At 63.0% G+C, this 202,822-nt stretch carries 182 protein-coding genes, 2 tRNA genes, 1 other RNA gene, 3 pseudogenes and 1 riboswitch; of the genes and pseudogenes, 87 read left to right on the plus strand and 101 right to left on the minus strand.

Translation table 11 applies throughout. The annotated features are described in order from the left end of the window. Positions 1 to 11: 11 nt before the first annotated feature. Both hemA and ASD99_RS35400 read left to right on the plus strand, forming a co-directional pair. Positions 12 to 1,283 (plus strand): annotated as a pseudogene (gene hemA / locus ASD99_RS06830) (5-aminolevulinate synthase); the annotation flags it as partial. After that, positions 1,276 to 1,473, plus strand: a pseudogene (locus ASD99_RS35400) (5-aminolevulinate synthase); the annotation flags it as partial. The pseudogenes hemA and ASD99_RS35400, both read left to right, overlap by 8 nt. Before the next feature lie 150 nt (positions 1,474 to 1,623). On the opposite strand, the gene ASD99_RS06835 reads toward ASD99_RS35400, so the two are convergent. Together ASD99_RS06835 and mscL are read right to left on the minus strand one after the other, a co-directional pair. Further along, complete coding sequence (locus tag ASD99_RS06835) at positions 1,624 to 2,790, minus strand: pyridoxal phosphate-dependent aminotransferase (RefSeq protein WP_056588263.1); 1,167 nt, start codon at positions 2,788 to 2,790, stop codon at positions 1,624 to 1,626. A gap of 110 nt (positions 2,791 to 2,900) precedes the next feature. Then, a complete protein-coding gene (mscL, locus tag ASD99_RS06840) occupies positions 2,901 to 3,323 on the minus strand; it encodes a large conductance mechanosensitive channel protein MscL (protein WP_056588266.1) in 423 nt (140 codons plus the stop codon). Between the two features lie 357 nt (positions 3,324 to 3,680). Between mscL and ASD99_RS06845 the strand changes: the two genes are divergently transcribed. Further along, on the plus strand, positions 3,681 to 7,169 hold the full coding sequence (locus ASD99_RS06845) for a PAS domain-containing hybrid sensor histidine kinase/response regulator (protein WP_057143104.1): 3,489 nt from the start codon (positions 3,681 to 3,683) through the stop codon (positions 7,167 to 7,169). A gap of 3 nt (positions 7,170 to 7,172) precedes the next feature. Here ASD99_RS06845 and ASD99_RS06850 read toward each other — a convergent pair whose 3' ends face one another. Both ASD99_RS06850 and ASD99_RS06855 read right to left on the minus strand, forming a co-directional pair. Continuing rightward, positions 7,173 to 7,832 carry a response regulator transcription factor gene (locus ASD99_RS06850; protein WP_057143105.1) on the minus strand — a complete coding sequence of 220 codons (660 nt, stop codon included), beginning with the start codon at positions 7,830 to 7,832 and terminating at the stop codon, positions 7,173 to 7,175. 124 nt (positions 7,833 to 7,956) lie between these two features. After that, the gene (locus tag ASD99_RS06855; protein WP_056588273.1) at positions 7,957 to 8,385 is read right to left on the minus strand and encodes a hypothetical protein; all 429 of its coding nucleotides are present in this window, start codon (positions 8,383 to 8,385) and stop codon (positions 7,957 to 7,959) included. A gap of 107 nt (positions 8,386 to 8,492) precedes the next feature. On the opposite strand from ASD99_RS06855, the gene ASD99_RS06860 reads away from it, so the two are divergent. Both ASD99_RS06860 and ASD99_RS06865 read left to right on the plus strand, forming a co-directional pair. Continuing rightward, the gene (locus ASD99_RS06860) at positions 8,493 to 8,843 is read left to right on the plus strand and encodes a DUF952 domain-containing protein (protein WP_057143106.1); all 351 of its coding nucleotides are present in this window, start codon (positions 8,493 to 8,495) and stop codon (positions 8,841 to 8,843) included. Continuing rightward, a complete protein-coding gene (locus tag ASD99_RS06865; RefSeq protein ID WP_057143107.1) occupies positions 8,840 to 9,919 on the plus strand; it encodes a quinone-dependent dihydroorotate dehydrogenase in 1,080 nt (359 codons plus the stop codon). Before ASD99_RS06860 ends, ASD99_RS06865 begins: the two co-directional genes overlap by 4 nt. Here the strand turns inward: ASD99_RS06865 and ASD99_RS06870 are convergent. Next, on the minus strand, positions 9,912 to 11,252 hold the full coding sequence (locus tag ASD99_RS06870) for an MATE family efflux transporter (protein ID WP_056588278.1): 1,341 nt from the start codon (positions 11,250 to 11,252) through the stop codon (positions 9,912 to 9,914). The genes ASD99_RS06865 and ASD99_RS06870 overlap by 8 nt on opposite strands. Before the next feature lie 133 nt (positions 11,253 to 11,385). On the opposite strand from ASD99_RS06870, the gene ASD99_RS06875 reads away from it, so the two are divergent. Further along, positions 11,386 to 12,291, plus strand: coding sequence for a histone deacetylase (locus tag ASD99_RS06875; protein WP_057143108.1), 906 nt, complete (start codon positions 11,386 to 11,388; stop codon positions 12,289 to 12,291). Here the strand turns inward: ASD99_RS06875 and ASD99_RS06880 are convergent, their stop codons facing one another. Next, positions 12,292 to 12,555, minus strand: a complete 264-nt coding sequence (locus ASD99_RS06880; RefSeq protein ID WP_056588280.1) for a DUF6460 domain-containing protein — start codon at positions 12,553 to 12,555, stop codon at positions 12,292 to 12,294. Positions 12,556 to 12,841: 286 nt separating this feature from the next. On the opposite strand from ASD99_RS06880, the gene ASD99_RS06885 reads away from it, so the two are divergent. From ASD99_RS06885 to ASD99_RS06900, 4 genes are all read left to right on the plus strand, one after another. Beyond that, complete coding sequence (locus ASD99_RS06885; RefSeq protein ID WP_200950972.1) at positions 12,842 to 13,831, plus strand: glycosyltransferase family 2 protein; 990 nt, start codon at positions 12,842 to 12,844, stop codon at positions 13,829 to 13,831. Between the two features lie 74 nt (positions 13,832 to 13,905). Next, a complete protein-coding gene (locus ASD99_RS06890) occupies positions 13,906 to 14,307 on the plus strand; it encodes a GtrA family protein (protein ID WP_244497647.1) in 402 nt (133 codons plus the stop codon). A gap of 14 nt (positions 14,308 to 14,321) precedes the next feature. After that, entirely contained in the window at positions 14,322 to 15,812 is a 1,491-nt protein-coding gene (locus ASD99_RS06895) for a hypothetical protein (RefSeq protein ID WP_057143110.1), read from the plus strand. A 74-nt stretch (positions 15,813 to 15,886) separates the two neighbouring features. Then, positions 15,887 to 15,960, plus strand: a tRNA-Gly gene (locus tag ASD99_RS06900). Between the two features lie 2 nt (positions 15,961 to 15,962). Here ASD99_RS06900 and ASD99_RS06905 read toward each other — a convergent pair. After that, entirely contained in the window at positions 15,963 to 16,199 is a 237-nt protein-coding gene (locus ASD99_RS06905; protein WP_057143178.1) for a hypothetical protein, read from the minus strand. Positions 16,200 to 16,395: 196 nt separating this feature from the next. Next, positions 16,396 to 17,385: a LysR family transcriptional regulator gene (locus ASD99_RS06910; RefSeq protein ID WP_056588289.1), complete on the minus strand. Its 990-nt coding sequence runs from the start codon at positions 17,383 to 17,385 to the stop codon at positions 16,396 to 16,398. Between the two features lie 313 nt (positions 17,386 to 17,698). Here ASD99_RS06910 and chvE point away from each other — a divergent pair, with 313 nt between their 5' ends. From chvE to ASD99_RS06935, 5 genes are all read left to right on the plus strand, one after another. Further along, complete coding sequence (gene chvE, locus ASD99_RS06915; RefSeq protein ID WP_056588292.1) at positions 17,699 to 18,769, plus strand: multiple monosaccharide ABC transporter substrate-binding protein; 1,071 nt, start codon at positions 17,699 to 17,701, stop codon at positions 18,767 to 18,769. A gap of 122 nt (positions 18,770 to 18,891) precedes the next feature. Beyond that, a complete protein-coding gene (mmsA, locus tag ASD99_RS06920) occupies positions 18,892 to 20,424 on the plus strand; it encodes a multiple monosaccharide ABC transporter ATP-binding protein (RefSeq protein WP_056588295.1) in 1,533 nt (510 codons plus the stop codon). Further along, positions 20,421 to 21,713, plus strand: coding sequence for a multiple monosaccharide ABC transporter permease (gene mmsB / locus ASD99_RS06925; protein ID WP_056588298.1), 1,293 nt, complete (start codon positions 20,421 to 20,423; stop codon positions 21,711 to 21,713). Before mmsA ends, mmsB begins: the two co-directional genes overlap by 4 nt. A 206-nt stretch (positions 21,714 to 21,919) precedes the next feature. Continuing rightward, a complete protein-coding gene (gene araD1, locus ASD99_RS06930) occupies positions 21,920 to 22,912 on the plus strand; it encodes an AraD1 family protein (protein WP_056588415.1) in 993 nt (330 codons plus the stop codon). A 63-nt stretch (positions 22,913 to 22,975) separates the two neighbouring features. Then, entirely contained in the window at positions 22,976 to 23,389 is a 414-nt protein-coding gene (locus tag ASD99_RS06935; RefSeq protein WP_156388937.1) for a hypothetical protein, read from the plus strand. Between the two features lie 21 nt (positions 23,390 to 23,410). Here ASD99_RS06935 and ASD99_RS06940 read toward each other — a convergent pair whose 3' ends face one another. After that, complete coding sequence (locus ASD99_RS06940; protein WP_056588305.1) at positions 23,411 to 24,505, minus strand: 2'-deoxycytidine 5'-triphosphate deaminase; 1,095 nt, start codon at positions 24,503 to 24,505, stop codon at positions 23,411 to 23,413. A 78-nt stretch (positions 24,506 to 24,583) separates the two neighbouring features. Then, positions 24,584 to 24,661: riboswitch (SAM riboswitch) on the plus strand. A 57-nt stretch (positions 24,662 to 24,718) separates the two neighbouring features. Here ASD99_RS06940 and ASD99_RS06945 point away from each other — a divergent pair. Beyond that, entirely contained in the window at positions 24,719 to 25,906 is a 1,188-nt protein-coding gene (locus ASD99_RS06945; RefSeq protein WP_057143111.1) for an O-succinylhomoserine sulfhydrylase, read from the plus strand. An 8-nt stretch (positions 25,907 to 25,914) separates the two neighbouring features. On the opposite strand, the gene ASD99_RS06950 is transcribed toward ASD99_RS06945, so the two are convergent. Continuing rightward, a complete protein-coding gene (locus ASD99_RS06950; RefSeq protein ID WP_057143112.1) occupies positions 25,915 to 27,066 on the minus strand; it encodes a ceramide glucosyltransferase in 1,152 nt (383 codons plus the stop codon). A 245-nt stretch (positions 27,067 to 27,311) separates the two neighbouring features. On the opposite strand from ASD99_RS06950, the gene apaG reads away from it, so the two are divergent. Continuing rightward, complete coding sequence (gene apaG / locus ASD99_RS06955) at positions 27,312 to 27,704, plus strand: Co2+/Mg2+ efflux protein ApaG (RefSeq protein WP_056588314.1); 393 nt, start codon at positions 27,312 to 27,314, stop codon at positions 27,702 to 27,704. A gap of 38 nt (positions 27,705 to 27,742) precedes the next feature. On the opposite strand, the gene ASD99_RS06960 is transcribed toward apaG, so the two are convergent. The 3 genes from ASD99_RS06960 to ASD99_RS06970 form a co-directional block, all read right to left on the minus strand. After that, positions 27,743 to 28,750, minus strand: a complete 1,008-nt coding sequence (locus ASD99_RS06960; RefSeq protein ID WP_057143179.1) for an Hsp33 family molecular chaperone — start codon at positions 28,748 to 28,750, stop codon at positions 27,743 to 27,745. Positions 28,751 to 28,869: 119 nt separating this feature from the next. Continuing rightward, a complete protein-coding gene (argF, locus tag ASD99_RS06965; RefSeq protein ID WP_057143180.1) occupies positions 28,870 to 29,781 on the minus strand; it encodes an ornithine carbamoyltransferase in 912 nt (303 codons plus the stop codon). 17 nt (positions 29,782 to 29,798) lie between these two features. Next, positions 29,799 to 30,998: an aspartate aminotransferase family protein gene (locus ASD99_RS06970; RefSeq protein WP_056588320.1), complete on the minus strand. Its 1,200-nt coding sequence runs from the start codon at positions 30,996 to 30,998 to the stop codon at positions 29,799 to 29,801. A gap of 357 nt (positions 30,999 to 31,355) precedes the next feature. On the opposite strand from ASD99_RS06970, the gene ASD99_RS06975 reads away from it, so the two are divergent. Then, entirely contained in the window at positions 31,356 to 31,874 is a 519-nt protein-coding gene (locus ASD99_RS06975; RefSeq protein ID WP_056588322.1) for a GcrA family cell cycle regulator, read from the plus strand. A gap of 95 nt (positions 31,875 to 31,969) precedes the next feature. On the opposite strand, the gene ASD99_RS06980 is transcribed toward ASD99_RS06975, so the two are convergent. The 3 genes from ASD99_RS06980 to ASD99_RS06990 all read right to left on the minus strand — a co-directional run bounded on the left by ASD99_RS06980 (position 31,970) and on the right by ASD99_RS06990 (position 35,177). Next, on the minus strand, positions 31,970 to 32,980 hold the full coding sequence (locus ASD99_RS06980; RefSeq protein ID WP_057143113.1) for a magnesium and cobalt transport protein CorA: 1,011 nt from the start codon (positions 32,978 to 32,980) through the stop codon (positions 31,970 to 31,972). 92 nt (positions 32,981 to 33,072) lie between these two features. Continuing rightward, on the minus strand, positions 33,073 to 33,798 hold the full coding sequence (gene phoU, locus ASD99_RS06985) for a phosphate signaling complex protein PhoU (protein WP_056588329.1): 726 nt from the start codon (positions 33,796 to 33,798) through the stop codon (positions 33,073 to 33,075). A gap of 113 nt (positions 33,799 to 33,911) precedes the next feature. Beyond that, entirely contained in the window at positions 33,912 to 35,177 is a 1,266-nt protein-coding gene (locus ASD99_RS06990) for an ATP-binding protein (RefSeq protein WP_056588331.1), read from the minus strand. Between the two features lie 222 nt (positions 35,178 to 35,399). Between ASD99_RS06990 and ppk2 the strand changes: the two genes are divergently transcribed. Beyond that, the gene (gene ppk2, locus ASD99_RS06995; protein WP_056588335.1) at positions 35,400 to 36,308 is read left to right on the plus strand and encodes a polyphosphate kinase 2; all 909 of its coding nucleotides are present in this window, start codon (positions 35,400 to 35,402) and stop codon (positions 36,306 to 36,308) included. Between the two features lie 54 nt (positions 36,309 to 36,362). On the opposite strand, the gene ASD99_RS07000 is transcribed toward ppk2, so the two are convergent. From ASD99_RS07000 to ASD99_RS07010, 3 genes are all read right to left on the minus strand, one after another. Then, positions 36,363 to 37,112: an enoyl-CoA hydratase-related protein gene (locus ASD99_RS07000; RefSeq protein ID WP_082525485.1), complete on the minus strand. Its 750-nt coding sequence runs from the start codon at positions 37,110 to 37,112 to the stop codon at positions 36,363 to 36,365. Between the two features lie 14 nt (positions 37,113 to 37,126). Beyond that, entirely contained in the window at positions 37,127 to 37,765 is a 639-nt protein-coding gene (locus ASD99_RS07005; protein ID WP_056588341.1) for an acyl-homoserine-lactone synthase, read from the minus strand. A 97-nt stretch (positions 37,766 to 37,862) separates the two neighbouring features. Beyond that, the gene (locus tag ASD99_RS07010) at positions 37,863 to 38,594 is read right to left on the minus strand and encodes a helix-turn-helix transcriptional regulator (RefSeq protein ID WP_056588344.1); all 732 of its coding nucleotides are present in this window, start codon (positions 38,592 to 38,594) and stop codon (positions 37,863 to 37,865) included. A 270-nt stretch (positions 38,595 to 38,864) separates the two neighbouring features. On the opposite strand from ASD99_RS07010, the gene ASD99_RS07015 reads away from it, so the two are divergent. After that, complete coding sequence (locus ASD99_RS07015) at positions 38,865 to 39,713, plus strand: transporter substrate-binding domain-containing protein (RefSeq protein ID WP_056588347.1); 849 nt, start codon at positions 38,865 to 38,867, stop codon at positions 39,711 to 39,713. Positions 39,714 to 39,726: 13 nt separating this feature from the next. Here the strand turns inward: ASD99_RS07015 and ASD99_RS07020 are convergent, their stop codons facing one another. Next, positions 39,727 to 40,134, minus strand: coding sequence for a tellurite resistance TerB family protein (locus tag ASD99_RS07020; RefSeq protein ID WP_082525486.1), 408 nt, complete (start codon positions 40,132 to 40,134; stop codon positions 39,727 to 39,729). 168 nt (positions 40,135 to 40,302) lie between these two features. Between ASD99_RS07020 and ASD99_RS07025 the strand changes: the two genes are divergently transcribed. Then, entirely contained in the window at positions 40,303 to 41,949 is a 1,647-nt protein-coding gene (locus tag ASD99_RS07025; RefSeq protein WP_057143114.1) for a lysine--tRNA ligase, read from the plus strand. Here ASD99_RS07025 and ASD99_RS07030 read toward each other — a convergent pair. From ASD99_RS07030 to ASD99_RS07065, 8 genes are all read right to left on the minus strand, one after another. Continuing rightward, on the minus strand, positions 41,915 to 42,766 hold the full coding sequence (locus ASD99_RS07030; RefSeq protein WP_413813919.1) for a thermonuclease family protein: 852 nt from the start codon (positions 42,764 to 42,766) through the stop codon (positions 41,915 to 41,917). The two genes, ASD99_RS07025 and ASD99_RS07030, sit on opposite strands and share 35 nt — an antisense overlap. A gap of 9 nt (positions 42,767 to 42,775) precedes the next feature. Next, on the minus strand, positions 42,776 to 43,444 hold the full coding sequence (locus ASD99_RS07035; protein ID WP_056588353.1) for a helix-turn-helix transcriptional regulator: 669 nt from the start codon (positions 43,442 to 43,444) through the stop codon (positions 42,776 to 42,778). 125 nt (positions 43,445 to 43,569) lie between these two features. Next, positions 43,570 to 44,115 (minus strand): thioesterase family protein, encoded by a 546-nt coding sequence (locus tag ASD99_RS07040; protein WP_057143115.1) that lies wholly within the window; start codon positions 44,113 to 44,115, stop codon positions 43,570 to 43,572. 10 nt (positions 44,116 to 44,125) lie between these two features. Next, positions 44,126 to 46,345: a 3-hydroxyacyl-CoA dehydrogenase NAD-binding domain-containing protein gene (locus tag ASD99_RS07045; protein WP_057143116.1), complete on the minus strand. Its 2,220-nt coding sequence runs from the start codon at positions 46,343 to 46,345 to the stop codon at positions 44,126 to 44,128. A 14-nt stretch (positions 46,346 to 46,359) separates the two neighbouring features. Then, positions 46,360 to 47,568, minus strand: coding sequence for an acetyl-CoA C-acetyltransferase (locus ASD99_RS07050; RefSeq protein ID WP_056588363.1), 1,209 nt, complete (start codon positions 47,566 to 47,568; stop codon positions 46,360 to 46,362). An 86-nt stretch (positions 47,569 to 47,654) separates the two neighbouring features. Then, positions 47,655 to 48,824, minus strand: coding sequence for an acyl-CoA dehydrogenase family protein (locus ASD99_RS07055; RefSeq protein WP_082583173.1), 1,170 nt, complete (start codon positions 48,822 to 48,824; stop codon positions 47,655 to 47,657). 120 nt (positions 48,825 to 48,944) lie between these two features. Then, complete coding sequence (locus ASD99_RS07060) at positions 48,945 to 50,735, minus strand: acyl-CoA dehydrogenase (RefSeq protein ID WP_056588366.1); 1,791 nt, start codon at positions 50,733 to 50,735, stop codon at positions 48,945 to 48,947. A gap of 269 nt (positions 50,736 to 51,004) precedes the next feature. Beyond that, the gene (locus ASD99_RS07065) at positions 51,005 to 51,463 is read right to left on the minus strand and encodes a MerR family transcriptional regulator (RefSeq protein WP_082525488.1); all 459 of its coding nucleotides are present in this window, start codon (positions 51,461 to 51,463) and stop codon (positions 51,005 to 51,007) included. A 455-nt stretch (positions 51,464 to 51,918) separates the two neighbouring features. Here ASD99_RS07065 and ASD99_RS07070 point away from each other — a divergent pair, with 455 nt between their 5' ends. From ASD99_RS07070 to ASD99_RS07085, 4 genes are all read left to right on the plus strand, one after another. Next, a complete protein-coding gene (locus ASD99_RS07070) occupies positions 51,919 to 55,944 on the plus strand; it encodes a peptidoglycan-binding protein (RefSeq protein ID WP_057143117.1) in 4,026 nt (1,341 codons plus the stop codon). A 192-nt stretch (positions 55,945 to 56,136) separates the two neighbouring features. Next, positions 56,137 to 57,060, plus strand: a complete 924-nt coding sequence (locus ASD99_RS07075) for a sulfite exporter TauE/SafE family protein (RefSeq protein WP_056588376.1) — start codon at positions 56,137 to 56,139, stop codon at positions 57,058 to 57,060. Beyond that, the gene (locus ASD99_RS07080; RefSeq protein WP_056588379.1) at positions 57,060 to 57,851 is read left to right on the plus strand and encodes a TIGR02186 family protein; all 792 of its coding nucleotides are present in this window, start codon (positions 57,060 to 57,062) and stop codon (positions 57,849 to 57,851) included. The genes ASD99_RS07075 and ASD99_RS07080 overlap by 1 nt, the downstream gene beginning before the upstream one ends. Positions 57,852 to 58,020: 169 nt before the next feature. After that, positions 58,021 to 59,277: an Hsp70 family protein gene (locus ASD99_RS07085; protein WP_056588381.1), complete on the plus strand. Its 1,257-nt coding sequence runs from the start codon at positions 58,021 to 58,023 to the stop codon at positions 59,275 to 59,277. A 61-nt stretch (positions 59,278 to 59,338) separates the two neighbouring features. Here ASD99_RS07085 and ASD99_RS07090 read toward each other — a convergent pair whose 3' ends face one another. Next, positions 59,339 to 60,241 carry a LysR family transcriptional regulator gene (locus ASD99_RS07090; protein ID WP_056588385.1) on the minus strand — a complete coding sequence of 301 codons (903 nt, stop codon included), beginning with the start codon at positions 60,239 to 60,241 and terminating at the stop codon, positions 59,339 to 59,341. Between ASD99_RS07090 and ASD99_RS33155 the strand changes: the two genes are divergently transcribed. Genes ASD99_RS33155 through ASD99_RS07105 form a run of 4 tightly spaced genes read left to right on the plus strand, consistent with a single transcriptional unit; the run spans position 60,191 to position 65,120 of the window. After that, complete coding sequence (locus ASD99_RS33155; RefSeq protein ID WP_156388938.1) at positions 60,191 to 60,523, plus strand: hypothetical protein; 333 nt, start codon at positions 60,191 to 60,193, stop codon at positions 60,521 to 60,523. The two genes, ASD99_RS07090 and ASD99_RS33155, sit on opposite strands and share 51 nt — an antisense overlap. Beyond that, positions 60,520 to 63,450: a molybdopterin oxidoreductase family protein gene (locus ASD99_RS07095; protein WP_057143118.1), complete on the plus strand. Its 2,931-nt coding sequence runs from the start codon at positions 60,520 to 60,522 to the stop codon at positions 63,448 to 63,450. Before ASD99_RS33155 ends, ASD99_RS07095 begins: the two co-directional genes overlap by 4 nt. After that, positions 63,447 to 64,181 carry a 4Fe-4S dicluster domain-containing protein gene (locus ASD99_RS07100; protein WP_057143119.1) on the plus strand — a complete coding sequence of 245 codons (735 nt, stop codon included), beginning with the start codon at positions 63,447 to 63,449 and terminating at the stop codon, positions 64,179 to 64,181. Before ASD99_RS07095 ends, ASD99_RS07100 begins: the two co-directional genes overlap by 4 nt. Positions 64,182 to 64,184: 3 nt before the next feature. Next, positions 64,185 to 65,120 (plus strand): dimethyl sulfoxide reductase anchor subunit family protein, encoded by a 936-nt coding sequence (locus tag ASD99_RS07105; RefSeq protein WP_057143120.1) that lies wholly within the window; start codon positions 64,185 to 64,187, stop codon positions 65,118 to 65,120. Positions 65,121 to 65,127: 7 nt separating this feature from the next. Here the strand turns inward: ASD99_RS07105 and pdeM are convergent, their stop codons facing one another. The 5 genes from pdeM to ASD99_RS07130 form a co-directional block, all read right to left on the minus strand. Beyond that, positions 65,128 to 65,844, minus strand: a complete 717-nt coding sequence (pdeM, locus tag ASD99_RS07110; RefSeq protein ID WP_056588396.1) for a ligase-associated DNA damage response endonuclease PdeM — start codon at positions 65,842 to 65,844, stop codon at positions 65,128 to 65,130. After that, complete coding sequence (locus tag ASD99_RS07115) at positions 65,841 to 68,390, minus strand: ligase-associated DNA damage response DEXH box helicase (protein ID WP_057143121.1); 2,550 nt, start codon at positions 68,388 to 68,390, stop codon at positions 65,841 to 65,843. The genes pdeM and ASD99_RS07115 overlap by 4 nt, the downstream gene beginning before the upstream one ends. A 67-nt stretch (positions 68,391 to 68,457) precedes the next feature. Continuing rightward, positions 68,458 to 69,318, minus strand: a complete 861-nt coding sequence (locus ASD99_RS07120; RefSeq protein ID WP_057143122.1) for an NlpC/P60 family protein — start codon at positions 69,316 to 69,318, stop codon at positions 68,458 to 68,460. A 92-nt stretch (positions 69,319 to 69,410) separates the two neighbouring features. Further along, positions 69,411 to 69,761 carry a MarR family winged helix-turn-helix transcriptional regulator gene (locus ASD99_RS07125; RefSeq protein ID WP_057143123.1) on the minus strand — a complete coding sequence of 117 codons (351 nt, stop codon included), beginning with the start codon at positions 69,759 to 69,761 and terminating at the stop codon, positions 69,411 to 69,413. 72 nt (positions 69,762 to 69,833) lie between these two features. Then, entirely contained in the window at positions 69,834 to 71,198 is a 1,365-nt protein-coding gene (locus ASD99_RS07130; RefSeq protein WP_082583174.1) for a leucyl aminopeptidase family protein, read from the minus strand. A 126-nt stretch (positions 71,199 to 71,324) separates the two neighbouring features. Between ASD99_RS07130 and ASD99_RS07135 the strand changes: the two genes are divergently transcribed. Continuing rightward, positions 71,325 to 72,146: a tetratricopeptide repeat protein gene (locus ASD99_RS07135; protein WP_056588434.1), complete on the plus strand. Its 822-nt coding sequence runs from the start codon at positions 71,325 to 71,327 to the stop codon at positions 72,144 to 72,146. Positions 72,147 to 72,237: 91 nt separating this feature from the next. Here the strand turns inward: ASD99_RS07135 and ASD99_RS07140 are convergent, their stop codons facing one another. From ASD99_RS07140 to ASD99_RS07180, 9 genes are all read right to left on the minus strand, one after another. After that, positions 72,238 to 73,257, minus strand: a complete 1,020-nt coding sequence (locus tag ASD99_RS07140) for a type II secretion system F family protein (protein ID WP_056584935.1) — start codon at positions 73,255 to 73,257, stop codon at positions 72,238 to 72,240. Between the two features lie 9 nt (positions 73,258 to 73,266). After that, entirely contained in the window at positions 73,267 to 74,280 is a 1,014-nt protein-coding gene (locus tag ASD99_RS07145) for a type II secretion system F family protein (protein WP_056584933.1), read from the minus strand. Positions 74,281 to 74,309: 29 nt separating this feature from the next. Further along, positions 74,310 to 75,812: a CpaF family protein gene (locus ASD99_RS07150; protein ID WP_056584931.1), complete on the minus strand. Its 1,503-nt coding sequence runs from the start codon at positions 75,810 to 75,812 to the stop codon at positions 74,310 to 74,312. 29 nt (positions 75,813 to 75,841) lie between these two features. Beyond that, positions 75,842 to 77,125, minus strand: coding sequence for an AAA family ATPase (locus tag ASD99_RS07155; protein ID WP_413813920.1), 1,284 nt, complete (start codon positions 77,123 to 77,125; stop codon positions 75,842 to 75,844). Between the two features lie 45 nt (positions 77,126 to 77,170). Beyond that, complete coding sequence (locus tag ASD99_RS07160) at positions 77,171 to 77,908, minus strand: CpaD family pilus assembly protein (RefSeq protein ID WP_056584927.1); 738 nt, start codon at positions 77,906 to 77,908, stop codon at positions 77,171 to 77,173. A 14-nt stretch (positions 77,909 to 77,922) separates the two neighbouring features. Next, positions 77,923 to 79,461, minus strand: coding sequence for a type II and III secretion system protein family protein (locus tag ASD99_RS07165; RefSeq protein WP_057143124.1), 1,539 nt, complete (start codon positions 79,459 to 79,461; stop codon positions 77,923 to 77,925). Further along, the gene (gene cpaB, locus ASD99_RS07170; protein WP_056584921.1) at positions 79,458 to 80,270 is read right to left on the minus strand and encodes a Flp pilus assembly protein CpaB; all 813 of its coding nucleotides are present in this window, start codon (positions 80,268 to 80,270) and stop codon (positions 79,458 to 79,460) included. Before cpaB ends, ASD99_RS07165 begins: the two co-directional genes overlap by 4 nt. A 212-nt stretch (positions 80,271 to 80,482) precedes the next feature. Then, a complete protein-coding gene (locus ASD99_RS07175) occupies positions 80,483 to 81,001 on the minus strand; it encodes a prepilin peptidase (protein WP_056584919.1) in 519 nt (172 codons plus the stop codon). 172 nt (positions 81,002 to 81,173) lie between these two features. Then, positions 81,174 to 81,344 carry a Flp family type IVb pilin gene (locus ASD99_RS07180; protein ID WP_056584917.1) on the minus strand — a complete coding sequence of 57 codons (171 nt, stop codon included), beginning with the start codon at positions 81,342 to 81,344 and terminating at the stop codon, positions 81,174 to 81,176. Between the two features lie 334 nt (positions 81,345 to 81,678). Here ASD99_RS07180 and ASD99_RS07185 point away from each other — a divergent pair, with 334 nt between their 5' ends. From ASD99_RS07185 to ASD99_RS07195, 4 genes and pseudogenes are all read left to right on the plus strand, one after another. Then, positions 81,679 to 82,101 (plus strand): pilus assembly protein N-terminal domain-containing protein, encoded by a 423-nt coding sequence (locus ASD99_RS07185; RefSeq protein WP_056584915.1) that lies wholly within the window; start codon positions 81,679 to 81,681, stop codon positions 82,099 to 82,101. Positions 82,102 to 82,235: 134 nt separating this feature from the next. Then, positions 82,236 to 82,385 (plus strand): annotated as a pseudogene (locus ASD99_RS35255) (TadE/TadG family type IV pilus assembly protein); the annotation flags it as partial. Between the two features lie 30 nt (positions 82,386 to 82,415). Continuing rightward, on the plus strand, positions 82,416 to 82,817 hold the full coding sequence (locus ASD99_RS07190; protein ID WP_320410758.1) for a pilus assembly protein: 402 nt from the start codon (positions 82,416 to 82,418) through the stop codon (positions 82,815 to 82,817). A gap of 45 nt (positions 82,818 to 82,862) precedes the next feature. Beyond that, positions 82,863 to 83,456: a TadE/TadG family type IV pilus assembly protein gene (locus ASD99_RS07195; protein ID WP_057143125.1), complete on the plus strand. Its 594-nt coding sequence runs from the start codon at positions 82,863 to 82,865 to the stop codon at positions 83,454 to 83,456. Between the two features lie 97 nt (positions 83,457 to 83,553). Here ASD99_RS07195 and ASD99_RS07200 read toward each other — a convergent pair whose 3' ends face one another. After that, complete coding sequence (locus ASD99_RS07200) at positions 83,554 to 84,474, minus strand: phosphate/phosphite/phosphonate ABC transporter substrate-binding protein (RefSeq protein WP_056584911.1); 921 nt, start codon at positions 84,472 to 84,474, stop codon at positions 83,554 to 83,556. A 206-nt stretch (positions 84,475 to 84,680) separates the two neighbouring features. Here ASD99_RS07200 and ASD99_RS07205 point away from each other — a divergent pair, with 206 nt between their 5' ends. The 9 genes from ASD99_RS07205 (at position 84,681) to ASD99_RS07245 (ending at position 94,554) form a co-directional block, all read left to right on the plus strand. Next, a complete protein-coding gene (locus ASD99_RS07205; protein ID WP_056584908.1) occupies positions 84,681 to 85,922 on the plus strand; it encodes a phosphopentomutase in 1,242 nt (413 codons plus the stop codon). Continuing rightward, positions 85,915 to 86,802: a bifunctional DNA-formamidopyrimidine glycosylase/DNA-(apurinic or apyrimidinic site) lyase gene (mutM, locus tag ASD99_RS07210; protein ID WP_056584906.1), complete on the plus strand. Its 888-nt coding sequence runs from the start codon at positions 85,915 to 85,917 to the stop codon at positions 86,800 to 86,802. The genes ASD99_RS07205 and mutM overlap by 8 nt, the downstream gene beginning before the upstream one ends. Before the next feature lie 31 nt (positions 86,803 to 86,833). Then, positions 86,834 to 87,607 carry an enoyl-CoA hydratase gene (locus tag ASD99_RS07215; protein ID WP_056584904.1) on the plus strand — a complete coding sequence of 258 codons (774 nt, stop codon included), beginning with the start codon at positions 86,834 to 86,836 and terminating at the stop codon, positions 87,605 to 87,607. Between the two features lie 182 nt (positions 87,608 to 87,789). Then, a complete protein-coding gene (gene rpsT / locus ASD99_RS07220; protein ID WP_013533694.1) occupies positions 87,790 to 88,056 on the plus strand; it encodes a 30S ribosomal protein S20 in 267 nt (88 codons plus the stop codon). A 925-nt stretch (positions 88,057 to 88,981) separates the two neighbouring features. Beyond that, positions 88,982 to 90,457, plus strand: a complete 1,476-nt coding sequence (gene dnaA, locus ASD99_RS07225; protein ID WP_244482813.1) for a chromosomal replication initiator protein DnaA — start codon at positions 88,982 to 88,984, stop codon at positions 90,455 to 90,457. A 304-nt stretch (positions 90,458 to 90,761) separates the two neighbouring features. Continuing rightward, complete coding sequence (gene dnaN, locus ASD99_RS07230) at positions 90,762 to 91,880, plus strand: DNA polymerase III subunit beta (RefSeq protein WP_056584900.1); 1,119 nt, start codon at positions 90,762 to 90,764, stop codon at positions 91,878 to 91,880. Between the two features lie 185 nt (positions 91,881 to 92,065). Further along, on the plus strand, positions 92,066 to 93,205 hold the full coding sequence (gene recF, locus ASD99_RS07235) for a DNA replication/repair protein RecF (RefSeq protein ID WP_056584898.1): 1,140 nt from the start codon (positions 92,066 to 92,068) through the stop codon (positions 93,203 to 93,205). 100 nt (positions 93,206 to 93,305) lie between these two features. Then, positions 93,306 to 94,061, plus strand: coding sequence for a molybdopterin-synthase adenylyltransferase MoeB (locus ASD99_RS07240; RefSeq protein ID WP_056584894.1), 756 nt, complete (start codon positions 93,306 to 93,308; stop codon positions 94,059 to 94,061). Positions 94,062 to 94,065: 4 nt separating this feature from the next. Further along, a complete protein-coding gene (locus ASD99_RS07245; protein ID WP_056584892.1) occupies positions 94,066 to 94,554 on the plus strand; it encodes a GNAT family N-acetyltransferase in 489 nt (162 codons plus the stop codon). A gap of 38 nt (positions 94,555 to 94,592) precedes the next feature. Here ASD99_RS07245 and ASD99_RS07250 read toward each other — a convergent pair whose 3' ends face one another. Continuing rightward, complete coding sequence (locus ASD99_RS07250) at positions 94,593 to 95,594, minus strand: 2-hydroxyacid dehydrogenase (RefSeq protein ID WP_056584891.1); 1,002 nt, start codon at positions 95,592 to 95,594, stop codon at positions 94,593 to 94,595. A gap of 159 nt (positions 95,595 to 95,753) precedes the next feature. On the opposite strand from ASD99_RS07250, the gene ASD99_RS07255 reads away from it, so the two are divergent. After that, positions 95,754 to 96,314, plus strand: a complete 561-nt coding sequence (locus ASD99_RS07255) for an SH3 domain-containing protein (RefSeq protein WP_056584954.1) — start codon at positions 95,754 to 95,756, stop codon at positions 96,312 to 96,314. A 49-nt stretch (positions 96,315 to 96,363) separates the two neighbouring features. On the opposite strand, the gene ASD99_RS07260 is transcribed toward ASD99_RS07255, so the two are convergent. Beyond that, positions 96,364 to 96,723 (minus strand): DUF4260 domain-containing protein, encoded by a 360-nt coding sequence (locus ASD99_RS07260; RefSeq protein ID WP_056584889.1) that lies wholly within the window; start codon positions 96,721 to 96,723, stop codon positions 96,364 to 96,366. 46 nt (positions 96,724 to 96,769) lie between these two features. Continuing rightward, a complete protein-coding gene (gene irrA / locus ASD99_RS07265) occupies positions 96,770 to 97,201 on the minus strand; it encodes an iron response transcriptional regulator IrrA (protein ID WP_056584952.1) in 432 nt (143 codons plus the stop codon). Positions 97,202 to 97,444: 243 nt separating this feature from the next. Here irrA and fabA point away from each other — a divergent pair, with 243 nt between their 5' ends. From fabA to ASD99_RS07285, 4 genes are all read left to right on the plus strand, one after another. Continuing rightward, the gene (gene fabA / locus ASD99_RS07270) at positions 97,445 to 97,960 is read left to right on the plus strand and encodes a 3-hydroxyacyl-[acyl-carrier-protein] dehydratase FabA (RefSeq protein WP_057143126.1); all 516 of its coding nucleotides are present in this window, start codon (positions 97,445 to 97,447) and stop codon (positions 97,958 to 97,960) included. 49 nt (positions 97,961 to 98,009) lie between these two features. Next, positions 98,010 to 99,230, plus strand: a complete 1,221-nt coding sequence (fabB, locus tag ASD99_RS07275; RefSeq protein ID WP_056584884.1) for a beta-ketoacyl-ACP synthase I — start codon at positions 98,010 to 98,012, stop codon at positions 99,228 to 99,230. A 13-nt stretch (positions 99,231 to 99,243) separates the two neighbouring features. Further along, positions 99,244 to 100,056 (plus strand): enoyl-ACP reductase FabI, encoded by an 813-nt coding sequence (gene fabI, locus ASD99_RS07280; protein ID WP_056584882.1) that lies wholly within the window; start codon positions 99,244 to 99,246, stop codon positions 100,054 to 100,056. Between the two features lie 206 nt (positions 100,057 to 100,262). Then, the gene (locus tag ASD99_RS07285; protein ID WP_056584880.1) at positions 100,263 to 101,807 is read left to right on the plus strand and encodes a putative bifunctional diguanylate cyclase/phosphodiesterase; all 1,545 of its coding nucleotides are present in this window, start codon (positions 100,263 to 100,265) and stop codon (positions 101,805 to 101,807) included. A gap of 73 nt (positions 101,808 to 101,880) precedes the next feature. Here ASD99_RS07285 and ASD99_RS07290 read toward each other — a convergent pair whose 3' ends face one another. The 10 genes from ASD99_RS07290 to rimP form a co-directional block, all read right to left on the minus strand. Beyond that, positions 101,881 to 102,900 (minus strand): class I SAM-dependent methyltransferase, encoded by a 1,020-nt coding sequence (locus tag ASD99_RS07290; protein ID WP_057143127.1) that lies wholly within the window; start codon positions 102,898 to 102,900, stop codon positions 101,881 to 101,883. A 95-nt stretch (positions 102,901 to 102,995) separates the two neighbouring features. Next, complete coding sequence (gene pnp / locus ASD99_RS07295; RefSeq protein WP_057143128.1) at positions 102,996 to 105,143, minus strand: polyribonucleotide nucleotidyltransferase; 2,148 nt, start codon at positions 105,141 to 105,143, stop codon at positions 102,996 to 102,998. A 278-nt stretch (positions 105,144 to 105,421) separates the two neighbouring features. Continuing rightward, the gene (rpsO, locus tag ASD99_RS07300; RefSeq protein ID WP_274533684.1) at positions 105,422 to 105,796 is read right to left on the minus strand and encodes a 30S ribosomal protein S15; all 375 of its coding nucleotides are present in this window, start codon (positions 105,794 to 105,796) and stop codon (positions 105,422 to 105,424) included. A 68-nt stretch (positions 105,797 to 105,864) separates the two neighbouring features. Then, the gene (gene corA / locus ASD99_RS07305) at positions 105,865 to 106,959 is read right to left on the minus strand and encodes a magnesium/cobalt transporter CorA (RefSeq protein WP_057143129.1); all 1,095 of its coding nucleotides are present in this window, start codon (positions 106,957 to 106,959) and stop codon (positions 105,865 to 105,867) included. Positions 106,960 to 107,102: 143 nt separating this feature from the next. Continuing rightward, positions 107,103 to 108,080, minus strand: coding sequence for a tRNA pseudouridine(55) synthase TruB (gene truB, locus ASD99_RS07310; RefSeq protein WP_057143130.1), 978 nt, complete (start codon positions 108,078 to 108,080; stop codon positions 107,103 to 107,105). After that, positions 108,080 to 108,505, minus strand: coding sequence for a 30S ribosome-binding factor RbfA (gene rbfA / locus ASD99_RS07315; protein WP_056584873.1), 426 nt, complete (start codon positions 108,503 to 108,505; stop codon positions 108,080 to 108,082). Before rbfA ends, truB begins: the two co-directional genes overlap by 1 nt. A gap of 126 nt (positions 108,506 to 108,631) precedes the next feature. Beyond that, complete coding sequence (gene infB, locus ASD99_RS07320; protein WP_056584871.1) at positions 108,632 to 111,196, minus strand: translation initiation factor IF-2; 2,565 nt, start codon at positions 111,194 to 111,196, stop codon at positions 108,632 to 108,634. Further along, a complete protein-coding gene (locus tag ASD99_RS07325) occupies positions 111,193 to 111,843 on the minus strand; it encodes an RNA-binding protein (RefSeq protein WP_056584947.1) in 651 nt (216 codons plus the stop codon). Before ASD99_RS07325 ends, infB begins: the two co-directional genes overlap by 4 nt. A 38-nt stretch (positions 111,844 to 111,881) precedes the next feature. Then, entirely contained in the window at positions 111,882 to 113,477 is a 1,596-nt protein-coding gene (gene nusA, locus ASD99_RS07330; RefSeq protein WP_056584870.1) for a transcription termination factor NusA, read from the minus strand. A gap of 49 nt (positions 113,478 to 113,526) precedes the next feature. Beyond that, positions 113,527 to 114,174 carry a ribosome maturation factor RimP gene (gene rimP, locus ASD99_RS07335; RefSeq protein ID WP_056584868.1) on the minus strand — a complete coding sequence of 216 codons (648 nt, stop codon included), beginning with the start codon at positions 114,172 to 114,174 and terminating at the stop codon, positions 113,527 to 113,529. 281 nt (positions 114,175 to 114,455) lie between these two features. Here rimP and ASD99_RS31875 point away from each other — a divergent pair, with 281 nt between their 5' ends. Next, complete coding sequence (locus tag ASD99_RS31875) at positions 114,456 to 114,626, plus strand: hypothetical protein (RefSeq protein ID WP_162252233.1); 171 nt, start codon at positions 114,456 to 114,458, stop codon at positions 114,624 to 114,626. Positions 114,627 to 114,790: 164 nt separating this feature from the next. Here the strand turns inward: ASD99_RS31875 and trmB are convergent, their stop codons facing one another. The 18 genes from trmB to ASD99_RS07425 form a co-directional block, all read right to left on the minus strand. Beyond that, positions 114,791 to 115,492 carry a tRNA (guanine(46)-N(7))-methyltransferase TrmB gene (trmB, locus tag ASD99_RS07340; RefSeq protein WP_056584866.1) on the minus strand — a complete coding sequence of 234 codons (702 nt, stop codon included), beginning with the start codon at positions 115,490 to 115,492 and terminating at the stop codon, positions 114,791 to 114,793. 23 nt (positions 115,493 to 115,515) lie between these two features. Further along, the gene (metK, locus tag ASD99_RS07345; protein ID WP_056584863.1) at positions 115,516 to 116,781 is read right to left on the minus strand and encodes a methionine adenosyltransferase; all 1,266 of its coding nucleotides are present in this window, start codon (positions 116,779 to 116,781) and stop codon (positions 115,516 to 115,518) included. A gap of 169 nt (positions 116,782 to 116,950) precedes the next feature. Further along, complete coding sequence (locus tag ASD99_RS07350; RefSeq protein WP_056584860.1) at positions 116,951 to 117,370, minus strand: helix-turn-helix domain-containing protein; 420 nt, start codon at positions 117,368 to 117,370, stop codon at positions 116,951 to 116,953. A gap of 138 nt (positions 117,371 to 117,508) precedes the next feature. Then, positions 117,509 to 119,101 (minus strand): apolipoprotein N-acyltransferase, encoded by a 1,593-nt coding sequence (lnt, locus tag ASD99_RS07355; RefSeq protein ID WP_057143131.1) that lies wholly within the window; start codon positions 119,099 to 119,101, stop codon positions 117,509 to 117,511. A 102-nt stretch (positions 119,102 to 119,203) separates the two neighbouring features. After that, positions 119,204 to 119,674, minus strand: coding sequence for a VOC family protein (locus ASD99_RS07360; protein ID WP_057143132.1), 471 nt, complete (start codon positions 119,672 to 119,674; stop codon positions 119,204 to 119,206). A gap of 72 nt (positions 119,675 to 119,746) precedes the next feature. Continuing rightward, positions 119,747 to 120,829 carry a hemolysin family protein gene (locus tag ASD99_RS07365; protein ID WP_056584854.1) on the minus strand — a complete coding sequence of 361 codons (1,083 nt, stop codon included), beginning with the start codon at positions 120,827 to 120,829 and terminating at the stop codon, positions 119,747 to 119,749. Between the two features lie 28 nt (positions 120,830 to 120,857). After that, positions 120,858 to 121,358: an rRNA maturation RNase YbeY gene (ybeY, locus tag ASD99_RS07370; protein WP_056584852.1), complete on the minus strand. Its 501-nt coding sequence runs from the start codon at positions 121,356 to 121,358 to the stop codon at positions 120,858 to 120,860. Positions 121,359 to 121,376: 18 nt separating this feature from the next. After that, positions 121,377 to 122,369 (minus strand): PhoH family protein, encoded by a 993-nt coding sequence (locus ASD99_RS07375; protein ID WP_023758127.1) that lies wholly within the window; start codon positions 122,367 to 122,369, stop codon positions 121,377 to 121,379. Between the two features lie 84 nt (positions 122,370 to 122,453). Beyond that, entirely contained in the window at positions 122,454 to 123,815 is a 1,362-nt protein-coding gene (miaB, locus tag ASD99_RS07380; protein WP_413813921.1) for a tRNA (N6-isopentenyl adenosine(37)-C2)-methylthiotransferase MiaB, read from the minus strand. A gap of 124 nt (positions 123,816 to 123,939) precedes the next feature. Then, positions 123,940 to 124,740 (minus strand): lysophospholipid acyltransferase family protein, encoded by an 801-nt coding sequence (locus tag ASD99_RS07385; RefSeq protein ID WP_056584847.1) that lies wholly within the window; start codon positions 124,738 to 124,740, stop codon positions 123,940 to 123,942. Between the two features lie 20 nt (positions 124,741 to 124,760). Beyond that, a complete protein-coding gene (rimI, locus tag ASD99_RS07390) occupies positions 124,761 to 125,255 on the minus strand; it encodes a ribosomal protein S18-alanine N-acetyltransferase (RefSeq protein WP_056584845.1) in 495 nt (164 codons plus the stop codon). A gap of 61 nt (positions 125,256 to 125,316) precedes the next feature. Further along, on the minus strand, positions 125,317 to 125,994 hold the full coding sequence (gene tsaB / locus ASD99_RS07395) for a tRNA (adenosine(37)-N6)-threonylcarbamoyltransferase complex dimerization subunit type 1 TsaB (protein ID WP_057143134.1): 678 nt from the start codon (positions 125,992 to 125,994) through the stop codon (positions 125,317 to 125,319). A gap of 104 nt (positions 125,995 to 126,098) precedes the next feature. Further along, positions 126,099 to 127,202 carry a DUF1513 domain-containing protein gene (locus ASD99_RS07400; RefSeq protein WP_057143135.1) on the minus strand — a complete coding sequence of 368 codons (1,104 nt, stop codon included), beginning with the start codon at positions 127,200 to 127,202 and terminating at the stop codon, positions 126,099 to 126,101. A 2-nt stretch (positions 127,203 to 127,204) separates the two neighbouring features. Continuing rightward, positions 127,205 to 128,284: an imelysin family protein gene (locus tag ASD99_RS07405; RefSeq protein WP_057143136.1), complete on the minus strand. Its 1,080-nt coding sequence runs from the start codon at positions 128,282 to 128,284 to the stop codon at positions 127,205 to 127,207. Further along, positions 128,284 to 129,888, minus strand: coding sequence for a di-heme oxidoredictase family protein (locus tag ASD99_RS07410; protein WP_057143137.1), 1,605 nt, complete (start codon positions 129,886 to 129,888; stop codon positions 128,284 to 128,286). The genes ASD99_RS07405 and ASD99_RS07410 overlap by 1 nt, the downstream gene beginning before the upstream one ends. A gap of 12 nt (positions 129,889 to 129,900) precedes the next feature. After that, a complete protein-coding gene (gene bfr / locus ASD99_RS07415) occupies positions 129,901 to 130,386 on the minus strand; it encodes a bacterioferritin (protein WP_057143138.1) in 486 nt (161 codons plus the stop codon). After that, entirely contained in the window at positions 130,352 to 130,663 is a 312-nt protein-coding gene (locus tag ASD99_RS07420) for a (2Fe-2S)-binding protein (RefSeq protein ID WP_057143139.1), read from the minus strand. The genes bfr and ASD99_RS07420 overlap by 35 nt, the downstream gene beginning before the upstream one ends. A gap of 114 nt (positions 130,664 to 130,777) precedes the next feature. Beyond that, positions 130,778 to 132,067, minus strand: coding sequence for an imelysin family protein (locus tag ASD99_RS07425; RefSeq protein ID WP_057143183.1), 1,290 nt, complete (start codon positions 132,065 to 132,067; stop codon positions 130,778 to 130,780). A gap of 433 nt (positions 132,068 to 132,500) precedes the next feature. Between ASD99_RS07425 and ASD99_RS07430 the strand changes: the two genes are divergently transcribed. Next, positions 132,501 to 133,754: an NAD(P)/FAD-dependent oxidoreductase gene (locus ASD99_RS07430; RefSeq protein ID WP_057143140.1), complete on the plus strand. Its 1,254-nt coding sequence runs from the start codon at positions 132,501 to 132,503 to the stop codon at positions 133,752 to 133,754. A gap of 30 nt (positions 133,755 to 133,784) precedes the next feature. On the opposite strand, the gene ASD99_RS07435 is transcribed toward ASD99_RS07430, so the two are convergent. Continuing rightward, entirely contained in the window at positions 133,785 to 135,062 is a 1,278-nt protein-coding gene (locus ASD99_RS07435) for a 4-aminobutyrate--2-oxoglutarate transaminase (RefSeq protein ID WP_056584829.1), read from the minus strand. 240 nt (positions 135,063 to 135,302) lie between these two features. On the opposite strand from ASD99_RS07435, the gene ASD99_RS07440 reads away from it, so the two are divergent. The 3 genes from ASD99_RS07440 to ASD99_RS07450 are packed head-to-tail and all read left to right on the plus strand — an operon-like array spanning position 135,303 to position 140,607. Further along, a complete protein-coding gene (locus ASD99_RS07440; protein WP_057143141.1) occupies positions 135,303 to 136,439 on the plus strand; it encodes an efflux RND transporter periplasmic adaptor subunit in 1,137 nt (378 codons plus the stop codon). Next, positions 136,436 to 137,509 carry an efflux RND transporter periplasmic adaptor subunit gene (locus tag ASD99_RS07445; RefSeq protein WP_056584825.1) on the plus strand — a complete coding sequence of 358 codons (1,074 nt, stop codon included), beginning with the start codon at positions 136,436 to 136,438 and terminating at the stop codon, positions 137,507 to 137,509. Before ASD99_RS07440 ends, ASD99_RS07445 begins: the two co-directional genes overlap by 4 nt. Then, complete coding sequence (locus tag ASD99_RS07450; RefSeq protein ID WP_057143142.1) at positions 137,506 to 140,607, plus strand: efflux RND transporter permease subunit; 3,102 nt, start codon at positions 137,506 to 137,508, stop codon at positions 140,605 to 140,607. The genes ASD99_RS07445 and ASD99_RS07450 overlap by 4 nt, the downstream gene beginning before the upstream one ends. Before the next feature lie 6 nt (positions 140,608 to 140,613). Here the strand turns inward: ASD99_RS07450 and ASD99_RS07455 are convergent, their stop codons facing one another. The 12 genes from ASD99_RS07455 to ffs form a co-directional block, all read right to left on the minus strand. After that, entirely contained in the window at positions 140,614 to 141,363 is a 750-nt protein-coding gene (locus ASD99_RS07455; RefSeq protein WP_057143184.1) for an ABC transporter ATP-binding protein, read from the minus strand. Then, positions 141,360 to 142,193, minus strand: a complete 834-nt coding sequence (locus ASD99_RS07460) for an ABC transporter ATP-binding protein (protein ID WP_056584819.1) — start codon at positions 142,191 to 142,193, stop codon at positions 141,360 to 141,362. The genes ASD99_RS07455 and ASD99_RS07460 overlap by 4 nt, the downstream gene beginning before the upstream one ends. 10 nt (positions 142,194 to 142,203) lie before the next feature. Then, the gene (gene nikC, locus ASD99_RS07465) at positions 142,204 to 143,124 is read right to left on the minus strand and encodes a nickel transporter permease (protein WP_057143143.1); all 921 of its coding nucleotides are present in this window, start codon (positions 143,122 to 143,124) and stop codon (positions 142,204 to 142,206) included. Then, on the minus strand, positions 143,121 to 144,188 hold the full coding sequence (locus ASD99_RS07470) for an ABC transporter permease (protein WP_056584816.1): 1,068 nt from the start codon (positions 144,186 to 144,188) through the stop codon (positions 143,121 to 143,123). The genes nikC and ASD99_RS07470 overlap by 4 nt, the downstream gene beginning before the upstream one ends. 18 nt (positions 144,189 to 144,206) lie before the next feature. Next, on the minus strand, positions 144,207 to 145,850 hold the full coding sequence (locus ASD99_RS07475; protein ID WP_056584813.1) for an ABC transporter substrate-binding protein: 1,644 nt from the start codon (positions 145,848 to 145,850) through the stop codon (positions 144,207 to 144,209). Positions 145,851 to 146,104: 254 nt separating this feature from the next. Further along, complete coding sequence (locus tag ASD99_RS07485; protein ID WP_156388940.1) at positions 146,105 to 147,298, minus strand: lytic murein transglycosylase; 1,194 nt, start codon at positions 147,296 to 147,298, stop codon at positions 146,105 to 146,107. An 82-nt stretch (positions 147,299 to 147,380) separates the two neighbouring features. Further along, positions 147,381 to 147,986, minus strand: coding sequence for a recombination mediator RecR (gene recR / locus ASD99_RS07490; RefSeq protein WP_027039603.1), 606 nt, complete (start codon positions 147,984 to 147,986; stop codon positions 147,381 to 147,383). 97 nt (positions 147,987 to 148,083) lie between these two features. Continuing rightward, positions 148,084 to 149,016 carry a cell wall hydrolase gene (locus tag ASD99_RS07495; protein ID WP_056584808.1) on the minus strand — a complete coding sequence of 311 codons (933 nt, stop codon included), beginning with the start codon at positions 149,014 to 149,016 and terminating at the stop codon, positions 148,084 to 148,086. 254 nt (positions 149,017 to 149,270) lie between these two features. Then, positions 149,271 to 149,678: a hypothetical protein gene (locus ASD99_RS07500; RefSeq protein ID WP_057143146.1), complete on the minus strand. Its 408-nt coding sequence runs from the start codon at positions 149,676 to 149,678 to the stop codon at positions 149,271 to 149,273. 12 nt (positions 149,679 to 149,690) lie between these two features. Then, positions 149,691 to 150,014: a YbaB/EbfC family nucleoid-associated protein gene (locus tag ASD99_RS07505; RefSeq protein WP_057143147.1), complete on the minus strand. Its 324-nt coding sequence runs from the start codon at positions 150,012 to 150,014 to the stop codon at positions 149,691 to 149,693. A gap of 30 nt (positions 150,015 to 150,044) precedes the next feature. Next, a complete protein-coding gene (locus ASD99_RS07510; RefSeq protein WP_057143148.1) occupies positions 150,045 to 151,847 on the minus strand; it encodes a DNA polymerase III subunit gamma/tau in 1,803 nt (600 codons plus the stop codon). A gap of 105 nt (positions 151,848 to 151,952) precedes the next feature. Then, positions 151,953 to 152,049: signal recognition particle sRNA small type (gene ffs / locus ASD99_RS31880), an RNA gene on the minus strand. Between the two features lie 172 nt (positions 152,050 to 152,221). Between ffs and ASD99_RS07515 the strand changes: the two genes are divergently transcribed. Genes ASD99_RS07515 through ASD99_RS07525 form a run of 3 tightly spaced genes read left to right on the plus strand, consistent with a single transcriptional unit; the run spans position 152,222 to position 153,967 of the window. Next, on the plus strand, positions 152,222 to 152,641 hold the full coding sequence (locus ASD99_RS07515) for an HIT domain-containing protein (protein WP_057143149.1): 420 nt from the start codon (positions 152,222 to 152,224) through the stop codon (positions 152,639 to 152,641). A 41-nt stretch (positions 152,642 to 152,682) separates the two neighbouring features. Next, positions 152,683 to 153,627 (plus strand): NAD(+) diphosphatase, encoded by a 945-nt coding sequence (nudC, locus tag ASD99_RS07520; RefSeq protein WP_057143150.1) that lies wholly within the window; start codon positions 152,683 to 152,685, stop codon positions 153,625 to 153,627. A 37-nt stretch (positions 153,628 to 153,664) separates the two neighbouring features. Next, positions 153,665 to 153,967 carry a Dabb family protein gene (locus ASD99_RS07525; RefSeq protein WP_056584791.1) on the plus strand — a complete coding sequence of 101 codons (303 nt, stop codon included), beginning with the start codon at positions 153,665 to 153,667 and terminating at the stop codon, positions 153,965 to 153,967. A gap of 1 nt (position 153,968) precedes the next feature. Here ASD99_RS07525 and ASD99_RS07530 read toward each other — a convergent pair whose 3' ends face one another. Together ASD99_RS07530 and ASD99_RS07535 are read right to left on the minus strand one after the other, a co-directional pair. Further along, the gene (locus ASD99_RS07530) at positions 153,969 to 154,832 is read right to left on the minus strand and encodes a prephenate dehydratase (protein WP_057143151.1); all 864 of its coding nucleotides are present in this window, start codon (positions 154,830 to 154,832) and stop codon (positions 153,969 to 153,971) included. A 44-nt stretch (positions 154,833 to 154,876) separates the two neighbouring features. Beyond that, positions 154,877 to 155,605 (minus strand): 3-deoxy-manno-octulosonate cytidylyltransferase, encoded by a 729-nt coding sequence (locus ASD99_RS07535; protein WP_056584787.1) that lies wholly within the window; start codon positions 155,603 to 155,605, stop codon positions 154,877 to 154,879. A gap of 192 nt (positions 155,606 to 155,797) precedes the next feature. Between ASD99_RS07535 and ASD99_RS07540 the strand changes: the two genes are divergently transcribed. From ASD99_RS07540 to ASD99_RS07570, 7 genes are all read left to right on the plus strand, one after another. After that, entirely contained in the window at positions 155,798 to 156,490 is a 693-nt protein-coding gene (locus ASD99_RS07540; protein WP_057143152.1) for a c-type cytochrome, read from the plus strand. A 155-nt stretch (positions 156,491 to 156,645) separates the two neighbouring features. After that, positions 156,646 to 158,523 (plus strand): extracellular solute-binding protein, encoded by a 1,878-nt coding sequence (locus ASD99_RS07545; RefSeq protein WP_057143153.1) that lies wholly within the window; start codon positions 156,646 to 156,648, stop codon positions 158,521 to 158,523. Beyond that, complete coding sequence (locus tag ASD99_RS07550; RefSeq protein ID WP_057143154.1) at positions 158,523 to 160,391, plus strand: extracellular solute-binding protein; 1,869 nt, start codon at positions 158,523 to 158,525, stop codon at positions 160,389 to 160,391. The genes ASD99_RS07545 and ASD99_RS07550 overlap by 1 nt, the downstream gene beginning before the upstream one ends. 30 nt (positions 160,392 to 160,421) lie before the next feature. Beyond that, positions 160,422 to 161,519, plus strand: a complete 1,098-nt coding sequence (locus ASD99_RS07555; protein ID WP_056584780.1) for a microcin C ABC transporter permease YejB — start codon at positions 160,422 to 160,424, stop codon at positions 161,517 to 161,519. Then, entirely contained in the window at positions 161,519 to 162,664 is a 1,146-nt protein-coding gene (locus ASD99_RS07560) for an ABC transporter permease (RefSeq protein WP_057143155.1), read from the plus strand. Before ASD99_RS07555 ends, ASD99_RS07560 begins: the two co-directional genes overlap by 1 nt. Continuing rightward, a complete protein-coding gene (locus ASD99_RS07565) occupies positions 162,661 to 164,292 on the plus strand; it encodes an ABC transporter ATP-binding protein (protein WP_057143156.1) in 1,632 nt (543 codons plus the stop codon). Before ASD99_RS07560 ends, ASD99_RS07565 begins: the two co-directional genes overlap by 4 nt. Positions 164,293 to 164,438: 146 nt before the next feature. Beyond that, a complete protein-coding gene (locus ASD99_RS07570) occupies positions 164,439 to 165,380 on the plus strand; it encodes a 2-hydroxyacid dehydrogenase (protein WP_056584773.1) in 942 nt (313 codons plus the stop codon). On the opposite strand, the gene ASD99_RS07575 is transcribed toward ASD99_RS07570, so the two are convergent. Beyond that, a complete protein-coding gene (locus ASD99_RS07575) occupies positions 165,377 to 165,739 on the minus strand; it encodes a hypothetical protein (protein WP_057143157.1) in 363 nt (120 codons plus the stop codon). The two genes, ASD99_RS07570 and ASD99_RS07575, sit on opposite strands and share 4 nt — an antisense overlap. A gap of 103 nt (positions 165,740 to 165,842) precedes the next feature. After that, positions 165,843 to 166,760 carry a class I SAM-dependent DNA methyltransferase gene (locus ASD99_RS07580; RefSeq protein WP_057143158.1) on the minus strand — a complete coding sequence of 306 codons (918 nt, stop codon included), beginning with the start codon at positions 166,758 to 166,760 and terminating at the stop codon, positions 165,843 to 165,845. 106 nt (positions 166,761 to 166,866) lie between these two features. On the opposite strand from ASD99_RS07580, the gene ASD99_RS07585 reads away from it, so the two are divergent. Together ASD99_RS07585 and ASD99_RS07590 are read left to right on the plus strand one after the other, a co-directional pair. After that, the gene (locus tag ASD99_RS07585; RefSeq protein ID WP_057143159.1) at positions 166,867 to 167,874 is read left to right on the plus strand and encodes a ligase-associated DNA damage response exonuclease; all 1,008 of its coding nucleotides are present in this window, start codon (positions 166,867 to 166,869) and stop codon (positions 167,872 to 167,874) included. A gap of 4 nt (positions 167,875 to 167,878) precedes the next feature. After that, entirely contained in the window at positions 167,879 to 169,480 is a 1,602-nt protein-coding gene (locus ASD99_RS07590) for a cisplatin damage response ATP-dependent DNA ligase (protein ID WP_057143160.1), read from the plus strand. Between the two features lie 15 nt (positions 169,481 to 169,495). Here ASD99_RS07590 and ASD99_RS07595 read toward each other — a convergent pair whose 3' ends face one another. After that, the gene (locus ASD99_RS07595; protein ID WP_056584762.1) at positions 169,496 to 170,629 is read right to left on the minus strand and encodes a hypothetical protein; all 1,134 of its coding nucleotides are present in this window, start codon (positions 170,627 to 170,629) and stop codon (positions 169,496 to 169,498) included. 331 nt (positions 170,630 to 170,960) lie between these two features. On the opposite strand from ASD99_RS07595, the gene ASD99_RS07600 reads away from it, so the two are divergent. Beyond that, positions 170,961 to 171,036: transfer RNA gene (locus ASD99_RS07600), tRNA-Thr, on the plus strand. Between the two features lie 6 nt (positions 171,037 to 171,042). Here ASD99_RS07600 and ASD99_RS07605 read toward each other — a convergent pair. Continuing rightward, positions 171,043 to 171,423 carry a DUF768 domain-containing protein gene (locus tag ASD99_RS07605; RefSeq protein ID WP_057143161.1) on the minus strand — a complete coding sequence of 127 codons (381 nt, stop codon included), beginning with the start codon at positions 171,421 to 171,423 and terminating at the stop codon, positions 171,043 to 171,045. 326 nt (positions 171,424 to 171,749) lie between these two features. On the opposite strand from ASD99_RS07605, the gene ASD99_RS07610 reads away from it, so the two are divergent. After that, a complete protein-coding gene (locus ASD99_RS07610; RefSeq protein ID WP_057143162.1) occupies positions 171,750 to 172,820 on the plus strand; it encodes a YihY/virulence factor BrkB family protein in 1,071 nt (356 codons plus the stop codon). Between the two features lie 43 nt (positions 172,821 to 172,863). Here ASD99_RS07610 and ASD99_RS07615 read toward each other — a convergent pair whose 3' ends face one another. Next, positions 172,864 to 173,469, minus strand: a complete 606-nt coding sequence (locus ASD99_RS07615; RefSeq protein WP_057143163.1) for an alpha-ketoglutarate-dependent dioxygenase AlkB — start codon at positions 173,467 to 173,469, stop codon at positions 172,864 to 172,866. Positions 173,470 to 173,840: 371 nt separating this feature from the next. Between ASD99_RS07615 and ASD99_RS07620 the strand changes: the two genes are divergently transcribed. Next, positions 173,841 to 174,029 carry a YodC family protein gene (locus tag ASD99_RS07620; RefSeq protein ID WP_056584748.1) on the plus strand — a complete coding sequence of 63 codons (189 nt, stop codon included), beginning with the start codon at positions 173,841 to 173,843 and terminating at the stop codon, positions 174,027 to 174,029. A gap of 124 nt (positions 174,030 to 174,153) precedes the next feature. On the opposite strand, the gene ASD99_RS07625 is transcribed toward ASD99_RS07620, so the two are convergent. Genes ASD99_RS07625 through ASD99_RS07645 form a run of 5 tightly spaced genes read right to left on the minus strand, consistent with a single transcriptional unit; the run spans position 174,154 to position 180,801 of the window. After that, on the minus strand, positions 174,154 to 175,734 hold the full coding sequence (locus ASD99_RS07625) for an indolepyruvate oxidoreductase subunit beta family protein (protein WP_057143164.1): 1,581 nt from the start codon (positions 175,732 to 175,734) through the stop codon (positions 174,154 to 174,156). Further along, positions 175,727 to 177,880 carry an indolepyruvate ferredoxin oxidoreductase subunit alpha gene (locus tag ASD99_RS07630; protein WP_056584742.1) on the minus strand — a complete coding sequence of 718 codons (2,154 nt, stop codon included), beginning with the start codon at positions 177,878 to 177,880 and terminating at the stop codon, positions 175,727 to 175,729. Before ASD99_RS07630 ends, ASD99_RS07625 begins: the two co-directional genes overlap by 8 nt. A gap of 59 nt (positions 177,881 to 177,939) precedes the next feature. Beyond that, positions 177,940 to 178,422, minus strand: a complete 483-nt coding sequence (locus ASD99_RS07635) for a MarR family winged helix-turn-helix transcriptional regulator (RefSeq protein WP_056584739.1) — start codon at positions 178,420 to 178,422, stop codon at positions 177,940 to 177,942. Beyond that, positions 178,422 to 179,993: a phytoene desaturase family protein gene (locus ASD99_RS07640; RefSeq protein ID WP_057143165.1), complete on the minus strand. Its 1,572-nt coding sequence runs from the start codon at positions 179,991 to 179,993 to the stop codon at positions 178,422 to 178,424. The genes ASD99_RS07635 and ASD99_RS07640 overlap by 1 nt, the downstream gene beginning before the upstream one ends. Positions 179,994 to 180,009: 16 nt before the next feature. After that, entirely contained in the window at positions 180,010 to 180,801 is a 792-nt protein-coding gene (locus ASD99_RS07645; protein ID WP_056584939.1) for a cyclase family protein, read from the minus strand. 119 nt (positions 180,802 to 180,920) lie between these two features. On the opposite strand from ASD99_RS07645, the gene ASD99_RS07650 reads away from it, so the two are divergent. From ASD99_RS07650 to ASD99_RS07710, 13 genes are all read left to right on the plus strand, one after another. Further along, positions 180,921 to 182,495 (plus strand): phytoene desaturase family protein, encoded by a 1,575-nt coding sequence (locus ASD99_RS07650; RefSeq protein ID WP_057143166.1) that lies wholly within the window; start codon positions 180,921 to 180,923, stop codon positions 182,493 to 182,495. A gap of 112 nt (positions 182,496 to 182,607) precedes the next feature. Beyond that, a complete protein-coding gene (locus tag ASD99_RS07655; protein ID WP_057143185.1) occupies positions 182,608 to 184,137 on the plus strand; it encodes an ABC transporter substrate-binding protein in 1,530 nt (509 codons plus the stop codon). Between the two features lie 213 nt (positions 184,138 to 184,350). Further along, positions 184,351 to 185,358 carry an ABC transporter permease gene (locus tag ASD99_RS07660; RefSeq protein ID WP_057143167.1) on the plus strand — a complete coding sequence of 336 codons (1,008 nt, stop codon included), beginning with the start codon at positions 184,351 to 184,353 and terminating at the stop codon, positions 185,356 to 185,358. Next, positions 185,351 to 186,199 (plus strand): ABC transporter permease, encoded by an 849-nt coding sequence (locus ASD99_RS07665; protein WP_056584724.1) that lies wholly within the window; start codon positions 185,351 to 185,353, stop codon positions 186,197 to 186,199. The genes ASD99_RS07660 and ASD99_RS07665 overlap by 8 nt, the downstream gene beginning before the upstream one ends. Further along, entirely contained in the window at positions 186,196 to 187,077 is an 882-nt protein-coding gene (locus tag ASD99_RS07670; protein WP_056584721.1) for an ABC transporter ATP-binding protein, read from the plus strand. The genes ASD99_RS07665 and ASD99_RS07670 overlap by 4 nt, the downstream gene beginning before the upstream one ends. Further along, complete coding sequence (locus ASD99_RS07675) at positions 187,070 to 187,906, plus strand: ATP-binding cassette domain-containing protein (RefSeq protein WP_056584718.1); 837 nt, start codon at positions 187,070 to 187,072, stop codon at positions 187,904 to 187,906. Before ASD99_RS07670 ends, ASD99_RS07675 begins: the two co-directional genes overlap by 8 nt. Before the next feature lie 80 nt (positions 187,907 to 187,986). Further along, positions 187,987 to 188,586: a VOC family protein gene (locus ASD99_RS07680; protein WP_057143168.1), complete on the plus strand. Its 600-nt coding sequence runs from the start codon at positions 187,987 to 187,989 to the stop codon at positions 188,584 to 188,586. A gap of 143 nt (positions 188,587 to 188,729) precedes the next feature. Then, positions 188,730 to 191,024 carry a bifunctional salicylyl-CoA 5-hydroxylase/oxidoreductase gene (locus tag ASD99_RS07685; protein WP_057143169.1) on the plus strand — a complete coding sequence of 765 codons (2,295 nt, stop codon included), beginning with the start codon at positions 188,730 to 188,732 and terminating at the stop codon, positions 191,022 to 191,024. Continuing rightward, positions 191,021 to 191,794 carry an SDR family NAD(P)-dependent oxidoreductase gene (locus ASD99_RS07690; RefSeq protein WP_057143170.1) on the plus strand — a complete coding sequence of 258 codons (774 nt, stop codon included), beginning with the start codon at positions 191,021 to 191,023 and terminating at the stop codon, positions 191,792 to 191,794. Before ASD99_RS07685 ends, ASD99_RS07690 begins: the two co-directional genes overlap by 4 nt. Continuing rightward, positions 191,788 to 192,258, plus strand: coding sequence for a MarR family winged helix-turn-helix transcriptional regulator (locus ASD99_RS07695; RefSeq protein ID WP_057143171.1), 471 nt, complete (start codon positions 191,788 to 191,790; stop codon positions 192,256 to 192,258). The genes ASD99_RS07690 and ASD99_RS07695 overlap by 7 nt, the downstream gene beginning before the upstream one ends. Next, entirely contained in the window at positions 192,255 to 193,067 is an 813-nt protein-coding gene (locus ASD99_RS07700) for an enoyl-CoA hydratase family protein (protein WP_056584703.1), read from the plus strand. Before ASD99_RS07695 ends, ASD99_RS07700 begins: the two co-directional genes overlap by 4 nt. Next, positions 193,067 to 194,215: an acyl-CoA dehydrogenase family protein gene (locus tag ASD99_RS07705; protein WP_057143172.1), complete on the plus strand. Its 1,149-nt coding sequence runs from the start codon at positions 193,067 to 193,069 to the stop codon at positions 194,213 to 194,215. Before ASD99_RS07700 ends, ASD99_RS07705 begins: the two co-directional genes overlap by 1 nt. Positions 194,216 to 194,278: 63 nt before the next feature. Continuing rightward, positions 194,279 to 194,674 (plus strand): RidA family protein, encoded by a 396-nt coding sequence (locus ASD99_RS07710; RefSeq protein WP_056584697.1) that lies wholly within the window; start codon positions 194,279 to 194,281, stop codon positions 194,672 to 194,674. A gap of 24 nt (positions 194,675 to 194,698) precedes the next feature. Here the strand turns inward: ASD99_RS07710 and ASD99_RS07715 are convergent, their stop codons facing one another. Then, on the minus strand, positions 194,699 to 195,790 hold the full coding sequence (locus ASD99_RS07715; protein WP_057143173.1) for an LLM class flavin-dependent oxidoreductase: 1,092 nt from the start codon (positions 195,788 to 195,790) through the stop codon (positions 194,699 to 194,701). A 122-nt stretch (positions 195,791 to 195,912) separates the two neighbouring features. Between ASD99_RS07715 and ASD99_RS07720 the strand changes: the two genes are divergently transcribed. From ASD99_RS07720 to ASD99_RS07745, 6 genes are all read left to right on the plus strand, one after another. Beyond that, entirely contained in the window at positions 195,913 to 196,674 is a 762-nt protein-coding gene (locus tag ASD99_RS07720; RefSeq protein WP_057143186.1) for an HpcH/HpaI aldolase family protein, read from the plus strand. A gap of 190 nt (positions 196,675 to 196,864) precedes the next feature. After that, a complete protein-coding gene (locus ASD99_RS07725; protein ID WP_057143174.1) occupies positions 196,865 to 198,064 on the plus strand; it encodes a pyridoxal phosphate-dependent aminotransferase in 1,200 nt (399 codons plus the stop codon). Positions 198,065 to 198,137: 73 nt separating this feature from the next. After that, positions 198,138 to 198,935 carry an ABC transporter substrate-binding protein gene (locus ASD99_RS07730; RefSeq protein WP_056584689.1) on the plus strand — a complete coding sequence of 266 codons (798 nt, stop codon included), beginning with the start codon at positions 198,138 to 198,140 and terminating at the stop codon, positions 198,933 to 198,935. A gap of 152 nt (positions 198,936 to 199,087) precedes the next feature. Beyond that, a complete protein-coding gene (locus ASD99_RS07735; RefSeq protein ID WP_057143175.1) occupies positions 199,088 to 199,762 on the plus strand; it encodes an amino acid ABC transporter permease in 675 nt (224 codons plus the stop codon). A 46-nt stretch (positions 199,763 to 199,808) separates the two neighbouring features. Continuing rightward, the gene (locus tag ASD99_RS07740; RefSeq protein ID WP_057143176.1) at positions 199,809 to 201,083 is read left to right on the plus strand and encodes a cysteine desulfurase-like protein; all 1,275 of its coding nucleotides are present in this window, start codon (positions 199,809 to 199,811) and stop codon (positions 201,081 to 201,083) included. A 359-nt stretch (positions 201,084 to 201,442) separates the two neighbouring features. Then, the gene (locus tag ASD99_RS07745) at positions 201,443 to 202,480 is read left to right on the plus strand and encodes an IS110 family transposase (RefSeq protein WP_057143177.1); all 1,038 of its coding nucleotides are present in this window, start codon (positions 201,443 to 201,445) and stop codon (positions 202,478 to 202,480) included. Positions 202,481 to 202,822: the final 342 nt, after the last annotated feature.

Raw genomic sequence — 202,822 nt, forward strand, 5'->3', positions numbered from 1 at the left:
GGGAAGTCGACATGAATTATCAGCGGTTCTTCGAGGAAGCGATCGACCAGCTCCATGCCGAGCGTCGCTATCGCGTTTTCGCCGACCTCGAGCGCATCGCGGGCAAGTTTCCGCGCGCCATCTGGCGTTCCAACGGCCGCGCCGAGGAAATCACCGTCTGGTGCTCCAACGATTATCTCGGCATGGGCCAGCATCCCGACGTCATCGCCGCGTTCCAGAATGCGGCCGGCAAGATGGGTTCGGGCGCCGGCGGCACCCGCAACATTTCCGGCACCAGCAACCCGCTGGTCGAGCTCGAACTCGAGCTTGCCGATCTGCACGACAAGGAAGCGGCACTCGTCTTCACCTCCGGCTTTGTCTCCAACGAAGCCTCGATCTCGACCATCGCGCGGCTTTTGCCCAACTGCCTGATCATCTCGGACGAATTGAACCACGCCTCGATGATCGAAGGCGTGCGGCGCTCGGGCGCCGAGAAGAAGATCTTCCGCCACAATGATGTCGCGCATCTGGAAAGCCTGCTGCAGGCGGCGGGCCGTGAACGCGCCAAGCTGATCGTCTTCGAAAGCGTCTATTCGATGGATGGCGACATCGCGCCGATCAGGCAGATCGTCGAGCTCGCTGAACGCTACAACGCCATGACCTATATCGACGAGGTCCATGCCGTCGGCATGTACGGGCCGCGCGGTGGCGGCATCACCGAGCGCGAGGGCCTGGCCGACCGTATCGACATCATCGAGGGCACGCTGGCCAAGGCGTTCGGCACGCTGGGCGGATACATCACCGGCACCAGCGCAGTCATCGACGCCGTGCGCTCCTATGCGCCGGGTTTCATCTTCACCACGGCGCTGCCGCCGGCGATTGCCGCCGCCACCACCGCGTCGATCCGCCATCTCAAGCGCTCGCAGGCCGAGCGCGATGCCCAGCAGCAGCAGGTGACGCGAACCAAGCAGATACTTTCGGCCGCCGGCCTGCCCGTGATGGACTCGCCGACCCACATCGTGCCGCTGCTGGTCGGCGATCCGGAGGCCTGCAAGATGGCCAGCGACCGCCTGCTCGGCGTGCACGGCATCTACATCCAGCCGATCAACTACCCGACGGTGCCGCGCGGCACCGAGCGGCTGCGCATCACGCCGACGCCGTTCCACTCCGATGCACTGATCGCCGAGTTGCAGGACGCGCTGGTCGAGACCTGGGATGCACTCGGCATTCCCTATGGCTCCGCCGGTCGGCCATCCGTCGCCAAGAGCGACCGGATCATTCCCCTGCTGGTGCCACCCGACGGTGCCGCGCGGCACCGAGCGGCTGCGCATCACGCCGACGCCGTTCCACTCCGATGCACTGATCGCCGAGTTGCAGGATGCGCTGGTCGAGACCTGGGATGCACTCGGCATTCCCTATGGCTCCGCCGGTCGGCCATCCGTCGCCAAGAGCGACCGGATCATTCCCCTGCTGGTGCCTAAGTCAGGCGGCTGAAGCCCGTTTGAAAATCTACTCCGACGCCCATCTGACGTAGGTTTCTGCGCTTCCGGTGCTCACGGACCTGAATTTCCGCTGCGCTTCGGTTCTCGAAACCACGCCTGCTGACTCGCCGGAGCGATTTTCAATTCGGGCTTCGTCAGCGGCTCAGACATTCTTCATCCATTTCGCCAGCCGGTGCGCCGCTTCCTCTATCTGGTCGAGCCGGCGATGGAAGCACAGCCTAAGGAAGGCTTCGCCGCCAGGACCGAAGGCGGTGCCGGGCGCCAGGCCGACATTGGCCTTGTCGACGATGTCGAAGGCGGCAGTGCGTGAATCGGTAATGCCGTCGACGGTGAAGAAAAGATAGAATGCACCTTGCGGCACGGTGAACCGGGCGCGGCCTGTGGCGCCGAGAATGCCGCAGACCAGATCGCGTGCCTTGCGCGCCCGCTCCACTTGTTCGGCAACGAAGGCGTCACCCTCATCAAGGGCGGCGACGGCGCCGCGCTGCATGAACTGGGCGACGCCGGAGTTGGAATACTGGATCAGGTTCTCAAACACCTGCTGCAGGGCGGGGTGGGTCTTGATCCAGCCGACGCGCCAGCCAGTCATCGCCCAGTTCTTGGAAAAACTATTGACGAACAGGATGCGGTCTTCCGCCATGGCGATGTCGAGGAAGGACGGCGCACGGCCATGGCTGTAGTGGAACAGCGAATAGATCTCGTCGGCGATGATCCAGAGGTTCTTCGCACGCGCAAGATCGAGAATCGCCTGCAAGGTCTCGTGATCGGCGGTCCAGCCAGTCGGGTTCGACGGCGTGTTGATAAACAGCGCTTTTGTACGCGGCGTGATCGCCGCCGCGATCTTCTCGACGTCACAGGACCAGCCATTGCCGGAATGATCGAGCGTGACCGCCACCGGAACGGCTCCCGATATCCCTGCTGCGGCATCGAAATTCGGCCAGGCCGGCGACAGATAGACAACCTCGTCGCCGGCACCGGCGAGCGCGTCGAGCGCCAGTTGGATGGCATGCATGCCGGAACCGGTGACGATGAATTGCTCCTCGGGAAACGTCTTGCCGAAATGCCTGGCATAGTAGCGGGAAAGCGCTTGCCTGAGATCGGGGATGCCCTTCTGCCAGGTGTAGAACGTCTCGCCGCTGGCCAGCGCCTTCGACGCGGCATCGGTGATGAACGAAGGCGTCGGCAAGTCGCCCTCGCCGGCCCAGAGCGGGATCATGCCTTCGCGCAGGCGGCCGTAATTGACGACGGCGACAATGCCGCTTTCGGGCGCGGCGCGGGCTTCGGCGCGCAAGCTGTCGATCAAAGTCATGGGCGGTCCGTTCCGATCTCGGGCATTGATCCGCGCTCCTTACCAGATGCGAAAACAGAAAACCCCGGCCGCGAACGACCGGGGTTTTGGTCCAGAAGAACCTGATCTGTCTATCTCTTGGCGAGCAAGTCGCGAATTTCCGTGAGCAACGCGACGTCGGCGGGCGGCGGAGCGGCTGGTGCAGCCGGCTTCTCGCGTTCAAGCCGCTTGCGCATATTGTTCACCGCCTTGACCATCAGGAAGATGATGAAAGCGAGAATAAGGAAGTTCAACGCGACAGTGATGAAGCTGCCATACGCGAAAACAGCGCCTTGCTTTTTGGCGTCCGCCAGCGAGGTGGCGTTGACGGCCGAGGAGAGCCCCAGGAAATAGTTGTTGAAGTCCAAGCCGCCGAAAATCGCGCCGACGATCGGCATGATGATGTCATTGACAAGGGAATCGACGATCTTGCCGAAGGCCGCGCCGATGATGACGCCGACCGCAAGGTCCATCACATTGCCCTTGGAAATGAATTCCTGGAATTCTTTCAGCATTCGACCCTCCTTGTCATGACCGGCCGAACTGCCGCTTCCGTCCTTGCGGGCAATCGACCTGAGGCAACATAACAGAAACCTGCGGTTGCAACATCGGCAAAAAGGAGAAAGCGACCGGTTTCTCCTTACCTGGCGGCAGTCCCCAAAGTGCTTCACGCTGAAACGGATTTACGCGCCGCGCTTTGGGTCTTTTGTTTTGCGCATGTCGTTGCCCCAAAACCGCTGCGCACTTTTGGGCGACATGCATCAGAATTCGCGGCCTTCATGCGCCCAAAGCCGTGATGGACTCGGAAGCCAAGCTGTGATTGCGTCTGGACAAGCCGGGTTGAAATTCGGCACAGGGAGGATACTGCCGGCGTGCAGGGCTTGTTCATCGTCATCATCGCGATCGCCTATGTGACGCTGCTGTTCGCCATCGCCAGCCTGGGCGACCGCCGCTCGGCTATTTCCGAGCCGAGCCGAGGGCGGCCCTTCATCTACGCGCTCAGTCTCGCGATCTACTGCACGTCCTGGACCTTCTTCGGCTCGGTCGGCCTCTCTTCCGAGCGCGGCCTCGAATTCCTCGGCATCTATACCGGCCCGGTGCTGGTCTTCGTGTTCGGCTTTCCGCTGCTCAACCGCATCGTGCGGTTGGCCAAGACCGAGAAGATCACCTCGATCGCCGACTTCCTCGGCGCACGCTACGGCAAGAGCTTCACTGTGGCGGCGATCGCCACGCTCATCGCCACCATTGGCGCGGTGCCCTATATCGCGCTGCAGTTGAAGGCGATCTCCGGTTCGGTCAGCCTGATGGTCGAGCACTATACGGGATCGCCGCCCTCCTTCGATCCCTTCGTCAGCGACATCTCGCTGGTCGTCGCCATGCTGCTGGCGCTGTTTGCGGTGCTGTTCGGCACACGCCACGCCGACGCCACCGAACACCAGGACGGGCTGGTGCTGGCGGTGGCCGTCGAAACCATGGTCAAGCTTGCCGCCTTCCTGGCCATCGGCCTGATGGTCACCTTCCTGATCTTTGGCGGACCGAGCGACATGTTCGACAATCTCGCCCAGAACGCACAGGTTCGGCAGGCGATGAGCTACAACACCTCGCTCGCCACCTGGCTGGTGCTGACCGGCCTCAGCGGCTTTGCCATCATCATGCTGCCGCGGCAGTTCTATGTCACCATCGTCGAGAACCGTGGCGAGGCCGAACTGCGCACCGCGACATGGGTGTTTCCGCTCTACCTCGTGGCGATCAACCTGTTCGTGCTGCCGATCGCCTTTGCCGGCCTGTCGCTGGTCGGCACCGGAACCAGCAGCGATCTCTACGTGCTGTCGCTGCCCTTGTTCAGCGGTCATGATGTGCTGGCGATGGCGGCTTTCATCGGCGGGCTGTCGGCGGCGACGGCGATGGTGATCGTCGAGAGCGTGGCGCTGTCGATCATGATCTCCAACGACCTCGTCATTCCGCTGTTCGTGCGCCGCCTGCTCAAGACCTCGACATCCGAGAACCAAGACTGGTCGACGCTCATCCTCAATGTGCGGCGAGGAGCGATCTTCATCCTTTTGTTCATCGCCTTCCTCTATTACCGCGAGAGCACCAACAGCGCGCGCCTGTCGTCGATCGGCCTGATGTCGTTCGCCGCCATCGCGCAGTTCGCGCCCGCCCTGATCGGCGGGCTGATCTGGCGCGGCGCCAATGGCCGGGGCGCAGCACTCGGCATGGTCGCCGGCATCCTCGTCTGGGGTTACACGCTGCTGTTTCCATCGCTTGCCGCCCCCGATACCGAAATCATCGTGCACGGGCTGTTCGGCTTCGAGGCATTGCGGCCGCAGGCTCTGTTCGGCACCGCCGCCGAACCGCTGAACCACGGCGTGTTGTGGAGCCTGTCGATCAACGCGGTGTTCTTTGTGCTCGGTTCCCTCTCCCGCGCATCGGTGCCGTTGGAGCGCATCCAGGCGTCGATCTTCGTGCCGCGCGATGCCGGCCCGATGCCCAGCCTGCGCCGCTTCCGAACCGCCATCACCGTCAACGACCTCAAGGACACGATCGGGCGCTATCTCGGCGTCGAGCGCACCGAGCGCTCTTTCCAGTCTTTCGAAAAGACCAACGGCACCTCGCTGCACGGCAACGAGCAGGCGAGCATGGACGTCATCCGCTTTTCCGAGCAATTGCTGGCCAGCGCCGTCGGTTCGTCTTCGGCGCGGTTGATCCTGTCGCTGCTGTTTCGGCGCCATGACCGCGAATCCAGGGATGCCTTCCGCTTGCTCGACGACGCCACCGAGGCGCTGCAGCACAACCGCGACCTGCTGCAGATCGCGCTCGACCAGATGGAGCAAGGCATCACCGTCTTTGATCGCGATTTCCGCCTGATCTGCTGGAACCGCCAGTACCGGGCCCTGTTCGACCTGCCCGACGAGATGGGCCAGGTCGGCGTCTCGCTCGACAGCATCCTGCGCCATCTCTCGGAGCGCGGCGACATTCCGGCGGAGCAGCGCGTGGCCATGCTCAACCGGCTGACCAGCTTCGTCAGCCCATGGCAGATGGAGCTGAAGACCAGCGGACGCATCCTGGAACTGCGGTCCAACCCGATGCCAGACGGCGGCATCGTCGCCACCTATGCCGACATTTCCGGACGCGTCGAGCAGGACCTGGCGCTGAAGCGGGCCAATGAATCGCTGGAGCAGCGCGTCAAGACTCGCACCATCGAGCTGACCCGCGTCAACGAGGAACTGGCGCAGGCGCAGATGCTGGCCGAGGAGGCCAATCTCGGCAAGACGCGGTTCCTCGCCGCCGCCGGCCACGACATCCTGCAGCCGCTGAACGCTGCCAGGCTCTATTGCTCGTCGCTGATCGAGAAAGCCGGCAAGGGGCCCGCCGGCAAGGCGGCGGTCAACATCGAATCCTCGCTGGAATCGGTCGAGACCATTCTCGGCGCCGTGCTCGACATCTCCCGCCTCGACGCCGGCGCGATGAAGCCGGACGATACCGCCTTCAATCTCGACGGACTGCTGCGCCAGATCGGCAACGACTTCCGGCCGCTGGCCGCCGAAAAGAAACTCGAGCTGACGATCATGCCGTCATCGCTGACGGTGACGACCGACCGCAACCTGTTGCGGCGCCTGATCCAGAACCTCGTCTCCAACGCCATCAAATACACGCGCCACGGCCGCGTGCTGGTTGGCGTCAGGCGGCGCGGCGAACTGGCCGAGATCCAGGTGATCGACACCGGCATCGGCATCGCCGGCGACAAGCTGAACACAGTCTTTCACGAATTCACCCGGCTGGACGAAGGTGCGCGCGAGGCCGAGGGCCTCGGTCTCGGCCTCTCCATCGTCGACCGCATCGCCCGGGTGTTGCGCCTGGAGATCCGGATCTTTTCCAATCCGGGCAAGGGCACGCGCTTTTCCGTCATCCTGCCGGTCGCGGCAGTACAGGAGCCGCGGCGCGAGATCGAAACCAAAACTCCGGCCCGCGCGACCGCCTCGCTGGCCGGGCTGCACGTGCTGTGCATCGACAACGACACCCGTATCCTCGAAGGCATGCGGCTCCTGCTCGAAGGCTGGGGCTGCGATGTCGACACCGTGTCCGGCTCAAGGGATCTGGAGAGTGGCGCGATGCATCGCCCGGACATCGTCCTTGCCGACTATCATCTCGACGGCGAAACCGGTCTCGAACTCATCGTCAGGCTGCGCGCGATCCATGGCGACAATCTGCCAGCCGTGCTGGTCACCGCCGACCGCTCCAACGAGGTGCGCACGGCCGCGGGCGGGCTCGAGATCGCGGTGATCAACAAGCCACTCAAACCAGCGGTGCTGCGCTCGATGATGGCCAGGGTCAGGCCGCTGGCATCGGCGGCCGAATAGAGTTCAATCCGCTGCCCGCAACGGGTCGCTGCCGATCTTGGACAGGAGGATCACCGCCTGGGTGCGGCTGTCGACGCCGAGCTTCTGCAGGATGGCGGAGACATGCGCCTTTATGGTGGCCTCGGAGACGCCGAGTTCATAGGCGATCTGCTTGTTGAGCAGGCCTTCGGCCAGCATGCCGAGCACGCGGGTCTGCTGCGGCGTCAACGCCTGCAGGCGCTTGATCAGGTCGGATATTTCGGGATCGCGTTCGACGCCGAGATCGACGCCGACCGGTGCTGCAATGTCGCCGGCAAGCACCGACTGCACGGCGCTGCGGATCTCCTCCATGCTGGCCGATTTGGAGATGAAGCCAGAAGCGCCGAGATCGAGCGCCCGCCTGATGGTCGCCGGATCGTCATGCGCCGACACCACGACCAGCGGCACCGCCGGATGGATGCCACGCAGCGAGATCAGGCCGGAGAGCCCGCTGGCGCCCGGCATCGACAGGTCGAGCAGCACCAGATCGATATCCTCGTTGGCCACGACCAGCGCCTTGGCGCTCTCGAAATCGCCGGCCTCGTGGATGGCGGCGACATTGCCGATGCCGGCGAGCGCTTCGCGTAGCGCACCGCGAAACAGCGGGTGATCGTCGGCGATGACGAAAGAATAGCCGGCCGGCAAATGTCCCTCCCCGAATCCCCCGATGATTTTTGCTCTTTTCGGGATCAGTTGGACGATTATGAGGGGCTGCGCGCTGTTTTCAAGCGGCAAAGCCAGCGCGCCGCGTTTTCCCTACTTTGGGTGCTCAGGTCTTCTGCGAATTGAGCTGGGCGCCGTTGTCCTTGTCCATATCCTTGACGATGCCCATGAAGCCACGCAAGAACCGCTCCATGTAGCTCATGGTCTTGTTGAAATCCTCCTCGCTCGGCAATTTCGATTCAAGGCGGGCGGAGAGCGAATTCTCGAGCTTGGTGACGCGCTCGTCCATTGCCTTCATCGAGGTCTGGAGGCGGTCGACCTCATCCTGGAAAGCGGCGCGTTCGTCGGCCGCCATCTTGCAGACGAGTTGGCCGGAGCGTTCCTCGCAGATCGACATGGCGCCGGTCTGCGTATCCATCCGGACATAGCCGTTATCAGACTTTTCCAGCCGATAGCGGTCGGTTTCTTCCGAATAGGCTGAAGCCGCGACCAGCGAAACGAGCGCGGCGGGGATCAAGATGTGCTGCAGACGCATGTTGTCCTCCATGGCCAAGGCCTGAAATATCGCATGTTTGCGCCGGAAATGGGGAAGACCCTTGGCGTGACCTTTCCCGCGTGGCTGGTTCGGACTATAGCGCAACCATGTCTCAGATTATCTACAAGATAACCCCGCAAGCGCCTTGGCGCGAGGCCGAAACACATGGCCGCTTCACCGGTGCGCCGATTGATGTCGTCGACGGCTTCATCCATTTCTCCACGGCGGCGCAGGTCAAGGAAACCGCGGCAAAGCACTTTGCCGGCCAGACCGGCCTTCTGTTGGTCGCCATCGACGGGACCAGCCTGGGCGCCGCGCTGAAATACGAGGTCTCGCGCGGCGGCGCGCTGTTTCCGCATCTCTATGGCGTGCTGGACCTGAAAGCGGTGCTGTGGGTCCGACCGCTGCCGCTTGGCGCCGATGGGGTGCACCAGTTCCCCGCACTGGAGGGGCAATGAGCGTGCTCGACCGGCTTGGCCAGAAGCTGCTGTTCACATTCGATCCGGAAACCGCCCATGGCATGTCGATCGCGGCGCTGCGATGCGGCCTGCCGGTCGGCGCGCGGAAAACGTTCGACGCACGGCTTAAGGTGACGGTCAGCGGCCTCGAGTTTCCGAACCCGCTCGGCATGGCGGCGGGCTACGACAAGAATGCCGAAGTGCCCGACGCTTTGCTTGGCCTTGGTTTCGGCTTTGCCGAGGTCGGCACGATCACGCCGCTGCCGCAGGCCGGCAATCCGAAGCCGCGCATTTTCCGGCTGACGGCGGATGAAGCGGTGATCAACCGGCTGGGCTTCAACAATGAAGGCCATGCGGCCGCCGAAAAGCGCCTGGCCGCACGCAAGGGGCGCTCCGGCATCATCGGCGTCAATATCGGCGCCAACAAGGACAGCAGCGACCGCATCGGCGACTATGAGCGCGGTGTCGCCCGGTTTGCGCAATACGCCAGCTATCTCACCGTCAATATCTCCTCGCCCAACACGCCGGGCCTGCGCAACATGCAGGCGCGCGAGCAGCTTGGCGAACTTTTGTCGCGTGTCATGGCCGCGCGCGCCACGACAACGGCACAGCTGCCCGTCTTCCTCAAGATCGCGCCGGATCTGGTCGAGGCGGAGCTGGAGGACATCGCCGCCGAGGTCACCGAGAAGCGGATCGAGGGTGTCATCGTCTCCAACACCACCATCTCCCGACCGCCGCTGCGCAGCGGCAGCACCGCGCGCGAGACCGGCGGGCTCTCGGGCAAGCCCTTGTTCGAACGCTCAACCATCGTGCTGGCGAAGATGCGCAAGCTGCTTGGCCCGGACCGCGCCATCATCGGCGTCGGCGGCGTCGACTCCACCGACACGGCACTGGAAAAGATCCGCGCGGGCGCTGATCTCATCCAGCTCTACACCAGCATGATCTATGCCGGACCGGCACTGCCGGGCCGGATTGTCGCCGGGATGGCACGCTTTGCCGACACGGAACGGCTCAGATCCATTCGCGAGCTGCGCGACAGCCATCTCGATCGATGGGCAATGAGGCCGCTTAGCTGAACGCCGTTTGCATCCGCAGCCGCAGAATGGTGAGCAGGCTGAAGCCTCGCACCAGCAGGAAGACGTGTAGCGCCGCCCACAGACCATTGTTGCCGAAAGCGGGCGCCAAAGTGAGCAGCGCGGCGCTGAAGGCGAGGAACGACAAAAGCATCATGTTGCGCATATCGCGCGACCAAGTGGCGCCGATGAAGACGCCATCCATCTGGAACGCCAGCACACCGCTCAGCGCGGTGAATGCCGCCCACGGCAGGTAGATGTCGGCCACCGAGCGGACCTCCTGCGACGTCGTCACGAGGGCGACCAGACCGGCGCCGCCCAGCAGCAGCACGAGGGTGGCGGCCCCCGCCAGCCCAAAACCCCAGAACAGCGTCAGCCGTATCGCCTGCCGGAACGGTGCGGCGGCACGCGCACCGACGGCACGGCCCGCCAGCTGTTCGGCGGCGGTGGCGAAGCCGTCGAGGAAATAGCCGGCGACGAGAAAGAAATTCATCAGCACGGCGTTGGCGGCCAGCGTCACCGTGCCGAACTGCGCGCCCTGGCGGGTGAACAGCGCGAAGGCGGCGAGCAGCGAGAACGAGCGGATCATGATGTCGCGGTTGAGCGACAGCATGCGCAGGAAGGCGGCCATGTCGAGCAGCCTATGGCGCGGCAAGGACGGGGCCGCCCGGAACCGGCGGATCACGATCGCCAGGCCGAGCAGCATGGCAAGGAATTCGCCGGTGACGGTTGCCCAGGCGACGCCGGCGACGCCCCAGCCAAGCTTTAGGCCAAGCAGAAAGCAGAGCGCGATGTTGATGCCGTTCAGCACCAGCTGCAGCATCAGCCCGAGCCCGCCCTCGCCGCGCCCCAGAACGTAGCCAAGGATGGCGTAGTTGATCAGCGAAAAGGGTGCAGCGAGCAGCCTGATCCTGATGTAGACGCCCATAGCCTCGCTGACGCGCGGTTCGGCGCCCATGAACTTCTGCCCGGCAATGGCGACCAGCGGCGCAAGCGCCGCGAGCACGATGCCGGCGACGACCGCGATCAGCACGGCGCGCCAGAACACCGCCTGTTCCTCCAGGGCGTCGCCGCGCCCGAACGCTTGGGCGACGAGCCCGGTGGTGCCTGAGCGCAGGAAATTGAAGGTGGTGAAGACGACGTCGAAGATCAGTGCCCCCGCCGCCAGGCCGCCGAGCAGGGCGGCATCGCCGAACTGGCCAACGACAGCCGTATCGACCAGGCCGAGCATCGGCGTCGTCAGATAGGCAAGCGTCATCGGCACCGCGATGGTGAGCACGGAACGGTTGGTGACGACAAAGGATCTGGCGTCGGCTGGGATTGCACCCTTGTTCAAAGGATTGCTGCCTTGCTGTTTGCGGCTTGATCGAACAGCCGGTGTGCCCCATTTTCCGGCCACCGCGCAATCACTCATCCCGTGACGGCCAACCGAAATCCCCGGTCTGGCGCGAGGCCGTCGGATCCAGTTCATGCCCTTGCAGATCGTCCATCATCCCGACTACGACGCCGGCTTCCCCACCAACCATCGCTTTCCGATGAGCAAATATCCGCTGCTGATGGACGCGTTGCGCGCACGCGGACTTGCCGGCCCCGACACGCTCAACACCGCCGAGCCGGCGCCGGCGTCATGGCTGAGCCTTGCCCATGCGGCGGACTATGTCGACCAGGTCATCAGCTGCTGCGTGCCCGAAAGGATCGAGCGAGAGATCGGTTTTCCGATCGAGCCCCGCGTCTCGCTGCGCGCGCAGTTTGCCACCGGCGGCACGGTGCTGGCGGCGCGGCTTGCCTTGCGCCACGGCATTGCGTGCAACACCGCCGGCGGCAGCCATCATGCCCGGCGCGCGCAAGGTGCGGGCTTCTGCACCTTCAACGATGTCGCCGTCGCCGCGCTGGTCTTGCTCGCGGAAGGCTCGGCACAAAACATCCTGGTCGTCGATCTCGACGTGCATCAGGGCGACGGCACGGCGGATATTCTCGCTGATGATCCGCGCGTGTTCACCTTTTCCATGCATGGCGACCGCAACTACCCCGTGCGCAAGATCGCCTCCGACCTCGATGTCGCGCTGCCCGATGGCACGGGTGACGCCGCTTACATGGAGAGGCTCGCCGCGATCCTGCCGGACCTGTCCGCCCAAGCCCATTGGGACATCGTGTTCTACAATGCCGGCGTCGACGTCCATGCCGAGGACCGGCTTGGCAGGCTCTCACTATCGGATGACGGCCTGCGCACCCGCGACGAAACGGTCATCCGCCACTTTCGCACGCAGGGCATTCCGGTCTGCGGCGTCATCGGCGGTGGTTATTCCACGGACGTGCCCGCGCTTGCCGCGCGCCATGCCATCCTGTTCGAGGTGGCCTCGGGCCACGCCCGATAGCTACTTGCGGTAGTTGGCGATCCTGAGCAGGATGAAAGCCGGCACGACGATGGCCGCGCCCAGCAAGATATAGCCAAGGAAACGGTCGATGGCGTGGAAGCCCAGATTCCACAGGTCAATGAAGAACTTCTGGATGCCGTAGAACACATCCATCGGCGACCAGCCGAAGGCATTCATGACCAGGCCGACGAGGAAAGACACGACCAGCAGTTTCAGGATCACCTTGAGCGGCGAGTCGCCGAGAAAGCGCGTCAGTGCGGACAAGGCCCGTCTCCAGATTGAGGTACCCAGACTCGAGGGCGACGGCCCAGACATACGCACTTGGGTTGCCGGCTTCAAGCCGACAGTTTGCTGGATGCCGAAGGCCTCCACCGAGCGATTGCATGGCGTGGCCACAAGCAGGCCCAAGCGCATAGCGGACCGCGGGCCGACGACCGCGGCCGATCCCGCTGGCTTATCTGTTTTCTAACCAATTGCCGCTATTTCCAATCGAATAGCGGGAGCAAGGCTTTTGGTGGAGACGGAGAAAAACACCGCGCGACGCGCCGTCATGCTGTCGGTGGTCGTCCCATGCTACAATGAGCTGGGCGGGGTGGCCGAACTGCATCGGCGGGTGACGGCCGCATGCCTGGAACAGGGTCCTTCCTACGAGATCGTCCTTGTCATCGATGGCGCGACGGACGGCACGCGCGAGGCCATTTTCCAGCTGGCCGAAAAGGACGACCATATCGTCGCTATCGATCTTGCCCGCAATTACGGCCACCAGATCGCGTTGAGCGCGGGGCTCGAATTCTGTCGCGGCCAGCGCATTCTCATTCTCGATGCCGATCTGCAGGATCCGCCTGAACTGCTCGGCGCGATGATGACGAAGATGAACGAAGGCTTCGATGTCGTTTACGGCCAGAGGCTGACGCGCGACGGCGAAAGCTGGTTCAAGCTCGCTTCCGCCTCGATGTTCTACCGCTTGCTGCGCCGGCTGGTCGACGTCGACATAGCCCCGAATACCGGTGATTTCCGGCTGATGAGCCGCCGCGCGCTCGACCATCTGAACGAGATGCCCGAACGCTACAGGTTCATTCGCGGCATGGTGAGCTGGATCGGGCTGAAACAGGTGGCTCTCCCCTATGAACGGCACCGGCGCTTTGCCGGCACCACGCACTATCCCCTGAAGAAAATGGTTCTTCTGGCGGTCGATGCGATGACCAGCTTCTCCATCGTACCCTTGCGGTTCGCCTCGCTGCTCGGAATGACGTTCGGGCTTCTGGGGCTGGTCGTGCTCGGCTACACCCTGTTCGAGTGGTCGGTTGGAAACGTCTTACCCGGCTGGACCAGCCTTGCCGCGATCGTGCTGATCCTCGGCAGCGTCCAGCTTATGGTGCTTGGCATCTTCGGCGAGTATCTCGGGCGCATGTACATGGAGACAAAGCGGCGGCCGCTCTACTTCGTCAACGAGATCGTTTCGCGCAGCCAGGCAACCGGGGACAAGGAACTGCCCGTCCATCGCCTGCAGGAGATGGCAAAGAGGGCCGCGCGTGGTTGAGGCGAAGGTCGACCGGGCGTAGCGGGAACGGCATGGGCAGGATGCGATCGGCTCTTCCGTCTGATTTCTCGCGGATGCTGCGATTTGGTGCCGTCGGGCTCCTCAACACGGCGCTCGGATATACGCTCATTCTGGTAGGGCTGGCGCTGGGCCTCGGCGATATCGCCTCCAACGCGGCGGGCTATGCCGCCGGCCTCACCCTCGGTTTCTTCCTCAACCGCCAATGGACGTTCAGCCGTGCCGGTGGCTTTCGCCCAGGCGCGATCGTGCGATACGCGATCACCTTCCTTATCGCCTACGGTGCCAACCTGGGCGTCGTGGTCACCGCCATGTCTGCCGGCTACATCGAAAACCCGTTTGTCCATCTGGCGGGAAACTGCCTTTACTCGGTCATCTTCTATGTCGGCTCGGCTCGTTTCGTGTTCGTCGGCGGCCCCGATGATCCCGATTCCTTGACCGGAATGAACGCGAAGTGACCTGGAGCCGCGACATGAACCAGACCGAGGCAATCTTGACGGCCACGCTGTCGATCGAGGACGCACAGCGCACCCGGCTGGTCTTCTGCCTGCTCGCGGCCTTGGCGATGGCGGGGGCACTGGCTGCCCAGGCCGGTGCCACCCTGCAGGATCCCGACAGCTGGTGGCAAGTCAAGGTCGGGTTGGATTTCCTGGCAAACCGGACATTTCCGACGGTCGACCCTTATTCCTACACGTTTGCCGGTCAGCCATGGATTGCCAAGGAATGGCTGGGGCAGGTTCTGCTGGCTCTTGCCTACCGGACAGGAGGCTGGAACGGGGTGGTCACTGTGATCATCACCTCGATTTCCCTGACGGTTTTCCTGATGGGGTGGTTTCTCAGCGCATGGCTGAAGCCGATCCTGGCGATTACACTGGCTTTCGCCGTGGTGTTCCTGATCAACCCGATCTTCACGGCGCGTCCGCATGTCTTCACGTTCCCGATCATCGTCATCTGGACGGAGATGCTCTTTCGTGCGGCACGGGAAGAACGGGCGCCGCCCTGGTGGCTGCTCGTGCTGGTCGTGTTGTGGGCGAACCTGCACGCCACCTTCACCTTGAGCTTCGTTATCGCGGCTTTCGCCGGTCTGGATCTGCTGGCGCGCACCGGCCTGTCAAAACCCGCCGTCCTGGCGAAATGGGTCGCATTCGGTCTGCTTTGCCCGCTGGTGAGCCTGATCCACCCCTATGGCGTCCAGGCCATCCTGGCGACCCTGACCGTGGCCTACGGCAATGAGGCTGTGCCGCTGATCATGGAATGGAAAGCATTCAATCAGCCGGATAACCCCGTCCAGGAAGTGGCGATGCTGCTGGGACTTTTCGGGCTTCTGGTGTCCCGGTTGCGAATTGGCTGGGCCAAGGCGTTGTTCGTCGTCTTCACCTTGCATGTCTATCTCGCCCATCTGCGTTTCATGTATCTGTTCTTCCTGCTGGTCCCCTTGGTGATCGCGGTCGAGGTCGCGCTGCAATACCCCTCACTTTCAGCCATCGCATGGCTGGCGGAAAAGCGCGACGGACCGGAAAAATTCTTCGCCAGGCGGTTCTACGCGATCTGCGGCGCGGCGGTCGTTTTGGTGATCGGCGCGGTCGCCGTGCTCGGCAGCGCCTATCAGGTCGCTCCGAGCCCGAAGACATCGGCCAGCGGGGCGCTGGCGTTCGCCGAAAGCCATCATCTGTCCGGCAATGTGCTGAATTCCTACAATTTCGGCGGCACGCTGATCTTCCACGGGATCAAGACCTATATCGATGGACGGACGGACCAGCTGTTTCTGGGCGGTTTCACAAAAACCGATGACGAGACGGGGCACAGCGACGGCAAACCGCTCCTCGAAGCCCGGCTGAAGAAATACGCAATCGGCTGGGCGCTGCTGTCGGCCGGCGACAGCCGCATCCCCTTCTTCGACCAGTTGGGCTGGAAGCGGGCCTATGCGGACGACTACGCGGTGATCTACCTCCCCGGCGCCTGATCCTGCCTGGCGCAGGCACGGGCGCCGCTTTGACGATTGCCCGAAGCCGGGCCATCATGGTATCGAGGGCTCACGCGGGTATGATGTAATGGTAGCTTGTCAGCTTCCCAAGCTGAACGCGAGGGTTCGATTCCCTCTACCCGCTCCAGCTTAAGGCGCTAGAGACATTTCAGCGCCTGCCTGTTCGTCGAACAAAACCGAGCAGCCTCGCGCAAGCGCTACCGTTGCGATGGCGTTTGCTACTACGTCATCCGACGAGACGAAATCGCCGGTCAGTACCCGCAATTCTTCCACGCTTTCAGCCATGGACACGAAATTCCCGACCGATCGATCGTGCTTGCAGGCCTCGACCACGTAAAGCAGATCGATGATTTCGAAGCTGCGCATGTTCAGCCTCCAGAAGAAAATCGTCCCTTGCAAGATCATGAACGCATCGGCAGGAAATAATGTTCCCGGCTCGCTTTCGCTAGCCTCTGCCTGGCGGCTCTTTCATGTACTTTGCGCGCCCCGTCGGCTGATTTCACCCTCGCGGCGGAGTCGATCGACGTATCTTGCCAGGCAGACGGCCCTACCCGAGCAGCCCTCATCCCACTTCCCTCAGAATGAAATCATGCAGCATCTTGGCGGCCGGCGACAACACGCGGTTCTTTACCGTGATCAGGCTGTAGGGCCTGACCTCGATGTCGAATTCGGTCTGGACGACGTCGATGGCGCCGGCCAGCCCGTCGGGATTCTGGATGAATTTCGCCACCTGCACCGAGACCGGCGCAATGGCATCGGACTGCGCGACCATGACCAGCGTCAGGAGCAGCGAGCTGGTGTTGAGGATGCGGTCCGGCAGAGCGATGTTGCGGTTGAGGAAATTGCTCTCCATCGCCTGGCGCAAGGGCGAGCCGCCCGACTGGAAGACCCAGTCATAGGCGGCGGTCTCTTCCAGCCGCACCGCCTTGCCCTTGGTGAGCGGATGCCCCCGTCGCACGATCAGGCAGGCCTTCTCGACGCCGATGACGCGCGACTCGAACAGCCGCGGATTGAGATCGTCGGGGATGCGCGCGATGATGAAATCATGGCGCGTGGCGATCAGCTCGCGCGCCAGCACGTTGGAGGTCTCGACCTGCATGGTGATCTCGATGCGCGGATAGATGCGGCGAATCTCGCGAATTGCCGGCACCGCCAGTTCGATCGCCGGCGCCGTCACCGCACCCAGGAACACCGAACCGCCCTTGCCCGCCTTGAGTTCGGAAATTTCGCGGTCGACCTCGCGCATCTCCAGCAGGATCGAGCGCGCGCGCCTGGCCAGTGCCTTGCCGTAAGGTGTCAAGGTGATGCCGCGCGGCAGTCTTTCGCACAGCTTGACCTCCAGCACCGCCTCCATCTCGCTGATCATGCGCGAGGCCGCCGGCTGCGAAATGTTCATCACCTGCGCCGCCGCGCTGACTCGGCCATGGTCGTCGAGCGCGACGATCATGCGCATGTGACGTAGGCTGAGACCGCTGCGCAGCAGAGTTTCGCCATCGCCTGGAATCTCTCTGTAACCATTTGAAACTGCAGTCGGATTCCCGATTGCCGCCATCGCTTTCCCTCTCTTCTGCTCGCGGAGGGGCCGGTATTGGATCAGCCCGTCACGTCGCAACACCATATACCAATTATGATATAGCAACTATCAAAGATCGCATTTGACAGTTATGGCAAAGAACCCCATTTTTCGCGCGTTCCGAGACGCGACGGTCGCTGACGAGAAAAATCGTATCGATTGAAATCAGTGCCTCGGGGCCATGGGAGGATACCGGAGATCGATATGACGGCAGCAGTGCCTTGGCGCTTCTGCACGATTGCGCGGCCCGCGACCCCCGGGGTGCCGCGTCCATCAACCAGGGAGAGTTACATTGAAAATCATCAAGACACTGGCCGCCGTCGCGGCCCTTGGCATCGCTGCCATGACCTACTCGGCGCATGCAGCCGACAAGGGTCTTGTCGGCGTGCTGATGCCGACCAAGACCTCGCAGCGCTGGATCAATGACGGCGACGCCGTCAAGTCCCAGCTCGAGGCTCTCGGCTACACTGTCGACCTGCAATACGCGCAGGACGACATCCCCAACCAGCTCAGCCAGCTGGAAAACGAAATCACGAAGGGCCCGAAGGCGCTGATCATCGCCTCGATCGACGGTACCACTTTGTCGGATGCGCTGCAGAAGGCCGCTGATGCGGGCGTCGTCGTCGTCGCCTATGACCGCCTGATCAAGAAGACCGCCAATGTCGACTACTACACCACTTTCGACAATTTCGGCGTCGGCGTGATCCAGGCGAATTCCCTGGTCAAGGGCCTCAAGGAGCGTTTCCCGAACACCAAGCCGTGGAACGTCGAACTGTTCGGCGGCTCGCCGGACGACAACAACGCCTTCTTCTTCTACAACGGTGCGATTTCCGTGCTGCAGCCGCTGATCGACGACGGCTCGATCAAGATCAAGTCGGGCCAGATGGGCATGGACAAGGTCGGCACGCTGCGTTGGCTCGCCGCCACCGCCCAGGCGCGCATGGACAATTTGCTGTCGGCCAACTATTCGGACGGCAGCCGCGTCGATGGCGTGCTGTCGCCCTATGATGGCCTGTCGCGCGGCATCACCGCCTCGCTGCGCGCTGTCGGTTACGGCACGGACGCACAGCCCTGGCCGATCGTGACCGGCCAGGATGCCGAAACCGCCTCGGTCAAGCTGATCATCACGGGCGAGCAGTACTCGACCGTGTTCAAGGACACCCGCGAACTGGCCAAGGCCACTGTCGAGCTCGTCGACAAGGTGCTCTCGGGTGGCAAGCCGGACGGCCTCGATGAAAAGACCTACAACAACGACGTCAAGGTCGTTCCTTCGATCCTCTTGACGCCGCATGAGGTCGACAAGTCGAACTACCAGGCACTGGTCGTCGACTCCGGCTACATCAAGGCCGACGAACTGAAGTAAATTCGGTTACAAAGTCAGGGGTCCTGCGCAACGCAGGGCCCCTTTTCGTTCACCAGCGAGCCCGGTATTGTTACCGACCTCGCCGGCAGTGTTTGCCGACCTCGCAAGGAGCGGTAGTCCCCATGGCCTCGACGATTTTGGAGATGCGCGACATCACCAAGACGTTCCCCGGCGTGAAGGCGCTTTCGAACGTCAACCTCAGCGTCGAGGAAGGCGAGATTCATGCCGTGGTCGGCGAGAACGGCGCCGGCAAGTCGACGCTGATGAAGGTGCTGTCGGGCGTCTATCCCACAGGCACCTATGACGGCCAGATCATCTTTCAGGGCCAGGAATGCCACTTCAAAGGCATCCATGACAGCGAACACAAGGGCATCGTCATCATCCACCAGGAGCTTGCCCTGGTGCCGATGCTGTCGATTGCCGAAAACATCTTCCTCGGCAACGAACACGCGAAATTCGGCATCATCGACTGGGACGCCAACGAGGCGCGCACCAGCGCCCTGTTGAAGAAGGTGGGCCTCAAGGAGGACCCCAAGACGCTGATCACCAATATCGGCGTCGGCAAGCAGCAGCTGGTCGAGATCGCCAAGGCGTTGAGCAAGGAAGTCAAGCTCTTGATCCTCGACGAGCCTACGGCATCGCTCAGCGAAAAGGACAGCCAGGCGCTGCTCGACCTGCTGCTCGAATTCAAGCGGCAAGGCATGACCTCGATCCTGATCTCGCACAAGCTCAACGAGGTGAACCGGGTTGCCGACAAGGTCACCGTGATCCGTGACGGGCGCACTATCGAGACGCTGGCCAAGAAGGACATCTCGGAAGATCGCATCATCACCTCGATGGTCGGCCGTTCGCTCGACGACCGCTATCCGCCGCGCGAGCCTGACATCGGCGAGGTCGTGTTCGAAGTGAAGAACTGGTCGGTCTATCATCCGCTCCATGCCGAGCGACACGTCATCAAGGGCATCGACATCAACGTGCGCAAGGGCGAGGTGGTGGGCATTGCCGGGTTGATGGGCGCCGGCCGCACCGAATTCGCCATGAGCATGTTCGGCCGTTCCTATGGCCGCCGTATCACCGGCGAGGTGCTGCTCAAGGGCAAGCCGATCGATGTTTCCTCGGTGAGCAAGGCGGTCGAACACGGAATCGCCTACGTGACCGAGGATCGCAAGACCTACGGCCTCAACCTCATCGACCATATCAAGCACAACATCACGCTGGCCAATCTCGGCGGCGTCTCGCGCCACAGCGTGATCGACGACATGCGCGAACTCAGCGTGGCCAACGACTATCGCAAGAAGACCAATATCCGCGCTTCCAGCGTCTATCAGATGACCGGCAATCTTTCCGGCGGCAACCAGCAGAAGGTGGTGCTGTCGAAATGGCTGTTCGCGGACCCCGAAGTGCTGATCCTCGACGAGCCGACGCGCGGCATCGATGTCGGCGCCAAGTACGAAATCTACACGATCATCGCCCGGCTTGCCGCCGAAGGTAAGGCGATCGTGGTCATTTCGTCGGAAATGCCAGAACTGCTCGGCATCACCGACCGTATCTATGTCATGAACGAAGGACGCATAGTCGGAGAAATGCCCGCGGCGGACGCAAGCCAGGAAAAAATAATGCGCGCCATCGTTCGGGGAGAAGGAAAAGCAGCATGAGCACGGAAAGCGCCCCCGCCCCGCAAAGCAAAGTCGCCGAAGACGTGCCGCAGCGTCCACGCATCGCCGTCTCGGCGCTGGCGACGAACCTGCGCGAATACGGCCTGATACTGGCGCTGATCGCCATCATGGTGTTCTTCCAGTTCACCACCTCCGGAACGCTGTTCAAGCCAGTGAACCTGAGCAATCTGGTGCAGCAGAACTCGTTCATCATCGTGATGGCGCTGGGCATGTTGCTGGTCATCGTCTCGGGCCATATCGACCTCAGCGTCGGCTCCGTCGCCGGCTTCATCGGCGCACTGGCGGCGATGATGATGGTCATCTGGCCGCTCGGCCCGTTCAGCAATCCGCTGGTGGTGTCGATCATTTGCCTCATCGTGGGCGGCGCGATCGGCGCCGCGCAAGGCTACTGGATCGCCTATCACCGAATACCGAGCTTCATCGTCACGCTGGCCGGCATGCTGATCTTCCGCGGCATCTGCCAGGCGCTGCTGGGCGGCGGTTCCTCGGTGGGCCCACTGCCCGATGGCTTCAAGGCGCTCAGCTCCGGCTTCATCCCGGATGTCATTGGGCCACTGACGCTTATCCCGCCGACGGTTAACGCGGCCGGCAAGACCATCATGGGCAGCGGCCTGACCCTCCACATGACGACGATCGTGCTGGGCCTGATCGCTGTGCTGGCCTACGCCTATTTCGGGCTGAGGACGCGACGCAAACGCGAACGCCATGGCTACGAGGCCGAACCCTTTACCCTGTTCGTCATCAAGACGCTGGTCGGCAGCGCGCTGGCGCTGTTCCTGGTCTACCAGTTCGCCAGTTACAGGGGCCTGCCGGTGGTGCTGCTCGTCATGGGCGTGCTGATTTCGCTGTTCGTCTTCGTCACCAAGCGCATGACTATCGGCCGCCGCATCTATGCAATGGGCGGCAATGCCAAGGCAGCGCAGCTGTCGGGCATCAAGACCGAGCGGCTGACGCTGATGGTGTTCGTCAATATGGGCGTTCTGTCGGCGCTTGGCGGCCTGATCATCGCGGCCCGCCTTGGGCAGGCGGTGCCGGCCGCGGGCCTCGGCAGCGAGCTCGACGTGATCGCTGCCGTCTTCATCGGCGGCGCCTCGGCGATGGGCGGTGTCGGCCAGGTCATCGGCGCGGTGGTCGGCGGCTTCATCATGGGCGTCATGAACAACGGCATGTCGATCATGGGTGTCAATGTCGACTGGCAGCAGGTGGTCAAAGGCCTGGTGCTGCTCGGTGCCGTGATCTTCGACGTGTACAACAAGAACAAGGCTTGAACAGACTTTAGTCGAGGCAAGCAGGAGGCATACGATCGCGGCGCTGCCGGCAAACCCGCCGGCGTAAAGAAGTCCCCTGAGGGACCAGGCCCGCGAGCGCAATCCGAACGGAGAATATCAACCGTGGCATGGACGACGTCCCGGCCGCGCTGAGCAAGGTTTGCTGTTTTGGCAGCCCTGCCAAGGCAAATGAGAGAGGATTTATCATGCTGATCTCCCAGATCCTTGACGACGCCGAGACCATCCGCGTCGTTGCCCGCAACGGCGGCAAGACCCGGATCATAAACGGCGCCCGCAGCGTCTATTCGCTGGCGATGGAGGCTGCCCGCACCGGCGTCGGCCTCGCCGCGCTGATCGAACGCAAGGGGCTCGGCGAAACGGTCGATCTCGAAGCGGCCTACAAGAAAGGGCGGCTGCTGTCGCCGATCAACCATCCCGACCCGGCGCATCTGCACCTGACCGGCACCGGACTGACGCATCTCGGCTCAGCCGCGACACGCGACTCCATGCACAAGAAGCTCAGTGCCGATGGCGAGGAGCAGCTAACCGATTCCATGAAGATGTTCCGCATGGGGCTGGAGGGCGGCAAGCCCGCGAAAGGCCAGATCGGCGTGCAGCCGGAATGGTTCTACAAGGGCAACGGCACGATGGCGGTGGCGCCAGGTGCCGCACTCCTGTCACCGGCTTTCGCCAAGGACGCCGGGGAAGAGCCCGAAGTGGCCGGCATCTATGTCATCGGCGACGACGGCGCGCCCTTCCGCGTCGGCTTCACGCTGTCGAACGAATTCTCGGACCATGTGACCGAGCGCGTGAACTATCTCTTCCTGGCCCATTCCAAGCTGCGCAATGCTTCGTTCGGCCCGGAAATCCTGATCGGCGACCTGCCTTCCGATATCCGTGGCACCTCGCGCATCGTGCGCGACAGCGAGGTGTTGTGGGAAAAGCCGTTCCTGTCCGGCGAAGCGAACATGTCGCACACAATCGCCAATCTTGAGCATCACCACTTCAAATACGCGGCCTTCCGCCAGCCGGGCGACGTGCATGTGCATATGTTCGGTACGGCGACGCTGTCCTTCGCCGACGGCATCAAGACCGAGGCCGGCGACGTGTTCGAGATCGAAGCCGGAGATTTCGGCCTGCCGCTACGCAACCCGCTTGAGATCGAAAAGCCGGTGAAGGTGGAGGTGAAGGCCCTGTGAGCTAGCGCAGAATTGGGACGAGGAATGAACCGGATACGGCTTGGCATTGCATTCATCGGCCTGGTGCTTGCCTTTGCCTGTTTCTCCTCGACGGCCTACAGCGCGGCGCGCTGCAGCCCGGCATCCTATCGCGAAGCCCGGTCGGCAATGACCAGCCAGCTTCTGGCTACCGGTTACTCGAAGACGCAGGTCGGCTTTCTGATGCGCAATGCGAACCGCATGACATCGGAGATGCGCGCCGACAAGCTCAACGAGAAAGCCAAAGCCTGCGGCATCGAGTCTGCACGGGCCTATGTCCTTGAATGCCTCGACAAGCAGTTGTTCCCGTTGAAATACGGCACAAGCGCGTCGCTCGACGACGAGAAACAGACCAAGGGATTTTGGGGCAAAAAGCGCCTGACGGTGCGCGAGCTGCTCTTTATCGGTGAGTTCCACGCCTGCCTCGGCGCCGCGAAGGAATATCTCTTTCGCGGCTGACACCAGCCTCGGCGGCGAGGATTAGCGCGCCGCTCTAAAATGCTTGGAGAGTTTCAGGCCCTGCGCCTGGTAATTGGAGCCGAGATCGGTGCCGTAGAGTGCCTGCGGCCGCTTCAGCATATGCTCGTAAACCAGCCTGCCGACGATCTGGCCATGGTCGAGGATGAACGGCACTTCGTGGCTGCGCACCTCGAGCACCGCCCGGCTGCCGGTGCCACCGGACGCCGAATGGCCGAAGCCCGGATCGAAGAAGCCGGCGTAGTGGACGCGGAATTCGCCGACCAGCGGATCAAAGGGCGTCATCTCGGCGGCATAGAGCGGCGGCACATGCACCGCTTCCTGGCTGACGAGGATGTAGAATTCGTCGGGATCGAGCACCAGCTCGCCGGCGCCGCTCTTGTGGATCGGCTCCCAGAAGTCGACGACCTCCTGTGCCGCGCGCTTGTCGACATCGACGAGGCCGGTGTGATGCTTGCCGCGATAGCCGACCAGGCCGTTCTGATCGCCATTGAGGTCGATCGACAGCGCGATGCCGCCGCCGGAAATGTTCGGCGGCTCGGTGGCGACCAGCATCTCGGCGCGATGCAATTCATACAGCTCGGCTTCCGAGAGCAGCGCATTGCCGGTGCGGAAACGGACCTGCGACAGCCGCGAGCCGGTGCGGACGACGATCGGGAAGGTGCGCGGGCTGACCTCCAGATAGAGCGGACCATGATAGCCGGCGGCGATCTTGTCGAACTCGTGGCCGCGATCGGTCATGACACGGGTGAAGATGTCGAGCCGCCCGGTCGAGCTCTTCGGATTGGCCGAGGCCGAAATGTCTGCCGGCAATGCCAGGCTTTCAAGCAAGGGCACGATGTAGACGCAGCCGGTCTCCAGCACCGCGCCCTCGGCAAGATCGATTTCGTGCAACTGCAGCCGATCGAGTTTTTCCGAAACCTTGTGGTTGGGGCCGGGCAGGAAGGAGGCACGCACCCGCCAGGCCTTGTCGCCGAGCCTGAGATCAAGACTGGCGGGCTGGATCTGGCCGGCATCGAGCGCGCGCGTCGACTTCAGCGCGCCGGACTGGAACAGCGCCGAGATGTCCTGATCGGGAAGAATGCCTGTCTGCCGCAAGGCTCCGCTCCTTAGCCGCTGGTACAAACCTCTTAATGAAGCCGGCAATTGACGCAAGCGTGGCGCGGGTCTAAAGGGTCGTTATCCCGTGGTGATTTGGCCGGTCGGCTTGCAGCCACGTTAAACAAGTCGCTAAAGGACCGTCGGGCCGCAAGGCCGTATGGACCGGTTGCGACTTTCGCGGCCGGTTTTTTTGTGTCTGGAAGAAGAGCGATGAGCACCAATAAGCGCAACTGGAAGCCTCAGACAGCACTCGTGCACAGCGGAACGCTGCGTTCCGGTTTCGGCGAAACGTCTGAAGCGATTTACCTCACCCAGGGCTATGTCTACGAAACGGCGCAGGCCGCCGAAGCCCGTTTCAAGGGTGAGGAGCCGGGCTTCATCTATTCGCGCTACGCCAATCCGACCGTCGATATGTTCGAGAAGCGCATGTGCGCACTCGAAGGTGCGGAAGACGCCCGCGCCACCGCGTCCGGCATGGCCGCGGTGACGGCTGCGCTTCTGTGCAGCGCCAAGGGCGGCGACCATATCGTGGCGGCGCGTGCGCTGTTCGGCTCGTGCCGCTGGGTGGTCGAGACGCTTGCGCCGAGATACGGCATCGAGGCGACGCTGGTCGACGGCACCGACATCGCCAACTGGGAAAAGGCGGTCAAGCCGAACACCAAGCTGTTCTTCCTGGAAAGCCCGACCAACCCAACGCTGGAAGTGGTCGATATCGCCGCCGTCGCTTCGCTTGCCAATTCGATAGGCGCCAGGCTGATCGTCGACAATGTTTTCGCCACGCCCCTGCAGCAGAAGCCCTTGCAACTCGGCGCCCACATCGTCGTCTATTCGGCGACCAAGCATATCGATGGCCAGGGTCGCTGTCTCGGCGGCGTCATCCTGTCGGACAAGAAGTGGATCGATGAGAACCTGCATGACTATTTCCGCCACACCGGTCCCAGCCTGTCGCCCTTCAACGCCTGGACGCTGCTGAAGGGCCTGGAAACGCTGCCGCTGCGGGTGCGCCAGCAGACAGAAAGCGCAGGCCGGATCGCTGACTTCCTGGCCGAGCGGCCGGAAATCGCCCGTGTCATCTATCCCGGGCGGGCCGACCACCCGCAGGCCGATATCGTCAAGAAGCAGATGTCGGGCGGCTCGACGCTGATCTGCCTCGACGTCAAGGGCGGCAAGCAGGCGGCCTTCGCCTTGCAGAACGCGCTCGACATTGTGCTGATCTCCAACAATCTCGGCGACGCCAAGAGCCTGATCACCCACCCGGCGACAACGACGCACAAGAATCTGAGTGACGAGGCGCGCGCCGAACTCGGCATTGGGGCGGGCACGCTTAGACTGTCGGTCGGCCTGGAGGACACCAACGATCTGCTAGAGGACATCGCGCAGGCTCTGAAGGCCAAATAAGAGGGCTTTCAGGCGCCGGACGGCGTCTCTTCCAGCTCGGCCGCCTTGGTGCCGATGGTCATCGCATTGCCGCGCCAGTCGACGGCGCCGCCGAGCCAGCCGCGCGCCCACATTGCCGGCAGGATCAGGTCGCGCGCGATGATCGCGGCAACCATGCGTGGCGACAGGTACCAGCCCTTGGACCAGGCCAGGGCGCACTCGGGAAGATAGAAGGCGGCCAATACGGCAATTGCGGTTGCCCAGAGGCTGACGCCGGCACTTGCCGCCGCAAGCAGCGCAAGCGCCAGCGGCACCACAGCTCCGGTCAGGATTTCGGGCGCGAAGAACAGCGGGAAGGTGACGCGGCGCAGGCGCGCCCAGCGGGCCTGACGCGACCAGATCTCGTCAAACGTGCGCCGGCCGAGCGGCTGCTCGAAGGGCGCGGCGACGAGATTGACTCGCAGGCCGAGGCCATTGACCAGCTTGGTCGCGGCGGCATCCTCGGCGATCTCGGCCGCCAGCGCGCGGATGCCGCCATTGGCGTCGAGCATCGGCTTGTTCCAGAGCATGCTCTTGCCCTGGGCAAAGCCAAGGCCGAGTGCCTCGCCGGCATATTGCCAGCGCGCCTGCAGCGTGTTGAGGAAAGCGCATTCGACTTCAGCCCAGAAACCGGCCGGCCGCGAGCCTATCGGCGTCGAGCAGACAAGGCCGGTATCCGGCCGCCATGCAGCCATCAGGTGCTGGACGTAATCCCTCGGCATCAGCACGTTGGAATCGGCCAGGGCAACCCAGTCGTGCCGCGCGGCCTCCCAGCCCTTGACGCAATTGTTGAGTTTCGGATTGGCGCTGATGCGGTCGTCGCCGACCAGAAGCCGGGCCGGCACCTTCGGGAACCGGGCAATTGCCCTGTTTATCAGTTTGACCACCGGGTCGTCGGCATGGGCAACGCAGAAGATCAGCTCGTAGTGCGGCCAGTCGAGCGAGAAGGCACGTTCCAGCGTCTCGCGCGTGAACGGCTCGACGCCACGCGACGGCACGACAATCGACACTGGCCGCGGCTTGCCGGCCGGCGGCGCGATAATGCGGCGCCGTTTCAGACGTGAAGCGGCAAGCACGATGCTGGCGAGATTTGAGAGGATAAGGGCAGTCGAAAGCGCGGCGGCTATGAGAGTGAGTTCCATCGAGATCCGGTCACTCCAGAAAACCGGTCCGCCAGAACAATCTGGCTGGCAGGACGACCGATTTCAACAGTTCGACAGAGCGCCCGAGTCGCGCGGCACTGGTCGGCGCACACCATCATTGTCATGTGTCACTTAAATGACATTCTTTGCCGCCACCTGCCGTTCGATCGGCAATGAAGGGACGCGCACCGTTGACCAGCCTGCAACGAGCGCCGAGAGTTACCGGATTGTTTTTGGAGCCGCTTATGTACAGCGCCGTCACGCGCAACATCGAAGTGCAGGTCAGGCCGTTCTATCTGGAGGATCGCTCGAATCCCTCAGAGAACCGCTATGTCTGGGGCTATCAGATAACGATCGACAATCAGTCGGACGATTTCGTTCAGCTTTTGTCGCGCTATTGGCACATCACCGACGGCACCGGCCGGGTCGAGGAGGTTCGCGGCGCCGGCGTCGTCGGCGACCAGCCCGAACTCAATCCCGGCGACAGCTACCAATACACGTCCGGTTGCCCGCTCTCGACGCCGTCCGGCATCATGGTCGGGCACTACACGATGCGAAACAAGCGGGGCGAGACGTTCGACATCGCCATCCCGGCGTTTTCACTCGATCTGCCGGGAACGCGGCGGACGGTGAATTAGCGTCCTTCTCCCCGTGAACGGGGAGAAGGGAGACTTTCCTACTGAGCCGCAAATTCCGCTGGGTCGAAGTCATATTGCTTCGAGCAGAATTCGCAGGCGACGTGGATGCCGCCGTCCTCGGTGCTGTCCTTGATCTCCTGCGCGGAAAAACCCTCGAGGATGCCGCGGATCTTGTCCCGGGAACACGAGCACTGGTCGGCGACCGGAACGCCGCCGAAGACGCGAACGCCGTGCTCGTGGAACAGCCTGTAGAGCAGCCGCTCGGCGCCGATCGTCGGGTCGATCAGTTCGGTCGGCTCGATGGTGCCGAGCAGGGCCAGCAACTCCTGCCAGGAATTGTCGGCCGGATCGTCGATCTCCTCGCGCGGATAGCCATCGCCACCCGGCAGGTCCGGCACGCGCATGCGCTCGGGCGACTGCGGCAGGAACTGCGCCAGGATGCCGCCGGCGCGCCACTGCTCGCGGGCGCCACCGGGGCCGGGCGTCAGCAGCTTGGCCACCGACAGCCTGAGATCGGTCGGGATCTGCTCCGACTGACGGAAATAGGTGCGTGCCGCATCTTCCAGCGTCTCGCCATCGAGCTGGACGATACCCTGATAGCGCTGCGTATGAGCGCCTTGGTCAATGGTGAGCGCCAGCACGCCGCTGCCGAGCAGGGTCTGCTGCGATGTTTCGCCTGCCGCGACCAGCGCCTCCAGCCGGTCGGCATCGAAACGCGCATAGGCGCGCAATGCCGAGGGCGTGGAAAAATCCGCGACCAGCATGTCAACAGGCCCGTCGGTGCGAGTCTGCAGGATGAATTTGCCTTCGAACTTCAGCGAGGTGCCGAGCAGCACGGTCAGCACACAGGCTTCCGCCAGCAGGCGGGCGACCGGCTCGGGATAATCGTGGCGGCTGAGGATGGCGTCGAGCATCGGCCCGAGCTGGACGGTGCGGCCGCGCACGTCGAGCGGGCCGACCTCGAACGGCACGACGTGATCGTCGCCGGCGTAGCCGAATTCGCCGAGTTTGGGGTGATGTTCAGTCACTTGATAGGTTTTCAACATGACAAAGCTCCAGAGCGCGGCCAAGCCGCCCTCTCGGGAGCATGCCTCGAAACGCGCTTGATTTGCGTGATGCGGCGCAAATAGGCATCACACCTCCGCAGATCAAGCTCCCAGACACTTCATGCGCCAAGACACCAGGCGAGCACGGCCTTCTGGGCATGGAGCCGGTTCTCGGCCTCGTCGAAGACCACCGAATGCGGTCCGTCGATGACCTCGTCGGTCACCTCCTCGCCGCGGTGCGCCGGCAGGCAGTGCATGAACAGCGCGTCAGGCTTGGCTCTCGCCATCAACTTGGCGTTGACCTGATAGGGCGAGAACACGTTGTGGCCGCGGGCGCGATGCTCCTGGCCCATCGACACCCAGCAATCCGTGACGATGCAGTCGGCCTGGTCGACGGCTTCCTCGGGGGAGCGGGTGAAGTGCAGCTTGCCGCCATGTGCCTGCGACCAGTCGATACGCTTCTGCGCCGGCTCACTGCCCTCGGGCACGGCGACGTTGAGGTTGAAGCGGAACCGGGCCGAGGCCTCGAGCAGCGAATGCAGCACATTGTTGCCGTCGCCGGTCCAGGCGATGGTCTTGCCGGCGACCGGACCGCGATGCTCCTCGAAGGTCATGATATCGGCCATCAGCTGGCAGGGATGGGTGTCGTCGGTCAGTCCGTTGATCACCGGCACGGTGGCGTTCTCGGTCAGTTCCAACAGCCGCTCATGCGAGGTGGTGCGGATCATGATTGCGTCGACATAGCGCGAAAGCACCTTGGCGGTGTCAGCGATGGTCTCGGAACGACCGAGTTGCATCTCGGTGCCGGTCAGCATGATGGTCTCGCCGCCAAGCTGGCGCATGCCGACGTCGAAAGACACGCGCGTGCGCGTCGACGGCTTGTCGAAGATCATTGCCAGCACCTTACCTTCGAGCGGCTTGGTCCGCTCGCCGGCCTTAAGACGGGCCTTTCGCACCACCGCGTCGTCCAGCATGAAGCGCAGGTCGCCTTCGGAAACGGCGGAAAGATCGGTGAAATGGCGAACTGACATCAGCAATGGTTCCGGGATTACTTCGCGGCGGCGGAGGCGATCGCCTCCGCCAGGCCCTTGGCGCCGGCGCGTATGCGCTTGAGCGCTTCGTGGATCTCGGCATCGGTGACGGTGAGCGGCGGCAGCAGGCGAATGACGTTGTCGCCAGCCGGCACCGCCAGCAGGTGCTGGTCACGCAGCGCCATGTTCACCTTGGTGTTGGGCATGGCGCATTTGAGGCCGAGCATGAGCCCCGCGCCCCTGATGTCCTCGATGACCTCGGGAAACTCGTCGGCAACCGACGCAAGCCCCTGCTTCAGCAGCAGCGCCTTGCGTTGGACATCTTCGAGGAAGCCGTCTTCCAGCACGACATCGAGCACGGCGTTGCCGACAGCCATGGCCAGCGGGTTACCGCCGAATGTGGTGCCATGCACGCCCGCGGTCATGCCAACGGCCGCTTCATCCGTGGCAAGGCAGGCGCCCATCGGGAAGCCGCCACCAATGCCCTTGGCGATCGCCATGATGTCTGGCGTAACCCCTGACCATTCATGCGCGAACAGCTTGCCGGTGCGGCCGATGCCGCACTGGACCTCGTCGAAGATCAACAGCAGGCCGTGCTGCTCGCACAATTGCCTGAGCCGCTTCAGCGATTGCGTCGGCACCGGACGGATACCGCCCTCGCCCTGCACCGGCTCGATCAGGATGGCGGCCGTCTCCGGCGTAATCGCCTTTTCGGCGGCGTCGATGTCGTCGAAACCGACCTGATCGAAACCTTCGACCTTGGGGCCGAAGCCTTCAAGATATTTGTACTGGCCGCCGGCCGCGATGGTTGCCAGCGTGCGGCCATGGAAGGCGCCTTCGAAGGTGATGACGCGGAAGCGCTCGGGGTGTCCGTTGACGAACTGGTAGCGGCGCGCCGTCTTGATTGCGCATTCCAGCGCCTCGGCGCCCGAATTGGTGAAGAACACCTTGTCGGCGAAGGTGGCGTCGACCAGCCGCTCGCCGAGCCGGCTCTGCCCCGGAATCTCATAGAGATTGGAAACATGCCAGAGCTTGGCGGCCTGCTCGGTGAGTGCGGTGACCAAATGCGGATGGCTGTGGCCGAGCGAGTTTACGGCGATGCCGCCGGCAAAATCGAGATATCGCTCGCCCTTGTCGGTAATCAGCCAGGTGCCTTCCCCGCGGTCGAAGGCCAGGGGTGCGCGAGCAAAGGTCTCGTAAAGCGCCGAACCGCTCATTATATGCGTCTCCGGTACCGGAAAATCAAAAAAGCCGCCAAAGCGGCGGCCTTTGCGGCTTATCGTGTTTTTCGGCCATGAAGTCAACGAAAACGTCGCGTAGTGGCGCGCGGCAAGCCCCCTGACAGGACGCCGGCTCATAAGCGACCGGGCAAGTTGGGGAAAACCGAAAAAACCGATTCGTGTTGCACTTGGGACTCTTGTCACCGAGTCAGCGCATAGAGTAGTTGTAGTCGAGAAATAACTAGATTTCGTGCGGCGGACCTAATCACCAGATATATGTGGTGTCTGCCCCGGCAAATATTGCCGGGTCGGGAAGGGATTCCGATTGCCGCACGCTTAGAGGAGCGCGGTCTCATGAACTGGACTGACGAGCGGGTAGAACTTCTCAGGAAACTTTGGTCGGAGGGTCTGAGCGCAAGCCAGATTGCTGCACAGCTTGGAGGGGTCAGCCGCAATGCGGTCATCGGCAAGGTGCACCGGCTGAAACTGTCGGGCCGCGGACGCTCGACCGCCACGCCGGCACGCCAGAAGAAGGCGGCGCAAGGATCGACCGTTCAGAAATCGGTATCGCGCGCCGCAACGGCCACGCGCCATGTCACGACATCGATCGGCGCGACAGCCTTGCAGACGCAGTTCGACGCCGAACCGGTGGCACGCCACTACATCCGCCCGGTCGAGAATGTCGTGTTGCCGATCTCGCGGCACCTGCAACTCGTCGAGCTGACCGAGCGGACCTGCAAATGGCCGAACGGCGATCCGCTGTCCGAGGACTTCCATTTCTGCGGCAACGATGCCGCCGAAACCGGTCCCTACTGCAAATACCACGCTCGCGTGGCGTTCCAGCCGGCATCGGAGCGGCGGCGGAGTCGCTGAGCGAATAGCGAATCGAAACGGCTTGGCGTCTGTGAGGAAGCAAGCCGTTTTTGTGTTCGCTATTCGCTACCTCCCTATTTGCTATTCGCTCTCTTTCACAGCCACCCATTCTTGCGAAAGCGCCAATACAGAAACGCGCAGATCAGCGCGATCGTGGCCAGCACCATCGGGTAGCCGTATTCCATCTTCAGTTCCGGCATGTCGCTGAAGTTCATGCCGTAGATGCCGGCGAATGCCGTCGGCACCGCCAGGATGGCGGCCCATGAGGCAAGCTTCTTGGAGATCGCCGTTTCCTGACTCTGGCCGACCAGAAGGCTGGCTTCGAAAGCGAATGCCAGCACCTCGCGCAGGCTGTCGATCTTCTCCTGCACGGTGCGGATGTGATCGGTGACGTCGCGAAACAGCGGGTGCATGGCCGTATGGATCTGCGGCAGGTCGGCGCTGGTCAGCCGTCGGCAGACTTCGACCAGCGGCAGCGCTGCGTTGCGCAGGCGCAAGAGATCGCGGCGCAGCATATAGAGCCGCTCGATGTCGGGACCGGTCATCGGCTTCAGCAGAACCCTGTCCTCGATCACCTCGACTTCGTCGTCGATCTGCTCGAGCACCGGCATATAATTGTCGACGATGAAATCGAGAATGGCGTAGAGGACGAAATCCTCGCCTTTGGCCAGCGAATGCGGGCAGCTTTCCCAGTGCTGGCGAACGGCGGCATAGGAGGTGGACGGGCCATGCCTGACGCTGACGATGTAGCCGCTGCCGACAAACAAATGGGTCTCGCCAAAGGTGACCCGGCCGTCGATCAGCTGCGCGGTGCGGGCGACGATGAACAGGGCATCGCCATATTGCTCGATCTTCGGCCGCTGGTGCGGGTGCTCGGCATCCTCGATCGCCAGTTCATGCAGGTGAAACTGCGCCTGAACGCGCAGCAACAGGTTGCGGTCGGGCTCGAGCAGGCCAATCCAGACGACATGTCCGGATTTTTTTGCCCATTCGCCGGCTTCCTCGATGGGGATGTCGGCGATGCGGCGCCCGGCCGTGTAGACGCCGCAAGCGATAATGCCGGATGTCGGCGCAGACGCCGGGGTCAGGTTCCGAACATTTTCCATCACAACCTCCCGAAGCAAAATCCACGGACGAGGATAGAGGTAAAGCTCGGAAAGCTTAGCGTAATTCGGGTGACGGTTCGAGAGGCGGCTGTTCACTTCACCGGCAGCGTCTCGGAAAGACCGATCTTGTCGGTCTTGTCGCCCTTGGGTCGCTCGGCCGGCAACTGCTCGCCGGTGACGATGTAGTAGATGGTCTCGGCGATGTTGGTGGCGTGGTCGCCGATGCGCTCGATGTTCTTGGCGCAGAACAGCAGATGCGTGCACGGCGTGATGTTGCGCGGATCTTCCATCATGTAGGTCAGCAATTCGCGAAACAGCGATGTGTACATGGCGTCGATCTGGTCGTCGCGGTCGCGCACGAAGCCGATTTTCTCCACCGAGCGAGACGCGTAGACGTCGAGCACTTCCTTGAGCTGGGTCAGCGCCAGGTTGGCCAGGGCCTCGAGGCCGCGGAACAGGCTCGTCGGCTGGCGTCCGTCGGTGACGGCGACCACTCGCTTGGCAACGTTCTTGCCGAGATCGCCGACCCGTTCGAGGTCGGCGGAAATACGGATCGCGCCGACGATCTCGCGCAAGTCCGTCGCCATCGGCTGGCGCCTGGCGATGATGATGATCGCCTTGTCGTCGATTTCGCGCTGACCCTCATCCAGCACGGCATCATCGCGTATGACCTTTTGGGCGAGGCCAGGGTCGGCGTTGACGAGAGCGGCAACCGCCTGTTCAACCATGCGCTCGGCATGGCCGCCCATGGCCGCGATGCGCTTCGACAGATATTTCAGCTCCTCGTCATAGGCGCTCATAGTATGCACGGACTGCATGATAAAATGCCTTCCCACGGGTGTTTTGACTTTGAGTCGTTCCTCGAATCCCCGCTGATACGCTAGCCGGATGACAGAAAAAAGAAACGGTCAGGTGGAAAACTAGGGCGATTTCAGTGCGTCGGCAAATGAACCGAGAAGGCGGCGCCCTGACCGACCTCGGACTTGATCGAAAGCCTGGCGTTGTGGCGCGTCAGGATATGCTTGACGATCGACAGGCCAAGGCCGGTGCCCTTCTGGGTGCGGCTGGTCTCGACATCGACGCGGTAGAAGCGCTCGGTGATGCGCGGAATGTGCTCCTCGGGAATGCCGGGGCCAAAATCCCGGATGGTCACGTCGATGCCGGGTTCCGAGCCGGCATCGCTGTGCGCGATCGACACCACGACGCGCCCGCCCGACTGCCCGTATTTGCAGGCGTTTTCCAGAAGATTCTCGAACACCTGGAAAAGCTCGTCGCGATCGCCCGGCACATCAAGCGGCCCATCGGCATAGTCCCGCTCGATGACAACGCTGTTTTCCCTGGCGAGCGGTCCAAGCGAATCGATGACGCTGTCGACGGTCTCGCGCAGATCGACCTCGGTTCCCGGCTTCAGATAAGGCTTCATCTCGAGCCGCGACAGCGACAACAAATCATCGATCAGACGCGCCATACGACCGGTCTGGCTCTGCATGATCTGCAGGAACTGATCGCGCGCCGCCGGGTCGTTGCGGGCCGGCCCGCGCAGCGTTTCGATAAAGCCGGCGATGGAGGCGAGCGGCGTGCGCAGTTCGTGGCTGGCATTGGCGATGAAGTCGGCGCGCATGCGGTCGATCCTGCGCGCTTCGCTCTGGTCCTTGAACACCAGCACATAGAGATCGGTGGCGTGGCCGACCGAGGAGGCGCTCACCCGGTAAGCCCGTTCGACCGGCAGCTTTTCCGTATAGTCGATGACATCGGAAGCGACGTCGCCCGACAGCACGCCGTCCAGCAGAGCCTGCATTTCCGGCGCCCGGAACTTCAACGACAGCGACATGCCCGGCGCGATCCCGCCGAAGGCGGCGAAAGCGGCGGCATTGGCATGCACGATGATGGCGGTCCGGTCGAAGATGATCAGCGGATCGGCGACGGCGGCCGCAAGATATTCACCGGAGAGCCGCTGCAAGCCGATGGCCTCTATGGCGGCGCCGCTCTCGGCGGATTGGCGCGCGCCGGCCACCGGCAGCATTGCCGCGGCAAACAGCAAGAGCAGCGCCGCGAGGACGACATAGGCTGAAATCGCGGCCAGAGCATAAACAACGACGACCGCGACTATGCCGGCCGCAAGCAGCCAGTGGCTGTTCCACAGCCGTGTGGCTATGGTTTGCGCGATGCCTCTCTGCTCTGCGTCCAGGTCAGTCATTCGCTCGCGGGTCCGCACCCCATGCCTTCGCACCCGGCCGCACGGTGACGGAAACTTCCGCTGGACCGGTTGCCGCATGCCCCCGAAAATCGGGAATCGATTTTCGCAAAGGATCATGCGCAAATCAAAAGTGCTACAGCGTCCTTTGCGCGTCCAAACGGACGCGCGGGCTGTAGTGGCTCCCAATAGCATGAGTCCGGAAGCTGGAAAGGGTTCGTCTTGATGAAAAAAGCCAAGGAAAGTTCTGCCGCGCCGACTTCGGGGCCGCTGAAGATCAGGATCGATGGCAAGGAGCGGGAGTTCGACATCGAAAACCCCGTGCTTCCCGACTGGGTCGAGGACAACAAGTTGACCGCCGGCGGCTATCCCTACGACAAGAAGATGAGAAGCAACGAGTATGACGAGACGCTCGAAAAATTGCAGATCGAGCTGGTCAAGGCGCAGGCCTGGCTGCAGTCGACCGGCAAACGGGTGATGGCGCTGTTCGAGGGCCGCGACGCTGCCGGCAAGGGCGGCACGATCTTCGTGGTGCGCCAGTACCTCAACCCGCGCACGGCGCGCAACGTGGCGCTGACCAAGCCGACCCCGACCGAGCAGGGGCAATGGTACTACCAGCGCTATGCCGACCATTTCCCGACATCCGGAGAATTCGTCACCTTCGATCGATCCTGGTACAACCGCGCCGGCGTCGAGCCGGTGATGGGTTTCTGCACGCCCCAACAGCACGAGCAGTTTCTTGAGGAGACGCCGCATTTCGAACGGATGATCTCCAACGAGGGCATCCACTTCTTCAAATTCTGGCTGAACATCGGCCGGGAAACGCAGCTCGAGCGCTTTCACGACCGCCGCTACAGCCCGCTGAAGAGCTGGAAGTTCTCGCCGATCGACGTTGCCGGCATTACCAAGTGGGACGATTACACCGAGGTGCGCGACACCATGTTCGAGCGCACTCACAAGGAGTTCGCGCCGTGGATCATCGTGCGGGCCAATGACAAGCGACGCGCGCGGCTGGCGGTCATGCAGCGCATCCTGTTGTCGCTGCCCTATGACGGGCGCGATCTCGACGTGATCGGCAAGGAGGACAAGAAGATCATCGGCGAAGGGCCGTCATTCCTCGGCAAGCAGGATTGACGCTTCCGCGCCGCGCGGCCAAGGGCCGCGCGGCGATGCTTTTCCTCGCGACTTCTAAGCCGCCAGCCGGGCTATGCGCTGCAATCGCCGCAGCGTGGTGTCGTCCTGCAGCGCCTGCTGGAAAAGAGAAATCTCCTGGTCGATGCGATCACAGAGCGCCTGGGTGTTCCCCTTGAGCAGGCCGCGCGTCTGCAGCAAGGCGGCGACCGGCTTCTTGGCAAGCTGTCTCGCCCGGCCGAGCGCCGCTTCCTCGACACTGCCGCCCGGCACGATCTCGGCGACGAGGCCGAGCGCCCTGGCGTCCTCGGCACGAAGCGTGTCGCCGAGGCAGAAGAAGCGGAAAGCACCGGCATAGCCGAGCTTCTGCGGTGCCAGGATGCTGGTCGCCGCATCCGGCACCAGGCCGAAATCGACGAACGGCACCCGGAAGGTGCTTTCATCGGACGCGATCACCATGTCGCAATGGAACAGGATGGTGCAGCCGACGCCGACGGCGTCGCCGTCGACGCAGGCAAGGATGGGCTTGGGAAATGTCGCCAGCGTGCGGAACAGGTCGGTGACGGCGGCGATCAGTTTCTGGTGCTTGGTGGCGTCGAGGAATTCGGAGAAGTCGCCGCCCAGGCAGAAACAGCCTGCCAGGCCGCGCAGCACGACGACGCGCACCTCCTCATTGTCGGCGGCTTCATGGAAGGTCTTCGCCAGGCTTTCATAGGCTCTCCTGTCCAGCACCGGCCGGCCGTCATTCGACGACACGGTGACGACCAGCGTGTGATTGCGGAGTTCGGGTTGCGGGTGTGTGCTCATGACCGTCTCCGACCTCATGACGCTCGCCTTTGGCCAAGCATGTCGGGATATCCCCTGGCCAGCACGGGAGCAAAATGATTGCGGCGCGACCGCACCACGTCGAGGGTGTGTTCGTTGAAGGTGAGCAGGGTTGCGACCACCTGCTGGTTGCCGTAGGTGCGCTGATAGCCCAGCGGGGTCGCCAGGAAGTGCAGTTGCAAGGCGCGCAGCACCCACATTGGCTCGAACTCTATGATCACCTTGTCGACGCCGCGTTTCAGCCCCCACTCGACGAATCCCGCGATCAGTTCGGTGCCGACGGTAGAGACGCCACGACGCCCATCACGAAAACCGGGAGCCACCGCATAGCGGGTCAATTCCCAGATGTTTGGGCCCGATGGCGGCGTTCCTTCGGAAAGGTCGGTCAAGACCTCGGTCAGCAGATGAGGCCGCGTGGTCGGCAACATCCTTTGATAGCCCGCGACTTCGTCCCCTCTGATGACGATCTGATGGATGGCCTCGTCATGATCGAACTGGTCGCGTTCGAGCCCGTCGGACCGCCTGAGATCCTCCCATCCCATCTCCTCGACGAATATCCTGTAGCGCAGCCGATGGACGGCCTCCCAAAGGTCGGGACGTTCCATCAATTCCTGGGTTGTAAGGGAAAAAAGCATTCCGCCGTCTCCTGTGTTCAGAGGAAGATACGGCCGTGCTTTGATGAGAAAATTGCGTGATCGCGCAGGCAAGGATTTCTAGGTCGGCACGGCCGACCTAACTAATGTAGCCGCGCCGTATCGCTTCCGCGACGGCTTGCACCCGGTTGACGGCACCGAGTTTGCTTTTGGCGTTAAGAAGATGTTTCTCCGAGGTGTGTTCGGAGATGCCGAGGATTTGCGAAATCTCCCATTCGGACTTGCCCACGGCGGCCCATTGCAGGCATTCGCGTTCGCGCGGCGTCAGCACGATATGATCGATGATCTTGCTCGCCATGGTGTGGAGTTGCATGGCGCGGCCAACCGCATAGGTCGACACCAACGACACCTGGCCGAACTCGGCAGCGGACAATTCCACGGCCTCGCCGCCCAGCGACACCATGACGATCTGGCCGTCGAGCGTGATCAACGGGAAGGCCAGCCCATCACGCAGTTTGAAGGCGCCAGCATCGCCCATCACTTCGCCGCTGCTCTTGTCTATGCGGATGCTCTGCGATGCCTCGCGCCACTGGAAGGGCGCCTGCAGCTGTTTCATGTGGCTGACGACCGGGTCATGATCGACATAGTTGCGCGCGACATAGCGCTCCAGCCACTCGCCAGGCCAATCGCAGAGAAGCACATGCTGCTTTTGCTGGCCGGCCGGCGTGCCTGGCTGCGGTACGGTTCCCGCCATCAATGCGGTGAGACCGAAATCCGACGTTATGCCCAACAGCTGTTCGCAGACCGCCGCCGCCGTTGCGGCGTGCTGCAGTTGGTCTATGAATTCCAGCGTGCGATCGAACTGACTCATCGCAACATCAACCCCATGTTGCCTCATGCATTGCGGTCAATGATGCGTGCCCGATTTACACTTCGCCACCGACCATGGATTGCAAACCGCATTCATATTCTATCTTGATTCTGTGGCTCCGACCTTGATCCCCTCACCAAGGCGGCCAAAGCTGATTTGCAAACCGGCTGAATCATATCCTGAAATCGGCGTGTTGAAATCAAAAACCATTGTGCCTGTACCATTTTCGTACCAAAACCGGTGCGAGCACGACTGTGGCGGAGTTTTATCTTGGCGTTCCGGTGGAGGTCCTTCGCCCTTGCGATGCTGATCGGGTTGCTGTCGGTCGCCGATGGCGCGCGCGCCGCGGCGCCTCAGGTTCCGGTTCTGTGGGATGCCAAGGAGCGGCTGCCCAAGCCAGACCTTTCGGCGCTGCCCCGGCTGAGATTCCTGACCGCGACAGATTTCCCACCCTTCAATTTCCTCGACGGCTCGGGAAAGCTGTCCGGCTTCCACATCGATCTGGCACGCGCCATCTGCGCCGAGCTTGGCATCGTCGAAAAATGCCAGATCCAGGCCTTGCCCTGGAGCGAGCTGGAAGGCGCATTGCAGAAAGGCGAGGGCGAGGCGATCATCGCCGGCATCGCCGCAACGCCGGAATCGCGCGCGACCTATGCCTTCTCGCGCTCCTATCTGCAGTTTCCGGCACGCTTTATCATGCCGAAGAGCAAGGCCCTGACCGAACCCGTCTTTGACAAATTGCACGGCAAGCGTGTCGGCGTCATATTGGGCTCAGCGCATGAGCGCATGCTGCGCGACTATTTCAACACCGTGCAGGTCGTCACTTTCGACAGACCGGAAGACCTTTACAACGATCTCAAGGCCGGCAAGGTCGACGCGGCCTTCGGCGACGGCATGCGCCTGGCCTTCTGGCTGGGCGGCTCGGATGCGGCGGGCTGCTGCCGCTTTGCCGGCGGGCCCTATCTGGCGCCCGAATATCTGGGCACTGGCATGGCCATCGCCACCAAAGCGGACAATCCGGCGCTGGCCGCCGCGTTCGACTACGCGCTGCAGGAGATTTCGATGAAAGGCACGTTCGCCGAATTCTATCTGCGCTATTTCCCGGTCAGTTTTTTCTAGGGGCTGCTGATATTCAGGTGAGCGTGCGCAGCCGCGCCTTGGCCGCGCGGCCGATGGCAGCGACCGTCAGCGTGTCGAGATCAAGCTGACGCCGAATTAGCTGCAGCACCCGCACTTCTTCCATGCGCATTTCGAGATCGACGGCGGCAACCTCGAAGGCTGCGGCATAGGCGGTGTCGCGCAACCGCTCGGGCAAGGCCTCGGCGACCTCAGCCAGCACGCCTTCCAGTCCGTCCTTTTCGTGCAGGCGCTTCTGGCAGGCCTGGGCGACGCCGACCAGTCTGTCATGGTTGAAGTCCTCGAACACCGGCCAGGAGCGGACGACCTCGCCGATCCGCGCCAGTTCGACGTCGGTCATGTCGCGATCGGAGGCCGAGGTGATGACCATCAGGTAGATCAGCGCTTCATGCGGTGTCGGCAATTTTTTCTCCTTGAACCGAACCTCGAAGGTAGGAACGCCAAATCTGCACCGCAAGGAAAAAGCGCCGCATGCGTTGACGCTCCGGCGATGCACGCCTAGAGACCGGTTGAAAACCTCTGCTCCGGCCCGCCTTCGAATGGGCCGGCGAATGATTTGGAAAACAGTGACATGGCGGGATCAAACATTATCGATCTCAATCCCGAGCTGCTGGCGGCCGCGGCCGAGAGCAAGGCATGGCCGTTCGAGGAAGCCAAAAAGATCATCGAGCGCTACAAAGGCACCGACTTTCCGCAAACAGTCCTGTTCGAGACCGGCTACGGACCGTCCGGCCTGCCGCATATCGGCACGTTCGGCGAGGTGGCGCGCACGTCGATGGTGCGCCATGCCTTCCGCGTCCTGACGCAGGACAAGGTTGCCACCAAGCTGCTGTGCTTTTCCGACGACATGGACGGCATGCGCAAGATACCCGACAGCGTGCCGGATCGCGCCGCACTCGAGCCGCATTTGCACAAGCCGCTGTCGTCGGTCCCCGATCCGTTCGGCGACGACTATGCCAGCTTCGCCGATCACAACAACGCGATGCTGTGCCGGTTCCTCGACACGTTCGGCTTCGACTACGAGTTCGCCAGCGCGACGCAATACTACAAGTCGGGCCGTTTCGACGCGATGCTGCTGCGCGCCGCCGCACGCTATGACCAGATCATGGCGGTGATGCTGCCTACGCTCGGCCCCGAGCGGCAGGCGACCTATAGCCCGTTCCTGCCGATTTCGCCGAAGAGCGGCCGCGTGCTTTACGTGCCGATGAAGCACGTCGACGCCAAGGCCGGCACCATCACCTTCGACGACGAGGGAACCGAGACCACGCTTTCGATCACCAGCGGCCGCGTGAAGCTGCAGTGGAAGCCGGATTTCGGCATGCGCTGGGCAGCCCTTGGCGTCGATTTCGAAATGTTCGGCAAGGATCATCAGACCAATGCGGTGGTCTACGACCGCATCTGCAACATTCTGGGCGGACGGGCGCCGGAGCATTTCGTCTACGAACTGTTCCTCGACGAGAACGGCCAGAAGATCTCGAAGTCGAAGGGCAACGGGCTGACCATCGACGAGTGGCTGACCTATGCGCCGACCGAAAGCCTCGGGCTCTACATGTACCAGCGGCCGCGGCAGGCCAAGAAGCTGTATTTCGACGTCATCCCGCGGGCTGTGGACGAATACTATACCTTCCTCGCCGCCTATCCCCGGCAGGATTGGAAGGAGCGGCTAGGCAATCCGGTCTGGCATATGCATGACGGCAACCCGCCCGCCATCGACATGCCGGTGCCGTTCTCGCTGCTGCTCAATCTGGTCAGCGCTTCCAACGCGCAGAACAAGGATGTGCTGTGGGGCTTCATCTCACGCCACACGCAAGGCGTGACGCCAAGGACGCATCCCGAGCTCGACCAGCTGGTCGGCCATGCGATCCGCTATTTCGACGATTTCGTGAAGCCGACGAAAACCTTCCGCCCGGCCGACGAGGTCGAGCGCGAGGCGCTGCAAGCCCTCGACACGGCGCTTGGCTCGCTGCCGGCGGACGCCAATGGCGAAGCGATCCAAAACGCTTCGCTCAACGTCGCGCGCAGGATCGAACGCTACCAGGATCATTCCAAGCAGAGCCCGGAAGGCGGCCCCGGCGTCTCGGGTGCCTTCTTCCAGATGATCTATCAGGTGCTGATCGGCCAGGAGCGCGGCCCGCGCTTCGGATCGTTCGCCGCGCTCTATGGCATTGCCGAGACGCGGGCGCTCATTGAGCGGGCGCTGGCTGGTCAGCTGGTTTGACCACCCCGCCGGACTCTTCCAGAATCGAACTCGGCGCCTGAGGCGCCGGGCTTGGTGCGGCCAGCATCGCCGGCATGCCGGACAGATCAGGCGCCGACCCGAAAATGCCCTTCTTCGCCGTACGTGCCTTGTCGCCGGCCTCGACATAGGGCCCGCCCTTGGCGGCGCGCGCCCAGCCGTTGTCGACCAGCCATTGGCCGACATCCTGATTGCCGATCCGGCATTCGGCGGCGATCAGGTCGCGGCCGCCCTCGGGCGGCACGGTGCAGACCACCGCGCGGCCGCGCAGGAAGGCGCGGAACGCCGTCCGCGCCCGGACACCGCATGGCCAGGTTTTGCCGTCCTCGCTGCAGGTCTCGTCCTGCCTGACGATGTCGATGCCGGAAACCGCGACCGAGTAGCCCTTCGCTTCGATCAGGCCGGCGGCCGGCGCAACCGGCTGGAACAGCTTTGTGCCGTTCCAGTCGTCAGGCATTTTCGGCTTGGGCGGCACGGCCAGCGCAAGCCTGCTCAACGGCTCGCGCGGCTCGACCCGTTCAAGCCCCTCGGCGGACAGTTCCGGTGGCGCAACGATTTCGGGATCGATCGCCCTCGAATGCAGCGCCGGCTTTGGCGGCTGTGGAGCTGCTATGGCCGATGTCGCCGGCTCTGCGGGCACCGTCTCGGCGCCTTCCTGCGCGATCGTATCGGCGCCCGGATCGAGCTGATCCACCGTGACGACGCTGTCGCTTCCTTTCAGCGTGCGACCGCCGGCGACGACCATGGCCGCCATCACCGGGACCATCAGGACCGACAGGGCAATGTGAAGGAGCCGCACCAGCCGGACCTACTGGCTTGCCCAGACAATCCGCGCCACCCATTCGACGTCGCGCATGGGAATGTCGCGGTCGGGATGATCGGGATTGAGCGAGACCAGTGCAATCGACTTGACGGTCTGGCGCTCAAGCACCTTGGCCATCACCTCGCCGGCGGTGGTCTTGACGACGACGCGATCGCCCTTGCGGGTGATGGCGCCCGGTTCGACAATGAGGACGTCGCCATTGCGGTAGAGCGGCAGCATGGAATCGCCCTGCACCTGCAGCGCATAGGAACTCTCGGTCGATTGCGCCGGCAGTTCGACCAGATCCCAGCCCTGCCCGGCCGGAAAGCCGGCATCGTCGAAGAAGCCGCCGGCGCCGGCCTGGGCAAAGCCGAGCAACGGCACGGAGCGTCTGCGGGCGACCGAAGCGGTATGGCCGGTCGAAGCACCATTGCCGGTCCCGGGCCGGCCTTCGATCAGACCGGTGAACTCGTCGAGTGAAGCGCCTGTCGCCTCGATGATCTTGGCAAGCGATTCGGTCGAGGGCCAGCGCGGCCGGCCATCCGACGACGAACGCTTAGACTTGTTGAAGGCGGTGGAATCGAGCCCCGCGCGCTTGGCCAGACCCGATGCCGAAAGCGAATAGCGCTCGGCAAGAGCATCGATGGCGGCCCAGACACGGTCATGCGAGAGCACGTCTTGCTCTCCTTCAAAGCAGGAAAAAATACCTTTCCCTTCTAGTCTTGGAATGCCGTTTTGTCCACCGTCCGTACCACAACCCCGCGCGTAGGTTGTGGCCCCACAAATTCCGATTCCCGGGATCAATCGACACCCTTGGCCAAGCTGCGCAGACTCTGGTGCGACGTCATGAAAATCCGTTCTGCTTGGGTCAGAGGTCGCGGGTTTGCCGCTCGGCCAAGTGCGGCGACGACCTCGTCAATGTCGAGAAACCGCCGAGCCCCACGGTCGTAGACGCCGGCCGTCGTCATGATCAAGGCGGCTGTCTCGCCATTGTCGAGGACGAAACGATGCTTGCCGATAACCTGGGTGCCTTCCCAGGTCTCGATCGAAGACACCACTTCGAAGCGACGCCACAGCCTGATCTCGCGCGCATAGACCGTCTGCAGCCCGCCCATCATCGGCGCCCAGCCATTTGTCCTCGCCAGCCTGATGAGGCCCGCACGCATAAACAAGTCGATGCGGCCGAGATCGGCCAGCATCATGTAGCGCGCATTGTTGAGATGGATGTTGAAATCGATGTCGGTCGGCAGGCAGCGAAAGGCCAGGCGGCTTTCGCCACCCATCATATAGGGGCCACGGCGGCGTGCCGTGGCCATCATGCGCGCCATCCGAGCCCAGACATACATTGGGTCGGCGTCAGGCTGCCTGCTTCACGTCGCCTTTCGCATAGGGATCGAAACGCTGGTAGAAGCTCTCGCCCTTCTCCGCCATGTCGTGCAGCAGCTTGGGCGCCTTGAACTCGGCGCCGTATTTCTTCTGCAGGTTCTTGGCGATCTTGACGAACGCCTTGGCGCCGATGCCGTCGATGTAGGACAGCGCGCCGCCGGTGTAGGGGGCAAAACCGAAGGCGAGGATCGAACCGACATCGGCCTCGCGCGGGTCGGAGACGATGCCCTCTTCCATCACCCGGGCCGCCTCCAGCGCGATGGAGACCAGCAGCCGCTGCTGCAGTTCCTCATAATCGACCTTCTCGGGCACAAGCTGCGGATAGAGGTCCTTGAGGCCCGGCCACAGCTTCTTCTTGGCGGGCTTGGCCGGATAATCGTAAAAACCCTTGCCGTTCTTGCGGCCGGAGCGGCCGTGATCGTCGACCATGGTGTTGATCAGCGCCATCTGCTTCGGATCGACCGCCTTGTCGCCCAAATCCCTGATGGTCTGCTTCATGATCTTCTGGGCAAGATCGATGGCCGTCTCGTCGGTCAGCGCCAGGGGGCCGACCGGCATGCCGGCGGCTTTCGCCGCATTCTCGATCATCGGTGCCGGGACACCTTCGATCAGCATCTTGTAGGCTTCCGACATGTAGCGCAGCACGCAGCGGTTGACGTAGAAGCCGCGCGTGTCGTTGACGACGATCGGCGTCTTCTTGATGGCACGGACGAAATCGATTGCCGTGGCCAGCGCCTTGTCGCCGGTCTTCTTACCCAAGATGATCTCGACCAGCATCATCTTGTCGACAGGCGAGAAGAAATGGATGCCGATGAAGTTCTTCGGCCGCGCCGAATTCTTGGCCAGCGACGAGATGGGAATGGTGGAGGTGTTCGACGCGAAGATCGCAGATGGCTTCAACACGGCTTCCGCCTGTTCGGTCGCACTCTTCTTGACCGCCGAATCCTCGAACACCGCCTCGACCACCAGATCGCAGCCGGCAAGGTCGGCATAGTCGGCCGTCGGCGTGATCAGCGACAGCAATTTGTCCTTGTCCTCCGGCTTGGCGCGGCCCTTCTTCACCTGATCCGAGATCAGGCTGTCGGCTTGCGCCTTGCCCTTGGTCGCCGACTCCAGATCGCGATCGATCAGCACCACCGGAATGCCGGCCTTGGCGGTGACGTAGGCGATGCCGGCGCCCATGAAGCCGGCGCCAAGAATGCCGATCTTCTTGAACTTGGTTTCAGGCACGCCTGCCGGGCGGCGGGCGCCCTTGTTCAGTTCCTGCAGCGACACGAACAGCGAGCGGATCATCGCCGCCGCTTCCTTGGTCTGCATGATCTCGGTGAAATAGCGCTGCTCGATGCGCAAGGCGGTGTCGAACGGCACCAGCAGCCCTTCATAGACGCATTTGAGGATCGCGGCGGCGGCCGGATAGTTGCCATAGGTCTCGCGACGCAGGATGGCGATAGCCGGCGGCCACAGATTGAAGCCGGCGGGCGAATAGATCGGGCCGCCAGGCAGCTTGAAACCCTTCTCGTCCCATGGCGCCACTGGCTTCAGGCCGTTCCTGATCATCGCCTTGGCGGTGTCGACCAGCCTGGCCGGCTCGGCAATCTCATGGATCAGGCCCATCGACTTGGCCTTCTGGGGCGACAGCGTCTGGCCGGAGGTCAGCATCTGCAGCGCCTGCTGCTGATCGGTCAGCCGCGGCACGCGCTGGGTGCCGCCGGCACCCGGGAAGATGCCTATCTTCACCTCGGGAAGCGCCATCTTCACCTTGTCGCTGTCGGCGGCGACACGACCGTGACAGGCGAGCGACAATTCGAAGGCACCGCCCATGCAGGTGCCGTTTATCGCCGACACCCACGGCTTTCCGCAAGTCTCCAGCTTGCGGAACAGGCCGGTCATGATGCCGGCATTGTCGAACAGCACCTTCGTGGCTTTTTCGGCGTCCTTGCCCTTGTCAGTGGCGAAGGTCGTCAACATCTTCTGCAGCAGGGTGATGTCGGCACCGCCGGAGAAGGTGTCCTTGCCGGAAGTGATCACCGCGCCCTTGATGGCGGCGTCACCAGCCACCTTGTCTACGATAGCGTTCAATTCCCGCATCGCTTCCTCGGTGAAGACGTTCATCGAGCGGCCAGGCATGTCCCAGGTGACCAGTGCAATGCCGTCGGCGTCGATATCGAGGGTGAAATTGGTGTAGCTCATCGCTTTTCTCCCCGTCAGACGCGTTCGATGATGGTTGCGGTGCCCATGCCGGCGCCGATGCACAGCGTCACCAAAGCGGTATTGAGATCGCGGCGCTCGAGCTCGTCCAGCACCGTGCCCAGGATCATCGCGCCGGTGGCGCCGAGCGGATGGCCCATGGCGATGGCGCCGCCATTGACGTTGATCTTGTCATGCGGAATGTCGAACGCCTGCATGTAGCGCAGCACCACCGAGGCGAAGGCTTCGTTGAGCTCGAACAGGTCGATGTCCGAGAGTTTCATCTTGGCGCGCTTCAACAGCTTCTCGGTGACGTCGACGGGGCCGGTCAGCATCAGCACCGGTTCAGAGCCGATGTTGGCGAAGGTACGGATGCGGGCGCGCGGCTTCAGGCCCATCGCCTTGCCTGCCTTCTTCGAACCGAGCAGCACGGCGGCGGCGCCGTCGACGATGCCGGACGAATTGCCGGCATGGTGGACATGGTTGACCTCCTCCACCTCGGGATGCTTCTGCACCGCAACCGCATCGAAGCCGCCCATTTCGCCGGGCATGACGAAGGACGGGTTGAGCGAGGCCAGCGACTGCATGTCGGTCGACGGGCGCATGTGCTCGTCATGGTCGAGGATGGTCAGGCCGTTCTGGTCCTTGATCGGGATGACAGACTTCTTGAAGCGGCCATCGGCCCAGGATTTTGCGGCACGCTTCTGGCTTTCGACCGCATAGGCGTCGACGTCGTCGCGGGAAAAGCCGTATTTGGTGGCGATCAGGTCGGCCGAGATGCCTTGCGGCACGAACCAGCCAGGCAGGCCGACCGAAGGATCCATGAACCAGGCGCCGCCGGAAGCACCCATGCCGACGCGCGACATCGATTCGACGCCGCCGGCGATGACGATCTCATCGGCGCCTTGCGCGATCTTGGCGGCGCCGAAATTGATGGCGTCCAGCCCGGAAGCGCAGAAGCGCGAGATCTGCATGCCGGGCGCCCTGGTGTCGTAGCCGGCCTCGAAGGCAGCAGCGCGCGGAATGACCGAACCCGCCTCGCCGACAGGATCGACGCAGCCGAAGATGATGTCGTCGACATTGCCGGTATCCAGGCCATTGCGGTCGCGTAACGCTTCGAGCGTCTTGGCGGCAAGCCGCACCGCCGGCACCTCGTGTAGCGACCCGTCCTTCCTGCCCTTGCCGCGCGGCGTGCGCACGGCGTCATAGACATAAGCTTCAGCCATCGTTTTGCTCCTTGGGTTTATCGAACGGCTTTGGACTGATGCCTGTCGATTTCTCAAAACCGGGGACCGCTTTTGAGCGACATGCATTAGAGCGAGCGTCCGATCAGCAATTTCATGATCTCGTTGGTGCCGCCGTAGATGCGCTGGACGCGGGCGTCGCGGAACATGCGGGCGATCGGATATTCATTCATGTAGCCATAGCCCCCATGCAATTGAAGGCATTCGTCGACGACTTTCCCCTGCAGGTCGCTGAGCCAGTACTTGGCCATCGACGCGGTCACCGGATCGAGGCCGCCGGCGATGTGGCGGGTGACGCAATCATTGTAGAAGACCCGGCCGATGGTGGCCTCGGTCTTGAGTTCGGCCAGCTTGAACTGGGTGTTCTGGAAATCGATGATCGCCTTGCCGAACGCCTTGCGCTCCTTGACGTAATCAATGGTCAGCGCCAGCGCCCGCTCGATCATGGCGATGGCGCCAGTGCCGATCTGCAGCCGCTCCTGCGGCAATTGCTGCATCAACTGGACGAAGCCCTGCCCCTCCTCATGACCAAGCAGGTTGGAGGTCGGCACGCGCATGTCGTTGAAGAACAGCTCCGACGTGTCGTTGGCCTTGAGCCCGATCTTGTCGAGGTTACGGCCGCGCTGAAAACCTTCGACCTCGTCGGTCTCGACGACGATCAGCGAGGTGCCCTTGGCGCCCTTCTCCGGATCGGTCTTGGTGACGACGATGATGAAGTTCGCCAACTGACCGTTGGTGATGAAGGTCTTGGAGCCGTTGATCTTGTACTGGTTGCCATCCTTCTGCGCCCGCGTCTTGACGCCCTGCAGGTCGGAGCCGGCGCCGGGCTCGGTCATGGCGATGGCGCCGATCAACTCACCGGTCGCCAGCTTCGGCAGCCATTTCTTCTTCTGCTCTTCGGAGCCGTAGTGAAGGATGTAAGGGGCGACGATCGAATTGTGCAGGCCGATGCCGAAACCATCGACGCCGACATGGCCGATGGCCTCGATGATGGCACTCTCATGCGCGAAGGTGCCGCCCGAGCCGCCATATTCTTCCGGCATCGAGGCGCAGAGCAGGCCGGCGGAACCTGCCTTCAGCCAGCTCTCGCGGTCGACCATCTCGTTCTTCTCGAACTCGTCGTAGCGCGGCGCGATCTCCTCCGACATGAAGCGATGCGCCATGTCGTAGAGCATGCCGACCTCGTCCGCCGCCCAGGCAGGCTTGGGGAGGTTCAGGATTTCGGCGGGGCTGGTCATGTTTGTATGGTACTCCTCCCGAGGCACGTGCGTAGAATTGAGGTTGGCGCACTTCACGCATGACCCCACCCGGCCCTTCGGGCCACCCTCCCCTCAAGAGGGAGGAGACGCCGGTCGAACTTAGAACGCTTCCGCCGGCAGTGCCATCAATGTATCGGCGCCGCTCGAAATGCGGGCGAGATGCGCTGATGTCTCCGGCATGATCCGCTCCATGAAGAAGCGCCCCGTCACAACCTTGTTGTCGTAGAAGGACTGAGTACCATTGGCGCCCGTCTTGCCAAGTGCCGCCTTGGCCATCTGCGCCCACATGTAGCCCAGTGCGACAAGGCCGAAGAGATGCATATAGTCGGTCGAGGCGGCGCCCGCATTGTCGGGCTTGGCCATGCCGTTCTGCACCAGCCACATGGTCGCCGCCTGCAGATCGTTGAGACCCTTCTTCAAGGCCTTGGTGAACGGCGCCATCTTCTCGTCGGCGCGGTTCTCCTCGCAGAATTCGCCGACCTCCTTGAAGAAGGCCTGTACGGCGCGGCCGCCATTCAGGCCGAGCTTGCGGCCGACGAGGTCGAGCGCCTGGATGCCGTTGGCGCCTTCATAGATCATGGCGATGCGGGCATCACGCACGAACTGGCTCATGCCATGCTCTTCGATATAGCCGTGACCGCCGAACACCTGCTGGGCCATGACGGCGTGGTCGAAGCCCTTGTCGGTGAGCACGCCCTTGACCACCGGCGTCATCAGACCGGTGTAGTCGTCGGCGGCCTGGCGGTCCTTGTCGTCACCGGAGCGGTGGGCGATGTCGGACTTGATCGCCGTCCACAGCGCCAGCGCACGGCCGGCCTCGTTGAAGGATTTCATGGTCATCAGGCTGCGGCGGATATCGGGATGGACGATGATCGGGTCGGCCTTCTTGTCCGGCGCCTTCGGCCCCGACAATGAGCGGCCCTGCAAGCGGTCCTTGGCGTAGGCGACGGCGTTCTGATAGGCGATCTCCGACAGCGACAACCCCTGCAGGCCGACGCCGAGGCGCGCCTCGTTCATCATCGTGAACATTGCCTTGAGGCCGCCATTGGCCTCGCCGAGCAGTGTGCCTTGCGCCTCATCATAGTTCATGACGCAGGTCGAATTGCCATGGATGCCCATCTTCTCCTCGATCGAGCCGCAGGAGACGGTGTTCCTGGCGCCCGGATTGCCCGATGCGTCGAGCATGAGCTTCGGTACGATGAACAGCGAGATGCCCTTGACGCCTTCCGGCGCGCCCTCGATGCGGGCCAGCACCAGATGGACGATGTTGTCCGACATGTCGTGTTCGCCGGCCGAGATGAAGATCTTCTGGCCTGAAATCTTGTAAGTGCCATCGCCGTTCGGCACCGCCTTGGTGCGCAGCAGGCCGAGATCGGTGCCGCAATGCGGCTCGGTCAGGTTCATGGTGCCGGTCCAGGCGCCTTCGATCATCCTGGGCAGCCACCTTGCCTTCTGCTCGTCGGTGCCGTGGGTGATGATCGCGGCGATCGCGCCTTGCGTCAGGCCCGGATACATCATCAGCGACATGTTGGCCGAGACCATATATTCGGCGACGGCGGTGTGCACGGCATAGGGCAGGCCCTGGCCGCCGAACTCGACCGGCGCGGCCAATCCCATCCAGCCGCCCTCGCGATACTGGTCGAAGGCCTCCTTGAAGCCTTTCGGCGTGGTCACCGAGCCATCGTCATGACGCACGCAGCCTTCAATGTCGCCGACACGGTTCAGCGGGTGCATGACGTTTTCAGCGAGCTTGGCGCCTTCGGCGAGGATCGCCTCGAGCACATCGGGCGTGGCGTCGGAAAATCCGGGAAGGTTCGAATAGCGCTGATAACCCAGCACCTCGTTGAGCACGAACAGCGTATCCTGGACCGGAGCCCTGTATGTCGGCATGCTTTTTCTCCACCCTGCAAACCCGGTCCGAATGCCCCGAAGACAAGCCAGTGGCGGCATGCGAACCCATGATGGGAGCGGAATAGCAAAAATTGACGTTTGCGTAAACGTCAATTTATTCGATGCGACTAGATTTCCCGCTCATTGCGGCAATGGGCGTAGCGGCGCGACGTCGCGCAAGCCAGTGCCGAAAGCCTATATGGGTGGGGACAACGAAAAGCCGCGCGGCAGGGCCACGCGGCTTTGATCGTCAGGCAATTGGCAGATGATTAGTTAGCTGCGCTCGCCTGCGGCGCCGTGCGCTCGGCCAGCATCTGGCGCACCGCCGACATCGAGCCGCTCAGCTCGCTGATTGCGTCGTCGATCAGCGCCCGTTGCTTCTGCAGGCGGGCAAGCTGCTTTTCCGACTTGTCCAGCGCGAGCTTGAGCTGCTTGGTGTTTGAACCGGTCGGATCGTAGAGATCCATCATCTGCTTGACGTCGCGCAGCGAGAACCCTACCTTGCGGCCAAGCAGGATCAGCGTCAGCCGGGCCTTGTCGCGGCGCGTGTAGAGACGGGTCGAACCTTCACGCTGCGGGTTGAGCAGGCCCTTGTCTTCGTAGAAACGCAGCGTGCGCAGCGTCACTCCGTATTTCTTCGCCATCTCGCCGATGCGGACAAGGTCCTCGCCGGCTTCGACAGACATATTGGTATTGGCCGCGGTCTCGCCGGCCGAGATAAGCTTCATGGTCACTGGCTTTCCCCGTCTGGTGGCGTCGCGGTCCTGGACCGTGCGTCGCCTGACTGGAAGCGGGGGCTTGCTTCCCGTCGTGGTTTCAACAAACAAATCGCAACAGCACGCTCAATGCGCCTTTTACGTTTACGTCAATTCTATACCGATAGCCGCCTCATGACGCAAGGGCGTTCTGCGGGCTGAGCTTTATGCCGCACCGTCAAGCCGGCAGCCAACATCCTTTCAACTTCTTAAGTTTGGTTAACGCGTTGTTTACCACGTTGGGCGAAATGTGGGCGCGTCGGCTACCCGTGTTTATCCTGTATCGAATTTTTCACGGTTTTTCGGAGCGCGGGTGAGAACCCGGGAAGCTCGTCTTCCACCGCGGCATAGCCGCAGGTCGCCTTCGTTCCGACAGGGACTTGGGGGAACTGGCCACGAGCCAGCCATTCTGAAAGACGGACGCACCTATGAACAGCAAGCGGTCCTATCTCGATACACTCAACGCCGGCAGGCAGCGCAGGCCGCAGACCACGCTCGAGCAGTTGAACCAGTCGCTGGAGACGCTGGAGCAGCGGCTGGAGCGGACGCGCGAGGATCCGATGGCACGTCCCGATCTCCGCCAACCCGATCCCCGCCAATATGGCGCCGATGCGCGCTATCCCGCCGCCCGGCCCACTGGCCAGCAGCGCTGGTATGAGGACCCGCAGCCGACGCTGCGCCCGAAGAGCCCGATGCAGCAGGGAGCCACCGCTTACCAGGCCATTGCCCATGACATCGATCGCGTGCGCGGCCAGGAGGACGGCGTGGCCATGGTCGGCAAGATCGCCGGCGAGTTGCGCGGCATGCGCGAGGAATTGCGCCACCAGATGACTGCTGGGCTGCAGCGCGAATTCGAAGCGCTGCGCAAGGACATCGAGCGGGCTTTCCAATCGGGTGCCAGGCCCGGCGCTTCGGCCAAGGGCAGCGCCGAGCTCGGTCTTGAATTCGAACGGCTTTCCGGCGCCATCCAGACGCTGGCCGAGAAGAGCGACGACAGAAGCGTCAACATGCTGCGGCTCGAGCTCGAACAGGTCAAAGCCGCGCTCGAGACGCTGGCACGCGAAGAGAGCGTGCAGAAGGTCGACCGCCGCTGGGACGATTTCGATCGCCGCTGGACGGCTTTCGAGGACCGCGTCGACGCCGACCAGCGCAAGCGCTCGGACGACCCCGGCCTGTCGATGCTGACCGACCGGCTGGAGCAGATCAGCAATGCCGTCAACAACCTGCCTGAATCGCTATCGTTGCGCTCGCTTGAGGAAAAGGTGCGCACGCTTGCCGGCGCCGTCGACCATTTCGCCAGCCAGCAAGACAACCGCGGCAGCGACACGCTTGGCATGATCGACGAGCGGCTGGATGAGATTTCCCGCGCCATCGTTGCATCGACGGTCGCGGCGCAAGCCAATTCATTCGACCACGAGGCTTTCGAGCGCATCGAAAAGCGGATCGACTCGCTTGCCCGTCAGATCGAGGAAGTGGCGCAGGATCGGCCAGGCAACGCGGTCATGGACCGGCTGGGTACGCTGTCGAGCCGGGTCGACGAGCTTGCCGGCCGCGCCAATCTGCCCGAGCAGGCGATGGAGCGCCTGGCCAAGCAGATCGCACTCATCGCCGACAAAATCAATCAGGCGCCCGCCATGCCCGACGCCGACTACATCTTCCACGGGCTGGAGCAACGCTTCGACGTGCTGTCGGGCATGATGGAACGCCGCCAGGGTGACGCCATCGAACAGGGGAACATGCTGTTCCGCGATCTCGAACGCCGACTGGACGAGGTTGCCGACAGGCTCGACCAGCGCATGCCGCAGGTCGACAGCGCCGGCATCATGGAAGCCATCGATGCCCGCTTCACCGCGCTTGCCAAGCGCATGGAAACGCGTGTTCCCGATCCCGCAGGCGAAGCGGCGATCCGCGGCCTGGAAAGCCGGCTCGAAGACATTTCAAGCCGACTGGACGCATCGGCCGCGCAGGTGGCCGGCATCGATCCGGCGCTGATCCGCAGCCTGGAGGCACAGGTCGCCGGCCTGTCCGCCCATCTTTCCAAGCCGAGCACGCCGCTGCCGGAATTCGAGGACATCAGCCCGCGTCTCAACGAAATTGAAAAGTCGCTCGCTGGAACCCGCGATTCCATCCTTGGCGCGGCGCGCGAAGCGGCCGAGAACGCAGTGCAATCGCTGGCCGGTTCGAGCGCCAATACGACCGCCGTTTCCGGCCTTGCCCAGGATTTGAAGACGCTTGAAACGCTGACGCGGCGCTCCGACGAGCGCAATTCGAGAACATTCGAGGCCATCCACGACACGTTGCTCAAGATCGTCGACCGGCTGGGTTCGCTCGAACCCGGCGAGCCGGTCGAGGCGATGAGCGAACTGCTGGATGCGGCACAGGTCGAGCCGAGCAACTGGCGCGGTGCACGGCGACCCAAGATGGCTGTAGACGCGCCGTCGATGGATATCGATCAGCCCCAGCCATTGACTGGGGACATGGCCGATCTCGATGGCCGCGCCGCCGCCATCCTGCGCAATGAGCCGGTTGCTCGCAGCGACCTCGGCGCGCATGGCGGCCTGGGCACGCATAGCGGCCTGGGCACTCGCACGCCCGCCGAGGCTGCCGCTGCCGCGGCCATGGCTGCGCTCGGTTCCGACACGATTGCCGAGAAGAACGACCAGGCGGGCGGGCGTAAATCGTTGTTCGGCGGGCTGGCCCGCGCCTTCAAGGGCAAGAAGGAGGCGGACATTCCGCCGCTGGCCGGCTCGGCGTCGAATGCTTCTGTACCGAGCGTCGATCTCGACGAGCCGCTCGATCCGAAAATGGCCAACCGGCCGTTGGAGCCCGGCTCCGGCGCACCTGACCTCAATGCCATCATGAAGCGCGTGCGCGACGAGCGCGGCCAGCCGGCCAAGCCCAGCGATACCGACGCAGCGAAATCGGATTTCATCGCCGCGGCCCGACGCGCGGCACAGGCCGCGGCCGCCGAGGCCGATGCGCTGAAGCGCCAGTCGACGATAACGGGACCGGTGAAGGCGCTGCGGATCGGCGATTTGCTCAGGGCACGGCGCAAGCCGATCCTGATGGGGACAACCGCGATCTTGCTGGCGCTGGGTGCCCTGCAACTGGGCAAGGCCTTCTTCGCCGAACCTGGCCAAGTGGCGAGCAACGACGTCGCGCCGATCGTCGCCTCACAGCCGATGAAAACCGCCTCATTCGAGGCCGCTGGCCAGCCAAAGACAGACATTCAGCCTCCGGCAGCAGAAAGCGCGCCGGACCGGGTCGTCAGACAGGCCGAACCGTCCGAACCGCTAACCAAGGACGATATGGCATCGCAAACCCCGATGGCCTCGCCGCCGGGCGCTGAGCCGTCGATGGATGCCGCCGCGCCGCCAGCCCAGCCGGCTGCTGCACCGTTCGCTTCGGCTGCGCTCGCCGATGCGAACGCGGCGGCGTCCGACACGACAGTTTCTGCTGTGCCTGCCCCGGCTGCTGCGACCTCCGCTGAAGCAACCGACACCACCACCCGGCCGATGGCGGCTCAGCCGACCACCGCCGGGGACACCACAGGCGCGGTTCCGCCGGCGGACGCTTCGCCGGCGGCAGCGACGGCAAAGTTCGACATTCCCGCCGACGCCGGCCCGGTCGCCTTGCGCGATGCCGCCGCCGGCGGCGATGCCAAGGCGCTGTTCGAGATCGGCTCGCGCTATGCCGATGCGCGCGGCGTCAAGGAAGACATGGTGGCAGCGGCCAAATGGTACGAGAAGTCAGCGGAACTCGGCTTCGCGCCGGCCGAATACCGCATCGGCAATTTCTACGAAAAGGGCATCGGCGTCGCGCGCGACATCAAGAAGGCGAAGACCTGGTACCAGCTTTCCGCGGAGCAGGGCAACGCCAGCGGCATGCACAATCTGGCCGTGCTGTTCGCCATGGCCGCAGACGGCGTGACCGACAATGAATCGGCCGCGCACTGGTTCCAGGCGGCGGCAGATGTCGGCGTCAAGGACAGCCAGTTCAATCTCGGCATCCTCGCCGCCAAGGGCGTCGGCATGAAGCAGAACCTCGAGGAATCCTACAAATGGTTCGCGCTCGTCGCCAAGACTGGTGACAAGGATGCCGCGGCCAAGCGTGACGAGATCGCCAATGCGCTGCGGCCAGAGCAGCTCGAACGCGCCCGCGCCGCGACCGAACTGTGGAAGGCCAAGCCGCTGGATGCGGCAGCCAATTCGGCCGACATTCCCGAGTCCTGGCAGGACGGCGCACCGCAGACGACCGCCAGCATCGACATGAAGAAGGCCGTCCAGAACATCCAGCGCATTCTCAACAAGAACGGCTATGACGCCGGCGGCGCCGACGGCAAGATGGGCCAGAAGACGAAGACCGCGATCATGGCTTTCCAGACCGACAACAAGATGGCGGCGACCGGCGAGGTCGATGAAAAACTGGTCAAGGCGCTGCTGGCGCGCAAATAACGGCAGAGGCGTCGCTTCCACGACGCCCTTGCCACACATTTGCCTGTTAACTGATTGAGATGTTTTTTGTTTCGGCGGCGTAGCGCAGTTTGACTTCGCGGCACCTCCGGCGCAAGAACGAATTGGCTTGTCGGTCCAAGATGCCCGCAACGGTTGCATTCGCCAACAGGCAGAACTGATCGAGACTGACGGGTGGGCATCTATCTCCCGATCGCGGAAATTTCCGTCAACGTCTTCGTCCTGCTGGCCATGGGTGCGGCGGTGGGTTTCCTGTCGGGCATGTTCGGCGTCGGCGGCGGCTTCCTCATCACGCCGCTCTTGATCTTCTACAACATACCCCCGGCGATCGCGGTCGCCACCGGCGCCAACCAGGTCATCGCCTCCTCCGTCTCCGGCGTCCTTTCGCACATGAAGCGAGGGACGCTCGACTTCAAGCTCGGTGGGGTGTTGCTGGCCGGCGGCATTGTCGGTTCCACCGGCGGCATCTACGTCTTCGCCTTCCTGCGCAGGCTCGGCCAGCTCGACCTGTTCATCTCGCTGCTCTACGTCGTGCTGCTCGGCACTGTCGGCGGGCTGATGCTGGTCGAGAGCGTCAATGCGCTGCGCGCCACGCGCAGCGGTGCGGCACCGGTGCTGAAGAAATCCGGCCAGCACAACTGGATCCACCGCTTGCCGCTGAAGATGCGCTTCAGGGCCTCAAAACTGTTCGTCAGCGTCATCCCGGTGCTCGGCCTTGGCGCTGGTATCGGCTTCCTGTCGTCGATCATGGGTGTCGGCGGCGGCTTCATCATGGTGCCGGCGCTGATCTATCTGCTGAAAGTGCCGACCAACGTGGTCATCGGCACCTCGCTGTTCCAGATCATCTTCACCTCCGCTTATACGACACTGGTCCACGCCACCACCAACCAGACGGTCGACGTCGTGCTGGCCTTCCTGCTGATGGCGGGCGGCGTCGCCGGCGCGCAATATGGCGCCAAGGCCGGTCAGAGGCTGCGCGGCGAGCAGCTCCGGGCCTTGCTGGCGCTGCTAGTGCTGGCGGTGGCGATACGATTGGCCATCGATCTTTTCGTCACCCCACCCAATCTCTATTCGCTGTCTGCCTTGGACCTCAACTGATGAGGGCTCCGAACGCATTCGCAACCGCTATTTTCCTGTCGTTGCTTGCGGCCGCCGCGCCGGCGAAGGCGCAGACCCCGCTGACGGAAGGCATCCAGATCGGGCTCTCCACCGACAATGTCGCCATCACCGCCGGCTTTTCCGGCGCCGACCTGACCATCTTCGGTTCGCTGGAGAATCCTGATCCACTCGTCGCGCGCCAGGGCCGCTACGATGTCATCGTCGTGCTCGAAGGCCCGCCCAAGCCGGTGGTGGTACGCCGCAAGGACCGGGTGCTCGGCGTCTGGGTCAATCTGGACTCCGAGACCTTCGAGAACGTGCCGATGTCCTATTCGGTGGCGACGACGCGGCCGCTGCAGGACATCACCGAGCCCAACAGCTACAAGCAGCTGTCGCTCGGCGCCTCCAACCTCTACATGCAGCCCGCCGACGCCGGCGACAGCCCGGCGACGATCGAGGAATTCACCGCTGCGTTGCGAGAGCGCAAGTCGGCGACCGGCCTCTACAGCGAGAATGTCGGCGGCGTGCAATTCCTGTCGCAGAACCTGTTCCGCGCCACCGTCAGGCTGGCGCCGAATGTTCCGGTCGGCACCCACAAGGCGCGCGCCTTCCTGTTCAAGAGCGGCCTGTTCATCAAGGAAAGCTCGGCCCAGCTCGAAATCCGCAAGTCCGGTTTCGAACAGTCGATCTTCCGTGTCGCCCACAATTATTCCTTCCTCTATGGCATCTTCGCGATATCGCTGGCCATGCTGACGGGTTGGCTTGGAAGAGTGATCTTCCGAAAGGACTGAGGCGTCCAAAAGGGGTTTCCCTTTCGCCGATCATGCTATAGACCGCACCTCCCCGCCCGACGGGCAAACACGCACAATTCAATTCGGCAGAGTGGTCCGGTTGCCCGGACTGAGGCGCACGTCTCCCGGCGAGCGCCGATCCGATGCCTGGAGAAGACAGGAGGCTGCTTTGCGACCAGCATTCGGCGGTATCGACTTCGGCACTTCAAACTCCACCGTTGGCGTGGTCCGTAACGGGCAGCCGCGCCTTGTCGCGCTTGAGGACGGCCAGGTCACGCTGCCAAGTGCGGTGTTCTTCAACTTCGAGGACAACCGCACCTGTTTTGGCCGCGACGCCATCGCCAACTACACCGACAGCATCGATGGCCGGCTGATGCGTTCGCTGAAGAGCGTGCTCGGCAGTTCGCTGGCCCACGAGAAGACCCGCATCAAGGCGCGCTCGATCGGCTTCATGGAGATCGTCGGCATGTTCCTCGGCCATCTCAAGAAGAGGCTGGAAGCAGCTGTCGGCGATACGGTAGAGACCGTCGTGCTTGGCCGGCCGGTGCAATTCGTCGATGACGACGCCGAAGCCGACGCGAAGGCGCAAAGCGAACTTGAGAACGCCGCGCGCGCCCAGGGCTTCAAGCACATCGCTTTCCAGTTCGAGCCGATCGCAGCGGCGCTCGACTACGAGCAGAAGGTGACGCGCGAGGAACTGGCACTGATCATCGACATGGGCGGCGGCACGTCGGACTTCTCGATCGTGCGCGTTTCACCGCAGCGCTCCCGTTCGCTCGACCGCAAGGACGACATCCTGGCCAGCCGGGGCGTCCATATCGGCGGCACGGATTTCGACCGGCTGCTGAGCATCGCCCATGTGATGCCTCAGCTCGGCTATTTGACGCCAACCAAGGACGGCAAGCGCAACCTGCCGGCCAGCTACTTCATCGATCTCGCGACATGGCAGCGCATCAATCTGGTCTACACCGCCAAGGCGATGACGCATCTGCGCCAGATCCGCTACGAGGCCGAGCGCGCCGACCTGGTCGACCGCTTCATCCACATCGTCGAACATCGTTACGGACATGCGCTGGCGGCACTTGTTGAAAAGGCCAAGATAGAGCTGACCGACAGCTCGTCCGCGGAGGTCGAGGTTAAGCTGCCAGGTGCGGAGTTCGCCGCCGAAATCACGCGCAGGGGGCTGGACGCCACGATTGCCAGGGACATCGAGCGGGTCACAGCAACGGTGGCGCAGACCATCCGGGACGCTGAGGTGAAGCCGTCCGACATCACCGCGGTGTTCCTGACCGGCGGATCGACCGCGATCCCGCTGGCAAGGCGAGAAATCCTGTCGCTGGTGCCGCAGGCATCCGTCATCGAAGGCGACATGTTCGGCTCGGTAGGACTTGGGCTGGCGCTGGATGCGCAACGCAAATTCGGCTGATCTCGGCCCTTTTGATACTCAATGCCGGCCTGCAAATGGCTGACCCGAATCTCAACGGACCCTACCTTGGTGCAGACCCGTTCATCTCCGCGCCGAGATGCGCCTTGAGCGCCATCTGGGCCAGGCTTGCCTGGCGATCGCGATGGGTGATCATGGCGAAGTCGCGTTTCGGCAATTCGAGCGGCACGGACCTGAGACTGCCTTCGGCCACGGCGCGGGCGACGACAAGCTCCGAGATGATCGTGGCGCCAGCACCCGCCTCGACCGCCTGGCGGATAGCCTCATTGCTCGGCAGCACCAGGAATATCCTGAGGTCGGCGAGCGAAATTCCTTCGCGGCGCGCCAGATCCTCCAGCACTTCGCGGGTGCCGGAACCGCCCTCTCGGATGATCCAACGCAGGTCCTTGATGTCGGAGTGGCCGGGCGCGACTTCGGCGATCTCCGGATGCGAGCTGGCAACCACCAGCATCAGCCTGTCGACGTCGACCTTGGTGCGGCGCAGGATGTCGGACTCGGTGCGCCCCTCGACCAGGCCGAGATCCGCCGCGCCATCGAGGACATTGGCCTCCACCTGCCTGGTGTTGCCGATGCTGACGCTCAGCCTGACGGCGGGATAGGCTTCGTGGAAGGAAGCCAGCCGGCGCGGCAGCCAGTAGCTGGCGATGGTCTGGCTGGCGGCGATCGAGAGGCTGCCGGTGACTGTCTGCGAGACGTGCTCCAGCACATTGCGGGCGGCGGCGGCCCGTTCGAGCACGGCCTTGGCTTCGGGCAGGAACCGGTGTCCGGTCTGGGCAAGCTCGATGTTGCGGCCGACCCGGTTGAACAGATGCACGCCGTGCTGTTCTTCAAGCGCTCGGATGGCGGCCGATGCGGCCGACTGCGAAATGCCCAGCAGTTCGGCAGCTTTGGTCATATGGCCGCGCTCGGCGACGGCGACGAAAATCCGCAACTGATCAAGGGTCATGGGCGCATTAAGAACCAATATCGATCGAATTTACAAGAACAACTGATTAGACAGATCGATAGCTTCATTCTAAGTTTTCGAGTGAAGTTAGAAAAAATTCGCCGAGAGATCGCAGAGAGCAGAATGATCGGGCGGTTCAGATCCCTGCTTGCGCATTGGACCCGCGGCATAAGGCGGCGGCTGGCCGGCGATCGCTATCACCCGGAAGAGCACTACATGCGCGGCCCCGGACCGAAGACGCGAGCCAAATCCATGGGCCGAACAGGCACTACCGGATCATGATGCACGGATCGCCACGCGGCGCGAATTCGGCACCATCGCAACGCCCGCCTGCCGACACGCGCGCACCGGATGAAGGCGATGGCGTCGACACCTCGCCTGACGTTTCCGACAGCATTGCCAAGACGACCTGCTACATGTGCGCCTGCCGCTGCGGCATCGACGTGCACATCAAGGATGGCAAGGTCCGCTACATCAACGGCAACAAGGATCATCCGGTCAATCGCGGCGTGATCTGCGGCAAGGGCAGCTCCGGCATCATGCAGCATTACAGCCCGGCAAGGCTGAAGAAGCCATTGCTGCGCACCGGCCCGCGCGGCTCCGGCGAGTTCCGCGAGATCGAGTGGGAAGAGGCGTTTTCGATCGCCACCGAACGGCTCTCGGCCATCCGCCGGACCGACCCCAAGAAACTGGCCTTCTTCACCGGCCGCGACCAGTCGCAGTCGCTGACCGGCTGGTGGGCGAGCCAGTTCGGTACACCGAACTTCGCTGCCCATGGCGGCTTCTGTTCGGTCAACATGGCGGCCGGCGGCCTCTACACGATCGGCGGCTCGTTCTGGGAGTTCGGGGAGCCCGACTGGGACAACACCAGATATTTCATGCTGTTCGGCGTCGCCGAGGACCATGATTCCAACCCGATCAAGATCGGCCTCGGCAAGCTCAAGGCGCGCGGTGCCAAGGTGGTGTCGATCAACCCGTGCCGCACCGGCTACAATGCCATTGCCGACGACTGGATCGGCATCCGGCCCGGCACCGACGGCCTGTTCGTGTTCGCCCTCATCCACGAATTGCTGAAGGCCGGCCGCGTCGATCTCGACTATTTGCTGCACTACACCAATGCCCATGCCCTCGTAGTGCAGGAGCCAGGTGCCGCCGATGACGGGTTGTTGGTGCGCGATGGCGACGGCAATCCACTGGCTTGGGACAGAGTTGCCAAAAGACCGGTCAGCGCCACCGATGCCAGTGCGAAACCGGCACTGACCGGCAGCTTCACCATTGATGGCCGGCGCTGCGTTCCGGTGTTCCAGTTGATCGCCGACCGCTACCTCAATGAGAGCTATGCACCGGACGCGGTCGCCGAGCGCTGCGGCATTGCCGCCGATACGATCCGCAGGATCGCCGCCGAACTTGCGCATGTCGCTTTCGAACAGACGATCGAATTGCCGATCGCCTGGACCGACTGGGCCGGGCGCCGCCACGAGACCATCAAGGGCCGGCCTGTTTCGATGCACGCCATGCGCGGCATCTCGGCCCACTCGAACGGTTTTCACACGTGCCGCGCCATCCATCTGCTTCAGGTGCTGTTGGGCACGGTGGATGTCCCCGGCGGTTTCCGTTTCAAGCCGCCCTACCCCCGATCCGCGCCGCCCGGGCCGAAACCGGCGGGCAAGACCGTCAAGCCGATGACGCCGCTTGACGGCATGCCGCTCGGCTTCGTCTGTGGGCCGGACGACCTGCTGGTCGATGAGGCCGGCACGCCTGTTCGCATCGACAAGGCCTATTCCTGGGACGCGCCGCTGGCGGCACACGGTCTGATGCATACCGTCATCCGCAACGCCTGGGCCGGCGATCCCTACAGGATCGACACGCTCATGATGTACATGTCGAACATGGCGTGGAATTCCTCGATGAACACCGTCGAGACCATTGCGATGCTGACCGACCATGATGGCGAGGGCAACTACAGGATCCCCTTCATCATCTATTCCGACGCCTATTATTCCGAGACCGTGCCATTCGCCGACCTCGTACTGCCGGACACGACCTATCTCGAGCGTCACGACTGCATCAGCCTGCTCGACCGGCCGATCAGCCATGCCGACGGACCCGGTGACGCCATCCGCCATCCCGTCGTCGAGCCTGACCGTGACGTCAGGCCGTTCCAGTCGGTGCTGATCGAACTCGGTGCCCGGCTTGGCCTGCCCGGTTTCGTCGATGACGACGGCTCCGCCATGTACCGCGACTATGCCGACTATATCGTCAACCATGAGCGCACGCCCGGCATCGGCCCGCTCGCCGGGTGGCGCGGCAAGGACGGGACCTCGACCGGCAGGGGCGAGGCCAACCCGGACCAATTACAGCGCTACATCGACAATGGCGGCTTCTGGCATCACGATTTTGCTGACGACCAGCGCTACTACAAGATGGCCAACCGCTCCTATCTCGATTTCGCGGAGCAGATGGGCTTTATCCCCAAGGCGGAGCCGATCGTCTTCCAGCTCTATTCCGAGCCGTTGCAGCGTTTTCGTCTGGCCGCGCGTGGGCACGGTCGCGTCTTGCCGCCGGAGGGCGATCGCCAGCGCATCGAGACCTATATGGACCCGCTGCCTTTCTGGTACATGCCCTTCGAGGAAGCGGTCGTCGACCTCGAAAAATATCCGCTGCATGCGCTGACGCAAAGGCCGATGCACATGTACCATTCCTGGGGATCACAGAATGCGTGGTTGCGGCAGATCACCAGCCAGAATCGGCTGTTTGTGCATCACCGGACGGCAACTGGCCTTGGCCTTGTCGATGACGACTGGGTGTGGATCGAGAGCATCAATGGCAGGGTGAAGGGGCAGATCAAGCTGATCGACGGGGTGAACGAAAGCACGGTCTGGACTTGGAACGCCATCGGCAAGCGGCGCGGCAGCTGGGGGCTGAAGGACGACGCGGCCGAATCCAACCGTGGCTTCCTGCTCAACCACATCATCGGCGACCAGACTTCGGCCGATGCTCAGGGCAAGCGCTATTCGAACTCCGATCCGGTGACCGGCCAGGCGGCGTGGTTCGACCTGCGCGTGCGCATCTTCAAATGCGCAGCGGAAGAAGCTGGCTTCACCGAGCCGCAATTCGAGCGTTTTCAGCAGCCGCCGCATTTCGTGCCCTCACCCGACAAGCTGACTTTCGGTGCCGAGTTCCGCCGTGCAAGAGAGGCGGCCGAATGACCTGTCTGCCAAGTCAAAGCGGCAAGAAGCTCGGCCTTGTCATCGATCTCGACACCTGCGTCGGCTGCCAGGCCTGTGTCACCGCCTGCAAGGAATGGAACACCGGCGGCCACATGGCGCCGCTGACCGACATCGACCCTTATGGCGGCCATGTCGACGGCGTCTGGTTCAACCGCGTGCACAGCTACGAGCACACCACCGAAATGGGCGGGCGCACCGTCAACTTCCCGCGTTCCTGCCTGCATTGCGAGACGCCGGCCTGCGTCACCGTCTGCCCGACCGGTGCCTCCTACAAGCGGGCCTCAGACGGCATCGTGCTGATCGACGAGGACAAGTGCATCGGCTGCAAATTGTGCAGCTGGGCCTGTCCCTATGGAGCACGCGAGTTCGACACCGATGTCGGCGTGATGAAGAAGTGCACGCTGTGCGTCGACCGCATCTACAATGACAATCTGGCCGAGGAAGACCGCGTGCCGGCCTGCGTCGCCGCTTGCCCGACCAGTGCCCGCCATTTCGGCGATCTCGGCGATCCTCAGTCGGCTGTCTCGCAACTGGTGGCGGAACGGGGCGGCGTCGACCTGATGCCGGAGCTCGGCTATCACCCGACCAACAAATACCTGCCGCCGCGCGCTCATACCACGCGCGCCGCATCGGTGGCAGCACCCGCCCTCGAACCGGTGCGGGCCGAAGGCGGCTTCCTCGGCTGGGTCGACCGCATGCTTTCGAACTAGCCCATGCATCCAGCCTTCTCCGTCGTCTTCTTCACCACCGCCACCGGCGCCGGCTACGGCCTGCTCGCGCTGCTCGGTGTGCTCGGAGGGCTCCAGATCATCCCGCCCGATTTCTGGCTGGGCTTCATCGGCATGGGGCTGGCGCTCGGCCTGATCGTGGCCGGGTTGTTGTCCTCAACGGGTCATCTCGGCCGCCCCGAGCGCGCCTGGCGGGCGTTCTCGCAATGGCGCAGTTCCTGGCTGTCGCGCGAAGGCGTGGCCTCGGTCATCACCTTCATCCCGGCGGGACTGTTCGGCATCGGCTGGGTTCTGCTGGGCAGAGCCGGCGGATGGGTCGCCGTAGCTGGGCTGCTGGCGACCATCGGTGCCATCGTTACCGTTTGCACCACCGGCATGATCTATGCCTCGCTGAAGCCTATCGCCCAATGGCACAGCCGCTTCACTCTGCCCGCCTATCTCATCTTCTCGGCGATGACCGGCAGTGTGCTTTTGAACGCGCTATGCCAGGGTTTTGCGATCGGCTCGAAAATGCTTCTGGCGGTTTGCGTTCTAATGACTGTGATCGGCTGGGGGTGGAAGCTCGCGATCTGGCGATACAATGATCGACTCGAAATCCCGACCACCGCCAACACCGCTACCGGGCTGGCCGGCGGTACGGTGCGGTCACTGGAATGGCCGCATACGGAGGAAAACTACCTGCTCAAGGAAATGGGCTTTCGCATCGCGCGCAAGCACAGTGCGCGGCTGCGCCAGATCACGCAGTGCGTGGCCTTCGCCCTGCCCGTCTTTCTGCTTGCCGCCACATTCACCCTGCCCTGGCCCTTCGCAACGGCGGCGTCACTGCTCGCCGCGATCGTGCAGTTCGCCGGCATGCTGGTCGAACGCTGGCTGTTCTTCGCCGAGGCGAAGCACACCGTCACGCTCTACTACGGCAGATAGGGCAGTTTCAGCCGGGCCTGAGCATCGAGCGCGAAATGGCGAAGATACGGTCCGTGCCCAGCATATAAGCCATTAGCGTGTCCAGCCGGAACAACCCGGCATAGGCGCGGTCGAGCACGTTGAGCGAGCCGGTATAGGCACCGAAGGCGGGCATGATCATGCGGCCGCCGTCACCGGCAAAACAGCGCCGCCGCACGGAACGACCCTGCTGCACGATGCGGGCGCAAGGATGCAGATGCCCCGCTATTTCGCCCTCGACGCGCAGCTTCGACGGCTCATGCCGGAACAGCAGCGAGCCGATGGCGAGTTCGCGCACCGTCTCGCCGGGCAGATCGGCGGGCGCTTCCGGGTCATGATTGCCGGCGACCCAGAACCAGTCGCGGCCGGCCATCAGCGCTTCCAACCGCTCGCGGAAGCTCGCATGCATGCGCTGGGCGCCGCCGCCATCGTGGAAGCTATCGCCCAGGCTGATGACGATCGACGGCTGGTAGTCTGATATGACGGCTTGCAGTCTCAGCAAGGTCGCGCCGGTGTCGTAAGGCGGGATCAATGCGCCGCGTCGTGCCAGCGACGAACCCTTTTCCAGATGCAGGTCGGACACGGCCAGAAGCCGCAGATCCGGAAAATAGAGCACGCCGCGCGGGTCACAGACGGCGCGCTCGCCGGCGATGCCGACAAGGTCGGCCTCTGCGATCAGCGAAGCGCGCGCCAGCGAAAAATTCATTCCTCAGCCATTCCCGGCCCCATGGCCTCCTCGACCAATGTCGCCGCGTCCATCAGCAGTGTCTCGTCGGCCTCACCGTTGACCGGCATCTTGCCGATCTCGAGCATGATCGGCACGGCAAGCGGCGAAATCTGTTCGAGTGCCTTATGCACGATTCGACCCTGGATACGCGAGAGCATATCGGCAAGTCTGCTGACATCGAGCAGACCGGTCGCCGCATCGGCGCGTGTCGCCTGAAGCAGGATGTGGTCGGGCTCATGGCTGCGCAGCACATCGTAGATCAGGTCGGTCGACACGGTGACCTGACGGCCGCTTTTCTCCTGGCCCGGATGACGTTTCTCGATCAGTCCCGAAATCAGCGCGCAGTTGCGGAAGGTGCGCTTGAGGAGCCAGCTGTCGGCCAGCCAGGCTTCGAGATCGTCGCCCAGCATGTCCTGGTCGAAAAGCGCACTGAGCGAAGGTTTCCTGGCTTTGAACATCGTGCCCATGTCGCCCAGCGACCATATGGCCAGCGCATAGTCGGTGGCGACAAAGCCGAGCGGCCTGGCTCCCGCCCTGTCGAGGCGGCGGGTGAGCAGCATGCCGAGCGTCTGATGCGCCAGCCTGCCCTCGAACGGATAGGCCACAAGATAGTGGCGATTGCCGCGCGGAAAGGTCTCGATCAGCAGGTCATCGCGCTTGGGCAGCACCGACCTGTCGGCCTGGAACCGCAGCCAGTCGGCCACCTGCTCGGGCAGCTTCTTCCATCGCTGCGGGTCGTCCAGCATGATGCGGACCTGTTCGGCGAGATAGGTCGAAAGCGGGAACTTGCCGCCGCCATAATAGGGCACCTTGGCATCGCTGCCGGGCGCGTTCGACACGAAGCATTCATTCTCGCGAATGCCTTCGAAACGCAGCACCTTGCCGGCAAACATGAACGTGTCGCCATGCGTCAGCGTTTCGAGGAAAGCCTCCTCGATCTTGCCGAGAACCCTGCCGCCGCGCGAAGCCGCGCCCTTGCTGCCGGCCTTGACGTAGCGCACGTTGAGCGCCGGCACCTCGATAATGGTGCCGACATTCAGCCTGTATTGCTGGGCAACGCGCGGATTGGACACACGCCACAACCCGTCCTTGTTCAGCCGGATGCGAGCGTAGCGCTCGTAGTTCTTGAGCGCATAGCCACCGGTGGCAACGAAATCGATAACGCGGTCGAATGTCGGTCGATCGAGGCTGGCATAGGGGGCCGCGGTTCGCACTTCCTCGAACAGATCATCGGCACGGAACGGCGCACCACAGGCGCAGCCCAGAACATGCTGCGCCAGCACGTCGAGGCCGCCATCGATCAACGGCGGCGTGTCCTGGGCGCCGAGATAGTTGGCGTCGAGGGCCGCCCGGCATTCCAGCACCTCGAAGCGATTGGCCGGGATGAGGATCGCCTTGGACGGCTCGTCCATGCGGTGGTTGGCGCGGCCGATGCGCTGCGCCAGCCGGCTGGCGCCCTTCGGCGCGCCGACATGCACGACCAGATCGACATCGCCCCAGTCGATGCCGAGATCGAGCGTCGAGGTGGCGACGATGGCGCGCAAGGCGTTGTCACCCATCGCCTTCTCGACGCGCCGGCGCTGGGCGACGTCGAGCGAGCCGTGGTGCAGGGCAATCGGCAAGTTGTCCTCGTTGACCCGCCACAATTCCTGGAAAAGCAACTCGGCCTGGCTGCGCGTGTTGACGAACAGCAGGGTCGTCTTGTGACGCTTGATCTCGCGGTAGATCTCGGGCGTGGCGTAGCGCGCCGAGTGTCCTGCCCATGGCACGCGCTCTTCCGAATCGAGGATGGAGATATCGGGCTTCGCGCCGCCTGTCACGACAATGAGCTCAGCCATGTCGGGGCTTGTTGGACCTTTGGGCGGATTCTGGCTGACCAGCCAGCGCCGCAACTCGTCCGGCTCGGCCACCGTGGCCGACAGGCCGATCGTCTGCAAGCCGGGGACAAAACTGCGCAGCCGCGCCAGACCGAGCGCCAAAAGATGTCCGCGTTTCGATGTCACCAGCGAATGCAACTCGTCGAGCACGACGTAGCGTAAGTCGTCGAAGAAGCGCCTCGCATCGCCTGCCGAGATCAACAACGCCAATTGCTCGGGCGTGGTCAGCAGGATGTCGGGCGGCACCAGCTTCTGGCGCTGGCGCTTGTGCGCGGGGGTGTCGCCGGTACGGGTCTCGATGGTGACGGGTAGACCGATCTCCTCAACCGGCTTGCCGAGATTACGCTCGATGTCGACAGCCAATGCCTTGAGAGGCGAGATGTAGAGCGTATGGATGCCGCGCTGCGCCTGGCCTGGCTTTCGCCTTGGTCGGACAGCCAGTTCGGTCAGCGAGGGCAGGAAGCCGGCCAGCGTCTTGCCGGCGCCGGTCGGCGCTATCAGCAGGACCGACTGTCCGGCCTGGGCTTTCGCCAGAAGTTCAATCTGATGGGCGCGCGGCGACCAGCCCTTTTCGCCAAACCACCTGATGAATGGTTCGGGCAGGGCTACGGTGGCATTCTGTTCGGCAAGGCGCGGCTGCTCTGTCACCCGCCAGAGGTAGCGCGACGGCAGTCAATCGCCAAGAAAAATCGGAACAAAAGGGGATCGTTCTTCCCTACGGTCGCCGAAAGCCTGTAGGGCCGCCATAGAGATAGCCGATGCGGGCGACGGCGTCCTTCAACCCTTCGCGCGACACCAGCATGGTGTGGCCGTTGGCGTGGATCATGGTTTCGGCGTCGGTCATGACGGCGACATGGCCCTTCCAGAACACCAGATCGCCGCGCCGCAGCCCTGAGAAATCAGGGCCCGGCTCGAGCGGCTCGCCGAGCGTCTCCGCCTGCATGTCGGAATCGCGCAGCACGTTCCTGCCGGTCATGCGCATCGCCAGTTGCACCAGGCCAGAACAGTCGATGCCGAAACCGGAAGTACCACCCCAAAGATAAGGTGTTCCAAGAAACGTCTCGGCAACCGCGACATAGTCGGAGGCTGCTTCACTGAGCGGCCGCAGATGACCCGCGATGATCGCCTCGCCGGATGGCAGGACGGCATAGCGCGTGCCACGCGTGTCGGCGGCATCCGTCACCGTCACAGTCGATCCCATCGACAATTGTCCGGCGATCGGAAAGCGCAGATCCGGCCCGGGGTAGAGGAAGGTGCGCGGCACGCAGACGATGTGCGTGGGCGCAAGGTCCCCCCCGCCCAGCATCGTGTCGGCGACATAGCCGACATAGCCGTCGCGTTCGGCCTGGACCCACGCCCAGCCCTCGGTGACCTCGAAGACGAGGACATCATCGCCGAACAGAAGTTGCGTGTTGACGCCGGCATCCGGCCGCGGCGCCTTGCGCATATCGGCAACGGGCGCGGTGATCCGCGCCGACCGGCCAGCGACGAAGCGGTCGGCAGCGACCTCGCCCTTCAGCCGCGCGTCGGCAAGGTCGGAACGGAAAGCGTGAAGGCGGGCATCCCTGGCAGTCAAATCGGGTATCTCTTCTATTTTGTTTGAGCCTGATCTTGTCCGAAAACCGGCCTCCACTTTTCGGGATCACGCTCTCTAGATGGGGAATTCGCTCAAATCGGCAGTTCGTGGGCCTTGGCGATGATACCATCGCCGAAGCGCTCGACAAAGAGCGCGCCCTCGACGGTGCGCCTGATCAAGACATTGCGCTTGTCGAGTTCGTCGCGATGCCGCGACACCAGTTTCAGCGCGCCCATCGTGTCGAGCGCGCGGGTGATCACTGGCTTGGTGACATTGAGGCGGGCGGCCAGCCCGCGCACCGTGTGAGGCGGCGGATCGAGATAGATTGTGAACAGGATCGCCGTCTGGCGCATGGTCAGATCGGGCGCGTCCTCGCGCACCTGCGACAGCATCACTTGCTGCCACAGTCGCAAGGCCTGGCTCGGGCGCATCGCAATCGACATCGCGCCAGCATGACGGCAAATTGTTTCGGTTCCGTTTCAGTTTCCGCAATTTGCCGGCTCTGGCTACAGCTATCACCCGTAGCGTTTCGAGATGATCCGCTCCAGCGCGCGGATGCCTTGCGCCTCGCCGCCGGCGGGGCCATGCGGGCGATCGGCGGGGTTCCAGGCGAAGATGTCGAAATGCGCCCAGCCCGCGGTCTTTTCGACAAAGCGCTTGAGGAACAGTGCCGCCGTGATCGAGCCGGCGAAACCATCCGTGGTGACATTGTTGATGTCGGCGATCTTCGACGACAATTTTGCATCGTAAGGCCGCCACAGCGGCATGCGCCACAGCGGATCCTCGGCCACGATGGAAGCGGCCGCCAGGTCGGCTGCCAGCGCTTCGTCACCGGTGTAGAAGGGTGGCAGGTCGGGGCCGAGCGCGACACGGGCAGCCCCAGTCAGTGTCGCCATGTCGACCAGAAGCTGCGGCTCCTCCTCGTCGGCCAGCGCCAGGGCATCGGCCAGCACCAGCCGCCCCTCGGCATCCGTGTTGCCGATTTCGACAGTGATGCCCTTGCGGCTCGTCAGCACGTCGCCGGGCCGGAAGGCGTTGCCGGCAATCGAATTCTCGACCGCGGGGATGAGCACGCGCAGCCGCAAATTCAGGCCGGCAGCCATGATCATTGAGGCGAGGCCAAGCACATTGGCGGCACCGCCCATGTCCTTCTTCATCAACAGCATGCCGGACGACGGCTTGATGTCGAGACCGCCAGTATCGAAACAGACGCCCTTGCCGACCAGCGTCACCTTCGGCGCACCTTGCTGCCCCCATCTCATGTCAATCAGGCGCGGCGCGCCGGCCGACGCGCGGCCGACGGCATGGATCATCGGGAAGTTCTGATCGAGGAGATCGTCGCCCTTCACCGCCGAGACTTCGGCCTTGTGCCTGCCTGCCAGGGTCCGCACCGCCTGCTCCAGGTCTTCCGGGCCCATATCGCTGGTCGGCGTGTTGACCAGATCGCGTGTCAGGAAGACGCCATCGGCAATGCGGCGAACGCGCCCGGCATCGACCCTGGACGGCAGTTCGAAGCGCAGCGCCTTGCCTGGTTTCTTGCCATAACGGGTGAAGACATAGCCGCCGAGCACCAGCGCGGTGGCCGCGAGTTCGGGGTCGGCCGGCACCGAGGCGAAATGCCAGTCGCCTTCCGGCAGGGCTTTCGACAGTGCGCCGAGGGCGAGCGCGCCTTCGCCTTCGCCGATACCGAACAACGCGCCGCCGAGCGCTCCGTTTTCGCCGGGCACGACCAGCGTCCTGCCTGGCTCGCCGGAAAAGCCGTTGGCTCTGGCCCAGGCGACGGCGGCTGACGCAACACCCGTCGCCTCGAGACCGTCCCTGGCTACCAGATGGACCGGCAGTGAGCCCGGCAGTTTCTCCTCGATGAGTTCAACAGGCATTCGATGTTCTCCATGCGGCGACCTTCGAGTCGCCGTTCTTAACCGTCCGTTAGGGTTAACAGAATATTTCTGCGGGAGGGAAGACGGCCACGCAATGGCCGCGCATGAATGGAGGCTTAGGTAGCCATGCCGACCAACCGCACGATCAACGCCAGGGGAAAACGGCTCATCACCACCACCCTTGCGCTGGTGCTCGCAGCGGGCGTCGCCGGCTGTGCAACCGACAAGCTTTCCACCGGCTCGATCGGGCGCACCAGCGGAAAACCGCTGGAAACCATGTCGGCGGGAGAACTGCACACTGCGACGACGTCACTTGGCCAATCCTACGCCAGGAACCCCAACGACAAGCGAATAGCGACAAATTATGCCGCGGCACTGCAGATGGATGGCGACGCCGACCAGTCGCTCGCCGTGATGCGCAAGCTGGCGATCGCTCTGCCGAAGGATCGTGACGTGCTCGCCGCCTATGGCAAGGCCCTGGCCGCCAATGGCCAGTTCGAGGCAGCACTCGATGCCGTGCGCCGCGCCCAAACGCCGGAATATCCCGACTGGAGGCTGGTGTCGGCCGAAGCGGCCATTCTCGACCAGACCGGCCAGAAGGACGATGCGCGCCAGCTTTACCGCAAGGCGCTCGAACTCAAGCCGAACGAGCCTTCGGTGCTCTCCAATCTTGGCATGTCCTATGTGCTGGAAGGTGACCTGCGCACCGCCGAAACCTATATGCGCTCGGCCGCGCAGCAGCCGAACGCGGACAGCCGGGTCCGCCAAAACCTGGCGCTGGTCGTCGGTCTGCAAGGCCGCTTCGACGAAGCCGAGAAGATCGCCTCACAGGAACTCTCTCCCGAACAGGCGCAGGCAAATGTCGCCTATCTCAGGCAGATGCTGGCCCAGCAAAATGCCTGGAGCCAGCTCAAGGATCAGGACAAGTCAAAGTCCGCGACCAACTGAGGCGACGATCGTTGTAGCCACCATCAATGAAGAAGCCGCGCTGCATGCAGCGCGGCTTCTTCACATCTTCTTACGGGGATTTGCCTCGCCGCTACTGAGCTGATGCCGGTGCCGGATGATCTCCGAAGATACCGCGCTGGCTGACCTGAATGCCGGCGGGACCCAGAATGATGGCAAAAAGCACCGGCAGGAAAAACAGGATCATCGGCACGGTGAGCTTTGGCGGCAAGGCGGCGGCCTTCTTCTCGGCCGCATTCATACGCATGTCGCGGCTTTCGGCGGCAAGCACGCGCAGCGCATGTGCCACCGGCGTGCCGTAGCGCTCGGCTTGGACGAGTGCCTGCGACACAGACTTGACCGAATCCAGGCCGGTCCGGCTTGCCAGGTTCTCGTAGGCCTGCTTGCGCTCCTGCAGATAGGAAAGCTCGGCGTTGGTGAGGATGAATTCTTCCGCCAGAGCCACCGATTGCGCACCGATCTCGTCAGCGACCTTGCGCAGTGCTGCTTCCACCGACATGCCCGACTCGACGCAGATCAGCAGCAGATCGAGCGCATCCGGCCATGCCATCTGGATCGACTGCTTCCGCTTGGTGGCACGGTTGTTGACATAGACCACCGGTGCGTAGAAGCCGCCATAAGCAACGAGGATGCAGACGAACAGCCTGATGACCAATGGTTTGTCGGGCAATCCTCCGAGGACGAAGATGTAGATTGCCGCCAGCGCGAAGCCGACGAAGGGAAGCACGAGACGGAAGAAAAGAAACCGCGTCAGCGGGTTCTGCCCGCGAAACCCGGCCACCTTGAGTTTCTGCAACGTGCCCTCATCGGCGAGCGCGCGCCTCAGATCCAGCCGGTCGACAATGTTGCGCATCCCAACCGACTGTTCCTCGCGCAGACCCTTGCGACGGCGATCCGCCTCGACGGCAAGCCGGGCGCGCTGCTTGGCACGCAGTTCGTCGCGTTCCAGCGCAACGGTTTTCATGCGCGACTTGAGCTGGTTTCCGCCAAACGCCGGCAGCAAGGTGAAGACGGTCGCAAACACCGCAATGGCGACCAGCAGCGCGATCAGGAAGGTCGGATCGGTCAGGGTTTTGATGACTTGCTCGGTCATGCCACGATCCTAGACTTCGAAGTTCATCATCTTGCGCATCACAAAGATGCCGATAGACATCCAGACTGCCGAGCACCCAAGGATGAGATGTCCAACGCTGGTGACGAACAGCGGCATCAGGTAGGCCGGGCTCGACAGGTAGACGAGAAAGGCGACGATGAAGGGCAGCGCACCGATGATCGCGGCGGACGCCTTGGCTTCCATCGACAGCGCCGCTACCTTGGCTTTCATCTTCTTGCGATCGCGAAGCACGCGCGAAAGATTGCCCAGCGCCTCGGAAAGATTGCCGCCGGCTTGCGACTGAATCTGGATGACGATGCCGAAGAAGCTTGCCTCCGTGCAAGGCATGGTTTCGGGCATGCGCAAGGTCGCATCGGGGATCGACAGGCCCATCTGCTGGGAATCGACGATGCGACGAAATTCGGTCTTCACCGGTTCGGGCGATTCGTTGGCGATCAGGCGCACGGCGTCGTTCAGCGGCAGGCCGGATTTTACGGCGCGCACGATGATGTCGAGCGCGTTCGGAAATTCGTTGAGGAATGCCTTGACGCGGCGCGCGCGACGAAACGAGACGAACCAGCGCGGCAGGCCGAGCGCACCGGCCAGCAGCACGCCCGGCAAGACGATCAGCGGCGCTCCGGCCACAAAGGCAGCCATCGTCAAAGCGAGGCCGCATATGGCGGAGTATATATAGAAGCGCTCGATTGTGGTCTTCAGCCCGGCCTGACGGAGCTGGGCTTTCAGCGGCGGTTTCTTGACCGCGCTGTCCTTGGTTTTCTGCTTTGCGTCGAGCTCGTTGAGAGAATCCTGAACCGATTTGCGCCGCTTGACGGCTTCCGCTGCGCGGTCGCGCGAGGCCTTGACGACGGAACGATCCGTCTCGGCGGTCCTGATCGTTTCGAGCCGCTTGCCAACCTGTTTCTCGTTGCTGATCCGGGTGAACAGGAATGCATAGGCGACCGCGCCGGCGCTGAAGCCGGCGAGCACGACAAACGCCAGTACTGTGCCGTCAATTCCAAACATTGGCCCGAACCCTTACGCCCCAGGATGCGTCAGTCAGCGCGTTTCTCCATCGCCTCAAGCGCAATGGCGAGGCGCTGCTCCTCGCCATAATAGCGGGCGCGTTCCCAGAAATGCGGCCGACCGATGCCGGTCGATACATGCTCTCCCAGCAGCCTGCCATTGGCGTCCTCGCCCTTGATGTTGTAGAGGACGATATCCTGCGTGATGATGACGTCGCCCTCCATTCCGATCACCTCGGTGATGTGGGTGATGCGACGCGATCCATCGCGCAGGCGCGCCGCCTGGATGATCACGTCGATGGAGCCGACGACGATTTCGCGCACTGTTTTCTGCGGCAGCGAATAACCGCCCATGGCGATCATGGATTCCATACGGTTCAGGCATTCGCGCGGGCTGTTCGAGTGGATCGTTCCCATCGAGCCGTCATGGCCGGTGTTCATCGCCTGCAGAAGGTCGAACACCTCGGGTCCGCGCACTTCGCCGACGATGATGCGCTCGGGCCGCATGCGCAGGCAGTTCTTGACCAGGTCGCGCATCGTCACCTCACCCTCGCCCTCTAGATTGGGCGGGCGGGTTTCAAGGCGCACCACATGCGGCTGCTGCAATTGCAGCTCGGCTGAGTCCTCGCAGGTGATGACGCGCTCGTCGCGGTCGATATAGTTGGTCAGGCAGTTGAGCAGCGTCGTCTTGCCCGAGCCGGTACCGCCCGAGATGACTATGTTGCAGCGAACACGGCTGATGATCTTGAGAACTTCGGCGCCCTGCGGTGAAATGGCGCCGAACTTGACCAACTGATCGAGCGTCAGCTTGTCCTTCTTGAATTTGCGGATGGTGAGCGTCGCGCCGTCGATGGAGAGCGGCGGCGCGATAACGTTGACGCGGGAGCCGTCGGGAAGACGCGCGTCGCAGATCGGACTGGATTCGTCGACACGGCGGCCGACCTGGCTGACGATGCGCTGGCAGATATTGAGGAGCTGCTGGTTGTCACGGAAGCGGATGCCGGTCTGCTCGACCTTGCCGTTGACTTCGATGTAGACGTTCTTGGAGCCGTTGACCATGATGTCGGCGATGTCGTCGCGGGCGAGCAGCGGCTCGAGCGGCCCATAGCCGAGCACATCGTTGCAGATGTCCTCGAGCAGTTCTTCCTGCTCGGCGATCGTCATCGCGAAATTCTTGATGGCGATGATGTCGTTGACGATGTCGCGGATTTCCTCGCGCGCGCTTTCCGGATCAAGCTTGGCGAGCTGCGACAGGTCGATCGTGTCGATGAGCGCGGAGAAAACCTGGCTCTTGGTGTCGTAATAGGTTTCGCTCTTTTCCCGCTGTGCCCGCTTCGGCTCAGGCGCCAATGGCGGTGCCTCGACCGCGCGACGCGCCGGCGGCGCGACAGGTGCGCTCGGCGCGGCCGCAGGCCGGGCCAGAACTGCCGTCTCCGCGGAACTTGCCGCCGGCGGCGCAACAGGCGCCGGTGCTGGCTGGCGAAATTCCGGCGTGAACCGGTTGCCGTCGTCGCTACCTCTTTTACCAAACATGATCGACTACCGGTTCCACTGCTGAAGCATCACTTCTTGCTGCGCGAAAACTTGCCGAGCAGGTTGCCAAGCCCGGCCTTCTTCTTGGCCTTGATTTCACTGCGCCCGGTCAGCACATGAGCCATTTCGTTGATCATTGCGACAACCGGATTCTTGGCATCCATTTCGCCAAGCATGCGTCCGTTGTTGGCGGCATTGCCGAACAGCAACGGATCAAAACCAATGACCGACATTGGCGACAGGCCGAGCGGCTCGGCGAAATCGGACGGCGAAATCTCCGGGCGCTTCGGGACGCCGGCCTGGTTGATGATAAGCTTTGGCGGCGGGTCGTTGGGACGAAGCCGTTTGAGCATGTCGACAAGGTTCTTGGTGTTGCGCAGATTGGCCAGTTCCGGTGTCGCCGTGATGACGATCTCGTCGGCCTTGACCAGGGTGTTCTTGGTCCAGCCCGTCCAGACATGGGGAACATCGAGCACCAAAAGCGGCACGCTGCGCTGGGCGGTGTCGATGAGCTGAGCGAAGGCCTCCGGGTCGAAGTCATAGACCCGTTCGAGCGTCGAAGGTGCTGCCAGCAACGACAGATGCTCGGCGCACTGGGTCAGCAGCCGGTCAAGATAGACTTCATCGATGCGCTCCGGCGAAAACACCGCCTCGGCGATGCCTTGCGCCGGATCCTGGTCGAAATTGATGTTGGCCGTGCCGAAAGCGAGATCGAGATCGGCGACGACTACCTCGGATTTGAACAGGGAGGAAATCGCCCAAGCCACATTGTGGGCAATCGTCGAGGAGCCGACGCCGCCCTTGGCGCCGACAAAGGCAATCGAACGGCCGAGCGGCTCTGCTTCCGGATCGATGAAAATCGACGACACCACGCTGACAATGTCAGCCATCGACACCGGCGCGATCACATATTCGGAAATGCCGTTGCGGATGAGCTCGCGGTAGAGACCGACATCATTGTAATGACCGATCACCACCACCTTCGACGTCGGATCGCAATATTCCGAGAGCTGGGCGAGTTGCTCCAGCAGTTGCTTCGGCTCGCTGCGCGATTCCAGCAAGATCAGGTTGGGCGTCGGCGCCGATTGGTAGAATTCGATGGCGGTGGGGACGCCACCCATATGGACCTTGAGATGCGCCTTCGACATACGGCGGTCCTCGCCGGCCCGTTCGACCGGATTGGCAACACCCTCGGTCTCGCAGAATGCCTGGATCGAGATGCGCGGGATCGGCCGCAATGCCTGCATCGCGGCGATGTCCTGCTGCGAGGTATCGCTGCCATCCACCGGGGCGTCGTAGGCAAGGTTGCTCATCGTCATACTCTTTCCCGTAGCCTGTTCTATCCGAGACTGGGCGGCTCAGTAGGTCACTTCCGAATTGCCGAGGAACTCGTCTGAGATGCCTCTTGCACGGTAGACATCGATCACCGCGCCGCGATTTTCTGCATCAATGGTGGAAGGCTTGCGCGGGCCGAGCAGGTCGGCCGGGTTGGCCATCTGGGCGGCAAGATTGTTCTGATAGGAGCAGCCAAAGTCAGCATAGTGCTTGTTTTCCGACGTATCGACGAGGTCGGCGGGCCAGCGTCCGCATTTGTCGGTCTGGGCTCTCACCGCGACAAAGGCGACGCGAACCGGCGAGGATACCTCGCTCGAGGCGGCCTGATAGGAGGTGATGACGATCCGGTTGCGCTTGACTCCCGCGGCGATTGCAAGCCGACCGAAATCGCGGGCAGCCGCGGTCGCGGCGACCTCGTTGGCCGATCCGCTCGGGACCTGGATCGTCAGCGTCGGGGCGGCGCTTTTGTCATAGCCGTCCAGAAAACCGAGAAGCGTGTCGCGCTGGGAGCCGGTCATGCCACGGTCACCAGCACCAACCGGCAGGTCTATCTTCTGATTTTTCTCCGCGATCACGATCGGATGATTGGTGCGATAGTCGTCCGGAATGGCGCCGACAGTGATGCTGTCGCGATGGGCGCAGCCGGCGAGCAGCGCCGCAACCGCAACCGCCAGGGCCGGAACGGCTCGCCGGCAGACCCGCGAGCGACCGAGGCGCATCGTTGCGGCGATGGTGCTTGCCTTCAATGCTGACTGAGACATGTCCGCTTCCCCGCTCACTTGTAGATGAAGCCGACAACGCCATGGTAACGGCCGTTGGGCTTGTCGGTCTGCATGGTACCGTAGACGCGATTGACGCGGCCAAGGAACATGCCGGCGCCATCGCTGGCGGCGTTGAAATTGTCATCCGGCTTGGCAAGGTCGTTGCGTGCCACCGGCTTCACCAGATAGGGCGTGATGATGATGACGAGCTCCGTCTCGTTGCGTACGAAATCCCTGCTGCGGAAAAGCGCGCCGAGCACCGGGATCTTGGCCAGACCAGGCAGGCCCGAGACAGCCTGGCGAACGTCGTCGCGAACAAGGCCGGCGATCATCATCGACCCCCCCGAAGGCAATTCGACAGTGGTATCGGCAAGTCTTTTGCGGATCGACAACATCGTCATGCCAGGTAAAGTGATGTTGTTGCCCCCTCCTTCGAGGGTCGGCGCACCATCCGTGGTCGGCTCCGAAACAGCTGTTCTGACCTTGAGGCTTATGCGCCCCGCTGACAACACAACCGGCTGAAACTCGAGGCCAATGCCGTATTCGATCTTGTCAAACGAGTATGTGGTCTGGCCGGTCTGGTTGTCGGTCGACACGTTGCTCGAGCGGCCGGTCACCAGATTGTACTCGCCGCCCACCTTGAATGTTGCCTTCTCGCCCGACACGGCGGTGAGGGTCGGCTCAGCCAGCGTCTTCATCACGCCGCTTTGCTCCATGGCATTGACGTAGGCCTGGAGGCCGTTTCCGACCCCGTTCCCCAGCAACAAACCGGACGTAGTCGAAATCGGCTTGCCCAACCCGAAAGCAGGCGAACTCGCTGCGCTATAGGAAATGCCGTTGGAGCTGCCTCTGCCGACCATGTTGACGCCGAGCTGCTTCATCACCGAACGGCTGACTTCGGCGACCGTCACTTTCAGCGTGACCTGGTCGTCGCCGATGATCTGGAGCAGGTTGACGATCTTGCTGGTGCGGCGCTCCTGGTCCGGATTGTTGATGTCGACACCGCTCTGGGCCGAACCGCCGGCCGCAGTCTGCGAATATTGTCCCGTCGTCGCTTCACCACCCGAAACGAAGATGGTCGCCAGGTCGACCGCGCGTTTTGCGTCCAGTGGCGTGTCGACCGTTCCGGTCAGGACAACGTTGTCATTCAGCAGTTCCACCTTGATGGTCGACGTCGGTAGGAAGCGCCTGATATAATCTTCAAGGCCGGCAACGTCGCGTTCGACGGCCAGATCCAGACTGACGATCTGCTCGCCATTCGGGCCGAAGACAAAGATGTTCGTCTCGCCGACCGCCTTGCCGAACAGGTAGATGCGCCTTGCGGTGCGGGTCACCGCATCGGCCACCGCTGGGTTGGCGACGAGAATGTCGTAGGCATCGCTCGGCAAGTCGATGACCACCGACTTGTTGAGACCGAGCTTGACGCGCTGGGTGGCCGTCGATGCCGTGACCTGCGCGTTCTTTGCCTCGACAACGCCTTGCACATTCGTTCCGACGAGCAGCAGGCCGAATGCCGCGGCTACAATTGCCGGCAGTTTACCACTTAGCCTCATTTCCTTGCCCCTACTTCGGAAACTTCGCCCGACTTGATCAGCCTCACCGTTCCCCTGCGGCCATTGCCGGAAACGAGATAGTCGGCCTCACCCAGATTCTTTTCCTGCGTGTCCGCGACCGCCCGCAGCGCCAAGGTCAGGCGATCCGCCATCTGTTGGGCGACGGTGATGATCTCCGCCTGCTTGGGCGTCAGTTCCAGCGTGGCGGTCTGGCCCACCCTGGTCTTCTTGCCTTCCTCATCCTCCTGGATTGTCTGGTCGATGGCCAGGACGCGGATATTCTTGAGGATGGTCTCGGTGTTGAAGCCGGCGGCACCGCTGGCGGCATCGGCCCTGCGGGTCATGATGACATCGACGAAATCGTTCGGAAGAATGAAGCCGCCGGCCGACGTGTCGGCCGAGATGGCCGTGGCGACCGCGCGCATGCCCGAAGGCAGGATCGACGACATGAAGCTTTGCCCCTCGCCGATCAGCTTGGAACGCCGCAGAGGCTCTCCGGCGTACATCGCCACACGGGCGACGGAACCCTTCAGCTTGTCCAGTGCCTCGGGCTCGGCGGTGCGGGTGATGAAATTCGCATTGACGCCGTCGGCGGGCCAGGATTGCCAGGCGATGTTGTTTTGGATCGGGCTGCCCATGGGAACGTCGCCTGAAAGCACAAGCACATCCTGCAGAGACACCGCCGGAGCCTGGGGGCCGGAATCGACGACGATCTGGGGCGGCGGTGCCACCATGTTTTTCGCGACATAGCCTGCGCCACCCGCCGCGGCCACCGCCACGCTCAGAATTATCAATCGCGATGCTGGCATCTGTCCGAACCCTTGCCCTGGCAAACCACGTAGCCAAGCCGGACTTTGCAGCGGCAATCGTCAAAACAAGGTTAATGTAATGCTTACGATCGTGATTAATTTAAGGTTTACATAAATTAGACGGAATGTGGCCAGACCGGCAGAAAGACCCGGCCGGCCTTGTTGAAAGCCGGTTGCGGCAGTGCTGATCAATAAAAGAAATCAGATCGTGTTCAGGCCGCCAGCCTGGCGAGCGCCCATACCATCAAAGGCGAGTCCGGATAGGTCAGCAACCCGCCAAGGCCAAGCGCGATGCCGTAGGGAACCCCGTTTGCCTCGTCGGCGAAATGGCGCAGAAACGGATTTCGGCCGGTAACGGCCGCAAGCAGCGACTTCCGATAGATGATGATCGCCAGCGTCAACAGGCCGCCGATGATGGTCGAGGCGACAAGATACTCGACGAGATTGACATTGAGACCCATCCACATCGCGGTGGCAGCCAGAAGCTTGGCGTCGCCGCCGCCCATGCCGCCCAGAGCGAACAGGCCGAACGTCACGGCCAGGACCAAGGCGCCGGCGGCGAAATGCCCGCCATAGGCCGCCCATTCCATACCCGTCAGCGGCGCAACCAGCGCGAAAACAACGACGAGCAGCACCGGCACGCGATTGGCGATCGTCATCGACAGCATGTCGGAGATCGCGGCAAACAGCATGCAGAATGGAAAGACGACGAAGATCAGGGCTTCAAGCATCGGCGCTATGCCTATTGTCAGATTCCACGGGGCTCAATCTAGGCATGTTCGATTAACGATTGATGAGGTCCGGAACGAAAAGACGACTGATATTGCAACGGCATGGAAAAAGGGCCGCCACGTGGCGACCCTTTATCCAGAACGCAATCCAAGTGCTCAGCAATACGACAGATCAGCTGCCGGTCACCTTGGATGCGATAGTCGTGAACTTGGCGTTGAGTGCATTGCCGAGCGCGCCGGCGCCGGTGATGATGGCGAGCGCGATGAGAGCGGCGATCAGACCATATTCGATAGCGGTCGCGCCGGATTCGTCCTTCACAAAACGTGCGATGAGATTAGACATTTGAGAGCTCCTACTCCACGTGTTACAGCACTTCCGTCAACTTCTGTGATGGTTGATCGGATGCTGCCAATCTAGGGAGAAGCTCTTTCGATCGGCTTAATAAACAGCCTTACCGATTCCTTTCCCGGTTCGAACATATTGCGTGGTTAACTTCGGGCTAAAGTGCCGTCGGCCTTCCGTCTCCGGGTTTTGTGGCGCTTGCGGCTCCGACCGGACCGCAGCTCGGAGGCTGCCTTGCCGGCCATTGCACCATCGGCAACAACGCGCGCTTAACCGTTGGTTCACCAATCTCGTTCATGTTCCGTTGATCAGTCCGCCTGCGTGGAGCGCCTCAATGGCCCAGCCGAGATCGTCAATACTGATTGCCGCGCTTCTTGCCGCCACGACCTTCATCGCGCCCGCGATGGCCGGCGGTGGCATCGAGGTCACGATGAACCAGGCCAAGATCGTCAAACTGTCGCGCCCCGCCGACACGATCGTGGTCGGCAACCCGGCAATCGCCGACGCTTCCGTGCAGGACGCTTCGACGATCGTGCTGACCGGCAAAGGCTTCGGCGTCACCAATCTGGTCGTGCTCGATACGGACGGCAGCCCGATCGTCGACGAGCAGGTCACCGTCGTGCGGCAGGCCGCCTCCTCCGTGCGTATCTACCGGCGTGCCGAAATACAGACGATGTCCTGCACGCCCTATTGCGAAAGCTCTTACAAGAGCGATGCCGAGAAGGCCTCCGAAGCGGAGATGAGCGTCAGCCGATAGGATGGCGCAGTCGCCGTTCAGGTTATCGGCTGGTTAATAAGCTGGCGCCGACTTTAGCGATCATCCAAACCGGGCCTAAATCGGTTTGCGCTAATGCTCCTTCCGAGACCGCATAGAGATCGGCAGGATCGGACATGAGCAAGGAATTGGGCAGCGCAGGCGACCACCAGGCGAAGCGCCCGAGGCTTTCCGCCCGCTTCCTTCGCGACCGGCGCGGTAGCACGGCAATCGAATTTGCAATCCTTGCAATCCCGTTCGCACTGCTTGTCTTTGCCATTCTGGAGAGCTGCATCGCATTTGCCGCTCAGGAAGTGATGGCCAACATCACCGACGATGTCTCGCGCCGGTTGCGCACCGGCCAGTTGAAGGCGGCCGACATCGCCGGAGACAATTTGAAGACCATGATCTGCGACAAACTGGAGATCATCGTTTCCCAGGATTGTCCCAATCAGCTGGACGTGGATCTTCGCCAGTATACGACATTTGCCGACGCGGCCGCGGCCGGCTTCAAGACTGCGGGCGGCAAAGTCATCCTGACGAACGGCACCGCCACGCCGGCCTTTTCTGTTACGTGGGGGGGGCCGGAATCGAGGAACATGCTGCGGGTCTTTTACAAATGGCCCATAATGACCGACCTTTTGGCCCAGTCGATGGGCGGCAACAAGACTCTGCATTTCGCGTCGGTGACCTGGCAGAACGAGCCGTTCGACAACTGAGTTCGAGGCGGATGCACAAGCAGTAAAAGAAAAAGGGCAATGGGCATGATGCGTGCGGGGGCACATCTTAGGACTGCGGGAGTTTGGCGGAAAGCAAGGCGATTCTGGTCCGACCGCCGCGGTATCGCGGCAGTCGAATTCGCCTTGATCATGCCTATCCTGCTGATCATGTATTTGGTGACCATGGAGGCGTCACAGGCCATCGAGACCAGCAAGAAGGTCAGTCGCATCGGCAGCATGGTGGCTGATCTCGTCACCCAGCAGACAAGCGTCGTCAAGGCGGATGTCGAGGCCATCATGAAGATCGGCCCCATCACACTTCAGCCATACAACCGCTCGACGCCGAGCATCACCATCACAGCAATAGAGGTCTCAGCCGATGGGACGAAGGCACAGGTGGTATGGTCACGCAAGTTGGTCGATGGCGTCCCCAGCGCTGGCGCCGCCGCAACCACGGAGACCACTGTTCCAGCAACGCTGAAGGTCGCCAACACCTTCCTCATCCGCGTCGAAAGCACTCTCGTCTACAAGCCGGCCATCGAGCTTGCAATGACCTCCGCTTTCAACCAGATAAAGATGGGCGAAACCTACTATCTGCGCCCTCGCAGAAGCGTGAGGATCCCTTGCACCGACTGTTGAACAGAGACAGCCAGGCGTTTCACACGATCGCTCCAGCTCTCTGTTGCCATCTAACCGCAGACTGAAATCGTTACGCTCTTTGTCTCCTGGAATTGCGCTACTGCCGCGGAGCACTGCCCGAGACGAAGCGCACGATAGCAACGGCCATCTCGTAATCCTTTGAGGCGACGGTGGCGAAGCCTCCCGAATGCTTCGATTCCAGGAGGTCGTAGATGTCAGGCGTCATCGACTTGAGGTTGGTGAGGAACACGGTGAGCCGGCGCTTGGCTTCAGGGTCGAGATCGCTGCGGACGGCGTGGGGGCCATATCTCAGCAGGCCGGACGTCCATACCACCCGAAGCGCCGTCACTGAGAGCCCTGCCGCTTCGAGCCTTGCCTGCGTGCCCGATGTTTCCCGCTGGCCGTCGGCAGCCGCCGTCACCCAGCCGAACAGGCCATCGGCCTTGCCATCGACTAGCATCGTTTCGGCCGCCGCAGCCGAGTCGGCATGGACCAGAAACGGTGCATCTTCCGCAAACTCGCGGCCTTCCGCCGCCAATGCCGCCAATGGCAAGAGAGAACCGCCGACGCTGTCCGAAGGTGCCATGGCGATGCGATGGCTCTCCATCGCCGCTAGGTCAGGCAGCTTGCCGTCCCGCGTCAGCAGAATGGAGCGGATGCCGATCGCGCCGTCGGAATCGACCGGAGCCACAAGCGGCTCGATACATAAGCAGCGCTGCGAGGCCGTCGCATAGGCGGTAGCCGAATAGATCGCGTATTGGATGCGGGCATTGGCCTGCGCCTCGATCAGTGCGGCATAATCACGGGCAACGACAAACTCGACCTTCATGCCCAAGGCCTTGGTATAGGCGTCGGTCAACACAGCCAGCCCCGGAACGGTGTTGCCGGCACCTGGCCCGGCAACGATGCCGATGCGAAACGTGCCGATATCATCGCGCCAGTCGGCATGTGCCGGACCAGACCAGAGCGCACCCTGCATCAACATGAGGGCAGCAGACGCCTTCAGCGCAACGCTCATGACAAAACCGCCGTCTGTTTTCCTAGACCCATGCACGTCGCATCGTTGCAACATGCATTCCTTGTTTGTGATGTCGTTGCCCAAAACCACTGCGCACCTTAGGCGACATCACTGGACTATCGCGCCAAGCCGTTGCCGTTTGGTTTCCGAAGTGCCAATGAAGTCGCGGAACCCTATGTCTGGTCGTTCAAACTGGCAACAGCTCGATGGCGCGCGCTTTCCTCTTCGTTCTGGACTCCTTCGGCATCGGCGGCGCGGCCGACGCCGACCGTTACGGCGATGCCGGCGCCAACACATTCGCGCACATCGCAGAAGCTTGTGCCGAAGGACGCGCGGATCGCGAAGGGCTTCGCAGTGGACCGCTGTTTGTCCCCCACATGGCCTCGCTCGGACTTGGCAAGGCTGCCGAGACCGCGACGGGACTGGGCTTTTCCAGCAGTGGGACGGATCTGCTCGCGGCTGCCTTCCACGGCGCCGCGCAGGAGGTTTCAAGCGGCAAGGACACGCCGTCGGGCCATTGGGAAATCGCCGGCCTGCCGGTGCGCTTCGACTGGGGCTATTTCCCGGATACGGTTCCTGCCTTTCCGGCTGAACTGACCGAGGCGATCATCCGCGAGGGCAAGGTGCCGGGCATTCTCGGCAACTGTCATGCGCCGGGCACCGAGATCATCGAGCGGTTCGGCGAGGAGCACATCCGTACCGGCAAGCCGATCTGCTACACGTCGGTCGACTCGGTCCTGCAGATCGCCGCGCATGAAGTCCATTTCGGCCTTGAGCGGCTTTATGAGTTCTGCAAGGTGGTGCGCAGGCTGGTTGACCCGCTGAGGATCGGACGGGTGATCGCGCGGCCGTTCGTCGGCGAAACCACCGCCACCTTCGAGCGGACATACAACCGTCATGACTACGCAGTGCCTCCGCCGGAGCCAACCCTGCTCGATCGGCTGACAGCGCGTGGCAGCCGTGTGATCGCAGTCGGCAAGATCGGCGACATCTTCGCCCATCGCGGAATTTCGCAAGTGCGCAAGGGCGCGGGCAACATGGCCATGTTCGACGAGGCGCTGGGCGCGATGGACGATGCCGGCGACGGCGATCTCGTCTTCGCCAATTTCGTCGATTTCGACACCGAATTCGGTCATCGCCGCGATGTTGCAGGTTATGCTGCCGCGCTTGAGGCCTTCGACCGGCGGCTGCCGGAGGCATTCGCAAGGCTGCGGCAGGGCGATCTTCTCATCCTGACGGCCGATCACGGCAACGATCCGACCTGGCAAGGGACCGATCATACGCGCGAGCGCATTCCGGTGATCGGCACAGGTCCGGGTTTCAAGGGCGGCGACATCGGGCTGAGAACAACCTTCGCCGACATCGGCGAAACCATGGCCGAGCATCTTGGGCTGGCGCACGGCCTTTACGGGACTTCTTTTTATACGGCGATTGGCGGTCATGCCTGAATTGCCGGAGGTCGAAACCGTCCGGCGCGGGCTGCAGCCGGTCCTGGAAGGCGCAACCATCACCCGTGTCGAGGCACGCCGCCCGGATCTGCGCTTTCCATTTCCCGAGAAATTCTCACAGCGGCTGACCGGCAAGACGATCACGGCACTCGGCCGCCGGGCCAAGTATCTGACGATGGACCTGGAAGGCGGTCCCGTGCTGATCTGCCATCTCGGCATGTCGGGCTCATTCCGCATCGAGACGGCGGACGGCAGCGACATGCCCGGCGTTTTCCAGCACGACCGCTCGAAGAACTCCAATCACGACCACGTCGTCTTCCATGTCGTGTCTCCGGCAGGCGCCCGATCACGCGTGATCTTCAATGATCCGCGCCGCTTCGGCTTCATGTTGTTTGCGGAAGGGACGGAGGTCCATCCGATGCTGGCCGGACTCGGCGTTGAGCCGACGGGCAACACACTGGACGGCGCGCTGCTTGCCTCATTGATGAAAGGGCGGCGATCACCGCTGAAGGCAGCGCTTCTCGACCAGAGGCTGATCGCCGGGCTCGGCAACATCTATGTGTCGGAGGCGCTGTGGCGCGCCAGCCTGTCGCCGCTGCGTGAGGCGGGCACGATCGCCAAGCCCGGAAAGAAAGCCCAGGCCCAAAGCGAACACCTGGCCGAAGCCATCCGCTCGGTGATATCAGATGCGATCGCGGCCGGCGGGTCCTCGCTGCGCGACTATATGCAGACCGATGGGTCACTGGGCTATTTCCAGCACTCCTTCGCCGTCTACGACCGCGAAGGCGAAGCCTGCTCGAAGCCCGGCTGCAGCGGCCACATCGAACGGATCGTGCAGAGCGGCCGATCGACCTTCTATTGCCGGACATGTCAGCGGTGAGTTAGACGAGCGCGAGCGAGGAGAAGCAGCCATGGCCTACGAAACGATCATAACCGAGACGCACGGCAAGGTCGGACTGATCACGCTGAACAGGCCGCAGGCGCTCAACGCGCTGAACTCGCAGGTCCTGACCGAACTGGTCGCTGCCGTGAACGGTTTCAGCGCCGATGCCGGCATCGGCGCCATGGTCATCACCGGTTCCGAAAAGGCTTTCGCCGCCGGCGCCGACATCAAGGAGATGCAGTCCATCTCCTATGCGGACGCCTACGCCCAAGACTTCTTCGTCGGCTGGGAGGAGCTTACGCGGGCGCGAAAGCCTATTATCGCGGCGGTGGCGGGCTATGCACTCGGCGGCGGCTGCGAACTGGCGATGATGTGCGATTTCATCATCGCCGCCGACACGGCCAAATTCGGCCAGCCCGAGATCACGCTCGGCGTCATTCCAGGCATGGGCGGGTCGCAGCGGCTGACCCGCTTCGTCGGCAAGGCGAAGGCGATGGACATGTGCCTGACCGGGCGGATGATGGATGCCGCCGAAGCCGAGCGTTCGGGCCTGGTGTCGCGGGTCGTACCTGCCGGCGAGCTTGTCGAGGAGGCGCTTAAGGCGGCGGCCAAGATCGCCGCTTTCTCGCTGCCATCGGTGATGATGGCAAAGGAGGCCGTCAACCGCGCCTTCGAGACGACGCTTGCCGAGGGATTGCGGTTCGAGCGCCGACTGTTTCACTCGCTGTTTGCACTGGACGATCAGAAGGAAGGCATGGCGGCCTTTGCCGAGAAGCGGAAGCCGAATTTCACCAACCGCTGACGCCAATCCCTTAGCTGCGAAGAAGATGGCTGTTGGCCGCCAAAAAGAAGGCCAGGCAGCGTTGACGCGCCGGAAAAGCTGAACTATAAGCCGCACCAACCGAGGCGGCCCCGTGGCTGCCCGTTTGTTTTTTGCGCCCTGCGGCATCCCGCATGCGCCGACCAGATCAGAAGAGAGGCATCATGGCCAATACATCCTCGGCCAAAAAGGCAACGCGCAAGATCGTCCGCCGCGCAGCGATCAACAAGAACCGCCGCTCGCGTGTGCGCACCTATATCCGCCAGGTCGAAGAGGCACTTGCCTCCGGTGACAAGGCTGCCGCACAGGCTGCCTTCAAGATCGCGGAGCCGGAATTGATGCGCGCCGCAACCAAGGGCGTGATCCACAAGAACACGGCGTCCCGCAAGGTGTCGCGGCTGGCCCAGCGGGTCAAAGTTCTGTCGGCCTGACATTACTTCCCTAGACTGACGTTCTTTAAACCCGGCCGCTCGTGCCGGGTTTTTTCGTTTGCCGGCAAGCACTTAAAAAGAATGTCCGGAAACGGCGTCTTATGCAGATTTCACGATTGGGAATACTTTGCCGGCATATGCATGCCTGCTGTTGGTCGGCATGCTTGAAAATGGCCGACTTAAAGATTCTTACCTATCAGAAATAGCCTATATTTTTCAGACACTTACAGATGGTGATCCACAGCTTGTCCACACCGGGCCAACCCGATGGGGGACAAGTAGCTGTCAAGCGAATTATTTCAGAATATTTCTCTCAGGGTCCGGTTTTTCATATTCGCCGGAAAAGGGTTTGAATCACAATGGCTTTGTTAAAATGTGTCGTTGCGGCACGCCACTCGAACCCGTCTCCAGTAACCAGATTCCTTAAAAATCCGTTAGACGTGGCCTTGCCCTATCCACAGCGATTTCGGTAATGTTGGTCTATCGAAAGGGACGGGCTCTGGGCCTTAAACCCAGCCTGAATCGGCCAGCTTAAATTGGCGGGATTTGCAACGCGGATCAAGTCCGCGGACGGATTTGGTTTGTCTTTTTCGATACGGTAGGGGACTGGCGTAACTAGACATGGCAGGTAGACGGCGCGCCGGCGCTCTTTTCGCCGGACGGTGCTGTATTGCCCTGACATACCCAACGCGGGCTGGCTTCCATGGGCCGGCACCGGTTCCCTCGGATAATGGGCGACGTTCATCTGCCGGCGGCGGCAGCGGACATCGTAGCAAAGACTTAGGTCGCCGGAACCGGATGCAGGAGGCGCATCCCCGGTGGAAAACAGGTACGGAAGGACAAGGAAAAGATCATGCAGAGCGGCATCGAAAGGGAACTTACGGGCGACCTCCCATTTCCTGGAACTTTGATCGGAGCAAACGACATGGCGGTGTCCAGCGACGCGGAACAGAAATTCGACCGGGTCAAGACCCAGTTGAAGGCGCGCCTGGGAACCGAAGTCTATTCGAGCTGGTTTGGCCGCATGAAGGTCGCGGAGGCTTCCAAGGGCATTGTCCGCATCTCGGTGCCCACCGCTTTCCTGCGCTCGTGGATCAACGGCCACTATCTCGACCTCATCTCAGAACTGTGGAAGCAGGAGGATCCCGATCTCCTCAAGATCGATATCGTCGTGCGCACGGCGACCCGTCAGGGACGCAGCCAGGCCGAGCCGGAGGTGGTCCCTGCACGCAGCAAGATGACGCGGCAGACGCAGACGGCGCTTGCCGCCGGCACCGTCAGCCCCGGCCGGGTGGAGCGTGCACCGGCTCCTCGTCCGGGCACACCGATCGAGAGCGAATTCCGCCACAATGTGCTGGGGTCACCGCTTGATCCGCGCTACACGTTCGGCTCCTTCATCGAGGGACCGTCGAACCGGGTGGCCTTCGCCGCCGCCAAGGCAGTGGCGGAATCGCAATCGAGCGCGGTGCGCTTCAATCCGCTTTTCCTTCACGCAACCGTCGGGCTCGGCAAGACACATTTGCTGCAGGCAATCGCCGCGGAATCGCTGAAGCAGAACCCCAAATCGCGCGTCGTCTATCTCACGGCCGAGTATTTCATGTGGCGCTTCGCCACCGCGATCCGTGACAACAATGCGCTGACGCTCAAGGAGCAGCTGCGAGACATCGACCTGCTCATCATCGACGACATGCAGTTCCTGCAGGGCAAGTCGATCCAGCATGAATTCTGCCACCTGATCAACATGTTGCTCGACAGCGCCAAGCAGGTCGTCGTTGCCGCCGACCGGCCGCCGTCGGAACTGGAATCGCTCGAGCCGCGGGTCCGTTCGCGCCTCAATGGCGGTGTCGCGCTTGAAATGTCGGCGCCCGATTTCGCCATGCGCCTCGGCATGCTCAAATTGCGTCTTGCCACCGCCAGGGTCGATGACGCGTCGCTGAACATTTCGGAAGAGATCCTCAATCACGTCGCACGCACCGTGACCGGCAGCGGACGCGAACTGGAAGGCGCATTCAACCAGCTGCTGTTCCGTCAATCCTTCGAGCCGCAGATCACCATCGACCGGATCGACGAGATCCTCGGCCACATCTATCGCACCGGCGAGCCGAAGCGGGTCCGCATCGAGGACATCCAGCGCATCGTCGCACGCCACTACAATGTGTCGAAGACCGAGTTGCTGTCCAACCGGCGCACGCGCACCATCGTCAAGCCGCGGCAGGTCGCCATGTACCTGTCGAAGGTAATGACGCCGCGCTCGCTGCCCGAGATCGGACGGCGTTTCGGCGGCCGCGATCACACCACGGTGCTGCATGCCGTACGCAAGATCGAGGACCTTTCCGGCAACGACAACACGCTGGCGCAGGAACTCGAGCTCTTGAGGCGGTTGATCAACGATCAGGCCTGACCGTCCGGGGGAGCTCGAGCCGGAACAACACCGGAATTCAATGGCTTGCCAGTGTGGCCCGGGGCCCGGAATCGGCTCGTGGCGCCGCCTGGAAGCGGCCCGGATTTCGGTTTTACGACACCGGCTCGCGGACTTCTTGCCCTTTATCCCCAGAAAGCCCGCGTAGCCTGCCCGAACCGGTGGCACGGGCTTGCGTTTGCTGGTTTTTTCCTGTCAGTTTACGCAGATTCTGAGCCTGTTCAGACCTTTCGCGGGGCGCCGCCCACTGGTGACCCGTCATTCATTCAAGCGAGCCTGTTTCGTCATGCGTGTTATCCTGGAACGGTCAAATCTCCTGAAGTCGCTCAACCACGTCCACCGTGTGGTCGAGCGGCGCAACACCATACCGATCCTGTCCAACGTGCTGCTCAGCGCCGAGGGCGCCAGCCTTGAGATGAAGGCGACCGACCTCGACCTCGAGGTGACGGAAGCGACGCCCGCCAAGGTGGAGCGCGGCGGGGCGACGACGGTTCCGGCACATCTGCTCTACGACATCGTGCGCAAGCTCGCCGATGGCGCCGAGGTGATGCTGAAGACGGATGAGGACGGCAACGCCATGACGGTGACGTCAGGCCGCTCGAGCTTCCGCCTTCAGTGCCTGCCACAATCCGACTTCCCGGAACTTTCGGCCGGATCCTTCTCGCATATCTTCCGTCTCGACTCGGTTGCCCTGAAAGGCCTGATCGAAAAGACCCAGTTCGCCATCTCCACCGAGGAGACACGCTACTACCTGAACGGCATCTACCTGCACACGCATGAGGTCGGCGGCAAGCTGAAGCTGCGCTCGGTGGCGACCGACGGCCACCGCCTGGCGCGCGCCGAGATCGACGCGCCAGCGGGTTCCGAGGGCATGCCGGGCATCATCATTCCGCGCAAGACGGTGAGCGAGCTGCAGAAGCTGGTCGACGATCCGGATATCGCGGTCACCACCGAACTGTCGGACACCAAGATCCGCTTCACCATCGGCAGTGTGATTTTGACCTCGAAGCTGATCGACGGCACCTTCCCTGATTATCAGCGGGTCATTCCGACCGGCAACGACAAGAAGCTGATCATCGACCGCCAAAGCTTCGCCGCCGCTGTCGATCGCGTCTCGACCATCTCTTCCGAACGCGGCCGCGCGGTGAAGCTGTCGATCAGCGAGGGTCAGGTGACGCTTGCGGTCAACAATCCGGATTCGGGCAGCGCCACCGAGGAGCTGGCCGCGGATTATTCATCGGACCCGATCGAGATCGGCTTCAACGCCAAGTACCTGCTCGACGTTGCCGCGCAGCTGACCGGCACGGAGGCCAAGTTCATGCTGGCCGATGCCGGTTCGCCGACGCTGATCCACGATATGGCCGACGAGACCGCACTCTATGTGCTGATGCCGATGCGGGTGTAGCCGGCGCGGTGTCAGCAATTCGGTCCTGTGATGGACCGAAGGCAAGAGCGATGTTTGCGGCAACTTCTAGAGCAATTCCAGGAAAAGTGTGAAGCGGTTTTCCGTTCGGAATTGCGTTAAAACAAAGAGATAGAGCGGTTCTGCGTTTCCGTGAAACGATGGGCCGCTCTATAGGCGGATAGCGGTTGCCGGTACAGAACCATATAAGTAAGCTAACACTTACTAATTTTCGCAACTACGCGGCGCTGACGATCGATCTGGCGCCGGGTGCAGTGGTTTTTTCCGGCGACAACGGTGCCGGCAAGACCAATCTCCTCGAAGCGATTTCCTTTTTGACCCCGGGGCGTGGCCTGCGCCGCGCCCCCTACGCTGATGTCGCGCGCGAAGGTGGCGACGGCGGCTTTGCGCTGCATGCCCGGCTCGATGGACCCGACGGCCAGATCGAAATCGGAACAGGCATTTCCGGCGGCGACACCGCCGGCGAAGGCGGCAGGCGGGTGCGTATCAACGGAGCTCCAGCGCGTTCCGCCGAGGATATGCTGGAATGGCTGCGCGTGGTGTGGCTGACGCCGGCTATGGACGCGTTGTTCACCGGGCCTGCCGCGGATCGCCGCCGCTTTCTCGACCGGCTGGTGCTGGCGATCGACCCCGGCCACGGGCAACGTGCGATCGACTACGAGAAGGCGATGCGTGGTCGTAACCGTCTGCTTATCGAAGGCTCCCGAGACGACCGCTGGTTCGACGCGATCGAGACGCAGATGGCCGAAACCGGTGTGGCGATAGCCGCGGCGCGAGCCGAGATGGTGCGCCTTCTGGCCGCGATGATCGACAGGCTGCCCGACACGGGACCGTTTCCGCAGGCCGATATCGGCCTTTCGGGCGACCTGGAAGCCGAGATCGCCGCCGCGCCGGCAGTCGATGTCGAGGAGCGCTTCCGCCGGACGCTTGTCGAGGGCCGTGACCGTGATCGTGCCGCCGGACGCACGCTCGAGGGCCCGCATCGCTCGGATCTGGTTGTTCGGCACCGTCCCAAGGCGATGCCGGCCGAACTCTGTTCGACAGGTGAGCAGAAGGCGCTGCTGGTCGGCATCGTGCTCTCGCATGCCCGGCTGACCGGCGAAATGTCGGGCATGACGCCGATCCTGTTGCTCGACGAGATCGCCGCGCATCTCGATAGCGGGCGGCGCGCGGCGCTGTTTTCCATCCTCGAAGACTTGAACTGCCAGGCGTTCATGACCGGAACCGATGCAGCGCTGTTTTCCAGCTTGGCGGGTCGCGCGCAGTTCCTGACGGTCGACCATGGTACGGTCGGGCCAACGATCTAAATCTTTGTTCATGCATGCCGTTATCCCAAAACAGCTTCACACTTTTGGGCGACATGCATTAGCTCCTGACAAGGTTTTTCAGCCACTATATGGTCAGGCAATGACTACTGCCGCCCTGACCGCCGACGAGATCGAACGCTATGCCCGCCACATCGTGCTGCCCGAAATCGGCGGCGCCGGCCAGCAGAGGCTGAAGCAGGCGCGGGTGCTGGTCATCGGCGCCGGCGGGCTGGGCGCGCCGGTGCTTGAATATCTTGCCGCCGCCGGCGTTGGCACGCTCGGCGTGGTCGATGATGACACCGTTTCGCTGTCCAACCTGCAGCGTCAGGTCATTCACGGCACCGACACAGTCGGCATGCTGAAGGCCGATAGCGCCAAGGCGGCAATCGCCCGCATCAATCCCAACACAACGGTTGAAACGCACACATACCGGCTGACCGCAGACAATGCACCAGCCCTCGTCGCCGGCTATGACATCGTCGTCGACGGCTCCGACAATTTCGAAACCCGCTATGCGGTGGCCGATGCCTGTGCGAGCGAAGGCAAGCCGCTGGTTCACGCCGCGGTCGGACGTTTCGACGGCTCCGTCACGGTGCTGAAGCCATTCGAAGACGGCAAGGACGGCAAGCCCAACCCAGGCTATCGCGATCTGTTCCCGGAAGCGCCACCGCCGGGCCTGGTGCCGTCCTGTGCCGAAGCCGGCGTGCTTGGTGCACTGACCGGCGTCGTCGGCACGCTGCAGGCGATGGAGGCGATCAAGCTGATCACCGGCATCGGCGAACCGCTGGTCGGCCGGCTGCTGCTCTATGATGCGTTGGCGGCGCGCTTTGACACGATCCGCTACAAGAGAAACTGACCCCGTGGAGCGGGCCGACGCTGTCCTCATCACACTGATCGCGGCCGATTTCGACCGTTGGGACGATGTGCTCGCACTGATCATGCGCGCCTTCGCCTCCATGGACGGCGTGATCGACCCGCCCTCCTCGGCCCACCTGCTGACCGCCGACAGCCTGCGGGACAAGGCGCGGCGGGAGACCGGCTTCGTGGCACTCAGGGACGACAGGATCGTCGGCTGTATCTTTGCCCTTGAAAGGGAGGCGGAACTCTATGTCGGCAAACTCGCGGTCGCGCCGGACTGCCAGGGACACGGCATTGGCCGACGGCTGATGCAGGCTGTCGAAGACCTTGCCCGCAGCCGCGGCAAGGCCGCCATCGAGCTTCAGACGCGGATCGAGCTGACCGCAAATCATGCGGCCTTTGCCCGCTTCGGTTTTCACGAGACCGAGCGGACGGCGCATGAGGGCTACGTCAGGCCGACCTCGATCACCATGCGCAAGGCACTTCCGTAAGCCAGACCTTTCATTCGAAAGGTCGCGAAACGACAGCGTCAGGTTCTGAGCGGCAGCACGCGATCCGGCGGGCGGTGGCCGTCGACGAAGGCGCGGATGTTGATGATGACCTTTTCGCCCATGTCGATGCGGCCCTCGAGCGTCGCCGAGCCCATATGCGGCAGAAGCACGACCTTGTTCTTGGCCGCGAGCTTCAGCAGCTTGCCGTTCAAAGCCGGCTCGTGCTCGTAGACGTCGAGACCGGCTCCGGCGATCTTGCCGTCCTGGATCAGCTTGACCAGCGCTTCCTCGTCGATGATGTCGCCGCGCGCCGTGTTGACGATATAGGCCGTGGGCTGCAGCAGCGCCAGCCGCCGCGCCGAAAGCAGATGAAAGGTCGCCGGCGTCGACGGGCAATTGACCGAGATGATGTCCACGCGGGCCAGCATCTGGTCGAGGCTCTCCCAATAGGTCGCCTCCAGCCCGTCTTCCACGGCCGGCAGCACGCGGTGGCGGTTGTGGTAGTGGATCGACAGTCCGAACGCCTTGGCCCGCCTGGCGACGGCGGTGCCGATGCGGCCCATGCCGACAATGCCCAGCCGCTTGCCCCAGATGCGCCGGCCAAGCATCCAGGTCGGCGACCAGCCGGCCCATTTCTTGTCGCCTGTGAGCACGTTGGCGCCTTCCACCAGCCGCCGCGGCACCGCCAGCATCAGCGCCATGGTCATGTCGGCGGTGTCCTCGGTCAGCACATTCGGCGTGTTGGTGACGGTGATGCCCCTCTTGGCCGCGGCCGCGACATCGATCTTGTCGACGCCGTTGCCGAAATTGGCGATCAGTTTGAGATTGTCGCCGGCCTGGGCGATCAGTGCCGCGTCGATCTGGTCGGTTACCGTCGGCACCAGCACGTCGGCCTCCTTGACCGCCGCAACCAGTTCAGGCTGCGTCATCGGCCGGTCCTCGACATTCAGCCTTGCGTCGAACAGTTCGCGCATGCGGGTCTCGACCGGGTCGGGCAGCTTTCGCGTGATGACGACGAGAGGCTTCTTTTTGCCTACCATTGTTTCCTCGTACCCCGATCTCGTTGAGACCTCTTTAACCAAGACCGGCGAAACTGAAAGCCGGTCGCGGTGCCGATTACCCCATGTAACAAGCGGTGCCGCCGAAGACAAAGAAAAAGGGGCGCCGAGGCCGATGGGCAAGCGCCGAAAGGAATGAAAGTGTCTGGTTTCGCGTCGCTTCGCCTGACCCTCAGCGCAGCATTTCTCGGCGCTTTGCTTTATCCTCCGCTTGCCGCGGCGCAGAGTGCGGCGGCACCTGCCCAGAGCGTCGTCACGCTCGGGCCGAGCGGTTTGCCGCTGCCGCGATTCGTCAGCCTGAAATCCGGCCGCGTCAACTCGCGCGTCGGCCCCGGCGCCAACTACTCGGTCGACTGGATGTATATGAAGGCCGGGCTGCCGATGGAGATCATCCAGGAATTCGACACATGGCGCCGCGTGCGCGATGCCGATGGTTCGGAAGGCTGGATCAACCAATCGCTGCTTTCCGGCCGGCGGACGGCAATCGTCGCCCCGTGGCAGCGCGGCAAGGGAGCCCAGATCAACCTTCTCAACAGCCCCGACAAGGACGCAAGGGTGGTCGCGATGGTCGAGCCTGGTGTCATGGGCACGATCAAATCCTGCGACGGCCAGTGGTGCGAAATGACGTTCGATGGCCACACCGGCTGGCTTGCCCAGTCGGTTGTCTGGGGTGCCTATCCCGGCGAACGGGTCAAGGACTGATTTTTTTGCCCATTTGAGCGCGATCTTTTGAAGATTCGCGGTCGTGGTTTTAGCGCCCGATACGGCCCAGATGGGTGTCCCGGAAGCCGGTTGACAGCTTCAGGCCGTAGCCCAGCGCACGGTCGATGGCGATGTGGGCGATCCAGATCAGCGCAACCGCGATTGCGGTCGCATTGCCGGACATATAGCCGGCGATCAGCAGCGGCACGGGCAAGATCAGGATGTGCAAGGCATTGTAGGCAAGAGCACCGACGCGAGACCCCGCCAGATAGCCGAACATCGACAGGTCCGGCGCCAGGATAAGCAATCCGAACAGCCACCAGGACATGCCGGTCGAACCGTAGAAAACGACGGCAGCAGCAGCCACAAAAGCCCATTCGAGCCGGATTGCCAGATCAAGGGGTTTCATCCCTGGCCGATGCTCCTGGCCTGGCCGATGATGCTGGCCCGGCCGATCATTCGCGGCGTTTGGGGCGCAGCCTTACCACGATGTCGACATTGGCGATCTCCATCCCTTCCGGCGGCTCCGGCAGGTTGGCAACCGTCACCGGACCGCTGTCGATGTCGAAGATACGGTTTTCGCCTTCGATGTAGAAATGGTGGTGGTCGGAGGTGTTGGTGTCGAAATAGGTCTTCGCCCCCTCGACGGCGAGGATGCGCAACAGTCCCGCCTGGGTGAACTGGTGAAGGGCATTGTAGACGGTGGCCAGCGATACCGGCACGCCGGCGGCAACCGCCTCCTCGTGCAGTTCCTCCGCCGACAAATGACGGTCGCCCTTCGCGAAAAGCAGGTCGGCCAGCGCAATGCGCTGACGCGTCGGCCTCAGGCCGGCTTCACGGACCCGCTTGTCCACAGCGACATTTTCCTTCCGGCCGTCCAGGTTCATCTTCTCGTCGAACCCCACAGTTCCGCCCCAAGACACGCCCAGAATGGCAAAAAAATGAACGTCTGCCGAAACCGAACCTCTCAGGACATATATTCTGTCGCCGGAAAGCGATCAATAGCGCGCATTGACCCAGGCAGACGAGCAGGTTAAGCGCAAACGCCGGTTTCCGGCCTGAAACAGATTGTGTTAGGAAACCAACGACAAGGGCACCCGATAGCCCGGAACGATATGGGGACGAGATTGATGGCGGGTAAATCCAGCTACGAGTACGACGAATTGCTGGCCTGCGCCCGCGGCGAACTGTTCGGACCGGGCAATGCCCAGCTTCCCTATCCGCCCATGCTGATGTTCGACCGTATCACCGAGATCAGCGAGACGGGCGGCGCCTTCGAGAAAGGTTTCATCCGCGCGGAATTCGACATCAAGCCGGACCTGTGGTTCTTTGCCTGCCATTTCATCGGCAATCCGATCATGCCGGGATGCCTCGGCCTCGACGCTATGTGGCAATTGACGGGCTTCTATCTTGGCTGGCTCGGCGAACCCGGCAAGGGGATGGCGCTGTCGACCGGCGAAGTGAAATTCAAGGGTATGGTGACGCCCTCGGTCAAGAAGGTCGAATATGGCATTGACTTCAAGCGCGTGATGCGAGGCCGGCTGGTGCTCGGCATCGCCGATGGCTGGCTGAAGGCAGATGGCGAACCCATATACGCGGCAACGGATTTGAAAGTCGGTCTGTCCAAGCAGTCGGCGGTCGCTTGACCACAGCCCTGGCCAGCTGTCTGGCCAGCACCCCTGGAAGGAGTTGCGAATGAGACGTGTCGTAGTCACAGGCATCGGCATCGTGTCGTCGATCGGCAACAATGCCAACGAAGTGCAAGCCTCGCTGCATGACGCCAGATCCGGCATCAGCTTCTCCGATTCCTTCGCCGAACACGGCTTCCGTTGCCAGGTCTGGGGAGCGCCGACGCTCGATCCATCGGCGATGATAGATCGCCGTGCGATGCGCTTCCTGAGCCAAGGTGCGGCCTGGAACCACGTCGCCATGGATCAGGCGATCGCGGATGCGGGCCTCGGCGAGAGCGACATCACCAATGAGCGCACCGGCATCGTCATGGGGTCGGGCGGACCATCCACCCGCACCATCGTCGAAGCGGCCGAAATCACGCTGAAGAACGGCAGTCCCAAGCGCATCGGACCGTTCGCGGTGCCGAAGGCGATGTCGTCGACCGCATCGGCAACGCTTGCCACCTGGTTCAAGATCCACGGCGTCAACTACTCGATCTCGTCGGCCTGCTCGACCTCGGCGCATTGCATCGGCAATGGCTATGAATTGATCCAGTGGGGCAAGCAGGACATGGTCTTTGCCGGCGGCCACGAGGATCTCGACTGGACGATGTCGGACCTGTTCGACGCGATGGGCGCCATGTCGTCGAAATTCAACGACAAGGCATCGACCGCTTCGCGCGCGTATGACGTCAACCGCGACGGCTTCGTCATCGCCGGCGGCGCCGGCGTGCTGGTGCTGGAAGAGCTGGAGCATGCCAAGGCGCGCGGCGCCAAGATCTACGCCGAGATCGTCGGCTACGGCGCGACCTCCGACGGCCACGACATGGTTGCCCCTTCAGGCGAAGGCGCGGTCCGCTGCATGCGCCAGGCGCTGGCCACGGTTTCCACGCCGGTCGACTACATCAACACCCATGGCACGTCGACGCCGGTGGGAGATTCCAAGGAAATGGGCGCGATCCGCGAGGTGTTCGGCCCAGAGATGCCGTACATCACCTCGACGAAATCGCTGACCGGCCATTCGCTGGGCGCTGCCGGCGTGCAGGAATCCATCTACTCGATCCTGATGATGCAAGGCGGTTTCATCGGCGAAAGCGCCCATATCGAGACCCTCGACCCCGAATTCGAGGGCATGCCGATCGTGAGAAAGCGCATCGACGACGCCAGGATCGACACTGTTTTGTCAAATTCGTTCGGCTTCGGTGGCACCAACGCCACGCTCGTTTTCCAGCGCTATTCCGCATAAGGATTTGCCGACCATGGACGGATTGATGAAGGGCAAGCGCGGGCTTGTCATGGGCGTCGCCAACGATCATTCGATCGCTTGGGGAATCGCCCGGAAATTGTCCGAACATGGGGCGGAACTCGCCTTCACCTATCAGGGCGATGCCTTCGGGCGGCGGGTCAAGCCGCTGGCCGACAAGCTCGGCGCCTCGCTGGTCCTGCCATGCGACGTCGAGGACAGCGCTTCGGTCGCCGCCACGTTCGAAACCCTGGGCAAGGAATGGGGCGGGCTGGATTTCGTCGTCCACGCCATCGGCTTTTCCGACAAGAACGAGTTGAAGGGCCTCTACGCCGACACCAGCCGGGACAATTTCGTCCGCACTATGGTGATCTCCTGCTACTCCTTCACCGAGATCGCCCGCCATGCCGCCGCCTTGATGCAGGACGGCGGATCGATGATCACGCTGACCTATGCAGGGTCGGTCCGCGTCATGCCGAACTACAATGTCATGGGCGTCGCCAAGGCCGGACTGGAGGCCAGTGTGCGCTACCTCGCCAACGACTATGGTCCGCGCGGCATCAGGGTGAATGGCATATCGGCTGGACCGGTGCGTACGCTCGCCGGCGCCGGCATTTCCGACGCCCGCCACATGTTCTCCTACCAGCAGCGCAACTCGCCGCTGCGCCGCACAGTGACCATCGACGAGGTCGGCGGCTCCGCGCTTTATCTGCTGTCCGATCTGTCTTCCGGCGTTACCGGCGAAATCCACTATGTCGATTCCGGCTATCACATTGTTTCCATGCCGACGCTCGACGAATTGAAGCAGACCGACGGCGGACGAGACTAATGCATGTCGCCTAAAAGTGCGCAGCGGTTTCGGGACAACGACATTTATAAAACAAAAGCTTAAAATGCGCCGACTGAACCCGTTTCAACCCCACTCGGTTTAATCCGCTCATGAAATACTTTCGCTCCAATAAAATTGGACGCATTCGCGGAAACGCATTTTAAGGACATATCCGCTAGAAAGCCCCGTACTCTGGGGATTCTTCAATGTCCGCCGTCAGCGACCCGAAGCGAACACCGGTGTTCCGACTGCTCACAATAGCGAGTTCGGGTATCGGCAGTTTCGTCCTCGGGCTCTGGGGCCTGAAGCTCGGTCTCGGCGATGGCTTTGCCGGCATCTCCGCGGACATGATGGTCGCAGTGATGGCCGCCCTTTGCGCACTGGCGGCGTCGTTAGCCGCGATGTCCTTCTTCGCCGGCGTCGATGAATCTGCGGATTTCGTCTTCACGGAAACTCATTTCGACAAGCTGACGGGCCTTTTGGCGCGCCCGGCGATGGTCGGCAAGATTGCCGAAGCGGCATGTTCCACAAGCCGGACCGGCGAGCCGATGTTTCTCATCGATATCGACATCGACCGGTTCAAACAGATCAACGACGCCATCGGCTACAGCCAGGGCGACGAGTTGATCCGCGCCTTCACCAAGCGCTTGAAGACCTGCACGCCGCAGCGCGCACTGATCGGACGCATCGGCGCCGGTGAATTCGCGATTCTGCTCCCCGACAATCAGCTGTCCGGGTCGCTGGAGAGCACCATAGAGAGGCTCATCGACGAGATGATGGAGCCCTATGAGCTCAGCACGCACCTGCAATCGGTTAGCCTGTCGGTCGGCATCGTGGCGATGCCAAAGGACGGCGTCGATCCCGTCCTCATCCTGCGCCGCTCCAATCTGGCGCTGCAGAATGCGCGCGCCAGCGGCGTCGGCAACTGGTCGGTCTTCCATGCCGAAATGGGCAGGGTCGCCGACCATCGCCAATGGATCGAATCCGAACTGAATACAGCCTTCGAGCGCGGTGACTTCGATCTTCACTACCAGCCCCAGCTCGATCTCCCGACCGGCCGCATCGTCGGCTACGAAGCATTGATCCGCTGGCGGCATCCCGAACGCGGCATGATCCCGCCGATGGAGTTTATCCCGATCGCCGAGGAAACCGGCATGATCGGCCCGATCGGCGAATGGGTGCTGCGCAGGGCGTGCAGTGACGCCCGGCATCTGCCCGACGACTGCTTCGTCGCCGTCAACATCTCGCCCGTGCAGTTCATGACCAAGGACTTCGTCGGTATCGTGCGCGATACCATGACGAGCACCGGCATCAAGCCATCGCGGCTGGAACTGGAAGTGACCGAGACGGCGATGATGCAGGACCGCGACCGCGCCGCCACGATCCTGAAGCAGCTTGCGGACATGGGCATCTCGGTCGCCGTCGACGATTTCGGCACCGGCTATTCCAATTTGAGCTACCTGATCGATTTCTCGTTTGGCAAGCTGAAGATCGATCGTTCCTTCGTCAGCCGCATCGATACGGATTCCAGCTCCGGCGCGGTCGTCTCGACCATCGTCGGGCTGTCGCGCGCGCTTGGCGTCAGCATCATCGCCGAGGGCGTCGAGACCGAGAGCCAGGCGACGCTGCTCAGAGCAGCCGGCTGTGAGGTGGTGCAGGGCTACCTGTTCGGCAGGCCGGCGCCGCTCAAGATCAGGGTTGGCGACGCGCATGTCACCGACGAGGTCCGACGCATCGCCAATCTGCATTGAGCGCGGCGCACTCTGTTTTCGTTTGAGCATGATCTCTTCCGAAAAACCGGCATCCATTTTTCGGAATCATGCTTCAACGCCGCGCGACAAGCACCTTGAACATACCGTCGCGAACGAGCTCGACATGGCTCGAAAAGGCAGCCGCCAGGATCGGCTCATAGGGAAGCTGCCGGTTGGCGACCATGAACAGCCGCCCACCTGGCTTCAAGGCCTTAGCCGCCGCACGGATCATGCCGGCGCCGATCTCCGGCTCGGCCGCCCGGCTGCGATGAAAGGGCGGATTCATGGCAATCGCGTCGTAGTGTTTCTCGACCGGTTCCTTCAGCAGATCGACCCAGAAGAAACTCCTGGCGATCGACTGGCTCCCCCCTGCCAGATTGAGCTTCGCGGCTTCGAGCGAGGCGAAATCGGCTTCATAGAGGTCGAGCGCCGGAACGCCGAGGGATCGGGCGGCGATCTCGGCAGCCACATAACCCCAGCCGGCGCAGAAATCGGCAACGTTGCCACGCAAATCATTGGGCAGGTTCTCGACCAACAATTTCGAGCCGGTATCGATCCGGTCGAAGGAAAACATGCCGGGGGCGGTGTGGAACCGGTTTTCAACCAGCAAGGCGGGATTGGCGGTGCGCAATTCTTCCGCGGCGGCCAGATCGGCGGGACGGCGTAACCAGAAGGCGATACCGTGATATTTCGGCAGATGGCCTTCTAGCGGCACAAGCTCGTCAACGCGCTTGCGCAGGCTGGCAATGCCATCGTCCTTGCCACCGGCAACGACGACCAGGCCGCCCGGCGCCACGCGCTCAAGCGCTTCAGCGATGCGCACTTCGTTCAAGCCGCGATGCCGGCCGGCAAGCACAAGTGCCATATCGAAGCCGTCGCCTTCTGATTGCGCGGTGACGACGAAGCCAGATGCCTGTAGCGCGCGAAAATGCGGCCGGAAGCCTTGCACGAGGTGAAGCGCGGCCTCGAAGCCCTCGGGCAGCCGAAAACCCGGTTCGGCGCCGAGAAACAGCGCGCGCTCGCCCTTTCCCGGCAGAGCAACGGCCTCGGCTTCAAAGGGATGAAAAAGCGTCTTCAGCGGCTCGGCGGACATCGTTCGGTCTCGAAATGAGGTCTGTCTCTACAGCCCGAAAATGAAAACGGGCGCGACCTAAGCCGCGCCCGCTTCGCTTCATGATCTCAGGCCGATCAGGCGGCGTTCTCTTCGCCTTCGGTCTTCTTGTCGCGGGCGAGTTCCTTGCCGGTGGCCTGGTCGACGACCTTCATCGACAGGCGGACCTTGCCGCGCTCGTCGAAGCCCATCAGCTTGACCCAGACCTTGTCGCCTTCCTTGACCACGTCCGAGGTCTTGGCGACCCGGTCGTTGGCAAGCTGCGAGATGTGGACGAGGCCGTCACGCGGACCGAAGAAGTTGACGAAAGCGCCGAAGTCGGCGGTCTTGACGACCGTGCCTTCGTAGATCTCGCCGACTTCCGGCTCGGCGACGATGGTGTGGATCCACTTCTTCGCCGCCTCGATCTCCTTGGCGTTGGACGAAGCGATCTTGACCGTGCCGTCGTCCTCGATGTTGATCTTGGCGCCGGTCTTCTCGACGATCTCGCGGATGACCTTGCCGCCCGAACCAATAACGTCGCGGATCTTGTCGGTCGGGATGTGCATCACTTCGATGCGCGGTGCGAACTCACCGAGTTCCGAACGCGCGCCGGAGAGCGCGTGGCCCATTTCGCCGAGGATATGCAGGCGGCCGTCCTTGGCCTGGCCAAGCGCGATCTGCATGATCTCCTCGGTGATGCCATCGATCTTGATGTCCATCTGCAGCGAGGTGATGCCGTTGGCGGTGCCGGCGACCTTGAAGTCCATGTCGCCGAGGTGATCCTCGTCGCCAAGGATGTCGGAGAGAACGGCGAAACGCTCGCCTTCCTTGATCAGGCCCATGGCGATACCGGCGACGGGCTTGGCCAGCGGCACGCCGGCATCCATCAGCGCCAGCGAGGTGCCGCAGACGGTCGCCATCGACGACGAGCCGTTGGACTCGGTGATCTCCGAGACGACGCGCAGCGTGTAGGGGAACTGGTCAGCGCTCGGCAGCATCGGGCGAATGGCGCGCCAGGCGAGCTTGCCATGGCCGATTTCGCGGCGGCCCGGCGAACCCATGCGGCCGGTCTCACCGACGGAGTAGGGAGGGAAGTTGTAGTGAAGGAGGAACTTCTCCTTGTACATGCCGGTCAGCGAGTCGACATACTGCTCGTCCTCGCCGGTGCCGAGCGTGGCAACGACCAGCGCCTGGGTTTCGCCGCGGGTGAACAGTGCCGAACCGTGGGTGCGCGGCAGGACGCCGACTTCGGAGACGATCTTGCGGACCGTCTTGAGGTCGCGACCATCGATGCGCGAGCCGGTGTCGAGGATGTTCCAGCGCACGACCTTGGCCTGGAGTTCCTTGAACACGGAACCGATCTGCTCCGAGGTGTACTTCGCGTCTTCGCCTTCAGCCGGGGCAAACGCTGCCTTGACCTTCGCCTTGACGGCGTCGACTGCAGCGTAACGCTTCTGCTTGTCGACGTTCTTGTAGGCCGAGCTGAGTTCGTCGCCGACGATCTTCAGCATTTCGGCTTCGAGCGCGGAATAGTCCGGCGCTGTGAAGTCGCGCGGCTCCTTGGCGGCGACTTCGGCCAGCTTGATGATGGCGTCGATGACCGGCTGGAAGCCCTTGTGGCCGAACATGACAGCGCCGAGCATCAGCTCTTCGCCCAATTCCTTGGCCTCGGACTCAACCATCAGCACGGCGTCGGTGGTGCCGGCGACGACGAGGTCGAGCTTGGATTCCTGCATCTCATCGACATGCGGGTTCAGTACATATTCGCCGTTGATGTAGCCGACGCGGGCGCCGCCGATCGGGCCCATGAAGGGGACGCCCGACAGCGTCAAGGCAGCCGAGGTGGCGACGATCGACAGGATGTCGGGATCGTTCTCGAGGTCGTGCTGGACGACGGTCACGACGATCTGGGTGTCGTTCTTGTAGCCTGAGGGGAAGAGCGGGCGGATCGGGCGGTCGATCAGGCGGGAAACCAGCGTTTCCTTCTCGCTCGGACGGCCTTCACGCTTGAAATAGCCGCCCGGGATCTTGCCGGCGGCGTAGGTCTTTTCCTGGTAGTTGACGGTCAGCGGGAAGAAATCGAGACCGGGCTTCGGCTCCTTCATCGACACGACGGTGGCGAGGACCTTGGTCTCGCCGTAGGTGGCGAGCACCGCGCCGTCAGCCTGACGTGCGATCTTGCCGGTTTCGAGGATGAGCGGACGGCCGCCCCATTCGATTTCCACTTTGTGGTGATTGAACATTTCTTGTCCTTGATATTAGGAAAGGGCCGCGCCGTTTCACCGTGCGCGGATGCCCTTTCCCTGGCTTCCTTTCTCGGGCAGCCACGGGCAAGACAACGGGAAGCTCGGGTAATTTCGGCGCGGCGAGCGCGCGCGAGCGTCCTGCAATCCTGCCCCATGACCGTCCATGGGCGGTTTCGAGTGCCCTCTGCACGATCGAAACCGGGTCTGGCCAGTCGATGCGACTGGCAGAATGCGCGACCGGCGGGCTCTCCGAAGAAAGCCCGCCGGTCAATTCGTCAACGGCGCAGACCGAGCTTCTCGATCAACGTCTGGTAGCGCGCGTCGTCCTTGCGCTTGAGATAATCAAGCAGGCTGCGGCGCTGGGAGACGAGGGCGAGCAGACCACGGCGGGAATGGTTATCCTTCTTGTGGTCCTTGAAATGGTCGGTCAGGTTCTTGATGCGCTCGGAAAGGATGGCCACCTGGACTTCCGGAGACCCGGTGTCGCCCTTGGCGGTTGCGAATTCACCCATCAATTCCTGTTTGCGCTCGGCAGTAATCGACATCGTGTTTTTCCTTATCTGTTTGAGGAAACGGGTCGCCCTCAGCCGGGATGTCGTCCAGCAGGGGCCGGTGCAAGCAAAGCGTCTTAGCGCTATGCTGCGGCGCATATAGTGCAATTCCCCGGAAAACACCAGCCCAATTCACAAGCAGGGTTTTCAGGCCTGATTTATCCTTGTCAGAGCCATTTCTTCCATTTGAAGAAGGCGATCAGCCCGAACACGACAAACGCCATGAACACCAACGATGCCGGATAGCCGTAGTAAGCCTTCAGTTCCGGCATGTTCCAAGGCGAAGACCCTGGATCGAAATTCATGCCCCAGATGCCGACGAGGAAGGTGAGCGGCAAGAAGATGACCGAGACGATGGTGAGATAGCTGATGACGTCGTTGGTGCGCGCCTGGCTCAGCGACAGGTGCATCTCGATCAGGCCGGTCAGCATGTCGCGCTGGGTTTCGACCAGTTCGATCAGCCTCAGCGAATGGTCGAGCGTGTCGTTGAGAAAGATCTTGGTTTCGGCCTTCACATAGGGCACGTCGTTTCGGATCAGCGTCGCCAGCGCATCGCGCATCGGCCACAGCACCCCCTTCAGCACATTGGCATCGCGCCGCAATTCATGCAGCTGCCGCATCTGGTGCTTGTGCGGCGAATGCAGCATCTCGTCCTCGATGCTGTCGACCAGCTCGCCTGTCGCTTCGATCGGCGGGAAATAACTGTCTACGACGGCGTCGATCAGCGCATAGGCGAGATAGTCGGCGCCGCGCGCGCGCAACCGGTTGGGCGCCGAGCTTTCGATACGCTTGCGCACGGGATCGAACGGATCGCCTTCCCGCTCCTGGAAGGTGACGACGAAGTTGTTGCCGAAGAAGACGGCGATCTGCTCATAGCGGTGCGACGTGACATCGTCGATCATTCTGACGACGACGAAGGCATGATCCTCGAAGAAATCAACCTTCGGCCGCTGGCCAGTGTTGACGACGTCCTCCAGCGCCAGCGGATGCAGGCTGAAAATGCGGCCGATCTCCTCGATCAGCGTGATGTTGGCGAGGCCGGTGCAGTCGAGCCAAAGGACCGGCCATTTGTCGCAATGGGTGTTGAGGTCGTCGATGCTGGCATTTTCGATGGTCTTGAATTTCTGCGGCGAGATCAAGGTCAGTCTAAGTTCGCTGCGCCGCGCCGAGGGGTCGGCGATCAGCGTGCCGGGCGATGCACCGACCGGCGGCCGCCTTGTTTTCACCGGCGCCCGCTTCTTGATCGCCTCAGCCTTTGCCATATGCCCCTCGCGCGAGTCCTGACTCGACATTAGAGCAGTTCAACGTTTCACGGAAACGGCGAACCACTCTAACTCTTTGTTTTGACGCAATTCCGAACGGAAACCGTTCACACTTTTCCTGGAATTGCTCCAGACGACAGGAGTCAGCCGGCAAAGACCCGCTTGGGCTTGAACATGCCTTGCTCGATGGCACCGATGGCGACCAGCTTACCGCGCGCCGTGGCGCAGGCTTCCTCGGCTTCCACCGGTGCATCGCGACCACGAATGATGACCGGGTTGCCAAGGCGGATCTTGGTCGCCGCGTCGTCGCTGATGGCGATCTGCGGCAGGCAATCAAGGGCAGCCGATGTATCGACCAGAAGTGCATCGATGGCGTCGAAGTCGATTGGCGCTTCCACTGCGTCAGCGACGTCCGCCGCGTCCGCGCCGCCTTCCTCCTGCACACCGAAACGGGCGGCTTCCAGTTCGGCGATGGTGACGAAATCCTCCGGGGTGAACGGCTCGACCTCGACCCGGCGCAATTCGGAAATATGGCCGAAGCAGCCCATGTCGCGGCCCATGTCGCGGGCCAGCGAGCGCACATAGGTGCCCTTGCCGCATTCGACCTCGAAAACAGTATGGTCGGCGCTATGCTCGACAACGTCCAAACGGCCGATCTCGATCTCGCGCGCGGGTATGTCGACTGTCGCGCCGTCGCGGGCAAGATCATAGGCGCGCTCGCCCGCGATCTTGATGGCCGAGAATTGCGGCGGCGTCTGCATGATGACGCCGGTGTATTTCGGTAGCAACGCCTTGACCTCGGCTTCCGATGGACGCAGGTCGGACTCCTTCGTCACCGGACCTTCGAGGTCATCGGTCGAACGCTCCTGCCCCCAGGCAACGGTGAAGCGATAGATCTTGGCCCCGTCCTGCACGTAAGGCACGGTCTTGGTGGCCTCGCCAAGCGCGATCGGCAGCATGCCGGAGGCGAGCGGGTCGAGCGTGCCGGCATGGCCGGCCTTTTCCGCTTGGAACAGCCATTTGATCTTGGAGACGGCTTCGGTCGAGCCCATGCCGACCGGCTTGTCCAGGATCAGCCAGCCCGAGATCGGCCGGCCCTTCTTCTTGCCGCGGCGCGCCACTATTCGGTGTCCTTGCTGTCGTCTTTGTCCTGGTCCTCAGGACCCAGATCGCGTGCTACTTCGGGCGACTTCAACAGGTCGTTGATCCTGGCGAAATTGTCGAAGGAGGTGTCGAGCTTGAAGCGAAACTCCGGCATGAACTTCATCTGCCGCAGTGCGCCGGAGACACGGCCGCGGACGAATTTCGCATGCTTGTTCAGCGCCTCGACGACCGCATCGGTATCCTTCGCGCCAAGTGGCGAGACGAAAGCGGTGGCGACCTTGAGGTCGGGCGACATGCGCACTTCCGAGACCGACACCACGGTGTTCTCGATCAGCGGATCGATGATCTCGCCGCGCTGCAGGGTTTCGGACAGCGCATGGCGCACCTGTTCGGCGACGCGCAGCATGCGCTGGGATGGGCTGGATGTGGTTGGACGGGGCATTTTTCTCAATCCTGAAAGCGTGAGGCGCGGGATGGGACCGTGCCGCATGTCTCATATGGGCCATTCTCAATAGACCTTGGGCGGCGGCCTTTCGGCCACCGCCCGGTATGGACAAGTCACTCGAACTCAGAGTGTCCGGGTCACCATCTCGACGCGGAAGCACTCGATGACGTCGCCGACGCGCATGTCCTCGTAGTTCTGGAAGGCCATGCCGCACTCCTGGCCGCCGGGGACTTCCGAAACTTCGTCCTTGAAGCGCTTCAGCGTCTTCAGCGTGCCTTCGTGGATGACGACGTTGTCGCGGATCAGGCGCACGCCCGCGCCACGCTCGACCTTGCCTTCGGTGACACGGCAGCCGGCAATCTTGCCGACCTTGGTGATGTCGAAGATCTCAAGGATCTGCGCATTGCCGATGAAGGTCTCGCGACGCTCCGGCGACAGAAGGCCCGACAGAGCCGCCTTCACGTCATCCACAAGGTTGTAGATGATCGAGTAATAGCGGATCTCGATGCCCGCCGCCGCTGCAGCGGCACGCGCCTGGACGTTGGCGCGGACGTTGAAGCCTATGATCGCCGCACCCGAAGTCTCCGCCAGCGACACGTCGCTTTCGGTGATGGCGCCGGCGCCGGCATGGACGATGCGCGCACGCACTTCGTCGGTGCCGAGCTTGTCGAGCGCCGCATTGATCGCTTCGATCGAGCCTTGCACGTCGCCCTTGATGACCAACGGGAATTCCTTCAGCCCGCTCGTCTGCAATTGCGACATCATCTGCTCGAGCGACCCACGCTGGCCGGCATGCTTGGCAACCGCCTTCTCGCGCGCCAGACGCTGGCGATATTCGGTGATCTCGCGGGCACGGGCCTCGTTGTTGACCACGGCGAAGCGGTCGCCGGCCTGCGGAGTGCCCTGCAAGCCAAGCACTTCGACCGGCATCGCCGGCGGCGCTTCCTTGATCTGCGTGCCACGATCGTTGACCAGCGCGCGCACCCGGCCCCATTCGTTGCCAGCAACAAGGATGTCACCCGGCATCAGCGTGCCGGTCTGCACCAGAACGGTGGCAACGGGACCACGGCCCTTGTCGAGCTGGGCTTCGATGACGACACCCTCGGCGGTACGATCCGGATTGGCCTTCAGGTCGAGAATTTCGGCCTGCAGCAGGATCGCTTCGAGCAGCTTGTCGAGATTGGTGCCCTTGGTCGCCGACACTTCGACGTCCAGAACTTCACCACCCATGGATTCGACGAAGACCTCGTGGCGCAGCAGTTCGGAACGCACCTTCTGCGGATCGGCATCATGCTTGTCGATCTTGTTGATCGCCACGATGATCGGAACTCCGGCCGCCTTGGCATGGCTGATCGATTCGATCGTCTGCGGCATGACGCTGTCATCGGCCGCAACCACCAGAATGGCAATGTCGGTCGCCTGGGCGCCCCGAGCACGCATCGCCGTGAAGGCGGCGTGGCCAGGCGTGTCGATGAAGGTGATCTTGTGACCATTCTTCTCGACCTGGTAAGCGCCGATATGCTGGGTGATGCCACCGGCTTCACCGGAGACGACATTGGCGTTGCGGATGGCGTCGAGCAGCGAGGTCTTGCCGTGATCGACGTGGCCCATGATCGTCACGACAGGCGGACGAGACACCAGGTCCTCGGCATTGTCGGCGATGTTGAACAGGCCTTCCTCGATGTCGGACTCGGCGACGCGGCGAACCGTATGCCCGAATTCGGTGGCGACCAGTTCTGCCGTATCGGCGTCGATGACGTCGCCTGGCTTCAGGATCTGGCCCTGCTTCATGAAGAACTTGACCAGGTCGACCGCACGCTCGGACATGCGTTGCGCCAGTTCCTGGATGGTGATGGTCTCGGGCAGGATCACTTCGCGCATGACTTTCTCGCGCGGCTCATTATGCATCGCGCGCTTGAATTTTTCCTGGCGGCGACGCATCGACGACAGCGAACGGGCTCGCGCGTCTTCGTCGGACAATGCTGAATTCAGCGTCAGCTTGCCACGGCGGCGGTCTTCCTCGCTCTTGGTCGGCTTGGCCGGACGCGCCACTTCGGGCGTGACCGGACGGCGCACCGGTGCGGCGGCACCAATCCGCTTCGGCTTGACCTCTTCCTCGTCGTCGACTGTTGCCAGTTCGGCGGTCAGCGGCGCGCGGCGGCGTGCCTCTTCCTCGGCCCGACGGCGAGACTCGGCCTCGGTCTGCAACCGCGCCTCTTCCTCGGCCTGGCGGCGTGCGGATTCATCGCGTTCGCGCTTGCGGCGCTCTTCGTCCTCGGCACGGCGCTTGGCGTCCTCGGCGGCGCGCTGGCGATCCTCGACCTCGCGCACCTTGGAGCCTTCAAGCGCCCTGCGGCGCGCTTCCATTTCACTGCGCGACAGCTCGTTCAGCACCATGCCGCTCCGTTCGACCGGGGCCGGCGGCGGCGGCGCCTTCGGTGCTTCCTGCACAACGGGCGCGGCCACAACCGGCGGCTTCGGTGTGAAGACGGGGGCGGCAACCGGCTCCGGCTTGTCGCCGGGCATCGAGAACTTGCGCTTCTTGGTTTCGACGACGACCTGCTTGGTGCGGCCGTGCGAGAAGTTCTGGCGCACAGTGCCCTGTTCCATACCGGGGCGCTTTAGCGTCAAGGTCTTCTTCGGCGTCACACTCAGCGTATTGTCGTCACCCGATTTCGTATCGCTCATTCCATATCCTCTGCGGCATCATCTTCGTCAGCAACAGCCGCAAGCATTGCCAGATCGTCCGGGGAACCGCCCCGATACCGGTCGAGCGCAACCATGCGCTTCTGGACCGCCCTGCCCGCGTCTCCCGCGAGAACGGCAGCATGTATCACATTTGTACCCCCCAATGCCAAGCTCAACTCGGCCTCGGAGAAAAGTTTGTAGGCAAGGATGGCGGGCCCGCCGAGATGGACTGTCGCCCGTCGCGCCTGGCTGATCTTGCGCACGCCGTCGTCGGACGCCTCGATCGCGTGAAGCACGAAAAGCGCCAATCCGCTACGCACCGCGCTCTCGACCTTGGTAGCACCAAGCGAAATTGCGCCTGCCTTGCGGGCAAGACCAAGCATGCCCAGAGCGTGTCTGGAAAGCAGCCCGTCGACCATGCCGCCAAGATCGGGCGGCACAACCACCTGTGCCTTGAAGGCGCGGGCAAAGAGGTTCTTCGCCGCAGCCTTGTCGATATGTAGGCGGTCGGCGCTCACCCAGCAACCGCGGCCGGGCAGATTTCTCTTGATGTCGGGAACGACGGCCGAATCCGGGCCGACGACGAAACGGATCAGTTCATCCGGTTCGGCTTGTTTGCGCGTAACGATGCAGGTGCGATCGTTCATCTCGTCCAAGGGCGGGTTCGGTGCGATGCGGTTTCACCTCACGCACCAACGGCTTCGTCAGCCGAGACTTCTTCGGCCGCAAGCTCGTCTTCGGTGATCCAGCCGGCCTTGAGGCGGGCAGCCAGAACCATCTGCTCGGCATCGGCACGCGCGACGCCGTGATTGGCCAGCACGCCGGGGAATACCTTGGTTTCGCCGTCCTTGCGTTCCTTCCAGCCGGTGAGGTCGTCGGCGGCATAGCCGGCGAAGTCCTCGATCGTCTTCACGCCGTCTTCGCCGAGCGTCACCATCATGGCAGTGGTGATGCCGGGGATTTCGCGCAATTCGTCCGAGACGCCGAGCGCCTTGCGCTTGTCGTCGTGCTCGGCCTCGATCTTCTCCAGATATTCGCGGGCGCGGGTCTGGATTTCCGAAGCGGTGTCTTCGTCGAAACCGTCGATCGAGGCGATCTCGCCGGAATCGACATAAGCGACTTCCTCGACGCTGGTGAAGCCTTCGGACGCGAGCACCTGGCCGACCATCTCGTCGACGTCGAGGGCTTCCATGAACAGCGACGAACGCTCGACGAATTCCTTCTGGCGACGCTCGGATTCTTCGGCCTCGGTCAGGATGTCGATATCCCAGCCGGTCAGCTGCGAAGCGAGCCGCACGTTCTGGCCGCGGCGGCCGATGGCCAGCGACAGCTGGTCGTCGGGAACCACGACTTCGATGCGTTCGGCATCCTCGTCGAGCACGACCTTGGCGACTTCCGCCGGCTGCAGCGCGTTGACGATGAAGGACGCGGCCGAAGGCGACCACGGAATGATGTCGATCTTCTCGCCCTGCAATTCGCCGACGACGGCCTGGACGCGGCTGCCGCGCATACCAACGCAGGCGCCGACAGGATCGATCGAGCTATCGCGCGAGATGACGGCGATCTTGGCGCGCGAACCCGGGTCGCGGGCGACCGCCTTGATCTCGATGATGCCGTCATAGATTTCCGGCACTTCCATGGTGAACAGTTTGGCCATGAACTGCGGATGGGTTCGCGACAGGAAGATCTGCGGGCCGCGCTGCTCACGGCGCACGTCGTAAACGTAGGCGCGGACGCGGTCGCCGTATTTGTAGTTTTCGCGCGGGATCAGTTCGTCGCGACGGATGATCGCCTCGCCGCGGCCGAGATCGACGATGACGTTGCCGTATTCGACGCGCTTGACGGTGCCGTTGACGATTTCGCCGATGCGGTCCTTGTATTCGTCATACTGGCGATCGCGTTCGGCCTCGCGCACCTTCTGCACGATGACCTGCTTGGCCGACTGGGCCGCGATGCGGCCGAAATCCATCGGCGGCAGCTGTTCGGCGATGAAATCGCCGAGCTGGGCATCGGGATTGCGCTCGCGGGCCGAAGAAATGGCGATCTGCGTGGCGTAGTCGTCGACCTTCTCGACCACTTCCATCAGCCGCTGCAGCTTCATCTCGCCGGTGTTCGGGTTGATGTCGGCGCGGATGTTGGTCTCCTGGCCATAACGCGAGCGCGCCGCTTTCTGGATCGCGTCGGCCATGGCGGCGATGACGATCGACTTGTCGATCGACTTTTCACGCGCAACCGCGTCGGCGATCTGCAGCAGTTCAAGTCTGTTGGCGCTTACAACCATCGTTTTTCTCCCGAGCCTGTTTGCCGGACCTTTGCGCCCGGCAGCTCAATCATAGTTCCTGTTCGTGTTCTTCCGTGGCGTCCGCGTCCGCACCCTCGGGCGCATCGTCGTCCGGTTCGCCGCGACGTTTTTTGGCTTCCTTGCGCGCCCTGTTGTCCTTCGACAGGGCGTCGCGGATGAGATCGTCGGTCAGGATCAGGCGCGTTTCGGAAATCGCGTCATAGGGAACCCGCACCGTCGGCTCCTCGCCATAGGCGGCCTTTTCGCGCTCGATCAGCACATCGTCTTCACCGGCCTCGACTATCTTGCCCTTGAACCGCTTGCGGTCCGCAACGACGATCGATGTTTCCATCTTGACCAGATGACCCGTCCAGGTCGTGAAATCCGATTTGCGGACCAGCGGCCGGTCGATGCCGGGCGACGAGACTTCAAGGTGATAGGCCTTTTCGATCGGATCATCGACGTCGAGCGCCGGCGACACCGCGCGGCTGACCTCTTCGCAATCCTCGACGGTCATGGTGCCGTCCTCGCGCTCGGCCATGATCTGCAGCGTCAGCCCGTTCTGGCCCGACAGATGCACCCGCACGAGGCGGAAGCCGATGCCACGCAGGACCGGCTGGACGATCAGCGCGATGCGCGCATCGATGCCGCTTTCGCGGATGATGCGATCGTCGCCCTCGTTTGCCGTTGCAGTCATTGAGACCCTGTCGTTCTACCCGAAGTTATCGGCAGGTAATAAAAAAGAGCGGGACCGGGTGGACCCACTCTTCGTCATACCGACCAAGAATTTGAGGCTGATATAAACGATCATGGCCGGTGTTTCAAGCCCGCCGTGCCGGCCGAACAAAAGCCGTGCAGCGCCAGTGTTGCGCCAGACGCATGACCTCCATGCGGCAAAACCCCTGTGAGCTTTGCCGTTGTATCCCCATCTATGGTGCGTCGCACAAAGATGATTGCACGACACAGCACCGAAAGGGCATGACCATGACCAACCGCAAGATCTTATCCGCCATAGGCGAACTTTTCACGACATTTGGCAGTGCGGTCGCTGCCTCGCGTGCCGTGGAAGCGGGCCGCAAGCCGCGCGCCGACGACTTGCGCAAGCTCGGAATGGATCCAGCTGTATTCAACAGGATTGGCCGTTTCTGAATTTGGCGAGTGGATGATACTCGCCTTTGCAACGGTCCGAGACCAGAGCAGTTCACCGTTTCACGGAAACGGCGAACCGCTCTAACTCTTTGTTTTGACCCAATCCCCGACGGAAAACAGTTTCATACTTTTCCTGGAATTGCTCTCGTGCGCCGTGAGCGGGCCTATGTTCTGACAAAAGTGAGATAGGCCGGGCGCCGCCCCTCACGAATGGCCTTCGCCTCATAACGCGTCCCCGGCCAGCCGGCATAAGGCCGGTGCCAGTCCGCCGCCTCCGAAGCCTGCCATGCGAATGCGCCATGCGCACGGCAATGCAGCAGGGTCCAGTTGACATAGGTGTCGATATCGGACGCAAAGCGGAATTTTGAACCAGGCTTCAGCACACGCGCGAACCGCTCGAGATTGACCGGGCTGACGAAGCGCCGCTTCCAGTGTTTCTTCTTCGGCCAGGGATCGGGATAGAGCAGATCGATGCCGTCGAGCGAGGCTTGCGGCAGCCAGTCGAGCAGCCGGGTGGCGTCGTCGTCATAAACCCGCAGATTGGCGAGCGGTTTCTCCCGCACCGCCATCATCATCTTGGCCATGCCGTTGACGAAGGGCTCGACGCCGATAAAGCCGATCGAAGGCGCCTCGGTCGCGCGATGCAGGAGATGCTCGCCGCCGCCGAAGCCGATCTCGAGGCGAATCGCGCAAACGTTGGCATCAAACAGGGTGTGCAGATCAGCCGGCGGTTCGGCCGCCAGATCGAGCCGGTATGTGCCGAAGCCGCTTTCCAATGCGGCCGCCTGCTGCGGACGCATGGTCTTGCCGCGCCGGCGACCGAAGAAGGCTTCGGTCGCGCGGCTTGGTCTGTCCTTCGGGTCCATGGCGGGACTTTGCGGCGCCGCTATCAGGCGGCGACCGCGTCCCTGAGCGCCTTGGCGAGATCGGTCTTTTCCCAGGAGAAAGACCCGTCGCGGCCGGCCTTGCGGCCGAAATGGCCGTAGGACGACGTCTTGGCGTAGATCGGCTTATTGAGATCGAGATGGCGGCGGATGCCGGATGGCGACAGATCCATCACCGTGCGCAGCGCCTCCTCGAGCTTTGCCTCGTCGACCTTGCCGGTGCCGTGCAGGTCGACATAGACCGACAACGGCTGGGCAACGCCGATGGCGTAGGAAAGCTGGATGGTGCAGCGGTCGGCGAGTTTCGCCGCCACGACGTTCTTGGCCAGATAGCGCGCCGCATAGGCCGCCGAACGATCGACCTTGGTGGTGTCCTTGCCGGAGAAGGCGCCGCCGCCATGCGGTGCGGCACCACCATAGGTGTCGACGATGATCTTGCGGCCGGTCAGCCCGGCGTCACCGTCCGGTCCGCCAATGACAAACTTGCCGGTCGGATTGATGTACCACATGCAGTTGTCGGCGATCTTCAGTTCGCCCAGCGCCTCGCGGATATAGGGTTCGACAACCTTGCGAACCTTCTTCGAATCCCAGCTCGCATCGAGATGCTGGGTGGACAGCACGATCTGCGTCGCCTCGGCGGCCTTGCCGTCGACATAGCGAACGGTGACCTGGCTCTTGGCGTCCGGCCCGAGCTTGCCAGCTTCACCGCTGCCCTCGTGACGGGCGGCAGCCAGCAGTTCGAGGATCTTGTGGCTGTAGTAAATCGGCGCCGGCATCAGATCCGGCGTCTCGCGGCAGGCATAACCGAACATGATGCCCTGATCGCCGGCACCCTCTTCGCCCTGACGGTCGGAGGCGTTGTCGACGCCCTGGCCGATATCCGGCGACTGGCCATGCAGCAGGACCTCGATCTTCGCCGTTTTCCAGTGGAAGCCGGCCTGCTCATAGCCGATTTCGCGGATCGCCTTGCGGGCGACCGACTTGAACTTGGCCGGATTGACGACCGGATGGCCGGCGGCATCCTTGAGAATATTGCCGGCCTTGTCCTTCTTCAGCAGGGTCTCGGGGACGCGCACCTCGCCGGCGATGACGACACGGTTGGTGGTGGCCAGCGTCTCGCAGGCGACACGGACTTTCCACGGGTCCATCCCGGTTTTCTTGGCTTCGCGATAGACCAGATCGACGATCTCGTCGGAGATCCGGTCACAGACTTTATCGGGGTGGCCCTCGGCAACGGATTCCGAGGTAAAGAAGTAGTTCTGCCGCGTCACGGGTGTCCCCTCTTGAAAAACGATCGGCAGGCTGCCGATTTTGGCGCGCCACGTGTTAGCGGGGCGAAGCGCCGCTCGTCAAGCGGTGCTTCGGTTCTGGCATGAATGTCGATGCAGTTATCTTGTGCCACTGGCGGCAAGGCGCCGCCGGTTCAAGCGCGATTGCGGATCAGTCGGCATCGTCAGTGGAGAGGGACTTGACCAGATCTATGATCCTGCGGCGCACCTTGGCGTCGGCGATTTTGACAAAGGCCCTGTTGAGCTGAAGACCTTCGGGGCTGCCGCAGAATTCGACGGCGAAAGCCATCGACGCATCCTCGGCAAACCCACGGCCCGCCACGGGCTCCTGGCCGGGCGCATCCTCGAAAAAGAAGGCGACAGGCACGCCGAGTATGGATGCGATCGCCTGCAGACGGCTGGCGCCGACGCGGTTGGTGCCCTTTTCATATTTCTGAATCTGTTGAAATGTGATACCGAGATTTTCTCCGAGCTTTTCCTGGCTCATTCCCAGCATGTTGCGGCGAAGCCGGATGCGACTGCCGACATGGATATCGATCGGATTCGGTTTCTTCTTGTTGTCTTCTGTCATTTTTTCCTCGCCGAATTTTTTCGGCTTCTCTATTTTTTCCTGCCCAAACGACGCCGGAGGCAACTGCCCCAACAGAACGATCCACCGACTTCGAGAAATTTCAGGCGCTTACAGTATGAGTTTCTAATGTGTGGGCTGTCAATTCGCCCGTAGCCTCTGCCTTACGTTCAACAGCACTGCCACAACGGCAAACAGCAACATGATCAGCATTCCGTTAATGCGCCGTTGGCCGGGAGATATGAGCGCCTGTCCGGAAATCGGTACATGCACATCGATGGCGCCGCGCGCGTCGATCGCCAGCGCATCAACGATGCGGCCGCGCGGGTCAACGACGGCCGAAATGCCGTTGTTGGCAGCACGCACCAATGGCAATCCATTTTCCACCGCACGGATCTGGGCCTGCCTGAAATGCTGATACGGACCCGGCGTGTCGCCGAACCACGCATCATTGGTAACGTTCACAATAAGCTGTGCTGACGTTGCGTCAACTGCCACCAGATCGGGAAAGATCACCTCGTAACAGATAAATGGCAGTGCGAGGATGCCGTCAGGCAGGGTGATGGCGTGCCGTTCGTTGCCGGCCGCAAACGTCATCGGCCCGGCAACCAGCTGCTCGATGCCGAACCGCTCGAGCAGGTCGGAGAAAGGCAGGTATTCGCCGAACGGCACCAGATGAACCTTGTCGACAGCGTCGGTGATCTCACCCTTGTCGTCGATCGCCACCACGGAGTTGTAATAGCGGCTGTCGGCATTCGCGGCCGAGCCGCCTTCCTCGCGGACGACGCCGGCGATCAGCATCTGGCCGGGTCCGAGCATGTCACCCAGCGCCGTCAATGCGTCCGGACGCTCGGTGAAGAGGAACGGCACAGAGGTTTCGGGCCACAGGATCAGTTGCGGCTTTTCATGGCCAGGGTCCGGCGCCTTGGCCGACAGCCCCATCAAGGTGGTGAAGATGCGGTCGCGCACCGATGCGTCCCACTTTTCCGACAGGTCCACGGCCGGCTGGACGATGCGGACGTCCAGGCTGCGCGCCGCCGGCTTTTCGGCAGCGGCAAGCCTGACATAGCCGAAGCCGACATGGGTGGCGGCAAGCACGACAAACAGCGCCGCACCGAGGCGCAGATGCCGGCGTGCCGCCAGCAATGCCGGCAGGGCGAAGACGAACACCGCGAGCGCGTTCATGCCGATCATGCCGGTGACCGAAACGCTCTGCATCAGCAAAGGCACGGGCATGGCCGCATAGCCGATGGCATTCCAGGGAAACCCAGTGAACAGGAAGTCGCGCAGCCACTCCGCCAGCCCGAAGCCGAAGGCAAGGGCGGCGATACGGCCGATATCGTTGCTCCACAGCAGGCGGGCAACCATGGCCGCAAAGCCGTAGAAAAAGGCGAGCATGAAAGGAATGCCGACTACTGCGAAGGGAAGCGCCCAGGCAAAGCTGTCGGCCTCGACCAGCAGCGCCGAGCCGATCCACCAGAGGCCGGCAAGAAAATAGCCGAAGCCGAACCACCAGCCGACGGCGAAGGCCGGCCGCAGGCGCCGGAACAGGCTGGCCGAGGCTTCACCGGTGGCGCCGTCGATCAGCCAGACCAGCAGCGGAAACGAGATGAAACAGGCGGCGAAGAAATCGTAGGGCGCCTGCCCAAGCACTGCCAGGGCGCCTGCGAGAAACGCCACGAGCGCGCGCCGCCAACCCCAAAGCAGAATTATCCGGCCGGCCAGGCGCTCCATGCATACTTCCGAGTCGCGCGAATCAGGACGCAAGATTTAACAGGCCGCGGTCCACGCTCCAAACGCCGGATGGCCGGCCGTGATGCAAGCTCCGCCACCGCTCTACCGGTGCCAACCCTCGATTTGAACATCGCCCAGCGGCTCGGCCTCCTCGCGCGGAACCGAACGGATGGTCTGCGTGAAGGTCCAGACATGGCCCTCGGGATCGCGCGCCCGATACTGGTGCTCGCCGTAGAACTGATCCGTCGGCTCCTGGATCATATCAGCACCGGCGGCCCTACCATGCTCGCAATGTGCGTCGATGCTATCCTTCAGTCTGACATAGACCGATTGCATGTTCTTGCCCGAGACCGAAGCCGGGCTGGTGACATAATCGGCCCATTCGGAATCGACGATGATGTAGCAGTCGCCGAACCGCATCTCGGCGTGAACAAGTCTTCCCTCGGCATCGCGGACCACCATGCTGCGCGCGAAACCGAAGGCCGCTTCAAGCCAGGCCAGCGCGGCCCATGGATCCTTGTAGAACACACCGGACCCCAGGGTGGAGTGCTTGAAGGGGTCTTCGACCGTCATTCGTAAGCGCTTAGATCCTTGTTTTGTCGCATGAGGTTTATCGGAAAAGTCTGCAACTTTTCGGCATCATGCTTAAGCCTGCTCGGTGCGCGCGGCGCGCCGGCGGCGCTCGCCCTTCTGGCTCTGCACGATGCGCACGCGCTTGACGCGGCGCGGATCGGCGTCGAGCACGTGGAACTCGAAGCCGGGTATGGCCTGCACCACCTCGCCGCGGGCAGGGACGCGGCCAAGCGTGTTGAAGATCATGCCGCCGATGGTGTCGACATATTCGCCATGTTCACCGGCGGCGAAATCCTCGCCGATCATCTTGGCAACGTCGTCGATCTCGGCCTTGCCGTCGACGATGAACACGCCGTCACCGCTCTGGGTGATCATCGGCTCGTCTTCGTCATGCTCATCCTCGATGTCGCCGACCACCATCTCGACGATGTCCTCCAGCGAGGCAAGGCCGTCGGTGCCGCCATATTCATCAATGACCAGCGCCATCTGGGTGCGCGTCGTCTGCATGCGACCCATCAGGTCGGAGGCAAGCATAGACGGCGGCACGAACAGCACCGGGCGGATCAGGTTGAGGTCGCCGATGGTGCGTGCGAGGTCGACCTGGGCGAGGTCGAGAACCGTGGCGGCGGGGGTTTTCCTGGTCGTGCGGCCCTTCTTGACGCGTGCGATCTTGGTGATGTGGGCCAGCACGTCACGGATATGGACCATGCCGCGCGGATCATCGAGCGTCTCGGAATAGACCGGCATGCGCGAATGGCCGGATTGTTCGAAGGTGCCCAGGAGATCGCCGAGCGTCGTCGTGATCTCGACCCCCTGGATGTCGGCGCGCGGCACCATGACGTCCTCGACGCGCACCTCGCGCAGCCGCAGGATGTTGTTGAGCATGGCGCGTTCGCCGGGCGAGAAGGATTCGGCATCGCTCGTCGTCTCGGCAAGCGCGCCGGCGATTTCCTCACGCAGGCTGGTTCCATTGCGTTGCCGAAACAGGCCCAGAACGCGGTCGAACAGGGAGGGACCGGCAGGCGATGTTTCGCTGGCAACGCTGGCAGCGCCAGAGGTAACGGGACTCGGACTTGATCCCTCTTCCGAGGTATCGGAAGCCTTGGTCGCACTGCCGGCGTCGGGGCGGGCGGCAGTCTCTGGTTTGTCGTTCATCGTCGTCCGGTCAATTGATCAGAAGTAGTTACGCGTAGGGATCGGGAATGGCAAGCCTTGCGAGCGCTGCGCGTTCGATGGCTTCCATCGCCTCGGCCTCGGTGTCGGTCTCGTGATCGTAGCCCAGCAAGTGCAGCAGGCCATGGATGACGAGATGGGTGATATGGTTCTCGAGAGGCTTGTCTTCCAGTGCCGCTTCGCGCGTGACCGTCTCGGCGGCGAGCACGATATCGCCCAGCATCGGCGGCAGCGGGCCGCCTTGCACAAACGGAAAAGCCGGGAAAGACAAGACGTTGGTCGGTTTATCCTTGCCGCGCCAGCCGGCGTTGAGGGTCCGGATATGGGCGTCGTCGGAAAAAACGAGGCTGAGTTCGGAACGGCCCGCCGCGCCGGACTCGGCAAAAGCAGCCGCGACAGCGCGATCGACCAGCCGCGTCAGGCTTGCCTCATCGGGCCAGTTGCCCGCTTCGACAGATATATCGATGTCGACGGGAAGTGCCCCGTCGCCGGATATTATGTCCTCAGGCATGAAGCCGCATCGTCAAAATCAATTCTCGGCGCCGAGGCCGCGCGCCAGCTTGGCGTCCCGGTCGTAGGCCCTGACGATTTCCGCCACCAGCGGATGGCGAACCACGTCGCCATCGTTGAAGCGCACGGTGACCGCGCCTGCCACGCCGTCCAGCACCCGCAAAGCTTCGACCAGCCCCGATTTGGTGTTCGAGGGAAGGTCGATCTGGGTCGGATCGCCGGTGACGATCATGCGCGAGTTCTCGCCGAGACGGGTCAAGAACATCTTCATCTGCATCGGCGTGGTGTTCTGCGCCTCGTCAAGGATAACCGCGGCATGCGCCAGCGTGCGGCCACGCATGAAGGCGAGCGGCGCGATCTCGATGACTTCGGCGGCAATGGCGCGCTCGACCTTGTCGGCCGGCATCATGTCGTAAAGTGCATCGTAGAGCGGCCGCAGATAGGGATCGACCTTCTCCTTCATGTCGCCGGGCAGGAAGCCGAGCCGCTCGCCGGCCTCAACCGCCGGTCGCGAGAGAATGATGCGCTCAACCATACCGCGCTCGAGCAGCATCGCCGCATGCGCCACCGCCAGATAGGTCTTGCCGGTGCCGGCCGGGCCGATGCCGAACACCAGTTCTGACCGTTCCAACGCCCGCATATAGGCGTCCTGGTTGAGCGAGCGGGCATAGATCGTCTTCTTGCGGGTGGCGATCTGGGCGGCGGAGACCTTGCCCTTGCGCTCCAGAGTCGGCAGCGTCAGCTGATCGTCGGCGGCGATCGCCATGCGCACGGCGCCGTCGACGTCGGACTGGCCGATATCGACGCCCTTCTGGAGAATGCCGTAAAGATTGTCCAGGGCGCGGCGCGCCTGCTCGGCAGCCGACGCCGAACCCTTGATGGTAAGCTGGTTGCCGCGCGAGCGGATGTCGACGCCGAGCTTCTGCTCGAGCCGGGCGAGATTTTCGTCGAACTGACCGTAAAGGGCGCTGGCAAGCTTGTTGTTGTCGAAAGTCAGAACGATGTGCGCCATGTCAGAAGCCCCAGATGCCGGTACCGGGGGCAGGTTCTTCAGCTCTGCTGCGCTCAACCGTCTCTCCTCATCTGCCGAGACCCCTCAGGCCAATTCGGCGAACAGGCTGTTGTAACCTGTCTTCGTGATTCGCACCTGGATAATGTCACCGATTTCGCCGGCCTTTTCATCAACAATAACCGGCTGCAACCATGGCGAGCGGCCCACCTTCTGGCCAGCCTGACGGCCGGGCTTCTCGATCAGCGTGTCGATGGTGCTGCCGACGAGGCTCAAGCCGAAATCCTGCTGCTGCTTCAGAAGCAGGGCCTGCAGCCGTTGCAGGCGCTCATCCTTGACCTTTTCCGGCACATGATCGGACATTTCGGCGCCCGGCGTGCCGGGACGAGGTGAATATTTGAACGAGAAGGCCGAGGCGTAATTCACCTGGCGCACCAGTTCCATGGTCGCCTCGAAATCCACTTCTGTCTCACCGGGGAAGCCAACGATGAAATCACCGGAAAGCGCGATGTCAGGCCGGGCGGCGCGGATGCGGTCGAGCAGCGCCAGATAATCCTTCGCCGTGTGGCGGCGATTCATCGCCTTGAGGATGCGGTCGGAGCCTGATTGTACCGGCAGATGCAGATAGGGCATCAACGCCGGCAGATCGCGGTGGGCCAATATCAGCTCGTCATCCATGTCGCGCGGATGGCTGGTGGTGTAGCGCAGCCGCGCCAAGCCAGGAATTTCGGCGAGCCTGAACAGCAGGCGGCCGAGGCCCCACTCCTCGCCGTTCTCGCCCCGGCCATGCCAGGCATTGACGTTCTGGCCAAGCAGCGTCACTTCGCGCACGCCGGCTTCCGCCAGGCGCTCAGCCTCCGCAACAATCTGCGCCACCGGCCGGGAGATTTCGGAGCCTCTGGTGTAAGGCACGACGCAGAAGGTGCAGAACTTGTCGCAACCTTCCTGCACGGTGAGGAAGGCGGTGACACCACGCTTGATGACCTCGGCGCGCTTCGGCTGCGGCAGATGCTCGAACTTGTCCTCGATGGCGTAGTCGGTTTCGACGATCTTCTCGCCGCCGCGCACCCGCGCCAGCACGTCGGGCAGCCGGTGATAGGTCTGCGGGCCGATGACCAGGTCGACGGCCGGCGAACGGCGGATGATCTCGGCGCCTTCGGCCTGCGCCACGCAGCCGGCGACACCGACCAGCATCCCACGCCCGGCCAAGGCACGTTCGGCCTTCATATCGCGGATACGGCCGAGCTCGGAATAGACCTTTTCGGCCGCCTTCTCCCTGATGTGGCAGGTGTTGAGCAGCACCAGGTCGGCCTCGCCGATGGCATCGGTCGCGGAATAGCCGTCGGCGGCCAGCGCATCGGTCATGCGCTGTGAATCATAGACGTTCATCTGGCAGCCATAGGTCTTGATGAAGACCTTCCTGGTCGCTGCAGCCGGCGCGGCGGCCATCCCTTCGGCCGTGGCGGCGATGTCGTCACGCTCTATCGTGTTCAAGTCCATCTGGCGGCTTCTAACGCCTTTCCGTGACAAAAAACAGACGATTCTCGGCATGCGCCTGTGGGCGCAGCCGGGGCTAGCGGCTCGGGCGCGGATCAGCAAGCCCTGCCTGCATCATCTCACGCACCTGGCTTTCCATCAGTTTCGACGTTTCCTTGCGGTTCGAACCCTTGGAAAAGGCGATCGGTTCGCCGAAATGCACCTCGACGTCGAGGGCGCCCTCCGCCAGCAAAACCTTGAGATGCGGCATCAAATCCTCATCACCGATCCAGGCGGCAAGCGGCCGGTGGCGGCGGCCGAGCGGCACGCCGTGCAGGCGCGTGTAGGCGATCGCCACCGGCTGGATGAAGACCTGCTCGGCGGCGCCTTCCGAAATGGCCATCGAGGCGGCGCCAAAGAGGGTGCTCTTGAACGGCAGGATCATGTTGCCGTCGCCCGTCGAGCCCTCGGCAAACAGCACCATGGCATCGCCCTTGGCCATGCGGCTGGCGATCTCGCTTGCCTGGTCGCCCGAGGAACGCTTGCGTTCGCGCTCGATGAACACGGTGCGCTGCAGCTTCGACAGCATGCCGATCAGCGGCCAGCCTTCCATATCCGCCCTGGCGATGAACTTCACATCGACCTTGGAGCCGAGCACCATGATGTCGGTCCAGGAGATGTGGTTGGAGGCAACCAGCAGTGGGCGCTTGTCGGAGAGCGTACCCTTGACATGGATGCGCATGCCGAGCGCCCTGATGATCAGCCTGTGCCAGATCTTGAGGATGACGGTTTCCGGCCACCAGCCGGTCTTCATCGACAGTATCTGCAATGGCACGAGGACCAATGAGCCGGCGACAACGAGGCCCAGCGCCAGGAAAATCCTGATTTTCTTGATCATCGCCCTACCCCGCCGTCTCGCTAGCGAAGATCGCGGCGCATGACAAGCGCGCCGGTCGGTCCGTGTTCCGGCGACCTGTAGTAATTCGGCCGCTTGCCGACCTCGCGGAAGCCCAGTCGCCGATAGAGCGCGATCGCCGCGACATTGGTCTCGTCGACCTCGAGGAACAGCGCTTCGGCGCGCTGCGCGTGCAGTTCGCGCAGCACCGCGTCCATCAATTGCCAGCCCAATCCCTGGCGGCGATGCGATCGCGCCACCGCGACAGTCAGGATCTCGCCCTCGCCAGCCGCCAGCCTCGCCAGCACGAAGCCGACGGGAGGCTTGGCGCCCTGTCCGGTTTCCCGCGCCGCATAGCCGAACACGGTATCCTGTTCGAGCAAGGCGGCGAATTCGCCGTCGGTCCAGGGGCGGACAAAATCCTCGCGATGCAGCAGCGAGACCGCGCGGCTGTCTGCGATCTTCAGCGGCTCGAGCGCATAGTCGCGGCGGCGTGGTTGGAGAAAAGGTATGCGCATTAATGTTCGTTTTCTTGTTTGACCATGATCTTTCCCGAAACCCGGCTACCACTTTTCGGGATCATGGTCTGAGCCTTGAGAGAATGAACCCAGCCTGCGGCTTGGCGTCGGCGCCGCGCAAATAGAGCGGTTTAGGCTTATCGCTTTCGCCTTTGGCGGCGGCCAGACGGGCATAGGTGACAATATCGGCGGTGGCGCTCTCGGGGCCTATATCGAAAGCGCGCCCCGCCGATGTGGCGATTAGCGCTGCCGCAGTACCGGCAAGCACCGAAGAACTTTCCGTCGCCATGGTCACGGCTTCCGCCAGTGTGGTCACCGCCGGACCGTAAGTCAAAACCGACATTTCATCGTAAAGGGCGGCATGGATTTCCTCCCGCCCGGCATCGAGCGCCGCCAGCACGGCGCGGCCTGGAAATGCCGCTGCTGCCTCAGTGGCCAGCGCCTCGAGCGTCGTCACCCCGATCGCCGGGACCTTCAGCGCCAGCGCCAGGCCACGCGCGGTCGAGACGCCGACACGCAGACCGGTGAAGGAACCGGGGCCGACGGAGACGGCAATGGCGCCAAGACCTGCATAGTCGGTTGCACTTGCCTTCAGCGCTTCGGCGATAACCACCATCAGCTGTTCGGCATGGCCCTTGCCGAGATCGAGCACCGAACGGCCAAGCTCCTGCTCCGCCGTCGCGTCATAGACGCAGGCGGCGCAGAGGTTGGCGGCACAGTCGATGGCAAGCAATTTCATGAAACGACCGGTTCGAGAAACAATTCCCTGTGCCCGCCACGGCCCGCCACCGCAAGGGGATAGTGCATAATTTGTTAAGCGGCTTCGCTTCGGCTGGCGAGCTATCAGACCTGCTCGATGCGCAGCATGTGGTTGTCCCAGACATAGTCAGGTTCGGAGCGTGTCGTGCCGCTGCCCTCGATGATTTCGCCAGCGCCGGTGGTGGCCATGAAGCCGGTTCCGTCGGGCGCCACGCCGCAGACCTCGACCAGCGCGCTGGTCGAAACGATCCGGCCGCTGGCCGAATCGATCACGACAAGCGAATTGCCTTCCGGCGAGGACACGGCGACGGTTCCGGCAGCCGGATTGGCGGCGACCGAGCCTATATAGTTGCGGAGGCCGGACAAAACGTCCTGCGGCATGTCGAGCAATTGCAGGTCCTTGCCACGCGCGGCGCGGCCGACCAGCAAAGGACGATCGGTGCCCGGCCCCCTGTACTGGCAGCCAAACCAGACGGTTCCGGACGGATCCGTGTCCATGTGGCGGATCGACAGCTGGCGCAGTGCGGCCGGCAATTCGTGTTTCTCGATGAGGTCGCCGGTGACGCGGTCTATGAGCGCATAGGACGGCTTCATGGTGGCTATGTTGAGTTCGGCGCGACCGTAATCCGGATGGGTCTCGATGCCGCCATTGGCAACCGCGATCGTCCTGCCGTCGCCCAGCAGCAGAAGCTCGTGCGGACCCATGCCATAGGTCGGGAACTCGCCGACACGGCTGAATTTCGCCCGCGCATCGTAGACGCCGACGACGCCAGCGGCGTTGTCGAAGTCGTTTTCGGTGGCATAGAGCAGCGCACCGTCGGCCGAGAACACGCCATGGCCGAAGAAATGCCGGCCGACGACGCTGGCGATAGTCAGCGGCGCGTCACGGCCCGAGTGGTCGAAAACCACGGCGAAGGTGCCAGGCTGGCGAGCGAAGATCACCGAGCGTTTCGACACCGGATCGAAAGTGACGTCATGGCCGCGATCGGGCAGGTCGATCGCATGCAGGACCTTGCCAGCCTCGGACAGGACGGCGGCGCCATAGCTGCCGTCGCGCTTGACGAAGGCGGTGGCGAAAACGGCGTCCGCCGCGAGCGTCTTCGCCCAAGCCGATGGCGCCATTGCGGCGGCAAAGCCCATGCCTGCGGCCCTCAGAAAATCGCGGCGGTCGATCAGCGGCGTCCTCAAAATCAGTCCCCATCCAGCGACGAAAAGCCGGCGGTCAAGCCGAATTCAGCGGTCAATCTGGTGCCGATCAGGGTCGAAAGGCTGGAGGTGATCAGCGCGAAATGGTCGAGTTTGTCCCGCAGCGCCGGATCGACAAGCGCCTTGTCGATCGGTCCCTGAATGGATTTTGCGGTGGCGACACCGTTGACCAGTTGGATGTGGATCGATTCGGCCATCCAGCGAGCATCGCGCGGCAGGGCGTCGCCGAGCTTCGAGGCTTGGAACAGCGTATCGATGCCGGAGAGATTTCCAGCCAATGACGCGGTAGTGTTTTGCGAGCGCCAGTAGATCGCCTGTTTCGGCTTGTCCGCATCCGGCTTGCCGCCGAAAAACCCTTTCAGGCGCACATCGCGGACCATTTCCAGCTCATTGATGAAGACGCCGACCAGTTCCGTCACCGCTTCGTTGCCGTCGCGGTAGAGCGCGGTCCGCGGTCCGGGATTGGCCCAAAGTGCAGCAAAGCCGTCCGGCTTGTTCCAGGCGGCGCTCACCTCACCGGCCATGGTTTCGATGTTGCCGGCAACCGCCGCGCCATAAGCGCAGCGATAGGGATCATCCTTGCCTGCCAGCGCATCGGCGCCGTCGCCGTAAAGCAAGAACTCCAGCGCGCCCAGCCCCTGCATGGCGACACTCTTGCCGGCCAGCTGTGCCGGGTCGGTTGCGGTCGGATCCTTGGCCGACAGCGCTGCCTGCACCTGCTTCAGGCCGATGCTCTTGCGATCTGGCCAGAACAGCATGCGTTCCAGCCGGTTGTTCTCCTTGATCGGTCCGAAGCCGATGATTTCGGCCGACGACCAGGCATAGACTGTGGCGGAAAATTCAGAGCGCACGGCATCAAGTTCTCCTTGCGAGGGCGCTTCGCAGAGCTCGTGCATCGCCTTTGTCAAGGCTTCCGCGTGCTGATGCAGCCCTGCATAGGCCGGGCGGACAAAGCCGTCGATCGCCCGCTGGATGATTTCTGAGGCTTTGACCGCAGCAGACGCCGGGACGACGCCCAGCAGAGCCAGCGGAAGGACGAGAAACAATGCAGAGCGCTTGAGCATCACAGTGACTCCAGGAATTTGAGCAGCGCATCGCGGTCGGCCGCGTTGGCGACGGCAAAGCGGTCGCGTGCCTTCCGCGCTTCGCCGCCATGCCACAGGATGGCCTCGGTCAGGCTGCGCGCGCGCCCATCATGCAGGAAGAAAGAATTGCCGTTGACCGTCTCGGTCAGGCCGATGCCCCACAGTGGCGGCGTGCGCCACTCATTACCCGTCGCATCACCCACAGCCTGGCCATCAGCCAGATCAGGCCCCATGTCGTGCAGCAGGAAGTCGGAATAGGGCCAGATCAACTGGAAGGCCTGCGCCTTGTTGGGCGAGCCGCGACGGGTGACGAATTTGGGTGTGTGGCAGGCAATGCAGCCGATCTCGTAGAAGATTTTCTTGCCGACGAGCACTTGTGGCGTGTCGAGGTCGCGGCGCGCCGGCACGGCCAGGTTCTGCGAATAGAAGGTGACGAGGTCCGTCACCGGCGGCGGCGCCTCCACTGGGCCGAGACGCTGCTGCACGCCGTTCGGCATGGCGAGGCATTTGGCCTGCGCGGCTGTACAGTCGCCCCAGTGTTTGGGCTCTTCCGGCGTCGAGATGCCGATGTCGCCGGCAAAGGCGTCCGCCGTCTGCTGGCGGATCGACGCCGTCTGCGCCTTCCAGCCTAAACGGCCAAGCGTCAGTTCGCCGCTTTGGCCGTCGCGCACGATGTTCGGCCCGCCGGAAATGCCGTCGCCGTCCCGGTCGTCGGGGTCGGCGCGGGCAAGAATATCCGCCGGTGCGATCTGTTCGATCAGGCCAAGGCCGATCATCGGCGGCGTCAGGCGCGGCGACAGCGTGGTGCGCGGATCGAGCGGCCCATAGTCTGGATCGGTGACCGAATAGCTGGGCTTGCGCAAGGAAATCACGGTGCCGTCCGACAGTGTCACCTTACGTTCCTGATAGTCGACATGCATCCTGCCTTCGCCGCGCAGGCCGGGAACGGCCAGTTCCTGCAACTGCGTGCCGTAGACCGGGTCGGGAAAGTTGAGCACCTTGTGTTCGGCAAGCGCTGCCTTCTCTTCCGCGTTGCTGGCCTCCCGAGCCAGCCGCAGGAACATCGACGTCGTGCCGGCGTCGCCTTGCGGCGGACGGCCGCGGCCATCCTTCAGATGACAGTTCTGGCATGCGCGTTCGTTGAACAGCGGGCCGAGCCCGTCCGACGCCTGCGTCGAGGATGGCGACGACACCCAGTTCTTGCGGAAAAGGGCATTGCCGAGCTTGAAGTCGCCCTCTTCCTCGAAGTTGATGTTGGCCGAGGGTTGCGAGAAGGAATCGCGGCTGACGTCCTTCCTGGACGTACCGGCGCCGCCTTGCATCAGTTCGAATTGCTCGGGTCTGGAAAAATCAGTGGTCGGCCTGGTGATGGCGGTGACGCGCGCCTGATCCTTCACATTGAGGTCGGTGCGTGTGGTGGCAAGGCCGGCAGGTTGAAGATCACCGGCCATCGCGGAAGAGGTGAACGCCACCACGAAGATGATACAGCGCCGACGCGCCAGTCGTCTGGCCGGCGTCTTCTCAAGGGGCGACGAGCCATCGGCCCGCCGCGAGCGGCGCACGAATTCTAGCAGGCGCCGCATTCCCGCATGCCCTTACTCCGCCTCGTCCGCCGATGCTGCGTTGAGCTGGCCGTATTTTTCCTCGCCGATCGAGGCAAGCAGGTCGAGCTGCGTCTCGAGGAAGTCGATGTGACTCTCTTCGTCAGCCAGCAATTCCTCGAACAGCTTCATCGTCACGTAGTCGCCGGCTTCGTTGCAGATTTCGCGCGAGCGCTTGTAGGCTGTACGCGCGTCATATTCGCCGGCAAGGTCGGATTCGAGCACTTCCTTGACGTTCTGCCCGATGCGCAGCGGCGCCACGGACTGCAGGTTCGGATGGCCTTCCAGGAAGATGATGCGGGCCACGAGCTTGTCGGCATGGTGCATCTCTTCGATCGATTCCGCGCGCTCCTTCTTGGCTAGCTTGGCGTATCCCCAGTCCTCAAGCAGACGGAAATGTACCCAATACTGGTTGACGGCGCCGAGCTCCAGAAAAAGAGCCTCGTTAAGCCGCTCGATGATCTGCGGATCGCCTTTCATGATTTCTGCTCCCGTATTGGACGCGCAGGCCTCTGACGCGATCCAGGTGTGAAACGACATCCACGCCGTTCGCCTCCGAGCGGGCGTGGTAGTTTTCGGTGACCCGAATGATCGTTTCGACCACATTTGGGAAGCAGCCGCAACAGCGGCCGCGCTTTTGCATGGCGTGATAGACCTTCGCCGGCACGATCAGCTGCCAGGGATCCTGATCCAGCAGCCCGACGATCGTCTGCTCGATCTCCTTCTCGGTGATGATATTGCAATGGCAGATCAGCATCAATTTGCTCGGATGGCTGACGGCGCCTCCCGCGCCGTGTGGCTTGATTTCTTAACCGGAGCCCATTCCGAAGCCGGCTATCCAGCTCCGGATCAGGCTCCAGCCTTTCGGCGGCTACTTGAACACCTTGTCGGGTGCGTCGAGACTGTCGGACCCTTCGAAGGCGATGGTGCTGAGCTTCAGGGAGCCAACGGCGCGTTCGATCGACTTGGTCTGGTCGATCAGCGCGTCGATCGCTGCCTGCACGGTGGCATTGCCTTGCGTGTTGCCCTCGGCGATCTGCTGGTCATAGGCCTCGCCGGCCAATGCCCGTGTCTTGATCGCCTCCATCTTGGCGACCGCGACATCGAGCTTGTCCGACAGTTCCTTGTCGATCGCCGGATCGGCCGCCTTCAACATATCGGCCACGGAGGGGCCCGAAACGACGGTGCCGTCGAGCCTGGTATAGCTGGCATGGTAGGCGGCGCGAATGCCGATGGCGTCGTAGAGATGCGAGTTGTAGGTGTTGTCGGAAAAGCAGTCATGCTCCTCTTCCGGATCATGCAACAGCAGGCCGAGCTTCATGCGTTCGCCGGCCAATTCGCCGTAGGACAGTGAGCCCATGCCGGTGAAGATGGACGAGATCGCAGCGTTCGGCTCGCCGTCGACGACGGCCTTGCGGGCGGCGCCGCCTTCCTTCCAGTTGCCGACCATCTCCTGAAGATCGGAAACCAGAAGATCGCTTGCCGATTTCAGATACTGGGCGCGGCGGTCACAATTGCCGCCGGTGCAATTCTTGAGGTCGTAGTCGGTATAGGGGCGCTCGCCGGCACCCGGGCCGGTGCCATGCAGATCCTGGCCCCAGAGCAGAAATTCGATGGCGTGATAGCCGGTAGCGACATTGGCCTCGATCCCGCCGGCCTCCTGCAGCGTGCCGGAGAGGAATTCCGGCGAAAGCTTCGAAGCATCGACCTTCTTGCCGTTGATCTCGATCTCCTTGTTGGCGATCACATTGGCCGTATAGAGCGCATTCGCATCCGATTCGGTGCCGTAGCTCTTGGCGACATAGTCGATCAGGCCTTCGTCCAGCGGCCAGGAATTCACCTTGCCTTCCCAGTCGTCGACGATCTTGTTGCCGAAACGGTAGACCTCGGTCTGCTGGTAAGGCACACGCGATGCCTTCCATGCCTCGCGGGCAGCGTTGAGGGTTTCCACCGATGGCTTGTCGAGCAATGCGTCGACCGCCTTGTCGAGTGCCTGCGCGGTGGTCAACGAATCTTCATATTTGGCCAGCGCGATGTCGGAATAGGTATTGACGACCGCCTTCGCATCGGTTTCCGCCTTTGCCGGCAACACGAACACCGCCGCCGTCAGCAGGGCCGTGGCGCCGATCGCGGCGAGCCTGCCGCCATATCGTGCTGTCACAATCGCTCTCCAGTTTCTCGGAATTTCTGTAAACGGCGCGCGCGGCGACAGGCGCCACGCCATATGCATGCCATTGGGCGCAAGAGATGCCGCGCCATCGCGCGGTTCGCGGAAGAAAGACACCAAAATGCCTCCAATCGAAAGGGTTCAAGGCCCAGACATTAAAGGGATGCGCTGACGCGCGAGCTTCCATAAAGCTGTGACATCGTCGGATGTCAATGACAATCCGCAAGAAAAGCCAATTGAAACAATAGTTTAGAATTATTCTAAACTACGACTGTCAACTTTATGCTGTTCCTGCGCCGGTCTTGCAACTGAACTGTACGATTGACAGCCGCCATCCCGGGTGCGACCCGCAAAAGCTAGCTTGCGGCGTCGCCAGACAATTGCCACATGGCGAGACATCCTAGGATAGAAGCGGGATTCGAATGCGATGAAGAACGGTGTGGTCATTGTCGGCGCGGGTCATGCGGGCGTGCAAGCGGCTGCCAGTCTGCGCGAGGACGGCTATGACGGGCAGGTGATCCTCGTCGGTGACGAGAACGAGTTGCCATACCACAAGCCACCCTTGTCGAAGACCTTCATCAAAGATGCCGAGGCCAAACCGCAACCCTTGCGTGGCGAGGCCTTCTACACCGGCAGTGCCATCGACTACCGGCCGGGCGTCAGGATCGATCGCATCGATGCCGGACGCCGCAGCCTGGAGATATCAGACGGCGGTGTGCTTGCCTTCGACCACCTGATCCTGGCGACCGGCTCGCGCCCGCGCGCCCTGCCGCTGCCGGGCTCCGATCTGTCCGGCGTGCTGTCGCTGCGCTCGCTGGCCGATGCGCGGCTGATCCGCGAGCTCAGCGCGCAGAGCGACGAGGTCGTCATCCTAGGCGGCGGCTTCATCGGGCTGGAGATCGCAGCCACCTTGAGGGCTGCCGGCCGCATGGTGACAGTTGTGGAAGCGGTGGACCGGCTGCTCGGCCGCGCCGTGGCGCCGGTCGTGGCGAGCCACGTTCGGCAACGGCTGGAAGCGGCAGGCGTACGCATCCTTACCGGCACTTCGATTGCCAGGCTCGAAGGCGAAAACGGCCATGTGGCGGCCGCGATCACCTCGTCAGGCGAAAGGCTGCCGGCGCGTATGGTCATCGTCGGCATCGGTGCCGTGCCGAATGTCGAACTGGCGCAGTCCGCAGGCCTCAGCATCGCCAACGGCATCCGCGTCGATCACCAGATGCGCACTTCGGTGCCTGAAATCCTGGCCATCGGCGACGCTGCTTCCTACCGGCACTGGTTTACCGGCGGCGACGTGCGGCTGGAATCGGTGCAGAACGCCACCGACCAGGCGCGGCTTGCCGCACGCACGATCACAGGCCACACCGATGCCTATTCGGCTGTGCCCTGGTTCTGGTCCGACATCGGCGACATGAAATTGCAAATGGTCGGCCTGACCGCCGGTGGCGACAGCCATGTCGTGCTGGGTGACCTGCCCGACAACAAATTCTCGATCTACCACTATGCCGGCGACCGGCTGCTCGGCATCGAATCGGTCAACCGACCCGGCGACCACATGCTTGGCCGCAAGATGCTCGGCGCCGGCTTCTCGCCGAGGCCGCAGACGATCGCGGCTGGCCCCGAAGGGCTGAAAGCGGCGCTGGCTGCTTTCCTCGATAGCGAACCCGCTAGAGCGGCGGGATAATTCCGCGCCGTCCAGCCGGCGCGCCGCCGATCAGGCGGCGCAGACTTCGCGGATCGAGCTTTCCAGGATATCGAGCGCCTCGTTCATGACACCGTCCTGGATGGTGATCGGGGCGAGGAAGCGGATGACGTTACCATAGACGCCGCAGGTCAAGAGGATCAGGCCCTTGTCGAGCGCCTTCAGCCGGATCGCGTTGGCGATCTCGGCCGACGGCAGGCCCTTCTTGACGTCGTTGAACTCGACGGCGTTCATGAAGCCGAGGCCTCTGATGTCGACGATCTCGGGCACGTCGTCGCGGATCGACTGCAGCCGCTGTTTCAACCTTGCACCCAGCGTGTTGGCGCGGTCGCACAGCTTTTCGTCCTCGATCACGTCGAGCACGGCGTGTGCGGCGGCGACACCGATGGGGCTGCCGCCATAGGTGCCGCCGAGCCCACCGGGGCCGGGCGCATCCATGATTTCGGCGCGGCCGGTGACTGCGGCCAGCGGGAAACCGCCGGCCAGGCTCTTGGCCATGGTGGTGATGTCGGCCGCCACCTCATGGTGATCCATCGCAAACATCTTGCCGGTGCGGGCGAAGCCGGTCTGCACTTCGTCGGCGATCAAAAGCATGCCGTGCTGGTCGCAGAGCTTGCGCAGCGCCGTCAGGAACTCGCGCGGAGCGTCGTAGAAGCCGCCCTCGCCCTGCACCGGCTCGATGATGATGGCGGCGACGCGAGCCGGGTCGACATCGGCCTTGAACAGCCGGTCCAGTGCTGCCAGTGAATCGGCGACCGACACACCGTGCAGCGGCACCGGGAACGGCGCATGGTAGACGTCGCCCGGCATGGCGCCGAAGCCGACCTTGTAGGGCACGACCTTGCCGGTCAGCGCCATGCCCATGAAGGTGCGGCCATGGAAGCCGCCGGCGAAAGCGATGACCGCCGGGCGGCCGGTGGCGTTGCGGGCGATCTTGATGGCGTTCTCGACCGCCTCGGCGCCAGTGGTGACGAAGATCGTCTTCTTCTCGAACTTGCCGGGCAGCATGCCGTTCAGCCGTTCCGCCAGCCGCACATAGCTCTCATAGGGCACAACCTGGTGGCAGGTGTGGGTGAAGCGGTCGAGCTGCGCCTTGACCGCCTCGATCACCTTCGGGTGGCGGTGACCGGTGTTGACGACGGCGATACCCGACGAGAAGTCGATGTAGCGGCGGCCTTCGACATCCCAGATCTCCGAATTCTCGGCCCGGTCGGCATAGATCTGCGTGGTCATGCCGACGCCGCGCGAGATCGACTGGTTCTTGCGCTCGGAAATGGCTGAATTCTTCATGGTATCCCTCATCGGGCCGGCGCCCGTTCTTGTTGATGTCGCTGACATGTCTTCTGACCTGATTTCACGTTTTCCTCAAGTCGGCACCGTCAACAGGCGATTGGGCCTGTCGCCCGCCGCGGCCTTAACCAGTCGACCGATACGCGTACGAGGGTAGGTTCCCTTTTCCAAGGGATCGATTATCTTCGAACGGCCCACGAGGCTCCGCAGTGGGAGCGTCCCACGCAGGCAGGGGAAGCCATGAGCAGGAACGCGACATCGTCCGCCTTGCAACCATCGCCCTCCAGCTTTTTGCCATTTCGAACCGCCCGAATCCTTGTCTGCGCGGTGGCGAGCCTGCTGCTTGCCGGCTGCCAGAAGCAGGCGGCGGCCGAACACAAGCTGCCGATCATGGTGCGCACCGCCGAGGTCGAAATCTCCAGCTACGCCCCGACGACGTCGCTGACTGGCGTCATCGCCGCGCGCACGCTGAACAATCTGGCCTTCCGCGTCGGCGGCCGAGTTGCCGAACGGCTGGTGGAAATCGGCCAGCATGTCGACAAGGGCACGCTTTTGGCCCGCATCGATTCGCAGGAGCAGGAATCGGACCTGCGCTCGGCGCAGGCCGATCTCGACGCAGCACAAGCGCAATTGACGCAAGCCTCCGCCGCCTTTGAGCGTCAGAAGGCGCTGCTCGCCCAGGGTTTCACGACACGCCGCGACTATGATCAGGCCGCGCAGGCGCAGAGCGTGGCGCAAGGCAGCGTCCAGCAGGCGCAGAGCGCGTTGGACAATGCCCGGGAGAGCCTCACCTTCACCGAACTCAGGGCCGGCGCGCCAGGCATCGTCACCGCACGCGCGGTCGAAGCCGGCCAGGTGGTGCAGGCAGCGCAGACCGTCTTCACCCTTGCCCAGGACGGCGACCGCGACGCGGTCTTCAATGTCCATGAAACGCTGGTCGCCGGCAGTTCGGCGGCGCCGCCCGTGTCGATCACGCTGGTGTCGGATCCCGCGATCAAGGCGACGGGCAAGGTGCGCGAAATCTCGCCGGTGGTCGATGCGGCCTCGGCTTCAGTTCGGGTGAAAGTCGCCATTCCCGATACCCCCGCCGCCATGCCGCTTGGTGCGGCCGTCACCGGCACGGTCAGCGCAAAACCGGTGAAAGCCGTGATCCTGCCCTGGCAGGCGCTGACCTCCAGCGATGGCAAGCCGGCGGTCTGGCTCGTCGACCCGGCTTCCAAGGCGGTCACGATCGCGCCAGTGGATATCCTCGCCTATGATTCGGGCGTGATTGTCGTCGACAAGGGGTTGGAGCCCGGCCAGCACGTCATCACCGCCGGCGGTCAGTTGCTCAGCCCAGGCCAGACGGTCGAGATCGCCGGAGGGGCAACGCAATGACCCGGTCGGTGCAATTGATCGCCCTGTCTTCGCTGATCCTTTTCGGCGCCTGTTCGGCCGAGCCGGAAAAGGCGCCCGAGATCATCCGGCCGGTGCTTTCGGTGGTGGTCGAGCCGCGCACCACCCAGACGCTCGGTTTTGCCGGCGTCGTCGAACCGGAATTCAGCGCCAACCTGGCCTTCCGCCTGCTTGGCCGCGTCGTCAGCCGCGACGTCGATATCGGCGACCTCGTCACCAAGGGCACGACGATCGCCACGCTTGATCCGACGGCGCTGGAACTCGCCTTGCAGGCGGCAAAGGCCGGTCTCTCCAACGCCCAGGCGGAATTCACCAACGCCGCCGCCAGCGAGGAGCGCCAACGCGCGCTGCTGGCCGACAAGAACACCTCGCAGGCCACCTATGAGGCGGCCCAGCAGGCACGCCAGGCCGCACAGGCCAATGTCGAGCGCGCCAAGGCGGCGCTGGCCAAATCGCAGGAACAGCTCGGTTATGCCAGGCTGTTTTCGGATTTCGACGGCGTCGTCACCGCGACAGGGGCCGAAGTCGGGCAGACCGTGTCGGCCGGCCAGACCGTGGTCACGGTAGCGCGCTCGGATGTGCGCGAAGCCGTCGTCGACATTCCCGACCAGTTGACCGGCGACCTGACTGACGGAACCGGCTTCGACGTCATCCTGCAATCGCTGCCGTCGATCCGCACCGAGGCCAAATTGCGCGAGATCGCGCCGCAGGCCGACAGTTCGACCCGCACGCGCCGCACGCGCCTCACGCTGCTCAACGCGCCGACGGCGTTCCGCCTCGGCTCGACGGTGACGGCGACACGGGTGACAGCGATCGACCCGACGATCGAGCTGCCGCTGTCGGCATTGCTGGAAAAGGACGGCAAGCAGCAGGTTTGGACCGTCGATGCGCAATCGAAGGCCACCTTGCACGATATCCAAATCGGCGCCAAACGCGCCGGCAGCTTTACCGTTACCGGCGGACTTGATGCGGGCATGCGCGTCGTCACCGCCGGTGTCCACAGCCTGACACCGGGCGAGACGGTCAAAATCCTGGAAGGAGCCGCCAAGTGAAGGGCTTCAACCTCTCCGACTGGGCGCTCAGCCATCGCTCGCTGGTCTGGTATTTCATGCTGGTGTTCGTCGTTGCCGGCGTCTCGGCCTATCTCAATCTCGGCCGCGAGGAAGATCCGGCCTTCACCATCAAGACCATGCTGATCCAGGCCAGCTGGCCGGGCGCGTCGGTCAACGAGACGGTCCGACAAGTGACCGACCGCATCGAAAAGAAGCTGGAGGAGCTCGACAGCCTCGACTACAGCAAATCCGTCACCACGGCCGGCAAGACCGTCGTCTTCGTCAATCTGAAGCCGTCGACCAAGGCGCGCGACGTGGCCCCTACCTGGGTGCGCATCCGCAACATGATCAACGACATCCGCGCCCAGTTTCCCGAGGGCGTGCAAGGGCCGTTCTTCAATGACCGTTTTGGCGACGTCTACGGCAATGTCTACGCCTTCACGGCGGACGGGCTGACGCCGCGCCAGCTGCGCGATTATGTCGAGCAGGCGCGCACCCAGATCCTGGCGGTGCCCAATGCCGGCAAGGTCGACCTGATCGGCGCCCAGGACGAGGCGATCTATCTCGAATTCTCGACCCGCCAGATCGCCGCACTTGGCCTGAACCAGCAGGCGATCGTCGCCAGCCTGCAGGCGCAGAACGCGGTCGCGCCCTCGGGCGTCATCGAGACCGGCCCCGAGCGTGTCAGCGTGCGCGTCTCGGGCCAGTTCACTTCGGAGGAAAGCCTGCGCGCCATCAATTTGCGCGTCAACGACCGCTTCTTCCGGCTGAGCGATGTCGCGACCATCACCCGCGGCTATGCCGATCCGCCGACATCACTGTTCCGTTTCAACGGCGAAGATGCGATCGGGCTCGCCATCGGCATGAAGCCCAATGCCAATTTGCTCGACTTCGGCAAGGCGCTGAAGGTCGAGATGGACAAGATCGTCGCCGACCTGCCAATCGGCGTCGGCGTGCATCTGGTCGCAGACCAGCCTGTCATCGTCGAGGAAGCGGTTTCGGGCTTCACCCGCGCGCTGTTCGAGGCCGTCGCCATCGTGCTTGCCGTCTCCTTTATCAGCCTCGGCCTGCGCGCCGGCTTCGTCGTGGCGCTGTCGATTCCGCTGGTGCTGGCCATCACCTTCCTGTTCATGGACTATCTCGGCATCTCGCTGCAGCGCATCTCGCTGGGTGCGCTGATCATCGCGCTCGGCCTGCTGGTCGACGATGCCATGATCGCCGTCGAGATGATGGTGGCCAGGCTGGAAGCCGGCGACAATCTGCGCAAGGCGGCGACCTATGTCTACACGTCGACAGCGTTCCCGATGCTGACCGGCACGTTGGTGACCGTCACCGGCTTCATTCCGATCGGCCTCAACAACAGCGCGGCGGGCGAATATACCTACACGCTTTTCGTCGTCATTGCCGTGTCGCTATTGGTGTCTTGGATCGTGGCGGTGCTGTTTGCGCCGCTGCTCGGCGTCACCATCTTGCCGGCGACGATGAAGCAGAAGCATCATGACAAGCCCGGCCGCTTCACGTCGATGTTTCGCAGCGTGCTGGTCGGATCGGTGCGCCGACATTGGCTGACCATCATCGCCACGATGCTGTTGTTCGCCGGCTCGATCGTCGGCATGGGTTTTGTCCAGCAGCAGTTCTTCCCGTCCTCCGACCGGCCCGAACTGATCGTCGACTGGAACCTGCCGCAGAACTCTTCGATCGCCGAGACACGCGACCAGATGGAGCACTTCGAGAAGGCGGCGCTTGCCGGCAATCCCGACATCGACCATTGGAGTTCCTATATCGGCCAGGGCGCGGTGCGCTTCGTGCTGGCCTATGACGTACAGCCGGCCAATCCCTATTTCGGCCAGACCGTGATCGTCACCAAGAACGTCGAAGCGCGCGACCGGGTGAAGGCGGCCATCCAGACGATGCTGCGCAATGACTTCGTCGGCACCGATGCCTTCGTCAAGACGCTCGAGCTTGGCCCACCTGTCGGCCGGCCGGTGCAATACCGCGTCAGCGGCCCCGACATCCAGACGGTGAGGACGCTGTCGCAGCAACTGGCGGGCGTCATCTCAGCCAATCCGAAACTCGGCGCGCCGACCTTCGACTGGAACGAACCGTCGCGGGTGCTGGAGGTGGATGTGCTGCAGGACAAGGCGCGCCAGCTCGGCGTCACCTCCTCGGACATTTCCAACGCGCTGAACAGCGTGGTCGGCGGCGTCACCATCACCCAGGTGCGCGACGCCACCTACCTCATCAACGTCGTGGCACGTTCCCGCGATGCCGAACGCGGCTCGATCGAGACGCTGCGCAACATGCAATTGCCGACCGGTGCCGGCGAATCCATACCGCTCGCCGCCGTCGCCAACTTCCACTACGAGCTGGAACAGCCGACGGTGTGGCGGCGCAGCCGCGTGCCGACGATCACCGTGCGCGCCGGATTGGTCGGCGACGCGCTGCCGGCCACCGTGGTCAACGAACTGAAACCCTCGGTCGATGCCTTTATCGGCAAGCTGCCCGTCGGCTATGCGATCGCCACGGCGGGCTCGGTCGAGGAGAGCGCCAACAGCCAGGGGCCGATCGCGGCGGTCGTGCCACTCATGCTGTTCATCATGGCGACGATCCTGATGATCCAGCTGCAAAGCTTCCAGCGCCTGTTCCTGGTGGTTGCCGTCGCACCGCTGGGACTGATCGGCGTGGTCGCGGCATTGCTGCCGAGCGGCGCGCCGCTCGGCTTTGTCGCCATCCTCGGCGTGCTGGCGCTGATCGGTATCCTGATCCGCAACTCGGTCATCCTGATCGTGCAGATCGAGGATCTCGTCACGGAGGGCAAGGACCGATGGGCGGCAGTCATTGAAGCCACCGAACACCGCATGCGGCCGATTGCGCTGACGGCGGCAGCCGCCAGCCTGGCGCTGATCCCGATCGCGCGTGAGGTGTTCTGGGCGCCAATGGCGTTTGCCATGATGGGCGGCATCATCGCTGGTACGGCGATCACGCTGCTGTTCCTGCCGGCGCTCTATGTCGCTTGGTTCCGGATCAAAGAGCCGAAGCAGGGGCAGGATAGTGCTGAACCGACAGGTGATGCCATACCGGAAGGCGGCGCCGCCTGAGACTGCTCACGCTGTCCTGACAAACCCGTCGCTGGCTCGCAAGAGATTGCGCGTATAGTCCTTGGTCACGCGGCGCTCGACAAGATCGGCCGCCGCCAGATTCTCCACCGCCTCGCCGCTTTGCATCACCATCAGCCGCTCGCACATATGGGTGATGATGGCGAGGTCGTGGCTGACCATCAGGAAGGTCAGCTTGCGCCGCTTGCGGACCTCTTCCAGAAGGTTGAGCACTTCGGCCTGCACCGAGGCGTCCAGCGCCGAGGTCGGCTCGTCGAGCAGCAGGATCGATGGTTCAAGGATCAGCGCACGGGCGATCGCCACACGCTGGCGCTGACCGCCGGAGAGCTGATGCGAATAGCGGAACCGAAAGCCGTTTCCCAGACCGACTTCGTCGAGCGCCCGCTGGATGCGCTTTTCACCATCGGCAAAGCCATGGATGGCAAGCGGCTCCTGCAGCAGCCGGTCGACGGTCTGGCGCGGGTGCAGCGAGCCGTACGGATCCTGGAAGACCATCTGCACTTCGCGATAAAAGGCCTTGTCGCGGCGCGCGCCGAGCGTCTTGCCATTGACGGCGATGCTGCCCGAAGCGACCGGCGCGAGGCCGGCGATGGCCCTGAGCAGCGTCGATTTGCCGGAGCCGGATTCACCGACCAGGCCGAAGGATTCGCCCGGCTGCACGTCGAGGCTGACGCCCTTCAGCGCGCGAAAACGGTCGAAGATTACCTCCAGCCTGTCGACGGCGATCGCTGCGGTCATGCCGCCCACTCCGGCTTGCGATCGAGCACCGGCAGCGGGTGACGGTCGGCGCCGATCTTGGGCATGCAGTTGAGCAGGCCGCGCGTGTAGGGATGCTGGGCACGGCCGAGTTCCGACGCCTTGAGTTGCTCGACCACCTTGCCGGCATACATGACGATGACGCGATCGCAGAAGGACGAGACCAGGCGCAGATCGTGCGAGATGAAGATCAGGCCCATGCCGCGCTCGCTGACCAGCCGGTCGAGGATGCCGAGCACATCGAGCTGCACGGTCACATCGAGCGCCGAGGTCGGCTCGTCGGCAATCATCATTTCCGGCCCGGCGATCAGCATCATGGCGATCATGGCGCGCTGGCCCATGCCACCGGACACTTCATGCGGATGCAGGTCGAAGACGCGGGCGGGGTCACGAATTTGCACCGCTTCCAGCATCGCCATTGCACGATCACGCGCTTCGGCCTTGCCGACCTTTTCATGGGTGCGCAGCGTCTCGACAATCTGGCGCCCGATGCTCATTACAGGGTCGAGCGAGTATTTCGGATCCTGCAGGATCATGGCGATGCGTTTGCCGCGCAGCTTCCGGCGTTCGCGTGGCGATGCCGCCAACAGGTCGATACCGTCGAAAGCAAGCTTGTTGGCCGATATCCGCGCCTGCGGCGGCGTCAGCCCCATGATGGCGCGGCCGGTCTGCGATTTGCCGGAGCCGGACTCGCCGACAATGCCGAGACGTTCGCGGCCAAGCGTGAAGGAGACGCCGCGCACCGCCTCGATCAGGCCGGTGCGGGTCGGGAAGGTGACGCGCAGGTCGTCGACGTCGAGCAGCGTGCTCATTGATCACCGCTCATTGGTCACCACTGCGGGGATCGAGCGCGTCGCGCAGGCCATCGCCGAGCAGATTGAAGCCTAGGCTGACGATGAGGATGGCGAAGCCCGGCGCACCGGCCACCCACCACTGGTCGAGCACGAAGCGGCGCCCCGAAGCGATCATCGTGCCCCATTCCGGCAGCGGCGGCTGCGCGCCGAGGCCAAGGAAACCGAGCCCGGCGGCCGTCAGGATGATGCCGGCCATGTCAAGCGTCACCCGGATGATCAGCGAGGAGATGCAAAGCGGCATGATGTGGCGCAACACGATGCGGAAGGGCGAGGCGCCCATCAGTTGCACGGCCTTGATGTAATCGGAATTGCGCACCGTCAGCGTCTCTGCCCGCGCGATACGTGCGTAAGGCGGCCAGGAGGTGATGGCGATGGCCAGCACGGCATTCTCGATGCCGGGACCAAGTGCGGCGACGAAGGCGAGCGCCAGGATCAGCTTGGGGAAGGCAAGGAAGATGTCGGTGATGCGCATCAGGACGGCATCGGTCCAGCCGCCGGCATAGCCGGCAACGGTGCCGACCAGGAGGCCTATGGGTGCGGCGATGATGGCAACCAGGATGACCACGTAGAGCGTCCAGCGCGAGCCATAGAGGATGCGCGAAAGGATGTCGCGGCCGAGATCGTCGGTGCCGAACCAGTGCTCGGCGCTCGGCGCCAGCAGACGTGCGTTCTTCAGATCGCCGAATGTCGGCGAATAGGGTGCCAGCACGCCGGCAAGCGCGGCAACGACCAGCAGGGCAATGATGATGAGCAGGCCGAGAAACGCCAGCCGGTTGGCGGAAAAGCGCCGCCACGCCACATAGGCGCGGCCGAGCCTGGCCTGGTTGCGCGAGGCCGGACGCTCGCTGAGCAGCCAGTCGCGACGGCTCTGGACGGTCTCGACGCTCATGCGGACTTCGTCCTCGGATCGAGCACGCGGTAGAGCAGATCGGAGAGAAGGTTGATAGCGATGAACACCGAGCCGATAACGATGGTGCCGCCCAGCACGGCATTCATGTCGGCGTTCTGCAGCGAGTTGGTGATGTAGAGGCCGATGCCCGGCCACGAGAAGACGGTTTCGGTGAGCACGGAGCCTTCGAGCAGCCCGGCATAGGAGAGCGCGATCACCGTCACCATCGGCACCGCCGCGTTGCGCAGCGCGTGGCCCCAGATGATGCGGGTTTCCGACAGGCCCTTGGCGCGCGCCGCGACGATGTATTCCTGCGACAGTTCGTTGAGCATGAACGAGCGCGTCATGCGGCTGATATAGGCAAGCGAAAAATAGCCGAGCAGCGAGGCCGGCAAGATGATGTGGCGGAAGGCGTCATAGAAAACATCCCACTGCCCCTGCCATAGCGAATCCAGCAGATAGAATCCGGTAATCGGCGTGAAGGTGTATTCGTAGACGACGTCGAGCCGCGCCGGAAAAGCGACCCATTGTAGCTTGGCGTAGAACAACACCAGCGCCAGCAGGCCGAGCCAGAAGATCGGCACGGAATAGCCGATCAGGCCGATGATGCGCACGATCTGGTCGATGAGACTGCCGCGCCTGACTGCGGCCAGTACGCCAAGCGGCACGCCGAACAGTGCACCGATCAGCGTCCCCAGCGTCGCCAGTTCCGTGGTGGCCGGAAGCGCGCGGCGAATGTCGCTCATGACCGGATTGGTGGTCAGCACGGAGGTGCCGAAATTACCGTTCAGGGCATTTTTCACATAGATGTAGAACTGCTCGATCAGCGGCAGGTCGAGGCCCATCTCGCGGCGCGTTCGCTCGACGACATTGGCCGGCGCCCGGTCGCCGAGCACCGCCAGCACCGGGTCGATCGGGATGACACGGCCGATGAAGAAGGTGACCGCGAGCAGACCAAGATAGGTCGTGATCGCGATGACCAGGAAACGGCCAAGCGACGATGCAATGGCCACGGCGCGGGCGCTGTCGCGCCCCGCCGCCACTTCTTTTTCAACCGCGCTCATGCGGCGTGTCCGCGAACACTATTCCTTGGAAACCGGCCCGACGAAATTGCTGTCGAAGCTCGGGCCGAGCGCAAAACCCTTGAGGCTCTTGCGCAGCCCTGCGACTTCCAGCTGCTGGTGGATGACGACGAAGGGGCTGGTGTCTAGGACCTTCTTCTCAAGGTCCTTGTACATATCGGCGCGCTTGCCCGCATCCTTTTCGAGCAGCGCCGCTTCCGTTTCCTTGGTCAGGTCCGGAATGTCCCAGGCGTTGCGCCAGGCCAGCGTCTTGGACTTGCCCGCATCCGAATTGTCCGGGTTCGAGGCAAAGGTCTGGGCATTGGAGTTCGGATCGAAATAGTCCTGACCCCACTGGCCGATATAGATGTCGTGGTTGCGGGCGCGATACTTGGTCAGAGTCTGCTTGCCGTCGCCGGGGATGATCTCGAGCTTGATACCGGCCTGACCGAGCGTCTGCTGGATCGATTCCGCCATGCCGGTCGTCGGCTGGCCGGTGCGTACGTCCATGGTTACGCTGAAGCCGTCGGGCAGACCGGCCTTGGCCAGCAATTCCTTGGCCTTGGCGACGTCGAGCTTGAACGGATTCTCGTCGAGTTCACCGAGCACGCCCTTGGGCAGGAAGGTCTGGTGGATCTCGCCGATGCCCTTGAGGATGGTCGAGCTCAAGGCATCATAGTCGACCAGATATTTGAACGCCTGGCGCACCTCCGGCTTGGCCAGGTTGGCGTTCTTCTGGTTGAGGCTGATGTAGTAGACCGTGCCCTTCGGCGCGCTGGTGGTGGTGAGGTCGGCGTTCTTGGCGATGGCGTCGAGGTCGTTCGGCTCGAGATTGCGGGCAACGTCGATGTCGCCGGCTTCGAGCGCCAGGCGCTGGCCCGAGCTTTCCTTCATGTTGCGATAGATGACGCGGGCAAGCTTGGCTTTTTCGCCGTGGTAATTGTCGTTGCGCTCGAGAACGACAGCCTCGTTGGCGCGCCATTCGCGCAGCTTGAAGACGCCGGAGCCGGCATAGCCGGTCTTCAGCCAGGCATTGCCGAAATCATTGTCCCATTTGTAGTCGGCGCTTGGCGTGACCGCCGCGACATGTTCCTTGACCAGCTTGGCATCGACCACCGAAGCGACCGTTGCCGACAGGCAGTTCAGCACGAAGCTCGGCGCATAGGCCTTATCGACGGTGAACTGGAAGGTGCTGTCGTCGACCGCCTTGGCCTTTTCGGTGACGTTATCGCCGCTGATGCCGAATTGGCCGATGATGAAGGCCGGGCTCTTGTCCAGCTTGACGGCGCGCTCGAACGACCAGGCGACGTCGGCCGCGGTGATCGGATTGCCGGAGGCGAATTTGAGGCCGGGCTTGAGTTTGAAGGTGTAGGTCAGGCCGTCGTCGGAGACAGTCCAGCTCTCGGCGAGGTCGCCCTTGACCTTGGAGGTGTCGCTGAGGTCGAGACGGACCAGCAGATCATAGGTGTTGCCGGTGACCTCGGCGGTCGACAGCTCGAACGCCTCGCCTGGATCCATGGAGATGATGTCGTCGATCGCGAAACCTTCGACCAGCGTGTCGGCGGGCGTGACCGCGTCGGCTGGTGCGCCGGCCAGAAGCAGCGCGGACATGGCTGCACCCGCGAGCAAGAAGCGGGAGCGTAGAGCAAACTTTTCCATCATCATCGTGATTGTTCCCTGTTTTGTTGATCCCTGAGTTCCCGGCTCAGGATTGCAGTATTCTTTTCGAGGCCACAACGGCCCTCTACCCACTTACCGTCGTGGTTTTTGTCCATTTGGTCAACACCATATCCGGCGACCCGCCAGCCGGCAACGAGCATTTGCAAGACGGCGTATTGGACCAGAACAGCCAATGGCGAGTCGACGCATGCGCGGGCTATTCAATGTCGCCAATCGGGAAAAATCTGCTAATTTCGCGGCTACTTCAGCGCTGCGACCAGGTCGGCATCAGGAAAGCAGGTGGCGGCGCGGCCGTTCTTGGCTTGCCATGTGCCGATCGAACGGCGGGTCTTGAAGCCAGGCAGGCCATCGGCGCTGCCGACATCATAGCCCTTGGCTTCCAACGCCCGCTGCAGGGCGGCGATTTCCGAACGGTGCAGCCCGCCGACCGCGCCCCAGTTGCCGGCAAAATTCTGATCGCCATGGGCGATGCGATCGGCGCCATGGCCGATGAACAGCGCGTAGAGGTCGCTGGTGTTGTACTCCTTCAGCACATAGAAATTTGGGGTAGCGATAAAGGCCGGGCCGCTGCGCCCGGCCGGCATCAGCAGAAACCCCTCGGCCTTCAACTCACTCGCCGGAAACGGTTTGCCGCCAACGCGTTTGATGCCCATTGCCGCCCATTCGGAGATCTTCTTGCCCTGGTCCGGGCCTTCCAGCGAACAGGAAACACTTTCCGGCACGGTCACCTCGGAACCCCAGCCGCGGCCCTTCACCCAGCCATAATGGACGAGATAGTTGGCGATCGAGGCCAGCACGTCCGGCGTCGAGTTCCAGATGTCGACGCGGCCGTCGCCGTCGAAATCGACGGCATGTTTCAGGAACGATGTTGGCATGAATTGCGGCTGGCCGAGCGCGCCAGCCCAGGACGATTTCATCGCACCGACGGGGGCCAGCCCGCGCTCGGCTATCTCGAGTGCCGCAAGCAACTCGGTGCGGAAGAAATCCTTCTTGGTCGACATGAACGCCTTGGTGCCCAGCACTTCGAAAGCGTTATAAGGCATCTTGGCCGCGCCGAAGCCGGTCTCGCGGCCCCAGATCGCCAGCAGCACTTCGCCCGGCACGCCATAGCGCTTTTCTATGGCCGCGAGTGTCCTGGCATTGGTGGCTTCACGCGCGCGGCCGCCTGCCGTCACCGCGCGCACCGTCTTCTCGGCAAAATAGGCGCCGGGTGAGCCGAATTCGGCCTGGTGCTGCTTCCGCGGCGTGGTCGCCTTCTCGCCCGGCTTGACCAGGTCGGGCAGCTTCAGATTGGGCTTGATGCCGTCGAAGGCGGCATCGAAGATTTGTTTGGAAATGCCTTTGGCCTTGGCCTGCGGCCAGAGGTCGTTCTGCAGCCATGCGCGGAACTGGTCGTCGATCTTTGCGGCAGAGGCGGGAGCGACCGAAACCATCGCCACAAAGACGAGGCAGACAAAGATGAAGGCTGATTTCACGAAAGCAGGAATCATTTGCTTCTCCTGCCCGACAATTGCGTCAAAACGCCGTCCGCGAGCGCAGCGCCGCGGCCAGCGTGCCCTCGTCGAGATAGTCGAGTTCGCCGCCGACCGGCACGCCATGCGCCAGCCGTGTCACCTTGATGTCGAAGCCGGATAGCTGGTCGGTGAGGTAATGCGCGGTCGTCTGGCCCTCGACCGTCGCGTTGACGGCGAGGATGATCTCCTTGACCTCGCCACCAGCGACGCGATCGACCAGCGAGCGCATGTTGAGCTGGTCGGGGCCGATGCCGTCGAGCGGCGACAGCGTGCCGCCGAGCACGTGGTAGCGCACATTCATCGCCGCCGCACGCTCCAGCGCCCACAGGTCGGAGACGTCCTCGACGACGATGATGGTGCCGGCATCACGGCGCGGATCGGTGCAGATCATGCAAGGGTCCGATGTATCGACATTGCCGCAGGTCGAGCAGATGCGCACCTTGTCGGCCGCCTCGGCCATGGCGGCGGCCAGCGGCGACAGCAGCTGTTCCTTCTTCTTGATCAGATGAAGGGCGGCACGCCTGGCCGAACGGGGCCCCAACCCCGGCACCTTGGCCAGGAGTTGGATCAGGCGTTCGATCTCGGGACCGGCGATTCGCTTGGACATCGCTCTGATCTAGAATTTTTCAGCGCGCTTTGAAACAGCCCACGTCGGCACCGGATCCGCCATGTTGAATCGGCGGACCCTATGGAGTGCGATTCGTTCAGTTGGCTTCGAGCGGCCGGCCCTGGCTGACAATCATCGCGCCGATGGCGTCTGTGTTGTCAGGTGTCGACTGGAACCCCATCGACGCCTCTTGCGGCGCGTCCTCAACCGAGGAGATAACCTTTGTCCTTGTGTTCAAGATTCCGCCAAAACGGGCGGCATCCGGTTCCTCCATCGGCTCCTGCATCGCCACCACCGTCGGCTCCGCCGAGACACGCGCGGATTTCGCGGCCGGCGCAGCGGCTGCGGTCACATAGGTCTGTTGGGCAGGAGCGGATCGAACGGCTGTCATCCTGGCCGGAAGTGCCGGCTCGGCGGATGCAACCAGCGTCACCGGCGCGGCTGACTTGTCGGGCGCAACCGAGGCAATGGCGACCTGCGGCTCATCCGGCAGCGGCTGCCAGTTGCGGCCGCGCTTCTCATAGAAGGCATTGCCGCCGGCAACCATGGTGTAGTGCATGTTCTTGTAGGGGAAGCGCAACCCGGCAGTGTGGAAATACATCGTGTTCTTCAGCTTCACCTTGCGCTCGCCCTTGAGGACGGCGTCGGCTGCCTCCTCGACATCGGGCATCGCCCGCGAATTCATTGGCCGTGTCATGACGCCGGGCGCGAACTGCCCGCGCTCCCCCACCACTTCGCAGATGGTGCTGCCGTGGTTGCCGGAGCGCAGCCGGTTCATGACCACCGTGCCGACAGCGATCATGCCATCACGGCTTGAACGGTTGGACTCGAAGAACATCGCCCGTTCCAGGCATTCCTTGTCCTTCGGCGTATGGCCATAGGCCCGGGAGCTCAGGAAACTCGGCGTGATGGCGTCGGTCAGGCTGGCGACGGACATGCCGTGTGAAGTGGTCTGGCTGCAGGCAGCCAAAAACAGGGGTGAAATGACGGCGCCGAACAACAGCGGCGTCTTCCATCGCGTGGAAATCAAAAGGTAACCCTCTCACTTCGTGCCCGCCCCCAGGCTGCGGCAAGAATGAGACACTTTCGGGCAAAATGATGGCCAAAACGTTATTAACAACGCACTGTTGCCAAATTGGCACAATTTCGTGGCTTTCCAGATAGATCGAGCCATCATTTCACAAAAGCGATGACCGCTCTCTCTTTGTTTCGCCGCAATTGCCGGGGAAAGCGCCAGCTCTTTTTCCAGGGATAACCGCGTCACGTTTTTGCCTGGAACCGGACCTATCGCCCGGCCGCAACCGCGGCCGGCTGGCCAGGTTCGAGCTCCTCGACCTTCTCCGAAAACAGGCCGCGCCGGAGAAACAGCGTCCGCGCATCCCTGGCCGTCGGCGCGATCTTTGCCGGCCAGTCGCTTTCGATGAACTCGGCCCTGGTGAAGTCCGGATTTGTCTCGCTGGCCGCTTCCAGGAATTCGGCGATCTCCAGCACGATGGCGCGCTCGTCCTTCGAAAGCGCCGACGTGCCGGCTTCGATCGACGGGCGATGGACGAAATCCTCGAACAGATTGAAGTAACCCTTGATGCCGACGAGATCGACGCCACCGTCGCAGTCAGCCAGGATTTCCAGGACCTCGTAGAGCCTGTTGCGGATACGCTGCTCGATCAATCTTTCGGAGGGCTCTTCGGTCATGGGCGCCGAACGCTAGAAGGGCAATTTCATTCCCGGCGGGATCGGCAGACCGGCGGTCAGCGCCTTGGTCTTTTCCTGCACGATCTGCTCGACCTTGGTCTTGGCGTCATTGTGGGCGGCCAGCACCAGATCCTCGAGGATCTCGACATCTTCCTCCTTGAACAAGGATGGATCGATCTTCAGCGACTTCATCTCGAATTTTCCGGTCAGCGTCACGTTGACCAGGCCGCCGCCCGCCTGGCCGGACGCTTCAAGCGTGGCGATCTCATCCTGCATGGCCTGAAACTTGGCCTGCATTTCCTTCGCCTTGCCCATCAGGCCGAGAAGATCTTTCATGGTCGGGTCCTTTGCGGATTCGTGGCTGGATCAGGTTTCATCGTCGTCACCCGGCGGCTCGACGGGCACGTCGGCCTCTGCCGTTTCGGCTTCCGGCGCGTCTGGAATGCGCACGTCGATGATCTTGGCGCCGGGAAAGCGCGCCAGAATGGCGGCCACCGTCGGGTCGCTCTTGGCATCGAGGAAGGCGTTCTCGCGCTTGGCCGATTCCATTTCGGCAAGCGTCTGGCCACCCTCTTCCTTCGACAGCGAGACCAGCCAGCTGCGGCCGGTCCAGGCGCGCAGCTTCGTCGTCAGGTCGTTGAGCAGCATCTTGGGCGCGTCGCTGGTCAGGCCGACATCGATCCGGCCGGGGTCGATGCGCACAAGGCGGATATAGCTCTTGACCTGCACCTTGAAGGCGATGTCGCGCTGCGCATCGGCCAGGGCAATGATGTCGGCCAGCGATTTCAGCGGCGCCGATTGCGTCTCCACGACCGGTTCCGGCGGAGCGACGAAGGCGGCGGGGGCAGGCGTGGCTTCGACCAGCCGCATGGTCTGTGCGCCGCCCGACCCGGCAGGCATGCGCGTCTGCGCCACCGCGCTGGCGCCACCGCCATTGCCGGAACCTGCGGGCGCACCATTCGGGCGCGGCGCGCCATTTTGCACCGGCGCCGTGCCCTCAAGCGATCTCAGCGCCTCATCCAGCGTCGGCAGGTCGGCGGCGTGAGCGAGCCGGATCAACACCATTTCGGCGGCACTCACCGGCCGGTTGGAGGACTGCACCTCGGGGATGCCCTTGAGCAGCATCTGCCATGTCCGCGACAGCACCCTGACCGACAACGTCCTGGCGAAATCCGCGCCGCGCTGCCGCTCGTCCTCGGATAGCGAGGCATCCTCGATGGCCGTCGGCACGAAACGCAGCCTGGTGACGAGGTGGTTGAATTCGGCAAGATCGGTCAGCACGGCGGCCGGATCGGCGCCGGTGTCATACTGCGAACGGAATTCGCCAAGCGCTGCCGCTACATCGCCCTTCATGACATGCTCGAACAGATCGACGATGCGGGCGCGGTCGGCGAGCCCCAGCATCGCCCGAACCGCATCGGCACTGACGGAGCCGGCGCCATGGGCAATCGCCTGGTCGAGAATGGAGAGCGAATCACGGGCCGAGCCTTCGGCGGCGCGCGCGATCATCGCCAGCGCATCGTCGTCGACCGAAATGCCTTCCTTGGCCGAGATCGAGGACAGATGCGCGACCAGCGCGCCGGCGTCGATTCGCCTCAGGTCAAAACGCTGGCAGCGCGACAGGACGGTGATCGGAACCTTGCGGATTTCGGTGGTGGCGAAGATGAATTTGACGTGCGGCGGCGGCTCTTCCAGCGTCTTCAGCAGGCCGTTGAAGGCCTGCGTCGACAGCATGTGCACTTCGTCGATGATGTAGACCTTGTAGCGGGCCGAGACCGGCGCATAGCGCACGCGCTCGATGATGTCCCTGATATCGTCGATGCCGGTGTGCGAGGCGGCATCCATTTCGATCACGTCGACATGGCGGCCTTCCATGATCGCCTGGCAATGCTCGCCGAGCACGGCAAGGTCGACCGAAGGCTGGTCGATATCAGCGGTTTTATAGTTCAGGGCGCGCGCGAGTATGCGCGCCGTCGTGGTCTTGCCGACGCCGCGCACGCCGGTCAGCATCCAGGCCTGGGCGATGCGGCCGGTGGCAAAGGCATTGGTGAGGGTGCGCACCGTCGGCTCCTGGCCGACCAGTTCGGAGAAGTTCGAAGGACGGTACTTGCGCGCCAGAACGCGATAGGCGACGGCCTTGTCCGTTCCCGAATTTCCGGCTTCGCTCATTCGCCCGTAAAGCTCCAAATGGCCACACACGAAGGCGGCCAATTCCTGCGCATAGTCTCGCCCGCGCTGCAATGCGTCGTCAATGTCGCGAGAGGGGCCGGTGAGGCGGGAGGCTGGAACAATGACCCGTTCCGGGCTCGTTAGGGCTGCTTCCTTCCGGACCTGACCCGGTTGGCGAGTGGACCGTCCACCACCAACCTCCCGCTTTCCATATCGGCAATTGTGCGACGAAATGCAAGTGCGCCGAGGAAATCGTAAAAATATGGAATTGGCGCACCAAACCGTGAGCGGCGCAATGATTCGCTTGCAGCCCCCTTGCCGCCGCTCTAGCGTTCCTGCGTTTGAGGAAACCAAGAAAAGCAAGGGAAACGCCGATGCTGCCGGGCCTGAAGGCCGGATTCACGCTGGACGCCCGGCTGGAGGCGGACAGCGAGCAGTTGATGTGGCTTGGGCTGTGCGAACTGCGCGTGATGAACGACCGTCGCTGGCCATGGCTGCTCCTGGTGCCGCAGCGGCCGGGCGCGGAGGAAATCCACGACATGACGCCGCTCGACCAGGCGATGCTGACCTTCGAGACCAATATGGTGGCACAGGGACTGAAGAAAGCGACCGGCTGCACCAAGATCAACACCGGCGCGCTCGGCAACATCGTGCGCCAGCTGCACATCCATGTCATTGCGCGTTCGGAAGGCGACCCCGGCTGGCCAGGCCCGGTGTGGGGGCACGGCCTGCGTGAGCCCTATCAACGTTCCGACCTGCGGCGGTTTGCCGAAACGATCAAGGCGGCGCTATAAGCGTTCCCCGTGTCCATCCTGCAACGTACGCCAGAGTCTCCATGAGCTTCCGCCTGTTTGACGCGCCCTTGCGCGAGCCGAGCCAGTTCGTCGGCTTTGCCGGCAACACCATCGACCGGCAATCCGAGAACCGCGCCGACGATTCCGTCGACAAGGCGCTCGCCGATCCGGCGACACGGCTGCTTCTGATGAATGGCGGCCGGCTCTATCTGAAGCTCGGGGATGGCAGTGGTCTCGACCCCTGGTTCGGCGCCGCCGAGAGCGAGCCCTTCAAGGTTTCCCTGGCGCAAGGCATCCTGCTCGGTTTTTCCGAAAAAGGACCGGTGCTGGCCGTGCCGGCCGGCGTTGACGCCGAACAATTGCCGGAAACGATCAAGGCCATCGACTATCGCTCGGTCTACATGCAAGGGCTGATCGACGAGGCAGCTGCCGGCGCGATGGCGCAAGGGGCGGCCCTGCTTGCCTGGCACGCCAGCCATCGTTTCTGCAGCAAATGCAGTACCGAATCGCAGATGCGGGCCGGCGGCTACAAGCGGCATTGCCCGAATTGCGGTACCGAGCATTTTCCACGCACCGACCCGGTGGCGATCATGCTGACGGCGACGCGGGAGAAGTGCCTGCTCGGGCGCGGCCGGCATTTCGCACCAGGCATGTACTCGGCCCTTGCCGGCTTCATCGAGCCGGGCGAGACGATCGAGGCGGCGGTGCGCCGCGAGACGCTGGAGGAGGCCGGCATCAGGCTCGGCCGCGTCGTCTACCACGCCAGCCAGCCCTGGCCGTTTCCCTATTCGCTGATGATCGGCTGCTTTGGCGAGCCGCTCAACGACGATATCCAGGCCGACCTCAACGAGTTGGAGGACTGCCGCTGGTTTGCCCGCGACGAGGTCCATCTGATGCTGACCAGGGAGCATCCCGGCAATTTGATCACGCCACCGAAAGGCGCCATCGCGCACCACCTCATCCGCGCCTGGGTCGACTCGGAATGATGGCAGCGATTATTGAAAGACATTGCAGGAGCAGGACATGATCCGTCACACCGTCGTTTTCACGCTGAAGCATCCGCCGCACTCGCTGGAGGAAAAGAGGTTCCTGGTCGACGCCAAGAAAATCCTCACCGCGATCAGGGGCGTCACGCATTTCGAGCAATTGCGGCAGATCAGCCCCAAGAACGACTATCATTTCGGCTTCTCGATGGAGTTCGCCGACCAGGCTGCCTATACCAGGTACAACGACCATCCAGACCATGTCGCCTTCGTGCGCGACCGCTGGGTGCCGGAGGTCACGGCGTTTATGGAGATCGACTACGTGCCGTTGGGCTGGGGCTGATTTAATCCGCCACTTTCCACTGCTCACGCGACGCGCTGGCCGGATAGACGCCGAGAATCCGCACTTCGCGCGAGAAGAAGCGAAGCTCTTCCAGCGCCAGCTTGACCAGCGGATCGTCGGGATGGCCCTCGATGTCGGCGTAGAACAGCGTCGCCGTGAACGCGCCCAGCTGATAGCTCTCCAGCTTGGTCATGTTGATGCCGTTGGTGGCAAAACCGCCCATCGCCTTGTAGAGCGCGGCCGGCACGTTGCGGACGCGGAAGATGAAGGTTGTCATCATCTTGACGTCGGGTGACGGACGCTCCGCCCATTGCTTGTTCTTGGTCAGGACGACAAAGCGGGTGACGTTGCTGTCCGTGTCCTCGACATTTTGCTCGATGATGTCGAGCCTGTAGAGCGTCGCGGCCAGCGCCGGCGACAGCGCCGCCATGGTGCGGTCCTTGACCTCGGAGACCATCTTGGCGGCGCCAGCCGTGTCGCCGGCGACGATCGCCTTCCAGCCGTTCTTGCGGATGTATTTGCGGCACTGGCCAAGCGCATGGATGTGGCTATGCACCGTCTTGATCTCGTCGCGCTTGACGCCCGGCAGCACCATCAGCTGGAAATGAATGGGCAGGAAATATTCGCCGATGATGTGCAGCTTCGATTCCGGCAACAGATGATGGATATCGGCGACGCGCCCGGCAATGGTGTTCTCGATCGGGATCATGGCGAGGTCGGCCTTGCCCGTCTCGACCGCGTTGAACGCGTCTTCGAAGGTCGGACACGGCAACGGCTCCATCGAGGGATAGACGTTGCGGGAAGCGGTGTCGGAATTGGCGCCCGGCTCGCCCTGGAAGGATATTCTGTTGGTCTTTTCAGGCATGGGCCAATTCTCGATTCAAGGGGTCTCAGCTTCGAAGGGATTTTTCAGTTTGCAAGGATGGTTCTGGCGCGTTCGAGGTCTTCCGGCGTGTCGACGCCAAGCGGCAGCGACTGGACTATCTCGGCGTCGATGCGCATGCCGGCCTCCAGCGCCCGCAGCTGTTCCAACCGCTCGCGGCGTTCCAGCGGCGACGGCTTCAGCGCGACAAAACGCTCGAGCGCGGCGCGACGATAGGCATAGAGGCCGACATGGTGATAGAGCGGTCCCTCGCCCCAGGGTGCCGTGGCACGGGTGAAATAGAGCGCCCTCAGCCTGGTGCCGGAGAGCGGCGAACCGACGATCTTGACGACATTGGGATTGGTCTTTTCCTCGTCACGGACGATCTCGACGCCGAGCGTGGCGATGTCCACCGCGCTATCATCGAACGGCCTGAGCGACGCGGCGATGATCTGGGGATCGATGGTCGGCAGGTCACCCTGCACATTGACGATGGTTTCGACCTTGCGCTCAGGATCAAGCGCGACCAGCGCCTCATGGATGCGGTCGGAGCCGGATTCGTGGTCCGTGCGCGTCATCACGGCCTCGAAACCATGTGCGCGCACCGCTTCGGCCACGCTTTGCGTGTCGGTCGCCACCACCACCCGGCCAAGGCCGGCCTCGGCGGCGCGGCGGGCGACATGGACGATCATCGGCGCGCCGGCGATGTCAGCCAACGGCTTGCCCGGCAGGCGGGTCGAGGCCATGCGGGCCGGGATCAGGATCAGCGTGGACATCTCGGGTGCAAGGCGTCTCAAAGAGGACAAGGAAAGTGGCAAAAGGTCTCACTGGAAGCGCCCTTATAGGTGTTGCAACGCCGCAGCAAAAGACCTAGTTTCCGCCCGATTTGACCGCCCTGGCAGGGTGGGTCACGATACCGACGGACGGAGTGGACGGTTCGGTCCGCCGGAAAAGGGAGCAAGGGGCGTATGGATTCCAACGAAGTCAACAAACTGCTCGCCGGATTGCTCGGAACCGTTTTCGTCGTCTTCTCGGTCGGCCTTGTGTCCGATGCGCTGTTTGCATCACCGCCGCCGGAAAAGCCCGGCTTCGCTATCGAGGCCGCCGAGCCAGCCGAAGGCGGCCCGGCCGCGCCGGCTGCCGAAGCCAAGCCGATCGCCGACCTGCTGGCGACCGCCAATGTCGAGCAGGGCGCCGCCATCTTCAAGAAATGCCAGGCCTGCCATTCCGGCGAAAAGGGCGGCCCCAACAAGGTCGGCCCCGATCTGTGGGACCTCGTCGACCGCCCGGTGGCCGAGCATGCAGGCTTCGCCTATTCGGCCGGCATGAAGGAATTTTCCAAGGGCGGCACCGAGAAGTGGACCTACGACAACCTCAACCACTTCATCACCTCGCCTAAGAAATTCGTGAAGGGCACCGCGATGGGCTTCGCCGGCCTGCCCAAGGACGAGGACCGCGCCAACGTCATTGCCTATCTGCGCACGCTGTCCGACAATCCCAAGCCGCTGCCGGCGCCGGGCGCTGCCGCCGACGCAACCGCGCCCGCCAAGCCTGCCGATGCAGCAGCCCCGGCCAAGCCGGCTGAAGGGGCCGCGCCAGCCAAGCCAGCAGCGCCCGCCGCACCAGCTCCTGCCGCTCCAGCACCGGCGCCTGCCCAATAACCAGATATCATCTCGACGACCTTGAAAAAGCCGGGTTCAGCCCGGCTTTTTTGTTAGGAATAGCGCATATGCGGCGACAAAGCCGCGCATGGCGGTTTTCACGAGCGCCAAATCATCTAGATTGCCCATAACGGGCATTGCTAAGAGGATAGTGCATGACGGTTGGCCGAACGCTTCTCAAGTCGATGCTGGCGGCAGCGCTTCTGGCGGCGGGATTGCAGGCTGCCCGCGCCGATGAATGGCGCACCACCTCATCGTTGATCGGCGAATCCAAATACGGCGACAATTTTCAGCACTACGACTACGTCAACCCGGACGCGCCCAAGGGCGGCACGCTGAATTCGGTGGTGCCCGGCACCTATGACAGCTTCAATCCCTATATTGTGCAGGGGTCGCCGGCCGCCGGCCTCGTCGGGTTCGGTGGCGGACTGCTTTACGACACGCTGATGGAGCAGGCTACCGATGAGGGCAGCACCAGCCATCCGCTGATCGCCGACGCTTACAAATATCCGGTCGACTATTCCTCCGCGACCTACCGGCTCGACCCGCGTGCCAAATGGCATGACGGCCAGCCGATCACCGTAGACGACGTAATCTGGTCATTCCAGGTGCTCAAGGCCAACAGCCCGCAATACAGCCGCTATTTCGAAAACGTCACCGATGCGGTGGCAATCTCCGACCGCGAGGTCGAGTTCCATTTCAACCAGAAGGGCAACCGCGAACTGCCCAAGATCATCGGCGACCTTGCCGTGCTGCCGAAACATTGGTGGGAAGGCACCGACGCCAACGGCAAGAAGCGCGACGTCACCAAGCCGACGCTGGAAATTCCGCTTGGGTCCGCCGCATACAAGATCGCCAGCTTCAAGCCGGGCTCGGAAATCATCTGGCAGCGTATGCCGGACTACTGGGCGGCCAAGCTACCGGTGAAGATCGGGCGCGAGAACTTCGACACGCGACGCTACACCTATATCCTCGACGACAACGCCGCGTGGCTGGCCTTCACCAAGGGCGGGCTGGAGGACATCAACCGCGAATACAGCTCGCGCAAATGGGCGACGGCCTACAATTTTCCGGCATTCCAGGCCGGCGACGTCGTGAAGAAGGACTTCCAGACCAAGGCGCCGGAACCGATGCAGGGCTTCGTCCTCAATCAGCGGCGGGCGCTGTTCCAGGACCGGCTGGTGCGTGAGGCGCTGACCATCCCGTTTGATTTCGAGAGCATGAACCGCACCCTGTTCTTCGGCTTCAACACCCGCACATCGAGCTATTTCCAGGGCACCGAACTTGCGTCGAGCGGATTGCCGCAAGGCCAGGAACTGGAGATCCTGGAAAAATACCGCGACAAGCTGCCGCCCGAACTTTTCACCCAGGAATTCAAGCTGCCGGTCTACGATTCGCCGCAAGCGGAACGGAAGTACCTGAAACAGGCGGTCGATCTTTTCGCCAAGGCGGGCTGGATGATCAAGGGCGGCAAGATGGTCAATGCCAAGACCGGCGTGCCGTTCAAGTTCGAAATCCTCGGCTGGAACGACACCGATCAAGTGATCGCCAGCCCCTACATCGCCAATCTGCGCAAGATCGGTGTGGACGCCACTTTGCGCATCATCGACCAGACCCAGTACATCAACCGCGTCAACAATTTCGATTTCGATGTCGTCACCGGGATTCTGCAGCAGTCGGATTCGCCGGGCAACGAGCAACGCGACTTCTGGAGCTCTAAAGCCGCCGACTCGCCAGGTTCGCGCAATCTGATGGGCATCAAGAATCCGATCGTCGACGCACTGGTCGACCGCATCATCTTCGCCACCGATCGCGACGATCTCGTCGCCGCCACCCACGCGCTCGATCGCATCCTGCTGTGGAATTTCTACGTCGTGCCGCAATATTACCGGTCCGCGGTCTGGCTGGCCTACTGGAACAAGTTCGGCTTTCCAGACAAGCAACCCGCCTATGTCGGTGCCGACATCGATTCCTGGTGGGTCATTCCCGACAAGGAAAAAGCGCTGGCGGCCAAATACAGGGGCGGCGATTGATGGCGGTCCTGCCTCGTCGCGACTTTCTCGCCCTCGGCACGGCAGCAGCTGCGGCAACTCTGCTGCCCGGCAAGGCTTTTGCCGAAATTGCGACCGGCACCAAGCTGCATGGCCTGTCGGCCTTCGGCGACCTCAAATACAAGCCGGATTTCACACATTTCGACTACGTCAATCCGGATGCCCCCAAGGGCGGCCAGATGAATTTCGCGCCGCCGAACTCGACCCTCAATCAGAGCTTCCTGACTTTCAACACATTGAATTCACTGGTGTTGAAGGGGGAGGCGCCGCCGCGCACCGAACTCTGTTTCGATTCGCTGATGACTAGCGCGCTCGATGAGCCGGATGCGGTCTATGGCCTGCTTGCCGAAACCGTTACCCTGTCGCCAGACCGCAACGGTTTCCGCTTCGCGCTGCGACCGCAAGCGCGTTTCCACGACGGCTCGCCGCTGACCGCGGAAGACGTTGTCTTCGCGCTGAAGCTTTATAAGGACAAGGGCCATCCGAACCTTTCCCAGGCGTTGCGGTACATGACCGACGCGGTTGCGGCCGATCCCGCCACCCTCGATCTCACCTTCAATGGCGAACAGTCGGCGCAAAATATCCTCAAGATCGTGGGAATGCCGATCGTCTCCAAGGCCTTTTATACGGCCAATGATTTCGATGCCTCGACGATGACACCGCCACTTGGCTCGGGACCCTACAAGATTGGGCGCGTGGCGGCCGGACAGACTGTCGAATATGACCGCGTGGCCGACTATTGGGGCCGCGACCTCCCAGTGAACCGAGGCCTCTACAATTTCGACCGCATCCGCATCGACTTCTATCTCGATCGGCAGGCCGCCTTCGAAGCCTTCAAGAAAGGTGACACGCATTTTCGCGAGGAATTCACCGCGCGGGTATGGGCGACAGGCTATGACTTTCCGGCGCTGAAAGGCGGCAAGGTGGTCAAACGCGAATTTCCCGGTGAGAAAACGCCCTCCATGCAGGCTGCCGCGCTGAACCAGCGGCGTCCGCAGTTCCGCGACGAGCGGGTGCGGCAGGCGATAGCCAGGTGTTTCGATTTCGAATGGATGAAGCGGGCTTTGTTTTTTGGCTCCTACGAGCGCTCGCAATCGAACTTCGAACGGTCGGATTACAAGGCCGAAGGCATGCCCTCGCCCGGGGAATTGGCGCTGCTGGAGCCGTTCCGGGCCGAATTGCCGCCGGAGGTCTTCGGCGAAGCGGTGGTGCAGCCTGCCTCCGACGGTTCGGGCCACGACCGCAAGCTGCTGGGCGAAGCTTCGAGATTGCTCGCGCAAGCCGGCTGGAAGCGCGCGGGCAGTTTCGTCGTCAACGACAAGGGCGAGCGGCTGCGTGTGGAAATGCTGGCGGAGGATGACGGCATCGTTCGCATCTTCACCCCATGGTCCGAGAATATGAAGGCGATCGGGATCGACACCTCGATCCGGCAGGTCGATTCGACGCAATATGAACAGCGACACAGCGACTTCGACTTCGATCTCACCGTGCTCGCATGGTCGATCGGGGCGACGCCGACCGACGACGGCCTGGAGATTCTCTATGACTCTCGAATGGCGAAAACGCCGGGGCAGCGCAACTATCCCGGCACCGAAAGCAGGGCCATCGATGCGCTGATCGTGGCAGCCGGCAAGGCGAAAAGCCGAATCGAACTCGTCACGGCGCTCAGAGCGCTCGACCGGGTCTTGCGCGCGCGGCTGGACTGGATTCCAACATACTATCTGGCGAATCATCGCGTCGCCTATTGGGACATGTTCGGCTTTGTCGAGCAGAAACCCGATTTCGGCTTTCCGGTCGAGACGCTGTGGTGGTTCGATAAAGGCAAGGCGGCAAAAATTGGCAAAGGCTGAAATGTTCGCTCAACGGGGGCAGAAGGCCTGATGGGCGCCTATATCCTGCGCCGCATCCTTTTGATGATCCCGACCCTGTTCGGCATCATGGCGATATCCTTCGCCGTCATCCAGTTCGCGCCCGGCGGCCCGGTCGAACAGGTCATCGCCCGACTGACCAACCAGGGCGGCAGCGACCGCCTCGGCGGCGGTGGCGGCGACGCGGGTGCTGGCGGCAACTTCGATGTCGCTGGCGACGTCAGTTCGAAATATCGCGGGGCACAAGGGCTCGACCCGGAATTCATCAAGAAGCTGGAAAAGCAGTTCGGCTTCGACAAGCCGCCGCTCGAACGCTTCGGCATGATGCTGTGGAACTATGCCCGCTTCGATTTCGGCGACAGCTATTTCCGCGACATTTCCGTGCTCGACCTGATCCTCGAAAAAATGCCGGTGTCGATTTCGATCGGGCTGTGGATCACACTGCTGTCCTACCTGATCTCGATCCCGCTCGGCATCCGCAAGGCGGTCAAGGACGGCACTCCGTTCGACGTCTGGACCAGCGGCATCGTCATTGTCGGCTATGCCATCCCGGGCTTCCTGTTCGGCATCATGCTGATGGTGCTGTTTGCCGGCGGGTCCTTCTGGGACTGGTTTCCGTTGCGCGGCCTCACCTCGGACAATTGGGATCAATTATCCTGGTGGGGCAAGATCGTCGACTATTTCTGGCACATGACCTTGCCACTGACCGCGCTGGTGCTGTCGGCCTTCGCCACCACGACGCTGTTGACCAAGAACTCGTTCCTCGAAGAAATCCGCAAGCAGTATGTGGTGACGGCGCGGGCCAAGGGCCTGTCGGAACGACAGGTGCTCTACGGCCACGTCTTCCGCAATGCCATGCTGATCGTCATTGCCGGCTTTCCCGGCGCCTTCATCTCGGCCTTCTTCACCGGCTCGCTGCTGATCGAGAACATCTTTTCCCTCGATGGCCTCGGCCTGCTCGGCTTCAGGTCGGTGGTCGAGCGCGACTATCCGGTGGTATTCGCCAATCTCTACATCTTCTCGCTTCTGGGGCTGTTCGTCGGGCTGTTGTCCGACCTGCTCTACACCTGGGTCGATCCGCGCATCGATTTCGAGCGGAGAGACGTCTGATGTCGGAGACTAGTGCCACGGCGGAGGCGGTACCCGCGCTGATCAAGCGGCCGTTTCTGTCGCCGCTCAACAAGCGCCGCATACAGAATTTCAAAGCCAACCGGCGCGGCTTCTGGTCGTTGTGGATCTTCCTCGTCCTGTTCGTGCTGTCGCTGTTTGCCGAATTCATCGCCAACGACAAGCCGATCATCGCTTCCTACAAGGGCGAGATCCTGTTTCCGGTTCTGGTCGCCTACCCCGAAGAAAAATTCGGCGGTTTCTATGCCGTGACCGACTATCGCGACCCGGTCATCCAGGACGAGATCAACGCCAATGGCTGGATGATCTGGCCTCCGGTGCGCTACTCCTACCAGACCGTCAACAACGCCATTCCGGAAGCGGCCCCTGCCAAGCCGTCCTGGCAGTATGACGCCAAGACGCGCTGCAACCAGTATCCGCAAGGCGCTGCCGACCCTGCCTGCATCGTCGGCAACTGGAACTGGCTCGGCACCGACGACCAGGCGCGCGACGTGCTGGCGCGCGTCATCTACGGCTTCCGCATTTCGGTGTTGTTCGGCCTGATCCTGACTGCCGGCTCGGCACTGATCGGCGTCGCGGCCGGCGCCGTGCAAGGCTATTTCGGCGGTTGGACGGATCTGCTGTTCCAGCGTTTCATCGAAATCTGGTCGGCCATCCCGGTGCTCTATCTCCTGCTCATCGTCGCCGCCATCCTGCCGCCGGGCTTCTTCATCCTGCTCGGCCTGATGCTCTTGTTCTCCTGGGTGGCGCTGGTCGGCGTGGTGCGGGCCGAGTTCCTGCGCGCCCGCAATTTCGAATATGTCAACGCGGCGCGCGCTCTCGGCGTGCCCAACCGCACCATCATGTTCCGGCACCTGTTGCCCAACGCCATGGTGGCGACATTGACCTTCATGCCCTTCCTGCTCTCAGGCTCGATCTCGACGCTGACCTCGCTCGACTATCTCGGCTTCGGCCTGCCGCCCGGCTCCGCCTCGCTTGGCGAGCTACTCAAGCAGGCGCAGCGCAACCTCAACGCGCCGTGGCTCGGCATTTCCGGATTCGTCGTCATCTCGCTGATGCTGTCGCTGCTGGTCTTCGTCGGCGAGGCGACGCGCGATGCCTTCGATCCGCGCAAGACGTTCCGATGAGCGAAGCCCCCCTGCTCAGCGTACAGGACCTCAGCGTCGCCTTCGGCCAGGGCGGCGGCCAGTCGTTGGCGGTCGACCACATCTCGTTCGATATCGCCAAGGGCGAGACGGTGGCGCTGGTCGGCGAATCCGGCTCCGGCAAATCGGTCTCGGCACTGTCGGTGCTGAAGCTGTTGCCCTATCCCAGCGCCAGCCACCCCTCGGGAAGGATCCTGTTCCAGGGCGCCGACCTGCTTGTGATGAGCGAGAAGCAGTTGCGGCAGGTGCGCGGCAACAAGATCACCATGATCTTCCAGGAGCCGATGACCTCGCTCAATCCGCTGCACACGATCGAGCATCAGATCGTCGAGATCCTGAAGCTGCATCAAGGCATGGCCGACCGCCCGGCCAGGGGGCGCACGCTGGCCTTGCTCAACGAGGTCGGAATTCGCGATCCGCACAAGCGCCTCGATGCCTATCCGCACCAGTTGTCCGGTGGCCAGCGCCAGCGTGTGATGATCGCCATGGCGCTGGCCAACGAGCCAGAACTTTTGATCGCCGACGAACCGACGACGGCGCTCGATGTCACCGTGCAGGCGCAGATCCTCGAATTGCTGGCCGGCTTGAAGAGCCGCAAGGACATGTCGATGCTGTTCATCACCCATGATCTCGGCATCGTGCGCAAGATTGCCGACCGGGTCTGCGTGATGACCAAGGGCAAGATCGTCGAGACCGGCCCGACCAAGGAGATCTTCGCCAATCCGCAGCATGCCTATACAAGGCATCTGCTGGCGGCCGAGCCGAAAGGCAAACCGCCGGCGGCCAATGCCGCCGCCAAGCCTGTGATGACCGGCAAGGACATAAAGGTCTGGTTCCCGATCAAGCAGGGCTTCTTCCGCCGCACCGTCGACAATGTAAAGGCGGTCGACGGCATCGATGTCACCGTGCGCGCCGGCCAGACGCTGGGTGTGGTCGGCGAATCCGGCTCGGGCAAGACAACGCTCGGCCTGGCGCTGGCACGCATGATCTCGTCGACCGGGAGCATCCAGTTCAACGGCCGCGACATCAACCAGCTGTCCTTCAACGCCATGCGGCCGCTCAGGCGCGAATTGCAGATCGTCTTCCAGGATCCGTTCGGCTCGCTCAGCCCGCGCATGTCGATCGCCGAGATCATCGAGGAAGGCCTGAAGATCCACGAGCCGAAGCTGTCGCCCGACCAGCGCGACGACAAAGTGGCCGATGTGCTGAAGGAGGTCGGGCTCGACCCGGCGACACGCAACCGCTATCCGCACGAGTTCTCCGGCGGCCAGCGCCAGCGCGTTGCCATCGCACGCGCCATGGTGCTCAACCCTCGCTTCGTCATGCTGGACGAGCCGACATCGGCGCTCGACATGAGCGTGCAGGCGCAGGTCGTCGACCTTTTGCGCAGCCTGCAGGCCAAGCACGACCTCGCCTATCTTTTCATCAGCCATGACCTGAAGGTCATCCGCGCGCTGGCCAACGACGTCATCGTCATGCGCAATGGCAGGATTGTAGAAGCCGGTTCTTCCCAGCAGATTTTTGAAAACCCGCAAACAGACTATACTCGGGCGCTGATTTCGGCCGCCTTCAAGATAGAGACGGCGCCGGTCGGCATCGTCAGCGAGTGACGAGAGCAATTCCGGGAAGTGTGAAACGGTTTTCCCGGGAAAAGCGCATAGTGCTTTCCGTTGGGAACTGCTCCAAACAAAAGAGAGCGGTTCAGCGTTTCCCGGAAATGATGAACGGTAGCGTAAACAGGGACGAGAAGACTGCAATGGAAAAAGGCCGCATCCTGCTTGCCGTCACCGGCTTTCATCCGCAGCGCTGGCGCGAACTCCTGTCGGCCGAACGCGAGGTGGTGCTGGAGCCAAACGGCGCCAGCGACCCGTCGATCACCTATGCCGTGGTGTGGAAGCAGAAGCCGAACATCCTGGCGTCGCTGCCCAATCTGCGCGCCATCTTCTCGATCGGCGCCGGCGTCGACCATATCTTCGCCGACCCCGGCCTGCCCGACGTGCCGATCGTCAAGGTCGTCGCCGACAACCTCACCCAGTACATGACCGAATATGTTGTCTGGCGGGTTCTCGACCATCACCGCCAGGGCCTGCTCTACCGGTCGCAGCAGTCGAAGAAGATCTGGCACGAGCCACCGCAAAGGCCGGCCGCTGACATTTCGGTCGGTATCATGGGGCTCGGCAGTCTCGGCCGCGCCGCGGCCTCGGTGCTGCTATCGCTCGGCTTTGCCGTCAATGGCTGGTCGCGAGGCGAGCGGCCGATGCAAGGCGTCGCGACCTATTCCGGCGAGGCCGGACTCATTCCCTTCCTCAAGGCAACCGACATCCTGGTGGTGCTTTTGCCGCTGACGCCGGACACAAAGGGCATCATCAACTATGGCGTGCTGAAGGAATTGAGGAAGCGCAACGGCCTCGGCGGCTCGGTGCTGATCAATGCCGGGCGCGGCCGCCTGCAGAAGGACGCCGATATTTTGCGGGCGCTGGGCGACGGCACGCTGAAGGAGGCGAGCCTGGATGTGTTCGAGGTTGAACCGTTGCCGAAGACCAGTCCGCTGTGGGGACATCCAAAAGTGTTCGTGACGCCTCACGCGGCGGCGACCTCCGACCCTGTCCATTTGGCGCCAATCATGCTGCGCCAGATGGACGCCTTCGAGCGCGGCGAAAAGCTCGACAATCTCGTGGACCGCAAGGCGGGGTACTAACCTGGCAGGGCGAACTTCTTCTGCTTGTCCGGCTGGCCGCATTCGCGACGATCGATCGACCGGTTCATGGCATCGATCTCGCCGCTCGCCTTGTCGGTGTCGCGCTTGGCCTTGGAGCGCATGTCCGGCGTGAACGGGCCGAAGCCCATCGCCGGATTGGAGAAGGTCGGCTTGGCCTTGGTCGGAAGGTTGTATTGTTGCGCCAAACCGTTGCGCTGCGCCAGCAACTGGTCGCACGGCACGCTGTCGTACTGCAGGGAAGACTGGATGTTGGCGTCCTGGCGTTCCGACATCGAAGTGCCGCCGACGCAGCCGGCAGTCAGCAGGCAAGATGCCAAGATCATCATGTTCCAGCGCATCGACTATGCTCCTCTGATATCCCGCCCTGACGCGACCAGATCGCAAATATCAGTCGCGCATGCAAATCGGACTTTTTCGCGAATCCGACGAGAGATTGCAGCCTCAACCCGCTGGCAACCTGCCTGCCACAACGACCAGCCCATTGACGGGTTCCCGCCGGTCCTGCCGGATCACGGTTGTTTCCAGCGACAGGACCGAAAATCCGTTGGCAGCCAGGATGTCCCGCACATAGTGTTGCGCATGCGCGTAGCGGCGTGATGGCTGCAAGACAAAATCGCCACTGCCGGCCAGCCTCTCGACGGAAAACGCGAAAAGGCCATCGCTGGCCAGCAAGCCGGCAATCGTCTTCACAACGCCGCCCAGCGCGCCGACATAGATGAAGACATCGGCCACCGTCACCAGATCGGCTTTCGGACCGGCATAGGAAAAATCCCGCAGATCGGCCTTGCCGAGGAAATCATAGGCGCCCTTGGCCCGCGCCTGCTTCAGCATCCTGGCCGAGATGTCATAGCCCTCCAGCCGATCGGCGATCGGCCGCAGCTTCTGCCCCATCAGGCCGGTGCCGCAGCCGAGATCCAGCGCCAGCGGGAAGCGCCCCGGCCTTGCCGTTCGAATGGCCTGATCGAGCAACTCAGGCAGCCGGTAGCCCAGTCTGTCGACCAATGATTCATCGAAACTCTCGGCATAATGGTCGAACAAGGTCTCCACGAAGGCACTGGGGAGTGCATCGACCGCCGGCGCCTTGCCGATCAATTGCAGGTTCAGCGCAGCGCCTTGATGATCGGATGGATCGAGTTGCAGCGACATCGTCCAGGCCTGCGCAGCCAGATCCGGTGCGCCCGCCGCAAGCTGTATTTCGCCGAGGCGAAACCAGCCCATCGCCCATAGCGGCGTCATTTCCAGCGCACCGAGCAGCAATTCCGCCGCCGCCGCATGATCGCCATCCGCATGAAGCATCTCGGCATAGTCGGCACGGCGATCGGCGTTCAAGTCGCCGGACGAGGCCTGAAGCGGTTTCATGGCGATGGGTCCTGTCGGCGGATCGAGCCGGCGGTGCTGTATGCGGGAGTCAGCAGTCACTTACAACAGGCTTCCCGCAGCGGAATTATATCCTATCTTGGGGATCATGCGCGCCAGCGACCTGCTTCATCCCCGGCCCGAGGGCCTCTATTGCCCGCCGGGCGATTTCTTCATCGACCCGGTGCGGCCAGTCGACCGGGCGCTGATCACGCATGGCCATTCCGACCATGCACGCTCCGGCCACCGCTCGGTGCTGGCGACGCAACAGACGCTCGACATCATGGGTCTGCGCTATGGCGAGGACTTCGCGGGAACAACGCAAGCGGCACAGCTCGGCGAGACGATTGCCCTCAACGGTGTCAGCGTCAGCTTCCATCCAGCCGGCCATGTGCTGGGCTCGGCACAGATATCCGTCGAGCATCAGGGCACGCGCATCGTCGCTTCCGGCGACTACAAGCGGCAGAGGGACGCGACTTGCGCGCCATTCGAGCCGATCCAGTGCGATGTGTTCATCACCGAAGCGACCTTTGGCCTGCCGGTGTTTCGCCATCCACCCGATACCGACGAGATCGCCCGCCTGCTGAAATCGGCGGCGCAGTTTCCCGAACGCTCGCATCTGGTCGGCGCCTATGCGCTGGGCAAGGCACAGCGGGTGATGCGGCTGTTGCGCGACGCCGGCTACGACCGGCCGCTCTACATCCATGGCGCGCTGGCCAAACTTAGCGAGTATTACCAGAGCCAGGGCATCGACCTGGGCACTCTCGAACCGGCAACGGTGGAGGGCGGCGACCAAGATTTCGCGGGCGCCATCGTCGTCGGCCCGCCATCGGCCTTCGCCGACCGCTGGGCGCGCCGCTTTCCCGATCCGATCTCGTGCTTTGCCTCCGGCTGGATGCGCATTCGCCAGCGCGCCAAGCAAGGCGGTGTCGAATTGCCGCTGATCATCTCGGACCATGCCGACTGGGACGAGCTGACCGCCACCATCCAGGAGACCGGAGCCGAGGAAATCTGGGTGACGCATGGCCGCGAGGAAGCGCTGGTTCGCTGGTGCGAACTCGAAGGCATCGCGGCGCGACCGCTGCACCTGGTCGGCTACGAGGACGAGGGCGATTGAGGGCATGAACCGCTTCGCCGAACTTCTCGACCGTCTTGTCCTGACGCCGTCGCGCAACGGCAAGCTGACCTTGCTGACCGACTATTTCCGCACTGTGGAGGATCCCGACCGCGGGCTGGCGCTGGCCGCCATCACCGGCGATCTCAACATCGCCGCGGTCAAGCCCGCGATGCTGCGCACGCTGGTCACCGAGCGCATGGATCCGGTGCTGTTCGGCTATTCCTACGACTATGTCGGCGATCTTGCCGAAACGGTGTCGCTGGTCTGGCCGCAAACGCCCGGAAACATCCCGAACCGCGAGCCCACGCTTGGCGAGGTCGTCGCCAAACTGCAGGCGGCTAGCCGGTCCGACGGCCCCAAGGTGCTGGCAGGGCTGCTCGACAGCGCCGGCATCTCGGCGCGCTTTGCCATCATCAAGCTGGTCACCGGCGGCCTGCGCATCGGCGTGTCGGCGCGGCTGGCCAAACAGGCGCTGGCGGATTTCGGCGCCGTCGATGTCAGCGAGATCGAGGAGCTCTGGCACGGGCTGTCGCCGCCCTACACGACACTGTTCGCGTGGCTGGAAGGCAAGGCCGAAAAGCCCAGGAATACGGCGATGGCGTTGTTTCGCCCGGTGATGCTGTCGAACCCGGTCGGTGACGGCGATCTCGAAAAGCTCGATCCGGCGGATTATGCCGCCGAATGGAAATGGGACGGCATCCGCGTCCAGGCGGCGGCCGAAGGCGGCATCCGCCGGCTCTATTCGCGTACCGGCGACGATGTCTCCGGCGCCTTTCCGGACCTCGCCGACGCCATGCATTTTTCCGCCACCCTCGACGGCGAGTTGCTGGTGGGCGATCCCCGGGAGGCAACGGGAACCTTCTCGGATTTGCAGCAGCGACTGAACCGCAAGACGGTGACGCCGAAGATGCAGCAGCGGTATCCGGCCTTCATGCGCTGCTACGATCTGCTGCAGATCGGCGACGAGGATTTGCGCGCGCTGCCGTTTCGCGAGCGGCGCGGCCGCCTCGAAAGCTTCGCCGGGACGCTCGACCCGAGTCGTTTCGATCTGTCGCCCTTCGTCGATTTCACAGACTGGCAGGCGCTGGAGGAGCTGCGGCGGGCACCGCCGCACCCGATCATCGAAGGTGTGATGCTGAAGCGCTGGGACTCAGCTTATGTCGCCGGCCGGCCGAAGGGCCCGTGGTTCAAGTGGAAACGCGATCCGCACACGGTGGACGCGGTGCTGATGTATGCGCAGCGCGGCCATGGCAAGCGCTCCAGCTTCTATTCGGATTACACGTTCGGCGTCTGGTCGGGCGGGGAAGGCGAGGAGGAACTGGTGCCGGTCGGCAAGGCCTATTTCGGCTTCACCGACGAGGAGCTGAAGCAGATCGACAAATATGTCCGCGACAACACGGTCGAGCGCTTCGGCCCGGTGCGCTCGGTACGGGCCGACCGCGACAACGGCCTGGTGCTGGAAGTGGCCTTCGAAGGGCTCAACCGCTCGACCCGGCACAAATCAGGCGTCGCCATGCGCTTTCCCCGCATTTCGCGGCTGCGCTGGGACAAGCCAGCCAACGAGGCCGACCGCATCGAGACGCTGCAGGCGCTGCTCGACCGCTAGTCCTGTCCGGCGCTCTTAAGGCTCGACGGAGACGCGAATCTCGTAGATGTCGGCGGCCTTACCCTGCTTGTCGAAGTCGGAATTGATCGCGATCGTGCCGGCCGAACCCGGACGCTTGTCGGGAAACTGGACGTCGAACAGATATTCGTTCTGCTGCTGGCCTACCGCATAGCGCTTGCGGCCGCAGTCACCCAACTCGCCAAAATTGCAGTCGACGGAAATCTGCGTCTCCTTGCCTTCTTCGGAGCGGGCGATGATGTCGAACACGGCATGTTTGCCGGCGAGCTTCTCCAGCACGCCTTGTCCGACATCGAAGCTGATCGCCGAACCGGAGGCGCCGGAACGGATGCGCAGGAACGAACCGGTATCGTCCTTCATCACCTCAGCCTTGGCGTCCGACGGGGCGCTGACATGCGACGCATCGGCCGGCGAAAACACGTTGATCCAGTCGCGCGCCTGGTCCGCGGCACCGGGCTTTGCCGGGCCCCCGTCGGCCGGTGCGAAATCGTCGTCGTCGACGGTCGGTGGCGCTTGCGGCGGGGCGGTATCGAGCTGCGCCTGTGTCTTGAACACGCCCGTCTGCACGGCGAAGAACAGGCCAATGCCGACAGCGGCAAGCAGCGTCACGGTCAGGAAGATGGCGGTCAGCGGCAAGCGACGCCCTCGAATGCGCCGTTCATCGCGATCGGGCGCCACTTCCGTCGCCGCGCCGGCCGAGGCCGGAGCCGACATGTCGATGGCCGGAGCGTCGGGAAGAGCGGCGTCCGGCATGATGTCGGGAACGACGGGCAGCACGCGCGAGCGTGGCGCATCGGAAGCGGATTGCGCGGGGCCATCGACGGCGGGTGACGGTGCCTTTTGGCCGGTCTCGACCGCAGGCGCCGCGCCAGCCCCAAGCTCGACCGCCGGTGCATCGCCTTGCGGGCCGACATCCGGCACCGCCGGCAGGAACTCGGATTCGATTTCGGTGATTTTCGCCTGGATCGCCTTGCGGCGCTTGATGGCGACTTCCACGGTCACGCCGGGATTGGCCTGGAGCGCGCGATCGAGCGCGGCAAACGCCGATCGATAGACCCGTTCGCGGAACGCGCGGTCCTCGGCATTGCCTCTCTCCAAGGCGTTCCGGATCGCTTTTTCGATCGCGTCCAAGCGGGTCCCTCTGTCCGTTCGCCAACCTTGCCGTGATCGTTAGCCGCAGGCGGCCAATCAATCAACGGGCGAGCGGCGCATTCTGCCTTGGAGAGGTGTCCAAAGTCCATGCCGGCGCCGTTCCGGCAACAAAATCAGCATTTTCATCGATTTTCGCGCGCAGGAAGGTGCACGCCACGCCGTGATGTCACGTCGCGACTGATTGGCAAACAACGCGGAGGCCGGCTTTCGACGGCGGCACGACATCCTCGCATGAATTGCCAAGTCGCATCTTGAATTCGCGGCCGGTTGCGTCTATCACCCCCGCATCTTGGAGGCCTCGGCCTCCCGGGCCGCTTTAGCTCAGTTGGTAGAGCACCGCATTCGTAATGCGGGGGTCGCGTGTTCGAGTCACGCAAGCGGCACCAACAACTTCACCTGTGTCTTCGACCGTCCTTAGCGTTGAGCATGCCGCGCTCCGAGTAGTGCCTGTTGTCACGCCCCCTGCCCTTTTGAACATCTATAGGCGCCATCCAACCGCCTTCCTCGACGATTGCTTCGGCGATATATTCCGTGAGGTCGCCGACTTCATCCTGAATATCTTCCGCGGCAATGCCTTCTTCTTCCGCATCCGCGATGCACTGGCTGGCGAGTTCTTCAGCGGCGTCGACACCAACCGGCACGATGGTCGGTTTCTCGATCACATGCTCCTCAATCCAATCTCCAACAAAATGGGCGGCTCGATTGACGATGAGGTCTGCATCCTCCGACAGTTCCGCTTCTGCTTTCAGATCGTCCTTGGTCAACGCCTTCATGGGACTCACCGTTTGATGGGGATCACCTTCCAACGCCCTTCATTGCCAAAAGATGCACGAGTTCGGCGAGAAATCTTTCTCACTCCGCATGCTGTTCAACCGTCGGCGACCCTTGATGCGGGATCGCGGGAACAGGGTGCCCTGCCCCCGCGTTATCGGGCACGCTTCGGACATCGGTTCGGGGACATGGAGGCGGGCTATGGAAGACTTAGTGTTCGACACACCGGTCAAAGTGCGTCTGCGCAAAGGCGCCAAGATCCGGCAGATTGGTTCGACCCATGAAGCGGGCATCCTGGCCGAACGTGGCGCTGAGTAAGGCGCGCCCGATGGCGTCGAAAGCGCAACGAAGCCAGCAGGCGAGCGGCAAGCCATCCTCATTGATCGATGCAGAAGCGGCCAATCGCGCGGCATCGACGACAGAAGGCAGCAAGGCCAGTCTTCGGTCTGAGCGTGGAGATCGCGGGCGCGAAGCAGCCTGGCCGTCGCAGATCCCGGCGCTCGGCTGGAAGGATATCTTCTGGCGCTTGTGGGAAGAATTCAACAAGGACCGGGTTCTGCTGGTGGCGGCCGGCGCGACCTTCTACCTTTTGCTGGCACTGTTTCCGGCGCTGGCCGCATTCATTTCAATCTATGGTTTTGTCGCGGACCCGGTCACAGTCGCGGACCACGTCGCCTATCTCGGCGGATTGCTGCCGTCAGGTGGATTGGATCTCATTCGAGACCAGTTGCAGGCCCTGGCCAGACAGAAACCGGGCGCTCTCGGAACAGGCTTCTTCATCGGCCTCGGCATCGCGCTTTGGAGCGCCAACAGCGGCATGAAGGCGCTCTTCGATGCGATGAACATCGCCTATGAGGAGCGCGAGAAACGCAGCTTCATCACCCTCAACCTGATGTCGATCCTGTTCACGGTGGGCGCCTTGCTGATCGGCATCGTGCTGTTGCTGACGGTCGGCGTTGTCCCGACATTGTTGCGCTATTTCTACCTTGATGCCTGGATGGAAACGTTGGTTGCGGTCTCTCGCTGGCCGGTCCTGATAGGTGCCATGCTGACCGGCATTTCCCTGCTCTATCGCTTCGGGCCAAGCCGGGAGCATGCGAAATGGCGATGGCTGAGCTGGGGAGCTTTGATTGCGACAGCGGTGTGGATCGTGGCATCGTGGCTGTTCTCGTTCTATCTTCAGCATTTCGCCAACTACAACGCCACCTACGGGTCGCTTGGCGCGGTTGTCGGCTTGATGATGTGGACATGGATTTCAGTCATCATCCTCATCGCCGGCGCCGCCATCAACGCCGAAATGGAGCATCAGACGGCCATCGACTCGACCACAGGCGCGGCGCTGCCCATGGGAAAGCGCGGCGCGGTCGTCGCCGACACATTGGGCAAGATTGCCGATTGACACGGCACATCGCCGATCAACCATTCGGTAACGCTTGCCGACCTCAACGCCCAGTCTCACCGCCCCATACGCGCAATGTCCGGAGCGTGATTGAGTAGCGATGCTCGGCCAAAGGCGGAATGCTGTGTTCCCATTCGCTGCGCGCCGGACCTGATATGAGATAGGCCGATCGCGGCTCGACCGTAATGGTCTGGCGATCCCACTTCTCGCCATTCTTGCGGCGCAGCCTGAAATCGCATGGCGCCAAGAGCGAAACGCCCGCAATCGACTCATAGTGCGGTTTGTCGCGATGCCAGCCAATGCCGGCGCCAGGTCGATATTCATTGATCAGGACCTGGGCGAAGTCCTGTTCCGGAATGCCTGCAAACGCAGCGACCTTTTGTCGAAGCGGCAGCAGAAACTCCGGTATTGGGGGCGCCTCGATCACTTGGCGTTGCTGATAGTCGTAACGCGCTCCGAAGCTGGCGACGTGGCGATTGGCGAGATGACCGTGGAAATCGAACGGTTCGAATGTTAGTTCCTGAAGCTCGCCGACCATAAAGGACTCGTCATCGCGCGTAATAAGGTCCGACAGGTAACGGAAACCGTCCGGAAACGCCGTGGTTAAGCCGAACAGATCATGCTGAAAATATGCGACGCCTGAGACCATGGGTCATAGATGGTCCAAAAGGCATATTGGACAAGGCGTGCCTGAACCTTGCGCCTGCGGCCGTCACTTCCAAATTTCCGGAACGCACAGAATGTGCAGGGGGATTGAGTGGAGGCCTCGCCTCGGGATCGAACCGAGGCTTCAGAGATTTGCCGTCTCCAGCGTAGCCGCTCCGCCACGAGGCCATCGCTGTCCAAGTAGAGGCCAAATATTTACGGAAAGGTTAAGACCGAAGAGATAGAACGGACCGCCGCGATGCGCTCGAGGGATGCACTGCTGGTGCAAAGGATTGCGATGCCGGCGAAGCACATCTGCCATTGTCGGGACCCCGGTTTGATGTGAAACTCGTGGCTCAGCATGGGAGGTCAAAAATGCCCAACAATTTCAAGACCGGAGACGTCGTCAAGCTGAAATCCGGAGGCCCCAGGATGACGGTCAGCGATGGCGCGGCCTCGGGCATGTATCTGTGCCACTGGTTCAATCGCGAGGGCGAGGTGTGGACCCCGCAACATGCCGGGTTCAAGCCTGAACAACTGGTTGCGGCCGACCAATCCGACTAGCGGCCGGGCCGACTCGGCGCACATCTGCGCCGGCGCGTCGATTCAGGCCTGCTGCATCTGTTCCCTAAAGCCGCGCCGCTGCATGCGCTTGCGGCGCTTCAATCCGTTGCCGCCGCTAGATATCTCAGCCGAGTGGATCCGGCCCCAGCGTCGCCACAGTCTTCAGCGCGCCGTCGAGCATGTCGCCGTTCTCGTCCTTCAGCGCCATCTCGCGCAGGCGGCGGATCCAGTCGGCGGCGTCGGCGCGGCCCTTGACCAGATCGAGCGCCGACAGCACGCGGTCGAATTTGGACTGCGCACGAACATGGGTGTCGCTGTAGCCCTTGATCAGCCGTCGGCAATTGAGGATCTCGACAGCCAGCGCATAATCCTGGGGCACATGGTCGAGAGCCAGCGCGTACCAGCGATCGAGATGCGCGATCTCGACCTTGTGGCGCAGCAGGCTGCGGCGCCAGCGGCGCAGGCCGCCGATGAACCAGAGTGCTGCAAAGCCGGCAAAACTGTCGGTGCGGATGCGGCGGCCGTGGTTGATGCGGCGGTCGAGAAAGGCGGCGAGCTTCGGCCGGCTTTCGATGTAGCTGCCCAGACCCGCCGGCAGCGTGCCGCAGAATTCCTCGATGCGCGGATGGAAATATTCGGTCACCTGTAGGATCGAGCCGTCCCTGACGCCGACCTCGCGGCGCACGCGTTTGTCACGCGTCGAGCGTGTCTTGAGATCGGCGACGCGGATCATATCGTCGTAGCACAGCGCGTTGGCCAGATGCTTTGCGGCGGCGATCGACAGGTTATAGTCGCGATCCGGCTCGTCCAGTGCGACCGCCTTGTCCAGCCGGTCGAAATACTCGCGCCCGTAGGCGATATCCTGATAGTCGACGACCTTTCGCAGGCCCCTGAGCGCCATGTCGCGCACAGCCATTGGCAACAGGTCGATGCGGGCGGCCAAAGCCTGCCAGCCTTCCAGCAGGTTTTGCGGGCCACTCACCTTTCCTGTGCCCAAGGCAGATTCGACAATCACGGGCTCGGCCGGCTTCAGCGCCGGCGCTGCCGTGCCGCGCGCGCGGTCAAACGCAGCGCCGAAGGCGGCGAGGCTGGCCTTGACGCCCCGGCCGCCGGCACCGATCGCCTGCTCATAGCTCTCGCGGGTGAACGGCAGCGCGTCGGACCCCGCCAGTGCGCCAAGCAGGCTGGCCGAGATCATCGAGCCGTTGTCGGCGGCGATCTTTTCCATGTCGAAGGCGATGAATCGCTTCGAAGCGGCCTCCGCCGTAGCATGCACCTTGGACGACGAGGCCCGGCCATCGCCCGGTTCGATTTTTTCCGACACGGCGGCGATGCGGTGCGACGAGGCGATCAGCGTGGTGCGCTCAGGCGTGACGAAGCCGCGGATGATGGCGCGGCCGGCTTCCATCAGTTCAGCGGCGATCAGGATGTCGACATCGCCCTGCGAGGGCGACAATGCGAAGACCGGCAGCCGGCCGGTGTCGCGGGCCATCTCGACATAGTAGATGGTAGCGCCGGTGCGCTGGGCGACGCCGGCGACCGAGGTCGATTGCGCGACAAAGCCGTTGCGCTCGGCGACATCGGTGATCCAGTCGGCCAGCACGCCGCCGCCCTGGCCGCCGACCGCCAGCACGGCAAGCTTGATGACGCGCTCGTCACCCTCGGCCCCGGCCCCCGGGCGAAATGGCGGGACAGCGTCAAGCATCGGCGAAGGTCAGGCGCCGGCTTTCGCGGCGGCGCTGCAACAGGCTGATGGCGGCGCGGCGCGTGGATTCCAGGAAACGGTCCCAGCGGCTCGGATTGTGCACGACATCGGCGCGGTAGAAGGACGGACACAGCACCGCCGCATCGGCAACCTCGCCGCAATTGCCGCAGCCGACGCAGCTCTGGTCGATATGCGCCACCGGATCGTCGCGCAGCGGATCGTCTGTTGACTTCACCGACAGCGATGGGCAGCCGGAGAGACGCATGCAGGCATGGTCGCCGGTGCAGATGTCCTCGTCGACACCGAACTTCGGTTTCACCACGCGCTCGCCGCCCTTGATTGCCTTGTCGACCAACGGCTTTTCGCGGCGCTGCCGGTTGAGCATGCATTCGGAGGATGCGACGATGACCTTCGGCCCCTTTTCTTCCGTCGTCAGCGCCTCGCGCAACGTGTCCTGCATCTTGGTGACGTCATAGGTGCGGTCGACATGGCGCAGCCATTTGACGCCCATGCCTTTGACCGCCTCGGTGATCGGATGCTTCGTCGACTTGGTCTTGTTGCCGGCGCGGGACGACAGGATGTCCTGTCCGCCGGTCGCTGCCGAATAGAAATTGTCGACGATGACAATAACGCCGTCGTTCTTGTTGAACACCGCATTGCCAATCGAAGAGGTCAGGCCGTTGTGCCAGAAGCCGCCGTCGCCGACAAAGGAGATCGAGCGGCGTTTGGCGTCGGGCGAATTGAACGCTGAGGCCGAAGCCGGCCCTAGCCCGTAGCCCATGGTGGTGGCACCGAGTTCGAAAGGCGGCATGATCGAGAACAGATGGCAGCCGATGTCGGAGGCGATGTGATGCTTGCCCAGCTCCTGTTCGACCAGTTTTGTCGCGGCAAAGATCGGCCGTTCCGGGCAGCCGATGCAGAAGCCCGGCGGACGGCCCGGCACGACATTGATCAGGTCGGCTGCGTCGACGCCGTCGCCGATCTTGTTGGGGGCACGCACCTCGCCCGGCAGCAGATGCGGCGCCTCGGCGCGCAGGAAGGCGCCGATGCCGTCGAGCATGACCTGGCCGGTGTATTCGCCGGCCATGGGCAAATGCTCCTTGCCGACCAGCCTGGTGCCACGCCCGGCCTTGTGCAGCATCGAAGCGAATGCCTGCTCGATGTAGTTGGGCTGGCCTTCCTCGACGACGAGCACCGACTGCTTGCCCTCGCAGAAAGACAGGAACTCGTCATCGATCAAGGGATAGACGGCGTTAAGTACATAGAGCGGCACGTCGGTGTCGCCATAGGTGTCGGCAAGGCCGAGCCGCTGCAGCGCGCGGATAACCGAATTGTACATGCCGCCCTGCATGACGATGCCGACCGAGCCGTGGTCCGACCCGAAGAATTCGTTGATCTTGTTCTTGCGGATGAAGTCCACCGCCGCCGGCCAGCGCTTCTGCACCTTCTCCTTCTCGTGCAGGAAGGAGGCGGGCGGCAGCACGATGCGGCCGGTGTCGCGGCGCGGCGCGTCAAGCGCATCGGCGACCGTCATGGGCGGCCGCTTGTTGTCCTTGGCGATGAAATGGCCGTGAACGTGGCAGCAGCGGATGCGGACCTGGAGCATGACCGGCGTGTTGGAAATCTCCGACAGCTCGAAGCCGTCCTCCACCGCCTTGACGATCGAGGGCAGATTGGGGCGCGGATCGAGCAGCCAGACCTGGCTTTTCATGGCGAAGGCATGGCTGCGCTCCTGCATGATCGAGGAGCCCTCGCCATAGTCCTCGCCGACGATGATCAGCGCACCGCCGGTGACGCCGCCGGAAGCGAGATTGGCCAACGCATCGGAGGCGACATTGGTGCCGACGGTCGACTTGAAGGTCGCCGCACCACGGATCGGGTAATGCACCGAAGCGGCCAGCATGGCGGTGGCGGTGGCTTCCGAGGCACTGGCCTCGAAATGCACGCCGAGCTCGCCCAGAATGTCCTGCGCGTCGGCCAGCACGTCCATCAGGTGGCTGATCGGCGCGCCCTGATAGCCGCCGACATAGCCGACGCCGCATTGCAGCAGCGCCTTGGTGATGGCGAGGATGCCTTCGCCGGCAAATTCCTCGCCGGCGCCGAGCCTGAGCTTTTCGACTTCCTTGGCAAAAGAACGTTCGGCCATTTCTTCAATCCTTCCGTTGCCGCCGGCCTATTGTCGCCTGGCACTGGCGGCGCGTAGGTCTAGATGTCGTGCTTGCGAATGTTCTTGAGCATCTTCTGCAGTGTCGCGATCAGCGCCACGTATTCGGCATCGTCGACGTCGTCGAACATCGCCTCGAACGCGTCATGCATGGCTGGCCAGGCGCGGGTGAACTCGGCACGGCCGTCATCGGTCAGGAACACGTGGCGGATGCGGCTGTCGGTGACACCTTGCTCGCGCCGCACAAGACCCTGGCCCTCCAGCGAGTCGAGCGTCCGGCTCAAGGTCGACTGCTCGATGACCGTATAGACCGAGAGGTCGTTGACGGTGATGCCGTCGGTGACCGACAGGACGGCCAGCGTGCGAACCTGCGGGATGGTCAGGCCCTGCTTGCGGAAATCATCGCGCAAGGTGGCGTTGTAGCGGCCCATGATGCGGTTCATCAGATAGGGCGCGAATTGCTGCAGGCCGATCTGCCCCAGGGTCGAAATGCGCTGGCGCTTTTCGGCAACCTTCTGCTCCATCACAGTCTCCCCGCCAGGAGAAAGCCGGAGCCGCCGCCAAGGCCCGCACCCGGATGGGTCGAGGCGCCGATATGGTAGAGGTTCTTGATACCAGTCTGGTGGTTGCGGCTGGTCTTGAGCGGCCGCCACAGGAACGACTGGTCGATGGTCGAGGAACCGCCGTAGGGGTCACCGCCGACCAGATTGATGTTCATTGCCTCCAGATCGGCCGGGGAATAGGCGCGGCGTGCGATGACGCTGTCCTTGAAACCATCGATATGGCCGGCAAGGATGGCCTCGACACGATCCGCATAGGCTTCGCGCAGCGTGTCTGTCCATTGCCCGTCAGCCGGCGCCTGCAGCGTGCCGGCGGCATCGCCCTTGATGTGGCGAGGTGCCTCGGGCAGTTGCAGCCACAGGATCGCCTTGCCTTCAGGGCAGCGCGACGGATCGAGCGCATGCGGCTGGCCGACGCAGATGGTCGGCACCTCCGGCAGCATGCCGCGCGCCGCTTCGTTGCAGGCTTTCGATACGCCGTCGAGCCCGGGCGTCAGGTGTAGCAATGCCACCTTATCCAGGCCTTCGCCGCGCCATGCCGGCGGCTTGTCCAAGGCGTAGTGGATCTGGAAATTGCCTTTGCCGTAACGGTATTTCTGCGTTGCCTCAACGTCGGCTTTGGGAGCCTCGCTACCGAGCAACCGGCCGTAGAGCTGCGTCGGCGTCACCGAGCAGATGACGCTCTTCTTGGCATGGACCGTTTCGCCCGAGGCCAGCCGCACGCCGGTGGCGCGGCCCCCAGTCAGGATGATGGAGGCAACGTCCGCTTCGGTGGAGATAACACCGCCGCGCTCGGCGATGAGCGCCTCGAAGGCTGCCAGCAGGTTCTTCGCCCCGCCCTTGACGATCGGTGCGCCGGCCGCCTCGAGCGCGAAAGCGATGACCTTGGCGATCTGGCCGGAGAAAGCATCTTCCGGCCCAAGGCCGGCATGCAGCACCCAGGGCGCCCACAGCGCACGGATGGTTTCGGACTGGTAGGTGTTTTCCAGCCAGCCGCGCGCCGGCACCAGTGCCTCGCCGAGAAAGGCGGCAAGGCCACGCGGGCCGCGCCGCCAGGCATCACCGCCCAGCAGCTTCGCCGTCGGATACGACCACAGGCTGCCGCCGAGCAGGCCGAACAGCAGGCCGGCATTGCGCTCGATGCCGCCGACATCCTCCGCGTGCCGGTCGCCGTCGCCTGCCGCGATCGCATTGAGCGCCGCGACGTTTGCGGCGCGGTCGGTGCTGAGCACGGCATGGCTACCGTCCGGCCGCAGCACGCCGGTCGGCGTGCCGGTGTGGCAGAACTCCAGCCCATGCCGCGCCAGGTCGGCGCCCAGCGCCGCAAAGGCCGGCGAGGTGATGAACAGCACGAAGGTCGTGGCCATCACATCATGGATGAAGCCGGGCGCGGTGATCTCCTCGGTGCGCATGCAACCGCCGATGCGGTCGTTGCGCTCGAGGACGAGCACCTTGGCGCCCTTGCCGCCGAGCATCGCCGCGCAGACCAGCGCGTTGATGCCGCTGCCGACGATGATGTGATCCGTTTGGCTCACTTCAGCGTGCTTTCGCCTAGCCCTTCGAAACCAGCGCCAGCGCGCGGATCGGGCTGCCGGTGCCGTGTTCGATCTTGAGCGGCGCCGCGATCAGGATGGCGCCCTTTGGCGGCAACTGGTCGAGGTTGCAGAGACTGGCAAGACCGTAGCGGTTGGCCTTGTGCATCAGCGTGTGCGCCGGGAATGGCGGCTCCATGCCGCCTGCCTTGCCGGCATCGGTGCCGATCGTCTCGCTGCCCCAGCCCTTGATATCCTTGCTGATCAGGAACTGGATGGCTTCGGCCGTCGGTCCAGGGGTGTGCGGGCCGGTCTCGTTGGCATTGAGGAACTCGGCTTCCGAACCGTTGCGCTTGTACCAGTCGGTGCGCATCACCACCCACTCGCCGGCATTGATGGCACCGTGCTTGGCTTCCCATGCCTTGATGTGGTCGACGGTGAGCAGGAAATCGGGATCCGCGGCGGCTTCCTTCGAGCAGTCGATGACATTGACCGGGCCGACGAAGTTTTGCGCCGGAATGGTGTCGGTGGCGCCGTCCGGATAATCCTTGCCGCTGATCCAGTGCTGCGGCGCATCGAAATGCGTGCCCGAATGCTCGCCGAGCTTCAGCCAGTTCCAAGCCCACCACGGACCGTTCTTGTCGTAACGGGAGATGTTATGGATCTCGACCTTGGGCGTGTCGACGGCAAGCTCTGGCGGCAGCTTGATCAGTGGCGTGTCGGGCCCGAGCGGCGCCGACAGGTCGACCACCTTGATGGCGCCGGAAAGAAGCTGGCCGGCGACTTCGCCGAGGAGTTTTTGCGTGTCCATGGTCTCTGTTCCCTCTTTCGTGATGATGATCAAGGCTCGTCTCGGCCCTTAATATCCTACTAGACGAAAACATATGCATCTGCAATTATCTTTAAGCATAAAGGAAATGGGAACGGGGCGTGAGCGAGTTCGACGCCATCTTTGTCGGGGCGGGCCACAACAGTCTGGCATGCGCCGCGCATTTGGCGCTCAAAGGTTGGAAAACCGGGATTTTCGAGCGCAGCGCAACAGTCGGCGGCGCCGTCCAGACGCGCGAATTCACCCTTCCCGGCTTCCGCCACGATTTCGGCGCGATGAATCTGAGCCTGTTTGCCGGCTCGGCCTTCCACCAGAAATATGCAAATGAATTGAAAGCACAGGGACTGGAATTCGCCCCGGTCGCCGACTGTTTCGCCAGCGCCTTTCCGGACGGGCGCTGGTTCGGCGTCAGCAACGATCTGGAAAAGACCGCCGCGCGCATGGCCGCCTTCTCCGCCACTGACGCCGCGACATGGCGCGGACTGGTCGCCGCCTTTCCGGCGGAGGCCGAGCATCTGTTCCGGCTGCTGGGTTCGCCGATGAGCGCCCGCGCGCTTGCCGGCATCGCGTGGAACCTGTGGCGCAAGAAGGGTATTGCCGGCGCGCTCGATACCGGCCAACTGCTGCTGTCCTCACCCCGCGTCTGGCTGGAGCAAACTTTCGAGTCGCCGCATGTGCGGGCAACGCTCGCTACCTGGGGCATGCATCTCGACTTCGCCCCCGACATCGCCGGCGGTGCCGTGTTCCCCTATCTGGAATCGATGGCCAACCAGAGTTTCGGCATGGTGCTGGGCAAGGGGGGCGCCGACACCATCATCCGCGCCCTGTCGGGCATGGTCACGTCAGCCGGCGGCAAGATCGTCACCGATGCCGAAGTGGCCGAGATCATCGTTTCCGCCGGCAAGGCGACCGGCGTGCGGCTTGCTTCCGGTGAGACGCATACCGCGACCAGGGCGGTCATTGCCGGCGTCGCGCCCAAGGCGCTGACCGGCAAACTGCTGCCCAATGGTTCGGGTGACGCCGGCTTCGACACGGCGATGCAAAAATTCCGCCACGCGCCCGGCACGATGATGATCCATCTGGCGCTGGATGATCTGCCCGACTGGCGCGCCGGAGCGGAGCTTCGACAATTCGCCTATGTGCATCTGTCGCCGTCGCTCGATGCCATGTCGCGCACCTATCAGCAAGCGATGGCGGGGATGTTGCCGGACGAGCCGGTGCTGGTCGTCGGCCAGCCGACAGCGATCGACCCGTCGCGGGCGCCCGCAGGCAAGCATGTGCTGTGGGTGCAGGTGCGCATGCTGCCCGCCGAAATCACAGGCGATGCCACTGGCAAGATCGCCCCAGGGCATTGGGACAAGGTCAAGGAGCTCTACGCCGACCGCGCCCTCGACATCATCGAGACCTATGCGCCCGGCCTGCGAAGGAAGATCCTCGGCCAGGCGGTGTTCTCACCCATCGATCTCGAGCGTGAAAACCCGAACCTCGTCGGTGGCGACCAGGTCTGCGGCAGCCATCATCTGACGCAGAACTTTTTGTTCCGGCCGGCACGCGGATACGCCGGCTGGACCACGCCGGTCGGTAACCTTCATCTCACGGGGGCCGCGACATGGCCGGGCGCCGGCACCGGTGCGGCTTCCGGATACATGCTCGCGCAACAGCTTGGCGGGAGGTAGAGCCGAAGATTTCACGCAGGCGAAAGAGGGCAAGGCGCTGCTGCCCAAGAGCCTGAACAATGAACTGACGAAGCCGCGCGCAGAAAACAGAACACCAACAAGGGGAACGACCATGACAATCAACAGACGCGAATTGCTGGGATACAGTGCCGCGGCACTCGGGGTGGCCGCCGTCGGCCTGCCGCAGATCGCCAAGGCGGCCGCCGGGGAACTGACCATCGCCTACAACGTCAACCTGCCGTCCTGGGATCCGACCACCGGGCCTTCGGCTGTCAACCCGACCATCCAGGGCCTCTACCAGTCGGTGTTCGACCAGTTCATCCCGCAGAAGCCCGACCTGTCCTTCGCCCCCGGCCTGCTCACCGAATGGGGCTGGAACGACGACCGCACCAAGATCATGATGACGGTGCGCGAAGGCGTGACCTGGCACGACGGCTCGCCGTTCACTGCCGAGGACGTGGTCTGGTCGCTGCAGCGGGCGGGTGACGAGAAGACCGGCAACCCGATCCAGTTCGTCTGGAAGAACGTCAACAACTTCAAGATCGACGGCAACAAGATCACCGGCGACGTGGTGCAGTTCGACCCGGTTTATTTCAAGTGGATGTCGTTTCTGACCGGCTACATCATGCCGAAAGCCTACTACGAGAAGGTCGGCGCCGAAGGTTTCGAGAAGGCGCCGATCGGCACTGGCCCCTACATGGTCGAGAAATTCGAGCGCAACGCCTTCCTGCGGCTGAAGGCCAACCCGAACTATTGGGGCGGCAAGCCGGCCTTCGAGAATGTGACGATCAAGTTCGTCGCCGATGCGGCGAGCCGCGTCGCTGAGATCGAATCCGGCTCCTCGCAGGTGACGCTGGAGATTCCCTATGAGGAGTATGACCGGCTGATCGCCAAGGACGGGCTGGCCGGCTCGTGCAAGAACGTCTCCGACATCGGCATGATCTTCTTCAACGACATCGAGGCGATGCTGGACAAGAACGTCCGCCAGGCAGCCGTCATGTCGATCGACAAGAAGCTGCTGGTCGACCGCCTGCTGCGCGGCTACGGCCAGCCGATCGACACGCTGGAAACGCCGGAATACGCGGCCTACGATGCGTCGATCAAGGTCGAGCACAATCCGGAAAAGGCGAAGGAACTGCTCGCTGCCTCCGGCTATTCGCCGGAAAAGCCGGTCAAGTTCACCATCCAGACGACCAAGGGCTTCAAGCCCAAGGACTATGAGATGATCCAGGCGATCGTCGGCATGTGGCGCAAGGTCGGCATCGAGGCGACGATCGAGGTCTACGAGATCGCCAAGCACTATGAGCTGCGCGCCGCCGACAAGCTGGCGCCGGCCGCCTTCTACAACTGGGGCAATGCCATCGGCGATCCGACCACCTCGACCGGCTTTGCCATGTACGGCCCGAGCCCGCATTCGGTGTGGGACAGCCAGGACCTGATCGACATGATCAACCCGCTGTGGGGCGAAAAGGACGAGGCCAAGCGCATCGCCGGATGGAAGGCCGTCGACAAATACATCGCCGAGCAGGCCTATGTGCTGCCGCTGATGCAGTATGCGCAGCCGATCGTGCATGCCAAGAGCGTCAATGTGGTGCAGCATGTGTCCGGCGCGCTGCTGCCGGCCCTGATGACCCCGGCCTGAGACAGGCGAGAGGCACGCTGTCGCAAGACGGCGTGCCTTCCAATTTGCGCAGGCCCCCTCATCCGGCCCTTCGGGCCACCTTCTCCCCGCTGGGAGAAGAGCTGGCTCAGCCGTCAGCGACCTCTTCTCCCCTCGGGGAGAAGGTGGCCGCGAAGCGGCCGGATGAGGGGGCTGTTCGTTCCAGTCACTGAAACGCATTAGGCCTACGCCAGAATGCTCCTGCAAAGATTCCTGATCCGTCTTCTGACGATGCTGATCACGCTGTTCGGCGTGGCCGTCGTCGTCTTTGTCGTGATCCGCGTCGCGCCCGGCGATCCGATCGCCATGATGCTGCCGCCCGGCGCGACGGATGCCGACATCGCCCGGCTGCGCGCGCTCTATGGGCTCGACAAGACCATCGTGCAGCAATTCTTCATCTGGCTGTCCGGCGTGGCCAGGGGCGATTTCGGCACCTCGATCTCGCTGCGGCAAGACGTACTCGGCCTTGTCTTTAACCGGCTGCCGGCGACGCTGGAACTCGCGATCGTCGCGCTCATCATGGCGGTGGCGCTCGGCGGCACGACGGCGGTCATCGGCGCACGCGAACGCGGCACGGCGGTCGAGGCCGGCATCGACATCGCCAGCGGCGCGGCACTCTCCATTCCCGATTTCCTATGGGGCCTGGTGCTGATCCTTCTGTTCGGCGTGCTGGTGCCGATCTTCGACATTTCCGGCCGGGTGTCGCCGCAGCTCGACCTACCCTTCGTCACCCAGTTCTATCTGTTCGAGAGCTTGCTTCGCCTGCGCCTCGACCTCACCTGGGATCTCCTGAAGCACATGCTGATGCCGGCGGTGGCGCTGGCGCTGCCCCTGGCGGCGATCATCTCGCAGCTGTTGAAACAGTCGCTCAAGGAAGTGCTCGACCTCGACTATGTCGTGCTGGCGCGGGTGAAGGGGTTTTCGGAAACGCAGGTCATCCTGCGCGAGGCGCTCAAGAATGCCGCCCTGCCGACGCTGACGCTGGTCGGCGTGCAGTTCACTTTCCTCATCGGTGGCACGGTCATCGTCGAACGGCTGTTTTCCTATGAAGGCCTCGGCAATATGGCGATCGATGCCGTCATCAACCGCGACCTGCCGCTGATCCAGGGCATCGTGCTGGTCTTCGCGCTGCTGTTCGTGCTGATCAACCTCACCGTCGACATGATGTACGCCCTGCTTAATCCGAGGCTGCGCCATGGATGAGGGCCGTACTCCAAGGCGTGGTATCTCCCCGCGCTTGTGGTTGGCCGGCGGCTGGCTGATGCTGGCGCTTCTGGCAGCAATCTTTGCGCCGCTGGTCGCGCCGCAAGACCCGCTGGCGCAGGATCTGATGCTGGAGCGGCTGCCGCCGTTCTGGATGAATGGTGCCGAGCCCGGCTATTGGCTCGGCACCGACAGCCTCGGCCGCGATCTTCTGTCCCGGCTGATCTTCGGCGGCCGCATCGCCTTCATCGTCGCTTTCGCCGCGGCCATCGCCGCATGCATGGTCGGCTCGACGCTTGGGCTGGTCGCCGGCTATTTCGGCGGCTGGGCCGACCGCATCATCTCGCGCATCGTCGATGTCTGGATGGCGTTTCCGCCGGTGCTGTTCGCCATCCTTCTGGTTGCCGTGCTCGGCACTGGTCTCAGTTCCGTCATCCTCGCCATCGCCATCATCGACTGGACGCGTTTCTGCCGGGTGATCCGTGCCGAGACCATGGGCCAGTCACGCATGGACTATGTCGAGAATGCCCGCATCGCCGGCTATGGCCGCATCGGCATCATGCTGCGCGAAGTGCTGCCCAATGTCGTGCCGTCGATCGTCGCGCTGCTGTCGCTGGAAATGGGCATCGCCGTTATCGTCGAGGCGATCCTCTCCTTCGTCAATCTGTCGATCTCGACCGACGATCCAACCTGGGGCGGCATCATCGCCGAGGGCCGGCTGTCTATCCACCAGGCCTGGTGGGTGCTGGTGTTTCCGCTGATCACGCTGATCCTCACCGTGCTGTCGTTCAGCCAGTTCGGCGAGGCGCTGAAGACGCGCTTCGATCCGGTGCTGCGATGAGCGCCATCTGTCTGGACATCAGCGATCTAAGCGCCGTGCTGCCGAACGGCCAGCGCGTGCTGCGCTCGGTGTCGCTTGCCGTCCAGCCCGGCGAGGTCCGCGCCCTGGTCGGCGAGAGCGGTGCCGGCAAGACGATGATCGGCAAGGCGGTGCTCGGTGTCCTGCCGTCGAGCGTGCGCGTTGTCGCGGGCGACATAAGGCTTGAAGGCGAAGACCTCGGCAAGCTTCCGCCCAAGGCACGGCGTACGCTGATCGGCGCGCGCACGGCACTGATACCGCAGGATCCGCTGACCGCCCTCAACCCGTCACGACGCATCGGCTCGCAGATGACCGACCGGCTGGTGCGCATCCTCGGCTGGAACGGGCAAAAGGCCGACACCCGCATTCGCCAGTTGCTCGACGAGGTGCAGATCCGCGACCCCGAACGCGTGCTCAAAAGCTATCCGCACGAGTTGTCCGGCGGCATGCGCCAGCGCGTGCTGATCGCCGCCGCTTTCGCCGCCGAGCCGCGGCTGATCGTCGCCGACGAGCCGACGACGGCGCTCGACGTCACCGTGCAGAAGCAGATCCTGCGGCTGATCGTGCAATTGCAGCGCGAACACGGCACGGCGATCCTGTTCGTCACTCATGATCTCGGCGTCGTCGCCAAAATCAGCCAGAAGGTGTCGGTGCTCTATGCGGGCAAGGTGGTTGAGGAGGCAGACACGGCCGCTCTCTTCGCCGCCCCGCAGCACCCCTACACACGCGCGCTGATGGCCGCGACGCCGCGTTACACCGACCCCTTCGCCTCGCTGAAGCCGGTGGACGAGGCGGTGCTAGCCGGACTTGCTTCAGAGATCGCTGCCGCCGACCAGGCCTGGAAGCGACCCCATGGCTGAGCCGCTGTTTTCCGTGCGTGGGCTAAACGTAGCCTTGCCCGACATGACGCGCAAGCCGCTGATCGGCCGCGCGCCGCTGGCCGATATCCTCAAAGGCCTGGATTTCGATCTTCCGAGGGGTTCGGTTACCGGCATCGTCGGCGAATCCGGATCGGGCAAGTCGACGCTCGGCCGCGCTTTGGTGCGCCTCTTGGAGCCCAGCGCCGGCAGCATCAGCTTCGACGGCCTGGATATCACCCATCTGCCTGAGGCGGAGCTCAGGCCACTGCGCCGCAATTTGCAGATGATCTTCCAGGATCCGATGTCGTCGCTCAACCCGCGCCGCACCATTGCCAGCATCATCGCCGCACCGCTGAAGCAGAACGGCCTTGGCGACAACCTGAAAGCCCGCGTCGCCGAAGCGCTGCAGCGTGTCGGCCTGCCGCAGAGCTTCGCCAGCCGCTACCGCCACGAACTGTCCGGAGGCCAGCGCCAGCGCGTCGGCATCGCGCGCGCGCTGGCGCTGTCACCGAAATTCGTGCTGGCCGACGAGATCGTCTCCGGCCTCGACGTGTCGACACAGGCGCAGATCCTGACCCTGCTGGAAAAGCTGGCGGCGGAGATGGGCCTGACCGTTGCTTTCATTAGCCACGATTTGTCGGTCATCCGGCGGCTGTGCAAGCAGGTGATTGTCATGCGCGAAGGCGTGATCGTCGAAGCGAGCGCCACCGACGCCTTGTTCGACAACCCGCGGCAGGCCTACACGCGCGACCTCATCGCAGCCATTCCGCTGCCTGAAATCGATGCGGGCTGGCTGGACATCCCTGCCGCCATCAAAGCCCCGACATGAATGCACACGCACGCCGAAAAGCGGGCTTCGGTCGTGCGACCGGCAAATGACCCAAGTCCCGCCAATGGAGGAGGACTGACATGAAGAGGATACTTCGAAACGCAACGCTCGCCGCCGCTGTCCTTGGCAGCGCCGGCATGGCCGCCGCCAGCTCGATCCCCGGCATGCGCGGGCACGATCACACCGGCATCACGGTTCCCGACATGAAGCAGGCGGTCGACTTCTTCACCGAGGTGGTCGGTTGCAAGAAGGCGATGTCGTTCGGCCCGTTCGCCGACGACAAGGGCACGTTCATGCAGGACGTGCTAGGCGTCGATCCGAAGGCGGTGATCGAAGAGATCACCATGGTCCGCTGCGGCTATGGGTCGAACATCGAGCTGTTCAAATACACCGCGCCCGACCAGAAAGACCTGACGCCGAAGAACAGCGACATAGGCGGCTTCCACATCGCCTTCTATGTCGACGATGTCGCCGCCGCCAAAGCCTATCTCGACGGCAAGGGCGTCAAGACGCGGATGGGGCCGTTGCCGGTTTCCGAAGGGCCGGCCGCTGGCCAGACCATTCTCTATTTCCAGGCGCCGTGGGGGCTGCAGCTGGAAGCGATCAGCTATCCCGATGGCATGGCCTATGAGAAGGGCGCCGAGACCGTTTTGTGGAGCCCGAAGAATCCGGAAAAGTGACCGCCGGCTGCGCGCTTGCTGGACGACACGCAAGCGCGCCGCCCGATGTTCGCACAATGATTTCGACATAAAACTTTAAGCTTGAAATATCTTGCCGCCGGCGCGATAATCACGAGACAGCAAGCGAAGAGGAGATCGCACAGATGAAGGTTGCGGTTCTCGGCGGTGGACCAGCCGGCCTCTACTTTGCCATTTCGATGAAGCTCAGGGATGCCGCGCACGACGTGACGGTGTTCGAGCGCAACCGCGCCGACGACACGTTCGGCTGGGGCGTCGTGCTGTCGGCCGAGACGCTCGACAATCTGTCGAAAAACGATCCGGTGAGCGCAGTCTGGATCAAGAAGCATTTCGCCTACTGGGACGACATCGCCGTCATCCATGATGGCGTGCGCACCGTTTCGACCGGACACGGTTTCTGCGGCATAGGCCGCAAGCGGCTGCTGGTCTTGCTGCAGCGCCGCGCCCGAGAACTCGGCGTCAAGCTGATGTTCGAGACTGATATCGCCGATCCCAAACCGTACATGGAAACGCATGATCTGGTCGTCGCGGCCGACGGCCTGAACTCCAGGGCGCGCAACACTTTCGTCGATATCTTCAAGCCCGACATCGACACCCGCAAATGCAAGTTCGTCTGGCTCGGCACCAACCAGAAGTTCGACGACGCCTTCACCTTCATCTTCGAGAAGACCGAGCATGGCTGGGTGTGGGCGCACGCCTACCAGTTCGACAGCGACACCGCGACGTTCATCGTCGAGTGCAGCGAACAGACCTGGGCTGCCTTCGGCTTCGGTGCGATGTCGCAGCAGGAATCGATCGCCGTTTGTGAGCGGATCTTCGAAAAACATCTCGGCGGCCACGCGCTGATGACCAATGCCAACCACATCCGCGGCTCGGCATGGATCAACTTCCCGCGCGTACTGTGCGAGCGCTGGTCCTACAAGAATCTCGCCCTGATGGGCGATGCGGCGGCGTCCGCCCATTTCTCGATCGGCTCTGGCACCAAACTCGCACTGGAAAGTGCCGTGGCTCTGGCCGAGTATGTCGAAGCCGAGCCGGACCTCGACGCCGCGTTCCGCAAATACGAGGATGCACGCCGCACCGAGGTGCTCAAGCTGCAATCGGCGGCGCGCAATTCGCTGGAATGGTTCGAGGAGGTCGAGCGCTACCTTGGCCTCGATCCGGTGCAGTTCAACTATTCGCTTTTGACCCGCTCGCAGCGCATCAGCCACGAGAATTTGCGGCTGCGCGATGCGGAATGGCTGGGCGGCGCCGAAGAATGGTTCCAGCGCCAGGCAGGCGCTGGCGGCAACAGCCTGCGCCGCGCGCCGATGTTCGCGCCGTTCAAGCTGCGCGACATGAGGCTGCAGAACCGCGTCGTCGTTTCGCCGATGGCGCAGTACAAGGCCGTCGACGGCTGTCCGACCGACTGGCATTTCACCCATTATGCCGAGCGGGCCAAGGGCGGCGCCGGGCTCATCTATATCGAGATGACCTGCGTCAGCCCGGAAGGGCGCATCACGCCCGGCTGTCCCGGCTTCTATGCGCCCGAACATGAAGTGGCGTGGAGGCGGCTGGTCGATTTCGTCCACATCGAGACCGAGGCCAAGATCTGCGCCCAGATCGGCCATTCCGGCGCCAAGGGTTCGACCCGGCTCGGCTGGGAAGGCACCGACGTGCCGCTGGCCTCGGGCAACTGGCCTGTGATGGCGGCATCGGCTGCCGCGTGGTCGCCGCAGAATCAGGTGCCGAAGGCGATGGACCGCGCCGACATGGACAAAGTGCGCGACGAATTCGTCGCCTCGGCCGAGATGGCCGATCGCTGCGGCTTCGACATGCTCGAGATCCACGCCGCACATGGCTATCTCCTGTCGTCCTTCATCACACCGGTCACCAACCGGCGCACGGATGCGTATGGCGGTTCGCTGGAAAACCGCATGCGCTATCCCCTGGAAATCTTCCGCGCGGTGCGCGCCGCCTGGCCAGCGGAGAAGCCGATCTCGATGCGCATTTCGGCCAATGACTGGGTCGGCATCGAAGGCGTGACGCCGGCCGATGCGGTCGAGATCGCGCGGCTGCTGCACGAAGCCGGGGTCGACATCTGCGACGTCTCGGCCGGCCAGACCTCGGCATTGGCGAAGCCGGTCTACGGCCGCATGTTCCAGACGCCGTTTTCCGATCGCATCCGCAACGAGGTCGGCATGGCGACGATGGCGGTCGGCAACATCTACGAGCCGGACCATGTCAACTCGATCCTGATGGCCGGCCGCGCCGATCTTGTGGCGCTGGCCCGGCCGCATCTCGCCGACCCCTACTGGACGCTGCATGCGGCGGTCACGCTCGGCGACCGCGGTGTCAAATGGCCTGATCCCTATCTGCCGGGACGCGACCAGCTCTACCGGCTGGCAGAGCGGGATGCGGCGGCGGGGCTGAAAGTATGACGGCCGCCACGATGATCCCCGGCAAGCACGCGCTCGTCACCGGTGGCGGTTCCGGCGTTGGCCGGGCAATCTCGCTGGCGCTGGCCGGTGCCGGCATCGACGTCACCATCTGCGGCCGCCGGGAAGCGGAACTCGCCAAGGTGGCCGGTGAAAACGACCGCATCTTCGGCATCGCCGCCGACGTCACCGATGAGGCGGCGATGGCGTCGCTTTACGAGAGGGCACAAGCCGCGCGCGGGCCATTCGACATCGTCGTTGCCAATGCCGGCATGGCCGGCAGCACGCCGGGGCACAAGACCACGCTTGCCGACTGGCAGCGGACGCTCGACGTCAATTTGACCGGCGCCTTCCTGACGGTGAAGCCGGCGCTGGCCGGGATGGCCGCGCGCAAGATGGGGCGGATCGTGTTCGTCGCGTCCACGGCAGGGCTGAAAGGCTACGCCTATGTCGCGCCTTACGTCGCAGCCAAGCATGGCGTCGTCGGCCTGATGCGGGCGCTGGCGGCCGAAACCGCGAAATCGGGCGTCACCGTCAACGCCGTGTGCCCGGGCTTCGTCGAGACCGAAATGCTGGAAGAGTCCATCCAGCGCATCATCGAGAAGACCGGCCGCTCGGTCGAGCAGGCGCGGTCGAGCCTGGCCTCGACCAATCCGCAGGGCCGCTTCATCCAGCCGCAGGAGGTCGCCGCCGCCGTGCTGTGGCTCTGTGGCGACGCCGCCCAATCAATCACCGGACAGGCGATTTCCATCTCAGGAGGCGAAACATGGTAGCCGGCCCGCTGCCCGCGCCGTCGGGACCCGGCAAGGACCGCTTGCGTCTGTGGATCAGGCTGCTGCGTGCCTCGCGCACGATCGAGGCCGAGCTGCGCGAGCGCCTGAAGAAGGACTTCAATACGACGCTGCCGCGCTTCGATGTGATGGCAGCCCTTTATCGGGTGCCGGAGGGCATGCTGATGAGCGACCTGTCGCGCTTCCTGCTGGTGTCCAACGGCAATGTCACGGGCATTGTCGACCGGCTCGTCTCGGAAGGGCTGGTGGCACGTGCGAGGCGCAATGGCGACCGCCGCACATCGATGGTGCGGCTGACCGAGGAAGGCACGCAGGCCTTCGCCACCATCGCCTCGGCGCATGAAGGCTGGATCGGTGAATTGCTGGGCAAGGTCAGCGAGGACGACGCGCGCCGGCTGACCGGCATGCTGACCTCGTTCCGCAGCAACTGGGAGGGACGCGAATGACCGGGATGGCCGGGCGCAAGCCGAAGCATTTCCTCTGGGAGGTCGAAGGCAGGATCGCAAAGGTCCGGCTCGACCGGCCGGAGCGAAAGAACCCGCTGACCTTCGATAGCTATGCCGAGCTGCGCGACACATTCCGCGACCTTGTCTACGCCGACGACGTCGACGCCGTGGTGTTCCTCTCCAATGGCGGCAATTTCTGCTCCGGCGGCGATGTCCACGACATCATCGGGCCGCTGGTCAAGATGGACATGAAAGAGCTTCTCGCCTTCACCCGCATGACCGGCGATTTCGTCAAGGCGATGCTGAATTGCGGCAAGCCGATCATTGCGGCGGTCGACGGCGTCGCGGTCGGTGCCGGCGCCATCATTGCGATGAGCTCCGACATCCGCATCGCCACGCCGGAAGCGAGGACCGCATTCCTGTTCACCCGCGTCGGCCTCGCCGGCTGCGACATGGGCGCCTGCGCGATCCTGCCGCGCATCATCGGCCAGGGCCGCGCCGCCGAACTTCTCTACACCGGCCGCACCATGACGGCGGCGGAAGGCGAGCGCTGGGGGTTCTACAACCGGCTGGTCGATGCCGCATCGCTGGAGGCCGACGCACTCGACATGGCGGCGCGTATCGTCTCCGGCCCAACCTTCGCCCATGGCATCACCAAGACACAGCTCAACCAGGAATGGTCGATGGGTCTCGACCAGGCGATCGAAGCGGAAGCGCAGGCGCAAGCTATCTGCATGCAGACCCGCGACTTCGAGCGCGCCTACAAAGCGTTCGTGGCCAAGGAAAAGCCGGTGTTCGAGGGGAATTGATGGCTGACAAGAGTTTCCTCAACTGGCCGTTCTTCGAAGACCGCCATCGCGAGTGGGCCGAACGCCTGGACGCATGGTGCGCGAAAAACCTCCCTGTCGATCACCATGACGTCGATGCCGCCTGCCGCGAGCTGGTAGCGAAGCTCGGCCGGGACGGCTGGCTGAAGCCGACGGCGCTCGACACCGACAATCCGGCGCCACTCGACGTCCGAACTTTGTGCATCACGCGCGAGACGCTTGCCCGCCATGACGGGTTGGCCGATTTCGCCTTCGCCATGCAAGGGCTGGGCACCGGCGCGCTCAGCCTGTTCGGCACGCCGCAACAGCAGCAATGGCTTGCGAAGACACGTGCCGGCAAGGCGATTTCCGCCTTTGCCCTGTCGGAACCGCGCTCGGGATCGGATGTCGCCAACACGGAAATGACGGCGACCCGCGACGGCGACAGCTACATTCTGTCCGGTGAGAAAACCTGGATCTCCAATGGCGGCATCGCGGACCTCTATGTCGTCTTTGCCCGCACCGGCGAGGCGCCGGGCGCCAGGGGGCTCTCCGCCTTCCTTGTGCCTGGCGACGCCAAGGGCCTTGGCATTGCCGAACGCCTGGAAGTGATCGCGCCGCATCCGCTGGCGCGGCTGTCGTTCGATGCGGTCCGCCTGCCGGCCGCGGCACTGATCGGCAAGCCCGGCGACGGCTTCCGCATCGCCATGTCGGTGCTCGACGTGTTCCGCTCGACGGTCGGGGCGGCGGCACTTGGCTTTGCCCGCCGTGCGCTGGATGAAAGCATCAAACGCGTGGCCGAGCGCAAACTGTTCGGCGCGCCGATGGGCGAACTGCAAATGGTGCAGGGCCATATCGCCGACATGGCGCTCGATGTCGACGCGGCCGCCCTGCTGGTCTACCGCGCCGCGTGGACCAAGGACATGGGCGCGCCCCGCGTCACCCGCGAGGCGGCAATGGCCAAGCTTTTTGCCACCGACAAGGCGCAAGAGGTGATCGACAAGGCTGTGCAGCTGCATGGCGGCGACGGTGTCCGCAAAGGCCATATCGTCGAAAGCCTGTATCGCGAGATCCGCGCGCTGCGCATCTACGAGGGCGCTTCCGACGTGCAGAAAGTGGTGATTGCGCGGCAGGTGATGGGCGCTGCGTGATGGCAGAAATTTGACGCGCATTCGATTTTGGAAATTGGTTTTTTGAATACCGGGAGGTTTTGAATGCACACGATTCTGCAGCCGGAAGGCTGGGCAAAACCTGTCGGCTACGCCAATGGCGTCGCGGCACGCGGGCAGCTCGTCTTCGTAGGCGGACAGGTCGGCTGGAACGGGCAATGCCAGTTCGAGACCGACGATTTTGTTGGCCAGGTGCGGCAGACACTCGAGAACGTCGTCGCGGTGCTCGCGGAAGCTGGTGCGGGGCCGCAGCACATCACCTCGATGACCTGGTATTTCACCGACAAGGCCGAATACCTCGCCAACCTCAGGGGCATCGGCGAGGCCTATCGCGAGGTGATCGGCCGGCATTTTCCGGCGATGGCCGCCATGCAGGTGGTGGCGCTGGTCGAGGACCGCGCCAAGGTGGAGATCCAGGCTACCGCCGTCATCCCGGAATAAACTATTGATTCTCCCAGGAATGAATTATTCGCGCAGTCCCGCCTGTCTCAAAATCGGCAGCACGTGATCGCAGAAATAGGGCAGTTCCTGCGTGTAATTGACGAAGGATAGCGCGATGCCCTGATAGCCGTGCCCGGCAATGGCGGCCATGTCGGCGGCGATCGTTTCCGGCGTTCCGATCAGCGGGTAGGTGCCGGCGCCGCCGGCGAAACGTTGCCGATAGCGGTCATAGGCATGCGGGTCGTGCGATTGCGAGAATTCCTTCTTGCCCGCCATATGGGCATCGACCGCGTCATGGTCGGCCATATCAACGGCGTAACGGGTATAGTAGGTCTGCGCCTCCTCCATCGTCGGGCGGCAGACGACATGCGCCACGGTGTAGGCTCCGACGTCGCGGCCCGCCTTGTCGGCCCGCTCGCCGATGTCGGCGACGTGCTTGCCGGCGTCAGACATTTCGGAAAAGGTCGTGAACAGATAATCGCATCTTGCGGCGGCAAAATCTCGTCCCGGCCCGCCGAAAGCGGCGTTCATGGTCACCGGACGTGGAACCTGCAGGCTGGCCGGCCGGCTGACGGCTTCCTTGAGACGGTAATAAGTGCCCTCATAGTCGAGCGGCTCGGCCGAGGTATAGAGCTTTTCGAGAATTTCGATCCATTCCGCCGCCTGGTCGTAGCCCTTTTCGACCAGGGGCGTGCCGAACATGCCGAATTCCTTCGGGTTCCAGCCGCAAACGATGTTCAAGCCCGCGCGGCCCTGGCTGATATGGTCGACCGTCGCCAGCGCCTTGGCGGCGTAGAGCGGATGGACCAGCGGCACATGCACGGTCATGAACAGGCCGATCTGCTCGGTGGCCATGGCAAGTGCCGCCGCCCAGGTGAAGGTCTCGAACGACCATTCGCGCACCTTGTTGCGGCCGCCAAAGCCGCGCCAGCGCGCGATCGGCAACAAGAACTCCAGCCCGGCACGATCGGCGATCTGCGCCGCGGTCAGATTGTCCTGCCAACTCGCCGTCCAGCGTTCCGGCACGTCGGTGATGGCAAGCCCGCCGTCGGCATTGGTCGAAAAGACGCCGAGCTTCAGTCTGTTCGGGCCGTGCAAGGGGTGTGGTTTGTTCATGTGGCGACCTCCCGGCGAAGATCGCACGCTACGGCCCCGCAAAAATATTTCAAGCATGAAATAGCTTCGCCTTGCGATGGTTTGCGGATATGGATTCCAGCACGGCGAAAAAGGGGATCGGCATGAGCGAGTTCCGTCAGAAATGCATCGGCAAGACGAGCCTCGTCGGTTCCTTTGTCGCCATTCCCCATCCCGTCGCGGTCGAAGTGATGGCGCAGTCCGGCCTCGATTTCCTCTGCATCGACTGGGAACATGCGCAGATCTCGCGCGACATGATCGAGACCATGGTGCGTGCGGCCGACGTGCATCGCGTGCCGGCCATGGTGCGCGTTCCGGGCCATGCCCCTGAAGCCATCCAGGCGGCCTTGGACAGTGGCGCGCAAGGTGTGCTGGTGCCGCGCATATCGACCGCCGCCCAGGCCGCGATGGCCGTCAAAGCCTCGCGCTATCCGCCAAAAGGCGAGCGCGGCGTCGGTCCCGGCCGGGCCGCCGGCTACGGCTATCGCATTCCCGAATATCTTGCCGGCGCCAATGACAGGATCGTCGTCGCGATCCAGGTCGAGACATCAGAAGGGCTGGCCAACATCGGGGCGATCGCGGCCATCGACGGCATCGATGTGATCTTCGTCGGCCCCGGCGATCTTTCGATTTCTATCGATGCGCTCGGGCCGAAAGGCGCCGACAGGCTCAATGCGGCGATCCGCACGATCGTCGGCGTGACGATCGCACACGGCAAGGCCGCCGGCATATTTTGCACCAGCCCGCAGCCGGTCGGCCAATGGACGGCCATCGGCGCCAGCTTCTTCATCCTGGCCAGTGACACGATGTTTCTCGGCGCCGGCGCCGCGGCCAACTGTGCCGCCGCACGCGACGAACTGGCATGAGACGGGCGCGGCTAGCGCAAAAAGGCGTATCGGTACGGCAACAGGCCGGTCAAACTTTTTAAGCTTAAAACTTTCACCTTGAAAAGTGCCGCGCTTTGGATAAGCATTCCAGGATCGGTGGCGACGGCCGTACCGGACGGGCTTCCCGGCCAGTCCATCGTTATGCTCCGGGTGGGAGGGGTTTCAGTCCTTGTCGTTCGTACTGCCCCAGTCATCGTCCAGCGCGCGCTATGCTTTCGACGGCGTGCGCGCCCAGATTCGCGATCTGCACACAGAAAACATCGCCAACCTTGCCGTGCGCGCGCGCGAACTGGGCGATGTGATCGCGCTCTGGTACGGCGAAGGCGACATGGTGACGCCGGCTTTCATCCGCGACGCCGCCAAGGCAGCCTTCGATGAAGGCCTGACCTTCTACGTTCCCAACATGCGCGGCCATGGACCGTTGAACGAGGCGCTGTCGGAGTACCAGACGCGCGTGCACGGCCGGCCGATCCCGATCGCGCGCACCACCGTCACGCCTGGCGGCATGCAGGCACTGTATCTGGCGCTGGAACTGCTGGTCGATACCGGCAGCAACGTCGTCTATGTCGCGCCGCAATGGCCCAACATCCACAACGCCATCCACCTGATCGGCGGTGAGCCGCGGCCGTTCTCGCTCGACTTCAAGGGCGACTGGCATCTCGACCTCGACCGGCTGTTTGCGACCTGCGATGCACGCACGCGGGCGATCTTCCTGTCGACGCCGTCCAACCCGACCGGCTGGACCGCATCGCGCGAGGAGATGCAGGCACTGCTCGATTTCAGCCGGCGCACCGGCATCTGGATCATCTCCGACGAGGTCTATGGCCGGCTCTACTTCGACGGCGACGTTGCTCCCTCCATCCTGCAGATCGCCGAGGACGGCGACCGGGTGCTGTCGGTCAACAGCTTCTCCAAGGCCTGGGCGATGACCGGCTGGCGGATCGGCTGGCTGACACATCCATCAGGGGTGGCCGACCAGCTCGGCGCCATGACGCAATATGTCAACAGCGGCACGGCAGCTCCGATTCAGGCCGGCGCTGTCGCGGCCATCCGCCAGGGCGAACCGCTGGTCGAGGAGATCAGGCAAAGGATCAGGACCGGCCTCGATCTTGCCTATGACAGGCTGGCGCAGATTCCGGGCGTCATTCTGCCGACGAAACCGCGTGGCGGCATGTATGCCTTCTTCGCCATGGACGGCGAAAGCGACGCACGTCTTGCCTGCGCCAAAATCCTGGAGACGGCGCGCGTCGGGCTGGCGCCCGGCCATCTCTTCGGGAGTTCGGCAACGGCCTTCCTGCGGATGTGCGTCTGTCGTGAACGTGACCAGATAGCGACCGCGCTCGACCGCATGGTCGCTGCCATGAATTGACGCCCTGCCCGAAGCGGGACGGCAAGAAACCGTGCGGGAGCAACCCGCCCGATCAACAACAGAGGGAACACAAATGAGCTTCACTCGTCGCAAATTGCTTCTTCTCGCCGCCGCCATCGGCATCGCGGCCGGCCCCGCCACGGCCTATGCCGCCGATGTGCTGAATGTCGGCGCCTATCCGACCAATCCGCCCTTCGAATTCAAGAACGAGAGCGGCACCTTCGAGGGTTTCGAAGTCGACATCGTCAACGAAGCGGCAAAGCGCATCGGCATGACCACCGACATCGCCGATCTCGGCTTCCAGGCGCTGTTCGCCGCCACCACGTCAAAGCGCATCGACGTCGCCATCTCGTCGATCACCATCACGCCGGAGCGGCTGAAGTCGCAGTCGTTCACCCAGCCCTACTATGATTCCGACATGGGCATCGCCACCAAGACCGAAAGCCCAATCAAGGCCGAAGCCGACCTCAAGGGCAAGATCGTCGGTGTGCTGTCGGGCTCGACCGGCGAGACTTGGGTCAAGGCGCATCAGGAAGCCGACGGCTTCAGCGACGTGAAGGGTTATGACACGCAGCAGAACCTGCTGCTCGACCTCAGCGCCGGCCGCGTCGATGCCGCCGTCAGCGACATTCCGGGCATGGAATATTCCTTCACCAAGATGAAGGATCTGGTGGTCAAGGAGCGCATCAAGACCGGCGAACAGTACGGCCTGATGATGACCAAGGATCATCCGCTGCTCGGCAAGCTGAACGACGCGCTGAGCGCGATGAAGAAGGACGGCACGCTGGCCGCCATCCACAAGAAGTGGTTCGGCAGCGACGCACCCGCCGACTCTTCGACCATGAAGGAAATGCCGCTGCCGAAGGCCTGAGCTGAAAGCTGCGCTGACATCGTGCCGGCTTTCCAGGCCGGCACGATTCATTTCATGCGCCAGCGCCGGCTTCCGCGCAGACCATCTCGCCACTGGCGAGGTCGATTGGTTTTAACCTGAGCATCCTTGCTCTCGGGTTCGGGAACGCTCCCATGTCGCTGCTGGATACCTTCTTCAACCCCGATGTCATCATGTCCAGCCTGCCGGCGCTGCTGCGCGGCTTCCTGAACACGCTGCTGCTCGGCATTTTGAGCATCGGCATCGGCATCCCCATCGGCCTGGTGATCAGCCTGGTGCGGCTCTATGCGCCGAAGCCGCTGCGGTGGCTTGCGGTCGGCTACACCGACATCTTCCGCGCCCTGCCGGTGCTGGTCGTGCTGATCCTGATCTACTACGCGCTGCCCTTCCTCGGCATCCGCCTGTCGTCCTGGGCCTCCGCCGTGACTGCCTTCGCCTTCATCATGTCGGCCTACTCGGCCGAGGTCTTCCGCTCCGGCATCGAGAGCATTCCGCGCGGCCAGTTCGAGGCGTCGCAGGCGCTTGGCCTGCCGTTCCTCTTGACCTTGCGCAAGGTGGTGCTGCCGCAGGCGATCCGCGTCGTCATCCCGCCGATGACCAGCAACTGCGTCTCGATGTTCAAGGACACCTCGCTCGCCTCCACCGTGGCGCTGCCGGAACTCTTGAAGGAAGCGACCAACGCGCAGTCGCTCTACGCCAACCCCTCGCCGCTGATCGGCGCGGCCCTTGTCTATCTCATCTTCCTCTGGCCGATGGTCCGCCTCGTCAGCCTGCTTGAAGACCGCTTCAAGACCGAAAAGAAGCGCTGACCTCGCCAACTGATCCCCCCGCCAAGCACTTCGCAGGAGACTACCCGTGAACAAGCATCAGACCGACAATGCGGACGCCACCGCCTTCCCCGTCGACACCATCCGCTCCATGTTTCCAGCCTTGCAGCGGGCTGGCGACTTCATCTTTTTGGACAATGCGGCCGGCGCGCAGATCCCGCAGAGCGTGCTCGACGCGGTGACCAACCATCTGGTTTCGCACAATGTGCAGCGTGGCGGCCGCTATGGGCGCAGCGTCACCGTCGACCAGTCGGTCGCCGACGCTCGGACAAGCGTAGCGCTGCTCATCAACGCCTATAGCCCGGCCGAAATATGCTTCGGCATGAACGCCACCTCGTTCATTCGCCTGGTCAGCCTCGGCATCGGACAGATGCTCGGGGAACGCGACGAGATCGTCATCACCGACATGGACCACGACGCCAACATCGCGACATGGCTGGCGCTGGAGTCCGCCGGCGCCAAGTTCAAATGGTGGCGCATGCGCGAGGACGGCAATCTGCATGTCGACGATCTGCGCCCGCTGGTTTCCGACCGCACCCGTCTCGTTGCCTGCACGGTCACCGCGCATTCGATCGGCTCGATCGTCGATGTCGCTTCCGTGGCTGGTATCGCGCACGCGGCCGGCGCCGAAGTGTTCCTCGATTGCGTGCATTACGGACCGCACGGGCTGATCGACGTGCAGGCCTGGGACTGCGACTATCTCGTCTGCTCCGGCTACAAGAATTTCTCGCCGCATATGGGCTTCCTGTGGGGCCGCTTCGAAACGCTGAAGCGGCTGCCGACCTTCCGCGAGGATTTCATCCCCGACGAGCCGCCCTACAAGGTCGAGGCCGGCACCTTCATCTACGAGAACGTCTCCGGCATGGATGCCGCCGTGCAGTATCTCGAATTGATCGGCCGCAATCTGGCGCCCTCCAACAACCGCTCGCGGCGCGACAATATCGTTGCCGGCATGGGTGCTATCCGCGATTATGAGCTGGTGCTGGCGCGCGAGATGCTCGCCGTGCTCAAGGACTGCGGCGCGACCATCTATGGCGTTGCCGACGAGGCGCGCATCAATGAGCGCGTGCCGACCTTCTGCTTCAACATCGGCACACTGTCGCCGCAGCGTATCGTCGAGGAAATGGCCGAGATGCAGATCGGCATCCGCGACGGCCACATGTACGCGCCGCGGCTGATGAAGCGTCTCAACCTCTCGATGGACAGCGGCGCCATCCGCGCCTCGCTGGTCCACTACAACACGATCGAGGAAGTCCATCGTTTCGGCGCGGCGCTGCGCACCATCGTCGCCAAGCTGTCGTGATCGGCGTCTAGCAGGTTGTTGAAGAACTCAGAGATACCCGTTTTGACTCTGATCCGTGCCGGGTTTGATTCCGATACGTTCCGTGAACAAAGCAGTTTTTCAACAGATGGGGTGATTGGGGTCTCGGTCGAGCCTAACTGAGGGCGGCTGCTCCTGTCGGGATGTGAGAACGTGGTCGATGTGAATCGCCACAAACATCGGNTGCCGGGTGTGATTCCGATACGTTCCGTGAACAAAACAGTTTTTCAACAGATGGGGTGATTGGGGTCTCGGTCGAGCCTAACTGAGGGCGGCTGCTCCTGTCGGGATGTGAGAACGTGGTCGATGTGAATCGCCACAAACATCGGGAAGGAACAGCCATGAAGTATTTTGCCGGACTTGACGTGTCTTTGGAAGATACCGCGATTTGCGTGGTCGACGCGGCCGGGCGGATCGTGAAGGAAACGCGCGCGGCGAGCGAGCCGGAGGCGTTGTGCGACGTCCTGCGGAAAGTCGATCTGCCGCTGGAGCGGATCGGGCTGGAAGCGTGTTCGCTGACGGCCTGGCTTCACGACGGGCTGTGCGCCGGCGGCCTGCCGGCTATCTGCATCGAGACGCGGCGGGCCAATGCGGCGATGAAGACGATGCCTAACAAGACGGATCGGAATGACGCCCGGGCGCTGGCGCAGATCATGCGCACCGGCTGGTATCGGCAGGTGCATGTGAAGAACCGGCAGTGCCGGCTCTGGAGATCCCTCCTCGTCGCCCGCCGCACGGTGCTGAATGAAATGCGAACCATCGAGAACGTGATCCGGGCGATCCTGCGGGAGGCCGGCATCAAGCTGGGCAGGCCGTCGCGAACCGCCTTCGCCGGTCGTGTGCGCGAGTTGGCCGGCACAGATCCGGTTGTAATGCCGCTGGTCGAGCCGCTGCTAACGATCCTGGCCACAATGCTGGGAGAGTTCGTCCGCCTGACGAAGCAGGTTCTCGGGCTCGTTCGCAAGGAACAGGTCTGTCGGCGGCTGATGAGCGTTCCAGGTGTCGGGCCGATCACCGCGCTCGCCTTCCGCGCCACGATCGACCGGCCGGACCGCTTTCGCCGCTCGCGGGATGTCGGCGCGCATCTGGGACTGACCCCGGCGCGCTACCAGTCCGGTGAGACCGATATCCAGGGCAAAGTCAGCCGCTGCGGGGACGAACTGGCCCGCACAGCGCTTTACGAAGCAGCTCATACACTGCTCGTGCGCAGCAAGAAATGGTCGAGCCTGCGCGCGTGGGGCATGAACGTCGCCAAGCGGCGCGGTATGGCGCGAGCCCGTGTCGCGGTTGCCCGCAAGCTCGCCGTCATCCTACATCGCATGTGGAGCGACGCGTCCGAGTTCCGCTTCGGCAAGGAACCCGGTCTCGTATCGGCATGAAATGGACAACGGACAAATGAAGAAAGAGTTTCGCCCACAAGGGTGATCCTGGATCGTTCCCGTGGGGACGATGGGCAAGGCGATCTCGTTAGCAGGCACGATCCTGGGGCGAACTTTCCCAAGGTCGTTCAACAGATTGAGACGCCTCGCTCTCCTGACCCCATCATGCGGCGGCCCTGCGCCGACCGCGAAGAGAAGCGAGTGACCCGCGGGGCGACACGGTCCGAAAAAAACGCAACAGGAGCTTGACCTCAACAACCCCAATCAGAGAAGCCTGCTAGAGCAATTACAGGAAAAGTGTGAAACGGTTTTCCGTCCGGGATTGCGTCAAACAAAGAGTTG

Source organism: Mesorhizobium sp. Root695 (assembly GCF_001428185.1).
Classification (GTDB): domain Bacteria; phylum Pseudomonadota; class Alphaproteobacteria; order Rhizobiales; family Rhizobiaceae; genus Mesorhizobium.

Excerpts from the sequence above, each read along its gene's own strand:
- ASD99_RS06835 (WP_056588263.1), bottom strand. The coding sequence starts at position 2,790 with ATGACTTTGATCGACAGCTTGCGCGCCGAAGCCCGCGCCGCGCCCGAA.
- mscL (WP_056588266.1), bottom strand. The coding sequence starts at position 3,323 with ATGCTGAAAGAATTCCAGGAATTCATTTCCAAGGGCAATGTGATGGAC.
- ASD99_RS06855 (WP_056588273.1), bottom strand. The coding sequence starts at position 8,385 with ATGCGTCTGCAGCACATCTTGATCCCCGCCGCGCTCGTTTCGCTGGTC.
- ASD99_RS06860 (WP_057143106.1), top strand. The coding sequence starts at position 8,493 with ATGTCTCAGATTATCTACAAGATAACCCCGCAAGCGCCTTGGCGCGAG.
- ASD99_RS06865 (WP_057143107.1), top strand. The coding sequence starts at position 8,840 with ATGAGCGTGCTCGACCGGCTTGGCCAGAAGCTGCTGTTCACATTCGAT.
- ASD99_RS06875 (WP_057143108.1), top strand. The coding sequence starts at position 11,386 with ATGCCCTTGCAGATCGTCCATCATCCCGACTACGACGCCGGCTTCCCC.
- ASD99_RS06885 (WP_200950972.1), top strand. The coding sequence starts at position 12,842 with ATGCTGTCGGTGGTCGTCCCATGCTACAATGAGCTGGGCGGGGTGGCC.
- ASD99_RS06890 (WP_244497647.1), top strand. The coding sequence starts at position 13,906 with ATGCTGCGATTTGGTGCCGTCGGGCTCCTCAACACGGCGCTCGGATAT.
- ASD99_RS06895 (WP_057143110.1), top strand. The coding sequence starts at position 14,322 with ATGAACCAGACCGAGGCAATCTTGACGGCCACGCTGTCGATCGAGGAC.
- ASD99_RS06905 (WP_057143178.1), bottom strand. The coding sequence starts at position 16,199 with ATGCGCAGCTTCGAAATCATCGATCTGCTTTACGTGGTCGAGGCCTGC.
- ASD99_RS06910 (WP_056588289.1), bottom strand. The coding sequence starts at position 17,385 with ATGGCGGCAATCGGGAATCCGACTGCAGTTTCAAATGGTTACAGAGAG.
- mmsA (WP_056588295.1), top strand. The coding sequence starts at position 18,892 with ATGGCCTCGACGATTTTGGAGATGCGCGACATCACCAAGACGTTCCCC.
- mmsB (WP_056588298.1), top strand. The coding sequence starts at position 20,421 with ATGAGCACGGAAAGCGCCCCCGCCCCGCAAAGCAAAGTCGCCGAAGAC.
- araD1 (WP_056588415.1), top strand. The coding sequence starts at position 21,920 with ATGCTGATCTCCCAGATCCTTGACGACGCCGAGACCATCCGCGTCGTT.
- ASD99_RS06945 (WP_057143111.1), top strand. The coding sequence starts at position 24,719 with ATGAGCACCAATAAGCGCAACTGGAAGCCTCAGACAGCACTCGTGCAC.
- ASD99_RS06950 (WP_057143112.1), bottom strand. The coding sequence starts at position 27,066 with ATGGAACTCACTCTCATAGCCGCCGCGCTTTCGACTGCCCTTATCCTC.
- apaG (WP_056588314.1), top strand. The coding sequence starts at position 27,312 with ATGTACAGCGCCGTCACGCGCAACATCGAAGTGCAGGTCAGGCCGTTC.
- ASD99_RS06960 (WP_057143179.1), bottom strand. The coding sequence starts at position 28,750 with ATGTTGAAAACCTATCAAGTGACTGAACATCACCCCAAACTCGGCGAA.
- argF (WP_057143180.1), bottom strand. The coding sequence starts at position 29,781 with ATGTCAGTTCGCCATTTCACCGATCTTTCCGCCGTTTCCGAAGGCGAC.
- ASD99_RS06970 (WP_056588320.1), bottom strand. The coding sequence starts at position 30,998 with ATGAGCGGTTCGGCGCTTTACGAGACCTTTGCTCGCGCACCCCTGGCC.
- ASD99_RS06975 (WP_056588322.1), top strand. The coding sequence starts at position 31,356 with ATGAACTGGACTGACGAGCGGGTAGAACTTCTCAGGAAACTTTGGTCG.
- ASD99_RS06980 (WP_057143113.1), bottom strand. The coding sequence starts at position 32,980 with ATGGAAAATGTTCGGAACCTGACCCCGGCGTCTGCGCCGACATCCGGC.
- phoU (WP_056588329.1), bottom strand. The coding sequence starts at position 33,798 with ATGCAGTCCGTGCATACTATGAGCGCCTATGACGAGGAGCTGAAATAT.
- ASD99_RS06990 (WP_056588331.1), bottom strand. The coding sequence starts at position 35,177 with ATGACTGACCTGGACGCAGAGCAGAGAGGCATCGCGCAAACCATAGCC.
- ppk2 (WP_056588335.1), top strand. The coding sequence starts at position 35,400 with ATGAAAAAAGCCAAGGAAAGTTCTGCCGCGCCGACTTCGGGGCCGCTG.
- ASD99_RS07000 (WP_082525485.1), bottom strand. The coding sequence starts at position 37,112 with ATGAGCACACACCCGCAACCCGAACTCCGCAATCACACGCTGGTCGTC.
- ASD99_RS07005 (WP_056588341.1), bottom strand. The coding sequence starts at position 37,765 with ATGCTTTTTTCCCTTACAACCCAGGAATTGATGGAACGTCCCGACCTT.
- ASD99_RS07010 (WP_056588344.1), bottom strand. The coding sequence starts at position 38,594 with ATGAGTCAGTTCGATCGCACGCTGGAATTCATAGACCAACTGCAGCAC.
- ASD99_RS07025 (WP_057143114.1), top strand. The coding sequence starts at position 40,303 with ATGGCGGGATCAAACATTATCGATCTCAATCCCGAGCTGCTGGCGGCC.
- ASD99_RS07040 (WP_057143115.1), bottom strand. The coding sequence starts at position 44,115 with ATGTATGTCTGGGCTCGGATGGCGCGCATGATGGCCACGGCACGCCGC.
- ASD99_RS07045 (WP_057143116.1), bottom strand. The coding sequence starts at position 46,345 with ATGAGCTACACCAATTTCACCCTCGATATCGACGCCGACGGCATTGCA.
- ASD99_RS07050 (WP_056588363.1), bottom strand. The coding sequence starts at position 47,568 with ATGGCTGAAGCTTATGTCTATGACGCCGTGCGCACGCCGCGCGGCAAG.
- ASD99_RS07055 (WP_082583173.1), bottom strand. The coding sequence starts at position 48,824 with ATGACCAGCCCCGCCGAAATCCTGAACCTCCCCAAGCCTGCCTGGGCG.
- ASD99_RS07060 (WP_056588366.1), bottom strand. The coding sequence starts at position 50,735 with ATGCCGACATACAGGGCTCCGGTCCAGGATACGCTGTTCGTGCTCAAC.
- ASD99_RS07065 (WP_082525488.1), bottom strand. The coding sequence starts at position 51,463 with ATGAAGCTTATCTCGGCCGGCGAGACCGCGGCCAATACCAATATGTCT.
- ASD99_RS07070 (WP_057143117.1), top strand. The coding sequence starts at position 51,919 with ATGAACAGCAAGCGGTCCTATCTCGATACACTCAACGCCGGCAGGCAG.
- ASD99_RS07080 (WP_056588379.1), top strand. The coding sequence starts at position 57,060 with ATGAGGGCTCCGAACGCATTCGCAACCGCTATTTTCCTGTCGTTGCTT.
- ASD99_RS33155 (WP_156388938.1), top strand. The coding sequence starts at position 60,191 with ATGGCCGCGCTCGGCGACGGCGACGAAAATCCGCAACTGATCAAGGGT.
- ASD99_RS07090 (WP_056588385.1), bottom strand. The coding sequence starts at position 60,241 with ATGACCCTTGATCAGTTGCGGATTTTCGTCGCCGTCGCCGAGCGCGGC.
- ASD99_RS07095 (WP_057143118.1), top strand. The coding sequence starts at position 60,520 with ATGATGCACGGATCGCCACGCGGCGCGAATTCGGCACCATCGCAACGC.
- ASD99_RS07100 (WP_057143119.1), top strand. The coding sequence starts at position 63,447 with ATGACCTGTCTGCCAAGTCAAAGCGGCAAGAAGCTCGGCCTTGTCATC.
- ASD99_RS07105 (WP_057143120.1), top strand. The coding sequence starts at position 64,185 with ATGCATCCAGCCTTCTCCGTCGTCTTCTTCACCACCGCCACCGGCGCC.
- pdeM (WP_056588396.1), bottom strand. The coding sequence starts at position 65,844 with ATGAATTTTTCGCTGGCGCGCGCTTCGCTGATCGCAGAGGCCGACCTT.
- ASD99_RS07125 (WP_057143123.1), bottom strand. The coding sequence starts at position 69,761 with ATGTCGATTGCGATGCGCCCGAGCCAGGCCTTGCGACTGTGGCAGCAA.
- ASD99_RS07130 (WP_082583174.1), bottom strand. The coding sequence starts at position 71,198 with ATGCCTGTTGAACTCATCGAGGAGAAACTGCCGGGCTCACTGCCGGTC.
- ASD99_RS07135 (WP_056588434.1), top strand. The coding sequence starts at position 71,325 with ATGCCGACCAACCGCACGATCAACGCCAGGGGAAAACGGCTCATCACC.
- ASD99_RS07140 (WP_056584935.1), bottom strand. The coding sequence starts at position 73,257 with ATGACCGAGCAAGTCATCAAAACCCTGACCGATCCGACCTTCCTGATC.
- ASD99_RS07145 (WP_056584933.1), bottom strand. The coding sequence starts at position 74,280 with ATGTTTGGAATTGACGGCACAGTACTGGCGTTTGTCGTGCTCGCCGGC.
- ASD99_RS07150 (WP_056584931.1), bottom strand. The coding sequence starts at position 75,812 with ATGTTTGGTAAAAGAGGTAGCGACGACGGCAACCGGTTCACGCCGGAA.
- ASD99_RS07155 (WP_413813920.1), bottom strand. The coding sequence starts at position 77,125 with ATGAGCAACCTTGCCTACGACGCCCCGGTGGATGGCAGCGATACCTCG.
- ASD99_RS07160 (WP_056584927.1), bottom strand. The coding sequence starts at position 77,908 with ATGTCTCAGTCAGCATTGAAGGCAAGCACCATCGCCGCAACGATGCGC.
- ASD99_RS07165 (WP_057143124.1), bottom strand. The coding sequence starts at position 79,461 with ATGAGGCTAAGTGGTAAACTGCCGGCAATTGTAGCCGCGGCATTCGGC.
- cpaB (WP_056584921.1), bottom strand. The coding sequence starts at position 80,270 with ATGCCAGCATCGCGATTGATAATTCTGAGCGTGGCGGTGGCCGCGGCG.
- ASD99_RS07175 (WP_056584919.1), bottom strand. The coding sequence starts at position 81,001 with ATGCTTGAAGCCCTGATCTTCGTCGTCTTTCCATTCTGCATGCTGTTT.
- ASD99_RS07180 (WP_056584917.1), bottom strand. The coding sequence starts at position 81,344 with ATGTCTAATCTCATCGCACGTTTTGTGAAGGACGAATCCGGCGCGACC.
- ASD99_RS07185 (WP_056584915.1), top strand. The coding sequence starts at position 81,679 with ATGGCCCAGCCGAGATCGTCAATACTGATTGCCGCGCTTCTTGCCGCC.
- ASD99_RS07190 (WP_320410758.1), top strand. The coding sequence starts at position 82,416 with ATGGCCAACATCACCGACGATGTCTCGCGCCGGTTGCGCACCGGCCAG.
- ASD99_RS07195 (WP_057143125.1), top strand. The coding sequence starts at position 82,863 with ATGATGCGTGCGGGGGCACATCTTAGGACTGCGGGAGTTTGGCGGAAA.
- ASD99_RS07200 (WP_056584911.1), bottom strand. The coding sequence starts at position 84,474 with ATGAGCGTTGCGCTGAAGGCGTCTGCTGCCCTCATGTTGATGCAGGGT.
- ASD99_RS07205 (WP_056584908.1), top strand. The coding sequence starts at position 84,681 with ATGGCGCGCGCTTTCCTCTTCGTTCTGGACTCCTTCGGCATCGGCGGC.
- mutM (WP_056584906.1), top strand. The coding sequence starts at position 85,915 with ATGCCTGAATTGCCGGAGGTCGAAACCGTCCGGCGCGGGCTGCAGCCG.
- ASD99_RS07215 (WP_056584904.1), top strand. The coding sequence starts at position 86,834 with ATGGCCTACGAAACGATCATAACCGAGACGCACGGCAAGGTCGGACTG.
- rpsT (WP_013533694.1), top strand. The coding sequence starts at position 87,790 with ATGGCCAATACATCCTCGGCCAAAAAGGCAACGCGCAAGATCGTCCGC.
- dnaA (WP_244482813.1), top strand. The coding sequence starts at position 88,982 with ATGGCGGTGTCCAGCGACGCGGAACAGAAATTCGACCGGGTCAAGACC.
- dnaN (WP_056584900.1), top strand. The coding sequence starts at position 90,762 with ATGCGTGTTATCCTGGAACGGTCAAATCTCCTGAAGTCGCTCAACCAC.
- ASD99_RS07240 (WP_056584894.1), top strand. The coding sequence starts at position 93,306 with ATGACTACTGCCGCCCTGACCGCCGACGAGATCGAACGCTATGCCCGC.
- ASD99_RS07250 (WP_056584891.1), bottom strand. The coding sequence starts at position 95,594 with ATGGTAGGCAAAAAGAAGCCTCTCGTCGTCATCACGCGAAAGCTGCCC.
- ASD99_RS07260 (WP_056584889.1), bottom strand. The coding sequence starts at position 96,723 with ATGAAACCCCTTGATCTGGCAATCCGGCTCGAATGGGCTTTTGTGGCT.
- irrA (WP_056584952.1), bottom strand. The coding sequence starts at position 97,201 with ATGAACCTGGACGGCCGGAAGGAAAATGTCGCTGTGGACAAGCGGGTC.
- fabA (WP_057143126.1), top strand. The coding sequence starts at position 97,445 with ATGGCGGGTAAATCCAGCTACGAGTACGACGAATTGCTGGCCTGCGCC.
- fabB (WP_056584884.1), top strand. The coding sequence starts at position 98,010 with ATGAGACGTGTCGTAGTCACAGGCATCGGCATCGTGTCGTCGATCGGC.
- fabI (WP_056584882.1), top strand. The coding sequence starts at position 99,244 with ATGGACGGATTGATGAAGGGCAAGCGCGGGCTTGTCATGGGCGTCGCC.
- ASD99_RS07285 (WP_056584880.1), top strand. The coding sequence starts at position 100,263 with ATGTCCGCCGTCAGCGACCCGAAGCGAACACCGGTGTTCCGACTGCTC.
- ASD99_RS07290 (WP_057143127.1), bottom strand. The coding sequence starts at position 102,900 with ATGTCCGCCGAGCCGCTGAAGACGCTTTTTCATCCCTTTGAAGCCGAG.
- pnp (WP_057143128.1), bottom strand. The coding sequence starts at position 105,143 with ATGTTCAATCACCACAAAGTGGAAATCGAATGGGGCGGCCGTCCGCTC.
- rpsO (WP_274533684.1), bottom strand. The coding sequence starts at position 105,796 with ATGCGCCGCAGCATAGCGCTAAGACGCTTTGCTTGCACCGGCCCCTGC.
- corA (WP_057143129.1), bottom strand. The coding sequence starts at position 106,959 with ATGGCAAAGGCTGAGGCGATCAAGAAGCGGGCGCCGGTGAAAACAAGG.
- rbfA (WP_056584873.1), bottom strand. The coding sequence starts at position 108,505 with ATGCCCCGTCCAACCACATCCAGCCCATCCCAGCGCATGCTGCGCGTC.
- infB (WP_056584871.1), bottom strand. The coding sequence starts at position 111,196 with ATGAGCGATACGAAATCGGGTGACGACAATACGCTGAGTGTGACGCCG.
- ASD99_RS07325 (WP_056584947.1), bottom strand. The coding sequence starts at position 111,843 with ATGAACGATCGCACCTGCATCGTTACGCGCAAACAAGCCGAACCGGAT.
- nusA (WP_056584870.1), bottom strand. The coding sequence starts at position 113,477 with ATGGTTGTAAGCGCCAACAGACTTGAACTGCTGCAGATCGCCGACGCG.
- rimP (WP_056584868.1), bottom strand. The coding sequence starts at position 114,174 with ATGACTGCAACGGCAAACGAGGGCGACGATCGCATCATCCGCGAAAGC.
- ASD99_RS31875 (WP_162252233.1), top strand. The coding sequence starts at position 114,456 with ATGACCATGACCAACCGCAAGATCTTATCCGCCATAGGCGAACTTTTC.
- trmB (WP_056584866.1), bottom strand. The coding sequence starts at position 115,492 with ATGGACCCGAAGGACAGACCAAGCCGCGCGACCGAAGCCTTCTTCGGT.
- ASD99_RS07350 (WP_056584860.1), bottom strand. The coding sequence starts at position 117,370 with ATGACAGAAGACAACAAGAAGAAACCGAATCCGATCGATATCCATGTC.
- lnt (WP_057143131.1), bottom strand. The coding sequence starts at position 119,101 with ATGGAGCGCCTGGCCGGCCGGATAATTCTGCTTTGGGGTTGGCGGCGC.
- ASD99_RS07360 (WP_057143132.1), bottom strand. The coding sequence starts at position 119,674 with ATGACGGTCGAAGACCCCTTCAAGCACTCCACCCTGGGGTCCGGTGTG.
- ASD99_RS07365 (WP_056584854.1), bottom strand. The coding sequence starts at position 120,829 with ATGAACGACAAACCAGAGACTGCCGCCCGCCCCGACGCCGGCAGTGCG.
- ybeY (WP_056584852.1), bottom strand. The coding sequence starts at position 121,358 with ATGCCTGAGGACATAATATCCGGCGACGGGGCACTTCCCGTCGACATC.
- ASD99_RS07375 (WP_023758127.1), bottom strand. The coding sequence starts at position 122,369 with ATGGCGCACATCGTTCTGACTTTCGACAACAACAAGCTTGCCAGCGCC.
- miaB (WP_413813921.1), bottom strand. The coding sequence starts at position 123,815 with ATGGCCGCCGCGCCGGCTGCAGCGACCAGGAAGGTCTTCATCAAGACC.
- ASD99_RS07385 (WP_056584847.1), bottom strand. The coding sequence starts at position 124,740 with ATGATCAAGAAAATCAGGATTTTCCTGGCGCTGGGCCTCGTTGTCGCC.
- rimI (WP_056584845.1), bottom strand. The coding sequence starts at position 125,255 with ATGCGCATACCTTTTCTCCAACCACGCCGCCGCGACTATGCGCTCGAG.
- tsaB (WP_057143134.1), bottom strand. The coding sequence starts at position 125,994 with ATGAAATTGCTTGCCATCGACTGTGCCGCCAACCTCTGCGCCGCCTGC.
- ASD99_RS07405 (WP_057143136.1), bottom strand. The coding sequence starts at position 128,284 with ATGCTCAAGCGCTCTGCATTGTTTCTCGTCCTTCCGCTGGCTCTGCTG.
- ASD99_RS07410 (WP_057143137.1), bottom strand. The coding sequence starts at position 129,888 with ATGCGGCGCCTGCTAGAATTCGTGCGCCGCTCGCGGCGGGCCGATGGC.
- bfr (WP_057143138.1), bottom strand. The coding sequence starts at position 130,386 with ATGAAAGGCGATCCGCAGATCATCGAGCGGCTTAACGAGGCTCTTTTT.
- ASD99_RS07420 (WP_057143139.1), bottom strand. The coding sequence starts at position 130,663 with ATGCTGATCTGCCATTGCAATATCATCACCGAGAAGGAGATCGAGCAG.
- ASD99_RS07430 (WP_057143140.1), top strand. The coding sequence starts at position 132,501 with ATGAAGAACGGTGTGGTCATTGTCGGCGCGGGTCATGCGGGCGTGCAA.
- ASD99_RS07435 (WP_056584829.1), bottom strand. The coding sequence starts at position 135,062 with ATGAAGAATTCAGCCATTTCCGAGCGCAAGAACCAGTCGATCTCGCGC.
- ASD99_RS07440 (WP_057143141.1), top strand. The coding sequence starts at position 135,303 with ATGAGCAGGAACGCGACATCGTCCGCCTTGCAACCATCGCCCTCCAGC.
- ASD99_RS07445 (WP_056584825.1), top strand. The coding sequence starts at position 136,436 with ATGACCCGGTCGGTGCAATTGATCGCCCTGTCTTCGCTGATCCTTTTC.
- ASD99_RS07455 (WP_057143184.1), bottom strand. The coding sequence starts at position 141,363 with ATGACCGCAGCGATCGCCGTCGACAGGCTGGAGGTAATCTTCGACCGT.
- ASD99_RS07460 (WP_056584819.1), bottom strand. The coding sequence starts at position 142,193 with ATGAGCACGCTGCTCGACGTCGACGACCTGCGCGTCACCTTCCCGACC.
- nikC (WP_057143143.1), bottom strand. The coding sequence starts at position 143,124 with ATGAGCGTCGAGACCGTCCAGAGCCGTCGCGACTGGCTGCTCAGCGAG.
- ASD99_RS07470 (WP_056584816.1), bottom strand. The coding sequence starts at position 144,188 with ATGAGCGCGGTTGAAAAAGAAGTGGCGGCGGGGCGCGACAGCGCCCGC.
- ASD99_RS07475 (WP_056584813.1), bottom strand. The coding sequence starts at position 145,850 with ATGATGATGGAAAAGTTTGCTCTACGCTCCCGCTTCTTGCTCGCGGGT.
- ASD99_RS07485 (WP_156388940.1), bottom strand. The coding sequence starts at position 147,298 with ATGGTTTCGGTCGCTCCCGCCTCTGCCGCAAAGATCGACGACCAGTTC.
- recR (WP_027039603.1), bottom strand. The coding sequence starts at position 147,986 with ATGTCCAAGCGAATCGCCGGTCCCGAGATCGAACGCCTGATCCAACTC.
- ASD99_RS07500 (WP_057143146.1), bottom strand. The coding sequence starts at position 149,678 with ATGACCGAAGAGCCCTCCGAAAGATTGATCGAGCAGCGTATCCGCAAC.
- ASD99_RS07505 (WP_057143147.1), bottom strand. The coding sequence starts at position 150,014 with ATGAAAGATCTTCTCGGCCTGATGGGCAAGGCGAAGGAAATGCAGGCC.
- ASD99_RS07510 (WP_057143148.1), bottom strand. The coding sequence starts at position 151,847 with ATGAGCGAAGCCGGAAATTCGGGAACGGACAAGGCCGTCGCCTATCGC.
- ASD99_RS07515 (WP_057143149.1), top strand. The coding sequence starts at position 152,222 with ATGCTGCCGGGCCTGAAGGCCGGATTCACGCTGGACGCCCGGCTGGAG.
- nudC (WP_057143150.1), top strand. The coding sequence starts at position 152,683 with ATGAGCTTCCGCCTGTTTGACGCGCCCTTGCGCGAGCCGAGCCAGTTC.
- ASD99_RS07525 (WP_056584791.1), top strand. The coding sequence starts at position 153,665 with ATGATCCGTCACACCGTCGTTTTCACGCTGAAGCATCCGCCGCACTCG.
- ASD99_RS07530 (WP_057143151.1), bottom strand. The coding sequence starts at position 154,832 with ATGCCTGAAAAGACCAACAGAATATCCTTCCAGGGCGAGCCGGGCGCC.
- ASD99_RS07535 (WP_056584787.1), bottom strand. The coding sequence starts at position 155,605 with ATGTCCACGCTGATCCTGATCCCGGCCCGCATGGCCTCGACCCGCCTG.
- ASD99_RS07540 (WP_057143152.1), top strand. The coding sequence starts at position 155,798 with ATGGATTCCAACGAAGTCAACAAACTGCTCGCCGGATTGCTCGGAACC.
- ASD99_RS07545 (WP_057143153.1), top strand. The coding sequence starts at position 156,646 with ATGACGGTTGGCCGAACGCTTCTCAAGTCGATGCTGGCGGCAGCGCTT.
- ASD99_RS07550 (WP_057143154.1), top strand. The coding sequence starts at position 158,523 with ATGGCGGTCCTGCCTCGTCGCGACTTTCTCGCCCTCGGCACGGCAGCA.
- ASD99_RS07555 (WP_056584780.1), top strand. The coding sequence starts at position 160,422 with ATGGGCGCCTATATCCTGCGCCGCATCCTTTTGATGATCCCGACCCTG.
- ASD99_RS07560 (WP_057143155.1), top strand. The coding sequence starts at position 161,519 with ATGTCGGAGACTAGTGCCACGGCGGAGGCGGTACCCGCGCTGATCAAG.
- ASD99_RS07565 (WP_057143156.1), top strand. The coding sequence starts at position 162,661 with ATGAGCGAAGCCCCCCTGCTCAGCGTACAGGACCTCAGCGTCGCCTTC.
- ASD99_RS07570 (WP_056584773.1), top strand. The coding sequence starts at position 164,439 with ATGGAAAAAGGCCGCATCCTGCTTGCCGTCACCGGCTTTCATCCGCAG.
- ASD99_RS07575 (WP_057143157.1), bottom strand. The coding sequence starts at position 165,739 with ATGCGCTGGAACATGATGATCTTGGCATCTTGCCTGCTGACTGCCGGC.
- ASD99_RS07580 (WP_057143158.1), bottom strand. The coding sequence starts at position 166,760 with ATGAAACCGCTTCAGGCCTCGTCCGGCGACTTGAACGCCGATCGCCGT.
- ASD99_RS07585 (WP_057143159.1), top strand. The coding sequence starts at position 166,867 with ATGCGCGCCAGCGACCTGCTTCATCCCCGGCCCGAGGGCCTCTATTGC.
- ASD99_RS07590 (WP_057143160.1), top strand. The coding sequence starts at position 167,879 with ATGAACCGCTTCGCCGAACTTCTCGACCGTCTTGTCCTGACGCCGTCG.
- ASD99_RS07605 (WP_057143161.1), bottom strand. The coding sequence starts at position 171,423 with ATGAAGGCGTTGACCAAGGACGATCTGAAAGCAGAAGCGGAACTGTCG.
- ASD99_RS07610 (WP_057143162.1), top strand. The coding sequence starts at position 171,750 with ATGGCGTCGAAAGCGCAACGAAGCCAGCAGGCGAGCGGCAAGCCATCC.
- ASD99_RS07615 (WP_057143163.1), bottom strand. The coding sequence starts at position 173,469 with ATGGTCTCAGGCGTCGCATATTTTCAGCATGATCTGTTCGGCTTAACC.
- ASD99_RS07620 (WP_056584748.1), top strand. The coding sequence starts at position 173,841 with ATGCCCAACAATTTCAAGACCGGAGACGTCGTCAAGCTGAAATCCGGA.
- ASD99_RS07625 (WP_057143164.1), bottom strand. The coding sequence starts at position 175,734 with ATGCTTGACGCTGTCCCGCCATTTCGCCCGGGGGCCGGGGCCGAGGGT.
- ASD99_RS07630 (WP_056584742.1), bottom strand. The coding sequence starts at position 177,880 with ATGGCCGAACGTTCTTTTGCCAAGGAAGTCGAAAAGCTCAGGCTCGGC.
- ASD99_RS07635 (WP_056584739.1), bottom strand. The coding sequence starts at position 178,422 with ATGGAGCAGAAGGTTGCCGAAAAGCGCCAGCGCATTTCGACCCTGGGG.
- ASD99_RS07645 (WP_056584939.1), bottom strand. The coding sequence starts at position 180,801 with ATGGACACGCAAAAACTCCTCGGCGAAGTCGCCGGCCAGCTTCTTTCC.
- ASD99_RS07655 (WP_057143185.1), top strand. The coding sequence starts at position 182,608 with ATGACAATCAACAGACGCGAATTGCTGGGATACAGTGCCGCGGCACTC.
- ASD99_RS07660 (WP_057143167.1), top strand. The coding sequence starts at position 184,351 with ATGCTCCTGCAAAGATTCCTGATCCGTCTTCTGACGATGCTGATCACG.
- ASD99_RS07665 (WP_056584724.1), top strand. The coding sequence starts at position 185,351 with ATGGATGAGGGCCGTACTCCAAGGCGTGGTATCTCCCCGCGCTTGTGG.
- ASD99_RS07670 (WP_056584721.1), top strand. The coding sequence starts at position 186,196 with ATGAGCGCCATCTGTCTGGACATCAGCGATCTAAGCGCCGTGCTGCCG.
- ASD99_RS07675 (WP_056584718.1), top strand. The coding sequence starts at position 187,070 with ATGGCTGAGCCGCTGTTTTCCGTGCGTGGGCTAAACGTAGCCTTGCCC.
- ASD99_RS07680 (WP_057143168.1), top strand. The coding sequence starts at position 187,987 with ATGAAGAGGATACTTCGAAACGCAACGCTCGCCGCCGCTGTCCTTGGC.
- ASD99_RS07685 (WP_057143169.1), top strand. The coding sequence starts at position 188,730 with ATGAAGGTTGCGGTTCTCGGCGGTGGACCAGCCGGCCTCTACTTTGCC.
- ASD99_RS07690 (WP_057143170.1), top strand. The coding sequence starts at position 191,021 with ATGACGGCCGCCACGATGATCCCCGGCAAGCACGCGCTCGTCACCGGT.
- ASD99_RS07695 (WP_057143171.1), top strand. The coding sequence starts at position 191,788 with ATGGTAGCCGGCCCGCTGCCCGCGCCGTCGGGACCCGGCAAGGACCGC.
- ASD99_RS07700 (WP_056584703.1), top strand. The coding sequence starts at position 192,255 with ATGACCGGGATGGCCGGGCGCAAGCCGAAGCATTTCCTCTGGGAGGTC.
- ASD99_RS07705 (WP_057143172.1), top strand. The coding sequence starts at position 193,067 with ATGGCTGACAAGAGTTTCCTCAACTGGCCGTTCTTCGAAGACCGCCAT.
- ASD99_RS07710 (WP_056584697.1), top strand. The coding sequence starts at position 194,279 with ATGCACACGATTCTGCAGCCGGAAGGCTGGGCAAAACCTGTCGGCTAC.
- ASD99_RS07715 (WP_057143173.1), bottom strand. The coding sequence starts at position 195,790 with ATGAACAAACCACACCCCTTGCACGGCCCGAACAGACTGAAGCTCGGC.
- ASD99_RS07720 (WP_057143186.1), top strand. The coding sequence starts at position 195,913 with ATGAGCGAGTTCCGTCAGAAATGCATCGGCAAGACGAGCCTCGTCGGT.
- ASD99_RS07730 (WP_056584689.1), top strand. The coding sequence starts at position 198,138 with ATGAGCTTCACTCGTCGCAAATTGCTTCTTCTCGCCGCCGCCATCGGC.
- ASD99_RS07735 (WP_057143175.1), top strand. The coding sequence starts at position 199,088 with ATGTCGCTGCTGGATACCTTCTTCAACCCCGATGTCATCATGTCCAGC.
- ASD99_RS07745 (WP_057143177.1), top strand. The coding sequence starts at position 201,443 with ATGAAGTATTTTGCCGGACTTGACGTGTCTTTGGAAGATACCGCGATT.